Annotated in this window: 210 protein-coding genes, 5 pseudogenes and 1 riboswitch (1 of these 216 cut by a window edge); of the genes and pseudogenes, 86 read left to right on the forward strand and 129 right to left on the reverse strand. The window is 65.6% G+C overall.

Annotation, left to right across the window (positions count from 1 at the left end):
* Positions 1-162: pseudogene (locus tag ACFYOW_RS27005) on the forward strand (cytochrome P450); the annotation flags it as partial.
* Here the strand turns inward: ACFYOW_RS27005 and ACFYOW_RS27010 are convergent.
* Entirely contained in the window at positions 159-2342 is a 2184-nt protein-coding gene (locus ACFYOW_RS27010) for a hypothetical protein (RefSeq protein WP_387292439.1), read from the reverse strand. The pseudogene ACFYOW_RS27005 and the gene ACFYOW_RS27010 sit on opposite strands and share 4 nt — an antisense overlap.
* On the reverse strand, positions 2339-2563 hold the full coding sequence (locus ACFYOW_RS27015; protein WP_387292441.1) for a hypothetical protein: 225 nt from the start codon (positions 2561-2563) through the stop codon (positions 2339-2341). Before ACFYOW_RS27015 ends, ACFYOW_RS27010 begins: the two co-directional genes overlap by 4 nt.
* 325 nt (positions 2564-2888) lie before the next feature.
* Here ACFYOW_RS27015 and ACFYOW_RS27020 point away from each other — a divergent pair, with 325 nt between their 5' ends.
* Complete coding sequence (locus ACFYOW_RS27020; protein WP_387293210.1) at positions 2889-3554, forward strand: prephenate dehydrogenase/arogenate dehydrogenase family protein; 666 nt, start codon at positions 2889-2891, stop codon at positions 3552-3554.
* 143 nt (positions 3555-3697) lie between these two features.
* Here the strand turns inward: ACFYOW_RS27020 and ACFYOW_RS27025 are convergent, their stop codons facing one another.
* The 9 genes from ACFYOW_RS27025 to ACFYOW_RS27065 all read right to left on the reverse strand — a co-directional run bounded on the left by ACFYOW_RS27025 (position 3698) and on the right by ACFYOW_RS27065 (position 16081).
* Positions 3698-6262, reverse strand: coding sequence for an AAA family ATPase (locus tag ACFYOW_RS27025; RefSeq protein ID WP_387292443.1), 2565 nt, complete (start codon positions 6260-6262; stop codon positions 3698-3700).
* Between the two features lie 1335 nt (positions 6263-7597).
* Positions 7598-7981, reverse strand: coding sequence for a VOC family protein (locus ACFYOW_RS27030; protein ID WP_387292445.1), 384 nt, complete (start codon positions 7979-7981; stop codon positions 7598-7600).
* Positions 7982-8424: 443 nt separating this feature from the next.
* A complete protein-coding gene (locus tag ACFYOW_RS27035) occupies positions 8425-8916 on the reverse strand; it encodes an SRPBCC family protein (RefSeq protein ID WP_387292446.1) in 492 nt (163 codons plus the stop codon).
* The gene (gene fadD11 / locus ACFYOW_RS27040; protein WP_387292448.1) at positions 8913-10724 is read right to left on the reverse strand and encodes a fatty acid--CoA ligase FadD11; all 1812 of its coding nucleotides are present in this window, start codon (positions 10722-10724) and stop codon (positions 8913-8915) included. Before fadD11 ends, ACFYOW_RS27035 begins: the two co-directional genes overlap by 4 nt.
* A gap of 12 nt (positions 10725-10736) precedes the next feature.
* Positions 10737-11711 carry an alpha/beta hydrolase gene (locus ACFYOW_RS27045; protein ID WP_387292450.1) on the reverse strand — a complete coding sequence of 325 codons (975 nt, stop codon included), beginning with the start codon at positions 11709-11711 and terminating at the stop codon, positions 10737-10739.
* The gene (locus ACFYOW_RS27050) at positions 11708-12571 is read right to left on the reverse strand and encodes a short-chain dehydrogenase/reductase (RefSeq protein ID WP_387292452.1); all 864 of its coding nucleotides are present in this window, start codon (positions 12569-12571) and stop codon (positions 11708-11710) included. The genes ACFYOW_RS27045 and ACFYOW_RS27050 overlap by 4 nt, the downstream gene beginning before the upstream one ends.
* Positions 12568-14025 (reverse strand): flavin-containing monooxygenase, encoded by a 1458-nt coding sequence (locus tag ACFYOW_RS27055; RefSeq protein WP_387292454.1) that lies wholly within the window; start codon positions 14023-14025, stop codon positions 12568-12570. The genes ACFYOW_RS27050 and ACFYOW_RS27055 overlap by 4 nt, the downstream gene beginning before the upstream one ends.
* A gap of 122 nt (positions 14026-14147) precedes the next feature.
* Entirely contained in the window at positions 14148-15188 is a 1041-nt protein-coding gene (locus ACFYOW_RS27060; protein ID WP_387292456.1) for a PDR/VanB family oxidoreductase, read from the reverse strand.
* The gene (locus ACFYOW_RS27065) at positions 15188-16081 is read right to left on the reverse strand and encodes a metal-dependent hydrolase (protein ID WP_387292458.1); all 894 of its coding nucleotides are present in this window, start codon (positions 16079-16081) and stop codon (positions 15188-15190) included. The genes ACFYOW_RS27060 and ACFYOW_RS27065 overlap by 1 nt, the downstream gene beginning before the upstream one ends.
* Between ACFYOW_RS27065 and ACFYOW_RS27070 the strand changes: the two genes are divergently transcribed.
* On the forward strand, positions 16031-16801 hold the full coding sequence (locus tag ACFYOW_RS27070; protein ID WP_387292460.1) for a TetR/AcrR family transcriptional regulator: 771 nt from the start codon (positions 16031-16033) through the stop codon (positions 16799-16801). The genes ACFYOW_RS27065 and ACFYOW_RS27070 overlap by 51 nt on opposite strands.
* 185 nt (positions 16802-16986) lie before the next feature.
* Here the strand turns inward: ACFYOW_RS27070 and ACFYOW_RS27075 are convergent, their stop codons facing one another.
* Positions 16987-17589: a DUF3558 domain-containing protein gene (locus tag ACFYOW_RS27075; RefSeq protein WP_387292462.1), complete on the reverse strand. Its 603-nt coding sequence runs from the start codon at positions 17587-17589 to the stop codon at positions 16987-16989.
* A 281-nt stretch (positions 17590-17870) separates the two neighbouring features.
* Entirely contained in the window at positions 17871-18455 is a 585-nt protein-coding gene (locus ACFYOW_RS27080) for a TetR/AcrR family transcriptional regulator (protein ID WP_387292464.1), read from the reverse strand.
* A gap of 96 nt (positions 18456-18551) precedes the next feature.
* Here ACFYOW_RS27080 and ACFYOW_RS27085 point away from each other — a divergent pair, with 96 nt between their 5' ends.
* From ACFYOW_RS27085 to ACFYOW_RS27110, 6 genes are all read left to right on the forward strand, one after another.
* The gene (locus tag ACFYOW_RS27085) at positions 18552-19688 is read left to right on the forward strand and encodes an acyl-CoA dehydrogenase family protein (RefSeq protein WP_387292466.1); all 1137 of its coding nucleotides are present in this window, start codon (positions 18552-18554) and stop codon (positions 19686-19688) included.
* Between the two features lie 638 nt (positions 19689-20326).
* Complete coding sequence (locus ACFYOW_RS27090) at positions 20327-21568, forward strand: glycosyltransferase family 87 protein (protein ID WP_387292468.1); 1242 nt, start codon at positions 20327-20329, stop codon at positions 21566-21568.
* Between the two features lie 291 nt (positions 21569-21859).
* Positions 21860-22192 carry a hypothetical protein gene (locus ACFYOW_RS27095; RefSeq protein ID WP_387292470.1) on the forward strand — a complete coding sequence of 111 codons (333 nt, stop codon included), beginning with the start codon at positions 21860-21862 and terminating at the stop codon, positions 22190-22192.
* 66 nt (positions 22193-22258) lie between these two features.
* Positions 22259-23194 (forward strand): polyphosphate kinase 2, encoded by a 936-nt coding sequence (gene ppk2 / locus ACFYOW_RS27100; RefSeq protein WP_387292472.1) that lies wholly within the window; start codon positions 22259-22261, stop codon positions 23192-23194.
* 169 nt (positions 23195-23363) lie between these two features.
* Positions 23364-24017, forward strand: coding sequence for a hypothetical protein (locus tag ACFYOW_RS27105; protein ID WP_387292474.1), 654 nt, complete (start codon positions 23364-23366; stop codon positions 24015-24017).
* Between the two features lie 4 nt (positions 24018-24021).
* A complete protein-coding gene (locus tag ACFYOW_RS27110) occupies positions 24022-24423 on the forward strand; it encodes a hypothetical protein (RefSeq protein WP_387292476.1) in 402 nt (133 codons plus the stop codon).
* Positions 24424-24938: 515 nt separating this feature from the next.
* Here ACFYOW_RS27110 and ACFYOW_RS27115 read toward each other — a convergent pair.
* Positions 24939-25568: a TetR/AcrR family transcriptional regulator gene (locus tag ACFYOW_RS27115; protein ID WP_387292477.1), complete on the reverse strand. Its 630-nt coding sequence runs from the start codon at positions 25566-25568 to the stop codon at positions 24939-24941.
* 490 nt (positions 25569-26058) lie between these two features.
* On the opposite strand from ACFYOW_RS27115, the gene ACFYOW_RS27120 reads away from it, so the two are divergent.
* A complete protein-coding gene (locus tag ACFYOW_RS27120; RefSeq protein WP_387292479.1) occupies positions 26059-26784 on the forward strand; it encodes a hypothetical protein in 726 nt (241 codons plus the stop codon).
* Positions 26785-27327: 543 nt separating this feature from the next.
* The gene (locus ACFYOW_RS27125; RefSeq protein ID WP_387292481.1) at positions 27328-27867 is read left to right on the forward strand and encodes a MarR family winged helix-turn-helix transcriptional regulator; all 540 of its coding nucleotides are present in this window, start codon (positions 27328-27330) and stop codon (positions 27865-27867) included.
* Positions 27868-27893: 26 nt separating this feature from the next.
* On the opposite strand, the gene ACFYOW_RS27130 is transcribed toward ACFYOW_RS27125, so the two are convergent.
* On the reverse strand, positions 27894-28388 hold the full coding sequence (locus tag ACFYOW_RS27130) for a phosphoribosyltransferase (RefSeq protein ID WP_387292483.1): 495 nt from the start codon (positions 28386-28388) through the stop codon (positions 27894-27896).
* Positions 28389-28485: 97 nt separating this feature from the next.
* Between ACFYOW_RS27130 and ACFYOW_RS27135 the strand changes: the two genes are divergently transcribed.
* The 3 genes from ACFYOW_RS27135 to ACFYOW_RS27145 all read left to right on the forward strand — a co-directional run bounded on the left by ACFYOW_RS27135 (position 28486) and on the right by ACFYOW_RS27145 (position 30195).
* Positions 28486-29070 carry an NAD-dependent epimerase/dehydratase family protein gene (locus tag ACFYOW_RS27135; protein WP_387292484.1) on the forward strand — a complete coding sequence of 195 codons (585 nt, stop codon included), beginning with the start codon at positions 28486-28488 and terminating at the stop codon, positions 29068-29070.
* 42 nt (positions 29071-29112) lie between these two features.
* A complete protein-coding gene (locus tag ACFYOW_RS27140; RefSeq protein WP_387292486.1) occupies positions 29113-29550 on the forward strand; it encodes a hypothetical protein in 438 nt (145 codons plus the stop codon).
* Positions 29551-29667: 117 nt separating this feature from the next.
* Complete coding sequence (locus ACFYOW_RS27145; RefSeq protein ID WP_387292487.1) at positions 29668-30195, forward strand: DUF6924 domain-containing protein; 528 nt, start codon at positions 29668-29670, stop codon at positions 30193-30195.
* Between the two features lie 21 nt (positions 30196-30216).
* On the opposite strand, the gene ACFYOW_RS27150 is transcribed toward ACFYOW_RS27145, so the two are convergent.
* The 6 genes from ACFYOW_RS27150 to ACFYOW_RS27175 are packed head-to-tail and all read right to left on the reverse strand — an operon-like array spanning position 30217 to position 36999.
* Positions 30217-32898, reverse strand: coding sequence for a fumarate reductase/succinate dehydrogenase flavoprotein subunit (locus ACFYOW_RS27150; protein WP_387292489.1), 2682 nt, complete (start codon positions 32896-32898; stop codon positions 30217-30219).
* Positions 32895-33656: an ABC transporter ATP-binding protein gene (locus ACFYOW_RS27155; RefSeq protein WP_387292490.1), complete on the reverse strand. Its 762-nt coding sequence runs from the start codon at positions 33654-33656 to the stop codon at positions 32895-32897. Before ACFYOW_RS27155 ends, ACFYOW_RS27150 begins: the two co-directional genes overlap by 4 nt.
* On the reverse strand, positions 33653-34546 hold the full coding sequence (locus ACFYOW_RS27160; RefSeq protein ID WP_387292492.1) for an ABC transporter permease: 894 nt from the start codon (positions 34544-34546) through the stop codon (positions 33653-33655). The genes ACFYOW_RS27155 and ACFYOW_RS27160 overlap by 4 nt, the downstream gene beginning before the upstream one ends.
* Positions 34543-35970, reverse strand: coding sequence for an ABC transporter substrate-binding protein (locus tag ACFYOW_RS27165; protein ID WP_387292494.1), 1428 nt, complete (start codon positions 35968-35970; stop codon positions 34543-34545). Before ACFYOW_RS27165 ends, ACFYOW_RS27160 begins: the two co-directional genes overlap by 4 nt.
* A 16-nt stretch (positions 35971-35986) precedes the next feature.
* Positions 35987-36214, reverse strand: coding sequence for a ferredoxin family protein (locus tag ACFYOW_RS27170; RefSeq protein WP_040689749.1), 228 nt, complete (start codon positions 36212-36214; stop codon positions 35987-35989).
* The gene (locus tag ACFYOW_RS27175) at positions 36214-36999 is read right to left on the reverse strand and encodes a GntR family transcriptional regulator (RefSeq protein ID WP_387292496.1); all 786 of its coding nucleotides are present in this window, start codon (positions 36997-36999) and stop codon (positions 36214-36216) included. The genes ACFYOW_RS27170 and ACFYOW_RS27175 overlap by 1 nt, the downstream gene beginning before the upstream one ends.
* 466 nt (positions 37000-37465) lie before the next feature.
* On the opposite strand from ACFYOW_RS27175, the gene ACFYOW_RS27180 reads away from it, so the two are divergent.
* Genes ACFYOW_RS27180 through ACFYOW_RS27195 form a run of 4 tightly spaced genes read left to right on the forward strand, consistent with a single transcriptional unit; the run spans position 37466 to position 41154 of the window.
* Positions 37466-39052: a hypothetical protein gene (locus ACFYOW_RS27180; protein ID WP_387292498.1), complete on the forward strand. Its 1587-nt coding sequence runs from the start codon at positions 37466-37468 to the stop codon at positions 39050-39052.
* On the forward strand, positions 39049-39459 hold the full coding sequence (locus ACFYOW_RS27185; RefSeq protein WP_387292500.1) for a FixH family protein: 411 nt from the start codon (positions 39049-39051) through the stop codon (positions 39457-39459). Before ACFYOW_RS27180 ends, ACFYOW_RS27185 begins: the two co-directional genes overlap by 4 nt.
* Positions 39460-39490: 31 nt before the next feature.
* Positions 39491-40609 carry a hypothetical protein gene (locus ACFYOW_RS27190; protein WP_387292502.1) on the forward strand — a complete coding sequence of 373 codons (1119 nt, stop codon included), beginning with the start codon at positions 39491-39493 and terminating at the stop codon, positions 40607-40609.
* Entirely contained in the window at positions 40609-41154 is a 546-nt protein-coding gene (locus tag ACFYOW_RS27195) for a hypothetical protein (RefSeq protein ID WP_387292504.1), read from the forward strand. Before ACFYOW_RS27190 ends, ACFYOW_RS27195 begins: the two co-directional genes overlap by 1 nt.
* A 4-nt stretch (positions 41155-41158) precedes the next feature.
* Here ACFYOW_RS27195 and ACFYOW_RS27200 read toward each other — a convergent pair whose 3' ends face one another.
* On the reverse strand, positions 41159-42955 hold the full coding sequence (locus ACFYOW_RS27200; RefSeq protein ID WP_387292506.1) for an acyl-CoA dehydrogenase: 1797 nt from the start codon (positions 42953-42955) through the stop codon (positions 41159-41161).
* A gap of 110 nt (positions 42956-43065) precedes the next feature.
* Between ACFYOW_RS27200 and ACFYOW_RS27205 the strand changes: the two genes are divergently transcribed.
* The gene (locus tag ACFYOW_RS27205) at positions 43066-43674 is read left to right on the forward strand and encodes a QsdR family transcriptional regulator (RefSeq protein ID WP_387292508.1); all 609 of its coding nucleotides are present in this window, start codon (positions 43066-43068) and stop codon (positions 43672-43674) included.
* Here the strand turns inward: ACFYOW_RS27205 and ACFYOW_RS27210 are convergent.
* A complete protein-coding gene (locus ACFYOW_RS27210) occupies positions 43659-44651 on the reverse strand; it encodes a 1-aminocyclopropane-1-carboxylate deaminase/D-cysteine desulfhydrase (protein ID WP_387292510.1) in 993 nt (330 codons plus the stop codon). The two genes, ACFYOW_RS27205 and ACFYOW_RS27210, sit on opposite strands and share 16 nt — an antisense overlap.
* Before the next feature lie 321 nt (positions 44652-44972).
* On the opposite strand from ACFYOW_RS27210, the gene ACFYOW_RS27215 reads away from it, so the two are divergent.
* The 3 genes from ACFYOW_RS27215 to ACFYOW_RS27225 all read left to right on the forward strand — a co-directional run bounded on the left by ACFYOW_RS27215 (position 44973) and on the right by ACFYOW_RS27225 (position 48168).
* A complete protein-coding gene (locus ACFYOW_RS27215) occupies positions 44973-46679 on the forward strand; it encodes a hypothetical protein (RefSeq protein WP_387292512.1) in 1707 nt (568 codons plus the stop codon).
* A gap of 53 nt (positions 46680-46732) precedes the next feature.
* On the forward strand, positions 46733-47215 hold the full coding sequence (locus ACFYOW_RS27220; RefSeq protein ID WP_387292514.1) for a hypothetical protein: 483 nt from the start codon (positions 46733-46735) through the stop codon (positions 47213-47215).
* Between the two features lie 428 nt (positions 47216-47643).
* Complete coding sequence (locus tag ACFYOW_RS27225) at positions 47644-48168, forward strand: hypothetical protein (protein ID WP_387292516.1); 525 nt, start codon at positions 47644-47646, stop codon at positions 48166-48168.
* Positions 48169-48525: 357 nt separating this feature from the next.
* Here the strand turns inward: ACFYOW_RS27225 and ACFYOW_RS27230 are convergent, their stop codons facing one another.
* Both ACFYOW_RS27230 and ACFYOW_RS27235 read right to left on the reverse strand, forming a co-directional pair.
* Positions 48526-48777: a hypothetical protein gene (locus ACFYOW_RS27230; RefSeq protein ID WP_387292518.1), complete on the reverse strand. Its 252-nt coding sequence runs from the start codon at positions 48775-48777 to the stop codon at positions 48526-48528.
* A gap of 565 nt (positions 48778-49342) precedes the next feature.
* Complete coding sequence (locus ACFYOW_RS27235; RefSeq protein WP_387292520.1) at positions 49343-49501, reverse strand: hypothetical protein; 159 nt, start codon at positions 49499-49501, stop codon at positions 49343-49345.
* A 248-nt stretch (positions 49502-49749) separates the two neighbouring features.
* Between ACFYOW_RS27235 and ACFYOW_RS27240 the strand changes: the two genes are divergently transcribed.
* The 3 genes from ACFYOW_RS27240 to ACFYOW_RS27250 all read left to right on the forward strand — a co-directional run bounded on the left by ACFYOW_RS27240 (position 49750) and on the right by ACFYOW_RS27250 (position 51997).
* Complete coding sequence (locus tag ACFYOW_RS27240) at positions 49750-50616, forward strand: helix-turn-helix domain-containing protein (protein WP_387292522.1); 867 nt, start codon at positions 49750-49752, stop codon at positions 50614-50616.
* The gene (locus ACFYOW_RS27245) at positions 50613-50819 is read left to right on the forward strand and encodes a DUF397 domain-containing protein (RefSeq protein ID WP_387292524.1); all 207 of its coding nucleotides are present in this window, start codon (positions 50613-50615) and stop codon (positions 50817-50819) included. The genes ACFYOW_RS27240 and ACFYOW_RS27245 overlap by 4 nt, the downstream gene beginning before the upstream one ends.
* A 245-nt stretch (positions 50820-51064) precedes the next feature.
* Positions 51065-51997: a MerR family transcriptional regulator gene (locus tag ACFYOW_RS27250; RefSeq protein ID WP_387292526.1), complete on the forward strand. Its 933-nt coding sequence runs from the start codon at positions 51065-51067 to the stop codon at positions 51995-51997.
* A gap of 4 nt (positions 51998-52001) precedes the next feature.
* On the opposite strand, the gene cysC is transcribed toward ACFYOW_RS27250, so the two are convergent.
* From cysC to ACFYOW_RS27265, 3 genes are read right to left on the reverse strand one after another with little or no spacing between them, the layout of a single operon-like run.
* Positions 52002-53840, reverse strand: a complete 1839-nt coding sequence (gene cysC, locus ACFYOW_RS27255; protein ID WP_387292527.1) for an adenylyl-sulfate kinase — start codon at positions 53838-53840, stop codon at positions 52002-52004.
* Positions 53840-54772 carry a sulfate adenylyltransferase subunit CysD gene (gene cysD / locus ACFYOW_RS27260; protein ID WP_387292529.1) on the reverse strand — a complete coding sequence of 311 codons (933 nt, stop codon included), beginning with the start codon at positions 54770-54772 and terminating at the stop codon, positions 53840-53842. Before cysD ends, cysC begins: the two co-directional genes overlap by 1 nt.
* 32 nt (positions 54773-54804) lie before the next feature.
* On the reverse strand, positions 54805-55692 hold the full coding sequence (locus ACFYOW_RS27265) for a helix-turn-helix domain-containing protein (protein ID WP_387292530.1): 888 nt from the start codon (positions 55690-55692) through the stop codon (positions 54805-54807).
* A gap of 89 nt (positions 55693-55781) precedes the next feature.
* Here ACFYOW_RS27265 and ACFYOW_RS27270 point away from each other — a divergent pair, with 89 nt between their 5' ends.
* Genes ACFYOW_RS27270 through ACFYOW_RS27280 form a run of 3 tightly spaced genes read left to right on the forward strand, consistent with a single transcriptional unit; the run spans position 55782 to position 58894 of the window.
* Positions 55782-56945 (forward strand): hypothetical protein, encoded by a 1164-nt coding sequence (locus ACFYOW_RS27270; RefSeq protein ID WP_387292532.1) that lies wholly within the window; start codon positions 55782-55784, stop codon positions 56943-56945.
* Positions 56945-57721 carry an SDR family oxidoreductase gene (locus ACFYOW_RS27275; RefSeq protein ID WP_327098234.1) on the forward strand — a complete coding sequence of 259 codons (777 nt, stop codon included), beginning with the start codon at positions 56945-56947 and terminating at the stop codon, positions 57719-57721. The genes ACFYOW_RS27270 and ACFYOW_RS27275 overlap by 1 nt, the downstream gene beginning before the upstream one ends.
* 9 nt (positions 57722-57730) lie before the next feature.
* Positions 57731-58894, forward strand: coding sequence for a sulfotransferase family protein (locus tag ACFYOW_RS27280; RefSeq protein ID WP_387292534.1), 1164 nt, complete (start codon positions 57731-57733; stop codon positions 58892-58894).
* A 39-nt stretch (positions 58895-58933) separates the two neighbouring features.
* Here ACFYOW_RS27280 and ACFYOW_RS27285 read toward each other — a convergent pair whose 3' ends face one another.
* Positions 58934-59605 (reverse strand): PaaI family thioesterase, encoded by a 672-nt coding sequence (locus ACFYOW_RS27285; RefSeq protein ID WP_387292536.1) that lies wholly within the window; start codon positions 59603-59605, stop codon positions 58934-58936.
* A 244-nt stretch (positions 59606-59849) separates the two neighbouring features.
* Here ACFYOW_RS27285 and ACFYOW_RS27290 point away from each other — a divergent pair, with 244 nt between their 5' ends.
* Positions 59850-60503 (forward strand): HAD family hydrolase, encoded by a 654-nt coding sequence (locus ACFYOW_RS27290; protein WP_387292538.1) that lies wholly within the window; start codon positions 59850-59852, stop codon positions 60501-60503.
* 31 nt (positions 60504-60534) lie between these two features.
* Here the strand turns inward: ACFYOW_RS27290 and ACFYOW_RS27295 are convergent, their stop codons facing one another.
* Positions 60535-61128 carry a TetR/AcrR family transcriptional regulator gene (locus tag ACFYOW_RS27295; RefSeq protein ID WP_387292540.1) on the reverse strand — a complete coding sequence of 198 codons (594 nt, stop codon included), beginning with the start codon at positions 61126-61128 and terminating at the stop codon, positions 60535-60537.
* Between the two features lie 21 nt (positions 61129-61149).
* Here ACFYOW_RS27295 and ACFYOW_RS27300 point away from each other — a divergent pair, with 21 nt between their 5' ends.
* Both ACFYOW_RS27300 and ACFYOW_RS27305 read left to right on the forward strand, forming a co-directional pair.
* On the forward strand, positions 61150-61518 hold the full coding sequence (locus tag ACFYOW_RS27300) for a hypothetical protein (RefSeq protein WP_387292542.1): 369 nt from the start codon (positions 61150-61152) through the stop codon (positions 61516-61518).
* On the forward strand, positions 61515-62003 hold the full coding sequence (locus tag ACFYOW_RS27305; RefSeq protein ID WP_387292544.1) for a hypothetical protein: 489 nt from the start codon (positions 61515-61517) through the stop codon (positions 62001-62003). Before ACFYOW_RS27300 ends, ACFYOW_RS27305 begins: the two co-directional genes overlap by 4 nt.
* 59 nt (positions 62004-62062) lie before the next feature.
* Here the strand turns inward: ACFYOW_RS27305 and ACFYOW_RS27310 are convergent, their stop codons facing one another.
* The 4 genes from ACFYOW_RS27310 to ACFYOW_RS27325 form a co-directional block, all read right to left on the reverse strand.
* On the reverse strand, positions 62063-63319 hold the full coding sequence (locus ACFYOW_RS27310; protein ID WP_387292546.1) for an RNA polymerase sigma factor: 1257 nt from the start codon (positions 63317-63319) through the stop codon (positions 62063-62065).
* Positions 63320-63327: 8 nt separating this feature from the next.
* A complete protein-coding gene (locus ACFYOW_RS27315; RefSeq protein ID WP_387292548.1) occupies positions 63328-63675 on the reverse strand; it encodes a YciI family protein in 348 nt (115 codons plus the stop codon).
* A 110-nt stretch (positions 63676-63785) separates the two neighbouring features.
* Positions 63786-64589 carry an ABC transporter ATP-binding protein gene (locus ACFYOW_RS27320; protein WP_387292550.1) on the reverse strand — a complete coding sequence of 268 codons (804 nt, stop codon included), beginning with the start codon at positions 64587-64589 and terminating at the stop codon, positions 63786-63788.
* Between the two features lie 20 nt (positions 64590-64609).
* Entirely contained in the window at positions 64610-65281 is a 672-nt protein-coding gene (locus tag ACFYOW_RS27325; protein ID WP_387292552.1) for a FadR/GntR family transcriptional regulator, read from the reverse strand.
* A 241-nt stretch (positions 65282-65522) separates the two neighbouring features.
* Between ACFYOW_RS27325 and ACFYOW_RS27330 the strand changes: the two genes are divergently transcribed.
* Entirely contained in the window at positions 65523-67190 is a 1668-nt protein-coding gene (locus ACFYOW_RS27330) for a 2-isopropylmalate synthase (RefSeq protein WP_387293212.1), read from the forward strand.
* Between the two features lie 79 nt (positions 67191-67269).
* Positions 67270-69543 carry an ATP-binding protein gene (locus tag ACFYOW_RS27335; protein ID WP_387292554.1) on the forward strand — a complete coding sequence of 758 codons (2274 nt, stop codon included), beginning with the start codon at positions 67270-67272 and terminating at the stop codon, positions 69541-69543.
* A 4-nt stretch (positions 69544-69547) separates the two neighbouring features.
* Here the strand turns inward: ACFYOW_RS27335 and ACFYOW_RS27340 are convergent, their stop codons facing one another.
* From ACFYOW_RS27340 to ACFYOW_RS27355, 4 genes are all read right to left on the reverse strand, one after another.
* The gene (locus ACFYOW_RS27340; protein ID WP_387292556.1) at positions 69548-70063 is read right to left on the reverse strand and encodes a DinB family protein; all 516 of its coding nucleotides are present in this window, start codon (positions 70061-70063) and stop codon (positions 69548-69550) included.
* Positions 70064-70157: 94 nt separating this feature from the next.
* Entirely contained in the window at positions 70158-71006 is an 849-nt protein-coding gene (locus ACFYOW_RS27345; protein ID WP_387292558.1) for an alpha/beta fold hydrolase, read from the reverse strand.
* Positions 71006-72199, reverse strand: coding sequence for a 3-hydroxy-9,10-secoandrosta-1,3,5(10)-triene-9,17-dione monooxygenase oxygenase subunit (gene hsaA / locus ACFYOW_RS27350; RefSeq protein WP_387293214.1), 1194 nt, complete (start codon positions 72197-72199; stop codon positions 71006-71008). Before hsaA ends, ACFYOW_RS27345 begins: the two co-directional genes overlap by 1 nt.
* 149 nt (positions 72200-72348) lie before the next feature.
* Positions 72349-73053 carry a response regulator transcription factor gene (locus ACFYOW_RS27355; protein ID WP_387292560.1) on the reverse strand — a complete coding sequence of 235 codons (705 nt, stop codon included), beginning with the start codon at positions 73051-73053 and terminating at the stop codon, positions 72349-72351.
* 282 nt (positions 73054-73335) lie between these two features.
* On the opposite strand from ACFYOW_RS27355, the gene ACFYOW_RS27360 reads away from it, so the two are divergent.
* Complete coding sequence (locus ACFYOW_RS27360) at positions 73336-73977, forward strand: maleylpyruvate isomerase family mycothiol-dependent enzyme (RefSeq protein ID WP_387292562.1); 642 nt, start codon at positions 73336-73338, stop codon at positions 73975-73977.
* 19 nt (positions 73978-73996) lie between these two features.
* Here ACFYOW_RS27360 and ACFYOW_RS27365 read toward each other — a convergent pair whose 3' ends face one another.
* Positions 73997-74929: a tyrosine-protein phosphatase gene (locus ACFYOW_RS27365; RefSeq protein ID WP_387292563.1), complete on the reverse strand. Its 933-nt coding sequence runs from the start codon at positions 74927-74929 to the stop codon at positions 73997-73999.
* 48 nt (positions 74930-74977) lie between these two features.
* Positions 74978-77395 carry a PEP-utilizing enzyme gene (locus ACFYOW_RS27370; RefSeq protein WP_387292565.1) on the reverse strand — a complete coding sequence of 806 codons (2418 nt, stop codon included), beginning with the start codon at positions 77393-77395 and terminating at the stop codon, positions 74978-74980.
* 169 nt (positions 77396-77564) lie between these two features.
* On the opposite strand from ACFYOW_RS27370, the gene ACFYOW_RS27375 reads away from it, so the two are divergent.
* Positions 77565-79052 carry an FAD-dependent oxidoreductase gene (locus ACFYOW_RS27375; protein WP_387292567.1) on the forward strand — a complete coding sequence of 496 codons (1488 nt, stop codon included), beginning with the start codon at positions 77565-77567 and terminating at the stop codon, positions 79050-79052.
* Between the two features lie 111 nt (positions 79053-79163).
* On the opposite strand, the gene ACFYOW_RS27380 is transcribed toward ACFYOW_RS27375, so the two are convergent.
* The 3 genes from ACFYOW_RS27380 to ACFYOW_RS27390 all read right to left on the reverse strand — a co-directional run bounded on the left by ACFYOW_RS27380 (position 79164) and on the right by ACFYOW_RS27390 (position 82378).
* Positions 79164-79655 carry a hypothetical protein gene (locus tag ACFYOW_RS27380; protein WP_387292569.1) on the reverse strand — a complete coding sequence of 164 codons (492 nt, stop codon included), beginning with the start codon at positions 79653-79655 and terminating at the stop codon, positions 79164-79166.
* A 312-nt stretch (positions 79656-79967) separates the two neighbouring features.
* Positions 79968-81380, reverse strand: a complete 1413-nt coding sequence (xylB, locus tag ACFYOW_RS27385) for a xylulokinase (protein WP_387292571.1) — start codon at positions 81378-81380, stop codon at positions 79968-79970.
* A complete protein-coding gene (locus ACFYOW_RS27390) occupies positions 81380-82378 on the reverse strand; it encodes a zinc-dependent alcohol dehydrogenase family protein (RefSeq protein ID WP_387292573.1) in 999 nt (332 codons plus the stop codon). The genes xylB and ACFYOW_RS27390 overlap by 1 nt, the downstream gene beginning before the upstream one ends.
* A gap of 68 nt (positions 82379-82446) precedes the next feature.
* Here ACFYOW_RS27390 and ACFYOW_RS27395 point away from each other — a divergent pair, with 68 nt between their 5' ends.
* A complete protein-coding gene (locus tag ACFYOW_RS27395) occupies positions 82447-82962 on the forward strand; it encodes a hypothetical protein (RefSeq protein WP_387292575.1) in 516 nt (171 codons plus the stop codon).
* Here ACFYOW_RS27395 and ACFYOW_RS27400 read toward each other — a convergent pair.
* The 5 genes from ACFYOW_RS27400 to ACFYOW_RS27420 form a co-directional block, all read right to left on the reverse strand.
* Positions 82948-83967 carry a glycoside hydrolase family 172 protein gene (locus ACFYOW_RS27400; protein ID WP_387292577.1) on the reverse strand — a complete coding sequence of 340 codons (1020 nt, stop codon included), beginning with the start codon at positions 83965-83967 and terminating at the stop codon, positions 82948-82950. The genes ACFYOW_RS27395 and ACFYOW_RS27400 overlap by 15 nt on opposite strands.
* Entirely contained in the window at positions 83964-84152 is a 189-nt protein-coding gene (locus ACFYOW_RS27405) for a hypothetical protein (RefSeq protein WP_387292579.1), read from the reverse strand. Before ACFYOW_RS27405 ends, ACFYOW_RS27400 begins: the two co-directional genes overlap by 4 nt.
* 58 nt (positions 84153-84210) lie before the next feature.
* A complete protein-coding gene (locus ACFYOW_RS27410) occupies positions 84211-85695 on the reverse strand; it encodes an FGGY-family carbohydrate kinase (protein WP_387292581.1) in 1485 nt (494 codons plus the stop codon).
* Positions 85692-87104, reverse strand: a complete 1413-nt coding sequence (locus ACFYOW_RS27415) for an L-fucose/L-arabinose isomerase family protein (RefSeq protein WP_387292583.1) — start codon at positions 87102-87104, stop codon at positions 85692-85694. The genes ACFYOW_RS27410 and ACFYOW_RS27415 overlap by 4 nt, the downstream gene beginning before the upstream one ends.
* Positions 87105-87197: 93 nt before the next feature.
* Positions 87198-87386 carry a hypothetical protein gene (locus tag ACFYOW_RS27420; RefSeq protein WP_387292585.1) on the reverse strand — a complete coding sequence of 63 codons (189 nt, stop codon included), beginning with the start codon at positions 87384-87386 and terminating at the stop codon, positions 87198-87200.
* A gap of 82 nt (positions 87387-87468) precedes the next feature.
* On the opposite strand from ACFYOW_RS27420, the pseudogene ACFYOW_RS27425 reads away from it, so the two are divergent.
* Positions 87469-87684 (forward strand): annotated as a pseudogene (locus ACFYOW_RS27425) (hypothetical protein); the annotation flags it as partial.
* Here ACFYOW_RS27425 and ACFYOW_RS27430 read toward each other — a convergent pair.
* From ACFYOW_RS27430 to ACFYOW_RS27450, 5 genes are all read right to left on the reverse strand, one after another.
* Positions 87662-88543, reverse strand: coding sequence for a glycosyl hydrolase family 32 (locus ACFYOW_RS27430; RefSeq protein ID WP_387292587.1), 882 nt, complete (start codon positions 88541-88543; stop codon positions 87662-87664). The pseudogene ACFYOW_RS27425 and the gene ACFYOW_RS27430 overlap by 23 nt on opposite strands.
* A gap of 335 nt (positions 88544-88878) precedes the next feature.
* Complete coding sequence (locus tag ACFYOW_RS27435; protein WP_387292589.1) at positions 88879-89730, reverse strand: hypothetical protein; 852 nt, start codon at positions 89728-89730, stop codon at positions 88879-88881.
* 60 nt (positions 89731-89790) lie between these two features.
* Positions 89791-90561: a tyrosine-protein phosphatase gene (locus ACFYOW_RS27440; protein ID WP_387292591.1), complete on the reverse strand. Its 771-nt coding sequence runs from the start codon at positions 90559-90561 to the stop codon at positions 89791-89793.
* A gap of 4 nt (positions 90562-90565) precedes the next feature.
* The gene (locus tag ACFYOW_RS27445; protein ID WP_387292593.1) at positions 90566-92770 is read right to left on the reverse strand and encodes a pyruvate, phosphate dikinase; all 2205 of its coding nucleotides are present in this window, start codon (positions 92768-92770) and stop codon (positions 90566-90568) included.
* 171 nt (positions 92771-92941) lie between these two features.
* A complete protein-coding gene (locus ACFYOW_RS27450; RefSeq protein WP_387292595.1) occupies positions 92942-93976 on the reverse strand; it encodes a zinc-binding dehydrogenase in 1035 nt (344 codons plus the stop codon).
* A gap of 231 nt (positions 93977-94207) precedes the next feature.
* Between ACFYOW_RS27450 and ACFYOW_RS27455 the strand changes: the two genes are divergently transcribed.
* Positions 94208-94879, forward strand: a complete 672-nt coding sequence (locus tag ACFYOW_RS27455; RefSeq protein ID WP_387292597.1) for an AraC family transcriptional regulator — start codon at positions 94208-94210, stop codon at positions 94877-94879.
* Positions 94880-94987: 108 nt separating this feature from the next.
* Entirely contained in the window at positions 94988-95704 is a 717-nt protein-coding gene (locus tag ACFYOW_RS27460) for a maleylpyruvate isomerase family mycothiol-dependent enzyme (protein ID WP_387292599.1), read from the forward strand.
* Here the strand turns inward: ACFYOW_RS27460 and ACFYOW_RS27465 are convergent.
* Positions 95670-97940, reverse strand: a complete 2271-nt coding sequence (locus ACFYOW_RS27465; RefSeq protein WP_387292601.1) for an ATP-binding cassette domain-containing protein — start codon at positions 97938-97940, stop codon at positions 95670-95672. The two genes, ACFYOW_RS27460 and ACFYOW_RS27465, sit on opposite strands and share 35 nt — an antisense overlap.
* Before the next feature lie 62 nt (positions 97941-98002).
* Here ACFYOW_RS27465 and ACFYOW_RS27470 point away from each other — a divergent pair, with 62 nt between their 5' ends.
* Positions 98003-98968, forward strand: a complete 966-nt coding sequence (locus ACFYOW_RS27470; protein ID WP_387292603.1) for a helix-turn-helix transcriptional regulator — start codon at positions 98003-98005, stop codon at positions 98966-98968.
* 458 nt (positions 98969-99426) lie between these two features.
* On the opposite strand, the gene ACFYOW_RS27475 is transcribed toward ACFYOW_RS27470, so the two are convergent.
* The 4 genes from ACFYOW_RS27475 to ACFYOW_RS27490 are packed head-to-tail and all read right to left on the reverse strand — an operon-like array spanning position 99427 to position 103410.
* Entirely contained in the window at positions 99427-100242 is an 816-nt protein-coding gene (locus ACFYOW_RS27475) for an SDR family NAD(P)-dependent oxidoreductase (protein ID WP_387292605.1), read from the reverse strand.
* 15 nt (positions 100243-100257) lie between these two features.
* Positions 100258-100989 (reverse strand): glucose 1-dehydrogenase, encoded by a 732-nt coding sequence (locus ACFYOW_RS27480; protein WP_387292607.1) that lies wholly within the window; start codon positions 100987-100989, stop codon positions 100258-100260.
* A gap of 1 nt (position 100990) precedes the next feature.
* Entirely contained in the window at positions 100991-102658 is a 1668-nt protein-coding gene (gene kstD / locus ACFYOW_RS27485; protein WP_387292609.1) for a 3-oxosteroid 1-dehydrogenase, read from the reverse strand.
* A 14-nt stretch (positions 102659-102672) separates the two neighbouring features.
* Complete coding sequence (locus tag ACFYOW_RS27490) at positions 102673-103410, reverse strand: glucose 1-dehydrogenase (protein ID WP_387292611.1); 738 nt, start codon at positions 103408-103410, stop codon at positions 102673-102675.
* A gap of 214 nt (positions 103411-103624) precedes the next feature.
* Between ACFYOW_RS27490 and ACFYOW_RS27495 the strand changes: the two genes are divergently transcribed.
* The 6 genes from ACFYOW_RS27495 (at position 103625) to ACFYOW_RS27520 (ending at position 108012) form a co-directional block, all read left to right on the forward strand.
* Complete coding sequence (locus tag ACFYOW_RS27495; protein ID WP_387292613.1) at positions 103625-104821, forward strand: LLM class flavin-dependent oxidoreductase; 1197 nt, start codon at positions 103625-103627, stop codon at positions 104819-104821.
* 1 nt (position 104822) lies between these two features.
* A complete protein-coding gene (locus ACFYOW_RS27500; RefSeq protein ID WP_387292615.1) occupies positions 104823-105608 on the forward strand; it encodes a glucose 1-dehydrogenase in 786 nt (261 codons plus the stop codon).
* Positions 105609-105610: 2 nt separating this feature from the next.
* A complete protein-coding gene (locus ACFYOW_RS27505) occupies positions 105611-106558 on the forward strand; it encodes an alpha/beta hydrolase (protein ID WP_387292617.1) in 948 nt (315 codons plus the stop codon).
* Positions 106555-106902 carry a VOC family protein gene (locus tag ACFYOW_RS27510; RefSeq protein ID WP_387292619.1) on the forward strand — a complete coding sequence of 116 codons (348 nt, stop codon included), beginning with the start codon at positions 106555-106557 and terminating at the stop codon, positions 106900-106902. Before ACFYOW_RS27505 ends, ACFYOW_RS27510 begins: the two co-directional genes overlap by 4 nt.
* A 93-nt stretch (positions 106903-106995) precedes the next feature.
* Positions 106996-107514: a hypothetical protein gene (locus ACFYOW_RS27515; protein WP_387292621.1), complete on the forward strand. Its 519-nt coding sequence runs from the start codon at positions 106996-106998 to the stop codon at positions 107512-107514.
* An 81-nt stretch (positions 107515-107595) separates the two neighbouring features.
* Positions 107596-108012: a nuclear transport factor 2 family protein gene (locus ACFYOW_RS27520; RefSeq protein WP_387292623.1), complete on the forward strand. Its 417-nt coding sequence runs from the start codon at positions 107596-107598 to the stop codon at positions 108010-108012.
* Between the two features lie 108 nt (positions 108013-108120).
* Here the strand turns inward: ACFYOW_RS27520 and ACFYOW_RS27525 are convergent, their stop codons facing one another.
* Positions 108121-109554 (reverse strand): RNA-guided endonuclease InsQ/TnpB family protein, encoded by a 1434-nt coding sequence (locus tag ACFYOW_RS27525; RefSeq protein ID WP_387292625.1) that lies wholly within the window; start codon positions 109552-109554, stop codon positions 108121-108123.
* Between the two features lie 581 nt (positions 109555-110135).
* Here ACFYOW_RS27525 and ACFYOW_RS27530 point away from each other — a divergent pair.
* The gene (locus ACFYOW_RS27530; RefSeq protein ID WP_387292627.1) at positions 110136-111755 is read left to right on the forward strand and encodes a TRAP transporter permease; all 1620 of its coding nucleotides are present in this window, start codon (positions 110136-110138) and stop codon (positions 111753-111755) included.
* Positions 111752-112747 (forward strand): TAXI family TRAP transporter solute-binding subunit, encoded by a 996-nt coding sequence (locus ACFYOW_RS27535; protein ID WP_387292629.1) that lies wholly within the window; start codon positions 111752-111754, stop codon positions 112745-112747. The genes ACFYOW_RS27530 and ACFYOW_RS27535 overlap by 4 nt, the downstream gene beginning before the upstream one ends.
* A gap of 1 nt (position 112748) precedes the next feature.
* Here ACFYOW_RS27535 and ACFYOW_RS27540 read toward each other — a convergent pair whose 3' ends face one another.
* On the reverse strand, positions 112749-113615 hold the full coding sequence (locus ACFYOW_RS27540) for a helix-turn-helix domain-containing protein (RefSeq protein WP_387292631.1): 867 nt from the start codon (positions 113613-113615) through the stop codon (positions 112749-112751).
* A gap of 91 nt (positions 113616-113706) precedes the next feature.
* Here ACFYOW_RS27540 and ACFYOW_RS27545 point away from each other — a divergent pair, with 91 nt between their 5' ends.
* Positions 113707-114501 (forward strand): SDR family oxidoreductase, encoded by a 795-nt coding sequence (locus ACFYOW_RS27545; RefSeq protein WP_357475679.1) that lies wholly within the window; start codon positions 113707-113709, stop codon positions 114499-114501.
* Positions 114498-115571, forward strand: a complete 1074-nt coding sequence (locus tag ACFYOW_RS27550; RefSeq protein ID WP_387292633.1) for a diacylglycerol kinase — start codon at positions 114498-114500, stop codon at positions 115569-115571. The genes ACFYOW_RS27545 and ACFYOW_RS27550 overlap by 4 nt, the downstream gene beginning before the upstream one ends.
* An 82-nt stretch (positions 115572-115653) precedes the next feature.
* Here the strand turns inward: ACFYOW_RS27550 and ACFYOW_RS27555 are convergent, their stop codons facing one another.
* The 3 genes from ACFYOW_RS27555 to ACFYOW_RS27565 all read right to left on the reverse strand — a co-directional run bounded on the left by ACFYOW_RS27555 (position 115654) and on the right by ACFYOW_RS27565 (position 117632).
* Complete coding sequence (locus ACFYOW_RS27555) at positions 115654-116700, reverse strand: aminotransferase class V-fold PLP-dependent enzyme (protein WP_387292635.1); 1047 nt, start codon at positions 116698-116700, stop codon at positions 115654-115656.
* 78 nt (positions 116701-116778) lie between these two features.
* Positions 116779-117255 carry a nuclear transport factor 2 family protein gene (locus ACFYOW_RS27560; protein ID WP_387292637.1) on the reverse strand — a complete coding sequence of 159 codons (477 nt, stop codon included), beginning with the start codon at positions 117253-117255 and terminating at the stop codon, positions 116779-116781.
* A 44-nt stretch (positions 117256-117299) separates the two neighbouring features.
* Positions 117300-117632, reverse strand: coding sequence for a hypothetical protein (locus ACFYOW_RS27565; protein WP_387292639.1), 333 nt, complete (start codon positions 117630-117632; stop codon positions 117300-117302).
* Between the two features lie 321 nt (positions 117633-117953).
* On the opposite strand from ACFYOW_RS27565, the gene ACFYOW_RS27570 reads away from it, so the two are divergent.
* Positions 117954-118205, forward strand: a complete 252-nt coding sequence (locus ACFYOW_RS27570; RefSeq protein WP_387292641.1) for a three-helix bundle dimerization domain-containing protein — start codon at positions 117954-117956, stop codon at positions 118203-118205.
* On the opposite strand, the gene ACFYOW_RS27575 is transcribed toward ACFYOW_RS27570, so the two are convergent.
* The 6 genes from ACFYOW_RS27575 to ACFYOW_RS27600 form a co-directional block, all read right to left on the reverse strand.
* Complete coding sequence (locus ACFYOW_RS27575; RefSeq protein ID WP_387292643.1) at positions 118202-119164, reverse strand: NAD(P)H-dependent flavin oxidoreductase; 963 nt, start codon at positions 119162-119164, stop codon at positions 118202-118204. The two genes, ACFYOW_RS27570 and ACFYOW_RS27575, sit on opposite strands and share 4 nt — an antisense overlap.
* A gap of 72 nt (positions 119165-119236) precedes the next feature.
* The gene (locus tag ACFYOW_RS27580) at positions 119237-120124 is read right to left on the reverse strand and encodes a VOC family protein (RefSeq protein WP_387292645.1); all 888 of its coding nucleotides are present in this window, start codon (positions 120122-120124) and stop codon (positions 119237-119239) included.
* Between the two features lie 7 nt (positions 120125-120131).
* The gene (locus ACFYOW_RS27585; RefSeq protein ID WP_387292647.1) at positions 120132-121136 is read right to left on the reverse strand and encodes a 2Fe-2S iron-sulfur cluster-binding protein; all 1005 of its coding nucleotides are present in this window, start codon (positions 121134-121136) and stop codon (positions 120132-120134) included.
* A complete protein-coding gene (locus ACFYOW_RS27590; protein WP_387292649.1) occupies positions 121133-121360 on the reverse strand; it encodes a hypothetical protein in 228 nt (75 codons plus the stop codon). The genes ACFYOW_RS27585 and ACFYOW_RS27590 overlap by 4 nt, the downstream gene beginning before the upstream one ends.
* Before the next feature lie 11 nt (positions 121361-121371).
* Complete coding sequence (locus tag ACFYOW_RS27595) at positions 121372-122505, reverse strand: Rieske 2Fe-2S domain-containing protein (RefSeq protein WP_387292651.1); 1134 nt, start codon at positions 122503-122505, stop codon at positions 121372-121374.
* Between the two features lie 89 nt (positions 122506-122594).
* The gene (locus tag ACFYOW_RS27600) at positions 122595-123071 is read right to left on the reverse strand and encodes a flavin reductase family protein (protein WP_387292653.1); all 477 of its coding nucleotides are present in this window, start codon (positions 123069-123071) and stop codon (positions 122595-122597) included.
* A 241-nt stretch (positions 123072-123312) separates the two neighbouring features.
* Between ACFYOW_RS27600 and ACFYOW_RS27605 the strand changes: the two genes are divergently transcribed.
* Positions 123313-124155, forward strand: a complete 843-nt coding sequence (locus tag ACFYOW_RS27605) for an IclR family transcriptional regulator (protein ID WP_387292655.1) — start codon at positions 123313-123315, stop codon at positions 124153-124155.
* Positions 124156-124291: 136 nt separating this feature from the next.
* On the forward strand, positions 124292-125437 hold the full coding sequence (locus ACFYOW_RS27610) for an acyl-CoA dehydrogenase family protein (protein ID WP_387292657.1): 1146 nt from the start codon (positions 124292-124294) through the stop codon (positions 125435-125437).
* A gap of 15 nt (positions 125438-125452) precedes the next feature.
* On the opposite strand, the gene hemC is transcribed toward ACFYOW_RS27610, so the two are convergent.
* Positions 125453-126382 carry a hydroxymethylbilane synthase gene (gene hemC, locus ACFYOW_RS27615; protein ID WP_387292659.1) on the reverse strand — a complete coding sequence of 310 codons (930 nt, stop codon included), beginning with the start codon at positions 126380-126382 and terminating at the stop codon, positions 125453-125455.
* Between the two features lie 100 nt (positions 126383-126482).
* On the opposite strand from hemC, the gene ACFYOW_RS27620 reads away from it, so the two are divergent.
* The 3 genes from ACFYOW_RS27620 (at position 126483) to ACFYOW_RS27630 (ending at position 129522) form a co-directional block, all read left to right on the forward strand.
* The gene (locus tag ACFYOW_RS27620; RefSeq protein WP_364472449.1) at positions 126483-127115 is read left to right on the forward strand and encodes a PadR family transcriptional regulator; all 633 of its coding nucleotides are present in this window, start codon (positions 126483-126485) and stop codon (positions 127113-127115) included.
* Between the two features lie 60 nt (positions 127116-127175).
* Positions 127176-128429, forward strand: a complete 1254-nt coding sequence (locus ACFYOW_RS27625; RefSeq protein WP_387292661.1) for a bifunctional 3,4-dihydroxy-2-butanone-4-phosphate synthase/GTP cyclohydrolase II — start codon at positions 127176-127178, stop codon at positions 128427-128429.
* 157 nt (positions 128430-128586) lie between these two features.
* Positions 128587-129522: an expansin EXLX1 family cellulose-binding protein gene (locus tag ACFYOW_RS27630; protein ID WP_387292663.1), complete on the forward strand. Its 936-nt coding sequence runs from the start codon at positions 128587-128589 to the stop codon at positions 129520-129522.
* A gap of 137 nt (positions 129523-129659) precedes the next feature.
* Here the strand turns inward: ACFYOW_RS27630 and ACFYOW_RS27635 are convergent, their stop codons facing one another.
* A complete protein-coding gene (locus tag ACFYOW_RS27635; protein ID WP_387292665.1) occupies positions 129660-131351 on the reverse strand; it encodes an FAD-binding dehydrogenase in 1692 nt (563 codons plus the stop codon).
* Positions 131348-131989 carry a TetR/AcrR family transcriptional regulator gene (locus ACFYOW_RS27640; RefSeq protein WP_387292667.1) on the reverse strand — a complete coding sequence of 214 codons (642 nt, stop codon included), beginning with the start codon at positions 131987-131989 and terminating at the stop codon, positions 131348-131350. Before ACFYOW_RS27640 ends, ACFYOW_RS27635 begins: the two co-directional genes overlap by 4 nt.
* Positions 131990-132148: 159 nt before the next feature.
* Here ACFYOW_RS27640 and ACFYOW_RS27645 point away from each other — a divergent pair, with 159 nt between their 5' ends.
* The 5 genes from ACFYOW_RS27645 (at position 132149) to ACFYOW_RS27665 (ending at position 139114) form a co-directional block, all read left to right on the forward strand.
* Positions 132149-133198 (forward strand): zinc-binding alcohol dehydrogenase family protein, encoded by a 1050-nt coding sequence (locus ACFYOW_RS27645; RefSeq protein WP_387292669.1) that lies wholly within the window; start codon positions 132149-132151, stop codon positions 133196-133198.
* 183 nt (positions 133199-133381) lie between these two features.
* The gene (locus ACFYOW_RS27650; protein ID WP_387292671.1) at positions 133382-134041 is read left to right on the forward strand and encodes a cutinase family protein; all 660 of its coding nucleotides are present in this window, start codon (positions 133382-133384) and stop codon (positions 134039-134041) included.
* 99 nt (positions 134042-134140) lie between these two features.
* Positions 134141-135841: a bifunctional metallophosphatase/5'-nucleotidase gene (locus ACFYOW_RS27655; protein WP_387292673.1), complete on the forward strand. Its 1701-nt coding sequence runs from the start codon at positions 134141-134143 to the stop codon at positions 135839-135841.
* A 305-nt stretch (positions 135842-136146) separates the two neighbouring features.
* The gene (locus ACFYOW_RS27660; RefSeq protein WP_387292675.1) at positions 136147-138177 is read left to right on the forward strand and encodes an SDR family oxidoreductase; all 2031 of its coding nucleotides are present in this window, start codon (positions 136147-136149) and stop codon (positions 138175-138177) included.
* Between the two features lie 205 nt (positions 138178-138382).
* The gene (locus tag ACFYOW_RS27665) at positions 138383-139114 is read left to right on the forward strand and encodes a GAF and ANTAR domain-containing protein (RefSeq protein ID WP_387292677.1); all 732 of its coding nucleotides are present in this window, start codon (positions 138383-138385) and stop codon (positions 139112-139114) included.
* 1 nt (position 139115) lies between these two features.
* Here ACFYOW_RS27665 and ACFYOW_RS27670 read toward each other — a convergent pair whose 3' ends face one another.
* Positions 139116-139877: a GAF and ANTAR domain-containing protein gene (locus tag ACFYOW_RS27670; RefSeq protein WP_387292678.1), complete on the reverse strand. Its 762-nt coding sequence runs from the start codon at positions 139875-139877 to the stop codon at positions 139116-139118.
* A gap of 328 nt (positions 139878-140205) precedes the next feature.
* Between ACFYOW_RS27670 and ACFYOW_RS27675 the strand changes: the two genes are divergently transcribed.
* Together ACFYOW_RS27675 and ACFYOW_RS27680 are read left to right on the forward strand one after the other, a co-directional pair.
* Positions 140206-140925, forward strand: coding sequence for a GAF and ANTAR domain-containing protein (locus ACFYOW_RS27675; RefSeq protein WP_387292680.1), 720 nt, complete (start codon positions 140206-140208; stop codon positions 140923-140925).
* A 330-nt stretch (positions 140926-141255) separates the two neighbouring features.
* Positions 141256-141786, forward strand: a complete 531-nt coding sequence (locus ACFYOW_RS27680) for a sigma-70 family RNA polymerase sigma factor (protein WP_387292682.1) — start codon at positions 141256-141258, stop codon at positions 141784-141786.
* A gap of 141 nt (positions 141787-141927) precedes the next feature.
* Here ACFYOW_RS27680 and ACFYOW_RS27685 read toward each other — a convergent pair whose 3' ends face one another.
* The 11 genes and pseudogenes from ACFYOW_RS27685 to ACFYOW_RS27735 form a co-directional block, all read right to left on the reverse strand.
* The gene (locus ACFYOW_RS27685) at positions 141928-143064 is read right to left on the reverse strand and encodes a glycosyltransferase (protein WP_387292684.1); all 1137 of its coding nucleotides are present in this window, start codon (positions 143062-143064) and stop codon (positions 141928-141930) included.
* On the reverse strand, positions 143061-144449 hold the full coding sequence (locus ACFYOW_RS27690; protein ID WP_387292686.1) for a glutamate-1-semialdehyde 2,1-aminomutase: 1389 nt from the start codon (positions 144447-144449) through the stop codon (positions 143061-143063). Before ACFYOW_RS27690 ends, ACFYOW_RS27685 begins: the two co-directional genes overlap by 4 nt.
* Positions 144450-144571: 122 nt before the next feature.
* On the reverse strand, positions 144572-145894 hold the full coding sequence (locus ACFYOW_RS27695) for a GNAT family N-acetyltransferase (protein WP_387292688.1): 1323 nt from the start codon (positions 145892-145894) through the stop codon (positions 144572-144574).
* A gap of 2 nt (positions 145895-145896) precedes the next feature.
* The gene (locus tag ACFYOW_RS27700; protein ID WP_387292690.1) at positions 145897-147252 is read right to left on the reverse strand and encodes a glycosyl hydrolase family 28-related protein; all 1356 of its coding nucleotides are present in this window, start codon (positions 147250-147252) and stop codon (positions 145897-145899) included.
* Positions 147249-148568, reverse strand: a complete 1320-nt coding sequence (locus tag ACFYOW_RS27705) for a Wzz/FepE/Etk N-terminal domain-containing protein (RefSeq protein ID WP_387292693.1) — start codon at positions 148566-148568, stop codon at positions 147249-147251. The genes ACFYOW_RS27700 and ACFYOW_RS27705 overlap by 4 nt, the downstream gene beginning before the upstream one ends.
* Entirely contained in the window at positions 148559-149941 is a 1383-nt protein-coding gene (locus ACFYOW_RS27710) for a hypothetical protein (RefSeq protein ID WP_387292695.1), read from the reverse strand. The genes ACFYOW_RS27705 and ACFYOW_RS27710 overlap by 10 nt, the downstream gene beginning before the upstream one ends.
* 76 nt (positions 149942-150017) lie before the next feature.
* Positions 150018-151031 carry a glycosyltransferase gene (locus tag ACFYOW_RS27715; protein WP_387292697.1) on the reverse strand — a complete coding sequence of 338 codons (1014 nt, stop codon included), beginning with the start codon at positions 151029-151031 and terminating at the stop codon, positions 150018-150020.
* The gene (locus ACFYOW_RS27720; protein WP_387292699.1) at positions 151028-152440 is read right to left on the reverse strand and encodes a lipopolysaccharide biosynthesis protein; all 1413 of its coding nucleotides are present in this window, start codon (positions 152438-152440) and stop codon (positions 151028-151030) included. Before ACFYOW_RS27720 ends, ACFYOW_RS27715 begins: the two co-directional genes overlap by 4 nt.
* Positions 152441-152561: 121 nt before the next feature.
* A pseudogene (locus ACFYOW_RS27725) lies at positions 152562-153707 on the reverse strand (glycosyltransferase family 4 protein); the annotation flags it as partial.
* Positions 153704-154780, reverse strand: a complete 1077-nt coding sequence (locus ACFYOW_RS27730) for a glycosyltransferase family 4 protein (protein ID WP_387293216.1) — start codon at positions 154778-154780, stop codon at positions 153704-153706. The pseudogene ACFYOW_RS27725 and the gene ACFYOW_RS27730, both read right to left, overlap by 4 nt.
* A 172-nt stretch (positions 154781-154952) precedes the next feature.
* Complete coding sequence (locus tag ACFYOW_RS27735; protein WP_387292701.1) at positions 154953-156761, reverse strand: FAD-dependent oxidoreductase; 1809 nt, start codon at positions 156759-156761, stop codon at positions 154953-154955.
* 75 nt (positions 156762-156836) lie between these two features.
* Between ACFYOW_RS27735 and ACFYOW_RS27740 the strand changes: the two genes are divergently transcribed.
* The 4 genes from ACFYOW_RS27740 to trpB all read left to right on the forward strand — a co-directional run bounded on the left by ACFYOW_RS27740 (position 156837) and on the right by trpB (position 161196).
* On the forward strand, positions 156837-157496 hold the full coding sequence (locus tag ACFYOW_RS27740; protein WP_387292703.1) for a TetR/AcrR family transcriptional regulator: 660 nt from the start codon (positions 156837-156839) through the stop codon (positions 157494-157496).
* 115 nt (positions 157497-157611) lie between these two features.
* Entirely contained in the window at positions 157612-158964 is a 1353-nt protein-coding gene (locus tag ACFYOW_RS27745; protein WP_387292705.1) for a polysaccharide pyruvyl transferase family protein, read from the forward strand.
* A gap of 11 nt (positions 158965-158975) precedes the next feature.
* On the forward strand, positions 158976-159806 hold the full coding sequence (locus ACFYOW_RS27750; protein WP_387293218.1) for a glycosyltransferase family 2 protein: 831 nt from the start codon (positions 158976-158978) through the stop codon (positions 159804-159806).
* Positions 159807-159960: 154 nt separating this feature from the next.
* A complete protein-coding gene (gene trpB / locus ACFYOW_RS27755) occupies positions 159961-161196 on the forward strand; it encodes a tryptophan synthase subunit beta (RefSeq protein WP_387292707.1) in 1236 nt (411 codons plus the stop codon).
* Between the two features lie 73 nt (positions 161197-161269).
* Here trpB and ACFYOW_RS27760 read toward each other — a convergent pair whose 3' ends face one another.
* The 5 genes from ACFYOW_RS27760 to ACFYOW_RS27780 all read right to left on the reverse strand — a co-directional run bounded on the left by ACFYOW_RS27760 (position 161270) and on the right by ACFYOW_RS27780 (position 169466).
* Positions 161270-165487 carry a type I polyketide synthase gene (locus tag ACFYOW_RS27760; RefSeq protein ID WP_387292709.1) on the reverse strand — a complete coding sequence of 1406 codons (4218 nt, stop codon included), beginning with the start codon at positions 165485-165487 and terminating at the stop codon, positions 161270-161272.
* A complete protein-coding gene (locus ACFYOW_RS27765; protein ID WP_387292711.1) occupies positions 165484-165753 on the reverse strand; it encodes an acyl carrier protein in 270 nt (89 codons plus the stop codon). Before ACFYOW_RS27765 ends, ACFYOW_RS27760 begins: the two co-directional genes overlap by 4 nt.
* Positions 165754-165767: 14 nt before the next feature.
* Positions 165768-167435 carry a fatty acyl-AMP ligase gene (locus ACFYOW_RS27770; RefSeq protein ID WP_387292713.1) on the reverse strand — a complete coding sequence of 556 codons (1668 nt, stop codon included), beginning with the start codon at positions 167433-167435 and terminating at the stop codon, positions 165768-165770.
* Between the two features lie 184 nt (positions 167436-167619).
* Complete coding sequence (locus ACFYOW_RS27775) at positions 167620-168255, reverse strand: MspA family porin (protein WP_387292715.1); 636 nt, start codon at positions 168253-168255, stop codon at positions 167620-167622.
* 101 nt (positions 168256-168356) lie between these two features.
* Complete coding sequence (locus ACFYOW_RS27780; protein ID WP_387292717.1) at positions 168357-169466, reverse strand: class I SAM-dependent methyltransferase; 1110 nt, start codon at positions 169464-169466, stop codon at positions 168357-168359.
* A gap of 14 nt (positions 169467-169480) precedes the next feature.
* On the opposite strand from ACFYOW_RS27780, the gene rfbC reads away from it, so the two are divergent.
* Complete coding sequence (rfbC, locus tag ACFYOW_RS27785) at positions 169481-170038, forward strand: dTDP-4-dehydrorhamnose 3,5-epimerase (RefSeq protein ID WP_387292719.1); 558 nt, start codon at positions 169481-169483, stop codon at positions 170036-170038.
* A 62-nt stretch (positions 170039-170100) separates the two neighbouring features.
* Here the strand turns inward: rfbC and ACFYOW_RS27790 are convergent, their stop codons facing one another.
* From ACFYOW_RS27790 to ACFYOW_RS27805, 4 genes are read right to left on the reverse strand one after another with little or no spacing between them, the layout of a single operon-like run.
* Complete coding sequence (locus ACFYOW_RS27790; RefSeq protein WP_387292721.1) at positions 170101-171138, reverse strand: NAD-dependent epimerase/dehydratase family protein; 1038 nt, start codon at positions 171136-171138, stop codon at positions 170101-170103.
* Between the two features lie 35 nt (positions 171139-171173).
* Positions 171174-171824 (reverse strand): PIG-L deacetylase family protein, encoded by a 651-nt coding sequence (locus tag ACFYOW_RS27795; RefSeq protein WP_387292723.1) that lies wholly within the window; start codon positions 171822-171824, stop codon positions 171174-171176.
* Complete coding sequence (locus ACFYOW_RS27800) at positions 171821-172600, reverse strand: glucose-1-phosphate cytidylyltransferase (RefSeq protein WP_387292725.1); 780 nt, start codon at positions 172598-172600, stop codon at positions 171821-171823. The genes ACFYOW_RS27795 and ACFYOW_RS27800 overlap by 4 nt, the downstream gene beginning before the upstream one ends.
* Positions 172597-173865: a methyltransferase domain-containing protein gene (locus ACFYOW_RS27805; protein ID WP_387292727.1), complete on the reverse strand. Its 1269-nt coding sequence runs from the start codon at positions 173863-173865 to the stop codon at positions 172597-172599. Before ACFYOW_RS27805 ends, ACFYOW_RS27800 begins: the two co-directional genes overlap by 4 nt.
* A 489-nt stretch (positions 173866-174354) precedes the next feature.
* Between ACFYOW_RS27805 and ACFYOW_RS27810 the strand changes: the two genes are divergently transcribed.
* Complete coding sequence (locus tag ACFYOW_RS27810) at positions 174355-175869, forward strand: sugar transferase (protein ID WP_387292729.1); 1515 nt, start codon at positions 174355-174357, stop codon at positions 175867-175869.
* 3 nt (positions 175870-175872) lie between these two features.
* On the opposite strand, the gene ACFYOW_RS27815 is transcribed toward ACFYOW_RS27810, so the two are convergent.
* Together ACFYOW_RS27815 and ACFYOW_RS27820 are read right to left on the reverse strand one after the other, a co-directional pair.
* The gene (locus ACFYOW_RS27815) at positions 175873-176535 is read right to left on the reverse strand and encodes a heme oxygenase (biliverdin-producing) (RefSeq protein ID WP_387292731.1); all 663 of its coding nucleotides are present in this window, start codon (positions 176533-176535) and stop codon (positions 175873-175875) included.
* Positions 176536-176629: 94 nt separating this feature from the next.
* Positions 176630-178081: a threonine/serine exporter ThrE family protein gene (locus ACFYOW_RS27820; RefSeq protein WP_387293220.1), complete on the reverse strand. Its 1452-nt coding sequence runs from the start codon at positions 178079-178081 to the stop codon at positions 176630-176632.
* 239 nt (positions 178082-178320) lie between these two features.
* On the opposite strand from ACFYOW_RS27820, the gene ACFYOW_RS27825 reads away from it, so the two are divergent.
* Positions 178321-179175: a TIGR03619 family F420-dependent LLM class oxidoreductase gene (locus ACFYOW_RS27825; RefSeq protein WP_387293222.1), complete on the forward strand. Its 855-nt coding sequence runs from the start codon at positions 178321-178323 to the stop codon at positions 179173-179175.
* A 67-nt stretch (positions 179176-179242) separates the two neighbouring features.
* Here the strand turns inward: ACFYOW_RS27825 and ACFYOW_RS27830 are convergent, their stop codons facing one another.
* A complete protein-coding gene (locus tag ACFYOW_RS27830; RefSeq protein ID WP_387292734.1) occupies positions 179243-181165 on the reverse strand; it encodes a VWA domain-containing protein in 1923 nt (640 codons plus the stop codon).
* Positions 181166-181290: 125 nt separating this feature from the next.
* Here ACFYOW_RS27830 and ACFYOW_RS27835 point away from each other — a divergent pair, with 125 nt between their 5' ends.
* Complete coding sequence (locus tag ACFYOW_RS27835) at positions 181291-181608, forward strand: hypothetical protein (RefSeq protein WP_387292736.1); 318 nt, start codon at positions 181291-181293, stop codon at positions 181606-181608.
* A 209-nt stretch (positions 181609-181817) separates the two neighbouring features.
* On the opposite strand, the gene ACFYOW_RS27840 is transcribed toward ACFYOW_RS27835, so the two are convergent.
* From ACFYOW_RS27840 to ACFYOW_RS27850, 3 genes are read right to left on the reverse strand one after another with little or no spacing between them, the layout of a single operon-like run.
* Positions 181818-183455 (reverse strand): ABC transporter permease, encoded by a 1638-nt coding sequence (locus ACFYOW_RS27840; RefSeq protein ID WP_387292738.1) that lies wholly within the window; start codon positions 183453-183455, stop codon positions 181818-181820.
* Positions 183452-184384, reverse strand: a complete 933-nt coding sequence (locus ACFYOW_RS27845; protein ID WP_387292740.1) for an ATP-binding cassette domain-containing protein — start codon at positions 184382-184384, stop codon at positions 183452-183454. Before ACFYOW_RS27845 ends, ACFYOW_RS27840 begins: the two co-directional genes overlap by 4 nt.
* Positions 184384-185019, reverse strand: a complete 636-nt coding sequence (locus ACFYOW_RS27850; RefSeq protein ID WP_387292742.1) for a TetR family transcriptional regulator — start codon at positions 185017-185019, stop codon at positions 184384-184386. Before ACFYOW_RS27850 ends, ACFYOW_RS27845 begins: the two co-directional genes overlap by 1 nt.
* Positions 185020-185249: 230 nt before the next feature.
* Between ACFYOW_RS27850 and ACFYOW_RS27855 the strand changes: the two genes are divergently transcribed.
* Positions 185250-187202: an acyl-CoA dehydrogenase gene (locus tag ACFYOW_RS27855; RefSeq protein WP_387292744.1), complete on the forward strand. Its 1953-nt coding sequence runs from the start codon at positions 185250-185252 to the stop codon at positions 187200-187202.
* A gap of 5 nt (positions 187203-187207) precedes the next feature.
* Here ACFYOW_RS27855 and ACFYOW_RS27860 read toward each other — a convergent pair whose 3' ends face one another.
* From ACFYOW_RS27860 to ACFYOW_RS27875, 4 genes are all read right to left on the reverse strand, one after another.
* On the reverse strand, positions 187208-187846 hold the full coding sequence (locus tag ACFYOW_RS27860; protein WP_387292746.1) for a phosphatase PAP2 family protein: 639 nt from the start codon (positions 187844-187846) through the stop codon (positions 187208-187210).
* 299 nt (positions 187847-188145) lie between these two features.
* Positions 188146-189048, reverse strand: coding sequence for a nuclease-related domain-containing protein (locus ACFYOW_RS27865; RefSeq protein WP_387292748.1), 903 nt, complete (start codon positions 189046-189048; stop codon positions 188146-188148).
* A 90-nt stretch (positions 189049-189138) separates the two neighbouring features.
* Complete coding sequence (locus ACFYOW_RS27870) at positions 189139-190539, reverse strand: DUF2252 domain-containing protein (protein WP_387292750.1); 1401 nt, start codon at positions 190537-190539, stop codon at positions 189139-189141.
* A 188-nt stretch (positions 190540-190727) separates the two neighbouring features.
* Positions 190728-192422 carry a GMC oxidoreductase gene (locus tag ACFYOW_RS27875; protein WP_387292752.1) on the reverse strand — a complete coding sequence of 565 codons (1695 nt, stop codon included), beginning with the start codon at positions 192420-192422 and terminating at the stop codon, positions 190728-190730.
* Between the two features lie 271 nt (positions 192423-192693).
* Here ACFYOW_RS27875 and ACFYOW_RS27880 point away from each other — a divergent pair, with 271 nt between their 5' ends.
* The 7 genes from ACFYOW_RS27880 to gcvP all read left to right on the forward strand — a co-directional run bounded on the left by ACFYOW_RS27880 (position 192694) and on the right by gcvP (position 200170).
* On the forward strand, positions 192694-193263 hold the full coding sequence (locus ACFYOW_RS27880) for a CDP-alcohol phosphatidyltransferase family protein (protein WP_387293224.1): 570 nt from the start codon (positions 192694-192696) through the stop codon (positions 193261-193263).
* A 77-nt stretch (positions 193264-193340) separates the two neighbouring features.
* Positions 193341-193739, forward strand: a complete 399-nt coding sequence (gcvH, locus tag ACFYOW_RS27885) for a glycine cleavage system protein GcvH (RefSeq protein WP_387292754.1) — start codon at positions 193341-193343, stop codon at positions 193737-193739.
* A 170-nt stretch (positions 193740-193909) separates the two neighbouring features.
* Positions 193910-194395 (forward strand): glycogen accumulation regulator GarA, encoded by a 486-nt coding sequence (gene garA, locus ACFYOW_RS27890; protein WP_040689879.1) that lies wholly within the window; start codon positions 193910-193912, stop codon positions 194393-194395.
* A gap of 73 nt (positions 194396-194468) precedes the next feature.
* Positions 194469-195305, forward strand: coding sequence for a MerR family transcriptional regulator (locus ACFYOW_RS27895; protein WP_387292756.1), 837 nt, complete (start codon positions 194469-194471; stop codon positions 195303-195305).
* A gap of 167 nt (positions 195306-195472) precedes the next feature.
* Positions 195473-195946 carry a bifunctional nuclease family protein gene (locus ACFYOW_RS27900; RefSeq protein ID WP_327098336.1) on the forward strand — a complete coding sequence of 158 codons (474 nt, stop codon included), beginning with the start codon at positions 195473-195475 and terminating at the stop codon, positions 195944-195946.
* Positions 195947-196331: 385 nt separating this feature from the next.
* Entirely contained in the window at positions 196332-196931 is a 600-nt protein-coding gene (locus tag ACFYOW_RS27905; RefSeq protein WP_040689886.1) for a MerR family transcriptional regulator, read from the forward strand.
* A 131-nt stretch (positions 196932-197062) separates the two neighbouring features.
* Positions 197063-197162: riboswitch (glycine riboswitch) on the forward strand.
* Positions 197163-197350: 188 nt separating this feature from the next.
* Entirely contained in the window at positions 197351-200170 is a 2820-nt protein-coding gene (gene gcvP / locus ACFYOW_RS27910) for an aminomethyl-transferring glycine dehydrogenase (protein ID WP_387292759.1), read from the forward strand.
* A gap of 53 nt (positions 200171-200223) precedes the next feature.
* Here gcvP and ACFYOW_RS27915 read toward each other — a convergent pair whose 3' ends face one another.
* The 10 genes and pseudogenes from ACFYOW_RS27915 to ACFYOW_RS27960 form a co-directional block, all read right to left on the reverse strand.
* Positions 200224-200706: an SRPBCC family protein gene (locus ACFYOW_RS27915; RefSeq protein ID WP_387292761.1), complete on the reverse strand. Its 483-nt coding sequence runs from the start codon at positions 200704-200706 to the stop codon at positions 200224-200226.
* Complete coding sequence (locus ACFYOW_RS27920) at positions 200703-201053, reverse strand: ArsR/SmtB family transcription factor (RefSeq protein WP_387292763.1); 351 nt, start codon at positions 201051-201053, stop codon at positions 200703-200705. The genes ACFYOW_RS27915 and ACFYOW_RS27920 overlap by 4 nt, the downstream gene beginning before the upstream one ends.
* A gap of 245 nt (positions 201054-201298) precedes the next feature.
* Positions 201299-201979 (reverse strand): hypothetical protein, encoded by a 681-nt coding sequence (locus ACFYOW_RS27925; RefSeq protein ID WP_387292765.1) that lies wholly within the window; start codon positions 201977-201979, stop codon positions 201299-201301.
* Positions 201980-202198: 219 nt separating this feature from the next.
* Positions 202199-203863, reverse strand: a complete 1665-nt coding sequence (locus ACFYOW_RS27930; protein WP_387292767.1) for a VWA domain-containing protein — start codon at positions 203861-203863, stop codon at positions 202199-202201.
* Positions 203864-203947: 84 nt separating this feature from the next.
* The gene (locus tag ACFYOW_RS27935) at positions 203948-204217 is read right to left on the reverse strand and encodes a WhiB family transcriptional regulator (RefSeq protein ID WP_387292769.1); all 270 of its coding nucleotides are present in this window, start codon (positions 204215-204217) and stop codon (positions 203948-203950) included.
* Positions 204218-204242: 25 nt separating this feature from the next.
* Positions 204243-204788, reverse strand: a complete 546-nt coding sequence (locus ACFYOW_RS27940) for an HNH endonuclease (protein ID WP_387292771.1) — start codon at positions 204786-204788, stop codon at positions 204243-204245.
* Between the two features lie 51 nt (positions 204789-204839).
* Positions 204840-204986, reverse strand: coding sequence for a hypothetical protein (locus ACFYOW_RS27945; protein ID WP_387292773.1), 147 nt, complete (start codon positions 204984-204986; stop codon positions 204840-204842).
* 36 nt (positions 204987-205022) lie between these two features.
* Positions 205023-205922 (reverse strand): cutinase family protein, encoded by a 900-nt coding sequence (locus tag ACFYOW_RS27950; RefSeq protein WP_387293227.1) that lies wholly within the window; start codon positions 205920-205922, stop codon positions 205023-205025.
* Positions 205923-206300: 378 nt separating this feature from the next.
* On the reverse strand, positions 206301-206609 hold the full coding sequence (locus tag ACFYOW_RS27955; protein WP_387293267.1) for a hypothetical protein: 309 nt from the start codon (positions 206607-206609) through the stop codon (positions 206301-206303).
* 322 nt (positions 206610-206931) lie between these two features.
* Positions 206932-207174, reverse strand: a pseudogene (locus tag ACFYOW_RS27960) (acyl-CoA dehydrogenase); the annotation flags it as partial.
* 51 nt (positions 207175-207225) lie between these two features.
* On the opposite strand from ACFYOW_RS27960, the gene ACFYOW_RS27965 reads away from it, so the two are divergent.
* Positions 207226-207747: an SCP2 sterol-binding domain-containing protein gene (locus tag ACFYOW_RS27965; protein WP_387293229.1), complete on the forward strand. Its 522-nt coding sequence runs from the start codon at positions 207226-207228 to the stop codon at positions 207745-207747.
* A 3-nt stretch (positions 207748-207750) separates the two neighbouring features.
* On the opposite strand, the gene ACFYOW_RS27970 is transcribed toward ACFYOW_RS27965, so the two are convergent.
* Complete coding sequence (locus ACFYOW_RS27970) at positions 207751-207981, reverse strand: hypothetical protein (RefSeq protein WP_387292775.1); 231 nt, start codon at positions 207979-207981, stop codon at positions 207751-207753.
* Positions 207982-208181: 200 nt separating this feature from the next.
* Between ACFYOW_RS27970 and ACFYOW_RS27975 the strand changes: the two genes are divergently transcribed.
* Positions 208182-208805: a DUF4232 domain-containing protein gene (locus tag ACFYOW_RS27975; RefSeq protein ID WP_387292777.1), complete on the forward strand. Its 624-nt coding sequence runs from the start codon at positions 208182-208184 to the stop codon at positions 208803-208805.
* A 5-nt stretch (positions 208806-208810) separates the two neighbouring features.
* Here the strand turns inward: ACFYOW_RS27975 and ACFYOW_RS27980 are convergent, their stop codons facing one another.
* Genes ACFYOW_RS27980 through ACFYOW_RS27995 form a run of 4 tightly spaced genes read right to left on the reverse strand, consistent with a single transcriptional unit; the run spans position 208811 to position 212578 of the window.
* Positions 208811-210100 (reverse strand): acyl-CoA dehydrogenase family protein, encoded by a 1290-nt coding sequence (locus tag ACFYOW_RS27980; RefSeq protein WP_387292779.1) that lies wholly within the window; start codon positions 210098-210100, stop codon positions 208811-208813.
* A gap of 2 nt (positions 210101-210102) precedes the next feature.
* Positions 210103-210786 carry a TetR/AcrR family transcriptional regulator gene (locus tag ACFYOW_RS27985; RefSeq protein ID WP_387292781.1) on the reverse strand — a complete coding sequence of 228 codons (684 nt, stop codon included), beginning with the start codon at positions 210784-210786 and terminating at the stop codon, positions 210103-210105.
* Positions 210783-211832 carry an alcohol dehydrogenase catalytic domain-containing protein gene (locus ACFYOW_RS27990; protein ID WP_387292783.1) on the reverse strand — a complete coding sequence of 350 codons (1050 nt, stop codon included), beginning with the start codon at positions 211830-211832 and terminating at the stop codon, positions 210783-210785. Before ACFYOW_RS27990 ends, ACFYOW_RS27985 begins: the two co-directional genes overlap by 4 nt.
* Positions 211829-212578, reverse strand: coding sequence for an SDR family NAD(P)-dependent oxidoreductase (locus ACFYOW_RS27995; RefSeq protein ID WP_387292785.1), 750 nt, complete (start codon positions 212576-212578; stop codon positions 211829-211831). Before ACFYOW_RS27995 ends, ACFYOW_RS27990 begins: the two co-directional genes overlap by 4 nt.
* A 156-nt stretch (positions 212579-212734) precedes the next feature.
* On the opposite strand from ACFYOW_RS27995, the gene ACFYOW_RS28000 reads away from it, so the two are divergent.
* Together ACFYOW_RS28000 and ACFYOW_RS28005 are read left to right on the forward strand one after the other, a co-directional pair.
* Complete coding sequence (locus tag ACFYOW_RS28000) at positions 212735-214918, forward strand: malate synthase G (protein ID WP_387292787.1); 2184 nt, start codon at positions 212735-212737, stop codon at positions 214916-214918.
* Between the two features lie 423 nt (positions 214919-215341).
* A complete protein-coding gene (locus ACFYOW_RS28005; protein WP_387292789.1) occupies positions 215342-215899 on the forward strand; it encodes a hypothetical protein in 558 nt (185 codons plus the stop codon).
* A gap of 33 nt (positions 215900-215932) precedes the next feature.
* On the opposite strand, the gene ACFYOW_RS28010 is transcribed toward ACFYOW_RS28005, so the two are convergent.
* On the reverse strand, positions 215933-216418 hold the full coding sequence (locus ACFYOW_RS28010; RefSeq protein ID WP_387292791.1) for a hypothetical protein: 486 nt from the start codon (positions 216416-216418) through the stop codon (positions 215933-215935).
* Between the two features lie 43 nt (positions 216419-216461).
* Positions 216462-217124, reverse strand: coding sequence for a hypothetical protein (locus tag ACFYOW_RS28015; protein ID WP_387292793.1), 663 nt, complete (start codon positions 217122-217124; stop codon positions 216462-216464).
* A gap of 211 nt (positions 217125-217335) precedes the next feature.
* Here ACFYOW_RS28015 and ACFYOW_RS28020 point away from each other — a divergent pair, with 211 nt between their 5' ends.
* From ACFYOW_RS28020 to ACFYOW_RS28030, 3 genes are read left to right on the forward strand one after another with little or no spacing between them, the layout of a single operon-like run.
* Positions 217336-217893, forward strand: coding sequence for a hypothetical protein (locus ACFYOW_RS28020; RefSeq protein WP_387292795.1), 558 nt, complete (start codon positions 217336-217338; stop codon positions 217891-217893).
* A gap of 9 nt (positions 217894-217902) precedes the next feature.
* Positions 217903-219237, forward strand: coding sequence for a Dyp-type peroxidase (locus ACFYOW_RS28025; RefSeq protein ID WP_387292797.1), 1335 nt, complete (start codon positions 217903-217905; stop codon positions 219235-219237).
* Positions 219234-220250 (forward strand): hypothetical protein, encoded by a 1017-nt coding sequence (locus ACFYOW_RS28030; protein ID WP_387292799.1) that lies wholly within the window; start codon positions 219234-219236, stop codon positions 220248-220250. The genes ACFYOW_RS28025 and ACFYOW_RS28030 overlap by 4 nt, the downstream gene beginning before the upstream one ends.
* 8 nt (positions 220251-220258) lie before the next feature.
* Here the strand turns inward: ACFYOW_RS28030 and ACFYOW_RS28035 are convergent, their stop codons facing one another.
* The 9 genes and pseudogenes from ACFYOW_RS28035 to ACFYOW_RS28075 form a co-directional block, all read right to left on the reverse strand.
* Positions 220259-220975 (reverse strand): hypothetical protein, encoded by a 717-nt coding sequence (locus tag ACFYOW_RS28035; protein ID WP_387292801.1) that lies wholly within the window; start codon positions 220973-220975, stop codon positions 220259-220261.
* Between the two features lie 174 nt (positions 220976-221149).
* A complete protein-coding gene (locus ACFYOW_RS28040; protein ID WP_387292803.1) occupies positions 221150-221788 on the reverse strand; it encodes a DUF305 domain-containing protein in 639 nt (212 codons plus the stop codon).
* A gap of 2 nt (positions 221789-221790) precedes the next feature.
* Positions 221791-223365 carry an LVIVD repeat-containing protein gene (locus tag ACFYOW_RS28045; protein ID WP_387293231.1) on the reverse strand — a complete coding sequence of 525 codons (1575 nt, stop codon included), beginning with the start codon at positions 223363-223365 and terminating at the stop codon, positions 221791-221793.
* Positions 223366-223510: 145 nt separating this feature from the next.
* Positions 223511-224401 (reverse strand): 3-methyladenine DNA glycosylase, encoded by an 891-nt coding sequence (locus ACFYOW_RS28050; RefSeq protein ID WP_387292804.1) that lies wholly within the window; start codon positions 224399-224401, stop codon positions 223511-223513.
* Complete coding sequence (locus ACFYOW_RS28055; RefSeq protein WP_387292806.1) at positions 224398-225462, reverse strand: hemolysin family protein; 1065 nt, start codon at positions 225460-225462, stop codon at positions 224398-224400. Before ACFYOW_RS28055 ends, ACFYOW_RS28050 begins: the two co-directional genes overlap by 4 nt.
* On the reverse strand, positions 225455-226828 hold the full coding sequence (locus tag ACFYOW_RS28060) for a hemolysin family protein (protein WP_387292808.1): 1374 nt from the start codon (positions 226826-226828) through the stop codon (positions 225455-225457). Before ACFYOW_RS28060 ends, ACFYOW_RS28055 begins: the two co-directional genes overlap by 8 nt.
* A 423-nt stretch (positions 226829-227251) precedes the next feature.
* Positions 227252-228688 carry a GuaB1 family IMP dehydrogenase-related protein gene (locus tag ACFYOW_RS28065; protein ID WP_387292810.1) on the reverse strand — a complete coding sequence of 479 codons (1437 nt, stop codon included), beginning with the start codon at positions 228686-228688 and terminating at the stop codon, positions 227252-227254.
* Positions 228689-228778: 90 nt separating this feature from the next.
* A complete protein-coding gene (locus tag ACFYOW_RS28070) occupies positions 228779-229624 on the reverse strand; it encodes a DMT family transporter (protein WP_387292812.1) in 846 nt (281 codons plus the stop codon).
* A 430-nt stretch (positions 229625-230054) separates the two neighbouring features.
* Positions 230055-230686: pseudogene (locus ACFYOW_RS28075) on the reverse strand (DEAD/DEAH box helicase); its annotated part runs 712 nt beyond the window's last position; the annotation flags it as partial.

A 230686-nucleotide genomic window follows, 5' to 3' on the forward strand; every position in this document is an offset into this window, starting at 1 on the left:
TGTCCCGCCCGCACCGCGGCATACCTGATCGCCCAAGACGCCATCGACCAACTCCTCGACGCGCGGCCCGGCATGCAGTTGGCGATTCCCCCCGACAAGCTGACCTGGCGACCCGGCCCCTTCCACCGAGCCTTATCGACCCTACCGGTCGTCCTTTCCTAGATAGGGCCGTGCGGCACCGGCCGCACCGCGATGGTGCTCGAGGTCTCGAGTTCGACCGCTATCCGGGCGCTGCCGGTCGCGTCGGCGGTCACTTCTCGTTCCACCGCACCGTGGATCAGATACCGGCCTCGGGGGGTGAGTTGATCCAGTACTAGCGTGAATCGGCCCGGTCCGAGGCCGGGGCAGACGACAGCATCCAGGCCGTAGCCATCGGAAACTGCTTTCGCCACAAGGACATTCGGATGTGGCAAGTCGAAGATCCGAGGCCCTGCGTTCCATTGCGGTGGCCGGGGCCGTGACATCATGTCGGTGAGGGCGTGGGTGCGGCCGAGCCCGCCGAGTCCCAGCATGCCGTTGGCGTGCAAGGAGGCCGCGTCGAAGCTCCAGACCCCTGGTTGTCGAGCATATTCGCCGAACCTCAGCTGCTCGGTCGCCGCGCTCCAGAGTTCGGCGCACCAATCGGATTCTCCGCATTCCTGTGCGAGCAGCATTGCCGCCGCGAAGGATTCGGCGTTGGTTGCCGCTTGTGAGCCCCAGTCCGCGACGATCGGGGATTCGGATCCGCCGGTGCCCAGGTGCCGGAAGCGGTCGGTGGTCAACCATTCGCGCAGCAGTATTTCCCATGCGCGCCACGCGAGATCGGGTAGTAGCGGTGCGACGAAAGCAGCGACCGACGCGGTGGTTGCCGGTCCTCGGAATGCGCGTGCGGTGAAGCCGAGTCCGGAGGCGATGAAGGAGACGATATCGCCGTCCGCGGCGGTGAACTCGGTATCGAGGCCGCTTCGGAAGCGGCGGCTGATATCGGCGGCATGGCCGGTCCCGGTCAGTGCGTCGAGTATCGCGACGCCCGCCGTGCTCACCGCATTGCAATACGGGAAGATCAGGCCGTGCTTGCGGCCGCGGCCGACCGGCAGCGGTTCGCACGGCCATAGGCCGAGTTCACCGCCGAAGTTTCGGATCACGATGTCGTTGATCGTCGGGTGGTCGTAGGCGAATTCCTCGGTGGGGGACCAGGAAAAGCTGAGCGAGCCGGGTGTGTCGAAGCGGCGGTCACCGGTCGCCTGCCGGAACATGGCGAGCTGGAGGTTGAGGTAGCCGGTGAACATGATGTTCTGCGGCACGTCGACCGGATCCGCGCGTCGCGCGCGAAAATCCCAATTGCCCAATAGATTCTGGTGGTACCAGTATCCCCAGACCGCCTTGTCCTGCATGCGTGTGAGGAGGTCGAGTTGTGCGCGGTGTAGCGGTCCGCGCAAGGCGGGGGTATGCGAGTACCCGTACATCGCCAGTGCCCAGCCGATGGCATTGAGCTGATAGCGGTACTGCTGCAACGGGCCCGCGCCCTCGGCGTCGAAACCGTCCCAGTTGTCGAGCGGCTGCGCGGCGATGCTCATCAGATATCGCAGCAATCGCAGCTGATCGGTATCGGCCTCGGTCACCTCGGGCGTACCCGTCCGATGGTCGAGTGGTACCGGATTCGTCCGCGCCGAATCTCGCCGTCCGGCCAAATAGTTTTCCCGTTCGATCCCGAGGCGACGGGCGGCACCGTGCCGGATGCGTTCACGAATCAACCCGAATGCCGAAAGCCCCACCGCGACAACGGGAGCACCCCACCAGACCCATGTCATCGGTCCCGGCATGTCGCCGTGCACCTGCGTCAGCGCCGCGGAGACCGCGGCGGCGACGAGCACGATCGTCGGCAGGGTCACATAGTCCGACCGCGCTATCGAACGGAAGGCGAATGCCCAACTCGCGGCGGCCAGCACGCCGATGAACGCGGCAATATGACCGGCCACCACGACAAACGTCGGCACGGCCACGACCGCTATTGCCACCAGCGGCGCGACTGCCCCAGCGACCAGCAGACCGCGGCCGCGGCGCGCCGCCGCACCCACGAGAGCGACCTCGGCCCAGAGCACCACGGCATGGCCGACGACAACCTCGGTAGCGAAGGTGTGGTCGAGCGGCGGCATCGCGTACAACAGACCGGCGCCCGGAATGATGAGTCCGGTGCCGAAGGCCCGCCACGCATCCGACATCCCGAGAGCTTGGGGAAGGACCGCCGCGGCGGTCCAGACCAGCGAGGTGAGCACAAGAGTGCGCCGCAACCATCGGGAGGTCGCGGGTCCGCGCAGGCGAATATTCGACGCGGACTCCTGAACCGGTGCAGCTGTGCTCATGTCGACTCCTGTGGTGTGCGCGCCGCCGCTGACTGGGCGGGCACGAAAAGGGCTGTCGTATGCGATGGTTCGACGAGATGACCGGAGACGGCGATTTCGAGTGGATGACGATTCGGCCGCCGGCCCTGGCGACGGGCTCGAAAGGCGCGGTGGATACGCACACCACGCGGCCCGAACACCATGAGCCCGGCGAGCAGCACACAGCACACCATGCTCTTCACACCTCTCCATTCCGGTCTGTCGAACTCCAGAATGGGACCATAAGTAGGTCTACGGCATCGGTGATCGCTGTACGAACTTGCGCCACCTGTTTTGTCGCGACGAAATGGGATCGCGTAGGTAGCGACTGCTGATAGGTAATTGCCGAGAATTATCTACCTATGTGCATTCCCTATTGAACCGTCGGTGCATGCCGAGTAGCTTGTTGCCCATCGGGATCAGCTCGCCCAATCAGGCACCTCGTACCGTTCTGAGCCGAGCCCAACGAGGTCGGGTAATGAAAATTTGTGATGTCCTCAATTCGGAAATCTGTCGGTTGCGGTGAAGATGCCGCCGGACCGGTCGGTGCGCGAGGTTGCGATAATCGGCACCGGAATGATCGGAACATCTATCGCACTCGCCCTGCGTAAGCAGGCAATTCTGACGTATTTGTGCGATCAGGATCCGTATACGGTCGCCATGGCAGCGGCGCGGCGAGCGGGAGTCGTCGGTCTGCCCCCGGCGCCGGTCGATATCGCGGTGTTGGCCGTGCCGCCGAGTGATATCGCGACAGTACTCGCCGAATGTCAGGTCAAATCGCTCGCACATTTCTATACCGATGTCGGCAGCGTCAAAGTGGCTCCTACGGCTGATGCCGAGATGATCGGCTGCGATTTGAAGAACTATGTCGGTGGCCATCCATTGGCCGGTCGTAAGCGTTCGGGTCCGCTCGCCGCGTCAGCCGATGTGTTCCGAGACCGACCGTGGGCCCTCACACCGGTTGCTGATACGAGTCCGGCCGCGATCGACGCCGTTGTCGAGTTGGTCGGCCTGACCGGTGCGCACCCGGTCATGATGACACCGTCCGAGCATGATCGGGCCGTTGCCCGGATCTCGCATGTGCCGCATCTGGTCGCGTCGGCATTGGCGGCGAGCATTCGAGGCGCCGACGATGCGGTGTTGCGGTTGTGCGGGCACCGGGATTCGGGAGGTCATGCGATTCGCCGCGGATGAGGCGCCGCTGTCAACGGATCTCTTGCGAGCCAATGCGATCGAGGTCTCGAAAGTACTGGCCGAAATCGCCACCGAATTGAACACTGTGGCCGGTTCGATGCGGGAATTGGGCGCGCGGCCGAGTCGTGGACAGCCCGATTCGGCTACCGATGTCTTCGCTGCGGCGGGCGGCGGGCGGCGGCCTGTGCGACCTTCGCCCGGGTATCGCTGGGAACGAGGGTGATGATATCGGCTCGCGAGTTGATCATCAGCTTGCTGAAGATCGAAGCGATCTGTGCGTCAACGGTTTTGAACGAACTGCCACGGCTTGCCGCGATCGCGGTATTGGTCCAGCCTGCCGCGGCCAATACCGCCACTTCGCGTTCGGCGGGCGACAACTCGCTCCATTTGGATGGGCGGTGTCGACGGATCGGGTGGTCGAGGGCCAGCTTGTTCAACGACAAGGTGCCCAGCGCCAGTCGAGCCACTTCGTCGAATTCAGTTCGAAGTATCGAGCCTTCGTGCGCGGCGGCTTCGAAGGCCTTGTGTCCGAGCGCATCTCGGGCTACCGCAATCGCCCTATTTGTTTCGGTGGCGAACGGCCCGAGGTTGGCGATATTCACGCCGAGTTTCTGCCGTACCGTGCCGGCGCCGCCGACGAGATTGGCGATCTCGGTGGCCAACCGAAGCGCTGAATCCGGTTGTGTGCCGTGCTCGACGCGCGCGTCTGCAACCAACCGTGCCAGTGTCCACGTCCTGATGTGGACCGCCCAGATCGCTCCCCATTGGTCGCGCATCGACAGTTGACTCGTCAGTGCGGCGCGCCCGACGGCCAATGCCTGGTGTGGATCACCGTGCTTGGTCAGTGCTATCGCCCAGGCCAATTCGGCCCAGGAGTGTGCCCATCGGGCACCGGACCGCGTGGCGCGGTCGAGGTAGGCCTGTGCGATTTCCAATGCCTGTGTCGCTGTGCCCAGCAGTCCGGCCGCCAGGGCCTGGAACAACTCGCTCATGGAGGCGCCGCCCCGATCGCCGTATTCGCGGAACCGCTCGCGTGCACGTGCCAGGACCACTATCGAGCGGGGATCATTGGCGAAGAGAAGTTCGGTGCCCCAAGCGAAGTCGACCGGCGCGGGTAGACCGAGATCGGCGACCGGATCGTCTCGCCAGGTCGATTTCGCTGCCGCATCGGTGAGGCAAGCGGCGACGCATTCGTCGAGGATCTGTGCGGCCTCGTCGTGCACGCCCTGGCACGAGGTGACCCATGCGGTGAGCGCCATCGAGGCGGTTTGGAGTTCGACCGGCTGGGGATCGAGACTGCGCGTCGCTTCCAGGGTGCGCATCGCCCAGCGGCGGGACTCGCGCAGGGAACCGATGAAGAACGGAAGACGCAGGGCGATCAGTCCGGTCGCGATCTCTAGTCCGATCGCGGATTCCCCGGGCGTGGTGAGGCTGCTGTCCATGGCGGTGAGCAGGTTGTCCCACGCCGCACGAGCCCAGTCCAGCAACTCTTGCTCAGCCGGGCCGAACCAATCGGCCCCCGCGCGGACGGCCTTGTCCCGGTAGTAGCGTCGATGCCTGCTGGCCAACCGTTGCCATTCCGCGCCCGCTGATCGCTCGCGCAGCCGCTGCTGTGCGAAGACCCGCAAGCTTTCCAGCAGTGAGTACCGGACACAATTCTGTGTCAGGTGCACCGTGACCAGCGATTGGTCCACGAGGCGTTCGAGCAAACCCTCGATCTCCTTGCGCGCGATGCCAGCGCCGTCGTCGTCGGCGCACACCGCCTCGATCGCTTCGAGTTCGGCCCCCACATCGCGCCTCGACGTGCCGTGCTCGTCGTCGGTATTGCTGTCGTAACCGGCGGCGAAGACCGACATCCGCTCGAAAAGCAGGCGCTCGTCGTCGCGGCACAGGTCGTAGGACCAGGCGATGACATCGTGGATGCGCCAATGTCTTTCGTCTGCGCCGACCCGTGGGCCATGCGACCAGCGCAGCCGACGGTCGCCGTCCTCGCCGCTGAGATCACGCAGGATCATCGGCAACGGTTGACGCGTCAGCCGGGCGGCGGCCAGCCTGATGTAGAGGGGATGGTTGTGTACATGCCAGCAGATCGAACCGGCGACCGCGGCGTCGTCATCACCGGCGATAGGGTGACCGGTCAACTCCGCTCGGGCGCGGAACAAAGCGAGCGCCTGTTCGCGTGACAGTGCCGGGACCGGCACCAGCTGCTCGTCGACCCAGCCGATGGCCTCGCGGCTGGTGGCCAGTACGGTCAGTCCGGGCACCGCATCCAGCAACGCCGCAATCGCCTGTCCGGCACCGTCGAGTACGTGCTCGCAGTTGTCCATCACCAGAATGGCCTGCGGATTGCGGCTGGTGCCCTCGGTCTTGGTCAACTTATCGATCAAGGCATCCCAGGTCGACCGGTTCGAGAAGTCCATGTCGATGATCGAGTGAGCGAGCTCGTCCTCGACCGCCGTCGCATCCGAGCCCGCGGGGAGTCGGGCCAGCCGGACCCAGTGAATCGGCACCCGCCGCGCCTTGTGATAGCGGTGGACGGCTTCGGTCGCGAGCCGGGTCTTGCCGATGCCGCCCGCGCCGATCAAGGTAATCAGTCGCGTCGAAGCCAGAAATAGGGTTGCGATTTTTTCCAGCTCTCGATCTCGTCCGACGAAATCACTGGCGGCTGTTGGAAGAGAACCGCTACCGAAGGGGGGTTGCGCTGACACAACGAGCAGAGTAGCCGTTCGGTCCGACACGCTGTCAACGAAATCTCGTAAATCCCACCGATCTGCGGATGTGTGATATCAACCTATCAGCTGATGATCGTTACACCACACGTTGAGTCGAAGTTGTGGGATTCGGCATGCCCCGAGCAAGTATTACGGGTGGGCGCATATCCAGGAGAGTTGACGACGTTCGAAAAAGTGCGTGCTGGCCGTAGTCTTCGCTATGTTCGCATCATCGGTCCGATCGCGATCGCGTGGGCCGACCCGGCGGGCGGATCGTCGGCTGATCAGAGATTGGGCGGGACGAAAGTAAAGATTCTCCCGGTGTCGAACTCTCCTAGTACTCCTATGTCCTCGATACGGTCGATATTCTGCACCGGGCGTAAATCTTATCTGGGCGCTGCTCGATATGGACGTCAGCGACTACCTGGCCATCATGACCGCGTCATCTGGTTGATCGGCTGTGCTTTCGGTTTCCGTTGACTCGATTTATGCATGGCCTCACTGCGGCTCCTGGCCGAGACATGGACACGTACGATCGCGCTGCCCATCGTGTGGCAACAATCGGTGCGTCTTCGTGGCCTGTTTCGTCGTGCGAGTTTCTTCAAGACGCCCTGTGCAAATGGTGACCATGCTGGCGGTGGCAGTTCAACGGTAATAGCGACCCAGAGTTTCCAGCACTGCTGAACGGTTCATCATGCCGCACCTCGACCAGCAATCGTGATTCACCCCGCAGGGTACTGATGTCGGACCACTACCTAACTGCCGAGACTCATGTGGAGACACTTCGTTCCTGCCTATCGTCGAACTGAATGAGCGGAGTGGCAGAAAGGTTGGATGGCATGGCGAATCGACCGCTGACTTCTATCGCGGTGCCTATCGGTATCGCCCATATCGCGGCTGCCCCAGGGGGTACTGCTGCGCTGCACAGGCGAATTCATGAATTGCGGTCCATGGGTCTGCATTTCGCGGCGAGAGCCATCGAGAAGGAAATGGCGGATTTGGGCATAGGGCAGTCTGTGCCCCGGTGGCTCAGGAAGTAGGTTATCCGCAAGATGGGCTCCGGCGCGGCAATCCGCCCCGAAGCGTCCGGGCGTGGTGCCCCCTCGCTCACACCGATTTCGTGGCCCCGGGTGCGGTGGCCGAATATTTGCCGGCTGCCGCCGACGCAGACTCCACGTATACATCCGTCCCCACCCCCGGCGATACGACCGGGAGTGTGCGGACGTGTCGGCCCGCACCATCATCGACCTCACCGCAAGCCCGGTCGCGCATCCGTATCACGGATTCACCAAGGATGGATGGCCGCTCGGGTCTCTATATCGCGAAGCCTGGTCAGGCGGTTCCGGCGAGGCCTATCAGTGCGCCCTCGGGATCGGTGAAATGGCCGATGACCAGGCCGCTGGGCGAAGTGGCCGGTCCCATCACACGCCTGCCACCAAGGCTTTCCGCACGCTGGAGCGCGGCTTCGACGTCGGGAACGGCGATGTAGAAGATGGCATGGCTGCTGAAACCCTCGCCGCCTCCGACGCCGCCGCGGATGCCGGTCCCATCGTCGGAGGTCACCAGGTCGATGAATCCATAACTGTCCGACTCGGAGACCTCGCGCGCGACGGGGGAGGGTGTATCGAACGTCCACCCGAACAAATCCCCGTAATACTGCCGCAGGCGATCCGGGTCCTTGCCGATCACCTCGAAGTGCACGACCGGACGTGCCATGATCGTTCCTTTCCTTCGCTGGTCATTGCGCCGTCAATGTACTGACGGCGCGGGTCCACAAAACTCATCGGCGACCAGCCGGTCGACCCGCTGGCCACGACCTGATGGCGGTGTCGAACCCGTCGCCGGTGAACACCGACAACGCACGCCGATTGTCGAGGCGTTCGGGGGGGTTGATGCCGATTTCGGCAAGTTGGCTGTTTGCGCAACGTGAATCTGCAGCTCAGGCCTACGGAAACCGACTTTGCCTTTCTACATCCGGAAGGTAGCGGAGTTGAAGCAGCATTCGGGTCGTGGCGGCGATGTGGACACGAGTACTGGTGCGTCGTGGGTTGCGGGAGAACGGCAAGGTCGTCGCCGTCTGGCCCGGCTCCCACATCGCCTACGCCCGAGCCGCCGCCCGTGTGGACCTCACCGCCTACAAACCGCCCCCGCGCAGGGTCCTAGTCTTTCACCCGTTCGATGATTCCTTCGGTCCAGGACCGTGTCACCCGGTTGATGATCGGTCGGACCGGGAAAAGAAGTGCGGCGAACCAGGGTTCGGCCTCGGCGGCGAAGCTCCAGGTCAGGTAGGTGCCGTCAGGGTGGGATTCGAGGGTGATGTCTTCGGCGAAGCGGCGGAAGCCCGGTCGGTTGGCGGCCTCGACGGTGAAGGTCAGCTGTTTGTTCTCGTCCCAGCGGTAGAAGCGTTCCCGTAGTGCGGCGGCGCCGCGGCCGACGGTGACCGCGCGACGGGTGCCGATACCGAAGGGGCGCGGGGTGATCCAGTCGACGCCGGTGATGCCGCGAGCCCAGGAAACCAGGGCGTCGTCGGCGGTGAGGACTTGCCAGACGCGTTCGGGTTCGGCGGGCACGATCACGCTGTGGCGGAAGCGGATCGGGCCGTTCTGGATGAGGGTGTCGTCGCTGTCGGCGAGGGCGAACCAGCGGGTCATCGGGAGACGGTCTCCTTCGTGGCGGGGGTGTGCACACCGGCGGGCTGCGGGTCGGTGTAGAGCAGCTCGATGTCGGCGGCGTACATCTCGTTGATGGGCTTGCGCCGCGGCTTCATGGTGAGCGTGAGTTCGGTGCCGCCGGGTTCCCAGAAGGTGGGTAGCAGCCGGAAGCGTTTTATCTGTTCGACGCGGGACAGGACCTGGTTGGCGGAATCGATAGCGGCGCGGACTCGTTCGATGATGTCCGGATGCTCGACGAGTGCGTTGGCGGTGACCGGCAGTCCTTGCTCGGCGGCGAAACTCGCCGCGGTGTCCGGATCCAGCGTCACCAGTGCGGTGACATAGGGGAGTGCGTCGCCGACGGCGACGACGGTGCCGATCAGACCGGAGGCCGCGCGTACCGCGTTCTCGATATTGGCGGGAGACATATTCTTTCCCGACGCATTGATGATGAGTTCCTTCTTGCGGTCCACGACGCGCAAACAGCCGTTGTCGTCGCGGGTCATCACATCGCCGGTGGCGAGCCAGCCATCGGCATCGATGGCTTCGGCCGTCTTCCCGGGTTCGCCGCGGTACCCCTTCATGACCAGCGGGCCGCGCACGAACAGCTCACCGTCGTCCGCGAGCCGCATCTGCATACCTGGTACCAGACGCCCGACCGTGCCGAGTTCGGTTGGGGCATACGGGGATACGCTGGCGATGCAGGTGAGTTCGGACATGCCCCAGATTTCGGAGATGGGCAGTCCGAGTGCGGCGAAGAAGGCGAGGGTGTCGGCGGGGATCGGCGCCGCGCCGGAGACGGCCCATTTCAGCTCGTCGAAGCCGAGTTTCGCGCGCAGAGCCGACAGCACAGTGGCATCGGCCTTCTCGAATTCGGCGGCCAGGTCGGCCGGAACGGGCTCTCCGGCGCGCAGTAGGTCCATGCGCTTGCGTGCGGTGTCGAGGGCCCAGCGCATGGCCGCGGCACGCATAGGAGCGGGTTCGTTGGCGACGCCGAGTTCTATTGCGGCCTTCAGCTTCTCCCACACCCGCGGTACCGCACCCCAGATGGTCGGGCGGCAGTCCGGCAGCGCGGCCGCGATGAGTGCGGGTTCGGCCACCACCGTCACCTGCGTGCCGAACACTATCTGCAGGTAGAGCGCGGTCAACCGGTCGGCGATATGGGCCGAGGGCATGAACGAGGTGATCCGGTCGCCGAATTCGATCGGTAGCACCTGGGCCAGCGCATAGGCCTCGAACAGCAGATTGGCGTGTGTGGTTTCGACGCCCTTGGGATTGCCGGTGGTGCCGGAGGTGTAGATGAGGGTGGCAACGTCGTCGGGTTTCGTGTCTTTCCAGGACTTCTCGAAATCGAAGTCGCTGCTGCCGAGCGTCTGCAGCTCCTGAAGAGTCGTTGCGCCCTCGACCGGGTCGCCGTCCAGTACGACGATACGCGCGGGGGCCGCGCCGGAGCGTCTGATGCGGTCGAGGTATTGCGCCTCACACACCACCGCCGCCGCCCCCGCATTGCTCAGCACATGGGCGATCCCCTCCGGCGGCAGAGTGTTGTAGACAGAGAAGGACGTGGCTCCGGCGTGCAGTGCGCCGACATCGATCGGGTAGAACTCCACGCGGTTGCCCATCATCAGGGCCACGGTGTCACCGCGGCCGATGCCCAGCGCGGCGAAGCCGGCGGCGATGCGGCGCACCTGGGCGGCGTATTCACCCCAGGTGAGTTCCCGGGTGCCGCCCACGGTGCGCACCGCGACAGCGTCGGGATCGATGGCGGCGGTGTGCTGGAAGGCCGCGCAGAGGGTATCGGAGCGCATAGCGTACTTCTTTCAGATTGCGTGTGCGGCAGTGGGTTCGAGGGCCTCGATGACGAACCGGCCGGATGCGCGGTATGCGGTTCGAGATTCGGGTACCAGCGCCGCGAGGGTGTGGAAGACGTGCATTTGGTCGGGCCACAAGCGCAGGTCGCATGGTGCGCCCGCGGCGCTGAGGCGGTCGGCGAGTGCGATCGCGTCGGCGGCGAAGAGTTCATCCCGGCTGGCATGAATCTGCGTGGGTGGCAATGGCGTTCCCGAGCGGGGACGCAGTTGTTGCGGCGCGTCGGTGAGGTGGGCGATGGCGGCGTGCGCGGTGGCCAGGTCGAGCAGGGCATCGCGGCGACCGCTGCGGCGAGCGAGTTCCAGTGCGAGGTCAGCCATGGGCGAGAACAAGAGCAGGGCAGCCGCGCACCTACGACCGCGATCGGCGCTGTCGATCACGAAATCGGTGGCCAGGTAGCCGCCCGCGGAGTCGCCCGCGATAGCTATCCGGTCCGGGGCGAATCCCTGTTCGCGCAGTAGACGATAGGCGGCCGTGACATCGGATGCCGCTGCGGTGTAGGGATTTTCGGGAGCCAGCCGGTAGTCCACCGCTAAGACCGGCAGCCGGGTCGCGGTCGAAAGCCGTGATGTGACACCGCGATACGAGTGCGCGGATCCGGTGATGAAACCGCCGCCGTGCACATACAAGATGGCGGCATCGTCGCGGGTCGCGCGCGGGCCCCGCACCCATTCGGCGCGAACGAGACCGTCCTCGACGGCCTCGACGACCGTGCCGTTGAGCACCGGCGCGACCGCGCGCATGATCCGGTCGATGAACACCCGGGCGGCCGGTAGCGTGTGCGCGTTGACCGGGAGGGTGGCCAGGACCGGACGCAGAGTGTGACTCGAGATCTGCCGTAGGGCCCGAGCCCGGCGGGACGCGGATTCGGCCCCCATGACCCCTTTGGCGGCTGTGTCGATGGTTCGCTCGCCGCGCTCGCTCATATCCGAACCCGCGCTTCCACCGCGCGCACCAGGTCGTGCACGCGCGCGTCACGGGTGAGGCGGGTGTCGAGCACCGCGTTCACCGCTCCGCGCAGCAGCGCGTACGCGCTCCAGCCGGTCGCGGGTGCGATGGTGCGCGGAGCACGTCGTTCGATACCGTCGGCCACCGACTGCGCGGCCTGGGCCGCGGTGATCCGTCGGTTCAGTGGCCACGGAAGCAGATCGTCGAGGGCGCGACCGACATCGTCACCGTCGAGGGTGTCATGGGTCATGGCGGTGTCGACAATGCCGAAGTAGGCGATACCCGCGGTCGCGCCGAACGGTGAAAGCTCCACGCGCAGTGCCCGTCCCAACTGCTCCACGCCCGCTTTGCTGATCATGTAGGGCGCACCCGCCATCCCCGGTGCGAAAGCTGCGCACGAGGAGACCACCACGACATGGCCGCGGGCGGTGACAATGTGATCGAGTGCCGGGCGCACAGTGTTGAACACGCCGGTCAGGTTGATATCGATGACGCGGTCGAAGTCTCGGCCCTCGAGTGTGCGCAGGGTGGCGGGGCGCGGCACCACACCGGCGTTGGCCACCGTCACGTTCAGAGACCCGAAGTGATCGACAGCGTCCGCGATCACCTGGCGCATTGCGTCTCGATCCGCCACATCGGCAGCGAGCGGCAGGGCGCGCGGGCCCAGGGCAGCCGCGGCCGCGGCGACGCCGTCCCCGTCGATATCGACCAGCACGACCGACGCGCCGCGAGCGTGGAGAATATCCGCCAGTTCACGGCCGATCCCCTGCGCGGCGCCCGTGACCAACGCGACTTTGCCGTCCACGTCGTAGCGGCCCGGCATTACCCCGATTGTCATGTGGTCACCTCGTAAGCATTGGCGTCGAAAGCGCGTGTGCGACGGCGGTATTCGAAACTCCAGTTCGGATACAGCCCGGCATTGAGCCCGTCGGGTGTGGTGTAGTAGCTCGTGCAGCCGCCGGTGAGCCAGACACTGGTCGCACTGCGCTGGGCCATTTCGGCGAGGAATTGTTCCTGGGCTTCCGGCCGCACCTCGACGCGGCGAACTCCGTTACGGCGCACCGATTTCAGAGCATCGACGATGTAGGCGATCTGCGATTCGATCATGTAGATGGCCGACTGGTTTCCGGCCGCACCGAAGGGGCCCAGCGTGCAGAAGAAATTGGGAAATCCCGCGACGGCCGCACCGAGGTAGCTCTGCGGTCGCTTGTGATAGAGCTCGGCGAGCGAGATCCCGTCCCGGCCGATGAGCCGTTCGTAGGCGGTCGGAATCGAGGTGAACCCGGTGCCGTGGATTATGGTGTCGACTTCGTGTTCGGTGCCGTCGCGCAGCACGATCGAATGCGGACGCACCTCGGCGATACCCTGCGTGACGACTTCGACATTGGGCTGGTCGAGCGCGGGCAGATACGCGTCGGAGAAGATCGCGCGCTTGCAGCCGATCACATAGTCTGGCGTCAAGGTCTTGCGCAACAGCGGGTTTCGCACTTGCCGCAACAGCTGCAGCCGTGCCAGCCCCTCGTAGGGATGCCGGAAGCGCTGGTCCACCAGCGAGATCAGTCCGAAAGCCTCGATCGCTGAGTACCACAGACCGCGAACGGCCTTCTGTGCCAAGGGAACACTGCGCAGCAGATACCGCTCGGCGGGCAGTGTCCTGCGATCCATGCGCGGCACGATCCACGGCGCGGACCGCTGGAACAACAGCAGTTTGCCGACCCGGGGCTGGATTTCGGGAACGAACTGCACAGCGGAGGCTCCGGTGCCGATGACCGCGACGCGCTCGCCGGTGAGATCGTGGTCGTGGTCCCAGTGCAGCGAGTGAAAACTGTTGCCCGCGAAGGTCTCTAGACCAGGCAGGTCGGGATACTTCGCCTCGGCGAAGATACCCGCTGCCGATACGAGGAAGTCCGCGGTGCGCGAACCCTGCGTGGTCTCGATGCGCCACAGCGATGCGGTCTCGTCCCAGCGGGCGTCGAGCACCTCCGCGCCGAAGCGAATGAAGCCGACCACATCGTGGTCGACGGCCACCGAACGGAGGTATTCGAGAATCTCGGTCTGCTTCCCGTAGGTGCGCGACCAGTCCGGATTGGGCGCGAACGAGTAGCTGTACAACTGTGAGGGAACGTCGCAGGCGCAACCCGGATAGGTATTGGCGCGCCAGGTTCCGCCCAGATCGTCGGCGCGTTCCAGGATGACGAAATCCTCGAATCCGGCCTCCCGGAGTTTCACCGCGAGCCCGATACCGCCGAATCCCGCGCCGACGACGGCAATGTGGGTGTGTTCCGCGTTCATCTATTGGCTCCTTGCATGCAGCAGCGCGACCAGCCGGTTGCCACCACGTTCAGGTGGGTGATGCGCTGGAAGGCGGTCAGCGGCGATGCTCCAATGGTTTTCATCGATCGGTCTCCCGCCGTTCAGAGGTCGAGTACGAGCGCGTCGCCGGCGGCGCGCGATACGCAGGCCAGCATGTGATCGGCTCGTTCGGATTCGGTGAGCAGGCGGTCGCGGTGCTCGACGGATCCGGCGGCGACGCCGACCTTGCAGGTGCCGCAGAAGCCCTGCTGGCAGGAGTAGGCGATATCCGGGAGCCGGCGGCGAAGCGCGGTCAGTGCGGTCTCGTCCGCGGCGACGCGAACGGTGCCGCCGGTGCGTGCGAGTGAGATATCGAATGCGCGGCCATCGGTGACCGGTAGCGCCGAGAATCGCTCGGTGTGCAGCGACCCGGTCGGATTCAGCTCGAACATGCAGCGCTGCGCCGCCGCCAGCATCGGCGGCGGTCCGCAGACGTACACGGCCGCACCCGGTTCCGCGCCAGCGATGAGTTCGGCGATGTCGGTGACACCGAATTCGTCGTCGGGACGGATATCCGCGCCGGGCAACTCCTGCAGGAACGGCATGGTGTCGCGCGAACGGCCGAGGTACACCAGCCGACCGCGGGCGCCCGCCGCCTTGACCATCGGCAGGATCGGTGTGATGCCGATGCCACCGGCCAGGAACAGATATGACGGGGCGTCGACGAAGGTGAATGCGTTGCGGGGGCCGCGAATTCGCAGCCGGTCATCGGCGCGCAGCGTCTCGTGCACCTCCCGGGAGCCCCCGCCGCCGTCCAGCATGAGGCGCACCGCGATCCGGTAGCGGAAGCGATCCGACGGGTCACCGCACAGCGAATACTGCCGCTGGCGTCCGGAGGGCAGAAAAACATCCACATGCGAACCCGGCCGCCACGTCGGCAGCGGGCCACCCGCCGCCGCGCGCAGCGTCAGACTCACCACATCGGCTGTCTGGTGTTCGATGCTCTCGATGCGTACATCCAGGTCGAATCCTGTGCGCCGCACCGGCTTCGGGCGTGACAGCAGCGGCGCGGCGCCGCCTTTCACGAAGACGCTCTTGTAGGCGTCCATGATCCCATTGAGCATCCGCAGAATCACCGGCGCGGCATCGGTAGGCCTGTCCATCAGTGACCCACCGCCCGTGCGGCGGGCGAGTGTCCGAGATACCGCAGCGCTTTGTCCATCGGACCTAGCTGCGAGGGGTGGAAGCCAGGCCGCAGATAGCGCGGGATCTCGGTGAGGAACACTGTCCAACTGGGGATCACGCCGCGGCGGGTGGCGCTGGCGAACTGTCGCAACCAGAATTTGCCCTTGTCGGCCTGCGGGTCCTTGCGGTACATGTACGCCGTCGACACGATGAACAACGGCAGCAGGGTCAGGCTCGCCAGGATCGCGGTCCGTGCTCGGCGTGCGTAGCTGCCGTCGACGTACATGAATGCGTCGTAGACGACGCTGCGGTGCTCGACCTCCTCCGCACCGTGCCAGCGGACCAGATCCAGCATGGCCGGATGCATGCCCTTTTCCTCGAGAATGTCCGCGTTGAGCAGCCATTCGCCGAGCACGGCGGTGTAGTGCTCCATCCCGGCGAACAGGCCGAGACGTTCCTTGAGCCACTCGTCCTTCGCTCGTCCGGTCAGGCCGTGATCACCGAGAATGCGGTCGACCAGCCACGCCACCTTGCGGACATAGGAGTCCACGTCCAGGCCGATGGACTGCAGATGTATGCGCGCGGCCTCATGGCTGTTGGCGTGCATGGTCTCCTGCCCGACGAAGCCGATCACCTCCTCCCGCAGCCGCTCTTCGTGAAGATGCGGCAGCGCCTCGGACAGGGCCTGCGCCATGGCCCGCTCACCCTCGGGCAGCACCAGATGCATGACGTTGACGATGTGGGTGGCCAGCACCTCGCCGGGGATGTAGTGCATCGGCACGGAATCGAACTCGAAATGGACATCGCGCGCATTGATCGCATGCACGTCGTCGCCGTAGGTGCGCTTCGTCGCGCCAGCCGTGTCAGCCATATCCAGACCGTACAGTGCCACAAATTTCATTGCAATGTTGCGGGCAACATTTTTGCTTGGATTGTTGCACGGCGCATGTTATCTGCTAGCGTCGAACGGGTGAAGACGGCGTCGAAAGCAGCCCTGAGCCGCGATGATGCGGACGATCTCGAGACGCGGATCCTCGACGCCGCCCTCGTGCAGTTCGCGAAGGTCGGCGTCAAGAAGACGACGATCGAGGACGTCGCCCGGCAGGCCGGGGTGGATCGTGTGACGGTCTACCGGCGGGTGGGCTCACGCGATGATCTCGTGCAGGCCGTGATCAGCCGCGAGGTCGCGACGCTGCTGGCGGAACTCGCCGCAATGCCCGAACGGCACGACAGCATCGGCGATCTCGTCGCCGACATATTCGTCACGGTCGTCACGCGCTGGCGCACACATCCTATGGTCGAACGGATGCTGGCGATCGAACCTGAGCGAGTGATCATGAAACTGACGGTCGACGGCGCCACCACCTTCGCCATGTGCGTGACCGCAACCGCCACCACGCTCGAACGCGCGGTCCAGCGCGGACTACTCGCCGACGCCGACGACCTGATGACCCGCGCTGAAATCGTCTGCCGCGTAGTCCATTCCCTCATCCTCGCCCCGCACGGCACAACGCCGCTGCGGTCCGACGACGAGCTCGCCGAGTTCGCGCGCGGGTATCTGGTGCCGGTCGTCAGCAACGCCCGCGGCTGACGCTCTCGTGCTGCGGCTGATGCCCACTCGGAGAAAGCATTCGAGCGCCATCGAGCGCGTTACCGAGTATGCCTCCGCTCCCAATGATGCCGGATCCGATTGCTGGGCAACGAGATTCGGATTGGGCATGGCTCCGGCGGCGGCAGCATCGGATCGTCCGCGGCACTGACGAAATGGCGCGCGGGTCAGCGCAGGCGTCCCGCGATGGTGGTGGCGATGTCGATGGTTTTGGCGCAGACGTCCCAGTCGACTCCGGTGGCAACGCCGGGGGCGGCGATCCCGAGGTAGAACGATCCGCCGGAGGGGACCGATACGTAGACCGAGCAGCTGCCGTTGCGGCCGTCGGGACGAAGTTCGGGCTGCACGACGGCACGCCGGCCTCCGATAGTGGCCGTCCGCTCGAGTGGATTACGAACCTGGCGCTGCTCGAGATCGCTGAAATCGGTGTTGTGCGGGGCGAACGAGACGGTGAAACTGCCGGCGATCGCGGTTTGGATGGAGGACCAGGAGCAGCGGGGCAGTTCCCGTGGCGGCGTGGCGGCGCTGCCGTCGGATGCGAGCAGGTAGCGGGCGATATCGTCCGAAGTCAGCACGCTGCACGGATGGTAGGTCAGATCGGCCGGCGTCCACGGCGGCGGCGCGACGGGCGATGTGGTGACGCTGCCCGACGACCGTGCTGGTGACGGGACCGGGTCGTTGCTTGTACATCCGGCGGCCGTCGCGATGGCAACGACACCGCCGAGTACTGCGATCATCGGCCGGCGGCGATCACATGCTGAACTGGGCATCAGGCATCCCTCCCGGCACCGATCACATCAGATTTCGCGTCCGGCCGCCACATCACACCGGTGGCGTGCTTCGGGCCGAGGTGCGAGTTCGTGCTCATCATTGAGCTCCGACGCGGTGCGTCGATGCCGACGGCCGTACTGGCGACGGCGGTCACCTCGTCGAGGGCGGCAATCAGTTCGGGTGGTAGTCGCGCAGATCCACATCCCTTGTGCGCCCTCGCTATTCGAGTATCGAGCGAGTGGCGGTGTCGGTGGAGCGGCTGTGGCAGCCCTGGGCGAGGCTAGGCGCTGATGCCTGCGGTGAGGATGGCGGCCAACTCGCGGTAGGCATCGGCATCGTCTAGTCCGGTGTGCTCGCGCACTCCACCCTGCTGGATGCGAACCATCATGGTCGCGGCCATATCGGCGGCGAAGGCGGCGTGGACGTCACGGAATTCGCCCGCCGCGACGCCTTCATCGATGAGTTCGCGGACCCGTCGGGCGGCGATCCTGGTGTTCTTCTCGTAGATCTCCCGCGCGGGCGCGAAACCGCTCAGATCGGCCATGAACCGGTCGGAGGCGGCGGCCAGGGCGGTGCCGACCGCGGACAGGTAGGCGGTGATGCGCTCGCGGGCATCGGTGATCGGCGCGATGCCGGTCTCCACATCGTCGGTGGCACGGCGGAAGAAGTGCACGGTGGCGGCCCGGACCAGCTGTTCCTTACTGCCCGCGAGGGTGTAGAGGGTCGATTTGGAGCAGCGCAGCCGTGCGGCGATCTCGTCGAGGGTCAGGTGTGCGAATCCCTCAGTCAGAAACAGGTCGACCAGTGCGTCGAAGAGTTCGGTACGCCGCCGGGTGGCGAATCCTGCGCGCGTGAGCTGCTCCATATCAGCGAATAGTACTGATGAGGCTCTTGCAGTACTGGGTTCCGCTCAGTACTGTAGTCAGTAATTCAGTACTGTTATTCGTAGGCGAGGAGTCTTGTGGCCGTCGAACGTCTGCTGCCCACCACCGAAGCCCGGGAAGTGATCCAGCTCACCCGAGACATCGCCGATAAAGTCCTCATGCCGATCGTCGATGAACACGAACGGGCCGAGACCTATCCCGGCGGTGTGTTCGCCACACTGGGGGAGGCCGGGTTGCTGAGCCTGCCGTACCCGGTCGAATGGGGTGGCGGTGGCCAGCCGTACGAGGTGTATCTGCAGGTCCTCGAGGAGATCGCCGCGCGGTGGGCGGCGATCGCGGTGGCGGTCAGCGTGCACAGCCTGGCCTGTCATCCGCTACTGGCCTTCGGCACCGAGGAGCAGAAGCAGCGCTGGCTGCCGGAGATGCTGGGCGGCAATACGATCGGCGCGTACAGCCTGTCCGAGCCGCAGGCCGGATCGGATGCCGCCGCGGTCGCATGCAAGGCCGCTCCCGTCGACGGCGGATATCTCGTCAACGGCACCAAGGCCTGGATCACTCATGGCGGCATTGCCGACTTCTACAACGTTTTCGCGCGCACGGGCGAGGGGTCGCGCGGCATTTCCTGCTTCCTGGTGGCACGTGAGACCACCGGCCTGACTTTCGGCAAGCCCGAGCAGAAGATGGGGCTGCACGCGGTGCCTACCACGACCGCGCACTATGACAACGCGTTCCTGCCCGTCGAGCGACGGATCGGTGCGGAGGGGCAGGGTCTCCAAATCGCTTTGAGCGCACTGGATTCCGGTCGGCTCGGCATTGCCGCGGTCGCGACCGGACTGGCCCAGGCCGCGCTCGACGAAGCCGTCGCCTATGCCAAAGAGCGCACGGCATTCGGCAAGCCGATCATCGACCACCAGGGTCTGGGGTTCCTGCTGGCCGATATGGCTGCCGCGGTCGATTCGGCCCGCGCCACCTACCTCGATGCCGCGCGGCGACGCGATGCGGGGCTGGCGTACTCACGCCAGGCGAGTGTGGCCAAACTGATCGCCACCGATGCGGCTATGAAGGTCACTACCGACGCTGTTCAGGTATTCGGTGGCTACGGCTACACCCGCGACTTCCGGGTCGAGCGGTATATGCGCGAAGCCAAGATCACGCAAATCTTCGAGGGCACCAACCAGATTCAGCGACTGGTCATCGCACGCAGCCTCGCATAGCGACCGGTCGGATTCCGCGCCGCCGCCCACTGCTGGGACTGCCAATACGCCGACCGCCAGACTCGGCGGAGCCCCGGACTTGGGCGGGTGGATAGCCAGGACAAGTCGGGGCTCTGCCGTGTGAACGCCGGATCAGCGATATCCGGTGTAGTTCTGTCGATTCCGGTCGTAGTCGTACGGTTTGCGGAGTCGTTCGGACCGGCGCACCCGGGCTGGTAGGTGTCACACGCACCGTAGGGTGCATAGCAGCCGTACCGGTTCGAACCGCACGGATCGTATGGCCCTGAAACACTTCCGATTTCGCTGCCGGTGCCGAGCGTGACCGGCGTCGCCTCTGCCACTTGGAACGATATCGAGAACGCTGACGTGATCAAGCCAAGGCAGCGGCGACACGACCCAGGTGAACCCTTCGGTGAGACATACGGCTCCTCCTCATCTTCGGATGACTGTTGTGATTCCGGTTGTGCGCCTGACGGTTTCGATCGAACGACGATCAAGTGCCCGTCATGCGGGCAGCAGCGTATCGGCGGTAATGCCGGACTGGTCCCGGCGCTGTGCTGAGCGCGATGATGTTTGCGCCCGGTGTGGGAAGAGGGCCGTGATGGTTAGGCTGCGGCCTTGTGCGCAGGCTGTCGTCGGTGTCGAAATTGTGGTTGGTGTGGGTGGTTACGCGAACGCTGATGGTGGTGTTGACCGGGGTGACGGTGCTGCCACACAGCGTCTGGGATGCCTCGGCCGCGGACTTGACGCTGTATCGCGGATGGGCCGAGCAGATCGTGTACCAGAACATTTTCCCGCTGGCGGACGAGCGCTGGCAGTATCCGCCCGGAGCCGGCGTGCTGCTCGCTGTGCCCAGACTGCTCGGCGGCGGGGCAGGCTACAACTGGTTGTTTTTCGCGCTGGTCGCCGCTGCGGATGCGAGCGTACTCGGCTTGTTGATCCGGGCCGCGCGGCGCGACGGCTGGGAGACAGCGCAGACCGGGCCGTGGGTGTGGGCGGCGGGCGTGGCCCTGTTGGGCAGAGTCTGCTATGGCCGATTCGATTTGATCGTGGCCGCGACCGTGGTCGCGGCACTGCTGTGGGCGACGCGCCGCCCGGCGGCGGCGGGCGCGGCCGCTGCGGCGGGTGTGCTGTTGAAAGTCTGGCCGGTGTTGGTCGTGCTGGGTTTGCGCTGGCGAACGCTGCGGCGGATGGGTGCGGGCGCGGCCGGTGTCGGTATCGCCGCGATCGCGGGATTGACCGCGTTGGGTCCGGGGGCGTGGTCGTTCCTGGAGTTCCAGTCGAAGCGTGGATTGCAGATCGAATCCGTGGCTGCCACACCACTATTGATCGCTCGACTGCTGAACGGCCGCTGGACCATCGTGCATCGCTATGGGGCCGACGAGTTATCCGGACCAGTGGTGTCCGCGGTGGCGTCGGCGTGCGTGGCGGCCACGCTCGTGGGCGGCGCGGTGTTGCTGGTCATCTGGTGGCGTGCGCGGCCTCCAGCGACGGATCTGGTATTGGCCGCAGTGCTGCTCGCCCTGGTGACCAGCCGGGTACTCAGCCCGCAGTACTTGGTGTGGGCAGTGGCGGTCGCGTCGGTCTGCGCGCTCGACTCGCGCAGCACGCAGCGGCCTGTGCTGCTGCTGGTGCTGGCGACCGCGTTCATGAGCCAAGTGGAATTCCCCTTCGTCTACGACCGGGTAGCCACCGGGAGCTGGCCGGGAGTGGTGGTGTTGACAGTCCGCAACGGCATGCTGCTGTGCGCGACTATGTGGTCGATCGTTCAGTTGTGGCGCAACGGTCTCGATCATCCGAGATCACGGCTCGGCCACGTCGCTACTGGATATCGGTTCGGTAACGCCAGCGTGGCTGCGCGCACTACCAGTCAGATCTGAATTCCGGCATCCGGGGAGTTATTTCCCTAGTTCAGGACCATATCCGCGCACCAGGTCACGATTCGGTCTCGCGTGCATGTGTGCAGTCGTGATGTGAAGTGGGTCTTTTTTCGAGGTACAAATGCTGTCAGGCTATCGCTAGCTAATAGTTAGCCTTCATAAACGTCGGGAGCGGCACTCGCGCCGCATGACAGCACGGATCGGTCGTCGTGACGGCGATCGCCCGTATCGCGCCATCTTCCATATCGAATCGCTACCTTGGTCGATCGCAGTGTCGGCCCGGAGAACGCTATGGCTAATCCAGCGTCCATATCCAATCCCTTCGAGACACGCCGTAGCGGTAGTCCCGCCGCTTCCCACCCGGGCTCGCGGGCCGCCGCAGGTTCGGCGCAGTCCGCCCGCGTTCTCCGCGATGAGCAGCTCGCGCCACTGCGGATCCCGGCACAGGTGCTGGGTGCATTGCTGATCTGCCTCGGTGTGGCGGCGCTGCTGCCATTACGGGGATGGCTGCACGACTACGGCGCCGAGCTTGTCATCGCCGCCTACCTGCAATACATGGCGATCGCGACAACCCTCGAGGTATGGGGTCTGCGCATGGCCAGGAAAGGCCCACGCCGCAGGTGATGCGCGCACGATGAGGTGCTTCGGCTGTTCACCTTTCGGTCAGAATCCGTCGATAATGTCCCGAAAATGACCGACTTCGCGACACGGCAGCCATTGCCCGACTTCAGTGCGATCGGCGACCTCCAGTCCGTGGTCGACCTTTCCGACACTGCCGGTTTCATCGTCGACGATTTCGACGATGACGACCCGGTCCTGATCACCGCCCAGGGTGGTTTCGCCGTCGACACCTGGCGTGAGGGCTACCCCTACGAGGAGCGTCTGGCCCGCGATGGCTACGAGGCCGACAAACGCCTGCTGCAGATCGAGCTGCTCAAATTGCAGAATTGGGTCAAGGCCGAGGGGCGCAGGCTGGTGATCGTGTTCGAGGGCCGCGACGCCGCGGGTAAGGGTGGAACCATCAAGCGGTTCATGGAGCACCTCAACCCGCGCGGGGCACGCGTGGTGGCACTGGAGAAGCCGACCACGCGCGAGTCGACGCAGTGGTACTTCCAGCGCTACGTCGAACACCTACCCGCGGGCGGGGAGATCGTGTTGTTCGACCGCTCTTGGTACAACCGTGCCGGAGTCGAACGGGTCATGGGGTTTTGCACCCCCGAACAACATCAGCGATTCCTTGCCCAAGTTCCGCTCTTCGAGCGCATGCTCGTCGACGACGGCATCGACCTCGTCAAGTTCTGGTTCTCGGTGTCCCCGCAGGAGCAGCGCACCCGCTTCGCCATCCGCCAGGTCGACCCGGTCCGCCAATGGAAGCTGTCCCCGATGGACTTGGCCTCGCTCGACAAATGGGACGACTACACCGCCGCCAAAGAGCAGAACTTCGAGCACACCGATACCGACTACGCCCCCTGGATCGTGGTCAAGAGCAACGACAAGAAACGCGCCCGCCTGAACGCGATGCGCCACGTCCTCGGTCTGTTCGACTACGACAACAAGGACCCCGAAATCGTCACCCCGGCCGACCCATTCCTCGTAGGGCGCGCTTGCGACGTCATCGGCTCCTGACCCCGTAACTGACGCCACCGGCCCCGGCCGCCGAATTCCCATGCACGGCAACCACATCCACACTGTATGAGCACTTGAAGCCGTGACATGAGATCCCGCCTCCTTTGGCTCGATCTCTGACAAACGAGACCGACGTGGCATTCGACCAGTGAACGTTTAGCATTCCGGTATGCGCCGTCGGAGGTGGCTACGGGCCGCACTGTGTTTGGTCGTATTGAGCGCCTGTGGCTGTTTCGGGGCGGTCGAGCGCGGCGACTTCGAACAGAGTTTGCGGGCGCGGGGCGGGGGACTGGTGAACGGGTTGACGGATTCAGCGGTCACCGCGGTGCGAGAGAGCTTGGGAACCACTGATTTTCAGGCGAATGTCATTCTGCTGACCGCTCCGGATTCCATGCGGTTCCGCCTGGTGCTGTCCGATCAGCCGGACCAGGTGACTCGATTCTTCTCCGCGTGGCCGGATCCCACCGCACGGCAGGCGACCGTGCGACTGCGGGTGCGTGATCCCGACGGTACCCGCCGGCTCGACGACTACTCGTTCACGCTCGGTGCGCTGAGTGCGCCACAGCCGGTGCGGGTTTCGGCATTCGACGACATCGACAGCGAGGGCTTCATGATCAGTGAGGTGCCGGGACTCGCGCATATCGAGGACATCGTCGATACCACCCTGGTTCGCAGCGAACTCGCCGACGGCCAGGTCAGCGTGATCGTTGTGAGTCGGTTCGGCCGCGAGATCCGGATCGTCGCGAATGTGAGCTCCCCGCGGACGGATATGGTCGCCGAGTTCGACCGCGTCGGCGCTTTTCTTCGAATCCAGCAGGTGTGAGGCCATGGCGAGACTGCTCACCACCGCATTGTCGACCGGTGTCGGCGTCGGCATGTTCAGCACCGTGGTGCCCGTATCGATCTGGCCCGGTGAAGCGAAACTCACCGCGCCGCTTTTCTGTTCGGACCCCTACCACGAACCCGTGGTGGTATCGGACACCTTCCACGACTCCGAGGGCACCTCGGTCAACTACACCCTCTACTGTGTGACCGACCGCGGCGCGGTCACCGACGAGGGATTCGTCCTCCCGTTCCTCGTCTTGATGGCGGTGCACATCGCGATCATCACCACTGTGGCGTTCCTTGCCGGACTGTGGATCCGTCGCAGCACCCCGCCTCCAACCGATCCGCATGCCAGGGCATTCGAACCACTTACGTACGGACCACACGAGCCCGACCCCATCTGAATACCCCGTTCTATGGGCTCGGGGCGGCGCAACGGCAACAGAGAGTGCGGGTGACTGCGGAGAATTCCGGTGCCGATACTGCTGCGTGCTATATGCCCGGCGGGACTCCTGAACAGTGGTATTTCGCCGTGACTGCCGGGCGGGGCAACGCTTGACGGCGGCAGAAAACACAGCGAATTCGCGTCATGGGCGTGTTCTCAGTTCGTCGGCATACCGTGGGATCGGTGTAGTTCCGCCAATCGTTGACCGATAACAGGTGTCGATTCGTGTCGGCCAGTAGGGGATGCGGTTCGCCGGTCAAGGCGACCACCGCCTCGACGAGGGCCATGGTCGGTGGGGGACCTCGAGCACTTGATCGGTGGCCGAGAGGTGGGCGCTTCGACTTGACACCGAATGATCTGTTCGGAATAACCGGCTGACCGGACGAACATCTCGAATGATTCGAATCGTGGTGCACCGCAAACACTCCCAGGAACGAGGGGCGGTGACCGCTAGAGTGTTCCGATCGCGACGGCCTACAACCCGGCCGATTGCTCATCCGTCGGTGATCCAGTCCGCACTATCAATGCGGGCGCGAACCATCGTCGCAAATATTGCCTGAGCTCCGGCCCGGTGCGCGGCGGGTCGCCCGGGTCGACGATGAACGACTGCAGCGTTCGCAACATCGCTTCCACCAGCTCGTCCAGGTCCCCATCGTCGAACCCGGCAGCCACCCAGTCGACATCGAAGCGGCCGAGGATGGAACGACCGAAGTCACGGGCGATCCTCGACGTCACCCCGGCTGCGAATTCCCCCGAACGCCCGGGCTTCATGAGCAGTCCGACCTGCGGCTGCTGTGGTAGGCGTTCCAGCGTCAAGGCTATCGCCTCGATCACCGCTGTCCCGAGATCGGTGAGACCCGACAGATCAGCGGCCAAACGGTCGAGAAAGTCGTCGGCAGCGCGCACCGCGGTCGCGGCCAACAACTCTTCGGTGCTCGGGAAATAGCGATAAACGGTCTGCCGCGTGACGCTGAGAGCCCGTGCGATGTCGGCTATTCCGGGTTCGATGCCACTATCGATCGCTCGTCGGGCCGCCGCAAGTATCCGTTCGACGGCCTCCTCGTCACTGGTCGGCCTCTCCCCAGCCCAGCCATGGGTGCGCATCAGGCCAGCCTATCGCGCAGTGACCGCCGACAACCGACCCGCTTCTGGGCGCTCGTGCGTGGCTGTCACCATCCGACGCGGGGGTAAGGACAAGCATCGGCGCAGCAGCGGGTTCCCGTAACCCAACCGGACCAGTCCATCGATGAAGCGTGGTTCCCGCCATGTACCCGCTGGCCGCAAGCCCGGGTGCGGTAGGACCGACCTTGCTGCGCGCCGGGTTCGCTGTCACCATCCTGAATTCCGCACCTCCTCAGCGTCGGCGTTGTGCGGCACCGATCAGGACGGGCGCCCGATGCGCCTCGATGCCGATGTCGACCCGCTGAACCCACCCGCGGTCGCCGGCAGTGAAACCACCCGCAGTGTGATCACCTGCTTCGGTCAACCGGATACGCTGACCTAGTTTCAGACCGGCACTGCCTTTTCTGGCACGCTGACCTGGGGAGATGAGACCGAACCGGTCATTGGCACCAAGGGACACATCGATCGGCAGTTGTTCCCGGCCTATGCCGGTGTGCACGCCGGCATTCTCGCGCGCGACCGGTCCCACGAATGGCGCTCGGTCAATCTCGACGATGGGACCGACCTGTCCATCTGGCGCCAGTTCGACCGCACCCAACGCAACTCGATCCAGCCATTCACCGGAACCACCCGCTATATACCCGACGGAAACCGCACGCTGTACGCACCTGATCTGGAGATCACCAACACCGGCTACGTCAAGTGGCCCTCAGCGATGTCTGTGCTGGTTCCCCCGCCGTCGCCCAACCGCTGGATGGCCAGCGAACACACCCTGCGCGTGCCCAGCATGGATCTCGAACTGCGGTGTGTCCCATTCGTCCAGTCGCCCGCGCACGCGCTCCCGATCGAGTACATGATCGGCCCGGTGCGCTGGGAGGGGACGCTGGCCGGGAAGCCCATTGCCGGAGTCGGATTCAGCGAACGGACCCTGGCGCTATATCGCAACTGGGAACTCGCCGACGTCCTGCGCGCCACCGTCTCGGGGCTGCCGGCTGAGGCGTTCAACGCGTCCTCGCCGACACCGGCCGCGTTGACCGACATGGTCGATGCGGCGCTCTCGGGAGCCGAGCGAGGGGACTGGGTTGGTGTGCTGACCCAATGCCAGACCCAGCTGGAATCCGCAGTCGCGACCCTGAATCCGCCGTTCCGGGACCAGCTGACCACGCTGCTCGCAGACCTGGCCAAGGCGCCGTCCTGAATCTCTCCCTTATCTGTTCGTCGGCAATGCCGCCGTAATCACCAGCACCGCAAGCGAATCGGCGCGTTCGGCGCACCCGGCATGCCACGGGCTCCGGAATTGCGGCCGCTACCGGCCGACCGTCGCCGGTGCTTGCGGCCACGACGTGGCCTACCTCCCCGGCTTGTCGATGCGCCGCATCGCCGACCCCTACCCCGGCCAAGCCAAGGCCGATGCCCGCAACGCCCGCGCTGCCCGCTCAAACCGTCCCCGTTTCCGGCACGAAAGCCGCCGAAACCGTGCTGCCGAAACGCGCCGACTCACTGAAAACTGTTCTGCTGCAACGCAAATAGATCGCCGAGGACATCGAGAGGATGTTCGATGATCACATCGACGCTGTCCAAAACATTCTGTGTGGCGCAACTGCGGCGGTGCGCTCCGCTCAGTCTTGCCCGGTAGAACAAGTGTCAGAAAAGCAGGTGTCATCGCCACCGTTCGCTTCCCGTACCGTTACCCCGTAACAGCGCAAACCCTGGAGCGAATTCGCTGGGATACAGTGTCCTAATGCCCGAAGAAGCGCATCCCACACCAGTGGTGCGTGTCGGAGCGGCCGCGGGGTCCGATGGTGCTTCCGCAACCGTCGGGGGAACCGATGCCGACCTGCTCTCACTCGCATCACAGCTGTGTTTTGCTCTGTACTCCACATCCCGATCGATGACCGCGGCATATCGGCCGTTTCTCGAGGGGATGGGTGTTACCTACCCGCAGTATCTGGCCCTGCTGGCTTTGTGGGGACGGCCTGCGATGACCATGAAGGAACTCGGCGAACAACTGCAGCTGGACTACGGCACGGTCTCACCGCTCATCCAGCGACTCCAGGCACATGGTCTGGTCGAGAGCGTCCGGAGTGCGAACGACCGCCGCGCTGTCGAACTGCGTGCGACCGAAGCCGGCCGCGCCCTGCAACCGCAGGCCCGGCAGATGATCGAGGCGGTCATGGCGGAGGTCGGCTATCCGATCGAGCATCTCATCCGGCTGCGCGACCAGGTCAACGCGCTCGGCGCGCGCCTCGACGCAGCCGTTGCCGAGCGATCCGGCCGATAAGAACCGGGTGCGCCGAGTCGGGTGGCTCAGGCGTCGATCACTCGGGCATGCCGGTCGACGACGGGCGGTTCGGTGGACCAGGGGAAGTTGATCCAGCGGTCGGTGCGCCGCCAGACGTATTCGCAATCGACCTCGGAATGCGGCTTCTGGTACACGACCGCGCAGCGCACCTCGGCGACATGGTCGATGCAGAAGTCGCGCACGAGTTTGAGGGTGGCGCCGGTATCGGCCACATCGTCGGCGATCAGGACCGTGGCACCGGCCAGATCGACCGCCTGCGGGACCGGTGGCAGCATGACCGGGAGATCGAGGCGCTGATCGATGCCGGTGTAGAACTCGACGTTCATCACGTGCAGGTTCTTCACGTCCAGTGCGTAACCGAGCGCTCCGGCGACGAATAGGCCGCCGCGTGCGATCGAGAGGATCAGATCCGGTTCGAACCCGTCCTTGGCGATTTCGGTGGCGAGCTCGCGGCTCGCCGTCCCGAATAATTCCCAGGTCAGCACTTCTCGATCTGCCATGGATCCTCCATCTCCCTCGATACCGCTGGGCATAGAGCATACGACCAGCTACGCGGCGGCGTTCCCCACTCTCTGTCCGGGAATTAGGCTGGGTCGGGTGCGGATCTATCTGGCCGGTGCGACCGGCGTTATCGGAACCCGGTTGTTGCCCTTGCTGATCGAGGCCGGACACGAGGTTGCGGGGATGACCCGGTCTGCGACCAAGGTCGACCAGGTGCGGTCCGCCGGCGCGGAACCGGTGGTCTGCGATGTGTACGATCTCGACGCGCTGACTGCGGCGGTCGTCGCTTTCCGGCCCGATCTGGTGATGCATCAGCTCACCGATCTCCCCGACGATGCCGCGCTGCTCCCGGAACTCGCCGGTGCGAATGCGCGCATCCGTTCCGAGGGCACCCGCAATCTGATCGCCGCCGCGCAGGCCGCGGGCGCGAAACGCTTTGTCGCCCAGAGCATTGCGTGGGAGCCGCCGACCGGCCGCGGTGCCGTCATCCATGAGCATGAGGCCGCGGTGCTCGATATCGGCGGCGTGGTCGTGAAGTACGGCCAATTCTATGGTCCGGGTACGTACTACGAATCCGAACTGCCCGATCATCCGCGCGTGCACGTGGATGATGCTGCCGCGCGGACGGTTTCGCTGGTCGATGCGCCCAGTGGTGTGGTGGTTGTCGCGGATCCAGCCTGATTTCTCGGCGCGATGGACGACTGGCGGCCTCGGGTCGTGGCCGTGCCGGTCGGTTTGGAATACGGTGGCAGGGCGATCGCCCGGATCAGCTCATATCCACCGAAGGAGACCCGCTTGCGCAACACGCTGCTCGTCACATCCGTACTCGGTGCCGCACTGGTGGCGATGCTGCCCGCTGGCGCGGCCGGTGCGCAGCCACCGGGCGATGGTCCGCTGAAGGTGCAGGCGACCACGGGCACGGATCAACTGCCGGTGACGGGTGTCGGAGTCGGCATTACGACCTGCGCCGCCGGTCCGGTACTGGCCACCCTGACGACCGGGGGCGATGGAACCGTGACGCAGACGTTCCCGAACGGCTGCTACCAGGCGCAGGTCACCTCCGTTCCGTCCGGCTGCGAGCTGGCGAGCATCGCCTACCTTCAGGTCGACGTGGCACCCGGCACGACACCGGTGGCGGGCTTTCAATTCCGCTGCGCATAACTCGGCTTCGACTCGAGGCAGGCCCGAACTCGGTCGGGTGGGGCTGATTGTGCCAGTGAATTCGCGTGGTCGATTGGACGCATGGCCAGGGTCTGGAGGCGGGTAGGCTTCCCGCTCGTGAAGTTCGGTCCGTTGGGGTTGGTTGCGTTGGCCGCGATTGTGTTGGCCATGTGTTCGGGTGATATGAGCCCCACCTCGGCGCGAGAGGAAAACGTGATGGTGCTGCCCGATGGCGAATCCTTGTTCATCAGAACCGATTTCGCCGACGACGCCGCGTGGGCCGAAACCCTGGATGCGGCGCTGCAGCCGTGGGACCTGGGTGACGGCATACGCGCGTATGCGGGTATCACGGCGGTCGACGACCTCCGCTTCGAAGCCCTGACGGTGGCGAAGTTGGAGAGCTTGCTCCCCGCGCCGCCGCCGTATTATCTGTTCCTGGTGGACAAGCGAGCCATCACCGATCCCGAACATCCGATTCTCGTTGTGGATACGAGCCGGGAGAACGAAGACGTGGTGGGCTTTCCGACCTTTCGCGTGGTGCCGAGCGAAATGCCCGCGGTAGAGAACAACCTGTCGCTGGCGAACATGGATTTCGAGGACTTCGCCGACAGTGTCGACGCGGATGGAGTTTTTCGCGGCTTCTGATGCGGATCGCCGAACGTACGGCTATGAATGCACGCTGTCCAACGCACGGCGTGCATAGGCGCGCACGTCCGCATCGGTGTCATCGATCGCCAGCTTCAGTGCATCGTGCGCCGCCCCACTGTGCGGCCAGGTGGCCAGCGCCAATACCGCTGCCTTGCGCACATCGAGGTGTGGATCGTGCAGGGCTTCGGAAAGCGGGGTGACGCCGAAATCGGGGTTCGCGCCCGCGAGACCTCGCGCGGCACCCACCCGGACCTGCCAGGCAGAGTGTGCGAGCGCGCCGACAAGCAGCGACGTGTCATCTTGCGCGACACCGAGATTCGCGAACGAAGCCAAAGCGGCGGCACGCACGAGCGGATCGGTATCCTGGGCAAGAGCGCGCGCCGTTTCGGTGCCATGCCCGCCGATCGCCGACAACCCGTGCGCGACGGCAATGCGGACCTCACGGTTCTGATCGGTCGCCGCCGACGAGACGGCCTGCCAGTCATCGAGCGATACCAGAGCCCGTACGGCCTCGATGCGCACCCGATGATCCGAATCGGTCAGTGCTGCAACGAATTGCGCCGCGGTTCCGGATCGCAGCGCGCGCAGCAGATCCACGACGGTCGCCCGGACGACCGGGTCGGGGGAGCCGAGTCGATCGGCGAGGCCGGTCGAATCGGGAAGCACCTCCACGAGTTCGCGCAGACTCGCCGCGGCTGCCGCGCGAACGGATGCTGCGTCATCGTCGAGCGCGCCGATCAATACCGATGCGAATCCCTCGGGGGTGTTCTCGGTCAGCACCGATAGCGCCGCCACTCGAACGCCGGCATCCTCATCGGACAGATAGGTCGAAAGGTCCTGCATCGTAGGCGAATCCAGGGCAAGCAGGCTGACCAGTCGCGGTGACGGCGGGGTCGTCGATGTGCGGACGGTGCGCGGTGCATCCGCGGGTGCGCGCCCACCGATGAGTTCCGGCTGCGCGACCGGGACCACAGTGGTGTCGGTAGAAGGCAGGTCATCGAGACCGGGTACCGGTACCAGATACGGCGCAACCGGCCGCTTCAGGAATTCCATCGTGCCATCGGAGTTCTTGCGCAGGTTCAGGTGGTAGCGCCATTCGTTATCGTCGCGCTGCGGCAGGTCGGCGCGTTCATGATAGAGCCCCCACCGTGATTCGGTGCGGGTCAGTGAACTGCGCGCCGCCATTTCGGCGCAGTCGCGGATGAAGGAGACCTCCACCGCGCGCATGAGCTCATGAGGTGTGCGGGCACCGATTTCGGCGATTTCGCCGCGCATCCGCTCGAAGGTCTCGACCGCGATCGACAGCTTCGCGGCCGTCTTCGGCGGCGCCACATAGTCGTTCACGAATCGGCGCAGCTTGTACTCGACCTGCGGCTGCGGTGGGCCGTCCGGCTGCCGCAGCGGCCGATAGATCAGTTCATGTGCCTCGGTCAGTTGGTCTTCCGGAAGTTCGACGGGTGCAGCAACTTCGGACAGTGTCGATGCGGCATGGCCGCCAGCCAGATCGCCGAAGACGAAAGCGCCGATCATGTAGTTGTGCGGCACGCACGCGAGATCACCGGCCGCGTAGAGTCCGGGCACGGTCGTGCGAGCGTGTTCGTCGACCCATACGCCGGATGCGGAATGTCCACCACATAAACCGATTTCGGAGATATGCATTTCGATATCGTGGGTGCGATAGTCATGGCCGCGATTGGCGTGGAAGGTGCCACGGGTCGGGCGTTCGGTGGTGTGCAGAATGCCTTCGAGCGTCGTGAGGGTCTCGTCGGGCAGATGCGACACCTTGAGATAGATTGGCCCGCGCGCGGATTCGATCTCGCGCTTGACCTCCGACATCATCTGTCCGGACCAGTAATCGGAGTCGACGAAGCGTTCGCCCTTCGCGTTCACCTGGTACCCGCCGAACGGATTGGCCACATAGGCGCAGGCCGGACCGTTGTAATCCTTGATGAGGGGATTGATCTGGAAGCATTCGATACCGCTGAGCTCCGCGCCGGCGTGATAGGCCATCGAATACCCGTCGCCCGCATTGGTCGGATTCTCGTAGGTGCCATACAGATAACCCGATGCGGGCAACCCCAAGCGGCCGGATGGACCGGTCGCCAGGATTACGGCCTTGGCACCTACCGCCACGAATTCGCCGGTGCGCGTATTCAATGCGGCCGCACCCACTGCGCGGCCCGCATCGGTGAGCACCCGCACCGGCATGAGCCGGTTCTCGATGCGGATCTTCTCGCGCATCTTGCGCTGGCGCAGTACGCGATACAGCGCCTTCTTGACGTCCTTGCCCTCGGGCATGGGCAGCACGTACGACCCGGACCGGTGCACCCGGCGCACCGCGTACTCGCCGTACTCGTCCTTCTCGAACTTCACGCCGTACCGTTCGAGTCGCTGCACCATGGCGAAGCCGCGGGTGGCGGTCTGATAAATGGTGCGCTGGTTGACGATTCCGTCATTGGCCCTGGTGATTTCGGCGACGTAGTCCTCGGGTTCGGCCTTGCCGGGAATCACCGCATTGTTGACCCCGTCCATGCCCATGGCCAACGCACCGGAGTGCCGCACATGCGCCTTCTCCAGCAGTAACACATCGGCGCCTGCCTCGGCGGCGGTCAATGCGGCCATGGTCCCCGCGGTGCCGCCGCCGATGACGAGCACATCGCAGTCGAGCCGGATCCGATCGGATAGCTCGGGAATATTCACAACTTCTCCAGGATTTCGGCCTTCACCGACCGGCGATCCGCCGGTGTGCGGGGCTCGGGCACATCGACCAGGGTGTGCAGCACGCCGCCGCCCAGCGCACCGTCACCCAGCACCGCGATGCGGTCGCCGAGCAGTAGCGCCTCGTCCAGGTCATGGGTGACGAATACGACGGTGGTGGGGTGAGCGCGCCAGGTGTCGATCAGCAAGCGCTGCATGGTTGTCCGGGTCTGGGTGTCGAGTGCGCCGAACGGTTCGTCCATCAGCACCGCGCGCGGCGATCCGGCGAGACTGCGCGCCAACTGGACTCGCTGCCGCATGCCGCCGGAGAGATCGCGCGGGAGATAATCGGCGTAGCCGGTGAGTCCGACCTCCTCCACCCAATGCTGGGCGCTGGCTTTGCGTTCGGCCCGCGACACTTTGCGCAATTGCAGTGCGAGCTCGATGTTCTGGCGCACGGTGCGCCACGGCAGCAACGCATCGTCCTGGAAGACCAGGGCGCGGTCGGCGGATGGCCCGGTCACCGCAATGCCGTCGGCGCGGATCACGCCCCGATCCGGCTTGCGCAGTCCGGCGATCGCCCGCAGCAGCGTCGACTTGCCGCAGCCGGATTTGCCGACCACGACCAGGATTTCGCCGGGCGTGATGGCCAGCTCCAAGTTCTCGAGCACCGTTTTGCCGCCGTAGGCGATGCGAATTGCGTCCAGGCTCAACCGCATTCCGGTTGTGGTCGAGGTGGCGGGTGCGGTTGTCGTGGTCATTCGGCGACCTCCCTCGGCAGCCAGCGGGTGATCCGGCGTCCGGCCAATTCCACGATTCCGGAGGTGCCGAAGCCGAGGATGCCGATGGTGATCATGCCGACGAATACCGCCGGATAGTCGACGATGGTGTAGGCCTGCCAGGTCCGGTAGCCGATGCCGAGCCGTCCGGAGATCATCTCGGCCGAGATGAGGCAGATCCATGCCACACCCATCCCGACCGACAGACCGCTGAATACGCCGGGCAGGATGCCCGGAAATACCACTCGCACAAGGACATCGGCGCGCGACGCACCCAGGGTGCGCAGCGCGTCCTCCCAGATGGTCGGCAGCGCGCGTACCGCGTGCCGGGTGCTGACCAGCACCGGGAACACCGATGCCATGAAGGTGATGAAGACGATGCCCGATTCGTCGCTCGGGAACAGCAGGATCGCCACCGGCACCAGCGCGATGGCCGGAATCGGCCGCGCCAATTCGGTGAGCGGTCCGAGCACCGCGGCGAAGAGCCCGGAGCGGCCGAGACCGATACCCGCGACCACACCGACCACGGCCGCGAGCCCGAATCCGGTGAGAATACGGATCAGCGATTGCGCGACATCGACATAGAACTGGTCCGACTGCAGCTGCTTGCCGAATTCACCGATGATCTCGGTGACCGTCGGCAGTGTGTCGAAACGCAGCCACCACCGCACATTGTTGGCGGTGAGCAGCTGCCACAGTCCGATCGCGGTCGCGACCGACGCCACCTGGAGTATCCGGGTGCGCCATGCGGAACTCCCGCGTACTTCGGCGGTTTCATCGCCGTCGGCCACGGTCGGGCTGACCGGGGGCGCGGGTCGCTCGCCCGTCGCTCGGCCGTCCTGCAACAACGAAGCGCTGTGTGATGCTGTCATGGTCGGACTTCCGTGACGGCTTGGTCATAGGAGATCGCAGTGGCGGCCGGGTGCGCCTGCCGATAGCGCTGCGCGGCCGCCGGTGTCGTGAAGGGCAGGAAGCTGTCGCCGTCGCGCAACCACACCGCCTTGTCGGCGAACCAGCGCGTGCCGAGTTCGGCATCGGGCACATACGCGGCGCGGATCACCTTGCCCTGCGCTTTGGCCGCCTGGACCGCGCGCAGCAGGCAGGTCGGATCGGCGGCGGGCTGCGGTCGATCCGTGCCGTCGAGCCACAGCTCACCGGCCTGCGCGGCATTGCTCACGGGACGCGCGCAGACCGGATCGGTGCCGGTGACGCGGCTGGGGTTGACGGTCGCCGCCACTGCCTGGTCGTAGTCGCCTGCGCCGTTGTCGGCGAAGGCCTTGCGCAGCGGCGCGGGATCGACGAACTTATCGATATCGAGTTCGGCGAAGTCGCCGATCGACTTCAGGTACTGCACATCGCCTTTGAAAGCATCGATCAGACTGGGCTTGAGTGTGGTATCGAAAGACGTTCCTCCGGGCCCGTTGTAGAGGTACACGACCTCCTGCGGTAATCCGGAACCGTCGGCGACGATCTTGGCGGCTTCGAAGGGCTTCTCGTTCAGGAACTTCGTGGCGTCGAGCTGGGCCGCGAGGAAGGCTTGCAGCACCTCGGGATGATCGGCGGTGTAGGAGCGTCGCGCGACCACGCCGTGGAAGGTGGGCACACCCAATTCCGCACCGTCGTAGAGCAATTTCGCCTTGTTCTGGAAGACCAGCAGTCCGGGCCAGGCCACGAACTGCGCGAGCGCGCCGACCTGATGCGATTCCAATGCGGTCGCCCCGACCTGCGGCTGCTGGTTGAGCACCTCGACGCCCTTGGCCGGATCGATGCCCGCCCGCGAGAGCGCCTGCACCAGGGTGCCGTGCCCGGCCGAGCCGACGCTGGCCGAAATCTTCTGCCCGGCCAGGTCACCGATCCCGGTCACCGTCGAATCCTGGGGCACCACAACCATATTGAGCGCACCCCTGGGGTTGTAGCCGGTCACCGATACCAGCGCCGTCTTCGCGCGCTCGTTGGACTGGGTGCGAGATCCGTTGATCAGCAACGGATAGTCGCCCATCGACCCGATATCGATCTTCTCGGCGAGCATCTGCGCGGTGATCGGCGCGCCGGTGTCGTAGTCCTGCCACTCCACCTGGTACTTGGCACCGCCGCTGTCGGTGATCTTCTGTAGCCGCTGTTCCAGATAGCCCTGGGCGCGCAGCAGGGTGCCCGCGGTGACGGTATTGATGGTCTTGGACTGGTAGCCGACGACGACCTTGACGGTGCCTTCGGGGGTGTTGTCCGAACTCTGCAGGGAGCAGCCCGCCGCGGCGAGTGCGACGGCGAGGAGCAGGGGAGCGAGGCGTTTCTTCATGGGACTTCCGGATCGTTCAGCGCAACAGATAGGGCATATTGACGGTGACGGCGCCCGTGGGACACCGGGCGGCGCAGGGCCCGCAGTACCAGCACTCGTCGACGTGCATGAAGGCCTTGCCGTTTTCCGGATTGATGGCCAGCGAGTCGAGCGGGCAGATCTCCACGCACAGCGTGCAACCCTGGATGCATAGTGATTCGTCGATGGTCACCGGAATGTCGGTGCGTTGGTTCGCAAGTGCCATCAGATGACCTTCCATTCGGATGTGCTGCGGATCAGGCTGCCGCGCATGGTGATTCGGTCTCCGCGCATCCGGATGTATTCCAGATCCACCGGTCGGCCGTCGTCGAGCCGGGTCAGCCGTTCGAGCATCAGCAGCGCCGCGCCCTCGGGTGCTTCCAAGGTGGCCGCGGTGTGCGCGTCGGCGGTAATCGCTTCCAGCGCGAGGTCGGCCGAGCCGAGCGGTCCGCCGCTGATCTGTTCGATGAGTACGAAGATGTCGTTGGTCTCGAGATCGTGGCCTAGGACCTCGGTGCCGATATCGGGTGCGAGATAGGTCAGATCCAGGCTCAGCGGTAGGTCGGCGAGATAGCGCAGTCGTTCGATATAGACCACGCGCTCACCGGGATTCAGCCCGAGCTTGCGCGCGACGGCGGGTGGTGCGGTGATATGCATTGCCGCGCGCACCTCGTTGCGCACCGTGCCGTGGCCCTTGAGGGTTTCCTGCAGCCCGAGCAGTGCGTCCAGCCCGTGATCGTATTTGCGCCGGGCGACCCGGGTGCCCACCTTCGGCACCCGATCGATCAGCCCTTCGTCCTTGAGCAGCGCGAGTGCGTCGCGCACGGTATTGCGCGACGCGTCGTATTCGGTGACCAATTCCTGCTCGCTCGGCAGCACATCGTCGAAAGCACCCGCATGTATCTGATGGCGCAGCACGTCGGCTATCCGGCGCGCCTGGTCGGCCCGCAACCGTCGCACGGGCGTCGCCTCGGCTCCCACCTCCGCCACCTTTCTCTCGCTGACCTGCATGGACAGCGACGATAGTTGGCGCTCGGACGTAGAAATGCGCGCAAGCGGTCGCGGTAAATCAGCGGATGTTATTGCGCCGCCCGCTACCGCGTCTGACCTGGGTGGATGGCCCGCGGACCGGCCATTGCGCCACCCTGTTCACCGCCGACGAGTTTCGATCACACAGATTCGAATGACGCGATCTGGGGCCGATACGGAACAACACCGTGCTCGGTCGGGCCGGGACGCCGCGTTCCACGCGCATAGTGCCTCCAAGATCCCGCTGACCGAGCGAGCTCAGGTGCCAGAGCAGCTACTTCTCGCTGGATTCCGCCGGTGGCGGTCCGACGCACGTGATCACTGTTTTCGGCGGTGAGCTGGGGGATTATCCGGATGCCGGTACCAGGGCGGCATCACTCCGGCGGGGGAGGCGAAATCCCCACCGGGGGTGATGTTCTGGCAGGCATGCATCCCTACCATGGCGGGCGTGGCTGTTGTCGCCGGTGTAGGTCGCGCTCTGCTGGTCGCGGGGGTGTGTGCGTTGTTGGTGTCGATCGGGGTGGGTTCCGTATCGGCGGATTCGGCGTCCTCCGGCTCGGATATTTCGGTCGCGCAGTCGCTCGGAGATCGGGAGCTCACGATCATCTTGCGCCGGGTGACGAGCGTGCCTGGACCGTTGCGGGTGGATGTGGTGACCCATGCCGGCACCGCGCCTGGGCAACTCACGCTCACAGCGATACCGACAGGGGTCTCGACGCAATCGATGCAGCCCGCGCCGGGAGCACCTACCGCCGAGGCGATTGTCGAACTCGGCGGCACGCCCGGGATGTACTCGGCGACAGTCCGAATGGACCGCGCCGGGCCATGGGAGCTGGCCATCGGTAACGGCACGCGGGTGGCGCGGATTCCGTTCATCGTGCCCGCGCAGGTGACCTCGCCGCCCGAACGACTGGTTTACGGCGGGTTTCTGGTAGCGGGTGTACTACTGCCCGTCGCCGTGGTGATCGCGATTCGTGCTCGACGCACCGTATGGGCGCTGGTTCCGGCCGCCGGGATGGTGGCCGGGGTGGCGGTTTCGGTGACCGCCGCACTGCTTTCGGCATCGTTGCCGTTGCCGCCGCAACCAGGTGGTCAGCTCGATCCCACGCTCGACAATGTCACCGATCCCTATGCGGTGAATCAGCCATTGATTTCCGACTTTTCGCGGCCGCCGGTACTGCTCACAGTCGCGGGTGGGCCCGTGAACGCCGGGCAGCCAGGCGATCTCGACCTCGTTCTGATCGATGCCGCCACCGGTGCACCCGTCGACGATCTGGTCGTGCACGACAGTGCGCTCATGCATCTGCTGATCGTCGGCCCCACCGGCCGCCTGTCGCATCTGCATCCGATCCGGATCGGGCCCGGACGCTTTCAGGTTCATCTGGCCGCGCCCGATGCCGGTCGGTACGCGCTGTCCGCGGAGTTGGCGCGGCGCGGCGGTGGTGTGCAAATGGTTCGCGCGGCAACCGGCTTCACCGTCTCGCCCGGTGTCGTGGTACCGGAATCTGCCAGCGCCACAGTGCATCTCGGTGCTGGTGACAAGACCGCGTCGACCGTTGTCGACGGAAATCCGGTCACCGTCAGGACGACCACTCCGGTGGCGGGAGCACCGACCACCATTACCGCCGAATTCGGCGATGCCGCCGATCTGCAACCGTGGCTCGGCATGGTGGGCCACCTGATCATGGCTGGCCCACTACCCGGCGACCCGGATATCGCTGCGGCCGTACAAAATTCACCCATCTGGGGACACGGGCATTCGATGGGTGCGACATCGATGCAGGACATGCCGGATATGGATATGCCCGGTATGGATATGACCGAACCCGCCGCGAGCCACGGCACCATGCTCATGCCACCCGCCAACGGCGAAAGCGCACCCGACGAGACGGTCGCCGCATACGGCCCCGACGTGCCGTTCACCTACACCTTCCCGCTCGCGGGCCGATATCGCCTCTGGATCCAGGTCGAAAGGCGCTACACCGTGCTCACAGTCCCTCTCGTTCTCGATGTCACGGCGGGAGCGCGGCCATGAGCACCCGGACAAGCGTTCTCCTCGCCGGGGGAGCGGCGATCGTCATCGTCGCCCTCGCTTGGTTTGCCTGGCCGCGCCCATCCGAGCCCCTCGTACTACAAACCGGCACCGCGCAGCACCTGGTCACGGTCTCCATCTACAGCCTCCGAATCGGCAGCACAGCTATCGATATCACCGTCACCGACCGCACTGGCGCGACGAAAGACCATGCCGCAGTGCGTATTCAGGCAAACCAGCCGCTCATGGGCCACGCGGGACAGCCCATCACGGCGACGGCCACCGGACCGGGCCACTTCCATGCCGCATCGGTACCGCTGATGATGACCGGACAGTGGGAGCTTCGACTATCGATCGACGAACACGACAGCCTCGACGAACTCGCGGTGCCGATCTGGGTCGGCGGTTGAAAACATGCACAGATCAGGAGGAATGATCACCATGACCACGACAGCACCGGTCGAAGCCGACACCGGACCCGAGATCTCCGACGACAGCATCGCGGCCCGCGTCGGTGCCTGGGGTGTATTGCTCGGCACCGCAGTGACATTGGTCGGCCTGAGCTGGGATATCCAGTGGCACAACGAGGTCGGTCCGGACACCTTCTTCACCCTGCCGCATCTGTTCCTGTACTCCGGCAGCGCGATATCCGGATTCGCCAGCCTGGCCATGGTTCTCATCGCGACCTCCGCCCAGCGGGCTGGTAGGCCCGTGCCTCGCCTCGGCGGCACCCCCATTCGAGTCTTCGGCAGCAACCTGACCGCACCGCTCGGCTTTATGGTCGCCGGAGCCGGTGCGGCGCTCTTCCTGCTCTACGGCCTGCTCGATCTGGAGTGGCATTCGATCTACGGCTTCGACGCGGTGCTCAATACCCCGTCGCATGTGGCGCTGTTCCTGTCCAACGCGCTCACCATGATCGGCAGCATCATCGTTTTCGCCGCCCACCGCGATCACCGCTGGGGCCGGATCGGCATCGCCGTCGCGATTCCGATCCTGATCACCTTCGCCCCGATTCCCACCAATGCATTGAACAACCTGCATCTGCCCGTCGACCCGACCATCCTCGGTATCGTCGTGTTCGGGCCGATGCTGCTCATCCTCGGCGCCGCGCTGTTGGCCCGTGCGGGCGCGGCCATTGCCATCGCGCTTTCGCTCGGTGCGATGCAGGCGTTCCTCTGGTGGTTCTCGCCCTGGGCCGCGGAAATCTATGCGTCGGCGATCGGGCTGCCGCTGCGTGACGGTCTCACCGGACGGCCGCCGGATCTGCCCGTCATGATGCCGATGTTCCTGATTGTCGCGGCGATCGCGGTCGAGGGGTTGTTCTGGCTGTCCCGTACCCGTGGTTTCGATGCGCGCAAGATCGTATTGGTAGCAGGTGCCGTAACCGGCGTGATCATCGGCGTGACGTTCCCGCTGCAATTGAACCTCGTCCGCGCCACCTCGCATATCGCGGTCGGCGACATCGTGACGATCACGCTGCTCGGCATTCCGCTCGGCCTGCTCGCCGGATTCCTCGGCGGCCGGTTCACCACCATGCTGCCCGCAACGAAGGATGCGTGATGTCCGTACTCCGCAGGCTCGCCGTGACCGTGCTCGCCGTGATCACCCTGTCGCTCATCGCCGTCGCCCCCGCCTCAGCCTATGCGCCGGTCGAAATCGTGCACACCGAGCGCGTCCAGGTGGGTCCGTACGGCGTGACCGTCGGCTTCTCCACCTGGCCCATCCGCGCGATGAAATCGCTGGACTTCACCTTCATGCCCGATGGCGGCATCGCCGACAAATCCGGGACGCTGCACCTGACCGGACCAGCCATCAGGCCCGGTCGCCGCGCCACGCCCCTGGTCCGCCATCCCCGCAAACGCGATTCCTGGGGTTTGGACGTCAGGGCCTTCGACGCACCCGGCACCTACACCTTCACCTTCGCGATCGACGGCCCGCTCGGACACGGCGAGGGGACCCTCGGCGATGTCACGGTGCTCGACCAGCCAGGACCACCCCTGCCGCTGAGCTGGACGATCGGCACCCTGCCGCTGGTCGGCCTGCTGGTCTTTCTCGTGGTGGCCTGGCGTCGCACCCGACCCGGGCGGCAACCACTGGTCGTCTGAGGGGTCAGAACCAGGAGTCGCGCATGTCCAGCGTGGTCCGGTCCATCAGCTCCAGCAGATCCAATTGCGGTGTGGTCTTGGGCAATTCGTAGCGGAAGAAGTAGCGGGCCGCGGCGCGCTTGCCGTCGTAGAAGTCGCCTTGTTTGCCGTGCGCGGCCAGTGCCTGCTCGAGCCAGATCCAGGCGACCACGACGTGTCCGAAGGCCTCGAGGTAGATGCTGGAATTGGCCATGGCGGCGGCGATATCGCCGGAGGCGAACATCCAGCCGGTGACGGTGAGCAGGCGCTGCCAGACCGCGTCGAGCTGACCACCGAATTCGGTCCACTCGCCGCCGGCTTCGGTGGCTGCGAGTACGGTCCGCTCGATCTGTGCGGCCAGTAGCCGCAGGCTCGCGCCGTCGTGCTGGATCACCTTGCGGCCCAACAGATCCAGGCCCTGGATGCCGTGTGTGCCCTCGTGGATGGGGTTGAGGCGGTTATCGCGGTAGTGCTGTTCGACGTCGTATTCGCGGGTGTAGCCGTAGCCGCCGTGTACCTGGATGGCGAGGCTGTTGGCCTCCAGACACCATTGCGACGGCCAGCTCTTCGCGACGCCGGTGAGAATTTCCAGCAGCAGGGTGTGCTCGCGTTTGGCCGCCGGGTCCGCGGTGGTTCGTTCCAGATCGACGAGGCGGTTGCAGTAGAGCAGCAGCGCGAGCGCGCCCTCGACATAGGCCTTCTGCGCCAACAGCATTCGCCGCACATCGGCATGCTCGATGATCGGCGTCTGCGGTGCGGACGGATCCTTGGCGTTGACCGCGCGACCTTGGCGGCGTTCCCGGGCGTAATCGAGCGATTTCAGATATCCGGTGTAGCCCAACGCCGTCGCGCCCAGACCGACGCCGAGGCGCGCCTCGTTCATCATGTGGAACATGTAGGACAGGCCGCGATGCGGTTCGCCGACGAGGTAACCCACCGCGCCGGGCGCTGCGTCCGGATTGTGCTTGCCCTCGCCGAAATTCAGCACCGTATTGGTGGTGCCCCGATAACCCATCTTGTGGTTCAACCCGGCCAGCACCACATCGTTGTGCGCGCCGAGCGAACCGTCCTCGGCCACCAGGAATTTCGGCACGACGAACAGCGAGATGCCCTTCGTTCCGGCCGGCCCGCCCGGAATCTTGGCCAGCACGAGGTGCACGATATTGTCGGTCAGCTCGTGATCACCACCGGAGATCCACATTTTCGAGCCGAACAGGCGGTAGGTGCCGTCGGCCTGCGGTTCGGCGCGGGTGATGATGTCGGCCAACGATGAGCCCGCCTGCGGTTCGGACAGGCACATCGTTCCGGTGAACCGGCCCTCGACCATGGGCTTGACGAAGCGGTCGATCTGCTCCGGGGTGCCGTGCGCGGCGAGGAGATTGGCATTGCCGACGGTCAGGAACAGATAGCCGGTGGTGCCGACATTGGCGGCCTGGAACCAGCAGAATCCGGCGGCCTCCACGGTGGCGGGCAACTGCAGCCCGCCGATCTCCTCGTCCATTGCGGCGCCGATGAGATTGGCCTTGGTGAAGGCCTCGATCGCGGCCTTCACCTCCGGGATGATCGTGACCTTCTCACCGTCGAAGGTCGGCTCATTGCTGTCGTTGCGCTTGTTGTGGGTGGCGAAGTGCCGGGTGGCCAGATCCTCGCAGAGGTCGAGAAAGCCGTCGAAGGTATCCCGGGAGTGTTCGGTGAACCGGGGCAGCGCCGTGAGCTCGTCGACCCGCAGCCATTCGTAGAGCAGGAAGTCCAGGTCCCTACGGGAGATCAGGGTCGAGCGCACGGGCACATCCTCTCGCGGTGACGGAGCACTGGCCCAGACGGGCGCGGTACTCGCTCGGGTCGATTTGGTACGTTACTACGCATGTGTCGCGAATCGATCCCAGGGCTGGGATGACCACAACCTCCGGTGCCGCCCGACCCGTCGGCCGTCCCGCCGCCGCCTCCCAGGACCAAGTGCTCGCCGCGGCCAGCGCCCAGTTCCTGGCCTGCGAGCGGGTCGATGTGCAGGCGATCGCGGCGGAACTCGGATTGTCGCGCGCGACCATCTACCGCTGGTTCGGTTCGCGCGACGGTCTGCTCGGCGCGGTCATGGTGTCGGAATTCGAGCGGATGGTCCTCGCGGCGCAGACGCGCGATGACGGCACCGGCGCGCCGCGAGTACTCGCCCTGCTGGACCGGGTAGCGCAGTGGATGACGCGCAGCGAGGCCTACCGCTATTTCATCGCGACCGAACAGGCCACCGCGGGCCGCATTATCACCACCAGCGATGGACCGGTCCAGCCGAAGGTGGTCGGGGTGGTCGCCGAAATTCTGGATACCGCGATGGTGGAGGGTTACCAGAACCGGGTCGATACCCAGACCTTCGCCTATGCGCTGGTCCGGCTCATCGAGGCCTTCCTCTATCAGGATGCGGTGACCGGCCTTCGCGGCGATGTGGAGCGGTTGCGCGCGGTGCTGGCGGTGATCCTGGGGCTGGATCCGGATCAGCGCGGACCGTAGGTATCGAGGAACAGAACGGGTCCGTCGCCGAAGTCGCCGCGGGTATCCATCTCCAGGAGTCCGGCCAAAGCCTTTGCGGTGTAGACGGTTTCCAATTCCAGCCCGTTGGTCGCGGAGAGCTGCTTCGCGGCAATGGCGGCCGGGGTTTCATGGCCGTAGCCGGGGCCGAGCCAGTCGCGCACCATCGTCACGTCGTCCGGGCGCAGCTCGGGAGCGGTGAATTCCGCGCCGCGTGCGCGCAGCACCATCGCGGCGCGGCTCGCCAGCGCGACAATGTGTCGCGCGTCGAGGGGGAGCGAGTCGTTGACGACGACACCGACGACACGGGTGCGCAGTCCGGCAAGCCGTAGGCCGAGGGCCAAACCCGCTGCCGTGCCACCGGATCCGACGGCGGTCACCAGATGTGTCGGTTGCGGTAGTTCGCCCGCCGCGATCTGCGCCGCCAGTTCCAATGCGACCTCGACATAGCCGAGCGCGCCGATCGGCGACGATCCGCCGACGGGCAGCAGATACGGTGGGGTGCGCCCGTGCATATGCCGCAGCACAAGCCACGGTGCGGCCAGCACGGTGCGCAACTTGCTGTGCGTGAAATGTAGGGTGGCGCCGGAATTTTCCAGTCGTCGCAGCTGCGCGCGGACGTGGTCGTCCACCGGTTGGTCGACCAGCGCCAGCGCGGTGTCGATGCCGAATTCCCGGGCGTATAGCGCTGTGGCCAGACCCCAGTTGGTTCCGGTGCCGCCGAAGGTGAGAATGGTGCGGGCACCGCGCCGTCGGGCCTCGGGCAATAGCCACTCCAGCTTGCGGATCTTATTGCCACCCCAGCCACCGGAGCCGTACCCGCTTTCGTCCTTGCACCACACAGTGCTGTTGGTGCCGAGGTCCAGCGGGCGGACCGGCGTCGGCGCGATACCGAGCCGGGCGAACGGCAGTGTGCTGGCTAGTTCGGGGAAGCGCTGGTGGAGCAGGGGTTCGGTCATAGTCCGACCATTATCGGGGTTCAGCCCAGTCGCCCTCGAACACCACACCCCTGCACAAGCTACGCAGTCGTCGCGGTCGGCGTGGAATACCGGATCTCGTTGGTGCGCGGTGAGTTCCCGCATCGGTTCGGCGGCGAGGTGGCGCAGCGGAAAGGTTGCTTCCGTGCGGCGTGCTACGGTGAACAACCCGAGGCTGAGCCCGTGATTGCCATGGTGCGGCCCGATGCTCGGCCGGGAGGGAGATGTCATGGGGGTCAGTGTTTTACAAGGTGGGTGCTGATGGCCCCGCCTGGAGGGTCTGCGCTGGTCGTGGATCCGAATGTGTACTACGAGGCGGGCAAGAAGCTCACGACGCTGGCCGACGACATCGACACCGCTGTTACCCGTGACCTTGTTCCCGGTCTGACTACCAGCTCAGGAATGGGCGGTAACTATCCAGCGGTGACGGGCTGGAATACCGCCTACCGCAAGCACACCGGTGACGTACGGACAGCGGTCCTGGCCTACGCCGCCGCGCTGCGGCACTTCAGCGACGTCCTCAACATCGCGGGCTACAACTGGGACGCCGCCGAATACAACGCAAACACCGGTAACGACAAAGGTGCGCCGCCGCCGCATCCCGTACGCGTGGCGACTAATCCGTTGGGCGCCAACGGCTTCCCCGAAATTCCGGATCCGAATGGCGACAATGGTGCCGGCGTGGTGATCGTGCCTGCCGGGCAGAGTCCGAGTTCATGGACAGGAGCACCGAACGGCCGCGCCGACGCCCTCGACGCCGCGGCCACCGCCTGGGACGCCTTCGCTTACAGCCACGAGCTGGTGACCTCACCGACGACACTGAAAGCGGTGCACGATAGCTTCAGCGCGGTGCAGGCGCCCGAGGTGCCCGATATCTTGGAGGCGTTTGACGCGCTGCGGGCCGGCGCGGAGCAGATCAGTACTGTCGCAAAGACTCTCGCTTCCGAGACTCGGTCACATCACGACAATCTCGTCGATGCGAGGAAGCAGTTGTCGGCAGCTGCTGCCGGGGCGTTCCCAAGCCATCCGGATGCCCAGGTGACGACAACGACGGACAACACCTCGGTCCGGGTTTCCGTGGCCGCGCCCCTCAGCGGGGTCGACGTCTACAACGCCGAGAATATCTTCAATACGACGGCCCACAACACCACGCTGTTCACCGTTCTCTCGACGATCGACTATGCATCCCACGACTTCGTGGACCCGAATGCACTGAGCAGCCTTCCGAAACTGAAGGCCCTGACAGAGATACCGCTTCTCATCGAATCCGGAAATCAGAATGATAACGCCGCGCTGATTGGCGAATTGGACAGGATCGCCACTTGGGAGACTCCTGCGTCGACCCTGACAGCCGCCGATCTCAGCGCGTTGGACCAATATGGGCCGCAGATGAAGTCCTGGGCCACGCTGGCGGTGAAGTACGGCAACGAAGCCGGGGTCGATCCGCGTATGGTGCTCGCCATGGTGCTGCAGGAAGGCGCGCCCCTTCGCACCGGCATGGAGGGCAGCCTCTATACCGCCCTGCAGGATCCGTCGACCTACCATCCCAATCCGAACGGTGCGGAAGCCGGGGTCTTGTGGGACAAGGCGCGGCTCGAGGCTTCTGGGCTCGGTGTGGACAAGCATGGTGCCGGGAACTCCATCGGTTTGACCAATCAGAAGGAAGCGCCGTTCAATGAGGTCAAAGCGAAGTATCCGGACCAGTTCAAGGGCAAGGAATGGTCCGATTTGGTCGGGAACGACGATCTGGCTATCCGGGCGGCTGCCTACAATCTGAAGATGCTCAACGATGACGCGGCATCCCAGGCCACGGATGCCGTGAAAGCGAGTCAGCCGTTGGATCAGTTTCTCGGTTCCGGCTACAACGCAGGTGGAAAGTGGGAACATTCGTTGGCAGTTGCCACCGGAACGGACGCGTTTAAGTCGAACGAGGTCGAGCATGGTCAAAGCACATTGAGCGTTTATAACCTCGCGAATCAGATCTTGTGTGGCAGTGGGGCATACCGGTGAGGATTCTCGCGCGCGGCAGGAGTCGCTGGAATCGATGGGGGTGTGTTGCCCTCGTGGTGTTGATTGTCGGAGGCGTGCTGGCTTTTGGGTACTACCGTATCGAAGCCTGGCGTTTCCGCACAGGTGAGGCCAAGCGGATCGCCGAAGCAGCGACCGTTACCGGTTTTGTTCGGATGGCAATTGTTGATGTGCCCGACGGGGACAACCTACCCAACGCTGCGGCATATTTCATCGGCCCCGCACCCAGGCCGGATCCGTTGGCGGTTGTTTCGGTGCCAACGATCCCGTTGACGGCGGCCGACCCTCCGGTCGCGCCGGCGTGGGACCCGACGAAATATGTTGGTATTGATTATCCTGTTGCGACTGGTCGACGCGCAGATGGATGTTACGCATCGGCGACGTTCATTACTAATCCAAAACCCTCGGTAGAAGATTTCCGGAGACATTCGATCGCTGTTCTCGCGCCTGAGCAACTCGATGAGGTGCGTAAAGGAAGCAAGGTATTCATAGAACTGGATATCAGCGGGTGTGGATAGCGACTGATGGAGCCTTTGGACAGCTGGACGTCGATCGTCAACCTTCGAACGGTCCCAATCCCGGGATATTAGGCGTTTCGATGAGAATTTGTGCGCGCGGCAAGAGTCGCGGGTATCGGTGGAGTCAAATTGAGGTGCGTAAAGGAACCATGGTTTTCATCAAACTGAACGTTGACAACTGTGGCTGGTGACGAGTTTTGTTACTGCGTGTGGATCGGTTTACAGTCGGTGTGAATCCGAAGTTGGAGGTGCGGCGGTAGCAGCTGGCCGCGCGGTCCGGCCTCCCTCGCACTGTTCCCAGCAATGAGCCTACATGTGCATTCGCGCAGTGGGGCCACCATATCTCCTTGTGCCAGAGCATGATTCGCCGTCTCCGGCAGCTGCTCGGGCTAGCGTTTCGCGGCGAGCGCCCGTGCTACATTCGCGCAATGACATGGCAACTCGGCCGCCTCGGCAAGGTCGGCTCGTTGGGCATTTTCGTCGCAGCGCTCGCGGCGTGCGGCAATTCGCATCAAGCCGCATCTGTCGCTGTGACTGCGATCGTTCCGGCCGCAACCGCATCTCCGGCGGGTGCGAGTGTCGCTACATCATCCGGGCCTGCGCCTCGCTTGATGTTCCCCAACACCACCTTTTTCGCGGCTCCGGACAGCTTCGATGCATCGACGCAGATGCTGATATTCCATGTCAGGAAGCACGTTGCGGGCGGCCCGAACAATGGGCATTTCGAGGCGGACCCGGACCGGCCGCAACAATACCGGCTGCTGTTGGCTGCAGGCGTGAGGATCGCCAGCGTATTCAGTCTGTGTTCACCGAATGATCCGGTTTTGACGCCGGAAAAATCTTGCTCGAAAGCCGAATTCACCGCAGACTTACCCAAATACCATGGCGTGCTGCAACTTCACGTTGATGCAACCGATCACATCGACGCGATCGAGGAGCAGTACCAGCCGTAGCGTTAGCCGCGCCGTACTGACTGGGGCCGGATATTCGCTGGTTCGCCGAGTTGCGGACGTACTGAGGTGGCACCGCCTGCGGACCGTCCGCTGTTGATGCTACCGGTGACGCTCGACATCATCGACAAGAGCGTGTGTTCGATCAGGGTTGGAGATACAACCGTTCATTCGGGAGACGTGGGTACCCGCTGGCGTCGCCATGGTTCATGGTCACCGCATCGGCGTAGTGCCGCGCCTGGTGCTCCTGCATAAAAGTCAGTGCCGCAGTGAGACAGGCGACGAAGTCGAAACGTCCTCCGTGCAGGAACACGCTGAGATGGACATCCGGCTCTCCTGGGCTCGGAGATACGTTCGCGCTCATGGGTTCTCGCGATCTTTGACGCTGACCGGCAGGACATCTATCACGTCGTCGTTGCTTCCGTCGTCCTCGTAGTCAGCGCACCAACCATTCTCATCCACCTCGGTAATCCCGTCGGCGGTGTGGCGGAGCGTGACGCTATCGAGAGGTGCAAGGTTCAATTTCTCCGGCGTGTGTTCGTGAAAAACCTTCAGCAACGCCGCCACCGACGGCGCGATTTCGGTCTTATGTTGCCGTTCAACCTCATTCATGGCACACAACTCCGAAACCGCTGGGCGCGAGGTCGGCAGGATCGTCGAGGACCTGCGCACCGATCCACGGACACTCAAGCATGAGCGGTCCTCCGTCGCACGGGCCGATACTGCCCTGAGCAGGCGCGGATCGCGTCGACCACCACAAGCCCGGACGGCCGGAAGGTGCATCGGGGTGGTTCGATCCAGCGCCGGAACTGTTCACCTTGGTCGGCTGGCGACGGTAGCGCGACAGTCCCACCGGTTCGCACCACCGAGACGTTCAGGCGGAACATTTCGGCGAACAGGCGCACATCGTCGGGGATGTCCGGTCTGACCAAGTAGGTCCAGCGGTCCGAGCGTGGATGCGACAGGATCGGACCGATGTCCGAACCCTGTTGCTGCATATGTATTTTTACGGCTTGGCCGAGGTGACCGGGAAGCATCAGTGCCCAAACGTGTTCCGCCTTCATGATGATGCGGCCCAGGTGCGGCGGATCGATGTTCGCGGGCAGATCGCACACTCGCCGATAGAAGTAGCAGCGCGACACGGGAGTATCGCCAAAAGCTATGTGGTCCATCGGTTTTAGACCTCTTTATCGGGTTGTTCGGTGTGGGTTTGCTCGGGTTGCCACTCGGATAGGGCACTCAGGTACCGCTCGAGAACATCGGCCGCGACATCGACCGTGAGTGCGGTGGGTGGGCCGACGAACGGCGTCCGGCGCGGTAGATCTGGATTCAGCATCGTGATCCCCAATACGACTGCGGCTAAGGTGCGCCCGGCCCCCGAAAACTCGTGGAGAGATAGGAGCTTTCGCTCCGGGCGCATACCCAGTAGACACTCCGACGTACGCAACTGGGGTACTCCAAACAGAGAATTTGACGACTTTTCCGCGATACTCCAGTTCGACGGTCGGATGTGCTCCAGAAATGGAGGGCGGAAGTACTCCAGGTCGGAACATCACCGGTATCGAAGCTAACGAAAGGTCGCCCATGGCAACCGGTTCCACCTTCCCGGCAAGGATGCTTGGCAGGCAGTTACGAAGGCTGCGAAACGAAGCAGGGATTGCCAAGGCTGACGCGGAGAAGGCGCTGGGGGTTTCAGCCAACACGATCTGGCGCATCGAGTCCGGGCAGTCCACCCGGATTTCCAGACCGCAGGTCCGCGAACTTTGTGATCTGTACAGCGCGGAGCCGGATATCCGAGATGTCTTGTTTGAACTCGTCGGCGAGTTGGGCAAGCCTGGGTGGTGGCACGCATACGGGGGCGCATACGAGCGGCACTTCGACATGTACCTCGCACTCGAAGAAGCGGCCGACCGTTTGACGACCTTCCAGCTGACGCTGCTTCCCGGCTTGGTGCAGACCCGCGACTACCGGCGGGCCATTATGTGGGCCGCATACCCGCAGATGTCGCAATATGAAGTCGAACGCCGAGTCGAGCTGGCCGCGCGGCGTCAACTTCGGTTACAAGATCCCAGATTCACGATGGAAGTCCTGCTCAGTGAGTCGGCGTTGCTTCACCACGTGGGCGGGCGGGCGGTGATGGCCGAGCAGCTTCGCCACCTCGCTCGACTCTCCGAGCAAGTCAATGTGTCGGTTCGGGTCGTACCGCTGACGGTTTGCCACATTGGATTGCAGACCGCCCCGTTCGTCTTGCTGGAGTTTCCGAAGCATAAACGTGAGGGGTGGTCAGAGCCTCCCGTTGTGTATGTTGAGTCGTACTTGGGTGCGCGATACATGGAGACCGACGAAGAGATCGGGCAATACCGCATCGCGTGCGACGAGATCCGGCGCGTTGCGTTGGACGAAGAGGTGTCTCGACGCCTGTTGTTGAAGAGAGCAGAGGAGTTTGCGTGACCGTCGATCTGTCCCAGGCGGGATGGTTTAAGAGCAGCCGGAGCGCCAACCAGGATGCGTGTGTTGAGGTCGCGCACCTGGCCAGCGGACTGGTCGGCGTCCGGGATTCCAAGAACCCCACCGGTCCGGCACTGGTCTTTACACCTGCCCAGTGGGATGCGTTCACCGCTGGTGTACACGATGGTGAGTTCGACCGGCCATGACACGTCGCTAGCAGACAGCCCCCAGCCGAAAGCTGGGGGCTGTCTTCGTAGTATGCCCGGCATAGGCGATCGCTTAGGGGTGCGAGTCCCTGGAGGAAGACGTGGTGCTAACTCCGAACCGGAGGCACCGGGACCGAAGGCAGGCGATATCCGCTCGTTCTTCCGCACCATCGGCTGACCCACCCCAGACCCGTAACATCGCGGGGATTTGCGTCTCCACCAAGGGGAGACAGGAGGGTAGGGGTATGGACGGCGACACGCTTTATCCGATCGGCACGATGGCCGAACGGACCGGTCTCTCGGTCAAGACTATCCGGTTCTACGCCGACACTGGTGTCGTGCCGCCGGCCAGCCACAGCCCCGCCGGTTACCGGCTCTACGACGACGATGCGCTCGCCCGCCTGCAACTGGTGCGCACCCTGCGCGAACTCGGCATCGATCTGCCCGCCATCCGACTGGTGCTCGACCGCACACTGACGGTGCCCGAGGTCGCGGCCGCACATGCCGATGCGCTGGAGTTTCAGATCAGCACACTGCGGGTGCGGCGCACGGTGTTACGAGCGATAGCCGAGCGTGGCTCGACCCCCGAGGAGATGGAACTCATGCACAAACTCGTCGCACTCTCCGACGCCGAAAAGCGCCGCCTCATTACCGAATTCGTCGAACACACCTTCGGCGGCACCGATGCCAACCCGGAATTCGTCGATCTCATCCGCTCGGCGATGCCGGAACTGCCCGACGACCCCGAACCGGCCCAGGTGCAGGCCTGGGTGGAACTCGCCGAACTCACCCGAGATCCGGATTTCCGCGCGTCGGTGCGTCGCATGGCGGAATACCAGGCCGCGCAGCGCTCCGAAGGCGATACCACCGGCCTGCACCACGAGCTGACCGAACTCGTGCGCGAACGAGTCGGCCGGGCGCTCGCAGCCGGCACCGCACCGTCGTCGCATGCGGCCCAACCCATTGTCGACGAGCTGACCGCCGCATACGCGACGACGTTCGACCGCCCCGATGACGCCGAGCTACGGAACTGGCTGCTGATCCGTCTCGACGTCGCGGGAGACCCACGCGCCGAACGCTATTGGCAACTCCTCTCGATCATCAACGGTTGGCCCGTCCCGCCTACTTTGGGACCGGTATTCGACTGGTTCGGTGCCGCGCTGCGAGCGAATTCCTGACCGATCAGTCCAGATCCGCCAGCTCGGCGAGGATGGCCGCGGCCATGGCCGCCGGATCGCCGTCCTCGGGGCGCAGCACCAGCTCGGCTCGGGTGGGTGCCTCATAGGGATCGTCGATGCCGGTGAAACCGCGGATCTCACCGGCACGGGCCTTCGCGTACATGCCCTTGGGGTCGCGGGCTTCGCATATCTCCAGTGGCGTATCCACGAAGATTTCGACGAAGGGGATGCCTGCGGCCTCGTGCACGGCGCGAACCTTGTTGCGATCGGCGGCGTAGGGACTGATCAGGGAAACCACCGCGACCACACCGGCTTCGGCGAACAGCCGCGCGACTTCGCCCACGCGGCGGATATTTTCGACGCGGTCGGCGGCGCCGAAGCCGAGGTCGGCATTGAGGCCGTGGCGCAGATTGTCACCGTCGAGCAGGAAGGCCGGGCGGCCCGCCGCGACCAGGCGGCGCTCCAGTTCCACTGCGACAGAAGACTTTCCGGAGCCGGACAGCCCGGTCAGCCAGACGGTCATTCCCGCTGTCGGACGCTCGTCGCGGCCGACGGCGGTCGAATGCCAGACGACACGAGAGGAGGGCAGGGTCGGTCCGGTGATCATGCCCGCGGCGACGGTGTTGTTGGTGGTGTCGTCGACGAGGATGAAGCTGCCGGTGGTGCGGTTGCGGCGGTACGGATCGAACAGCAGGGGCTGGCGGGTGCGCAGCTGGATGCGTCCGATTTCGTTGAGCGACAACGAATTCGCGCTGTCGTCGCGGTGCAGGGTATTGACGTCGAGGCGGTAGTCCAGGGTGCGCACCTCGGCGGTCGCGGTGCGGGTGGTGTGCCGGATGGTGTAGGTGGCGCCGGGGGTGAGTTCGGAATCCTCGGCGAACCAGCACACCATCGCGTCCAGATCGCGTCCGACATGGGGCCGGTTGGCGGGGCGGCAGATCAGATCGCCACGGGAGACATCGAGGTGGTCGGCCAGTTGGATGGTAACGGCCTGCGGCGGAAAGGCTTCCGCGATCGGCGTACCGCCCGGACCCCAGATCGCCTCGACCGTGGTGGTGAATCCCGAAGGCAGCGCCGCGACCTCGTCGCCAGGCTTGAAAACTCCACCGGATACGGTACCGGCGTAACCACGGAAATCCTCTGCGTGCCTGCGGGTTACATATTGCACCGGGAACCGCGCGTCGATCAGATTGCGGTCGGAGGCGATATGCACCTCCTCGAGGTGGTGCAGCAGGGGCGAGCCCTCGTACCACGGCATGCTCGCGCCACGGTGCACGATATTGTCACCGTGCAGCGCCGACATCGGGATGAAGGACAGATCGGCGACATCGAGTTTCGTGGCGAAGCCGACGAATTCCTCCTTGATTTCCTCGAACCGGTCCTGCGACCATCCGGCCAGATCCATCTTGTTCACACACAGCACCAGGTGCGGGATGCCGAGCAGGCTGGCCAGGAAGGCGTGCCGCCGTGTCTGTTCCACAATGCCCTTGCGTGCGTCCACCAGGATCAGTGCGAGATCGGCGGTGGAGGCGCCGGTGACCATATTGCGGGTGTACTGGATGTGGCCGGGGGTGTCGGCGATGATGAATTTGCGTCGGGGCGTGGCGAAGTAGCGGTGCGCCACATCGATGGTGATGCCCTGTTCGCGTTCGGCGCGCAGGCCGTCGGTGAGCAGCGCCAGATCCGGATAGTCGTCGCCGCGCGCCTTGCTGGTGCGCTCCACCGCGGCGAGCTGATCGGTGAAGATCGTCTTGGAGTCGAACAGCAGACGGCCGATCAGTGTCGATTTACCGTCGTCGACGCTGCCGGCGGTGGCCAGGCGCAACAGGGTGGTGGTCGTCATCAGAAGTAACCTTCCCGCTTGCGGTCTTCCATGCCTGCCTCGGAAATACGGTCGTCGGCGCGGGTGGCGCCGCGCTCGGTGATTCGGGTGGCGGCGACTTCGGTGACCACGTCCGCGGGGGTCGCCGCGGTCGATTCGACACAGCCGGTGCAGGTCGCATCGCCGACCGTCCGGAATCGCACCGTACTTTCATACGGCTGCTCACCATCGAGCAGGGTGAGAAATCGTGTGTGCGCCAACAACATTCCGTCGCGTTGCACCACCTTTCGGCGGTGCGCATAGTACAGCGGCGGCAGCTCGATGTCCTCGGCGGCGATGTAATGCCAGATATCGAGCTCGGTCCAATTGGACAGCGGGAACACTCGTATGTGTTCGCCCTTGCTGTGCCGGCCGTTGTAGAGATTCCACAGCTCCGGTCGCTGATTGCGCGGATCCCACTGCCCGTATTCGTCACGGAAGCTGAATACGCGCTCCTTGGCGCGCGCCTTCTCCTCGTCCCGGCGCGCACCGCCGAATACCGCGTCATATCCGCCCTCCCGGATCGAACGCAGCAATGTGGCTGTCTGCAAGCGGTTTCGGGAGGCGCGTGGTCCGCTCTCCTCCTTCACCCGGCCCGCGTCGATATCGTCCTGCACGCTACCGACCACCAGTCGCAGTCCGAGCCGCTCGACCGTGCGGTCGCGGTATTCGATGACCTCGTCGAAATTGTGTCCGGTATCGATATGCAGCACCGGGAACGGCAGCGGCGCCGGCCAGAAGGCCTTGGCCGCCAGGTGCAGCATGACCACCGAATCCTTGCCGCCGGAGAACAGCAGCACCGGCCGTTCGAAGGTGGCGGCGACTTCCCGGAATATATGTGCCGACTCGGCCTCGAGCGCGTCCAGATGAGGCAGCTCGTAGGTGCTCGCCGTCGACTTCGCGTACTGGCTCACGCCCCAAAACTAGAACACGTTTCGGTCATTGGTCAATGGTTCGAATCCGGCTTGTGACCCCCGGACTCGGCGGTCACCCGATCCGCGGCCGCCACGAGTGCGGTTCCGCGGCGGTCGATCTCGGCACCGGTGATGGAGGTTCCGACGTACATCGTCAGCACCATGTTCTGCCTGCTGTCGCTGCCGTAGGTGGGCGCGGCGAGCAGGCTGACCGGATGTTCCTTGCGCGGGCGCAGATCGGTGCCGAGATAGACCCGCTCGCCGAGGCTGGTCACCAGTTCGCCGACGAGTTCGCGCACCTCATTGGGCAGGTCGCTGGCCGCGACCCCGGCGAGCAAAGCGTACAGTCGCCGCCCGGCCGCGGTCAGGCTTTCGACCAGGTAGCCGCGCTCGCGGCACTCCGCGACGATCCGGCGCAGCCGGGCCTCGTCCTGGCGCAGCGGCACCGTCGGCGGCTTGCGCAACCAGGCGTCGAAGGCCGCGTCGGTATCCCAGAGCACGTACATCAGACCCACCGGCGGTGCGAAATGGTAGGCCGCACCCACCTTGACCAGGCCCGGACCGGTGCTCTCCAGCACCATGATCTGCTCGCCGACTACGGCCGATGCGGTGCAGGTGGTGCGGTAGAGCGCGGTGAGTTTCTCCAGCTCGGCGCGCGCGATGGAGGCGATGGCGAAGCTGTCCTGCGCGACCCGGCCCGCGGCGATAAGCGCAGGTCCGAGGCCGTAGGTGCGGGTGTTCGCGTCGCGCATGAGATAGCCGCCCGCGGTCAGTTCGGTGAGGATGCCCAGGCAGGTCGGTTTGGCCAGGTCGAGCTCGCGGGCCAGTTCGGAGAGTCCGAAGCGTTTGCCGCGCCGCTCGACGAAGAAATCCAGCACTTGGACCACCCGTGCGGTCGGGGCGGATCTGCGGGCAACCATGGACAACTCCTAGAACAGGTTCTAATCTTGCTCATATCGAAATGTACCAGAGCGGTACATATTTGGAACAGCTACTTCGGAGAAGCCTCTTGCTGACACAGCCGTTCGCGGAAGCCATCGCCGCCGCCGAGGAAATCATCACCGGCGCACCGCATATTCGAACCGAACAGGACCTCGTCGAGGGCTACGACTACCTCGCGGGCAGTATTCGCGCCTCCATCCAGATGGCGTGGGCCTTCGAGCGGGACTTTCCGTTCTTCGTCATGTCCACCGGCCCGTATACGAAGATGGGTCTGGACAACCCGGACACCCTCTACTTCCATTCGTATCTGCGCCCCGACGCCGAGTATGTGGTGACCGGAACCCGCGGTACCACTCGTGACCTCAGCTTCCAGGTACTCAACGGCAACTACTCGCCGGTGGATGTCCCCGACAGCGAGACCGCCTTCGACGCCCGCGCCCTCGATATTGCGGCCGACGGGTCCTACGAGCTCCGGCTCGGTCCCGGCGAGGCGCGCCGCGGCTATGTTCATCTCGCGCCCGACTCCGCCATGCTCGTGGTGCGTGAGGTACACAGCGACTGGGCCACCGAGAAGTCCGGCACGATCCGCATCCAGCGGGTGGACCGGATCGGCGACGCACCGCCGCCGCCGACCAGGGACCTGATGAGCAAGCGGTACGACATCGCCGGGAAAATGCTGGTCTCGCGGCTGAATACCTTCCTGGCGTTCCCGAAGTGGTTCTATCTCAACCTCCCGGTCAACACGATGACCGAACCGCGCTCCACTCCAGGTGGGCTCACCACCCAGTTCTCCTCCGTCGGTCATTACGAACTCGACGACGATCAAGCGATGATCCTCACCGTGCCGAAATCGGATGCGCCATACCAGGGCTTCCAACTCGGCAGCATGTGGTACCTGTCGCTGGACTACATCAACCACCAGACCAGCCTCACCGCCGACCAAGCGCGCGTGGATCCGGACGGGATGATCCGGCTGGTCATCAGCGAGCGCGACCCCGGATTGACCAACTGGATCGAGCGCACCGGCCATGCGCGCGGGTACCTGCAGTTCCGCTGGCAACAGCTGTCGCGGGATCTGAAGCCCGAGGACGGGCCGAGGGTGGAGGTGGTATCGGTCGCCGAATTGCCTGAGCGGCTGCCGTACTACCAGGAAGCTCGGGTCACGCCAGAAGGATGGAAGGCCCGGATCGCGGCGCGTCAGGTTGCCGTGGCGGAAAGGATGCTCGGCTGATGTTGTTGCAGGACAAAGTAGTTGTTGTCTCCGGAGTCGGTCCGGGGCTCGGCCGGGCCATCGCGGTGCAGAGTGCGCGCGCCGGTGCCGATGTGGTGCTGGCCTCGCGGACCGAATCGCGGCTGACCGAGGTGGCCAAGGAGATCACCGAACTCGGCAGGCGCGCGGTGGTGGTGCCGACCGATATCAATGATGAAGCGGCCGTGACGAATCTGGTCGAGACGGCACAGAGCGCCTTCGGCCATGTCGACACCCTGGTGAACAATGCCTTCGCGATTCCGCCGATCACCGATCTGGCCGATGTCGATCTCGATGATGTGCGCGCCGGTTTCGAGACGAATGTGCTCGCCGCACTGCGGCTGACGCGTCTGTTCGTGCCCGCGCTCACCGAGTCCAAGGGCTCGGTGGTAATGATCAATTCGGCGGTGCTGCGGCATTCGCGGCGCACCTTCGGGCCCTACAAGATGGCCAAGGCGAGTCTGCTCGCGCTGGCGCAGAGCCTGGCCACCGAACTCGGGCCGAAGGGCATTCGGGTGAATACCATCGCGCCCGGCTATATCTGGGCCGACAACTTGAAGTGGTACTTCAACTATCAGGCCAAGCAGCGCGGGATCACCCCCGAAGAGGTGTACGCCGAAACCGCCAAGACGATCGATCTGCGCAAGCTTCCCGAACCCGATGAGATCGCCGACGCCGTGGTCTTTTTCGCCTCGCATCTGGCGCGGGCGATTACCGGCGCCTGCCTGGATGTCAACGGCGGCGAATACCACCACTAGGAGATGACTGTGATCGGCAGAGACGACGTCGGCACCATCGACGATCTGCACGCCTCGGCGACCAAGGTCGTCGGATTGACCGATTTCGGCGATGACGGCTACCGCGAGGGGCTGGCAGTGCTGCTCGAGTCCTATGCCAAGGAAGCCGAGCTGACGCCCTTCGGCAATAAAGTGAATCGGGCCTTCCTACGCGGTGCGCTGATCGCGCGGCTGCTGAGTGAGGCCGCGTGGCAACGCTTTCCCGAACATGCCGAGGTCGCGATCGAGCGCCCGATCTTCGTGACCGGGCTGCCGCGTTCGGGTACGACGGCGGTGCATCGGCTGCTCAACGCGGATCCGGCGCATCAGGGCCTGGAAATGTGGCTCACCGAGATGCCGCAGCCGCGGCCGCCGCGCGAGACCTGGGCGGACAATCCGGTGTACCAGCGGATCGAGGCGGCCTTCGAGCAGCATCATGTGGAGCATCCGGAATTCATGGGCGTGCACCATATTTCGGCGGACCAGGTGGAGGAGTGCTGGCAGCTGCTGCGGCAGTCGTTGATGTCGGTGTCCTACGAATGCCTCGGCTATCTGCCCGGCTATTCCGAATGGTTGCGCGAACAGGATTGGACCGATACCTATCGCAGGCATCGGCGCAACCTGCAGTTGATCGGCATGCCCGATGCCGACCGGCGGTGGGTCTTGAAGAACCCCAGCCATCTGTTCGCGCTGGACGCGATCTTCGAGGTGTATCCGGATGCGCTGGTGATCCAGATGCACCGGGATCCGCGCACCATCATCGCCTCGGTGTGCAGTCTCAACGAGCAGGCCTCGGCGGGGTGGTCGGAGAAGTTCCGCGGTCCGGTCGTCGGTACCGCGCAGTTGGATCTGTGGGCCAGGGGAGCGGATAAGTTCCTCGCGGATCGCAAGCGGCACAACGCCGCTCAGTTCTGCGATGTGTACTACGACGATTTCGTCGCCGACCCGATCGGCACCGTCGGATCGATCTACCGGCACTTCGATATCGCCCTGAGCTCCGAGGCCGAAGCGGCGATGACGGCGCTGCATGCGGAAAGCACCTCGGGCGCGGCCCGTCCGGTACATCGCTACACGCTAGAGGACTTCGGCCTCACTGCGGATCAGGTCGACGATCGCTTCGCCGAATACCGCAACAAACACTTCCCGACGAGCTAGGGGCATCCGAGATCAGGTGCAATCACCTGATCTCGGTTCTCACTGCTGCCCCGGTTTGAGCACGATGAACAGCCCCTGTGCCTCGGCGCAGAGGCGTTCGCCGTCGTGCAGGGTGGCCCGCACGTAGACCTTGCGGCCCTCCTGCCGTTCAGTCCACGCATGCACCCGCAGTTCGGTGTTGAGCGGGGTGATGGAGCGGTAGTCGACGGTCAGCGATGCCGTGCGCGTCACCTCGCCCGCGTGCATTGCCGCGGCCATACCGAGCAGATCGTCGAAAGCGACCGCGACCTGTCCGCCGTGGGCGGCCTTATTGCCGCCCAGGTGGAAGGTGCGGAAGGTGATGCGGGCATCGACGCCGTCGCGGCTCGCCTTGTCGACGACGAACGGTGGGAGGGTGATATTGCCGCGGGAGGGCAGGTCGGCCCGGGTCCAAGTCGGTGCGGACCATTCGTCGACGATCGCGGCGTCCAGCTTGTCGTTGAGCTGTTTGAGGACGCCGATCGTCTCCAGCGCGAGCTCATCGGTCGGACATGCCAGCCGGGCCCGATCCATCAGATTGCGCACCTCTTCGATGAATGCGCCGTAGTGCGGGCCGCCGCGCGAAATATCGAGGTCGTCCAGCTGGGCGTCGATCAGCTCCGACATCGGCCGGAACCCGCCCTCGTGGTGCTCCTCGCTCGGCAGCGAGTTGCCGACCTGCTCTTCGTTCATAAGAACACGTTATCGGTTGCCGGTCGAATGCTCGTTCGGCGGGGCTGCGCGATGTGCTGGAATCGGGCGAAGCCGCCGAATGGGGCGGCGAAATGGTGGTGGGATGCGAGGGCAGGGTTGGCTGGCCTAGTGTGGGTACTCGTTCCTCATCAGGTCTTCCGAAACCCCCACCGCGGGGCGGGTCGATGGGTCGGCCATCGGGTCGTCGCCGAACGGTGTTGCCCGGCGAAAGGCTTTGTCCCATATGCACATTGCTGCTGTTGTCTTCGATATGGACGGCGTTCTGATCGACTCGGAGCCGGTGTGGGAGCAGGTGCGCCGCGCGTATGTGGCAGAGAAGGGCGGGCGCTGGCTACCCGATACGCAGCAGCGGCTGATGGGCATGAGTACGGGGGAGTGGTCGGACTATCTCAGCGGTGAACTCGGAGTCGGTGCGCCGCCGGATACCGTGGCCAATGATGTGATCGATCGCATGGCGCAGCAGTACGAGCAATCGGTGCCGCTGCTGCCGGGGGCCGTCGAGGCGGTGCAGCGCATCAGCGAACACTGGCCGCTCGCGGTGGCCAGTTCGTCGCCGCGGAGCCTGATCGACACCGTGCTCGGCCGCACCGGGCTGATCGAATTCTTCGGCGTCACCTTCTCGACCGAGGAGGTCGATCGAGGTAAGCCCGCCCCCGATGTGTACGTGGCGACGGCCGCCTTCATGCGGCACAAGTCCACCGAATGCGCGGCCGTCGAGGATTCGAGCAACGGACTGCGGGCGGCACATGCCGCGGGTATGCGCGTTATCGCGGCCCCACGCCCGGAATACCCACCCGCACCGGACGCCCTAGCCCTGGCTGCCGAGGTGATCGACACCCTCGACAAGCTCACCCCCGAAATCGTTGCCGGGGAGTGAACCCATTGCGGCTTTGCCAACAGGCGCGGTGTCAAGGGTGGTAGGACTCGAGCAGGGCGCGGGCGGCGGCGGTGAGGTCGGCTTCGAGCCACGCGGGGAGGGCGGGGGCCTGGGCGTGGCGGCGCAGGGCGGCGTAGGGGAGGTCGACTACGGCGCGGCTGACGGCGTCGATTTCGCGGTCGCCGTCGCGGCCGAAGCGGGCGACGGCGATGCTGCGCAGATGGTCGATGAGCGGTGCGTTCATCTGGTCGAGCCGGGCACGGAACTCCGCATCCGGTCCGCCGTCGAGCAGATCGCTGGGACGCAGGTTCAGCAAAAGCTTTGCGTCATCTGGTAATTCGCGAGCGAAGTGAATGCTCGCCACGGCCATCGCGACACCGGCCTCGACCGGGTCCGGTTCGGCCGCGGCGGCCTTGACTCGGTCCTGGAAGCGTTCGAGCGCACGCAGCCACGCCGCGGTCAGCACACCGTTGCGGTTGCCGAAACGGTGATAGAGCGTGCCGACGGGCGCACCACTGGCCGCCGCGATCGCCGCGACGCTGGCGGCGCGGGGACCGTCGGTGAGCACGAGGGTGCGCGCTGCGTCGAGGATCACGTCGGTGTCGTGCTTGCGGGGAGGCGCCATGTACTAGTACGTTCCTTCTATATGGAGCGATTGCCCTACATAGATGAGCATGCCAGATCGGTGGACGCGAATCGCGCTCGGGCGTGGAAAGCCTTGCTGAAAGTTGTCTGCAAGGATCCGAACGATCCGTCGAAGGCGCCGACCGGGTTCGTGCTCGACGCGGCCGACGAGCCCGCTCGGCTGGCACTGCGGGGGCGGCACTGGTTCGCGCGCTATGCGCTGGTCTTCGAACTCGACGAGCAAGGGCCGAGCCGAACATTGGTGCGAGCACAGAGCTGGGCCGAATTCCCCGGTCTGCACGGAAAGATCTACCGCGCGTTGGTCATCGGCACCGGCGGCCACAAGATCGTAGTGCGCGATATGCTTCGCCGAATCGCGGCCGCGGCATGATCCCGGGGTTGGTCTGGGGTGCCACCGAAGCCGAATGCGAACTCCCCCTGCCCTGTGACGAGGTGCAACCCGGTGGGGTGCAGGCGGATCGGGCCATCAGCATCGACGCGCCACCCAGCGTGGTCTATGGCTGGCTGTGCCAATTGCGGGTCGCGCCGTACAGCTACGACCTGCTCGACAACTTCGGCAGGCGCAGCCCACGCCACCGCGATCCGGCGCTCACCGAACTCGAGGTGGGACAGCGGTTCATGTCCGCGTTCACCCTCGTCTCCTTCGTGCTGTGCCGCCATATCACCCTGGTCTCCGGCAAGGTCTGCGTCACCTACGCGGTACGACCCGAAGGACGCGGTACCCGCCTGACGGTCCGAATGCATTGCGGCGCACCGTGGCTCATCGCCCGTGTGCTGGCACTCGGCGATGTGCTCATGATGCGCAAACAGTTGCTGACGCTGAAGGAACTGGCCGAGGCCGAGGTATCGCGATAGCCGGGCCCGGCGCAAAGCCATCCGCCGCGCGTGAACGCTGGCTCGAGGCGATTACGCGGTTATTCACATCCGGCCATGCGGTCCAGTAGTAGTGCCTGTTCGGCGTTGTTCCCGGTCAGCTCCGCCGCGCGGGCGAATTCGGCACGCGCTTCCTCGGGCCGACCGAGCCGATCGAGCAGGTCGCCGCGGACAGCGGGAAGCAGATGATAGTTGTCCAATGTGCCGGTGGCGACGAGCGCGTCGACGAGTTCGAGACCCGCGGCGGGCCCGTGCACCATGCCGACCGCGACGGCCCGATTCAATTCGACGATCGGCGACGGAAAGCGTTCGGCGAGAACCGCATACAGGCCCGCGATGCGCCGCCAGTCGGTCTCCTCGGCGCTCGGAGCCATGGCGTGCAGTGTGGCGATCGCGGCTTGCAGCGCATAGCGGCCCGGCCGTATCCCGCGATTGCGGCTGACCGCATGGGAGCGGCCGAGTGCGGCGAAACCACGTCGGATCAGCAGCTGATCCCACCGGGAACGCTCCTGATCCGCCAGCAGGACAACGGTTTTCGTGGGGTTCATCCGCGCGGCCGAGCGCGATGCCTGCAATTCCAACAGTGCGGCGAGGCCGTGTGTTTCCGGTTCGTCGGGCAGCAGACTCGCCAGCATCCGGGCCAAGCGCAGGGCGTCCTCGCACAATTCGACCCGGATCCAATCATCGCCCGCCGTCGCCGAATAGCCTTCGTTGAAGATCAGGTAGACGACCTCCAGCACCGAATCCAAACGCCTTGTCAGCTCGTCACCGTGCGGTACCGCATAGGGCACGCGCCTGGCTGCGATGGTGCGTTTGGCTCGCACAATGCGTTGGGCGACAGTCGATTCCGGTACGACGAAGGCCCGGGCGATCTCCTCGGTGGTCAATCCGCCGAGTAACCGGAGCGTCAATGCCACCCGGGCCGGTTGCGACAGCACCGGATGACAGGCCGTGAAGATCATGCGCAGCAGATCGTCTTCGATATCCTCGGCCGCCTCGGGCTCCGGACCGGTCCGCAGTTCATGACCGACCAGTGTCAGCTTCCGCGCGAGGTTCTGATTGCGGCGCACCCGATCGATCGCCCGATGTTTCGCGGTGAGCATGAGCCAGCCGCCCGGATTCGGCGGCACACCGTCGTGCGGCCACTGCTCCAGGGCGGCGACCAGCGCGTCCTGTGCGAGTTCCTCGGCGGCGTCGATATCGCCGACGATCCGGGTCAGCCCGGCTATCAGGCGCGGCCATTCCATTCGCCACACGGTTTCGACGGCATCGCGGATCTGCTCGGGCGACCGGCTCATCTATCGGGTCAGCCCTCGACGACCTGGCGAATCTCGATCTCGATATCCCACTCCGGCCCGTGCACGCTCAGGAAGCGCGAGGTCCATTCCACCGCCTCCTGCTTCGTTTTCGTCTGCAGCAGGCAGTACCCGCCGACGACCTCCTTCGACTCGGTGAACGGACCATCGAGCACGGTCTGCTTGCCACCGGTCTGGGTGATCTTCGTGGCCTCGGTGATCGAATGCAGACCGGCGGTATCCAACAGCACCCCGGCCTTGGTCATCTCCTCGATCACCTTGTTGACCTGCTCGATCAGCGCCTCGTCGGGAACCGGCGCATTTGTCGGATCGACTCGGATCAGCATCATGTGTCGCATCTGGCCATCCTCGGTTCGGTGGTCGGCTTGTCCGACCCTCACTCAACGCATCGAACGGCATCGGCTCGAATCGACATTCTCCCGGAAGATTCTTCCGGAACCCACATTTGTTACGCGGGCCAGGCCCGCACGGCGGCCCGCGCGGTCCAGCGGCCGTCGTCGTAGCGGACCGCCACCGGATGGTCGAAGGCCGCGCTCACGGTGTCCGTGGTGACCGTTTCGGCGGCGCGACCAGCGGCGACGGTGCGACCGTCGGCGATCAACAGCGCGTGGGTCGTGGTGCTCGGCAGTTCCTCCAGATGATGAGTGACCAGGATCGAGGCGACCTCGGGATGGGTTTCGCCGAGTGCGTCGATGGTCTCGAGGAGTCGTTCGCGGGCCGCCACATCGAGTCCGGTGGACGGCTCGTCGAACAGCAGCAGGCGCGGTGCGGCGATGAGGGCACGCGCGATCAGGGTTCGGCCGCGTTCGCCCTGCGACAGCGTCGGCCAGATCTCCTCGGCCTTGCCTTTGAGGCCGACGGTATCGATCAGGGCGTCCGCCCGGCGCAGATGCTCCGGTGTAGGCCTCCAGCGCATCGGGGTGTCGATGGTGGCGGTGATGCCGGTGAGTACGACCTCGCGGACGGTCAGCGGATACCGCAGTGGATGGCGCGGATTCACATGCCCGATCGAGTGGCGCAGTGGGGCCAGATCGACCCGGCCCATCCGCCGGCCGAGGATATCGACGGTGCCCGAGGTCGGGAAGGTGACCGCGGCGCAGAAGCCGAGCAGGGTGCTCTTGCCCGCGCCGTTGGGTCCGAGCAACGCCCAGTGTTCGCCCGCGTGGACGGTCAGCGAGATGCCGTCGATGATCTGTTTGCCTTCGCGGCGGAAGGTGACGTCACTCAGTTGCAGCACCGGGGTTTCGGGCACGGGAGATCTCCATTCGGTCATCACGTGAATGCGTCCTTCAGAGCGGTGAGGTGCTTTCGGCTGAATTCCGCTGCGGCACTGGGATTTCGGTGTGCGATCGCATCCGTGAGTCGAATGTGCGCGTCGTGGTCGGCGGGCGCGGAGGGGACCGGGCGGATCTTGAGCATATCGATCATGGCTACCCGTAGCCGGGGCAGAAAGCTGTCGAAGAGCTGGGTGAGCACGTCGTTGTGCGCGGCGACGATGACGGCGCGATGGAATGCCATATCGGCATCGACATGGTCGGCGATCGGTTCGCCGTGCGCCTCCCGTGCGGCCAGTGCCCGGCGGATAGCGCGCAGGTCGGCCGGGGTGCGGCGCTGTGCGGCCAGGGCGGCGGCCTCGGCCTCGATCGCGATGCGGGCTTCGATGACGGCGGCGATGGTGGCGCGGCGCAGCACCACATCCCAGTCCTCGGTGACATCCAGCGCGGTCACGAAGACACCCGCGCCCTGACGGCTGTCGAGCACGCCCTTACCCGCCAATTCGCGGATCGCCTCGCGCAGCGTCGAGCGCCCGACACCGAGTTGCGCGGCGAGGGTCGTTTCGCCCGGAAGGCGATGTCCCAGTGGCCATTCCCCATTGCGGATGCGGGTGAGCAGCAGTTCCGCCGCCTGCGCCGCGAGGGGATGCCGCCGTACCTGCGAGACCATCCGAACCTCTCTACTTGTCTGAGGAGTTGTGTATAGTCTAGCAATCATGCGCACCATGCTTCTGCTTAGCCGCCACGGCGGGGCCTGACGACCGGCCGCCCGCCGTGGGGTTTCGTCGTGGCCGGTCACCGTTCTCTGTGACGGCCGCGAAGGCCAGGAAGCAGCAATCATGTCCATGTTCCCCACCATTGCCACGCCCGCCGGTGCCGTCTCGGCGTGGAACAGGCAGCGGCATTCGCAGATGCCCTCGCATCGCTATCGCAGTGTCTACGATCGCGTGGAAGTACGACTCGCCGAACGTAGTTGGCCGAATGCCCGGCTCACCCACGCGCCGCTGTGGGTGCCGGTCGATCTGCGCGATGGCAACCAGGCGCTGGCCGAACCCATGGATCCGGTGCGCAAGCAGCGGTTCTTCGAACTGCTGGTTGCCATGGGCTACAAGGAGATCGAGGTCGGCTACCCGTCCGCATCGCAGACCGATTTCGATTTCGTCCGGATGATCGCGCGGACAGATATTGCGCCGGAGGATGTCACGATCGTGGTATTCACCCCGGCCCGACGCGATCTCATCGAGCGCACGGTGGAATCGGTGCGCGGTATCCGCAACGAGGTCGTCATCCACATGTACACCGCGACCGCGCCGGTATGGCGAGATGTGGTGCTGGGCAAGGACACGGACGAACTGCGCGAGCTGATCGTTTCCGGTGGCCGCGACGTCCTCGAACTCGCCGGTGAGCTGCCGAATGTGCGGTTCGAATTCTCGCCCGAGGTGTTCAACCTGACCGAACCGGAATTCGTACTCGATATCTGCGACCGCATGACGACCCTGTGGGATGCCACCCCGCAGCGGCCGGTGATCCTGAATCTGCCTGCCACGGTGGAGGTCGCGACACCGAATGTGTACGCCGACCAGATCGAATACATGCACAAGAACCTGGCCCGCCGCGACAGCGTCATCCTGTCCGTGCACCCGCACAATGACCGGGGTACCGGTATCGCATGCGCGGAACTGGCTGTACTCGCCGGAGCGCAGCGCGTGGAGGGCTGTGTCTTCGGCAATGGCGAACGCACCGGCAATGTCGATATCGCGACCCTGGCGCTGAATCTGCATGCGCAGGGCATCGATCCGATGATCGACTTCTCCGATATCGACGAGATCCGCAGGACCGTCGAGTACTGCACGCGCCTGCCGATTCACGAAAGGCATCCGTATGTAGGCGATCTCGTGCACACCGCGTTCTCCGGCACACATCAGGACGCGATCAAGAAGGGGATGGCCGAACATCGCGAACGGGCTGCCGCGACCGGCATCGACGAACGCGAACTCGATTGGCGTGTCCCGTATCTGCCGATCGATCCGGCCGATATCGGGCGCAGCTACGACGCGGTCATCCGGGTGAACTCCCAGTCCGGCAAGGGTGGGATCGCGTACCTGCTGGAGTCCGAATACGGCCTGGAACTGCCGCGCAGACTGCAGATCGATTTCGCGCGACACGTGCAGGCGCGCACCGATGACACCGGTCTCGAGATCACCGCCGCCGAACTGCACGAGCTGTTCGAGGCGACATATCTGCACACCGAGACGGCGTCGATCGAGTTGGTCGAATGGCGGACGACCGACGGATACCTCGAGGTCACGCTGAGCATCGGTGGTGTCGCCGAGCGCAGCGAACATCGCGATATCGGTCCCATCGAGGCGCTCACCTCGGCACTGGCCCGGGTAGGTCATCCGATCGAGGTGCTCGGATCGACCCAGCAATCGATCGGAGCAGGCAATGACGGGACCGCGATCACCTATCTCGAATACCGCATCGGTGCGCGGACCGGATGGGCCTGCGGACGCGGCGATTCGGTCCTCACCGCATCGCTGGCCGCCGTCATCCGAGCCGCGAACGCGATAGTCTCCTAAGGGGTAGCGATACGACATCTCGGTCAAAATGCCCGGGACGGCGGCCGCGCATGAAAAGGTATGCAGCGTGGTGCGGCACGTGACAGGGAACCTCCCAGCTGAGGTGACGAGCTTCGTAGGTCGTGACGCCGAGGTCGCCACGGCGCGCAAGCTGCTGTCCAGTACGCGGCTGCTCACCCTGACCGGGCCGGGCGGCGTCGGGAAGACCCGGCTCAGCCGGCGGGTGGGGGAGACGGTGCGTCGCGCCTTTCCCGACGGTGTCTGGCTGGTCGAGATCGCGCATGTGCACGACGGGGATCTGGTGGCGTTGAGCGTCGCGCAGGCGCTGGGTCTGCGCGACGACACCTCCTCACCCGTCGTCGGCCTGACCGAATTCCTGGCCGACAAGACCCTGCTGTTGATCCTGGACAACTGCGAGCACTTGATCGGCGCATGTGCCGAACTCGTGGACCGGCTGATTCCGACGACCACCGACGTGCGGATTCTCGCGACCAGCCGCGAGTCGCTCGGAGTCTCCGGGGAACAGGTCATGCCGGTGCCGCCGCTCACGGTGCCGGAGGTAGAGGAGGATGAGGCGCGCCCGGCGCACGTCGACAGCGATGCGCTGCGGCTGCTGATCGATCGCGCCGTCGCCGCGAACCCCGATTTCCAGGTCACCGATGCCAATCGCGGGGTGCTCGCGGCGATCTGTCGTCGCCTGGACGGTATACCGCTGGCACTCGAGCTGGCGGCATTGCGGTTGCGGATGTTCACACCGGATCAGGTGCTCGCACGCCTGGACGATGCGATACGGCTGCTCACCGCGGGGTTGCGCACCGCGCCCGAGCGGCAGCAGACCCTGGAGGCCGCGATCCGGTGGAGCTACGACCTGTGCACGCCGGATGAACAGCACCTGTGGGAGCAGCTGTCGGTCTTCGCGGGGGGTTTCGATCTGGAGGCCGCGGAGGCGGTCTGCGTGGTCCCGGATGTGCTGCTGGACGCGTTGACCGGGTTGGTGGACAAGTCGGTGCTCGGCTACCGGCAGAACAGCGACGGTACCGGGCGCTACACCATGCTCGAACCGTTGCGTCAGTTCGCGTTGGCGGGATTGGTCGCCCGCGGCGGTGAGCGGGCGGTGCGGCTGCGTCATCGCGATTACTACCACGGGATCGCCGCGCAGGGTCGCACCGCGTACTGGGGCAGCGAGGATGTCACCTGGTTCCGTGACGTCACCCGCGAACATCCGAATATGCGTGCGGCACTGCAGTTCTCGCTCGCCGATCCGGAAAGCGCCCATCGTGCACTGGAGCTCGCGACGGAACTACGACCGTTCTGGGAGCATTACCGCTTTCTGTTGGAGGGCTATCGCTGGCTCCTGGAGGCGTTGGAGAAGGATCTCGATCACACGAAGGATCGAGCCCGCGCACTGGCCGCCGCTTCGGTGATCGCCGCCATGCTGTCCGATCCGGAGACCGCTAGCCGTTTCGCGGACGAGTGTCTGTACATCGCAACCGAACTCGACGCCGAAGATGTCCTCGTCGAACATGCACTGCTCGCCGCGCTGCTGGCATTCGCCAACGACGAGCCGAGACAGGCACTCGATATCGCCGAGGCCGTCTCGGACCGTGCGCGTGCCTGCGCCCACCACGGCGTCGAGATGGAGAGTCTGGCCTTCGCGTATGTGTGTGCGCTGGTGTTGGACGACGACCGGGCAGGCGCGATCGCGGATCGCTTCCTCGCCAAGACCAAGGACTACGGCTCGCACCTGCTGGGCGGGCTGGGGCATTGGGCGGTGGGCACCGACCGCTGGCGCAAAGGCGAGCAGGACGCGGCGATTGCGGAGCTACGCAAGGCGGTCGAGCTGTTCAGTCTGTTCGACCGGTGCGTGTGGACGGCGTCCGGTTTCGACGGACTCGCATGGGTGGCGACGGCCGATGGCGATCTGAACCGTGCGGCGCGACTGATGGGTGCGGCGTCGACGGTGCGGCGCGGCAGTACCCAGCGGCTCGCCCACGAGATGACCGAATTCGTCGGCGACAAGGTGCGCCTGCAGGTGCGCGATGCGATGGGCGAGAAGGAGTTTCGGGACGCCTTCGATGCGGGTGCGGCCCTGGGGTTGGAGGAGGCGGTCGCTTTCGCGCTCGGCACCGAGCTACCTGCTGCGCCGGTGAAAACTGTTGCGGCGGATGTGCTCACTCGGCGCGAACGTGAAGTCGCCCGGCTGATCGGGGCGGGTGCCAGCAACAAGGGCATCGCGAGTGAGTTGGTGATCTCGATTCGGACCGTCGAGAGCCACGTCGACCACATTCTCACCAAATTGGGCTTCACCTCGCGGACGCAGATCGCCGCGTGGGTCAGCCGGAATCAGATCTGACACGTCAGTCGCCGGTCGCGCCGTCGATGCGTTCGCGCAGGAAGTCGGCGTGGCCGTTGTGTCGCGCGTATTCCTCGATCATGTGCACATAGACCCAGCGCAGGCTGAATTCGATGCTGCGATGAGTGAAGACGTGGTCCAGGGATAGGTCCGCGACGGCGGCGTCGGCCGACTTGATCTCCGCGTGCAGCGTCGCCAGATCCGCGGCGGCATCGGCATTGGCGATATCGTCGAAATCGCCATTCGGGTTGTCTTCGCTGCAGTACAGGTAATCCAGCGGTTCGCCGCGGGTGGCGATGCGGAACCAGCCGCGTTCGCATTCCGCGAGGTGGCGGACCAGGCCGAGCAGCGACAGCGTCGAGGGTGCGACGCAGCGCCGCTTCAGCTGCTCGGCCTCGAGCCCGGCGCATTTCCACAGTAGGGTGCGGCGGTGCAGGTCCAACCAGGTCTGCAGCATGGTCCGCTCGTCGGCGACCAGCGGCGGCTTGGTTCTGGTGATCTCGGGTGCGGTCCACGTCACCGGCCGACTGTAACTCCGAACCCGCGCCCGGATCTCGCGAATTAATGCGATATCGGCCGGACATAGTGATGCCTATGTTGCCTCGGCATCGGCGCTACAGGCCGGAGCTCAGGAAGTCGATGACCGCGCGCTCGAAGGCGTCCTTGCGCTCGATCTGCACCCAGTGCCCGCAGCGCCCGAACAGGCGCAGATCGGCATTCGGCAGCTGACGTGACGGCAGCAGCGCACCCTCGGCCGGAGTGACCCGATCATCGCGGCCCCACAGCAGCAGCACCTCATTGCGCAGCGCGCGCAGCCGCGCCCACAGCGGAATCGGTTCCGCGAAGGCGGGATTCGCGAAGGTCGCGTAGGCGTCGCGGATCGCCGCGATGGCGGCCGGATCCGCCGCCGCGGCCCATCGGTTCTCGACCAGCTCGTCGGTGAGAACCGCCTCGTCGAACACCATGGTCCGCAGCCAGGCGAGTACTCGCTCCCGGGTCGGCTCGCCGGTGAAGTCGAGCAGCCGCCGAATCCCTTCGGACGGTTCGGGTCCCAGCACATTGACGCCGACACCGCCCGGCGCCATGAGCACCAGTCGATCGATGCGCCGGCCGTGTTCGAGCGCTACGAGCGTCGCCACCGCACCACCCATGGAGTTGCCGAGCAGGTGCACCGTCGGCAGTTCGAGGTGATCCAGCAGTCCGAGCACGGCGTCGGCGGCGATGCGCAGATAGTTGCGCTGGTACACCTCGGGGCGTTCGCTTGCGCCGAACCCCGGCTGATCCAGGATCAGGCAGCGGAAATGTTCGGCGAGTACCGGCAGGTTCGCGCCGAAATTGGCCCAGCCGGACACCCCAGGGCCGGATCCGTGCAGCAGCACCAGCGGCGGACCTGAACCCGCCTCGTGGTAGCGAAGTTTCAGCCCGTCGACGGTGATGTGGCGACTGGTATCCGCAGCGTCCATCAGACCATCCGATCTTCGACCGGCAGCCCGAATTCACCGCGGCCGAACATGGCGAGGGCGCGCTCGACATCATTGATGACGTGCACACTGCCCGCGTGTGCGTCGCGCCAATGTCGTTCGATCGGATTGGGTTTGCGGATCGAGTGGCCGCCGGAGTTGTCGAACAGCAGCTCGATCGCCTGGATCGCGCGCTCGGTGCCGCGCACCTGATCGCGGCGGGTGCGCAGCCGGGTTTCGTACGGAATCTCCTCGCCCGCTTCGGCATAACGCAGTTGCTCGGAAATGTTGTGTTCCATCTGCAGGATGGCCGCGTCGATTTCGGAGCCCGCGCGCGCGACCCGCACATGGGCGAATGCGTCCTCGGCCACCTTCTGCCCGCCGTAGGACAGCCGGACCCGCTCGCGCATCCGCTCGATATGCGCCTCGTACGCGCCCTGTGCGGCCCCGATGATGGGGGCGGTGATGGTGTTGGAAAAGACGCCGGCGAACGGAATCTTGTACAGCGCAGCGGGATTGGCTTCCTGGCCCGGACCGCGCAGCTGTGATTGCTCGGTGGCGCTGTAGGCGCGGTGATGCGGCACGAAGGCCTTCTCGATGACGATATCGTTGCTGCCGGTGCCGGACAGGCCGACCACGTGCCAGACGTCATCGATGCGATAATCGTTGCGCGGCACCAGGATTGTCAGATAGTCCTTGGGGTTGCCGTGCTCGTCCGGGGCCAGTGCGCCCAGGAATGCCCACTGGGCATGGTCGCAGCCGGAGGAGAAACTCCACCGTCCGCTGACCTCGTAACCGCCCTCGACCGGCGTGAGTCGACCGGTCGGGGCGTACGAGGAGGAGATGAGCGTGTCGGAATCCTCGCCCCACACCTCTTCCTGCGCCTGCAGTGGGAAAAGTGCCAGCTGCCAGGGATGCACGCCCAGCACCGACGACACCCAGCCGGTGGACGGGCAGGCCGACGCGATCGTGCGAATGACCTCGTAGAACGCCACGGGGGAGGCTTCGTCGCCGCCGAATCGTGACGGCTGCAGCATGCGGAACACCCCCGCCTCGGTCAGTTCCCGGATGCTCGCCACCGGAACCCGCCGCTGCAGATCGGTCTCCGCGGCTCGCTCCCGGATTGCCGGGAGTAGATCCCGAACCCGATCGAGCACCTTATTGGGCCCGCCCGTCACCCGACCACCACCCCTCATCGAATCGCTGCGCGATGCTGGGTTCATGGGGGTCCTCCTATGTTCTCGCGACCGGTGTGTGCCGGACGACGCCATAGTTGTGACGCTATGGCGGCCGTGGCGGCGCGTCGGGGAGAAGTCCCGGTGATCGGAACGCTCGGAGGTGGTGTCTACACCGCGTGCAGCAAATTCGATTCTGCGGTGGTCTCGTACGGGTCCGGACCCCATCGATAGCCGTAGCCGCGGATATTCGTGATCAGCCCGGGGCGGTCCAACTTCGCGCGCAACGAGGCCATATGCACATACAGTTTCCGCGATACCGCCAGCATCGAGTCGCCCCAGACGCAGTCCATCAATTGCTCACGGCTGACCGCGATTCCGGGCCGCTCGGCCAGGACCCGCAGCAACTCGAACTCCAGCCGGGTGAGCGGAACCAGTTCCCCGGCCACCTCGACCCGCCGCGCCGCGAGATCTACGCGAACATCCTCGCTGGTCACCGTCTTGCCCCGGGCGGCGCTGGCAACGCCGACCCGGCGGGTGACCGCCTCGAGCCGGGCGGCCAACTCACCGATACGCGCGGGTTTGACGACATAGTCGTCGGCGCCGCTGTGCAGCCCGAGCACAATCGAACGCTCATCGGCGTGCTCGCCGAGAATCACCACCGGCACCGAGCTGACCTCGCGCAGTTTGCGCAACACCTGCAACCCGTCCATATCCGGCAGGCCCATGTCGAGGATAACGGCGTGATAGCCGTGGTGCGCCAGCAGCAGGTCGGCCCCGCGATGCTTGCGCTCCACCTGATGACCGTGCAGTTCGAGCCCCTGCGCCAGGGCGTCGCCGCCGTCGGCTTCACCATCGATCATGATCAGCCGCATCCGTCTCACCTTCCCGCACGATCCGCCGAAGAGCAGCGAACCTGCATGGTCGCCGCCGACGCCCGAGCACGCAAAGTTATTCCCTTGCCACCCTTGGGAAACACCGCTCCGCGCCCCTCACTTGGACAAGTGATCACGGGGAAACCATGGCGGCGAAACGCGAGTAGTCCACGCCACCAGTGCCACCTGATCTTGATTGATTTCCGGGGCGACCGATGAATTCGGGGGGAGCGGTTCGTCGTAGGTAATGGAGGGGGGCGGCCAAGGGTTGGAGGAGATGCGATGACGGAGACCGAGGTGCGGGCGGCGATCGAGGCGGAGCGGGGTGAGTTGGCGGAACTGCTGGCCGGGCTGGCGGCCGAGCGGTGGGATGAGCCGACGTTGTGTGCCGGATGGCGGGTGCGGGAGGTCGTTGCCCATATCACCATGCCGTTTCGGATGTCCATGCCGCGGTTCGCACTCGAAATGCTCAAGGCGCGTGGCAATTTCAACAAGATGGCGGATAGGAGTGCGCGATCGGATGCGGCGGTGCTGGCAGCCGAGGATCTGGTCGCCGCGGTGCGCGACAATGTGGATCATCCGTGGAAGCCGCCGGGTGGCGGGTACGCGGGTGCGCTGAGTCACGATGTCATCCACGGTTTGGATATCACCGTCGCGCTCGGGCTCGACCGCGTCGTCCCGGCCGAGCGCATGCGAATGGTGCTCGGGGCGCTCTCACCGAAGAGTGTCAACTTCTTCGGCGTAGACCTGCACGGGATCGAACTGCGGGCCGATGATCTCGACTTCACCTACGGCTCGGGTTCGGTGCTCGCGGGTTCGGCCCAGGATCTGCTGCTGGTGTTGTCCGGCCGGACGCTGCCCGCGGGAAGTCTGCGCGGCGATACGGCCGAGAGATTCACGGAGCCGGTGCCACCTTCGCGGTGACACCGGCACAACCTCAGTGCTAGGTCAGCATCTTCGCCTTCAGCGCCTCCAGCGTCGTGCCGTCGATCCCGAGACCATCGCCGAGGAAGCTGTCGAACGAGCCGTAGGACGCCTGGACCTGGTCGAACGCCGCGTCCAGGAACTCGCGCTGCACACCGAGGATCGGCTCCCAGAGCGCACGATCGGTCACCAAGCCCTGGGCGACGAGCCCGTCCAGCAGCGCCATGTTCCCGGCCGCCAAGTTGTCGTTGGAGTCCAGGAAGTCGTTGTAGATCTGCCCCTTCGGGACATCCAGCGCGCTCATCAGGATCGCGGTCATCCAGCCGGTGCGGTCCTTACCAGCCGTGCAGTGGTACAGCACCGCACCCTGCGTGGTCGCTATGTCCTTGAATGCCTGGGCGAACTGGGCGCGCGCGGTGGGGTTCGAAACGAACCACGCATAGTAGTCGCGCATGATCTTGGCGGCCTTGCCGTCGCCGAGCGCCTCCTGCTGGGCGGCCGGTCCGGCCTGGATCAGTCGCGCCACCATGAGGTAGAAGTCGTTGGCCGGATCGTAGACCGGCTGTTCGGTGCGGCGGATCGATGCCGGGAGCTTATCGGGATCGCGGCCGGTTTCGGTGGGGCTGCGGAAGTCGATGACCTGAGTAATATTGAGCGACACCAGCTTCTGCTGTTCGCTCGCGTCGAGTTTGGCCAGCGCGTCGGAGCGGTACACGACGCCGGTCGCGAGCTTGCTGCCGCCCTTGGCCGGATAGCCGCCGATATCGCGGGCATTCGGCGCATGCGCCAGACCCACCGGCCGATCGGCCTGGCCCGGGGACCGCAGCACCGGCACGGCCGGCCCCGAGAGCGCCGGACCCGCCGACGCCGGCCCGGCCAGCGCCGGGAGAACGCCGACCAGCACAGCGGCCGCGGCCGCGATCGTGCCGCGGAAAGCGCGCGAATTCTTCACGAGGGGTGTTCCTTTCAGCAAAGTCTGCGACCCGAGTTCGGGCCGCGCTCAGTCGGCCAGCAGCGTGACCGTCCCGGCCGCGCCGTCCACGCGCACGCGCTGGCCGTCGGCCAGGCTCGTGGTGGCGGTCTTGGTGTCGACGACACAGGGAATGCCGAATTCGCGGGCGACGATCGCGGCATGGGATGCTGATCCGCCGATATCGGTGATCACGGCGGCGGCGTAGGCGAACATGGCGGTGTGGCCGGTGTCGGTCACCGCGGCGACCAGGATGTCGCCGGGCTCGATATCGTCATCCAGCGACAGCACCAGCTTGACCCGGCCTTCCACCACACCGGCGCAGACACCGATGCCGGTCAGGCTTTCGTCGGCGGTGAGTGCGGCCGCGTCGGGTACCGGTTCCCATTGTCCGGCAACGACATCGGGCATCCTGATGGTTTGCAGTCGAGTGCGTTCCGCGCGCCTGCGGGCCACCTTGTCGGCCGCATCCGCTGGGAGACAGAAGACTTCGTCCAGCGTGAGATAGCAGGCGTCGTCGATCTCGCGCAATCGACCGGCGCGAACGAGCCGATCGGCCCGCTCACGCACGGCAAGTCGCAAACAGTGAGTGATCCGGACGACGCCGTCGCGAGCGCGTTCCCGGGCCACGGTGGCTCCGGCCGCCATGCGAGCCGTGCGACTCGGCGACGTATCCACGGAGTCGCGCTTGGGCGCCGGCATCTGCGCGGCGCGGGCGGCGGCGCTCACCAAGAGGGCGGGGCGGTCGCCGAATGTCGGGTTGATCAGCTCGCATTCACCGGGACCTCGGTGCCCGACCTTCGCCAGCTCCGCATCGAGCGCGGCGGCGAAAGCAGGTGATTTCGCCCGCGCCGCATCGATATCACCGGCGCGCGCCACCTCGGCGAGATCGGCATCGGTGCGGCAGAATTCGGCCAGGCGTTCCACCGCGAGCATGGGTTTCGCCGATTCCAACCTGGTCAGGTCGATCGGAACCTCGCCCGCATCCTTGCCGCGTGCGTGGATGGCGGTGGCGGCACCGGTCATCATCACACCGATCGCCGCGGCCTGCCACGCCTGGTGCAGACGATCGCGCCAGAGCAGGGCGCGCACATGCAACTGCTCATCGGACAGTTCACGAATCTCATTCGCGTTCAACGCTTCCGCATGAGATGCGGCATTGATCAGCTCGGCTGTCTTGCCGAAACGGCGGGCGGTGGCGATGACGCGGGAGGTCGCGCGTACCGTCGCCAGCGTGCTGGCGAGCCCGGTCGGCATCGGCGGCTTGCCGTGCGGCTGCAGGGCGATTTCGGCCGGGATATTGCCATAGGCGTCGCGGCGGATGCTCTCCTCATCCCAGCCCGGCATATTCTCGGCCGCGAGCACGCCGATCGAGGCATTGATGTAGATGTGGTGGCCGAGCACCGTGGTGACCCGACTCGTCCAGTGTTCCAAGGCGATTCCGTCGAGGGCAATCATCTCGCCCATGGCCTCGTTGCTGAGGCGAATGGCACCGGCCTGCAGGTCGATGGTCAGCGGTGTCATCGGGCCGGGGAGCGCCTCGGAAGTATTGGTTGCGGTGTGTACCGGGTAGCGCTCGTCGACCCGATCGTCGAATTCGCCTTCGAGACCCGCCGGCGCGACATCGGTGAGCGGATGGTTGTCCGACGTGGCGGCACGGGATGGAATCACGTGTGACGGCAAAGGGATTGCGCCCTTGCGCGTGCGGAAGCCACCGCCGTCGGGCTTGCGGCCGATCATTCCGCGCACCAGATCGGCGATGACCTCGCGTGCCGTCCAGCCGCAGCGGAAGCCCCACTCCTCTTGTGCGACAGTGGGATCCAGAAGAGCGTGGCGGCCGGACCAGCCTGGCACCCGAGCCGAGGACCGTACACCCGCTTCGCGCATCATGCGGCGCACCTCGTCGGCGGTCACCACGCCGGAAGCTGCGAGTTCGACGATCTCGACCCCATCTTCGCGATGACCGGACGGCGGCGCGGTGGCGGCCAGTACCAGGAACCGGTCCAGGTCGTCGCTGTGCAGCAACTGGAATCCGTCATCGGACTTCGAGCCGAGGATCGGCTCGAGTGCCCGGCGGGTTTCGTGCCCGATCCGGCGACCGGCGATCGGCGCGGTGCGCACCAGCACGCTATCCGCGCCCGAGGCGCGCAGCACCGCCATCGCCTTGTCGTCCGAAAGCCGTGTCGAGCGAGGACCGACTGGAACCACCATCCGCGCACCGGCTTCGCGTGCGGCGGCGGCGATTTCGGCGAGCCCGCCTGCCGCCAGATGTACGACGCTCACGCAGCCGTCGACAGCGTCGGTATGGTCGGTCGTGAACCGCACCCGTGGATCGATGTAGCGATGCCGCCGCTGGTCCAGCCCGACCACTTCGTGCCCGGCGGCCAACAACATGCGCGCCACCGCGCGACCGCTCGGCTCGGTGATTCCGGTGACCAGGACCCGCATCGATTTCCTCTCCTCACTGGCGCCGGGATACGCGAACGTGACGCCGTTCACACACCATCGCGAGTGCGGGGCGCCGCGATCGGTGCCAGTCCCACTGACCGGGAGTACCCGGCTCGACCACCGAGATGATCGATTCCGTGATCCGGTGGACGCGCGCAGCCTCGATGCCATGACGGTCCGCAGATCGGTCGCGCCGCGTGCCGCCGCCGAGGTGAAGTCCTATGACATCGAGACCGACGTGCTGGTCGTCGGCTACGGCAGTGCGGGGGCTTGCGCCGCATTCGAGGCCGCGAGGGCCGGCGCCGAGGTTGTGGTGCTGGATCGGGCCGGTGGGCCGGGTGGCGCCTCGGCGTTGTCAGGTGGCGAGATCTACCTCGGCGGTGGTACGCCGATCCAGCGGGCGTGCGGGTTCGACGACAGTCCCGAGCAGATGGCGGCATTCCTGGTGGCGGCGCTCGGGCCGGGCGCGGATGTGGCGAAGATCGTGCACTACAGCGAGCACAGCGTGGCGCATTTCCACTGGCTCGTCGATCGCGGTGTGCCGTTCAAGCCCAGTCTCTGGGATGCTCCCGCCTGGGTGCCGCCGACCGATGACGGGCTGATGTGGCTGGGCGAAAACAGTTGGCCGTTCACCGAAGTCGCTATTCCCGCCCCGCGCGGGCACCGGCCTACCGCGAACGACTTCGGCGGAAGGCTGCTGCTGGGCTGGCTGGTTTCGGCAGCCGAATCTGCCGGTGTGACAGCGCAATACGACACCTACGCGACGAATCTGATCCTGGGCGATGATGGCTCGGTCGTCGGCGTGGTGGCTCGACACTACGGAAAGGAGCTCACAATTCGGGCTCGACGCGGATGTGTGCTCACCACCGGAGGTTTCGTCGACAACGACGATATGCTCGCCGCCCACGCGCCGCGTCTGCTCGGCCACACCAAGGTGAGCGCGGGCACCGATGACGGCAGCGGCATCCGCATTGCACAGGCCGTCGGCGCCGCCGTGCGGCATATGTCGGCCGGTCAGGTCGGCGCCTCGCTGATTCCGGGCTTCGCCGCACGCGGCATGATCGTCAACCATCGCGGCCAGCGCTTCGTCAACGAGGACACCTATCCCGGCCGCATCGGCCAGGCCGCGCTCTTCGGTCACGATATGAATGTTTGGGTAGTGCTCGACGAACAGGGCTACGAGGAGGTGCCCGAACGCGAACGCTGGGGTGTGCGCCCGACCCATGTCGCCGAATCCATCGACGAACTCGACGAACGACTCGCCCTGCCGCCCGGCGCACTCGCCGCTACCATCAACCGCTACAACGAATTCGCCGCGCGCGGAACCGATCCCGACTTCCACAAAGCACCGCGCTGGCTGCGCCCACTGACGCCCCCGCTGGCCGCCATCGACGTGAAAGCGGGCGTCCGCCCACCCTCGGAATCCGGCAACCGCCGCGGCACCGGCGCTTCCGTTTTCACCCTCGGCGGCCTCCACACCACCCTCGACGGCCAAGTCCTCGACCTCGACGGCCTCCCCATCCCCGGCCTTTTCGCAGCCGGCCGCGCCAGTTCCGGCCTCCACGGCGAGGGCTACATCAGCGGCACCTCCCTGGGCGACGCCACCTTCTTCGGCCGCAAAGCAGGTATCGCCGCCGCGCGGTCACCCATGCCCTGAAGATCAAGTGGCACTGGTGGCGGAAGCTTCTCGCGGTTTCCCGCCGTGGTTTCCACGTGATCGGCGGCTATCTGTGGCGTTCGGTGCACGAGACTCCCGCCGCCGAGTAGCTCACCGGGCTTCGAGGAAGGTGCCCGCCTGGATCGTGGTGCCGAAACCCGGTGCGAAGTCGCCATATTCGTACAGCAGGTGACCACCGACGATGGTCGCGGCGACCGCGCGGTCGTTGCGGTTGACCATGCGCTCCAGGCCGTCGATACCGGGAACGGGGGCTTCGGCGTAGGCGGCGCTGGAGCCGTCGAATCCGGCGGGGTCGATGACCGCGATATCGGCGCGGGCGCCTTCGGTCAGTCGGCCCGCATCCAGGCCGTACCAGTCGGCGAGTTCGCCGGTCAGCCGGTGGATCGCGGTCTCCGGTGGCATGAAGGCGCGCCGGTGGACGCGCTCGAGCATGCGCAGGCCGAAGTTGTAGAAGGCCATATTGCGCAGGTGGGCACCGGAATCTGGATCGGGCGTGCCGCGAACGGGGCACCTTCGCGGTGCGATGGCGGTCGTCGCGGCGTTGGTCGCTGTCGTTCCGGTTCCCGGACCCGAAGCAGTCATGGTGCAACGATTGGGCCGTCGGTGGGGCCGGGTGAGGTTGCCGAAGCTGGGGTGGGTGCGGTTCCGCTGGTCCCCTCGCCGCCGGGCTGGCGGTGACAGCCTGTGGAGACCTCGCCGTTGGGCGGTCCGTGAAGCAGGAACCGGCAACCCTCGAGGTTGGAATCCCGCGGCCTGAGCCGTGACGAGGATGCCAAGTAGCGGACCTGCGGTGTGTGCGCCGGGCGGAACCGAATCGAATCCGGTGAACCCCGCCGACCCCGACATCGCGCACGCCGAGCGAATACGTCCACCTGTTTTCCGGCGGCACCGTATTCACCCAGCGTAGAGGGCATGCCGTGCGTTCTCGTACGCCGTCCGGATCTGCCGCCCGATCGCCCCACCGTCGCTGGGTGCGCGGATCTCGGCGATGGTGTGTGCGGCCCAACTCGGCGGCTGTGCCGTGCCGCCCAGGGCCCAAGCCGCCTGCCGGGCGGCACCGAGCGCGACGTACTCATTCGGCTCAGGGACCGTGACCGTGAGCCCGAAGATCTGGGCGGCCAGTTCGGCGACCAAGGCGGAGCGGGCCGCACCGCCGATGAGCAGCACACGGTGGATCGGGATTCCGGAGGTGCGCAGATGGTCGAGCGCGTCGGCCATATTGCAGAGCATGCCCTCGACGGCGGCGCGCGCAATGTGGCTGGGGCGCAAGGTTTCCGGTCGTAGACCGTGCAGACTTCCCGTGGCGTGTGGCAGGTTCGGGGTGCGTTCGCCGGATAGGTAGGGGAGCATAACAACGCCATCGGAACCCGGTGGTGCCTGGCGCGCAAGGGTTTCCAGGCCGATGAGGTCGACGCCGAGCGTTGCGGCAGTGGCGTCCAATACCCGGGCGGCGTTGAGTGTGCAGGCCAGTGGCAGGAATGCGCCTGTTGCGTCGGCGAATCCGGCAATGGCTCCGGTGGCGTCGGCGCTCGGTGCGGCGGCACGGGTGTAGACGGTGCCGCTGGTGCCGAGTGAGATGACGACGTCACCGTCTGCGATGCCCAAACCCAGTGCGGCGCCGGCATTATCGCCGGTGCCGGCCGCGACGAGTGCGCCCGTGGGTGTGCGTCCGACCGCTTCGGCGGGTCCGGCGACGCGGGGCAATTCTGGGTTCCGACCGCGGAACGCATGGGCGAGTAGGTCTTTGCGGTACCGGCCGGTCGCAGGCGACCAGTAGCCGGTGCCCGAAGCGTCGCCACGATCGGTGGTCGCTTCGACGCTGTGATCGGACGGCCCACCCCGCAATCGCCAGGTCAGATAGTCGTGCGGAAGCAGTACCCGGTGTGTGCGGTCGGCATGTTCGGGTTCATGATCGGCCAGCCACCGCAACTTGGCGACGGTGAATGCCGCCAGTGGCACACTACCCACGGCATCGGCCCACATTTGCGGGCCACCGAGTTCGCTGATCAACTCCTCGGCCGCCGCGGCGGATCGGATATCGTTCCACAGCAACGCATCCCGGACCGGATGACCCTCTATATCCAGCGCGACCAAGCCGTGCTGCTGGCCCGCGATCGCGACCGCATCGGCCCGATCCAACAACCCGTCGCCCGCCGAACACAGTGCCTGCCACCAGGATTCGGCGGGTACCGCGGTGCCGTCCGGGTGCGGGGCGCGCGCTTCGTCCAGAATCTCGCCCGTATCGGCATCGCACAGCACGACCTTGCATGACTGGGTGGAGCTGTCCACCCCCGCGACGGTGGCCATCAGGCATCCGGCCTGAGCTGGATCTTGCGGCCGGTGCCTGCTCGGAAAGTCTGTAGCGCATCGGGGAATTCGAACAATCCGAAGCCGTGGGTAATCATGGTGTCCGCATCGATCACGCCCTTGCCCATGAGTTCGACCGCACGACCGAAACTGTGCAGTACGGCCATCGAGCCAACAATGGTGATCTCGTCGTTGTAGATCCGGAACGGTGAGATCAACGCGGTCGCCGCGCCCGGCGCCACCCCGAACTGCTGGAACACCCCGCCTCGGCGCACCCGGCCGAGTCCATCCTCGATGGCGGCGATCGCGCCCGTACAGTCGATCACCACCTCCCAACCCTGCGGGCGGTCGAATTCGTCGGCGGTTGCGGCGGTGGCATCCGCGCCGAGGTCGATGGCCACCGCGAGTCGCGCGGTATTGATGTCGACCACCGACACCGACGCGGCTCCCGCGACCCGCGCCAGCTGCAACATCAGCAGGCCCATGGTGCCCGCGCCGTACAGCAGATAGTGCGCGCCCAGCGCACGCGGCAGCACGTCGAACGCGTGTACCGCACACGACAACGGCTCGACGAGCGCGCCGTGCGCGGTCGACAGCGTCTCGGGCAGCCGATAGCAGTTCGCGGCAGGCACCGCGACGTATTCGGCCATAGCGCCGTCGACGGTATCGCCGATCGCGCCCCACCGTTCGCACAGATTCCCGCGCCCGATCGCGCAGTAATGGCACGCCCCGCAGAACAACGACGGATCCACCGCGACGGAGTCGCCGATCCGCACACCACCGACGCCCGAGCCCAGCGCCACCACCGAACCGGCGAACTCGTGACCTGGCACGATCGGATACGGCGTGGGCGGGAATTCGCCATCGGCGATATGCACATCGGTGCCGCAGATCCCCACCGCATCCACCCGCACGACGACCTCGCCGGGCTCCGGCGTCGGATCCGGCACATTCTGCACGGAGAACCTCCCAGGCGTCTCGATCACGACCGCGCGCATAGCACTACCTTGCACCCGAACCCAGCCGCTGCGCCGCATTTCGCTCCGCTCGCATGGCGGATTTCCGGATGAGGCAGACTGTCGCGGTGAACGACGACCCGGACCAGCACGCCGACGTGCATGTCCGCACGGGCGACGGAACCACATTGCCCGCCCTGACGGATCCGCTGCTCGACGATCTGCTGCGCGAACCACCCGATCCGGAATATCCGGCGATCGTGGTCGAACGCGGCGAGCATGCCTACATCCAGGCGCGCCTGCTGCCCGACGGTGTGTACGAACTCGAGCACCGTGCGGCCGGATCGGACGAGTGTTTCCAGATGTACACCCCCGATGCCAAGTTCGTGCGCGATGTCATGTGGGGGTGGATCGACGAAAACGCTTGGTGGCGTGCGAGTGTCGGGTGGTATCGCGTCGATCCGGCGGTCGCGGAATTGGAAGCCGCCCGACGCGAGTTGTCCGGCCTGCTGGACGGACTTTCGGTCATGGACGGCATCGAGTCGGCGTTCGACGACGCGTTGAGCCGCGCGGACGAGCTGCTCGCCATGGAACTCCCGGATGACGACGAGTTAGACCGAGGTTAGGCGGCTCTGGTACCACAGCGCCGTTGTCGAGATATCGGCTTCCGTCAGCGGCAGATAGGTGCCGTCGTCGTGCCAGCCGAGCGCCTGAATCGTCACGCGCAAATCCTGCTGGAAGCAGATCGGATCGCGAATATGCCAGCGGTACATGCCGAATCGCTGATGCGGCTGGTAGATCTCGTCGGGCGGCAGGACCTGGTGCAGGCCGAGATAGGGCGTCGAATACGCGCGGTAGGCGCCGTCGAGATCGAAATTCCATGCGCCGCCGAAGTAATCCTCGGTGCCGGTGCCGCAGACGGTCGGATGGGTAGCGTCGCCGTCGAGGTAGAACTTCAGCTCGCCCTCGCCCCACCAGCCCGGTGCGCCGGGCCGAATCGCGAGGTAGGTACCGACATATCGGCCGGGACCCGGTATCGCGTCGAGAATGGTGTGCACGGCGGGCGCGCCGAGTGGCGTGCTGTGGCGGCGTAGTGCGTGCAGATATCCGGCGGAGTCGGGGACATCTTCCTCGGTATAGGTGAATTGGTAGTAGACCGGCACCGCACGGTCACTACCGTTGTGCAGGGTGATCCTGGCGTGCTCACGAAAAGGCATGGGCCAGAAGCTGTTCAGACCACCGGCGGGAGCAACCACCACCATCTCGGACTGTACAAGTGCCAGTTCGTCCCAGCCGTTGCAGAAGAAGTCGCCGAGTGGCAGGTCGATCGATGGCTCGGGTTCGTCGTCCCAGTACATGCCCAGGGTGAGCTGCCGCAGCACCGTGCGGTCGGTGGTGAGCCAGCAGTGGCGCAGCACACCGGAGCCGGAAATATCTGCGAGCGTTACGGTTTCGCCCGCACCGAGGTGAATCGACGGGGAGATTTTCCAGCCGGGTCCGAGTAGCCGCGCCGCATGTGCCCCGGTGCCCTCGGTCGCGCGAGCCCCGGCACCGGGGGAGCCGGTCGGATTCTCCGCACTGATCGAGCGGGTCCGTGCGGCGTCGAGCCGCCAGAGTTCCGACGCCGTCACAGCCCCGGCCAGCCGTATCGATCGGTGACCGCGGCGTGGCCCGCCCGCTTCTGATAGGAGCTGGTGGCCGGCGACTGTTCGGGTTCGCCGACCGATACGCTCGCCGAGAGCTGCGCCAGCGCGCGCCGGAATAGGTCCATATCCGGCCGGCGGGAATTGTTTCGGGTCACGGTCATTGTCGGCATCGAGGTCCTCGCGATAGCTGTCCTGTATGCAACCCCGCATCCTCGCATAGGCGGCGGCTTACGGGAGGTGAGCGGATCGGTGTTGCTCCGCTGCCAGAAAATGCGCTATATCCGCGGTGGCTTCGTACAACGCGCGGTAGCGGCTGTAGTACGACGCATAAGTCGCGCCTCTATGTGCATCGGGCTCCACGATGCCGATGATCGGATTCCAGCCCGCGGTATCGACGCCGACGGCCTCCGCCGCGAGCAGTGCGTCACCGAGGCAGGCTCCGACGGTATCGGCCGGTAGTTGCTGTGGCAGGCCGGTCACATCGCTGACGATCTGGGTCCAGAGCCCGCCCTTGGTCCCGCCACCGACGGCGACCAGTCGCGGGGCCTGTCCGCCCGCCATGGCTTCGAGGTTGTGCCGCACGCCGTAGGCGATGCCTTCGAGCACTGCCCGGTACAGCTCGGCACGTCCGTGTCCGAGGGTGAGGCCCGCGATAATGCCCCTGGCATCCGGATCGAACAGCGGTGTGCGCTCGCCCGCGAAGTACGGGAGCGCGAGCAGTCCGCGACTGCCCGCCGGAACCTCGGCGGCCTCGGCCACCAGGTCGGCGAAGTCGCCGCCGACGAGTTTGCGCAGCCAATCGGTGACCGCGCCGGAGGTCGCCATGCCCGCCGCCGATGTGTAGGTGCCGGGCCAGGCGCCGCAGGTGAGCCAGAGGCCGGGATGCGGGCGGGGATCGGTCAGCACCTGCACGAGGAACATGGTGGTGCCGTACATGATCATGGCGTCGCCGGGAGCCCGGACACCGACGCTGGCGGCCTCGGCCCAGGCGTCGACGGTTCCGGTGGTGACGGGCAGTCCGGCGGGGAGCCCGGTCGCTGATGCGGCCGCCGCACTCACCGTGCCGACAATCTCGGTGGGCCAGGACAATTCGGGCAGGTTCAGACCGGGAGCAACCGCTGCTGCCCAGTCGTGCGCCCAATAGCGTTGGCGCAGGTCGTACATCGGGACGCACTGGCTGGCCGATTGATGATCGAGTACATAGCGTCCGGTGAGCCGGTGCACCAGAAATGAACTCGCCATCAACAGCATCTCGGTACGCGCCGCGACCTGCGGCTCGTACCGGGCCAGCCAGCGCAACTTGGGGCCGACGGCCTGGCTGGTCAACGGTGAACCGCCGCGCTCGAGTACTGCGGCGGCACCGAATATCTGATTCAGTTCGGCGATTTCAATGGTTGCCCTGGTGTCGACGCCGTAGAGGATGGCCGGGCGCAGCGGACTTCCGGCGGCGTCGGCGGGCAGCAGGCACGGGCCGATGCCGGATACGGCGAGGGCGTCGAGCGTCGTGCCGTCGGCGGCGTCGAGGAGTTCGCGGGTGATTGCGCGGAACTCCGCCCACCAGATGTGTTCGGCATCGTGTTCGACCCAACCCGGCCGCGGTGTCGAAACACCGTGCGTTCGTTCGGCTCTGGCGATAACGGTGCCGTTCGGCCGGACCAGGACGCCCTTGGAACTGGAGGTCCCGATATCGACGCCGAGGAATGCGCTCGTCATCGGGTGAACTCGTCGAGGGTGATGTCGAGGAGATCGCAGGCGGCCCGGACGGTGGCCCGATGGTCGCCGGGGACGGCGTGAATATGGTTGGCGCCGAAGCGGGACAGGAAATCATCGGCCAGTGCGTCCAGCCGGGCGAAGGCATGCGGCCATTCCCAGGTGGACTGTTTCATCAGCGATTCATTGGTCGCCTGGTCATAGGTCTCGAAATCGCCCAGCATCAACTGCATTCGGTAGTCGCCGTCCTTGCGGGTGAGGCGGGCCAGGGTCATTTGGCCGGGCGCGGCCAGATGGTGCACCGACGCACCCCCCGCCGGGAAGAAGAAGACCTCCGGATAGAGATGTACGTTGGCGAGATTCTCGGTCGGCTCGTCGCTGCGGGCGGCGAACCAGGTGGCGTGCTGACCCGAATTGCACAGATCCCAGATATCGCGGTCGGCGTGATAATGCCGGACATCGGCGAAAAGCACCGGGGTGTCGGCGATCTGCTGCAGCAGCCGCATGGTGAGTGCGCCGTCCATATCCGCTTCGGTCGCGCACACATGGGGTTGTTTGGGGCCGTTCCAATCGTAGGGGTCGTTGAGGAACGCCTCGGTGATATCCATGGTGGCGAAGTACTGGGTGAGCTCCGGCTGGCCCTTGATACCGGAGAAGTCCAGCCGCCATTCGTCGATCAGCTCACGCACGGCCAGATACGAGCGAATCTGGCGTTCCAGCAATTCCGGAGTGAGTTTCACGCCGTCGTAGTGCACACCGGCGGTATTGCGCTCCAACCACTCTCGCGCCCCTTTCGCCTCACCGGCATCGGCCTGCTCGGCGCGGCGGACGATCTCCCACTGGTCGATCTCCTCGACATCGATGCCGAACAGGCGCTGCCACTGATCGGTATTGGCAACGGCAGTATTCATCCCCATCGGCCGGCCGCCGAAGCGGCCGAAAGTGCTGCCGCGGAAGCTCGATACGGCGGCTGCCGCGCTCGCCCGACTGCCGATCGCCTCGATCAGCTCGGTATCGGCCGGATCGCCCCACAGCCGGGTATGTGCGCGGCCGATCTGATCCAGCGCACCGCCCGCGGCCAGCATGCCGACCATGCCCGGCTGCACCGGATCGATATTGGACAGCAATAGCAGCGGACCCGGTGTCGCACCCGCGGCCAGCATGGTGAAGTGCGGGAACGCCCAGACCGCATAGTGCAGCACCGTGAGATCCACACCGGCGGCGGCCACCTCGCGTGCCACCGAACCGGCCAGTGCGTTCGTACTGATCTGCGCCGCACCCCGGATCACCTCGTGCCCGGCCGCCCGCAACCCGGCGACCAGCCGATCCTCGGCCGACTCGATGAATTCCGCGATCCCGGCGTGCACATAATCACGTCCGTCGGACACGCTCATAACCCCGATCCGCGCCATCGCGACCGCCTCCCAACGCGCAGGCCCCCTCCAGGATTATCTATCCGAACAGGTCCGCCGGTGGTCGGCTTCGGGCGAGCGGGTCCGATGTCGTTATCCGCCGGTGACCCGGAGGTCGACCGATTCGGCCGTGAGCGCATCGAGCCGCCGAGCGCGGATCGCATCGAAGTCCTTGCCCGCCAAGGCGAGTCGCGTGCGGCGTCGAAATGCGGCCAGCGGTTCGGTCGGCGGATGGTCGATAAGTTCCGCACTCTTGGACGCCGCCCGGATCCGGTTCGCCACGACCGGATTCGACCGGACCGGCGTCCGCGATATCGCGGGGTGATGTCGGCGTCGACCCGGTGCTGGTGTTCCCGTACTTCGGTTCCAAGCGATGGCTATCTGGGGCGAGATGGCCGGGTGTCTGGGCGGCGCGGACCGCTGCGCCTTGCGTGCGGAACTGGTCGGCGCGCTGCTGCTCGGTTTGGGGGTCATGCGCACGGTGGTCGGCGCACCGGCGGTATCCGAAGCGTCATTCGAGCAGACCAGAGTGCTGGTGGCGGGCATGGTGCGATCGCTCAGCGGGGAACGGCCGCGGTGACGGGGCGTGGCGTGGGGAAGGTGAGTGGTGCGAGGTGGACGCCGCCCTGGGCCCAGCCTGCGCTGGTGATCCACCAACGGTGGTCGTCGCGCACGAGTTCGGCGGCGTGGGCGGCGATATGGCCGACCTTGTCGCCGATGCGGAACCGGAAGGGGTTGTCGCTGCGGAATACGTCGGTGCCGACGTAGTGCGGGCGCGGACCGATGAACAGGTACCACCAGCCGCCGTGGTGCACGACGAACGGAGATTCCGTATTGCCCGCCTCGGTGCCGATCGTGGGGTCGGTGTACGCGATATGGCGGTCGCCCCAGTGCACGAGATCGCCGCTGGTGCGGTAGGCGACGACGTGGTGTCCGCCGCCCGCTGTACTGGTGGCGCAGTAGTACATGACCCACTTCTCACCGATACGCACGACCATCGGATCTCTCGCGTCGTAGCCGTCGAGGAACAGCGGTCCGGCACGGCTGCGGGTCCAGCGGAACAGGTCGGTGGAGGTGGCGAGGTTGATGGCAGCGGTGGTGCGGTCGGTGCCGCCGCCCGCGTAGAACATGTAGTAGCGGCCGTCGACGCCGATGACATGCGGTGCCCACAGATGTGTTTCGCCGTAGCCGGGATCGACGGTCAGGGCGGATGGTCGCTTGGTCCACGGCCCATGCAGCTGCGGTGCGGTGGCGTGGGCGAATTCGGTTTCGTGGAACGGGTCGGCGGGTTCGGGATGGGTGATGCCGAAGAGGTGCCAGCGGCCGGATTCGTCGCGGACGATGGTGTGGTCGTTGATGTACCAGGGGCGTGATTCGCCGTCGCCGGGGTTGTAGATCCTCGTGAACGCGCCTGCTCTCACCACCTCGCGCGTTGCCATACAGCTCATGATGACGTGCGCGGACCTCGCTGAGGTCAGGTCTGAAACATTGAGATGTCGCGGTTCAGGTGGTTGGTGTGTGCTGCGGGGGCGTTTCGTCGGGGAGTCGGATGATGGTGGTGTCGATTGCGGTGCTTCAGCGGCCCCGGCTCAAAGGCTGTGCTGTATAGGCCGTTGTCGTTGGCTCGGGGCCTTGTGATCCGGGGCTTGATGGGCTTCAGCGTTGCTAGCTCGGGCGCCGTTGGCCCGGTGCCGCTGTCTGGGTGCCGCTGGTCTGGGCGTCGTCGGCTCGGGTGCGGTGGGCTCTCAGCCGCCGTTGCCTCGGGAGCTGTCGGCTAGGGCGTTGTCGGCTTGGACGCGGGTGTCGATGACTCCGGTGCTGTGGACTCGGGCGTCGTTGGCTCCGTAGCTGCTGTCTCGGGCGTTGCCGGCCCGGGAGTTGTCGGCTCGGGCGTCGTTGGCTCGGGCGGTGTGGTCTGCGGTGTCGATGACTCCGGTGCTGTGGACTCGGGCGTCGTTGGCTCCGTAGCTGCTGTCTCGGGCGTTGCCGGCCCGGGAGCTGTCGGCTCGGGCGTCGTCGGCTCGGGGGTTGCTGTCCGGGGCGTCTCAGGCTGGTCCGTTGTCGGCCCGGGAGCACTGGATTGAGCTGCTGGTAGCGGCGGAGCCAGCGGCTGCGAAGCTGGCGGTTGGGGCGCCGTCGGCTGCGGCGTTGTCGTCGCGGGTGCGGCCTGAGAGGCGGCGGACCGCTGCTGGTTACGTCGCAGTACCGCCTGGCTGAAGCTCGTGCTGCTGAAATGCGTTCCGTAGACCCCGAGCGCGACCACACCGGCCGCGATCACCGCGACGCCCGCGCTCCAGTCGATATGCCAGAACGCCGCGACGACGCCGACGAGCGAGCTGAGCAGGGCGATGGCCTTGGCCGCATCATCGGTCATGCTCGGGCTCGGCGCCTGTTCGCCGGACTGCCATTCGTCGAGCATCAGCAGTACCGCGAGCAGTGGCAGCGAGATCGCGAAGGCGATCATGGAGATCCGACCGGACACCCCCAGCGGCGAGGCCGTGAGGAAACCCTGCAGGATGACGACCCCGATGGCGATCAGCCCGCCATACATCAAGCTGTTCTGCTTGGCGTACTTCTTCTTCTCGGCGGGAGTGGCTAGCTTCGTGTAGTCGACGTCGTCGTGCACGCTGGTGACCATACTGGACCTTCGGCGGTAATTCCGGATGAACAGTCGCCACGGCGGGGACTACGCGGCGGCCACCAGCACCGCGCGGAGTTGGGCGAGTTCTGCGTCCGATAGTCCGTTGCTGCGCAGCCATTTGGCCGCCCCGCCCTGGGCGCTGTGCAATTCGTCGAGGAACCGGATGATCACATCGGGATCGACCGCGAGGATGCCGGTCCGGACCGGTGGCAGCCCGTGATAGGACGGCAGCGCGTCCAAGCGTTCGCGGATGCGTTCCAGGCGTTCGCCGGTCAGTGCGTAATCGGCGGCGATGGCCTCGGCCGGGACACCCACCGCATCCAGCAGCATGGCCGCGAGGATGCCGGTGCGGTCTTTGCCTGCGGCGCAATGGAAGACGACCGAGTGACGTTCGGCATCGGCGATGAGCCGGGCCGCCGCCACGATGGATTCGCCACTGCCGGTGAGCAGTTCGCGGTAGAGCGCGACCAGGTCGTACTCTCTGCCGTCGGGAACCAGCTCGGCGGGGGTGGCGACGACGTTTGTCGCCTTGCGCACCGGGAGATTGACCATGCGCACCGCCGCGCTGCCGGTCAGTCGGCCGTAGCCTTCGCGCAGCACCTCGTCTGGGTTGCGTAGGTCGATCAGCGTGCGCAGGCCGACCGGCCCGGTCAGGATGGCCAGATCGTCCTCGGTGAGATGCTGGGGTGTGCTGGAGCGGTAGACGACGCCGAATCTGGTTGTGCCGCCGCCGATCACCGGGAGCCCGCCGAGGTCGCGGACATTATCGATCTCGGCGAACTCTACCCATCGCCGCTGGGCGCTGTCGGTGAACATCGCGCTAGTGGGCTCGGCCCGCGGCGGCCTCGTCGGCGCGGCTCAGGCCGCACAGACCGATGAGGTCTTCGTGCAATTCGAACCACACCGTGTGATAGCTGTCCATGATCGGCCGAGCCACCCAGCTGTGGTCGCCGCCGTTCATCCGCTCGACGGCGCGGGCCAGGCGATCGGTGTACGGCACGAGGCGGGGCGCGATGGTGCCGATGCGTTCGACGAGGGGAGCGACGCCGTGGTGCAGTGTCGTCAAGCGCGCCAAAACCGCTGCGTCGTAGGTGTTGTCGGAATGATCGTTCACCGTGCTCGCGTCCTTCATCTGCCAGGCCGTGATGACTGCTTTCAGCTCGGCATTGAACTCGCAGAACTCATCGTAGGCCGCGGCGAGGTCGCTCCGGTCGAGATCGGCGCGCTCGTGTTCGAGAAGTCGGACTAGTTGTTCGCGGCCCTGTGGCGTCAGACGGACGCCCACGGGTGTGCTGGCGCATAGCCCGCGCGTAACGAAATCAGCAGTGCGCGAGGCGGCTTCGGCCTCGGCGATCGTAAGGCTGGCGGCGATGGCGTCCGGTTGTACTCGACCCTTGATGCCGATCAGGCGCAGTACGGCGAGTTCGGAGACTTTGTTGCCGTCGACTTCTCTGGGAACCGGCACATTGACCGCGTCGGAATCAGTTGCCGCTGAGCGATCTTCGTTCGGTTTCGACAGGAACTCGGGCAGCTCGGCCGAGTCGACCTGTGCCCATTGTGCGAGTCGCTCGACATCCTCGATCACCGAGGCATCCACCGCCTTTCCGCTCACTTGTCCCGGCCACACGGTGCCCGCCCCACCATCGACGGTGACGACGTGACCGGCCAATGCCTCGACAACCCCGGCGCCGCAGCCGACTACGCACGGACGGCCCAGCTCCCGGCTGACCAGCGCGGCATGCGAGGTGGCCCCGCCGAGTTCGGTGACGATGGCCCGCGCCGCGATCATCCCGTGCAGATCGTCCGGGCTGGTGGTCGGGCGCGCCAAGATCACCTGCTCGCCTGCGGCCGAACGGGTTTCGGCCTCGTCGGGATCGGTGACCACAATGCCGGTGGCAAGTCCCGGACATGCGGATTCACCCTGGGCGAGCGGGCTCAGCCCGGTATCGTCGCCCGATGCGGGCAGCAGGACGGTGCGCACCTGGTCGGCCCCGACGCGGCGCAATGCCTCATCGGCATCGATGAGCCCCTCATCGACCATGGCGACGGCGGCGCGAACCGCCGCGCGCGCAGAGCGTTTCGCCGGTCGAGACTGCAACAGCCACAGGCGACCGGATTCGACGGTGAACTCGATGTCCTGGATATCGCGACCGTCACGCTCGAGCAGCTCGGCGGCGGCGAGCAATTGGTGGTGCACCTGGGGCAGCGTCACCGCGAGTTCGTCGAGCGGGCGCGGGGTGGTGCGTCCCGAGACGACATCCTCACCTTGCCCGCCGACCAGCCATTCGCCGAAGACCGCACGCGCACCGGTATTCGGATTCCGGCTGAACAGCACGCCGGTCCCGGAGAGCGCGTCGAGATTCCCGAACACCATGGCCTGCACCGTGACCGCTGTACCGAGCGAGTCGGAAACACCCCGGGTGCGCCGATAGGTCTTGGCGCGCGCGGAATCCCACGAACGGAACACCGCGGTGATCGCGCCACGCACCTGCTCCCATGGATCCTCCGGCACCACGCCATCTGGATCACCTAGCACGATCTCCCGATACTGGGTGACGAACCGCCGCCGAGTATCGCCGGCGTATCCGGGATTTCGCGTCTCGGCGGTCAGCGCCCGCTCGACCGAGTCGTTCATCCCCAGATTCAGCACGGTATCCATCATCCCCGGCATACTCACCGCAGCCCCGGACCGCACCGACACCAGCAACGGATGTTGCGCGGCTCCGAAGCGCCGCCCCGTCCCACGCTCCAACGCGGCGATACCGTCGCGCACCCCCGCCCAGATCTCGTCGCCGAGGGCCCCGCCGTTGGCCCCGAATTCCGCCCATGCCTCGGTCGTCAGCACGAATGCGGGCGGCACCGGCAACCCCAACCGCCGCATATGATCAACGCTCCACGCCTTTCCCCCGATCCGCTCCCGCGAAAGCCCGCACGCCCCGTCGAGTTCCACAACGACCGAACCATCGGCACCGGCCCTCCCGAAGGCGGCCCCCGGTCGCTCCACCGGCTCCACTCCGATCGTCATAACACTCCTTTGATCATCGACAGCCATCGCGCACACAGCGCGTGACAAGGGCAGATCACCGGGCCGCCGGCCCGAACGCCCTGGCATTGGCGCAACCCCGCAGCGTGCACCCGCGGGCAGCCCGATTTCAGCCTGCCGCCCCGCTCCGCTCCGGCGTACCGGACGTCCCGGTCAGCAGGATGCGCCGACCTCGACGCTTCCCGGCAATGGCCGTGGCTCGGGCACTACGACAAGCTTTCCGGTGGCTTGGTTGTTCTCCATGTACCGGTGGGCCGCGACGATGTCGTCCAGGCCGAACACATGGTCGATGTTGGGTCGATAGACGCCGGCTTCGACTTGGTGGATGACGCGCTGCAAAACGGTCGTGCCGGCGCTGCCCTTGATGTCGTCGCTGTGGAAAGCCGTGAGCTTGGTTCCGGACGGGATCATCGCTATCGGTTCGAAGTCGGGGATCAGCCATCCGCTGAGCGAGCCTGCCACACACACCGTCCCGCCTCGGCGGACGAGGTGCAGTGAGTCCACCGCCGTGCTCGCTCCGACGAGATCCAGCACATAATCCGGACCTTCGGGCCATACCGCGTGCACGCTCGCCGTCAGCGATGCACCGGTGTCGAGGAGTACGTGGTCGACACCGGCCGCGGTCAATGCGCCGATCTTGCCTTGCCGCCGAGTGGTGGCCGCGATCTCGATGCCGTAGCCGGACGCGATCGACGCGGCAGCCATCCCTACCGAGGAGGTCCCACCGCGGATCAGCAACCGCCCCTGGTCACCGGGCACAACCCCCAACGCATCCAGCGAACCCTGCGCAGTCAGGTACGTCTCAGGTAGCGCGGCCAGGACGTCCCAAGGCAACGTAGTGGTGACAGGCATCAGTAGCGAGTTCGGCAACAACACGTATTCCGCGTAGCCGCCGTCGAACTCTCGGCCCATCTCACCCATCACCGCCGCAACGGTCGTCCCTTCCGGCAGCATCGGATCGGTCGAGGCGGCCACGGTTCCCACACATTCGATCCCGAGCACCCGCGGGAACGTCACCTTCGGGGAATGCCCCTGACGGGTCCTCAGTTCCGACCGGTTCAAGCCCGCGCCCTGCACCCGCACGAGGCTCCAGCCATCTCGAACGGCTGGTACCGGCAGCTCACGGACCTCGAGTACCTCCGGACCACCGGCTCTGACACAGACCGCAGCCCGCATTGTCGTACGCACGCCGCCTCGACGGTGTGAGGTCGCAGTGCCGGCCGAGTGAAAATCATCGCGCATGGGTTCACTGTCGCCGGAAGACGGTGTGGCTGACCACCGATAGAATGCCAACTTATGCCCGTTGGCCGCCAACTTGACCGGACCGGTCAGACGTCCCGTCTCTGGCCCTCCGGAGGCGTACATCTGTGGCCGTCGGGGGGAACGAGCACGGTGCATTCCCATCCACGTGGACACCTCGTGTACGCCGCCCATGGCGTCCTATCGGTGCACACCGAACGCGGCACTTCGATCGTTCCAGCCAACCGAGTCGCATGGACCCCAGCCGGATTCGCGCATTACCACCGCGCGCACAGCCACACCGATATGCGGATCCTGTTCCTACCGGCATCCCTGGCCCGGCTCGCACCGGACCATCCCGCCGTCTTCACGGTCTCCGACCTCGCCCGCGAAATCCTGCTCACCCTCACGGGCGCACGCGAGCGAGACCGCGCTGCGCTCACGCGGCTCCGTCGAGTCCTCGTCGATGAACTCCACGAAGCACACGAGCAGCCCTTGCAACTACCGGAACCACACGATGATCGGTTGCAAGCCATCGCACAGGTGCTGTACCAGCAGCCCGCGGACAACAGCTCACTTGCCGACCTCGGGCAGAGGATCGGAGCCAGCGCCCGCACTCTCAGCCGACTGTTCCACAACGAACTCGGCATGACCTTCTATCAGTGGCGCACCCAACTACGGATCTATCACGCACTCGTCCTGCTCGCTGACGGCCACGACACGACCCGCGTCGCCCACGCCTGCGGATGGGCGAACCCCAGCAGCTTCATCACCGCCTTCACCGACATCATCGGGACCACCCCGGGCCGCTACCGAACCGGTCGACACGGCCGTACCACTCGAATGACCTGAGCAGCTGGTCCTTTCATCGAGGGCCTGGTAACAGGCGCAGCCTTGAGTTGGTCAGCCTATCTGACTATGGTAGTCAGGGAAGCTGACTAAACTGTATCGGAGGCCGATATGGACCGGGATGCGCAGTGGCGGGTCATCGAGCAACAGCGACGCGCCGTCGCCGACGTGCTCGACGATCTCGCGCCGCATGAGTGGGAGCTGCCGTCGCTGTGTGCGGGCTGGCGGATTCGGGATGTGGCCGCGCATATTGCCTTGGCGCCGCAGCCGCCCGGTCCGGTGGATATGGTTCGTGCGGGGCTGCGGGCGCGCGGGCGGTTCCATCGGCTGAATCACGATGTGTCCGTTCGCTATGCCGACGCGGGACAGGATCTCGTCGCCGAGATCCGGGCGCATGCGGCATCGCGAAAACTGCCGACGGTCACCAACTATCGCAATATCCTCTACGACATCATGGTGCACGGTCAGGACATCGCCATCCCGACCGGCAGACAGATCGACCTCCCGATCGAAGCCGCGGCGACGGCGGCCACTCGGGTGTGGACCATGGGGTGGCCGTTCTGGGCGAAGCACCGGCTCACGGGCTTTCGGCTCATCGCCACGGACGCCGATTGGGTGGTGGGTACCGGAGACGAAGTACGTGGCCGCATCGCCGACCTGCTGTTGCTGACTACGGGCCGCTCGGTTGTGCTGCCGCGCTTGTCCGGTGCCGGTGTCGGCAAGCTCTGGATGCGATTGTCGTATCGAAATCTGGTCCGCGGGTGCGCCGGTCGGGTCGACGGATCGCGGCACGTCATGCGACGCTGCGCCGCAGATAGTCGGCTGTGATGGAACACTGATCGTCGAGTAGGGCCGACGGTGTTCCGGTGAAGACGATTTCGCCGCCGTGCTTGCCGCCGTCCGGTCCGAGATCGATCACCCAGTCGGCCCGTTTCACCACCTCGAGATCGTGTTCGATGACGATGACGGTACTGCCCGCGTCGACCAGCCGGTCCAGCAGGGCGATCAGAGCGTCGACATCGGCCATGTGCAGTCCGGTGGTCGGCTCGTCGAGTACGTAGACGCCGCCGCTGCGGTGCAGGTGATCGGCGAGTTTGATGCGTTGACGTTCACCGCCGGACAGTGAACTCAGCGAGCGACCGAGCGTCAGATAGCCGAGACCGACCTCGTTCAATGCCCGCAGCGGAGTCCGAATCTTGCTGCCCGCATTGCCATTCCAGAAGTCGAGAGCCTGCTCCGCGGTCATATCCAACACATCGGCGATGGACGCACCGCGCACGGTATAGCCCAGCACTTCGGGACGATAGCGGCGTCCGTGACAGCTCTGACACACGGTGGTGATCGGATCCATGTAGGCGAGATCGGTGAAAATGACGCCTGCCCCGCCGCATTCGGCGCATGCACCCTCGGAATTGAAGCTGAACAGTCCCGGCTTGACGCCGTGCTCCTTGGCGAACAACTGCCGCATCGGGTCCATGATGCCGATGTAGGTGGCGGGGCTCGAACGTCGGGAGGCGGCTATGGCGGACTGGTCGACGGCGATCGCCTGCGGGTAGGCGCGCACGAAGGCGCCGGATACCAACGTGCTCTTGCCCGAACCCGCCACACCGGTGACCACGGTGAGCACGCCCGTGGGAAACCGTGCGGTCAGATTCTTCAGGTTGTACGAATCCGCGCCGGTCACCGTGAACCAGCCGGTCGGGGTGCGGCTCGTACTTTTGACCGGCTGTACCCGCCGTAGCTGCTCACCGGTCGACGTGCCCGAGGTGCGCAATTTTTCCACGGTGCCCTGGAAGACGACCTGACCGCCGTGCCCGCCCGCGCCAGGTCCCATATCCACGATATGGTCGGCGACGGCGATGACATCGGGGGAGTGTTCGACCACCAGCACCGTATTGCCCTTGTCGCGCAACTGGATCAGCAACTTGTTCAATCGGCCGATATCGCGCGGATGCATGCCGACGCTCGGTTCGTCGAAAATGTAGGTCATCCCGGTGAGACTGGATCCGAGATGACGAACGACCTTGAGCCGCTGTGCTTCTCCGCCGGAAAGTGTGGATGTCTCGCGATCCAGTGAGAGGTAGCCGAGGCCCACCTGCTCGATCCGGCGCAACCGGGCGATGGCGGCATCGACGATCGGTGCGGCGGGCGTCCCATCGAGCTCGCCGAGCACATCGATGAGGTCGGTTACCTCCATGCGGCCGAAGTCGGCAATGCCCAGCCCGTTGATCCGGCTCGCCAGCGCGTCGGAATTCAGCCGTGCGCCATCGCATTCTGGACACGTCTGCGCATGGACGACCGCCATCGCCGCCGCTCGATTCTTATCGCTCAGCGCACCGAGGTCGCGCTTGATGTAGAGCCGGTCGAAACGTTCCAGCAGTCCCTCATAGGCATTGCTGCCCACCGAGCCGGTCTTGTTGCGGCGCGGTACCCGGAATCCGTTGCCGCGCAGGAACAGCTGCCACTCATCCGGAGTGAAATCGCGTAATGGCTTGTCCGGATCGAAAAGACCGGACTCGGCGTAGATCTGCCACTGGAATGTCCCCACCGCGAACGGTGGAAAGCTTATGGCGCCCTCGTTGAGCGATTTGGCGGTGTCGAGCAACTTGTCCAGATCCGGCCGCACCACTTGGCCGAGCCCGCCGCACTCGGGACACATGCCCGACGGGTCGTTGAACGAATAGCGGGTCGCTGCACCGGCACTCGGCTCGCTGTACCGCGAGAACAGCACACGAATGATGGACTGGATATCGGTCATGGTGCCGACGGTGGAGCGGGAATTGCCGCCGATCGGCTTCTGATCGACCACCACCGCGGGTGCCAGATTGTCGATCACATCGGCCTCGGGCCGCTCGTACTTGGGCAGTCGGTTGCGGATGAACCAGGTGAAGGTCTCATTGAGCTGACGCTGCGATTCGATGGCCACGGTGCCGAAGACCACCGACGATTTGCCCGATCCGGATACGCCGGTGAAGACGACGATCTTGCCTTTCGGGATGGCGAGGGAGATATTGCGCAGGTTGTTGGCGCGGGCCCCGATGATCTGGATGGTGTCTGCGTTCACGATCGCCACGGTAGGCGCCAATGAGGTCAGGAACGGTCCTCATTCCGGCGGATACTGGAGCTGTGACCGAAACCGCCGCCCGACTACTGCAACTGCTTTCCCTGCTGCAGACTCGCCGCGAATGGAGCGGGCCCGAGCTGGCCGAACGCCTCGGCGTGACGGTCCGGACGGTGCGCCGCGATATCGAGCGGCTGCGGGAACTGGAATATCCGGTGCATGCCAGCCTCGGTTCGGTCGGTGGCTACCGCCTGGAGGCGGGGACTGCACTGCCGCCGCTGCTGCTCGACGACGAAGAGGCCGTCGCGATCACCCTCGGACTGCGCAATGCCGCGCTGGGCGCGGTCGAGGGCATCGACGAGTCATCGGCGCGGGCACTGGTCAAGCTGCAACAGGTGCTGCCCGCCCGACTCCGCCGCCGAGTCGAGGCCGTCGGGTCGGCAACGGTGTCGCTGGGAGGCCCCGCAGCCGGACCGATGGTCGACCCGGAAACCCTGGTCGTCCTGGCCGCTGCCTGCCGCGACCGCGAACGCATCCGCTTCCACTACCGCGATAAAGGCGATACCGAAACCCGCCGCCTGACCGAACCCCACAGCCTCGTCTCCGCGGGCCGCCGCTGGTACCTGGTCGCCTGGGACATCGACCGCACCGACTGGCGCACCTTCCGCGTAGACCGCATTGGTTCTCCGCAACCGATCGGAATACGCAGCACCCCAAGGCAATTACCCGCCGAAGACGCGGCCGCCTTCGTCACCCGGTCCCTGGCCCGCTCCCGCTCGCTGCGCCGAGTCGTCTTCCTCGTCCACGCCTCGGCCCCGCAGCTGATCGAAACCTTCCGAGTCCGCCCCGAGGAAATCGAGCCCATCGATGACAAAACCTGCCTGCTCCGCACCTCCGCCGACTCACTGGAATGGACTGCCGTGCGAATCGCCCACCTCGGCCTGGAATTCGAGGTCAGAGAACCACCGGAGATGGTGGAAATGTTGGCCGACCTCGGCGCGAAATTATTGCGCGCTGCCGGAGCGAGTTGAACACGGAAATGGTGCAGAGTGCGATCAGCGAGATAGCGCGTAAAAGCCGGGCGCGGCAGCGCAATCGGTCGTAGCAACCGTGACAGCGCGTGGTGTTTCGGCCAGCGGACTCGGGGTGCCGTAGAGCATGGCGACGATGACGGCCAGTACGAATAAGCTGCCGAGGGCTAGGGCGATCTGTACCCATGATGGGCAGGTTTGCTGCGTGGATCTGGTCCTGAACTGTGATGCGTACCCGAATGGTGCGGGCCGCGGTTGGTGCCGATATTTCACCAGGTGTTCCCTTGAAGTCGTTGAGACACAACTTGATTCGCGGTGGAACGGCGACTTCATCCGAGTCCGGAGTCATCGCGTGGGGAATATCCTGACAGCACAGCAGTTTTAGAGCAACCACTTCCGAAAAATTCGGTGAACCGGTCCGTCAAGCCCGGTTCACCGTCGACAAAGTGCCGACCGGTCTATACCTCATTCCGCATCTGGGCGGTAATGATGCGCTGATAGCCGGAGCCGAAGATTCGTGGCAGCAAATCGATTACGCGTGCATCGGTCCCGATGAGGATCTTCGCCTTATCCTTTCGGATCCCGCGCAGGATGGTCTTCGCCGCGGATTCGGGTGTCGTCTTGGCCAGCCTGTCGAAGTTGGCGGCCAGTGCGTCACGGTCGCGGTCACCGCCCGCGCGAGCCTTCCACGCGATTTCGGTCTTGATCATGCCGGGATGGACGCTGCTGACCCCGACCGGATGGCCTGCGATCTTCATCTCCTGGCGCAGTGCGTCGGTGAAGCCGCGGATGCCGAATTTGGTTGCGTTGTAGGCCGCTTGGCTCGGGCAGGCCGCGAGACCGAACATGCTGGAGACATTGGCGATATGACCGTCACCGGAAGCGATCACCTGCGGCAGAAAGGCTTTCGTGCCGTACATGACTCCCCAGAAGTTGATATCGACGATCCACTCGAAGTCTTCCCAGGTCAGCTCCTCGATATTGGCGGTGAGCGAGACGCCCGCATTGTTGACCACGACATTGGCCGGGCCGAAGTCGGATCGGACCTCATCGGCATGTGCGTAGACGGCGGCACGGTCGGTGACGTCCAGCTTGTATGCTCGTGCCTTGGCGCCGGCTTGCTCGCACAACGCGGCGGTTTCGTTGACATTGGCCAGATTTCGCCCGGACAACGCCAGCTTCGCGCCGTGGTCCGCGAGCTCCAGCGCGAGGGCGCGGCCGATGCCCGCGCCCGCGCCGGTAATGACGACGACCTTGTCCTCAAAGTTCTTCACAGCAGCTGTCCTTGGTCATTTGGTGGTGTAGCCGCCGTCGGCGACGAATTCGGAGCCCGTGCAGAAACTTGCCTCATCGGAGATGAGGAACAGCACGAGATCGGCCAGCTCACCGGGTGCCGCGGCACGGGGGAGCGGCTGGTCGTGCACCATCGAGTGCGAGCGATCGGAATCGGCGGTCATCTCGGTGGCTACGACGCCGGGATGCACCGAGTTGACCCGGATGCCGTCGGCGCCGAACTCCTGGGCGGCGGCCTTGGTCATCCCGCGCACCGCCCATTTGGAGGCGACGTAGCCGAGGATATTGCTGAATGCGATGATGCCGCCGATCGAGGAGATATTGACGATCGAGCCGCCGCCCGCCCGGCGCATCGACGGCACCACGGCTTTCATGCCGAGGAATACCCCGACCTGGTTCACATCGATCACCCGCCGGTAGTCCGCCTCGGCGAGCCGCTCGATCGGGTCGACGTGCACGATGCCCGCGTTGTTGACCAGCCCGGAGACCGGCCCGAAGGTGCGTTCGGCCTCGGCAACCATTGCGGCCCAGGCGGATTCGTCGGTGACATCGAGGGGACAGAACACCGCATGGTCGCCGAGTTCGGCGGCCACCGCCTTCCCCTCCTCGACGAGCACATCCGCCGCGACCACCGAGGCGCCCTCGCTGATCAGTCGACGGGCGAATGCCGCACCCATACCGCGCGCGCCTCCGGTCACGATGACCGTCTTGCCACTCACTCTGTCCACGTCATGCTCCTGAATCGGCGATGTGCTCGGCCGCGATATAGCCGAAAACCATGGCGGGTCCGATGGTCGCTCCCGCACCCGCGTAGCTGTTGCCCATGACGGCGGCCGAATTGTTACCCGCCGCGTACAGTCCGGCGATCGGCGCGCCGTCTTCACGCAGTACCCGGGAGTGCTCGTCGGTGACCAGGCCGCCCTTGGTGCCCAGATCGCCGGGCACCATCTCGACCGCGTAGAAGGGTCCCTGATCGATAGGTGCCAGACAGGGGTTCGGTTGCACAGTGGGATCGCCGTAGTAGCGGTCGTAGGCGGACTCGCCGCGATGGAAGTCCTCGTCGCGTCCGGCACGCGCGAAACCGTTGAACCGCTGCACGGTTGCGATCAAGGAATCGGCCGGAACACCGATCTTGGTGGCGAGTTCGGCGAGCGTGTCGGCCTTCTTGATGATTCCGGCATCGAAATACTTCTGCGGGATGGCCTGTTTCGGGAAGGTACCGAGGAACAGGTATCGATCGCGGAAGCGCTGGTCCATGATGAAGTGGGCGGGCACATGGCCCACACCGGTCGCGTTCCGCTCGTACATGGTGTGCACCACATCGACATAGCTGGCCGATTCATTGGTGAACCGCTCGCCCGCATCATTGACCATGATCGCGCCGGGCTGGGATCGCTCGGCCAGGCAGAAGAACGGCGGCCCGTCCGGATTGCGCACCGACGGTCCCCACCAGGCATCGTCCATCAGATCCAAAGCTGCGCCTAGCTTTTCGCCCGCCCGGATACCGTCACCGACATTCTCGGTCGCGCCGACGGTCCAGTCGGTGCTGACCGGCTCGGTGAAGAACTGTTTGCGCATTTCCAGGTTGTGCTCGAAACCACCGGCGGCGAGCACCACACCGCGCCGCGCACGGATGACGATCGGTGCACCATCGCGCTGCGCGCGCACCCCTACCACCGCGTCGTCGGCGGTAATCAGTTCGGTGAGTGGAGTATTCAGCCAGACCGGCACACCCGCATCGCGCAGCGCCAGCCACAGCCGGGCTACCAGCGCCTTGCCCAGGCTCAGCGGCTGCCGTCCCCGGATCCGGTTCAACACCGCCTTGGCGCCGACCTTCATCGCGGTGCGCTTACCCTTCCAGGTGCGCGCGATCATATTCAGGTCGTGGAAGTCGCTGACGGTGAATGCGATTCCCTTCGGGCCGGACATGGTCGGCCGGTTGATCAGCTCGAGATCCTTGCCGAGCAGTCGGCCGTCGATAATCGCCGGTTCGATGCTGCGGCCCTGCGCGAGTCCACCGGGCAGCTCAGGATGGTAGTCGGAATAGCCGCGGTCGTAGACGAATTGGAGGTGGTCGGTGCGTGCGCCGAGATAGGTCATCATGCGCGGACCGTTGTCCAGGAAAGCGTCCTGTTTGACCTGTGGAACACGGTCGCCGACAACGGATTTCAAGTAGACCCGGGCCAGATCCGGGCTGTCGGGCACACCCTCTCGTACCAGCACCGGATTGTTCGGAATCCATACGCCGCCGCCGGAGCGGGCGGTGGAACCGCCGAAGCTGCCGCTCTTCTCGATCAGCACCACCGAAAGCCCGCGATAGGCGGCGGTGAGCGCGGCGGTCATCCCCGCCGCACCCGAGCCGACGACCACGACGTCGTAGGTGTATTCCTCGGACATCTGGCTCCCTTTCCCTAGTAACCGGCGCCGGTGAGCATGCCGCCGTCGATGACGACCTCGGTTCCGGTGCAATAGCTCGCGGCGTCCGAGGCCAGGAAGACGGCCGCCTCGGAGACCTCGCCGGGCTGTCCCCAGCGCGGAATCGGCAATCCGGCGAAGAAGGTATTGCCGTCGACACCCGAGCCCGCCGCCGCCGTCATCGGCGTCGCGATACCGCCGGGATGGATGGAGTTGACCCGGATTCCGCTCGCGCCGAGCTCGCGCGCCGCCGATTTGGTCAGTCCGCGAATGGCGAATTTGCTTGCGCTGTAAGCCGATAGGCCCGCCGCGCCGACGAATCCCTCGACCGAGGAGATATTGACGATCGCGCCGCCGCCGGTCATGGCGGGCGCGGCGGATTTGATGCCAAGCCAGGTGCCGGTGACATTCACCGTCATGATCGTGGTGAAATCGGCCAGGCTCATCTCGGCGATGCGCTGGAACCGCAGCAGGCCGGCATTGTTGACGAGCACATCGAGCTTGCCGAACTCGTCCACCGCGGTCCGCACCGCGGCCGCCCAGTCGGCCTCGCTGGTCACATCGTGGTGCAGATAGCGTGCGCCGGTTTCGGCGGCCAACTGTTCGCCCTGCTCATCGAGCACATCGCCGAACACCACCCGCGCACCCTCGGCAACGAAGCGGCGGACATGTTCGGCGCCCATTCCGCGCGCTGCGCCGGTGATCAGCGCGACCTTGTCATCGAGTCGACCCACGTCAGGTCCGTCCTTTCTCCGGCGTCGGTTCGAACGCCGTATGCGCTATCGACGCTATGGGCGCGCGGGCGGCGCGAACCGGAATAGTCCCATCCACCGAGACATGCACCTGACCTCAACAAGAGCATCGGAAATATTTCTACTAGGCATATTGATTTGGGGGATGGCAGCCGGCGGAGCCGGCGGGGTGGGAATAACAGAGTGGAGGCAATGCATGAAGTTCTCGATGATCTTCGAGGCACAGATGACCGACCCGTCGGCCGATCACGAAAAGCAGGTACTGCGCGACTGCGTCGAGCAGGCGGTACTGGCCGAGGAGATGGGGTTCGACACCGTCTGGGCGGTCGAACATCACGGCTTGAAGTGGTACGCGCATATGAGCGCCCCGGAGATCTTCCTGACCTGGGTGGCCGCGCGCACCGAGCGGATCCGCATCGGCCACGGCGTGGTGTGCATGCCGTTCAACTTCAATCACCCGGTGCGCGCCGCCGAACGCGCGGCCATGCTCGATGTGCTCTCCAACGGACGGGTGAACCTCGGCGCGGGCCGCGGCGCGACCCCGCAGGAGACCTCCATGTGCGGTGTCGATCCCGACCGCACCTATCAGGAGGTCGAGGAGTCGCTGCGGATCATCGGCAAGGCCTGGCAGGATCCGGAGGGCGAATTCGAATGGCACGGTGAGCTGCTCGATATCGATCCCCACCCGATGCTCCCGCGTCCGGTGCAACTGCCGCATCCGCCGCTGTTCATGGCGTGCACCAAGAAGGACACGCTGAAGCTGGCCGCCGACTACGGAATCGGCGCGCTGGTACTGGGTTTCGCGGGTGTGGAGGAGATCGCCGAACTGCGTCGCACCTATGACGCGGCCATCGCCGAGCGGACCGGGGAGAAGTTCGTCTCCACGATGGTCAACGATCACTTCGCGGCACTATGCCCGACAATCGTGCTCGACGACCGGGAGAAGGCGCAGCAGATCGGCGCGCGTGGACAGCGGTTCTTCGCGCAGTCCATCAAGCACTGGTACGGCGCGGGTCCGGTACCGGACGAGGCCGTCGATCCGAATGTGGACGAGGTGGCCAAGATTCGCGAGGCCGCCGATGAGCATGTGGCGTATCTGCACGAGGCGAAGATTCCGGTGAAGACCGGGGCCACATCGGTTTTCAATGCCGAGCACGCGTACGGCAGCCCGGAGGACGCCATCGCGTACGTCGAGCGGCTGCAGGCGGCCGGTGCCGACGAGATCCTGTGCCTGATCCAGATGGGGACGGTGCCGCAGGAGGCATGTCTGGAGACCATTCGGCATTGGGGCGAGAAGGTCATTCCACACTTCCGGGGAGCGGAGCGAGCCGGAAACATCGGGCAGAGCAGCGCAGCTGAGCGTGCCGAGACAACTGAATTCCAGGGAGCTTGAGATGGCCGATCTCACTGGCAAAGTCGCCCTCATCACCGGTGCCGCTCGTGGCCAGGGTGAGCAGGAAGCCCGTCTGTTCGCCGCGGCCGGCGCACGTGTCGTCCTCACCGACGTACTCGAATCCGAGGGCCAGGCAGTTGCCGAATCCATCGGTGACTCAGCCCGTTTCGTCCGCCATGACGTCAGCAGCGCCACCGAATGGGCTGCCGCCGTCGATACCGCGGTCACCGAATTCGGCAGCATCGATGTGCTGGTGAACAATGCCGCGATCTACACCGCCAAACCGCTCGTCGAGACCTCCGCCGCGGAACTCGAACGCATTCTGCGCATCAACCTGATCGGGTCGTTCCTCGGCATCCAGGCCGTCGTGGATCCGATGCGGGCGGCGGGCGGTTCGATCGTGAATATCTCGTCGCAGGCCGGATTGCAGGGCCTGATGGGACATTCCGCGTACGGTGCGTCCAAATGGGCGCTGCGCGGATTGACGAAGACGGCCGCGCTCGAGTTGGGGCCGCTCGGAATCCGGGTCAACTCGGTGCATCCGGGTCCGATCGCGACACCGATGATCGGGCACCTCGGGCTGAACACCGGTCCCGGCAGCTTTCCCTCGCTGCCGCTCGGCCGCGTCGGATTGCCCTCGGAGGTAGCGGATTTGGTGGCATTCCTCGCCTCCGATGCCGCCGCGTTCATCACCGGTGCGGAATTGGCCGTCGACGGCGGATTGTCGGCGGGACAGTTCATTCCGCCGGACGCGCTGCCGCCGGTCGGAGCCGTGGGCGAGGCCTGAGCATGCCGCTGAAGCCCGAAGCTCAGGTGATCGTCGATCTAGCCTCGGCGGCGTTTCCCGCGCTGGGCACCGAAGTGCTCGATGCCGCCGAGGCGCGCCGGATGCTTGCCGCGCGTCCGGCGGCCCAGGTCGATCCGATTCCGGTGGGTCGGGTCGAAGAGCGGTTGGTGCCGGGACCTGTTGGGGCACCTGAGGTTCGGGTTCGCATGTACTGGCCCGCCGAGTGCGATGCCGACGTGCCGGTCGTGATGTTCTGCCACGGTGGCGGTTTCGTCATCTGTGACCTCGACAGTCACGATCAGCTGTGTCGTGCGATGAGCAATGGTGTCGGTGCGATCGTGGTTTCGGTCGACTACCGGCAGGCCCCCGAACATCGGTTTCCGGCAGCCGCAGAGGATGCGTACGCGGTCTTGAAATGGATTGCGGCCCAGGCGAGTTCCTTCGGTGGCGATCCGGCCCGCATCGGGGTGGCCGGTGACAGCGCCGGCGGCAACCTGGCCGCCGTCACGGCACTGCTGGCCCGGGATCGCCGTGGCCCGGTCATCGCCCATCAACTGCTTGTCTATCCGATGCTCGATCCGGCCCGTGACACCGTCTCCTATCAGGAGAATGCCTACGGTTACTTCGTCACCGATGACCATTTGCGCTGGTATTGGGAGCAATACCTCGCCTCGGCCGCCGATGCCGACAACCCGTACGCCGCACCCCCGCGCGCGGTCGACCTGTCGGGCCTCCCGCCCGCCTACCTCATCACCGCCGAATTCGACCCACTTCGCGATGAGGGCGAGGCCTACGGTCGGCGGCTGCGGGATGCGGATGTCGAGGTCGTCACGATTCGCTACGACGGCCAATTCCACGGCTTCTTCAGCATGGCCGACAACCTGTCGGATGCCGAAGCCGCTGCCGCCCAAGCCTTTTCGGCCATTCGCCGAGCAATGGAGAAGTCATGACCGTCGAACGTCTCGGCACCATCTTCCCGGCCGACAACCTCACCGCCGCAATAGATCTGCTCACCGCGGTACTCGGCACCACCGCAACGTTCGTCGACGGTGATCGGTGGGCGCAATTCGATATCGGACCGACCCGGGTCATGCTCGCCGGTGCCGATGAACGCGACATCCCCTCCCTCGCCGTCAAGGTCGGCGACCTGGACGCGACCCTCGCGCGCCTGCGCGCCGCCGGATTCCCGGTCGACGATCCGGTCACCGGACCGCACGAACGACGCACCTCGGTCCGCCCGTCCCGCGAATCCCCGTGGGCGATAGTCCTGTACGAGCCCGCCTCCGCCGGATAAACGGCCGGTGTGGTTCGGATAACTTCGCGCGCCACCCTCCATACGCTACCGTATGGGCAGTGTTCCATACGGGACCGAATGGAGGGTTGGGTCATGGTTCGAAATATCCACCAGCGGGAGTACCCGGTGCCCGCGGATCAGCTCGGCGCATTGCTTGTCATGGCCGCCGAGCCGGAGAGTCCGGTGTGGCCGCCCGGCTGGCCCGCACTGGTCCTCGACCGGCCACTCGGTGTCGGGGCCGACGGCGGACATGGCGTCATCCGATATCGCTGTACTGAATGGGTACCGGGCCGCCGCGTGGAGTTCACCGTCGCACCCGGATCCTTCCTGGTCGGCACGCACAGCCTCGACGTGCTCGACGGCCCGTGGCCGGACAGCAGCATCCTGCGCCACGAGATCGACTGCCGCCTGCGCGGAATCGGCCACCTGTTGTGGCCCCTGGCCATCCGCTGGATCCACGACGCGATGATCGAGGCGCTGCTCGACCGGACCGCGGTCTCCCTCGGCCACCCGCCCGTCACCCCGGCCCGCCCATCGCCGTGGGTGGACTTCCTGCGCTGGATCATGAAGCGCCGCCCATCGGCACGGACCCCCGATAAAGCAGCGGCGTGAGCAGTCGCTCGTCCGTTACTGTCGCCGATAACCGGACTAGGCCTCATCTTCGGCAGGAATGTGGGGCGGCAGGAGGCTTTCATGGCATTGTCGACGCAGGATCGGTTCGACATCGGCGACCTGATCGCGCTGCACGGACATCTGATGGACGCGGGCGAGCTCGACCGGATGGATGAGCTGTTCACTGCGGAAATCACCTACGACCTCAGTGATTTCGGTGCCGGTGAGCTACACGGGATTCCGGCGCTGCAGGAGGCCGCGGTCGCGCTCGGCAATGGGAATCCGGTCGGGCATCACATTACGAATGTAGTCATCGCCGAGGTGGACGGCGCGGTTCGGGTGCGGTCCAAGGCGATCGGGATCTATGCGGATGGGACCAGCGGCAGCGTCGAATACGACGATACGGTCGTGCGTGTGGCAACCGGTTGGCGCATCTCGTATCGGCGGGTGATCGTGCACAAGCTGCCGCTGGGTGGGCGAGCGACCAGGTGGGCTTAGGGCGACAAACCGACCGCTTTTCTACTTTTCTCGGCTACATATTTGTTACAGCGTGTCTGAAAACCCTTACGGGTGTTGCAGGCACCGCCCTTCTCGGGCGTCGTCGGTTCACGCCACGAAGGTGTGAACGTCGGTTCCCGCGTCGTCCGGGCCGGTCTCACCAGCACCCGTAGGGTGCTGGTGAGCGCCTTCCCGTCGGCGGGCATTGGTAACCCGGCCCCCTGCTTGGGGGTCCGGGGATCGAGGAGAGTCTTCATACTGGAGCGTCGGCCAGGCGGCGAGGTTGACCGCCGCGTTGTGGTCGCGGTCGGCGCAGAACCCGCACCCGCAGGCGAACACTCGATCCGACAAGGCCAGTTCGGTGTTCACGGTCTCGCACTTCGAACAGCGTTTACTCGACGCATACCAGCGGTCGGCGGTGACCACGGTGCCGCCGCGCCAGGATTGCTTGTAGTGCAAGAGCCGCGCGAAGTCGGCCCATCCGGCGTCACCGATCGCGCGCGCCAGGCGCCGATTGCGGAGCATGCCCGCCACGTGTAGGTCTTCGAGGACGAGCCGGTCGTGGGTTTTGACCAGCCTGTTGGTGGCCTGATGCAGAAAATGACGGCGAATAGCAGCGATTCGGTGGTGGTGGCGCGCCAGGCGGGCGGCGGCGTCTTTGCGGTTGCGGGATCCTTTCCGTTTGCGGGACAACGCTTTCGCCAGCCGCCGCTGCTGTGCCATCCCGGTGGCCAGGGGTTTGGGTGGGGCGTCGATGCGGGCGACGTCGGTGCCGTCGGCGGTGGCGGCGACCAGGAACACTGACAACCCACGATCGAGTCCCACCCAGCCACCGTCATCGTCGGCTGCGCGCGGCGGGTGGTGGCAGGCGGGATGCAGGTCGGCGGCCTCGGTCACGATGCTGATCTGCCAGCGACCCGCCCGGAATGTGATGGTGGCGGCCACGATTTTCGCCTGGCTTTTCGCGAGCATGCGCCGCAGGCTGCGAGTGTCCTCGCGCACCCGCAGCATCCCGACGCCGGGCAGGGTGATCGAGCGTGCGATGTTGTTTTCGCCGACGCGGATCGCCGCACGACCGGTCTTGGATAGTTTGTTGCGTAGCCGAAACGATGGGGTGGTGGTGTGTTTTTTCTTGATCCGGGGGAATCCGACGCGCCTGCCTTTGCGTTTGCCGGTGCGGGAGTCGGAGAATGCGGTCAGGGCGCGCCCGCAGTCGACGGCGGCTTCTTCGAACACCTGTTGGCACACCTCGGTGCGCCAGGCAAGCCCGGTCACCTCGACTTCGGCGACGCCCGCCGCGTTGACGGCGATCACGCGCCCGGCGGCTTCGGTTTTCTTCCATGTATTGAAGGCGTTGATCAGGCTGTATCCGGTCCACGGGACCGAATGGCCGGGATCGGTTTTCCTTTGGGTGAGAGCGGTTTTGACGAAGTCGAGGGATTTGTTGAACGCGAACCGAGCCGCTCCGGCGTGGCGTGCGAGCACGGCTTGCTGCTCGACGGTGGGGTCGAGGCAATACCGGAAGGAGGTGTGGCGGCTCATCACCGGTGAGTGTGACACGAGCCACCGACAATAACGGGCGACTCCGGTGACCGGCGGTGTCACGCGAATCCGATCCCGAGTTCTCAGATACGCTCTTAGCCGCATACGGACGGTCGTGCGTTGATAGTGTCGCGCAATGTCGGATATGCGGGACGCTCATCTCGAAGCCGAGGCTCCCGCCGATCGCCCGGTCGCGCGGCCCAAGGTTGATCCGCAGCGGACAGTACCGGACAAGATCGAGGTCGACGACGAAGAGAAGCCCGCGCGGATACTGCGCGGATGGGCCGAGTGGGTGGTGGCGACGGCCGCCTTCGCGGTCGCGTTGCTGGTGCTGTGGCAGGTCTTTCGGCCGTTGGCGCAGGGGAGTCAGTACTACCTGGTGATCTTCCTGGCCGGGACCTTGCCGGTGGTGTTCCTGGCCTATCGCTGCGGGCTGCGATGGTTCGATCGACGGGACGGTCCTGGGCCGCTCGACTGGTTGTCGGCCGTAGTCGCGCTGGTGGTGTGCTTGTATCCGGTGCTGCCGATGGCGCTCGGGTCCGGCGGCGGCGGGTACAACGCATTCCCTGGATCGGCAGGGTTTGTTCGATCCGGTCGATATCGCCATGGGCACGGTGCTGTTGGTGTTGGTGCTGGAGGCCTGTCGGCGCACCACGGGCTGGGTATTGCCTGCGGTTTGCCTGGTGTTCATCGCCTACGGCTACTACGGCGGATACCTGCCACAGCACTGGACCATCGCGCACGCCGGACTCGACTTCGGGCAGATCATCGATGCGCTCTACAACTCCGGCAGCGGCTTCTACGGCACGCCACTGGATGTGGCGGCCAGCTACATCGTGCTGTTCACCCTCTACGGCGCCGTACTCGAATTCTCCGGTGCGGCACAGTTCTTCGTCGATCTATCGGTCGCGGCCTTCCGCCGCTCGCGCGGCGCGGCCGGACGCACCACCGTCGCATCCGGATTCCTGCTCGGCACCGTCTCCGGATCGGGCACCGCGACCGCGGTCACGGTCGGCGCGGTCACCTGGCCGATCCTGCGTCGCGCCGGATATCCGCCGGAGCAGGCGGCGGGTGTGCTCGCGGCGGCGGGTGTCGGCGCGATCCTGTCACCGCCGACGCTCGGAGTCGCCGCCTTCATCGTCGCCGAATATCTCGATGTCTCCTATGTGACGGTGCTCGGGTGGGCGATGATCCCGACGCTGCTGTACTACTTGGGAATTCTGCTCGCGGTCGAGATCGATGCGCGCCGGCTCGGCGCGGAGTCGGTCGAGATCAGCACCACCTCGATGTGGCGACTGCTGGCCCGATTCGGTTACCACTTCCTGTCTTTGATCGCGATCGTGGTGCTGCTGCTGATCGGCGTGAGCGCCGCGCGCGCCGTGGTGTACGCCACCGCACTGGCTTTCGTGCTCGCCTTCCTCGATGCGCGCATCCGCGCCGAGGCCCGCTCACCGCGACGGATCTTCCAGATGCTCGGCAGTGGTGTGCGTTCGGCGCTGCCGGTGGTCGCGGTGTGCACGTCGGCAGGTGTGATCACCGCGATCGCCACCAAGACGGGACTTGGCGCGCAGCTGGCATCGCTGCTGGTGAGCGCGGGAAAGGCGTTGTCGGACAACCACACCGTCGTATTGGCGTGCACCGTGGTGCTCGCCGCGATCGCACTCGCGCTGCTCGGGCTCGCGGTTCCGGTGACCGCATCGTTCATTATCGGCTGGGCGATCATCGGTCCCGCCCTGCTCGCGCTCGACGTATCCCCGCCCGCCTCGGCGATGTTCGTCTTCTACTACTCGGTGCTGTCCGAGGTGACACCGCCGACCGCACTGGCCGCCGTGGGCGCGGCGGCCATCACCGGTGCGCGCGCGGTGCCGACGATGTGGCAGGCATTGAAGTACGCGCTGCCCGCCTTCCTGGTGCCGATCGTGTTCGTGCTCAGCGGACCCGGCGAATATCTGCTCGGGCACGGGCCGGTGCTCGGTGTGCTGTGGACCACGGTCGTGGCCGGTGTCGGCGTTGCGGCACTGGCCGCCGCGGCCGGCGGGTGGATCCTCGGCATCGGCCCGGCCGGACTCGCGGCCCGGCTGCTCGCCGCGGTGGGCGGGCTGGCGCTGCTGTACCTGGAACCCGGCGCGCTCGTCGTCGGTCTGGCCGCGCTGACCGCGGCCGTCGGGCTAACGCTGCTCTCACGAAGGAGGACGACTTGAGAAGAGTTGCCATAGGATTCGCCGTCGCCGTGGTGTCGGCCGGATTGCTGACCGGATGTGGGGGCCGCCGCGACACACCGCAGTCCGACACCGGCGGCGAGGTTACCTGCGAAGTGAAAAGCGAGACCCGCGTCGGCATCGCGACGGGCAATTCGACCGGCGTGTACTTTGCGCTCGGCAATGCTTTCGCCGATCAGATTTCGCAGGCGACCGGCGGCAAGGTGAAAGCGACGGCGGCCGAAACCGGTGCGTCGGTGCAGAATATCCAGCAATTGGTGGCAGGCACCTATCAGGTCGCATTCTCTCTCGCCGACACCGCCGCCGACGCGGTGCTCGGCAATGCCGGTTTCGACGGTAAAAAGCAACCGGTGCAGGCGCTTTCGCGGCTCTATCCGAATTACACCCAGGTGATCGTGCGCGCAGGCGCCGATATCGAATCGGTCGCCGATCTGCGCGGTAAGCGGGTCTCCACCGGCTCGCCGAAATCTGGCACCGAAGTGATCGCCCAGCGGATACTGCAGGCAGCGGGGTTGAACCCGGACAACGATATCGAGGCCCAGCGCCTGGATCTCACCAAGACGGTGGACGGCATGAAGGACGGTTCCATCGACGCCATGTTCTTCTCCGGCGGCCTGCCCACACCTGGTGTCACCGATCTGCTGACCTCCGATAAAGGCAAGGTGCGTTTCCTCGATATCTCCGAACTCACCGGCAGTATGCACGCGGTCAACCCGGTCTACGAGGAAGGCACGATTCCGGGCACCGTCTACGGACTGTCCGCCGATGTCAAGACCATCGTCGTGCCGAACCTGTTGCTGGTGCGCGACGATCTGGACGCGAACCTGGCGTGCATACTCACCAAGACGCTGTTCGACCGCAAAACCCAACTGGAACAGGCCAATTCGGCCGCGAAAGGGATCAGTCGCGATTCCGCGACGATTACCGCGCCGGTGACCCTGCACCGGGGTGCGGCGCATGCCTTGACGAAATAGCTCAGGAAGCCAACGCTTCGGTCAACGCCCGAGCGATATCGACTGTGGCGGTAATGAATTCGTCGCGCTCGGATTTCGTGGTCGATGCCCGCAGCGGTCCTGATTGGACTTCGTACGCGGCCGTACCTTTCGCATCGAAAACCGGTGCGGCCAGGTAACTCAGCGGGAGTTCGGCATCGGAGTCGAGCTCTGCCTTGGTGAATGGCCGCGAAGTGAGAAATGCGAGGCGGCGCAGCGCCCGGGTGCGCAGGTGCGGCTGCACGAGTTCGGTCCCCATCGCGCTCAGTAGGTCGGCGAGGAGTTCGACCGTGCCCGCATCATCGGTACGTGGGCGGAACAGAGCAACGCCGCGATCACGGACGAGCGCGAGCAGTCCGCTCGCGACGCGGCGATCGGAGTCGGGTGCGGTGGCCAGCCAGGTGTTCTGCTCGGCCGCCGAGCGCCACGGCATCACGCTCGCTCCCGCCGGAAATTGCATCGGGATGCGATGGCCGACGGGTATGCCGGGGACGACGCGCTCGGGCCCGTGGCGCACATCGAGCACGGTGAGGTGATCGGGCTCGATACGACTCAATGTCGCGCCGTAGCCGGTCCGCGCGATGAGTTCGGCGAGGATATCGCCGAGTGCGTGCGGCAGTGCGGGACCGTGCAGATTGGCCAGTGCCGGACCGAGACCGTATCCGCGGCTCGCGTCGCGTCGTACCCAGCCCGCCGATTCCAGTTCGGCCAGAATCGCGGTCGCGGTCGCGCGGGCGATATCGAGCCGGTCCGCGATGCCCGCGACGCTGATCGGCTCCGGCGTCGCGGCGAGCAGCGACACGATATCGATGACACGGCGGGTCGGCGGGGACGGAGACCGGTCGGACATGTGCAACCCCTTGTGCGGCTCGGCGGGACAGCTCTACGATGACGAATATTACGCAGTTTAGCGTCGAATATTCGACACAGTGGGAGCTCTCATGATCCTGGACAGATTCCGAATCGACGGCCAGGTCGCCGTCGTCACCGGCGCGGGGCGCGGCCTCGGCGCGGCGATCGCGGTGGCTTTCGCGGAGGCGGGCGCGGATGTCGTCATCGCATCCCGCACCAAGAGTCAGCTGGACGAGGTCGCCGAGCAGGTAGCGGCGGTGGGGCGTCAGGCCCACGTGGTGCCCGCGGATCTCAGCGATATCGAGGCGACCGCCGGACTGGCCGCCGCGGCCGTCGAACGCTTCGGGCGGCTCGATATCGTGGTCAACAATGTCGGCGGTGCGCTGCCGTGCCCGCTGCTCGATACGACACCGGATGCGCTGGTGCAGGCATTCAACTTCAACGTGACCAATGCGCATGCGCTGGTTCGCTCGGCGGTGCCGAAGATCCTCGAAACCGCTGGTGGCGGTTCGATTCTCAATATCACCTCGACCATGGGCCGCCTGCCCGGCCGCGCCTTCGTCTCCTATGGAACGGCGAAAGCGGCGCTGGCGCATTACACCCGGTTGGCGGCAATGGACCTGAATCCGCGCATCCGGGTGAATGCCATTGCGCCCGGGTCGATTCTGACCTCGGCGCTGGAGATCGTGGCGGGCAATGATGCGATGCGCACCGAGCTGGAGGCCAAGACACCGCTGCACCGCATCGGTGAACCCGAGGATATCGCCGCCGCCGCACTGTATTTGGTGTCGCCCGCCGGAAAGTACGTCACGGGCAAGGTGCTCGAACCCGACGGCGGCCTGATCGCGCCGAATCTCGACCTCCCGCTTCCGGATCTGTCATGAGCTACCGCGTAGTCCAATGGGGCACCGGGAATGTCGGTGCACATGCGCTGGCGGGCGTGATCGCGAATCCGGATCTCGAGCTGGTCGGGGTGTGGGTGTCGGGTCCGAAGAAGGACGGGCTCGATGCGGGAACCATTGCAGGCCTCGATGATCCGGTCGGTGTCACCGCGACGACGGATACCGAGGCGATCCTGGCCGCGAAACCCGACTGTGTCGTCTACTGCTCGATGACCGACAATCGGCTGCTGGAGGCCGTCGAGGATCTGCGCAGATTGCTCAGCGCGGGCATCAATGTGGTGGCGTGCGCGCCGGTGTTCTTCCAGTACCCCTACGGCGTGCTGCCCGACGAATTGCTGAAGCCGATCCAAGAGGCTGCGGCACAGGGTAATTCGTCGCTGTGGGTCAACGGTATCGATCCCGGTTTCGCCAATGATCTGCTGCCGCTCGCGCTCGCGGGCACCTGCCTGCGCATCGACCAACTGCGGTGTCTGGAGATCGTCGACTACGCCAGTTATGACAACCGCGAGGTCATGTTCGACATCATGGGCTTCGGCAAACCGCTGGACGAGATCCCGATGTTGTTGCAGCCCGGGGTGTTATCGCTCGCGTGGGGCGGCACTGTGCGCCAGTTGGCGGCGGGCATCGGTGTCACCCTCGACGCGGTTACCCAGACCTATGAGCGCATTCCCGCTCCCGAGTCCTTCGATATCGTCACCGGCCATATCGCCGAAGGTACCGCCGCGGCACTGCGTTTCGAGGTTCGCGGGATGGTCGGCGACGAGCCCGTGACGGTTCTGGAGCACGTCACGCGCCTGCGTCCCGACCTGTGCCCCGATTGGCCCCAGCCCGCGCACCACGAGGGCTCCTATCGCGTCGAGATCACCGGCGAGCCGAGTTACGCCATGGATCTGGTCACCTCGAGCCGCAATGGCGACCACAACCACGCCACCCTGCTGGCGACTGCCATGCGCATCGTCAACGCCGTCCCGGCCGTGGTGCAGGCACCACCGGGCATTCTTACCGCCCTCGACCTTCCGCTCATCACCGCACCCGCTACTCGCCCGGCGTAGTTACCCGAGAATCGCGTCGCCTTACCTCCGCGGGCTCCGCACCCCCCCGGGGGGAGGTGCGAAGCTCGACAGGGTGCCGCTGTTACTGGGCGAGGGCGGCGAGGGCACGGTCCACGTCAGTGGCGCTGTTGTAGAGGTGGAACGAGAATCGAAGGCCCCCGCCCCGAGCGGAGGTGAGCACGCCTGCCTCCTCCAAACGGGGTGCCGCATCGCCCGCGCCCGACACGGCGACAATCGCCGAATCCGCCGATACCGACTCGAATCCCAACTCCGCCAGACCGTTTCGGAATCGGGTGGCGAGTTCGCGGTTGTGCGCGCCGATCTTGTCGACGGTCAGCTCTTCGATCAGGGACAGTGCGGAGAGTGTGGCGATGACGCCGAGCCAGTCCGGTGTCGAATCGAAACGCCGGGCGGTCGTGGGCAGTGCGATCGGTTCGTAGAGCTCGGCCCAGCGGTCGGCCGCCGCGTACCAGCCGGGGCTGATCGGGCGCAGCTGTGCGGCCGCTTCCGGCGGTGCGGCGAAGAAGGCCACGCTGCGTGCGCCGATCAGCCACTTGAATGTCGCGCACACCCAGTAGTCGGCATCGACGAAACGCAGTGGCACCCAACCGGCGCCCTGGGTGGCGTCGGCGAGCAGCCGGGCATTATGCGCCAGAGTTGCCGCGCGCAGCGTCGGCAGATCGACGGCTCGACCGTCCTTCGATTGGACCACGCTCACCGCCACCAACGCGGTCTCGGGCCGGACCTCGTCGGCGATGCGCTCCAATGGCACGAACCGGACGTTCAGGTCTCCGCGGTGTACGAAAGGCATGGATACAGAGGAGAATTCGCCTTCCGCGAGCAGTACCTCCGCCCCCGGCGCCAGCGCGGCGACCACCGGTGCCATCAGCCCCGCGACCGTGCTGCCCAGCGCGATATCGTCGGCCGAAGCGCCCGCGAGTAGTCGCGCGAATCCGACCCGCAATTCGGGTACCAGATAATCCCGCGTCGTCGGTGCGGCACGGCCGGCCGCCCAGAGCGCGTTGAACTCCTGCAGTGCCGCCAATGTTCGTGCGGCGGGCAACCCGTGGGAAGCGGTGTTCAGGTAGGCGGTCTCGGTCGTGAATTCAGCGGGCGCAAGGGAGGACATGTTCCCACCCTCCGCCGCCACCGCGGTTCCGGTCGAGTGCCACCGGGAAGATAGTGGCCTCAAATCCGGCAACCTGTCCTATTTCTGTGTCGCCCACATGTTCGTCAGCAGCTGGTAGCTGGGGGTGTCGGCGAGGGCCTGCATCGATTCGTAGATGCGCTGATAACTGGTCGAGGTGATGCGCCAGTGGCCGTCCGGATCGAGTCGGTAGGTGTCGGAGTAGTAGCCCGCGCCGCGGATGAGGACGCCGTATTCGGTGGCGATCACGGTGTCTTCGAAAGCCCATGAGCCCGTTGCCGTTTCGCCGTCCACGGTGATCTCCGGATGGTTCGCGATATGGGTGGTGACCACGGAAGGGCCGAGGTTCTCGCGCATGAATGCGGTGACGGCGTCGCGACCGTCGAGGGTCAGCGGTTCACCGAGGGCGTGGGTGCCGTAGCGACCGGCGACGTCGACGGCGAGGGTATCCCCGAAGTCATCCCATTGTTTGAGATCAAGGGTCCGGAAGTAGCGGTACTTGAGCTGGCGGACGGCTTCGATGACGGCGAGATCCATCCGTTCAGCTTGGCATTTGCCGGGGCTTCAGACAAGAACCTGTTCTACTTTCTTCGGGCGGCCGCGGCGTGGTTCGCCAATGCCTCGAGTACGTCGACCCGGCTCGCGGGTACTTCGATATCCATCGCTATGGCATCCGGGCCTGCCGTGGCGAAATCGAAGTCGAAGAATCCGCAGCAGGAGCTCTCGCGGGCGGCGAGGTCGCGGGCGATGTCTTCGTGCGTCGCGGCCAGCTCCAGCCGCAGACGGGTCGGCGCGATGCGTTCGACCCGACGCAGCGCGGCCGCGAAGAGATCGGTGAATTCGGCCACGCGCAATGGCTGCTCCGCCGTCGGCAATGTGCAGGCATCGGGCACCCAGAGCAGGTTCTCGCTCATGCCTGCGCCTCGCTGGCGCTCGGCTCCGGCACGAGCGAGTGCTCGGCTGTGTTGATGGTTCGCTCGCTGCGCTCGCTCATGCCTGCGCCTCGCTGGCGCTCGGCTCCGGCACGAGCGAGTGCTCGGCTGTGTTGATGGTTCGCTCGCTCATTGCGTCCACCTTCGTGAGGCTGTTGGCATATATCGAAAGGGTAGTGCAAGATTCTGGGTGCGGCCGTGGGCGTATCCGAGGTGTCGCCGTCGACCCATCGGGTACTCGATCGAGTGGACACGGTTTCGACCGCATCCTCTGCACTGAAAGTTCCCGACCAGGAGTCCGCAATGACCGAAGGTCCTGTTACGCACCCGCCCCTCCACGAACCATCCCTCGACCAACAGCCCGCGCTGAAGGCCGCCGCGCGCCGTCTGGAGCGCGAATTCGACAGCACCCGCGACGAAGCCATCGAACGGTGGCTGTATTCCGCTTACGACTACCTCGCCGATCACGCCACCATCGACAACTTCCTGCCGCTACTGGCCGAGCGCTACACCCGTGAACTGCTCCGCGCCCTGGCCGAGGAACACGCCGACTAGTCGCATTGCGCCGCGGCTCGCCGCAATACCGATTCCGCGTCGGCGCTGATGCGCCGCACCAGATCGGCGGCGGATTCGAGACTGCCGATGAGGTCGATATTCTCACCCGCCCAGATCGGCGCACAGTCGAGATCGCCCTGCTCGGCCGCCGCCCGATAGCGTTGCCGGGCAAGGGGATCGGCCGCGAGTTCGGTCTCCCGTCCGGCCCATTCGTCGAGGAATCGGTTGCGCAGGGTGCGTGCGGTGTACTCGGCGGGCCACGGTGATTCGCGGGCGATATCGATGATGCGGTTGCGTTCGGTATCGCCGCCGCGTGCATCGATGATGGCCTTGGCTTCCTCGGCCGAGAGCAACGATTCGTGTGTCGCCTCGAAGCGAGTACCGATCAACGCGCCCGCCGCACCGAGTACGACTGCGGCGGCGAGTCCGCGTCCATCGGCTATGCCGCCCGCGGCGAGCACTGGCGTACCCGCCGCCAGATCGACGACCGCGGGTACGAAGGGCAGCGTCGCCCGCCCGCCGCCGTGCCCGCCTGCCTCCGCACCCTGCGCGATCAGCACATCGGCTCCGGCCTCCAGGGCGCGGGCCGCCTCGTCCGTGGTGGTGACCTGGACCAGCAGCGGAATCCCGGATGCTCGGACCGTGGCGGCAAACGGGGTGGGGTCGCCGAAGGACAGCAGGATCGCGTGCGGTCGGCGCGCCACCGTCCTTCGCACGGTATCGAGATCGACGGCCCAACTCAACAGGCCGATGCCCCAGGGCTTTTCGGTGCGGGCGGCGAGCAACGCACATTCCTGATCGAGTAGCTGCTCGTCACCGCCGCCGCCACCGATCAGGCCGAGTCCACCGGCCTCGGAGACCGCCGCGGCCAGTTCACCGCCCGCGACGCCGCCCATCGGTGCGAGCACCACGGGATGCTCGATGTCGAACAGGGCGGTGAACTCGGTGCGCAGTGCCATCGGAAAACCCCTTCCGTCGCTATCGACGATAGTCAAGGGATATCAGGCCGTCGGTCTCCGCCGGTGATCTTGTCAGCCCCGATCCCAGTCATGACCCCAATAGCTGTCGGCGGTCATTTCCTCCGCGGTGTAGGTGTTCTCATCCACCAGCATGCCCTCGGTGCCGAATTCGAGATCCCAGCCGCCGGGAGTGCGGACATAGAAGGAGATCATTTTGTCGTTGGTATGGCGGCCCAACGTCGAGGACAGGTGATATCCGGCCTTGTTCACCCGGTCGAGCGCACGGCCGACATCGTCGAGACTGTCGACCTCGACCATGACGTGCACCAGCCCCGAGCCCTCCTGACCGCCGGAGGGGATCAACGCCAAGCTGTGGTGGCGCTGATTCACACCGAGGAAGCGGATGCGCACCGGACCGTATTCGGGCGGTGTGGGCAGCCGGAACGCACCACGCGGCAGGAACCCGAGGACGTCGGTATAGAAGTGGAAGGCGCCGTCGAGATCGGGCACCGGCAGCACCGCGTGGCCGAGGCCGAGTCCCGCAGTGACGAAACGGTTTCCATACTTGCCGACGACCGGACTGTGGTCCAGGACTGGTCCGTGGAAGATTTCGACGGTGGTGCCCGCGGGATCACGGAAGGTGATCGCCTCTTCCACACTGCGGGCATCCGCCTCGGCCACGGTGAGCGCGGTGACTTCGATTCCGGCCTTCTCCACGGCTTCGCGTGCCGCGGCGAGTGCGCGATGGTCGCGAACCTCCCAGCCGATGGCGAGCACCCTATCGGTTTCGCCTGGCACCAGGACCAATCGTGCGACGTGCTCATCCATGCGCAGATAGATGGCGTCCGGATCCGGCCCAATCCCCTCGGCGAAACCGATCACATCGAAGGCGAAGGTGCGCCAGGCATCCGGATCGCTGACCGTGACCCGCACATAGCCGAGCGAGCTGATGATTGCCATATTCTCCTCATTCATAGGTGACCCGGACCGCATCGGCAACCGGAACCGCCTGGCAGGCAAGTACATAGCCGTCGGCCAGGTCTGCACGTTCCAGAACTTCGTTACGCAGCAACTTCACTTCGCCGTCGACGACACGACAGACACAGGCGCTGCAGGCGCCTTCGCGGCAGGAATACGGAGCCGCCATACCGCGCGCGAGCAGCACGTCGAGAAGTACGGTATTGCGCGGCCAGGCGAATTCGTTTGTGGTGCCGTCGAGTTCGACCTCGACGATGGCAGCGTCCTCGGTGTATTCGACCTCGGTTTCGGCGAAGGGATCGCCGGAGATCGAGACGAATTTCTCGACGTGCACCCGGTCCATGCCCAGGTTGTCGGCGGCTGTGACGACAGCATCCATGAAAGGTGCTGGGCCACAGACGAATAGCTCGCGGCTGGTCCATGGTGTGATCAAGGTGGTCAGTGTGGGCACTGACGGTAAGCCCTGAACAGCCTCCAGCCAATGCAGCACAACGAGCCGGTTCGGGTGCTCGGCGGTCAATGACCTCAGTTCATCGGCGAAGATCACCGATTCCTCGTCGCGATTTGCGTAGATCAGTGTGCACCGTCCAGTGCCCTGCGCCAGTACCGATTTCAGGATGGACAGCATCGGCGTTATCCCACTGCCCGCCGCCAATAGGAGCAGATCGGCGTCGAGTGAAGCGGGCGTGAAGAGCCCCGCGGGCGGCAAGCTGTCGATTGTCATGCCGGGAACAGCGTTGTCGCACAGCCAGTTCGAAGCGTATCCGCCCGCTGTCCGCTTCACGGTGACCGCGACTCGGCCCTCGTGCGGCGCACTGGACAGCGAGTACGAGCGCGCCACCGAACCGGTTCGTTCGCTGGGTATCCGCAGTGTCAGAAACTGGCCGGGCCGGTAGGAGAGTTGATGCTCCGGTTCGGCGACCAGTTCCAGCGAGACCGCATCCTGGGTTTCAGCAGTTACTCGAACAACTCGAAGCGTTACCGCCGCACTCACAGCAGATCCCCATCGCGGGTACTCAGCCCGACTTCGCCTGCGCTGACAGCTTTTTCGATGCTGTCGCGCATTGCCGCACACCCGCGCACGGGACCGCCGTCGTTACGAGCGAACTCGGCACAGTGCGCGCGAGCGACGGAACTCCACTGCACGCTGGTGTGCGCGGGGCTGAATTTGACCACCGACACCTGATTCCGGCAGGCATGGCAGGTGATGCAATCCATTACCGATCCGTTCAGGCGTCCGCGCGTTGCGCGGCCAGATTCTCGGCGACCTCGGCCTCCCACGCCGTGACGGCACGGGTGGTGTCGACCTCGAATTCGAAGCGGTCGGTCATCTTCGACTCCACCTCGGCGATATCGGTGTAGAACTGCTCGTACCAGCGCCGCAGCTGGTAGACCGGCCCGTCCTCCTCGCACAGCAGCGGATTGTCGATGCGGGTCTTGCGTTCCCAGATCGCCACATCCTGCTCGAACCCGCGCCCGAGTCCATTGGCGAAACGGACCGCCATCGCATCGGCATCTTCCGGCGACAAACCAGGGAGTTTCTTGACGATCGCGCCGTACTGCAGCACGAACTTGGTGGGCGAAACCGGGTAGTGGCAGTTGATGAGGACGGATTCGACCCTCTGCCCGCTGGATTCGTTGACGAGGTAATCGATCATGTAGGAGGGTCCGTAATAGTGCGCCTCCGAATGCAGCGTGTTCTCCGCGCCCGCTTCCTTGGCCAACTCGCCCTGCATATCCGCGCGTCCGATCGAGGTCATGTACTGACTGGCGATGTGGCCCTCGAAAACATTCTTGAAGTAGGTCGGAAAGGCGAAGTGCACGTAGAAGAAATGCGCCATATCCACCACATTGTCGATGACCTCGCGGCAGTTCGCGCCCTCGATGGTGATCTGGTTCCAGGTCCAGTCGCTCCACTCGTCACTGAACGCGCCTTCGATGCGGGGGATCGTGATATCCGCGGGCGGCGGATTGCCTTCGGGATCGTTCCAGACGAACAGCTGCCGGTTCTGCTCCAAGGTGATCCACGATTTGGTCCGGGCCAGCGGTGGTACGCGGCGCGCGTAAGGGATTGCGGCACAACGGCCATTGCCCCGCCAGCGCCAATCGTGGAACGGGCAGGCGATGGTGTCGCCCTTGATAATGCCATCGCCGAGGTTGCCGCCCATATGTCGGCAATAGGCGTCGAGCACATTGAGGGTGCCGTCCGCGCTCGCGAAAACCACCAGTTCGGTGCCGAAGATTTCGATGGTGTGCGGTTTGCCGTCGCGGAAGTTGTCGGCGAGGCCGACGCAGTGCCAACCCCTGGCATATCGGGTGGGCGGGGTGCCGGTGTCGATCACGCGCACCTGATCGTCGGTCATGGTTCCTCCACGTTCGTCGGGCTGTCGTTTCGATGGTTCGGCGCGCCGATGGACGCGCAAAGGAGTGGTCTCACTGGCCGGGAGACGGCTCAGGCAGTGGTAAGGCGCTCGAATCCGGAGCGGTAGAACAGCAGCGGATCGGCCTCGCGGCCCGCGCCCAGTGCGGTGACATGGCCGATGACGATGGTGTGATCGCCACCGTCCAGCTCTGCGCCGAGCTCGCAATCGATCCATGCGATGGATCCGTCGAGCAGCGGCGAACCGTTGGGGGAGCGGGTCCAGTCGAGTCCGTCGAACTTGTCGGGTCCACTGCGGCCGAGCTGTCTGCACACCTGCTCCTGATCGGCGGCGAGCACGTTCACGCAGAACTTGCCGGCCGCGCGGATCCGCGGCCAAGTGGTGGAGGTCCGGGCCGGGAACAGTGCCACGGCAGGCGGATCCAGCGACAGTGCGGAGAAGGACTGGCAGGCGAACCCGACGGGTTGCGCGCCGTCCAGGGCGGTGATCGCGGTGACTCCGGTGGCGAACCGGCTGAGGACGGCCTTGAAGTCGAGCACGACGGCCATAGCGCTCCTAGTTTCGATTAGAAATATTCCGTTTCGCCATTAAGGTAAGCGGCGCGCGCGGTGGGCTGTCAATGGTCGGTTCCGGCTACCGAGAAGATCCGTAGCGATCTCCGTAGTTTTCGGGATTCGACGTCGTCCGCGTGACGGCACTGTGATTGGGGACACAAGCAGGTATGCCGAAAACGGACATGCCTAATCGAAATACTTCTAAGCTGTATGAGCTACACAATGGAGGTGCGCCATGACGGTCGAGGTGCTGACCGGTCCGGGATCCGACGAGCTGTTATCGGGTCCGGGTCGTCCGACCACCCGGCCCGCGCAGCCGCCGGTTTCCATGATCGAGCGAATGACGCTGATCCTAGACGCTTTCGACGGTTCGACACCGACTCTGACGCTGCTCGGATTGGCCGAGCGAACCGGCCTGCCGCGGTCCACAGTGCACCGCATCCTGGACCAGATGATCCGGCTGCGCTGGTTGGCGCACGCGCCCGGCGGCTACCGCCTCGGCTTGCGTCCGCTGGAACTCGGCGGACTCGCCGCCGACCACAATGAGATTCGCGATGTGGTGAGCCCGCTGCTGCACGAGCTGTGTCAGCGGACCGGCATGGTGGGCCACCTCGGTGTGCTCGACGGACGCGAGGTGCTGTACCTGGACAAGGCCGGTGGCCGCTACACCGCGAGCATCCCGACCCGCCTCGGCGGCCGGATGCCCGCGCACAGCACCGCCCTCGGCAAGGCGATACTGGCCTCGCTGGAGCCGAGCATTATCGAGACCTCCTTCCGGGACCGGTTGCCGCAATTGACGCCGCGGACCATTTGCGACCGGGCGGAACTGCACCGCGAGTTGACCCGGATCCGGCATCGGCAGGGAATTGCCGTGGACAACGAGGAGTCGGTGACCGGGATCTCCTGCGTCGCGGTGCCGATTCGCGGGCGCGGAGCCGCCATCGGTGCACTCTCGCTGTCCGGTCAAATCGGTGGGGATCGAACGGCGTTGGATACCGCGCGATTGGCGCGGGTGCTGGTCGAGGTTGCGCACGAGGCGGGGCGGGGGCTGTTTCCGCGCCACGCTCGCTGGCGGTGATTCAGGTCTGTTGCGTGGTGTTGTGGTCGCGGCGAGACGTCTCGGCCATGGTTGCGTCGAATTGTGAGCGGGACCGCCTGCGTGCGATGTGACGCTCGGCTAGCGTCGGGAGTGAGACCTCATTGAGGAGGGCGACGTGATCTACAGCGATGAGCATCAGGAGTTCCGGGCGCTGGTTCGACGGTATGTCGAGCAGAAGATCAATCCGCGGGTCGACGAGTGGGAACGGGCGGAGTGGATGCCGCTGCACGAGGTCTTCGCCGATATGGCGAAGCTCGGGATGCTGGGGCTGGAATACGATCCGGCCTACGGCGGCCAGGGCGCGGACCATCTGTTCACGGTGGTGCTGTGCCAGGAACTCGGGCGGGTCGCCCACGGCTCGTTCCCGATGGCGCTCGGGGTGCAGGTCGCGATGGCGACGCCGTCGCTGCACGCGCACGGCAGCGAAGAACTCAAACAGGAGTTTCTCGCGCCCGCCATGCGCGGCGAAATGGTCTGTGGTGTAGCGGTTACCGAACCGGAGGCGGGTTCGGATGTGGCGGGGATTCGCACGCACGCCCGGCGCGACGGTGACGACTGGGTGATCAACGGCTCGAAGATGTTCATCACCAATGCTGTTCAGGCCGACTGGCTGTGCACCCTGGTGCGCACCTCCGACGAGGGCGGCTACCGCGGCATGAGCCAGATAATCGTCCCCACCGGCACTGCGGGCTTCCGGGTCGACCGCAAGCTCGACAAGCTCGGTATGCGTGCCTCCGACACCGGCCTGCTCACCTTCGACAATGTCCGAGTTCCGGTGCGCAACACCATCGGCGAAATCGGCCGCGGCTTCCAACAGCAGATGTCGCAGTTCGTGATGGAGCGCATGTTCGCCTCCTACAGCGTCCCCATCACCTGCGCGATCGAACTCGAGGCCACCCGCGACTACGCCCGGGACCGAAAGCTGTTCGGCCACCCGCTCACCGCGAACCAATACCTGCAATACACCTACGCCGAACTCGCCGCCCGCGTCGACATGCTCCGCGTCTACACCGAGTCCACCGCCCAGTCCTATATGGCAGGCACCGATGTGACCCGAATGGCCACGATCTCCAAACTGGAGGCCGCCCGCCTCGGCCGACAGGTCGCCGACTGGTGCCTACAGGTGCACGGCGGCATGGGGTACATGGAAGAAACCTGGACCTCGCGCGCCTACCGCGACAGCCGCCTGCTCAGCATCGGCGGCGGCGCCGACGAAGTCATGCTCCGCGTGCTGTCCATGATGGACGGCTTCACCGACTGAACGCCCCGAACCAGATCAGTGCGGGATCGAGTCGATGATCGCGCGTGCGCCCTGGCGCAGCAGGTCCGCGCCGACGAAGAAGCCGAGGGCGCTCGGGTCCTCCGGGACGCCCCAGTGTTTGGCGTCGAGCCACTGGCTGCCGTCGAGGTTGAAGACCTTGCCGTGCAAGGTGAGTCGTCCAGTGGGGTCGGTCGTCGCGTGTCCCGCGATCGGGGAGTTGCAGTGGCCCTGCAGTGCGTGCAGCATCGCGCGCTCGGCATCCGCGTGGCGGTGGGTGGCCGGATCGTCCAGGCGCGCACCGAGATCGAGGAGTTGGGTGTCGTCGTCGCGGCACTGCAGTGCGATGACGCCGGCCCCGATCGGCGGGCACATGGTGTCCAGGTCGAGGGTTTCGGTGATCCGGTGTGCCTGGTCGACGCGGTGCAGCCCGGATACGGCCGCGATCAGCACGTCGATATGGCCCTCTTCAAGGCGTGCCAATCGGGTATTGACGTTGCCGCGCAATGGTTTCACCGCAAGATGCGGATAGTGCAGCCGCAGCTGTGCGGTCCGGCGCACGGAACTGGTGCCGACGACCGTGCCCTCGGGGAGTTCGGCCAGCGGCGCGCCGGTTCGGGTGATCACCGCATCGTGCACGTCCTCGCGCGGCAGATAACCGGCGAAGGCGAGCCCTTCCGGCACCGGAATATCACCGGGAATGTCCTTGAGGCAGTGCACCGCCAGATCTGCCTCGTCATCGAGCAGGGCTCGATCGATCTCCTTGACGAAGGCGCCCTTACCGCCGAGCTTGGACAGATCGCCCATCCATCGATCGCCCGCCGTGGTTACCTTGACCAGCTCGCTCTCGACCCCGAGCCCGGCCAGCAATCCGGCGACCTGCTCGGCCTGAGCCAGGGCCATCGGGCTGGATCGGGTGCCGATCCGAATAATGCGCGTACGCGACATGCGGCGAGACTACTCCCGGCGCTCGCGCCCCGATCACCGGGGCGTGTCCCACTCAGCGGGACTTTGCACCCGAAATATGCCTAAGCGGTATAGTCCTAGCGTGACCGAAGCGAAGTCTCCGGCGAGCGCCGAAGTTCCCGACCTGCCGACGACGAGTTGGGCCGTGCTCGGCATGCTCTCGCACGCCGACGAACTCTCCGGCTACGACCTGAAGAAATGGGCCGACTGGAGCCTGCAATTCTTCTATTGGAGCCCGTCGTTCAGTCAGATCTACGCCGAGCTCAAACGCCTCGAGAAACACGGTTACGCCACCTCGCGCACGGTGCTGCAGGACGATGGCGTGCGAGGTAAGCGCATGTACGCCATTACCGAGAGCGGTCGCGCGGCGGCGGCGCAGTGGGTGAACCACGCACCGGTGGAGGCGCCGGTGCTCAAGCACAGCGTCATGTTGCGCGCCTGGCTGGGGCATCTCGCCGAACCGGACCGGTTGCGCGAAATTCTCTCCGAGCACATCGGATACGCGGAGCGAATGCGCAAACTCGCCGAGGTCGATGCCGAGGGCGCCGACGAGAATCCGGATTGGGCCTATCCCGGCGCGGTATTGCGCTGGTGCATACGGCATTACGAGGCCGAGCGGGATTTCGCCGAGGCGCTGCTCGCCGACGTGGATAAACTCGCGACAAAGACCGCTCCGAAGAAGTCCGCGAAGGGCAAGGGGCGCCGCGCTTCCTGATCCCGCTCACTGAGTGGGATGGCGCTTGATATGACTAATAGAAATACTTCTACTAGTCATATGCGCACCGAATTCGCACAGCAGCGTTCGCTGGACACGATCGAAACGGCGCTCGCCACCCTGGCTGCGGGCGGCATGGTCGTGGTCGTCGACGACGAAGATCGGGAGAACGAGGGCGATCTGGTCCTCGCCGCCGCACTGGCGACGCCCGAAGCCGTCGCCTTCATGGTCCGCCACACCAGTGGCGTGCTGTGCGCACCGCTGCCCGGCGCGGATCTGGATCGGCTCCAGCTGCCACCGATGACACAGATCAACGAGGATCCCAAGGGGACCGCGTACACGGTGTCGGTGGATGCGGCTTCCGGTGTGACGACCGGGATTTCGGCCGCCGACCGCGCCCGCACCGTGCGCACCCTGGCGGATCCGCGCACCACGCCGGACGAGCTGACCAGACCCGGCCACGTCTTCCCGCTGCGCGCGCATCCCAGCGGTGTGCTCGGCCGCGCCGGCCACACCGAGGCCGCCGTCGACCTGACCCGCCTGGCCGGACTGCGACCCGCAGGTGTGATCGCCGAAGTCGTGAACGACGACGGCTCGATGGCCCGTCTGCCGCAACTGCTCGACTTCGCCGAAACCCATGCACTGCCGATCATTTCGATCGCCGATCTGATCGCCTACCGCCGCCGGGCCGAACCCACCCTGACCAGGGTCGTGGCGACCCGCTTGCCGACTCGGTACGGCGAATTCCGCCTCATCGGCTACTGCGACGAGCTCTCCGGAACCGAAACCTTCGCACTGGTTTTCGGCGAACCATGTGGCGAATCCGTATTGGCGCGGCTGCATTCGGAATGCCTTACCGGTGACGCTCTCGGCTCACTGCGCTGCGATTGCGGCGACCAACTCGACGCCGCGCTGCGTGCGGTCGCCGAGGAGGGCAGTGGCGTGGTGGTCTACCTGCGTGGACAGGAGGGGCGGGGCATCGGATTGTTGAACAAACTGCGGGCGTACGAATTACAGGATCGCGGCGCCGACACCGTCGAAGCGAATCTCGCGCTCGGGTTGCCGGTCGATGCCCGCGGGTATGCGGCAGGTGCGCAGGTGCTCGCCGATCTCGGCATTCGGTCGGTTCGACTGCTCAGCAACAACCCGGCCAAACAGGCAGGCCTGGAACAGTGCGGGGTCACGGTCGTGCGGCGGCTGCCGCTGCAGGCGACGCCGACCGAACACAACATCCGCTACCTGCGCGCCAAGCGCGATCGGATGGACCATCAACTCTCGGGTGTGGACGTCGAACCGGCAAGGGCGACCTCGTAGTAACGAATCTTTTCCGATCTTCGTCGCCGAATGCTGGCTATTTGCCGTGAGATTGCCGACATGTGCATGTTTCACTACGGAGATTTTTCGTTCGAGTCATGCGATGGGGGTCGGCCTGCTTTCCTGATGGAGTCAGGATGGAGAGTCCGCGAGTTGGGTGAGCCGGAAGTCGGGGACAGCGGTGCACCGAATACCGATCCAACAGCAGCATTTCCGCTCCCGGTGGTTGTGGTGGTCCGCCGGCGTACTACTGACCGCGGTCGCGGTCACGATCTGGGCCGCCGGAACCGAGCCGCGCTCGTCGTGCGAGGCGACACATTCGGTGCCGGACACCGGGACCGATACCTCGCGAATCATGGTGGCGGGCAGTAGCACCGGAGTCGCCAACTGGCATACGGTGGACGCGCCGCCGTCCACACGCCCGGGCGAGGCACGGTACTACGCGTTCGGCCCCGGAATCGCGTGTTCGTTCACCGGACTGCCGACGAGCGGCTTCTATGTGGGCGTCTCCACCCGGGAGTACGGGCACGCCGATCTGTGCGGTGCGTATCTCGATGTGCACGGCCCGCGCGGCGAGGTCCGAGTGCTCATTGCCGACCGCTGCCCGGGATGTGCTCCGGGACAATTGGATTTGAGCACCGCGGCCTTCGAACAGATCGCGGATCGATCCGACGGTGTCGCGCAGATCCGCTATTCGCTGGTCCGCGATCCGCTTCCCGCGCCCGAGCTGATCTACGAGCTGAAGCCGGACTCCTCGGCCTCCTGGCTGGCAATGCTGGTCACCGGATCGGGAAATCCCATCCAGCGGGTGGCATTACGGTCCGCAATGAGCGGGCCGTGGCAGGAGCTCAATCGCGGCATGGACAACTACTGGACGATCAGCGGCGCCGGGTCGGGACCGTTCTCGGCGCAGGTGACCGATGTCCACGGTCACCAGGCAGAAATCACCGGAATTTCCCTGGAACAGGGCCAGCGGTACACCGGCATGAGCCTCTACACCGAGCCTGTCCCGGAACCGCCACCCGCGCCGACACCGGAGCTCGCGGCCACGAAGCCGCCGTCCAGTGTCGCCGCGACGGGCTGTGCGACCTAGCAGTGTGCCCAGATAGCTTCTGCTCGGGCCCTGGGTTCCGTCGAACGTAGTCGAATGGTGGTCGCCCACGCCGAATTCGACCGCCATATCACTACGCTCGGCGAGCTGCCGGAGGCGGATACCGCAGCAAGCGAGCACTAGCTCAGTTTGGTTGCGAGGGCTCGTCCGGCGGCACGGCCGGAGAAAATGCAGCCACCGAGGAAGGTGCCCTCCAGCGCGTTGTAGCCGTGCACACCGCCGCCGCCGAATCCGGCGACCTCGCCCGCGGCATACAGTCCCGGCAGCGATGTGCCGTCCGGCCGCATCACCTGCGAATCCAGATTGGTCTGCAGTCCGCCGAGGGTCTTGCGGGTCAAGATATTGAGCCGCACCGCGATCAGCGGCCCGCTGGCCGGATCGAGGATGCGATGCGGTTTGGCCACGCGGCCCGCCTTATCGCCGAAGTACTGGCGCGCATTGTTGATCGCCATCAGCTGCGCGTCCTTGGAGTACTTATTGGCGACATCACGATCGCGGGCGACGATCTGCTGTTCCAACTCGTCGAAGTCCAACTGCGGGCCGCGCGCGATCTTGTTCATACCGTCGACCAACTCGCGCAAGGTGTTCGCGACCACGAAGTCGACCCCGTGCTGTTTGAACGCCTCGACCGGACCGGGCGCACCCTTGGCCACCCGGCTCTTGAGGGTGAGCTTGAGATCCTTACCGGTGATATCCGGATTCTGCTCCGAGCCCGATAGCGCGAACTCCTTCTCGATGATCGACTGGGTGAGCACGAACCATGAGTAGTCGTAGCCGGTGGCCAGGATCTCCTTCATGGTCGAATTGGTGTCGAAGCCCGGGAAACACGGTGCGGGCAAACGCTTTCCATTGGCGTCGAACCACAGCGAGGACGGACCGGGGATGATCCGGATGGCGTGATCGGGCCAGATCGGATTCCAGTTGTTGATGCCCTCGGTGTAGTGCCACATGCGATCGCGATTGACGATGGCGCCGCCCGCGGTCTCGGAGATGCCGAGCATCCGCCCGTCCACATGTGCGGGCACACCGGAGATCATGGTCTCCGGCGCCGGACCGAGCCGTTCGGTGGGCCAGTTGCGGCGGATCAGCTCGTGATTGTGGCCGATACCGCCGGAGGTCACGATCACCGCCTTGGCACGGAATTCGAAGTCGCCGACCACATTTCGTGACGAAGCCCGACCGCGTTCCAGATCGGTCTGCTCGAGCACACTGCCGCGCACGCCGACCACCGCACCGTCCTCGACGATCAACTCGTCGACCTGATGCCGGAAACTGAAGCCGACCAGTCCGCGGCGCTCACCTTCGAGCACCGGCTCCTGGAATACCCGCACCACCTCGGGGCCGGTACCCCAGGTGAGGTGGAAGCGCGGCACCGAATTGCCGTGCCCATCGGCGAAGGCGCCACCGCGCTCGGCCCAACCGACCAGCGGCGTCACCCGTAAACCCAATTCGTGCAGATAGTCCCGCTTCTCGGTGGTCGCGAAGCGCACATAGGCCCGCGCCCATTGGCGGGCCCAGTAGTCCTGGTCCTCGCGGTCGAAACCCGCCGAACCGAACCAATCCTGCAGTGCCAGTTCGTAGGAGTCCTTGATGCCGAGGCGGCGCTGCTCCGGACTGTCCACGAAGAAGAGTCCGCCGAGCGACCAGAAGGCCTGGCCGCCGAGGTTGTTGCGATTCTCCTGGTCCAGCACATGCACCTTGCGGCCGGCCTTGACCAGTTCGTGGGTCGCCACGAGCCCGGCCAGGCCCGCACCGACGACGATGACATCTGCCTCTTGCGTGAATTCGGGACTCGGGTCGGTCATGGTCATCCTTCGGTTTCGGTGCTGTAGGCCAGCACGAGGTGGCAGAAAAGATCGGTGCGCCGCATGCGCACTTTGCGGCTGCGGGGTTCCATCAGCACCTGAACGGCGGTGCCGTCGTGCACCGCGACCAGGGCCTGTCCGAGCGCGACGGGATCGGGCACGGTCCGGCCGACGCGGCCCAGTGCGGCGACGATCGTCGGCGTCAGTGCCGCGACGATCGCCTCCTCGCGTCCGGCCATCACCTGCCGCAGGCCGGGTGTGCGCAGCGCGTGCGAGGTGAATTCGGCGGTGATGCGGAACCAGTCCTCATCGATCGGCACGGCGCGGTCCAAGCGTTCGACCGCGGCGCGGATATCGGCGACGCCGTCGACCGAGAAGCCGTCGAGGGTCGCGCGGATACCGGCGATCATGGCGGCCGATCGCTGCTCCCACATGGCAAGAAACAACTCGTCGAGCGAGGTGAAGTTGGAGTAGAAGGCGCCACGGGTGAACCCGGCCCGTTCGCAGACGCGCTCCACCGAGGCGCGGCCGAAGCCCTCCTCGGCGAAGACCTGATACGCGGCGGTGAGCAGGCGTTTACGTGTTTCGGTGCGCCGGCGGGTCACCCGGCGCACCGGGGTATCGGCATCGGTGGTCGAGGCCAATGTGCACCTCCTCGGGCATCCGGTCCATTCGATACAGCAATGTATTCAATACAGAAATGTATCAGAAGGACGACTCGCCTTCGGCGGAACGGGTGAACCAGCGCAGTCGGCAGGGATAATCCGAAGAGACCGTTCCCCTGTCGGTGAGGAGTGATCGGTATGGATGCGAGTGCGGCGACCCCGGGTGTGACCGGCTGGCGGGTGCGACGGCCGGGACCGATCGATGGCGGACCGCTCGACTTCGTTCGCGAAGCGGTGCCCGAACCCGCGGCCGGTGAACTCCTCGTGCGGGTACTGGCCTGCGGGGTCTGTCGCACCGACCTGCATGTCGCCGAGGGTGATCTGCCGGTGCGTCGGCCCGGTGTGGTGCCCGGGCACGAGGTGGTGGGGGAGGTGGTGGCGCGGGTACCGGGATCCGCTGGGGCACTGGGCTCTTCGGCTCCCGAATTCGCGGTGGGTGATCGCGTCGGCATTGCCTGGTTGCGCCACACCTGCGGCAGCTGCCGATATTGCCTGCGCGGCGCGGAGAATCTCTGCCCGAATTCGGAGTACACGGGCTGGGATGCGGACGGCGGCTATGCCGAATATGCCACTGTCCCAGCGGCTTACGCCCACCGGCTGCCCGACGGATACAGCGATAGGGAAACCGCACCGCTGCTGTGTGCCGGGATCATCGGCTATCGGGCGCTGCAGCGCGCCGATCTGCCGAGGGGTGGACGGCTCGGTATCTATGGCTTCGGCGGAAGCGCGCATATCGCCGCACAGGTCGCGATGGCGCGCGGCGCCGAGGTGCATGTGATGACCAGGGATCCGGCCGCGCGCGAGTTGGCCGCCGACCTCGGCGCGGCCTCGGTACAGGGTGCGGCGGATCGGCCTCCGGTGCAATTGGATTCGGCGATCTTGTTTGCGCCGATCGGCGAGTTGGTGCTGCCCGCTATGGAAGCACTCGATCGCGGGGGCATCCTTGCCATCGCGGGCATCCATCTCAGCGACATCCCGGCGCTGAACTATCAGCGGCATCTGTTCCAGGAGCGCGAGATTCGCTCGGTGACTGCCAATACTCGTGCCGACGCGCGCGAATTCCTCGCGCTGGCGGGCGAACACCGTATATATGTGACCACAACGGGGTATTCCCTCGGTACGGCAGATCGAGCCCTCGCGGATCTCGCACACGGACGTTTCACTGGCGCAGCGGTTCTCATCCCATAGGCGCCCGAATCATCGTGCGCGGGAACGGATTCCAGGACACGATTCAGCGCTGAACCGGTCTCGCTTCAGCTGAGTTGCTTGACGCAACTCTCTATCGTTCTTACCTTCGCGGATATAGCCGGGTGACACTTGTCGCTGACAAGCGTCACTCGGCTTCTCACAACGGCGTGAGAGGTGATCACGATGGAAATCCGGAAGGTAAGAATCTTCGAGAAGTGGCGGCTGGCACCGGTATTCGCTGTGCTGTTGCTCGTCGCGACGGCGGGGGTGGTGACCGGCATCGCCGCGCAGGCGCGGGCGGACTGTGCAGCGGTCGATGTGGTCGTCGCCAGAGGCACCGGGGAACCCGGGTGGCTCGGCGCCGTCGTCGGCGACCCGCTGTATGACACACTGCTCCAAGCACTTCCGGTGAGCAGCAGCGCTTACCGGGTGGACTATCCCGCGGACCTGCTCGACCCCACGTCGCTCAGCCGCGGTACCCAGGACATGACCGACCACGTCATTCGGCAGTCGCAAATGTGCCCGGATCAGCAGTTCATCCTGGTCGGCTACTCGCAGGGCGCGGCCGTCGTGCACGGTGTTGTCGGCACCGGCATCGTGACCGCGCTGCCCGGGATCTACGTGCTTCCCGGCGATCTCGAATGGAAGGTCTCCGCGGTTCTGCTGTTCGGTGATCCCCTCCGCCTGATCGGTTGGGGTGTCCCCGGCAACTACGCCTGGAAGACCGCCGATTACTGCACCGGTGGTGATCCGATCTGCGGTGGCGGCTTGGACCCGAGCCAGCACACGAACTACGGCTGGGCGTTCTGGCCGGCCGCGGATTTCGCGGCGGGCCGGGTGTAACCGGGAAATCCGCGCGGCGGGGTCGAGCATCGATCCCGCCGTCGGTGTGTTCGCACGAGATTCATGCCGATGGCACCCGGGCGTGGGACAGTCTGAAGTATGAGAGCGCATCGTCGCATCGGCATGATCATTGCGGGACTCGTGAGCATCGTCCTGGTGGCGGGGTGCGGTACCGCATCCGACAGCGGTCACCCGACCACCTCGACGGCGCCGGGGGTGATCCCGCTCATCTCGACCGACGATCTGCGCGGCGCGCAGTCGGACGAGATACATCTGTTCGGGCTCAACGATTTCCACGGCAATCTGCAACCGCCGACGGGTTCGACCGGCAAGATCGCCGGGCACGACGCGGGCGGTGCCGCCTACCTCGCGACCCATCTTGCCCGGTTGAAGAAGGCATATCCGGCCAGTGCCGTGGTGTCGGCAGGGGACAATATCGGCGCGAGCCCGCTGGTCTCCGGACTCTTCCACGACGAGCCGACCATCACCTTTCTGAATTCCATCGGACTGGCCGCCTCGTCGGTGGGCAATCACGAATTCGACAGCGGCGTCGTCGAATTGGCGCGACTGCAGCAGGGCGGATGCGCGCTGGCCGGATGCTCGCCCGGCGCGCCGTTCACCGGAGCGAAGTTTCCCTTTCTGGCCGCCAATGTCACCGGTGCGGACGGTAAGCTGCCGCCCACGCTGCGGCCGTGGACGATGCTCGAGGTCGGCGGACACAAGATCGGTGTCATCGGTACGGTGACGCCCGAGACGGCGAGTATCGTTCTGCCGGAAGGCATTCGGGGCTACACCTTCGGCGACGAGGTCGCGGCGATCAATCGCTATGTCCCCGAGGTGAAGTCGGCCGGCGCGCAAACGGTGGTCGCGCTGGTGCACGACGGTGGTGTGCAGAAGACAGCTCAGAATGCGCCGGTCGACTACAACGGTTGTGCGAATATCTCCCCCGAGGTCACCGCATTGGCAACCGGTGTCGATCCCGCGGTGCGGGTGTTGTTCACCGGACATTCGCATCAGCCGTATGTCTGCACCATCGACGGCAAGGTGGTCACCCAGGCCGCCTCCTACGGTCGGCTGATCACCGATGTCACTCTGCGCTTCGGCGCCGACGGTGTGCAGGCATCGGCGGTCAACCGGGTGGTGACCCGAGAGGTCACTCCGGACGCGGCCACCACCTCGCTGATCGACTTCTATGCCGAGCAGGCCAAACCGCGCGCGGAGCGGCCGGTCGGCGTCGCGCCGGCGTCGCTGCCGCACGAACCGGCGGGCTCCGGCGAATCGCCGCTCGGCGATGTCATCGCCGACTCGATGCTCTCGGTCACCGCGGCCGAACCCGCGGCGGCGGTCGCGGCCTTCATGAATCCGGGCGGTGTACGCACCGATCTGAAGTCCGGTCAGATCAGCTACGGCGATATCTACAGCGTGCAGCCGTTCGGCAATCAGGTCGTCACCGTCACCATGACGGGCAGTCAGATCCTGCGTCTGCTCGAACAGCAATGGAGCAACGGCAAGGCGACCGTGCTATCGCCCGCCGGGCTCACCTACACCTATGTCGAGTCGAGCCCGAAGGGCAGCAAGGTCGTCGCCGACAGCGTGCGCATCGGCGGCCAACCTCTCAATCCGGTCGCCACCTACCGCATCACCACCAACAGCTTCCTGGCTTCGGGCGGCGACGGTTTCACGGTCTTCACCGAGAGCACCGACAAGACTGTCGGGCCCATCGATCTTGATGCTTTCGAGACCTATCTGAACGGCCGCCCCCCGCTGGAATCGCCACCCGCCCGCGCCGGGAAGCGCTGAGCCGGTGGGCAAACGCGGTGTCCCGATTAAGGTTTCGCGTTCGGGCATTATCTGAAAACTGTTGTAACACACAATATTAGCGACGCCCATTGGTGACCATTCACACATCGCCCTTGGCCGTCGTTCGCTTGCTCGAGGCTAGCTGCGCCGATTAAAGTTACCCACCAGTAGGGCAACGGTGTTCCTGCATTGGCTCAGCAAACTGTCGGCTGGAAGCCGAAATCAATGATGTCCGCATTCACTGCTGCATGCCGGGCGCGCATGTGTGACAACTCAATTCGAGTGCGACAGCAGGAGGAAATGCGATGACGACTTTCATCGTGACGGGCGGAACCGGATTCTTGGGCCGGCGGGTGGTTCAGGAACTGCTGGCGGCCGATTCCGAAGCCATTGTGCATGTGCTGGTTCGCACCGCGTCGGTAGCGAAATTCGGTGAACTCACCGCGGGCTGGACGGGTGGCGAGCGCGCATTTCCGATGCTCGGCGATCTGACCGCCGAAGGTCTCGGTTTGATCGAGGACGCGCCCAAGGCCGACCACGTGATCCACCTCGGCGCGGTCTACGACATGACCGCCGACGAGGAGACCGCGCACGCGGCCAATGTCGCGGGCACGCGTTCGGTGCTGGAGCTGGCCCGCGAATTGGGCGCGGTGCTGCATCACGTCTCCTCGGTGGCCGTGGCCGGTGACCACAAGGGCAAATTCTTCGAGGAGGATTTCGACCTCGGCCAGCAGCTGACCTCGCCGTACCACCGGACCAAATTCGCTGCGGAGAAGCTGGTCCGCGAATCCGAGGGGGTGCGCTGGCGGGTGTATCGGCCGGCGATCGTGGTCGGCGATTCGCGCACCGGTGAGATGGACAAGATCGACGGTCCCTACTACTTCTTCCCGGCCATCTCGCGCCTCGGCGCACTGCCGGCCGAACTGCCGATGCTGCTGCCGGATCTGGGCGCGACCAATATCGTGCCGGTCGACTACGTGGCGGGCGCGATGGTCGAGTTGGTGCGCCGCAAGGGACTCGATGGACGCACATTCCACCTGGTCAACCCCGAGCCACAGCCGTTCGGTGAGATCTACGGTGCGCTCGCGGCCGCGGCGGGTGCGCCGACCGGAATCGGCACGGTGCCCGGCAGCGGGTTGGCGCTGAACGGGCTCTCCCACATCCCGGGTGTCGCGACCGTTCGCGATTTCCTTTTGGCGCAGTTGGGAATTCCGGCCGAGGTCGCACCGCACACCTCGTTCGCGGCGGAATTCGTCTCCGACTCCACGCGGGCACAGTTGCGCGGGACGGGGTTGGCGGTGCCGTCGTTCGACACCTACGCCGAGCGGCTGTGGCAGTACTGGGCCGAGAACCTGGACCCGAACCGGGGCCGGCCCGGCGACGGCGGTGATCCGCTCGACGGTCGCGTAGTCCTGATCACCGGGGCGTCCTCCGGTATCGGCCTGGCCACCGCCCATGCCGTCGCGCAGCGCGGTGCGACCGTGCTGATGGTGGCGCGCGGTGTGGACGATCTGCACGCCGCGGCGGAGTCGGTGCGGGCCGAAGGTGGTGTCGCCCATGCCTATCCGTGCGATATCACCGATTCCGACGGTGTGGACGATCTGGTCGCCGCGTTGCTCGCCGATCACGGTCATGTCGACTATCTGGTGAACAATGCGGGACGGTCGATCCGTCGCTCGGTGGTCAATTCCACCGACCGCATGCACGATTTCGAGCGGACCATGGCGGTCAATTACTTCGGTGCGGTGCGACTTATTCTCGCGCTGCTGCCGTCGATGCGGGCGCGGCGTTTCGGACATATCGTGAACATCTCCTCGATCGCCGTGCAGACCAAGGTGCCGCGCTTCGCCGCATATGTGGCGAGCAAATCCGCGCTGGACAACTTCAGCGAGATTGCTGCCGTCGAAAATCGGGATGCGGGAATCACCTTCACCTCCGTGCGCATGCCATTGGTGCGCACGCCGATGATCGCGCCGACCGATATCTATCGCTCGCTGCCGGTGCCCGATCCCGACCGCGCGGCCGAAATCGTGGTGCGCGCAATCGAGGATCGCCCGCACCGCATCGACACCCCGGTCGGCACCTTCGCTCAGGCGGTCGAACTGCTGATGCCGTCGGTCAAGCGGACGATCATGCACCAGGGGTTCCGCTGGTTCGGTGAATCACATGCGGCACAGGGGAAGCAGCAGACGGCGGCACCCGCCGCTGCCGACGACGCGGAGCAGGACTCCGGTCGCAATGCGCTGTCCTACCTTGCACCGGTGGTACTGCCGCTGATGGCACTGCCGAGCCCGGCCGCGCGAGTTACCCGCGTAATCCCCGGCCTACATTGGTGATAGATCCCATCATGGGCTGATTGTCCCCACGCGAACCGCCTGCCGCGGCGAGCGTGGGACGTTCGGCCCTGTTGTGGACGATCGGTGTTTCGTATTCTTGCGGTTCCGACCCGCCGTATTTCCTGCGCGTAGTTGCGGTCCGGTGCCGGGGTGGTGACGAATCCTGGAACAAGGGACCGTCGAACTCGTGGCAGGGAAGACGGTCGTGACAGTTCGTAGGAATGGTGTGGGGCAGTTCGATCAGTTGACCAATGAATTTTTCTCGGCCCTCGAGTTTCTGAAAAAGCTGTCGGCCGACGGCGGTGCGATGACCGCCCTGTGCGGCGCGTGTGTGCGGGTGCTGCCGGTGCAGCGTGCCGCGATCCTGATCCAGGAGCGCGATGCCGGGCTGCAGCCATGGGCCACCAGTGATTCGGTGGCGGCGCGGGTGGAGGCGGTGCAGGCCACCGCGGGGCAGGGGCCGGCCGTGGACGCCGCCGTCGCCGGTGTGCCGGTGCTGGTGGCCGATCTGGCCGAAACCGATGTGCGGTGGCCGGGTTTCGCCGATGAATTGAACCGCGTGGCGGTGGTCGCGGGGTCGATGGTCGCGGTGCCGTTACAGATGGGTGTGGTTCGCTTCGGCGTGCTCGATCTGTATCGGGCCGAACCGGGCAAACCGGAACCGTACGTGATTTCAGCGGGGCTGCATATCGCCGATCTGGTCATCGCGCAGCTGGTGGCCGGATCGGCGAAATCCGCGCACGCCGCCGCGCAATGGTGGGATCAGCCGCTGACAAGTCGCACGATCCACCAGGCGGCCGGTATCGTGCTCGCACAATTGGACATTCGCGCACCCGACGCTTATGCCCGGCTGCGCGCCTACGCCTTCGCGCACGGGCTGTCGCTGGCCGAGGTCGCGGCGCTGGTCGTAGACGACCGGCTGCGCTTCGATACCTGACTCAGTCCGCCGCGTCGGCACGCAGATCGATGCGTCCCTCGACAATGTCACCGGCGATATCGGAGAGCCGTCGTCCAGTGGCGCGGGCATGTCCGCGCATGACTTGGAACGCACGATCTATATCCCGGTCGCCGCGCTCGGCGAGTACCCCCTTGGCCTGCTCGATGGTGACGCGCGTGTTCAGCGCGGTCGGCAACTGCGCCTGGATCGTCGCGCCCTGCGCGAGCAACACGTGTTGTGCGATGCCGACGGCCGCGATATCCGCGAGGAGCTGCCCGGTGCGCAGATCCAGCTGTCCGAGCGCGGCGGCCGAGGTCGCAAGAATCGTCAGCGCACCGACGCTGGCGCGGTGCAGTCGCAGCGGTACGGCGTAGGCGGAGCGATATCCCGCGGCCGATGCCGCAGGTGCGAACTCCGGCCACCGATCCGCGTCGGCACGCAGATCGGGGACCGATGCCGCGGTCTTGTTCCGGTAGGCATGCAGGCTCGGCCCCTCGTGCTGTAACAAACCGAGCAGTCGGGCCGACTCGTTGGTAGAGGCAAGTACCTGTAGCTCACCGCGTTGGTCGGCTAGCAACAATCCGGCATCGCTCGCGCCGGTGACTTCGGTACAGGCTTCCAGTAGCTGCTGACATAGTTCGACAACGTCGAAATCGCTCGCCAGCGAGTCGACCGCGCGCACAAGTGACCGCAATAACTGGATCGAATCCGGCAGCGGCTCGGATGATCGGTCGTGTTGCCGATCGTCGAATGGGGGCGCCATTGCAGTCTCCCGGTCGCGGTGATTGCTACTCGCCGCAATGCGGCACATTTAACGGAGAGAATCCAGCGAAAATAAGCCTCACCGGGCACATCGTTGTGGCACGGTCAGGTCGACCCTGTCGTCCATCGTGGCATTCGGATAGTAGTCATGTCGACCACTGACCGATGGCCGGTCAACGGAATCCGATGAGTAGCTGGATAATTCAAAGGAGCATGGTGGTGTCGAAATTGTGGTGTGTTAGTTCGCTTAGCCATACCATGGAAACGTCAGCAAGTGCGGCGCGGGACTCGAGGGGACGACCGACTTTCGCACATATGGGGTGATTCGGGTGTCTGACAACAAGGTGCTGGTTGCCGCGGCAGCGCGACTAGCCGAACTGCTACCTGCGATCGGTGACACAGCCGAGATGGTGCGCCAGCTGATGAACAGCGCGATCGTGGCGCTCGATCTGGCCGGCTGCACCGTCATGCTGATGCCGGATGAGACGCTCACGCCCGACGAGCGCTCCCGGATGGCCGCCGCGGCTCCGGACCAACTGGTGGCCATGGAACTCTGTCAGCATCGCAGCGAACGCGGTCCCAGCGTGGACGCGTACCGGTCCGGCAAACCCATCGCGATCGACGATATCGGTCGACACAGCGAGCGCTGGCCGGAGTTCGCCGCCGAGGCGATCCGGCACGGGTTGTCGTCGCTGGCCGAGATTCCGATGCGGGTCGGTGAGACCACGGTCGGTGCGCTCGGCCTCTACGGCCCGAGCCCACGGATCTGGACCGACCAGGATCTCTCGGTGGGCGGACTGCTGGCGAGCATGGCGACGGGCCACATCGTCAATTCCAACCTGCTACGCCGCCAGCAGCGCCTGACCGCGCAGTTGCAGCACGCGCTGGATTCGCGGATCGTCATCGAACAGGCCAAAGGTGTGATCGCCAATGCCAGGCGGACCACGCCGGAGGTCGCGTTCGAACTGATCCGCGCACATGCTCGCAAGAATCGGGTCGCCGTGCATGCGGTGGCGAAAGGGATCGTCGAACTCGGCCTGCGCGTCTGAGTAAATCCACTACTGCGTGAAAGTGCATGATCATTTGCGCGCGGCGCGGTAATGTGAAAGTTGGACTATCGGCCCCAGTCCCCGGCCGATTCCGTTCTCAGCCAGTGCCGTCCATGCCCTCGACGGTCTGCTTCGACGCAGCTTCATACCTCGAAATCAACCTGCATGTCGCATCACTTGTTTGTCTTGGGGGCAATCGTGATCCTGCTCGTTTCATCTCGGTCCGAACGCAATTCACATCGGTCCGAACGACTTCCAACCACTCTGCGGTCGGTCGCTCGGCCGGTTCGTAATCGGATTGATATCGAATCCGACGGTGTCGATGCAGAATTGGTACACCGCATCGGCGACGGCGATCAAGAGGCCTTCGCCCAGTTCTACCGCCGCACTCACGGTCTGGTCTATCGCCGGGTGCTGGCGATCGTCCGTGACCGTGGGTATGCCGAAGAGACCTGTCACGACGTCTACCTCCAGGTATGGCGCTGTGCGATCGGGTTCGACGAGCGCCGCGGTTCCGTGCTCACCTGGTTGCGCATGCTGGCCCATCGCCAGGCCGTGGACCGGGTCCGGCACGAACGCGCCACCATGGACCACAATCACTCCTGGGGCAGCCGCGATTATCAACCCCCGACCGATGTGGTCGCCGAGGCGGCGGTGCGGCACGACGAAAGGGACGCCCTGCGTCGCAGCCTCACCCATCTGACCGCACTGCAGCACGAATCCATCGCGCTCGCGTACTACTCCGGACTCAGCTATCCCGAGGTGGCGGAGCGTCTCGGGGTCGGTCTCCCCACGGTCAAATCCCGGATCCGGGCGGGACTCGAGCACCTGAAGACCGACCTGTCCGAACCGCTCAACTAGCGCCGGGTCGGACTGCCCGTGCCGACGGTGACCGGCAGCGTCCGGCTGCAGCCGTCGTCGGTGCGGGCAGTGAGCCGGTGTTCCTGGCCTGGATCTAGGCATCCTTCGAGGCGGAAGTAGAGCGTCCGAGTGGTCGAGTGGTTATCCGGATCCGATTGTGTCGCTGACGATATCGGCGATGCTGGCGCGGAATGACTTGGGGGAGAAGGTCATCGCGTGGGCTCGGATGACTGTCGGATCGTAGGCGGTGGGATCGAAGTCGCGCATGGCCTGCGCCAGGCCCGCGATGACGTGATCGTCGCTGCCGTGTTCGACGAATTCGCCGGTTATTCCGGGGCGCACGGTATCGCGGGAACCGCCTTGATCGACCGCGAGAACCGGTGTGCCACAGGCCATTGCCTCGACGGGGACGATGCCGAAATCCTCGATGCCCGGCATGAGCAGGGCGCGGCAGCGGCGGTACATGTCCAGCAGGGTCTGGAAGGGTGTGGCGCCGAGGAAGGTGGTTTCGGGACCCGCGATCGCGTCGAGGTGGGGGCGGAAGCGGCCGTCGCCGAGGACGACCAGTCGCACACCCGCGCGCTGGGCGGCGCGAATGGCCAGGTCGGGGCGCTTATAGGGGACCAGGCGGCCGGCGGCGAGAAAGAAGTCTTCGCGGGGCACGGTCGGGTCGGGGGTGAAATCGTCGACCTGCACCGGGGGATTGACCACGGTCGAGGGCAACCGCCACCAGTCGCGGATGCGATCGGCCACCGCGTGCGAGTTGGCGATCACATGCGTGAGGTGTGGGGCGGCGCGCAGTTCGCCGTGACGGGCGAGTCGGCCGAGGGCGGTGAGTGCGAGTTGTCCGGCGCGGCCGCCCGCCTCCTGTGCGCGGAATTCCGGATCCCAGGCCCAGCGGGCCGGACTGTGCACGTACACGATGGTCGGTGCGCCCGTGGCGAATGCGGCCTGGGTGGCGAAGGCGTGATGACTGATGAGGACCGCGTCGAACCGTCCGCGCAAGGGCAGCTGTCGAAGGGCGCGTGGCGCGAACGGCAACAGCGGGGCGTGCGAGCGACGACCGGTGGCGGCGTATGCGCGGCTGAGCCAGGTGCCCTGCACCGTGGTCAGCGGCGGTCGGATGCCTGCCGGATCGACAATCGGCGCGAATACCTGTGCGGCGGGCCAGGTTTCGACGAATTCGCCGACCACCGCCTCGGATCCGCCGAATTCGGTGAACCGCTCGTGCACGATCGCGATTCGCGGCGATTCGGTCCCATTGTGCGACAGGTTCATTCGGCCACCGAGACGATGCGTCGGGGCTCGGCCCTGCGTCGAATGGCCGGAGCTACCGGGCGGCCCTCCAACAACCCGTAGACCGTCCCCTGCTCGATTGCCTTGCGGTACACGCTCGCCGCCTCATGGCACGCCGTAATGGTTCGGTCGATATCGGGTTCGGTATGTGCGGCCGAGGTTACAAAGGATTGACCGAGCACACCTCGGTCCAACAGCTCCTGCAGTAACAGCGTGCGGAACTCTTGGGATGGCCGGCCCTCGGGATCGCGGGTCACGAAGATCAGACAGGAAGGACGGCCCAGCACCTGCAAGTAGTCCGCGATACCGAGATCGGCGGCGATCGCGTTGACACCGTCGGCGAGCAATCGACCGGCGTGCTCCATCCGTGCGATCGGATCGCCGGTGGTGTATTCGTGCGCGACCGCCCGAAACGCCGCCAGCGAAGCCGATTCCGGCCCGTGCGTGGTGGACAGCAGGAACACCCGATCGCGGTCGGTACGCAACCCGCCGAGCTCCATGAACTCGCGCTTACCCGCCAGCGCCGAAATCGGGAAACCATTGCCCATCGCCTTGCCCCAGCACGACAGATCGGGTGTCACCTCGTAGATGGCCTGCGCCCCGCCCACCGACCACCGGAAACCGGTGATCATCTCGTCGAAGATGAGCAAGGTGCGATGCCGATCGCAGAGTTCGCGCACCCCTTCGAGAAAGCCGGGTGCGGGTTCGTTCAGTGCCGTCGCCGCCTCCATGACCACGGCCGCGACCGCGCCGGCATTCAGCACGGCGGCCAGCGACGGCAGGTCGTTGTACTGGAACTTCATCGTGCCCGCGACGGCCTCGGTGGGTATGCCGCTGGCCATCGGGGTGGTGCCGATGAACCAGTCGTCCACCGAGAAGAACGGTTGATCGCAGACCGCGATGACGGTGCGTCCGGTCGCGGCCCTGGCCAGCCGCACCGCGGCGGTGGTGGCGTCGGAGCCGTTCTTGGCGAATTTGACCATATCGGCACCCGGCACCAGCGACAGGAAGTCCTGTGCCGCAAGCAATTCCAGCTCGGTGGGTCGACTGAAGCTGACACCGTCGGCAATCGCCCTGGTCACAGCCTCGAGCACCGGGCGGTATGCGTGGCCGAGGGTGACCGAACGCAGGCCCATACCGTATTCGACATAGCAATTGCCGTCGGCATCCCAGACCTGACAGCCCTCGCCGCGAACCAGAATCGGCGCCATGAACTCCGGATACTGATCCGGCCCCCGGGCATAGGTGTGCGCACCGCCGGGTACCAGATCGTGCAGCCGCGCCTGGAGCTCGTTGCTGCGCGCGAAACGGTTGCGACGGGCCGCGGGGTTGTCGGGGTTGGTATGGCCGCGGTCAACGTGGTCCATGCTGAACTCCTGGGCAGAGATGATGCACGCGCACACAGGGCCCCCGGCACGAATCGGCTTGCGCGCGATAGGTTCTCCGGTTCACTGTACGTCCGGTGGGGCGCCGTGTCCGCGCAACTTCGTCACTGGGCGAGAGGGGTGGTTACCGCCCACAGGTCGTGATCGGCCCTGCGACCGATGGCGCCGACGAAGCAGCGCATGCGTCCCTCGCGGACCATGCCGACGCGCGCGGCGATTTCGGCCGCATGCACATCGCCGGGTTCGATGGCGGTCGCCACCCGGCACAGGCCGAGTGCGGTGAAGGCGTGGTCGAGTAGCAGGCGGGTGGCCGCCATCCGGACCTGCTCACCGCCGACAGCCGGATCAGTCCACACGAACATGCGCGCATTGCGATCGAACATGTCCAGATCGAACAATCGGCATTCGCCCGCGTAATCGCCGTTCACCTCGACCGCCAGCACCAGACCCCGTTCGGATCGTAATCCCGCACGAGCACAGAAGAATTCGCGTAGCCAGGCGATTCGTCCGTGCCGCCGTTCCCACGCGGCGGCCGGTGCGTTCGGCTCCGGATCGAGTGCGGCGCGGTTACGGATTCGCGCGGTCCGCCACCGGGTCCCGTCCAGCAGGTGCCGACTGCGCAGCACCACCCTCGGATCGTCCTGATCGGTGAGGCGGGCCGTGGGCGGTGAGCGCAGCGGATCGAATCGGTGCAGTGCCCGGCCCGCGCAGTACCGGGCAATGGCGGCCAGCACGGTGGTCCGGTTCAGCGGCATATCGGTATCGGCGTCCGGTCGGGCGGGCTGCGGCTTTTCCGGATGTTGGGTCGAGCGGCTCTCGATCCAGTGCCGCGCGAAGCCGTTCGGTGGGATCGCGGCTTTGGTGATCGCCCACAATTCGTGGTCGCACCGGGCCCCACCGACATCGAAATACCTGGTCATCATCGCTTCGCGTTGGAAACCGATGAGGGCGGCGCCGCGCGCGGTGGCGAGATTCGCCGGGGAGATCGGGGCGGTAATGCGTTGCAGACCTGCCGGTCCGAAACCGAAATCCAGCACCATGGACGAGGCCAGGCCGCCGATGCCGTGTCGCGCCACCTCGGCATCCACCCAGATCCCCATTTCGGCGGAGCCGGTGGCGGATTCGATGGAAACCAGTTCGATCTGGCCCGTGAGTCTGCCGTCGACCTCGATCACCAAGGACAGTCGGCGACCCGCCCGCGCCTCCGCACGCGCGCTGAGACATTCACGGACCCAGAGCTTTCCGGTATGTCGCGCGTCCCAGTCCAGCGGCGAACTCGACCAGAAGGGTTCGATATAGCGCTGATCGCGTAGCCGGATCCGCCGCCATTGCGCGTAGTCGTCGATCCGCGGCGGGCGCAGCACGACCGTCGCGCCGTGCAATGTCATGGGTCCGAGCCGGATTCCGGACAACGAACTGCTGGACATGCTCACTCCCGGGGTCGTTGGCGGCCGAGCGAGGTTGTTTTCACGGCACCATCGGTGCCGACCGATAGGCGCCAGTAGCCGCCCGCCGCGTCCTTGAGCACGATCCCGCTCTCCGCGCGGTCGGAAAGCCAAGCACCGCTGGACAATACGGCCGATCGCACGGTGCCGTCGGCGGCCTGCGCCTGGTAGATATCCGCATTGCCCTGCCCGGCCCGGCCGACCATGGTGCCGATGTACTGCGGCGCGTGCATGCCGTCGCGCCCCATGACATGCCACTTGTCCGGAAACATGCCGGGCGCGAAATCATCGGCGGCACCGGAGATCAGGTTGACCGCGGTGCCCTCCGGGCAGCCCGCCGCATCGATGCGCAACTCGATCGGCGGCCGGTCGGAGTCCTTGTCGAATTGCACATTGGCCAGATACGGCTGCCGACAGTAGACGAGGTCGAGCCCGACCGTGCGCGCGGCGACCTTGCAGTTGATCATGCCGAACTGGGCGGGTCCGCCGCGATCGCGCTGGCCCACCGACAGCGCGGTATCGGCGCCTTCGAACCAGACATTGGTCAGCCACCAGTCATTGGCCGCACCGTCGATGCTGATATGCCGATCGGTGGTGCGCGGATCCTCGTCGGAGACGAATTCCACATTGGTGAGCGATAGCCCCGCGTTGTGGTTGTTACCGGTGCCGAGCACCCCGATGTAGTTGCTGGTGAGTTTGGAGGAGGTCACGTAGTTCTGGATGCAGGAGGTGACGATGCCGAAGCCGAAGTTGTTGATATCACAGTTGACGAATGCCGTTCCGCCGGTGTTGTTTTCGAGGACCACGCCGCGCTGCTGCAGGAAGCGTGGATGGTTGTCGCTGAGGTGATTGCCACGGATCACCACTGCGTCGAAGGAGCAGCGGAACGATTCCGACAGCACCACCGCCGTCGCGCGCGGACCGGTCAGGAAGAATCCGATGCGAGAGAACCGCACCCGGTTGCGTTTGCGCAGTGTGATGAGCGTGATGTCGGCATCGCAGGTGACCAGCGTGACATCGCCGCCGTCGCCGAGAACCGTTGCGTAGTCGGGCAGATCGGGCCAGGAGGTCACTTTGTAATGGCCTGCGGGCAGATACAGCACGAGCGGCGCGTCTCCGACGGCTGCCGCCGACCGGATCGCCGCGGTGTCATCGGCGACGCCGTCCCCGACCGCACCGAAGTCGCGGACATTGCGCGCCGCCGGTGCGTCGGTGACATGCGGTGACCGGAATTCGACCCCGGGGGAGTCGGAGGAGGAGCATGCCGCCAAAGGTACCGCGGCGGCGGCGCCGAGGGATGCGGCCAGCAGTCGCCGTCGATGCACAGCCTCGAAATTCAAAGGCGCAGCCTCCCCACCAGCCGCTGTATACCCGTGCCGAGCTTGCTGTACGCTACCGCGCCGGTGAGCAGGTTGTCCCCGAATGTGGCCAGCGCGCCGCGGATTCGCGGTGCGGTGCTGGTGCCGAGTTCGACCACCGCGACAGTTTGCTCACACAGCGGGGCAACGGCGATCGCATCGGCGGCGTAGGCGACCGGTGCGGCCTGGATCACCACATGGTCGTAATCGGTGCGCAGTTTGGCGACCACGGCCGCGAACCGGTCGGAGGCGAGCAGGTCCGAGGTGTGCTCATCCAGCTCGCCCAGCGGCAGCACCGTCACCCCGGCCTGCGGCCAGCCGGTCAGTGCATCGGTGACCGGCAACGATCCGTGTAGGACACCGGCCAGTCCGGGCACCGCCCCGAGGACGATCTGCTGTGATCCGCCGTGACCGGAGGTGTCGGCGTCGATATAGACCACATGCCGGCCGGTATCGGCGAACGACTTGGCCAGTGCCATCGCGATTTCCGGCTCCGACCGCGCCGACAGACTCGACAGCAGCACCGTCGTCGCCTCGCCGTTGCGCTGCAAACGCGTTCGCAGCCTTCGGGTTTCCTCGACCGCACCCGGACGACCGAGATCGATGATGCCCAGGATCGGCACCGGCGCACCGGTGCGCGTCGATCCGGGAATCGGGCCGGCCAGCACCGCCTCCAGATCATTGGAGGTGCGCAGCTTGCGGTCGGTGCGATCGCGGACGAAGGCGGCCAGCCCGCCCAGCGCAAGTCCGGCCAGCACGCCGAGCGCGAGCAGCCGGGTCGATTGTGGACCGCTCGCTCCGGAAGGCAATTCGGCCCGGTCCACGACCTCGGCGCGAGCGGCGGGTGCGGCGTCCTTCTCGATGGATTCGAGTTCGGCGATCAACTGACGGAACTGTGCGACAACGGCATTGGCGATATCACGGGCGCGTTCGGGTGAGCTGTCCTTGATGGAGAAGACGATCAAGGTGGTGGCGGGTGGCGAGGCCGCGGTGATCTTGCCGCGCAGTTCGTCGACCGACATCTTCAGGCTGAGATCGTCGATGGTGCGCTTGGCGACATTGGCGCTGGTGGCCAAGTCGAGGTACGACCGTACGCGCTGCTGGGCGGCCAGTCCGCCCTGATACGAATCGTTGACCGAGGTTCCGGTCGCCATCGAAACGTAGACGCTGCTCGTGGCCACATAGTTCGTCGGTTGGCTGCGTGCGTAACCCACCGACGCGAGTAGGCACAGCACCAGCACACCGAGAATCAGCATCCAGCGACGACGCGCGATACGCCAGTAATCGATCAACCCCATTGTTCGGAACCTCTTTTCCCGATGACGAGCAAAGACTGTTGCGGTGGCGGCGATAGGACCCGCGGTTTCGCACGTCGGCGAAATTCCTCGACCGTCAAATAGATCAGCGTCGCGAGCACCGCGGCCTGCAGGAATTTGCCGAGTGCCTCCATGCTGCCGAGGATGCCGCGCTCGAACAGCGAGGAGGCTCCGGTCAGCGCGAGCGCGAGCACCACCATCGGGAAGTACCGGGAATACAGCGCTTTGGCCCAGGCCAGCAACAGCAAGAAGGTGAAACCGACGCTCACCACAATGCCGGTATGGCCGCCGATCACATAGCCCTCGTTGACATTTCCCTCGGCGAGTGACACCGAGACCCGTGTCATATCCACCGAGGCGCCGCGAACGTCGTCGGCCCATGCGGTACCCGACTGGAATTTCGGGGCACCGAGCAATTGGGTCGGAATCAGGCTCAACGCGGCGTGGCGGAACTCCTCGGCGGGTGTGAGCCAGTATCCGGTGCCGTGATAGTAGGAGTCGGTTGCGGCCTCGAGAAGATCGAAGCGCCGCAGGATGCTCAGGAACGGTCGCACCGAAGGCGGATATGCCGAACTGGTCATCGCTGCTTCGGCCTTGCCGGCCTCGGTGGTCTTGAACGACTGCAACCACCCGAATCCGCCGATGCCGAGCACCGCGATGGCCAGCACACCGACCACCTTGGCCTTGGTCCAGCCGAGTATCGCGAACCGGACCGCCACGGCCAGGGCGGCACCGAGGATCGGGGTCTTCGATTCGACGACCACGGTCCACATCAGTTCCCCGGCCAACAGCGCACCGATCAACAGCGCGGTGGTGCGCGGCTGGGCCGGTCGGATGAAGATGATCAGTCCGAGCGCCGCGACGGTCGCGAGAATGCTGACGAAGGCGAGAATCGGATTGGCGCTGTCGACATCACCGGCGTGGCCGGTGGATCCGGAGGCGTAGGAGGCGCCCCGCCCGAGCAGTCCGATGACGTAGATGGTGGCCAGGGCGGGCACGAAATCCGGATTGCCGGTCATCGCCGGCGGGCGGCGTACCGGATGGTGTCGCGACCAGATCGCATATCCCACAACGAGTATCGCGTATACCCACAAGCCGAAGACGACATGGTGCAGCACCAGTGCGATGCCGCGGTCGTAGCCGAGTACGGCCAGTCGCGGATCGGGCACATTGTCGCCGTAGTGCGGTTCGGGTTGCACTGCGAGCAGTACCAGCGGCCGGGCGAGGTAGGACAGCGACCAGAATGCCGCCTGCGCGATGATGAAAACCCGTGCGACGCTGGGCACCCATGCCGACGCAACCACCAAAGTGACCAGGGCGCAAGCGATTGCGATGATCTCGGAATAGGCGGTCATGACTGCGCCTCGCTGGCGCTCGGCTCCGTCATGCCCGCCTGGGCGGCTCTGTTGATTGTTCGCTCGCTGCGCTCGCTCATGACTGCGCCTCGAGTACGTCCATGATCTCGCGCGCTCGGTCGACGTACCGGTGCCCGCCGTCGGCGATCCGCCGATATCCGGCCTCGGCGATCGCATCCGCCTTCTCCGGATGCCGCGCGCACCAGTCCAGGATTTCACGCAGTTCGGCCTGATCGGTGAACAGGAAGCATTCGACGGTGTCGCGCAAGAGTTCCGCATGCTCGTCGGTGCGTTCGCCGACGAACAGCCCACCCGCGGCGGGCACTTCGAAGGTGCGACAGGTGTGGGTGTCACGGTTGTCGGAGTTGAGCAGCACCAGATTCGCGGTGATATCGGCGACCACGGCCGAATAGCGCGAACCGTAGACCGGGCCGCCCACCGTGGCGCGGGTGGTGCGCAATTCTGGAACCCGCCGCCAGCCCGGACCGCGCACCAGCATCCGGTCACCGTGCGCGCGAGCCAGCTCGACCAGATCGGCTCGGCGATCGGGGCGGCAGACGCCGATGAAGCCGACCAGGTAGCGCGGTGTCCGTCCGCGCGCGGCCGGATAATGCCACGCCGGATCGTAGGCGCTGCGGACGAAACCGACCGCCTTCGCGCCCCGGTCGAGGAGTTCGGGCACATTGTGCTGCTTGGTGGTGACGATCAGATCCCAATCGGGCTCGTGCGCAAGGTATTCCGGACTGATGTTCTCCGGATTGGCGACATCGTCGGGGCTGTAGTGCACATGCAGCCGCGCCGGGACGTCCAACAACCTGCGCTGGTCGAGGTGCACGGCTTTGAACGCGAAGACCAGATCGGGCTGGAACTGCGCTGCGGCACGGTCGATTTCGCCGTGCAGGTCGGTGACGGTCCACGGCGCACGCCTGCGCGCGAACTTGGCATAGACCCACGGCGGCGACAGTCGTTTCGGCAGGGTGACCGGGGTGGAGTCGACGACCACCACCTCGTAGCCCGCCTGCCGGAAGCCGTCCGCGAGCGAGCGCGCATTGCTGCCGACCCAGTCGTCCCCGATGAACAAGATCTTCACGCGGTGCCCTCCTCGCGCATCAGCACCACGGCGGGACTCGAGGCTACGGGCACCGTGCGTTCGCGCACGATCAATATGCGGACGCGCGCGAGATACCAGATAGCCGTACTGAATTCGACGAGCACACTGCCGTAGACGAGTGTCCAGACCGAATGAGTCCGAAAAGCAATGAACAGTGCGACGCCTGCGACACACGTGCCGAGGACCGCACCGATGAGCACACCGGTGGTGTCCTGCCGCACCGGCAGCAGCGCCGTGGTGACGAACGAGGTGATCGTGGTGGCGGGCAGCATGAGGATCTCGACCCGCAACAGCCCGACGGCTCCGGTGAATTCGTCACCGAAGACCAGGCGGATCAACAGTGGCGCGGCCAGCCAGACGGCCACGGCCGCCACGGTGGCGACAAAGATGCAGGCCGCCAGCGCCAGCAGGGCGTGCCGCCAGAATCGGTGATCGGTACTGCGCCTCGCCATGCGGGGCAGCAGCGCGAATCCGATGGGATCCAGGGTGGATTGGATCGCGCGCACGAGCCGGTCGCCCGCCGAGTACAGCCCGAGCGAAACCGTATCCAGCACAGCCGAATACACTGCGGCCGCGCCCTGGCCGTAGGATGTCACCAACACTCTCGACGTGAGAACCGGTGCGCCCGTTCGCAATACACTCTTGAATTGCCGAGGCCGCGCGGGCGGGCCGAAGGTGCGCAGCGAATCCCACCAGGTCAGCGCCACCGTGGGCACGGACGATAGCAGCAGGCACAGCAGTGCGAGCTGCGCGCTCGGCATCCGGGGGAGTAGCCCGACGAGCAGGATCAGATAGCCGACCCGGCCGACCGCCTGATAGGCGGTCGACGCTCCGAACCGGCCCTGCCCGATCAGCAGCCAATCCTCCGAGACCGACCAGAATCCGCCCGCGAACAGTCCCAACAGGATCATGTCCACCTGCACCGACGCACTCGCCGCCAGACAAAGCAGCAGGGCGAGCCCGATGACGCCCAGGGTGCTCGCGCGGATCGCCAGATAATCGCCGCGCAACTGATTGATCATCTGCAGCCGCACGCTTTCGCCATCGCGTTCGCGCGAATCGTGCACCCGCGCGGCCAGGAACGAGGTGATGCCGAGATCCACCAGCAGCGAGCCGATGAAATACGACGACATACCGATTGCCAACAGGCCCAGGCCGTGTGCGCCGAGCACGCGCGCGATCAGCGGAACCGTGACGATCGTGATGATGTACTGCCCGTACTTGCCGAAGGTGACGTAGCCGATATCGCGCAGTACCCCGCCGACGCCGTGGGATCGGTGCAGGCCGCCGCCGGGCGCGCCGCGCTCGTCCTTGCGATGGGCTCCGCCCGCGGCGGTCGGTGTCGGTGGTTCGGTGGGCTGGCCTGCGGCATGTTTGTGTTCAGACATGCGGAGTCCGTTCTCGCGGATTCTGGTGGCCCCCCGCGGCGGGAGCGACGGGCCCGGAGGCGGTAGCGGAGCGTGACCACCTGGGGCCCCGGGAGCGCCGCCAATTAGATAGAGCGTCGTTGCGTTGGGTTATGGAATTCAGGAAGGCGGCGACGGTGTGTGCCGACGTTTCGATGTCGAAATCCCTGGCGCGGGTGCGGGCGGCCGTGGCCAGGCGGGTGCGCAGCGCCGGATCGGCGACGAGGGTGTCGAGCGCGGTGGTGAGTTGTCGCTGATCGCCGCCGTCCACGAGCAGTCCGTTGACGCCGGGTTCGACGATCTCGGCAGGGCCGCCCGGCCCGGAAGCGATCACCGCGCAGCCCGCGTGCATGCCCTCGACCACGACCTGTCCGAATGGTTCGGGAAGTACCGAGGAGTGCACGAGGATATCGGCATTGCGCAGATAGCCTCCGGGATCGTCGACATGACCGGTGAAGGTGACCGGCAGCCCGAATTCCTGTGCCATGCACGCCAATTCGGCCTGGTAGGGCTCCTCGTCGAAGAAAGTGCCACCGATCAGAAAGATCTGTCGCGGTTGCACTTTCATCGCCGTGATGGCGCGCAGCAGCACGTGCTGACCCTTCCACGGCGTCAGCCTGCCGACGGCGACGAGGACCGTTTCGGTGGGGCCACGCTGCGCGGCGCGCTCGATATCCTCGGCGAGTTCCACACCCGGATAGGCCACCACCGCCGGACGACGGCCGATCCGCAAGGTGCGCAAGGTGGTTCGGCTGTTGGCAAGATAACCATGTGCCACGAGTCGGCCGAGCAGTTGGATCACCACCGTCGGCAGTCGGCCGAAATAGTCGACCGAAATTCGATCGTGTACCTGCCACACCAGCGGAATTCCCGCTCGTCGGGTCGCGACCGCACCCATCACCAAAGCCTTGGTGCTCTCGGCGATCAGTACATCGGCACCCAGTTCGCGCGCGGTCGCACCCAGCGTCCAGCCCAATCGCAGCAGGGTGATGAATCCGGCGACCAGCCGCACCGGCCCGGAACCGATGGTCATGGCACGGCTGTCGAAAGCGCCACGCACGACGCGGGTCTCGACCCCGCGCGCCCGCATGCGTTCGACCATCGGGCCGTCCTCCGTATAGATCTGGGCGACATCGATGAGCCCCGACTCGCGCAGCGCGGCAAGCAACCGCAGCGTCGCCAGTTCCGCGCCCGACGGCGCCGCGGTATGCGCGAGAAAGAGGGCCTTGGTCGTCCTCGATGGGGTCATCGCCTTAATTCCTGATACATCGTGAGATGACGCTCCGCTGTGACATCCCACGAGAAAGTTTCCGCGTGCGCGCGACATTGTTCGGGCGTCGGCAGTGTGCCGTTCAGTGCGGCCACGATCCGCGCGCCCAGTGCCTCGGCCGCCCCGGCAGGCACGATCAGCGAAGTATCCAGTCCGCGTACCGAATCCGGCAGTCCGCCACAGTCGGTGACGATCGGGGCACGACCCGAGGCGAGGGATTCCAGGGCGATCAGTCCGAATCCCTCCAGCGCCGTGGTCGGGACAACGGTGAGTGCGGCCCGTTCATAGAGTTCGGTGAGTTGTCGGTCGTCGACACTGCCCGCGAAGGTGATCGAATCGCCCAGCCCGGCACCTGCGGCCTGGGCGCGCAATTCGCCCTCGGCGGTCCCGGTTCCGACGAGGACGAGTCGAGCATCCCGATGTTCGGCGACCACGCCCGGCCAACAGCGCAATAGCGTATCGATGCCCATCCGGCGTTCGAGTCTGCGCACACACAGCACGGTCCGGTGGGTACCGGTCGGTATCGGTGAGGCTCGATATCGGGTCAGATCTACACCGGGCGGGATGACCCGGATCCGGTCGGCCGAGACGCGGTAGTCATCGCTGAGTACTTCACGAAAGTGATTGGACAGCACCACGAATCGGTCCGCACCCGCATAGCGGATCCGCTCGAACAGATACTTCGTCCGTGCACCGATCTCGCTCTGTCCGGTGAGGCGGCTCTCGGCGGCCCACGGTCCATGGAAGTGGACGACCAGCGGCACCCGCCCGCCTCGCGCGAAGGCCGCCGGACCATACAGCGCGAAGTGCCGATCGAGGATATCCGCGCGGCCCAATTCGGCCCGCTCCAGAAATGCGGAGCGGGCCCGGGTGATGGTCGAACCGCCGGTTCGTCCCCACGACCGAGCGCCGGGCGGATCATCGGCGCCGGTCGTACCGAATGCCGACGCCGAAACCTGTACGCCCGGTTGCCGTGCGAGTGCGTGGAATAGTTCGGTGAAATAGCGATTCAGTCCGCCCGGTGCTGCCGAGAACCATTCGGAACCCGTCATATGCACGCGCAATGTCCCGGTCGCTGCCGTCATCGCGGCCCCCTACTTGTGGCGATGATGGGGCGAGCCCGCTATCTGAACTCGCTTCCCGCGCAACAGTCTAGGGGAGTTCGCTGGTTCCGGCGGGTTGAGATCAACTGCCGACCAGGGCGAATGACCAGTCCGCTGTCGGTCAGTCCAGATCGAACAGATTGGGCTGACCGGCCTTATAACGAGCGGCATCCACTTGCCGGAACGGTTCGAAAGCGGGAATCGAATCGCGAGTGAATAGTTGGGCGCGGGCGGCGGGGGAGCCGGATGCGTCCAGGAGTGCGTTCACGGCGGTGCGGCCCGCCTCGTTCGCGCCCTCCATCGTCGCCAGATCGAAGTTGGTCCGCACATAGTCGGCGGCCAGGAACAGGTTCGGGATCTGCGTGTGCGCGGTCGGGCGATCCGCCCACGATCCGATCGTATTCACGAGCAGCGGTTCATCATTCGTATTGTGTCCGTCCGCCCACTCGATGCCCGGATCGAGCATCCACTCGCGGACGATGCCGTCCTTCAGTTGGATTCGGCCGTCGTCGTTGAGCGCGGCGGTCATTTGCGCCCAGGTCTCCTGGTAGATCTCGTCGCGTGTGCATTCCTTGGCGGTCTTGCCGAACAGGATGCCCGGGGTATCCCAGTCGGCGATATCGATGGTGAGGCCGTCGACGATCGATCCATCACCGTACTTCGCGGCGTAGTCGACATTCCAGAAAGCGCGCTGGGTATAGGAGGTCAGCCGCCACGGTGCGTCGAGATAGATGTTGTATCCCTTGCCGAGGTCCAGCTTTTCGGTGACGAACATCTGCATGCCGTTCATCCAGTCGACGGTCAGCGCATCCATTCGGCCGAGCGCCGGATCCAGCTCGCGGATTGCCGGTGACCACAGTAGACGGGCCCGATCGGTCGGTACCGCGCAGACATACCAATCCGCGTCGAACACCTCGGTGCCGCCATTCGGGCGCCGGATGCGCGCACCGCCGATGCGGCCGTCGGTCACCACGAATTCCTCGAGCGCGTGGCCGGGCCGGAATTGCACGCCCATGCCCTCCAGCAGCGAAATCCACGGATCGAGCCAGGCCTCGTTGGTGGGTCCGTTGAGCACCTCGTAGACCTTCGGGCCGCCGGTCAGTTCCTGCAGCAGTGCGGTGAAGAAGCCCTCCATCATGTTGCCCATGGTCCTGGTGCTGGCCACATACTCCTTGGCGGCCACCAGAGCTCGGGTCAGACCGGTCGCGGCGAGTGCCTGGAACTGCGCGGATCTGGTTGCCGCGCCGACATAATCCCACCAGCTGACATGTTCCCACTGACCGAAGCGACGCTCCTCGCTCGAGGTCAGATAGGTAACGACTCGCCCGGCCATATACATGGCCTCCGGCAGCGGAACGAAATTGTTCTTCATGAACACCTCGACCAGGACGCGTTGCAGCCCTTCGGGTGTGAGCGCCTGTGCGGGATCGAAATAGAATCCGAACATCAGCGGGAAGCCGTCGGGCAGATTGCCCGCGCGCGGATAGCGCGGATCGCTCACCGAGAATGGAATCAGATTGTCGTACACCGACTTTCGGGTGCCCGGTAGCGGAATGCGCCGCATTGTGTCGTGCACGTGGTGATAGAACGAGGTGAATCCGCGCGCGCCGTGTTCACCGGGTAGCGGCGCGCGGCCGCCGACCCCGGTGCCCGGCAGCGGAATCGTGCGGGATTTGCCGCCGAGTTCCTTGCGATCGAAAACCGTTACCGCAAAACCGCGTTCGGCCAGTTCATGCGCCGCGGTCAGGCCGCCGATGCCCGCGCCGAGCACCGCGACGGTATTGCGCGCCGGGCCGTTTCGGCGTCGCGGCCTCGGCTGGGCCGTTGCGATTCCGGTCGATGTCGCCAACCCCGCGGTCCCCGCCACCGCGGCCGTGCCGCGCAGCAGTGAGCGTCTGCTGATCTGGTTTTCCCGATGCTGAAGTGTCACTGCAGGCCCCTAAATCTGACTATTTCGATCGTCATATTTATCAGATCGCGGGTCTGCATGGGAGACAATGCGAAGATGACGATGCAGCGACGCCCGGTGCGGACCTACGGCGGTATCGGCGCGGAGGATCGAGTCGCGGCGCGGCGCGGCAAACTCCTGGAAGCCGGGCTGGAGCTGTTCGGCACGCGCGGATATTCGGCGACCGGCGTCAAGGACCTGTGCCGTGCGGCCGGATTGACCGACCGGTACTTCTACGAATCATTCACCGGCACAAAGGAGCTGTTCGCCGCCGTCTTCGACCATGTCATCGACGAGTTGTTCGCGGCCGTGGTCGCGGCGGTCGAGGCGACCGAGTCGCGCGGGACGCGCAAGCTGCGGGCCGGGATCGGCACGTATCTCACCGCATTGGCCGAGGATCCGCGCAAACTGCGCATCGTATTCGTCGAACCCACCGCGGCCGGTGCCGAATGTCGGATGCGCGAAGCGCTGTGGCGCTTCGCCCGATTGGTCGCGGCCACGGCCACCGAGGCGCGGCCGGATGTGCAGCCGCCCGCGAAGATCATCGATATCTTCGCGCTGTCGGTGGTCGGGATGCTGGAGCGAGTGATCGTGGAGAAGCAGGGCGGTCGGTTGGACGTGCCGATGGACCATCTCATCGACTATTGCGCGGTCTTCGCCGGCGCCTCCTTGCGTGCGGTCTACAGCGGCCAGATCGCCGAGCGGACAACGGATTAGCCAGCTGGCCCACATCGATCGAGTGGGGTAGATTTCACATCGAGTTCGTGCCGGGCGCGGACCGACCCGCGGGGGACCAGCGGGAGGGACTAGGACAGTGGGGACCAAGGGGTCTGTGGCTGAGCACATCGATGTCGCCGAACGTGAGATCCGAGTGCTCGTCGAGAACGGCGAGTACTGGCTGCGCAATCGCGGCGATATCGCGATGATGGTGGTCACCGTCGAGCGGATCCGCGCGCATTGGCCGCGGGCGCGCATCGGTGTGCTGACCCATCAGCCCGGCGTACTACAGGGGCTGGTGCCGGAGGCCGAGCCGATCTGCGGGCCCGATTGGCGCTGGGGATCCGACGGCTGGCAAGGAGTGCTATCGCGTGCCGCGGGCACGAAAGTGGTTGGCCCGGCGGCATTGTGGTGGCGGGCGAGCACGGACGGACCGAAGGATCGGCTGCGCGCCATCCGCACCCGCGGTCGCGGCGAGTCCGATGATGCCGCGACGAATCCGGTAGCACCGGAACTCGAATTCCCGGTGGAGATTCCGGCGGCGGTCGAACAGGCCTCGCTGGTACTCGCGATCGGCGGCGGCTATCTGACCGATGTCGACCGTTATCAGGCGCACCGCACCCTGAACCTGCTCGAATACGCGTCCGCGCGCGGCATTCCGACGGCGCTGATCGGTCAGGGCATGGGACCGATGCGCGACCCCTATCTGGTCCATCGGGCCGAGGAGGTGCTGCCGAAGGTCGATTTCGTCGCGCTGCGCGAAGGGCGGCGCGGCCCGGAGTTGCTCGATAAATTCGGCGTCGAGTCGGATCGGGTGCTAGTCACCGGTGACGATGCGGTCGAATTCGCCTATCGCAGTCGCGATGCCAGGATCGGCACCGAGATCGGCGTCTGTCTGCGTGTCGCAGACTATGCGCAGGTCAGCCTCGAAGCCCAGGGGATCGTCGGTCAGGTGGTGCGCACCCGCGCCGCGGAGTTGGATGCCGGGCTGGTGCCGCTGATCATCTCCGAATACGCCTCAGAGGACCGGCTTTCGACGTTGCCGCTGCTGGCCGGGGCGGACAAGGCGCTGCCGCCGGTCGGTCGCGGCGGTACCCCGGTGGATGTCGCCCGGCAGGTCGGGCGGTGTCGTGTATTGGTGACCAGCGCCTATCATCTGGCGGTCTTCGCGCTGTCCCAGGGGATTCCGGCGGTCGGTATCACCGCATCGGAGTATTACGACGACAAATTCCACGGGCTGGCGCAGATGTTCGGGACCGGACTGCGTGTGGTGCATCTGAACGATCCCGAACTGGAACAGGAATTGACCCTGGCGCTGGACGAGCTGTGGGACGATGCAGCTGCGCTCCGGGATCCACTGCAACAGCGGGCCGTCGAACAGATCGATGCGGGCCGGAGTGGCTTGGCACGAGTATTCGGATTGGTGGAAAACGGACCGGTTCGGCCGGTCCCACGATCAGGGGGATAGCTGTGGTGACGATGCTGTCGGTCTGCGTTCCGGCCTACAACTCCGGCCGGACGCTCGCCACAACCCTGCGATCGATCCTCGATCAGGATGCGGAATTCGAACTGGTCGTCCTGGACAATGCGAGTACCGACGATACGTCGGAGGTCGCGACATCGTTCGACGATCCACGAATCCGATTACTGCGCAACGACACCGTGCTGGCCATTGGCGACAACTGGGACAAGGCGATCCGAGCCTGCGCCGGGAAACTCATCAAGGTCGTCTGCGCCGACGATGTACTGCGTCCCGCTGCGATCACCACCCAACTCGAGGTGATGACCGATCCGTCGATCGCCATTTCCTCCAGCCGTTTCGAGGTGATCGATGAGGCGGGGGAGGTGCTGGAGACCGAACTCGGATTGGCAGGGCTGCTCGGCAGACAGACCCCACGTGCCTTGGCGCGCACCATCGTGCGCCGCGGCCCCGCCGACTTCGGACCGACAGCGGCGGCCATGTTCTACCGCGAGCACTACGACCGCGTCGGCGGTTTGCGTGGTGACCTGGTCTTTCCCATGGATGTCGACCTGTTCGCGCGGGTCTCGTCCTTCGGCGCCTTCTTCGGGATGACCGAAATCCTGGCCGCCTGGCGCAATTCGTCGTTCAACCTGTGCAGCCAGACCTCCACGGTCAGCAAATTGACCGACATGTATCGCTTCCATCACCGCATCGCCAACGACTACCCCGAGCTGGTCCACCGCGGCGATGTGCTGGCCGGTGATGCCCGCCTGGCCAAGGCGGCATTGCACCGCCTGCGGGTGCGCACGGTAGCCACGGTCCGCAATCGCCCGGATTTGCTGGTCTGACACATGAACTGGCAGTTTCGCCGGGCCGCCGATGTGGTGAATCCCGATTCGGCAAACTAAAGAGTCTGTTAACTAATCCGTTGCGGGCGCGCGCACTGCGGCGAGTCGAAGTAGACAGGTTGCTGGGGACTCGCGGCAGGAAGCGTTGGTGTGGATGGTTATTGATCATGTGTCTCGGGGCGCGCTGCTATCGAGCACACTTCCGGACGCGCGCGGGCGGTTCGGTGAGTTCGGCGGCCGGTATGTTCCCGAAGGTCTGATGGCGGCGCTGTTGGAATTGGAACAGACGTATGCGCTGGCGCGGGCCGACGCCGGATTCCGCGACGAACTCCGCGAATTGCTGCGCACCCGGGTCGGCCGTCCCACGCTGTTGCATCAGGTGCCGCGCTTCGCCGAGTTGCTCGCGGTGCCTGGCGTGCGGGTCTATCTGAAACGCGAGGATATGACCCATACCGGTGCGCACAAGATCAATAACGCACTGGGCCAGGGATTGCTGGCCAAGCGGATGGGCAAGACCCGGATCATCGCCGAGACCGGCGCCGGTCAGCACGGAGTCGCGGTGGCAACCGTCTGCGCGATGCTCGGCATGACGTGCGTCATCTATATGGGCGCCCACGATATGCATCGCCAGGCCTCCAATGTCATGCGGATGACGCTGCTCGGCGCCGAGGTGCGTCCGGTGGAGACCGGCAGCCGCAGACTCAAGGAGGCCATCAGCGAATCGGTCCGCGATTGGGTGTCGAACCTCGACACCACGCACTACCTGTTCGGCACCTCGGCCGGGCCGGCACCGTATCCAATGATCGTGCGCGATCTGCAAACCGTCATCGGCCGCGAGACCCGACTGCAGATCCTGAAATCCGAAGGCCGACTACCGGATTACCTCGTCGCGTGTGTCGGCGGCGGCAGCAATGCCATCGGCCTGTTCCACCCCTTCATCGATGAACCGGACGTTCGGTTGATCGGTGTCGAGGCCGCTGGCCTCGGCGTCGAAACCGGGGTTCACGCCGCCACCCTCAGCGCGGGCAGTCCCGGCGAAATGGACGGCGCCTACAGCTATCTGCTGCAGGACGACGACGGACAGGTCACGCCGACGCACAGCATTGCCGCGGGCCTCGACTATCCGGGCGTCGGCCCGGAACTCAGCTACCTCAAGGACATCGGTCGCGTCACCTACCGCACCGCCACCGACGCCGTGGCCCTGCGCGGCCTGCACGCCCTCACTCGCACCGAAGGCATCATTCCCGCCCTTGAATCCGCCCACGCCGTCGGGTATGTCCTCGAACTGGCCGAACGCGGTGACCTGCCCGCCGACTCGATCGTGGTACTCGGCCTCTCCGGACGCGGCGATAAGGATCTCGCCATCGCGGCGGAGCGACCGGCCGGATAGGCGATCCGGATACCGAGCCCGACCTGCTCGATCAGGCATTGGCGCAGCGGCCGTGCGCGGGCGACGATACCGCTCAGACAGCCGACCGAAGTAGGGCCAGCTCCTCGGCCAGGATCTTCACCGTGTCGCGAATCTGGTCCTCGGTGTGGCATGCGGTGACGAAGAAGCGCAGGCGGGCAAGGTTTTCCGGGACTGCCGGATACAGAATCGGGTTGACGTTGATGCCGCGGCGGAGCAGCGCGTTCGACAGTGTCAGCGTCTGCATCGAGTCGCCGATGATGCAGGGGATGATCGGTGTGTCCCCGCTGTCACCGGTGTCGATACCCGCGTCGCGAGCCAGGCGCAGGAACAGTTGTGCGTTGTGCCGCAGGCGATCCAGCGGTGTGCGGTCGGTGCGCAGCTGCCGGATCGCCGCCGCCGATGCGGCCGCGTTCATCGGGGTCATGCCGACGCTGTAGACGAATCCCGGTGTGGTGTATTTGAGGAAGCGGATCAGCTCGGCGCTGCCCGCCACATAACCACCGCAACCGGCTAGCGCCTTCGACATGGTGCCCGACCACAATTCGACATCGCCGCGATCTACGCCGAAGTATTCGCCGATCCCGCCGCCGCAGGCGCCGAGCACCCCGATGCTGTGCGCCTCGTCGATCATCAACAGCGCCTGGTGCTTCCGCTTGACCTCGATGATCGCGGGCAGATCCGGAATATCGCCGTCCTGGCTGTAGACGCCCTCGATCAGGATCAGCACACGGCGGTACTGGTGCCGGATTTCGGTGAGCAGTTGGTCGAGTGCCGCATGGTCGTTGTGCGGGAACGGCCGCCGCGTCGCACCGGAGAGTTTGCAACCCTGGAGGATGCTGTCGTGCGCGAGGCTGTCGTGGATCACCAGATCCTCCGGCCCGACAATGTGCCCGATGATCGTGACGTTGGTCGAATGGCCACCGACGAGTGCGATCGCGTCCTCGGTGCCGAGCAACCCGGCTAGTTCGGCCTCCAGTTCGCGGTGCACCGGCTTCTCGCCGGAGAGCACGCGGCTGGCCGAACACGAACTGCCGTAGCGGGCGACCGAATCCTGAACTGCCGTCACGACCGCCGGATGACCGGACAGGCCCAGGTAGTTGTAGCTGGAGAAGTTGAGCACCGGTGCGCCGTCGATCACCGAGGTTTCCCGGGTGACGCCGTCGTTGATCAGGAAGTACGGATTCGACAGCCCGAGTGCCTCGCCGCCGGAGAGCCGATCGGCGATCGCCCGCACCTCGGCGAAGTCGGAGATCCGATACTCCGGCGTGACGGTGACGCGCTCGGGTTCCGGCGCGGCGGGTGCGGGCGCACCAATGACCTGATCCGCGACATAGCCGATGACATCACCCAGTGTCGTCGCCGCCGTGAACCAGCTCGGATCGATGGTCAGTCCGGGAAGTTTGCGGACGAGTCCGCCGAACAGGTCGGTGAGCATGATCGAATCGAGTCCGAGGCCGTCGGTGATCGTCCGGTCGTCCCGCAATAGGTCTGCCGGGAAGCCGCTGATCCGGGCCACCTCCGCGCGCACGATGCCGGCGATCGCCTCCGGGCTGACCGCCGACCGCTCGGTGTCCGGTGTCCGGATCTCGGTGGATCCCGTCGCGACACTGGCCAATACGGCGGCCTGCTCGCGGAAGAGTGCGATCAATTGATCCATAGTGGTTGTTGCCTCAGAAGTTGTGGAAGTCGTTGTGTGGGTGGGAGGTCCGACCCAGAATCGGTGTTCGGTCGAGAACTCGTAGGTCGGCAGGCGGCGACGGACTCGTTGCGCCGATGCGTAGAGTCGATCCCAATCGGGGGTGAAACCGTCGCGGTACAGCGCGGCAAGGGTCTGCGCGAATTCGGCGCCGGTCGCACCCGGTCCGGGGCTGGGCGCGAGGCAGTGCGCCGCCGGTTCGGGCCGAATCCGGCCGACCAGCGCCGCCAGCACCTTTCGCGGGCCGACCTCGATGATATGGCTGGGCTCGGTGCCTAGTGCCGCCGCCACAGCGTCGGCGAATCGGACGGTGGCACCGACGTGTTCGGTCCAGTACGCGGCGTCCATGAGTTCGGAAGCATCGAGCAGGCGGCCGCGCACGGTCGAATAGACGGGAATATTCGCTGCACGATAGACGCAATCCCGGGCGATGGCCTCGAACTCCGCCAGCATCGGCTCCATCAGCGGGCTGTGGAACGCATGGGAAACATTGAGCGCCTTCGTGATCACCGCACGCGCGTCGAGTGCCGCGCGAATCCGCTCGATCGCCACGGCCGGACCCGAGAGCACGAGATCTGCCGCACCATTGACGGCGGCGACCGCAACCAAGGGTTCCTCGGCGAGCAGATCGGCCACCCTGTCCTCGGCCGCGCGTACCGCGAGCATCGCGCCGCCCGTCGGCAACTGCTGCATCAGCCGTCCGCGCGCGACCACGAGCCGACACGCGTCGTCGAGGTCGAAAACTCCCGCGACGGCCGCGGCCGCGAATTCGCCGATGCTGTGCCCGATGAGCCATGCCGGCCGCACGCCCGCGTCGGCGAGTGACCGGGCGAGTGCGTATTCCATCGCGAAGATGGCGGGTTGTGCGAGGTCGGTGCGGTCGATATCGGTGCTCTCATCGAGCAGCAGGTCGTGCACCGAGCGACCCAGGTGGTCGATCATGCAATCGTCGACCGCCCACAGGGCGTGCTGGAACAACGGGTTCGCCGCATCCAATGCCCGTGCCATACCGGCGAATTGCGAGCCCTGACCGGTGAACATCCATCCGGTGCGGACCGTTTGTGCCACACCGATTTCGGGTTCGCCCCGCAGGCGTGCGATAGCGTCGCCACGATCGGTCGCGACAACCGCCATTCGAGTGCGCCCGGAAGATTTGACCTGGTTACTGGTCCAGCACAGCTGCGCGAACCGATCCTCCGGTACCGTCGCCAACGCATCGGCGAGTCGAAGTGCGTTGTGCCGCAGTCCTTCCTGATCATTCGACGACAGCGTGAGTACGCCACCACCGGACGCCGGCGGAGCGTGCTTCGCGGGTGCGCTCGCTAGCACGATGTGCGCATTCGTGCCGCCGATCCCGAAGCTGCTGACTCCGCCGAGTGCCGGTCGGTGCAGCGGCATCGGTTCCGCGACCAGGCGCAGACCATGGTGACTCATCCGCAGCCGGGGGTTTTCCTGGTCGGCGAATCTCGTCGGCGCGACCACACCGTGGTGCAGACCGAGCGCCGCCTTGATCAGTCCCGCGACACCCGCAGCGCCCTCGGTGTGGCCGAGATTGCCCTTGATGGAACCGATGCCGCAGGGTTCGGCTCGGTTCACCCCGTGCAGTGCGCCGAGCGCCTTGACCTCGATCATGTCACCGAGAATCGTTCCGGTGCCGTGTGCTTCGATGAAGTCCACGTCCTCGGGTCGGACACCGGCCCGCTGATACGCCTCGGTGATCACCTGCTGCTGTGCCCACCGGTTCGGCGCGGTGATGCCGTTGCTGCGGCCGTCGGAGTTGACCGCGCTGCCCTTGATCACCGCGTACACCGGCAGCCCCTCGGCCACCGCATCGGCCAGACGCCGCAGCACGAGCACGGCGACGCCCTCACCGCGCACGATCCCATCGGCGTTGCCGCTGAACGGTTTACAGCGGGCATCGGGCGCGGACAGGCCCGCCTGGGTGTAGAACACACCGACGGCCGGGGTGAGGACGAGGTTCACGCCACCGGCGACCGCCTGATCGCATTCGCCGGAAGCCAGTGCACCACAGGCGAGATGGATCGCGACCAGCGATGACGAACAGGCGGTATCGACCGCGATACTCGGACCGCGGAGATCGAGTTGATAGGACAGCCGGTTCGCGGTCATGAAATACCCGTTGCCCGAACCGTGCTGCGGCGTGATCGCGGAGTAATCGCTCATCTGCAGGTTCGCCCACTCGTTGGCCATCACACCAACGAAAACCCCGGTGCGCGAACCGGACTGGGCCCGCGGATCGAGTGTGGCGTCCTCGAAGGCGCGCCAGGTCGCCTGCAGCAGCAGGCGCTGTTGCGGATCCATCGCCTCGGCCTCGCGCGGCGCGATACCGAAGAATTCGTGGTCGAATGCGTCCGCGTCTTCGATGAATCCGCCGCTACGGGTATTGATGGTGCCGGGTGCACCGGCGGGGTCGTGGAAGTCGTCGGCGTGCCAGCGGTTCGCGGGCACCTCTGAGATGGCGTCGCGTCCGTCGAGCAGCATCTGCCACAGCGCATTGGGATCCGGTGCCTGCGGAAATCGGCAATCCAGGCCGACGATGGCGATATCCGTCATGCGACTTCGGCGAGTTCGGTGGTCAGAAATTCGGCGATATCGGTGATGGTGGGGTAGTCGAAAACCATGGTCGGGTCGAGATCGAGCTCCCAGCGGTCCTCGATCTCGCCGCACAGACTCACCGCGGAAACGGAGTCGAGGCCGAGTTCGGCGAGCGGGACCGCCGGATCCACCTGGTGCGGGGCGCGGTTGGTGTAGTCGGCGATGCGGGTCACGAGCCAGCCCTCGATCGTGGTCGGGCGGGCAAAGGTATTGGTGGTGAACAAGTTCGACTCCTGATTCAGACGGTCAGTGCTCGGTTGAGTGCCGGTTCGAGATCCTCGTGCAGTACGCCCTCGATGCGGTGCTGGAGGAAGGCATCGCGCATCGAGCCGCGCTGCACCTTGCCGCTGGTGGTGCGATGTACCGCTCGGCGCTCTACCAGAACGACATTCGGCGCGGGCACATCGAAACTGCGGGCTACGGCGACCTTGATCGAGGAGGTCAGCTCGGCGAGCGTCGAGCCACCGAGCCGTGCGGGCTGCACGCCCTGCACCACGACCATTCGCTCCCGTCCGCCCGCGTCCACGGCGACGGCCACACCGGTACTGTCGGCGAGCGCGGGATGCAGCTCTTGCACCAGTTCTTCGACATCCTGGGGATAGACATTGCGGCCGTTCATGATCAGCAGGTCCTTGCGGCGACCCGTGACGAACAACTCGTTATCGCGCAGCAGACCGAGGTCACCGGTGCGCAGGAATGGTCCCTCGGTGCCGATATGGGCGTCGAAGATGTCCACGGTTTCGGCGGGACGGTTCCAATAGCCTGCGGCGACACTGTCACCACGGATCCAGATTTCACCGACCGTGCTGTCCGGCAACTGCTCTCGCGTGTCCGGGTCGACGATGCGGATATCGAGACCGCGGGCAGGTGAACCGCAGCCGACGATCCGGGCGCCGTTTTCGGAGTCCAGGTAGACCGGCGCCGCATCGACCGCTCCTACGCTGGCAAGCAACGTCACTTCGGCAAGGCCGTAGGCGGGCAGGAATGCCGTGGGCCGCAGACCGGCCGGCGCGAACCGCTCGAGCACCGCCGCCACGGTCCGCTCACGGACCGGTTCGGCCCCGCACAGCGCGATCGTCAGGGTGCTGAGATCGAGTTCGGCCAACTGCTCGTCGCTGACCCGCCGGAGGATCAGGTCGTACGCGAAATTCGGTGCGGCAGTGATGGTTGCCCGGTATTTGTCGATGGCCTGCAACCAGCGGACCGGACGCTTCAGGAAGGTCGTCGGCGCCATGAATACGAGATTCCCGCCGCCGTAGACCACCGCGAGCAGCAGGCCGATCAGCCCCATATCGTGGAAATGGGGGATCCAGCTGACGGCGGTCGTCGAGTCATCCAGTCCGATCGCCATGATGGCGGTCTCGTTGTGCATGAGGTTGCCGTGCGTCACGACGACACCCTTCGGTGTGCCCGTCGAACCCGATGTGTACTGCAGGAAGGCGATCGTTGCGGAATCGATGTCGGGCATGCGCCAGGCGTCCGGGTCGCCGAGCGGATCGTCGGTGGCGACGACGGTCGCGGTCGTGGCCGCAGCGACCAGCGGTCGCACATCGGCGCTGGTGAGCACCAGCTGGGCACCGGAGTCCGCGATTATGCCGCGCACCCGCTGCGCGCTGCTCTCGTAGTGCGGCAGCGGCGCCGGCACGGCCACGACACCGGCGTACAAACAACCGAGAAAAGCCCGTAGAAAAGCCATGCCGTCCTGATAGAGCAGCACGACCGGATGCGCGGCTTCTCGACGTGTCGCCAACCAAGCGGCCACGGCCCTGGCATCGCGATCGAGTTCGCGGTAGGTGACGATCTCCTCGGCGAACTCGCGACCGACCTCACGCAGATAGGTGTAGGACCTCGTATCCCCGTATTCGCATACCTGCCGACGGACCTGGTGGACGTAGCTCGGCTGCATAGGGGGGATTCCTCCGAGAGATCGGGAACGGGAACACGAACAACTTTCCGGTGTCCGCGCCCCGTGGAACAGAGACCTCAGGGATCGCCCAGCAAACCCGAGGGTGGGCAATTCTCACCCCAGGGTGCCCACACAGCAGTGTGGCGCCCGATGACCGGACGCCACACTGCTGAGCACTGCCGACTCAGATGGTCCAGAGCCTGCCGTAGGTGTACACCGCATCACCGTTGGCGCTGATCACCCGCACAAACGGGCGAATGGTCGTCTGACCGAGCACGCCGGTGACGGTGCCGTGGAAGCCGGACATCCGGATGAAGCCCTCCGAGCCGGAGACGTCGCCGCCCGTGCATTCGAAGGTCTGGATGCCGGGCCCGAAACCCACCTCGAGCTCGACGCCCGCGCGCGGGATCAGTCCGTTGAGCTTGAGCGCCGAGCCGTCGGCGCCACCGAGATCGAGACCGAGGTCCGGCGTGTACCACTGGAACCGGATCCGGCCGTTTACCGTGGCCGGATATCCGACCTGGTATCCGACCGTGATGTGGCCCGACCAGTCCTGGGCGTTCGGTCCAGAGATGCGGTAGGAGGCCTCCCCGTTGTGGAACCACTCGCGGGTCAGCGGATTGCCGTCCAGCGCTGGAACGAAATCGATCCGGGTATCGGATTGAATCGCCTCGACCGTCCGATCCTGCCGATCGACGATCTGACTGGTGCTATCGATCGCCGCGGATGCGGCGCCGGTGGTAAAGGCCAGACCCGAAGCCGTTGCCGAGGCCAGTATGAACGCGCGCAGACTCCGGCTACGGAGTGTGTTCTCCCTCATCAGTATTTCCCCTCAGGTTTCCCAATAACAGATGTCTCTACAGCAAAACGCGCAACGCCGATGCCGATCCCGCTACGACGTAGCGAACTCTCGGCATATGGTCACCGCCCTTCCGACGGACCGGCCGGATCGTCGACGACCCAGCGGCCGTCGAGTTCGGGAAACCTGGCACGGACCTCCGCGAGCAGATCGCGCAATGTCAGCAGCACGAAATCCGGTCGGGCGGAGACGAGTTCGGCGGGGGAGATGATCGGTATATCGGTGCCCGGCATCCGGCGGCCCTGTTTGGCTGGTGAGGCATCGGCGACCGCGGCGATCAGTCCGCGGTGCACGCCGGCAATGCTGAAGAGCGCGACCGCGCGCGATGCCGCCCCGTAGGCGTACACCCGTCTGCGGCGCGCCGCCATCGCCTCGAGCCAACGGCGCAGGAGCCGGGCATGCTCGTCGGTCGTGCGCTGAAGGCCCTGTAGCGCAACGAGATCGGTGTATCCGGCTTCCGCGGCGCGAATCGCGCGCACGGATTCGTCCGGTTCGACCGTGCCGTGCACCGCGCCGATCAGGACGGTGCCGCCGTACAGATCGAACTCCCACGCCCTTGCCACACTCATCCCGGCGGCCTCGAGCAATCGGTGCAGTGCGCCGAGCGAATAGTACGCGAAATGCCCGTGCCGCAATGCATTCCACTGACCTGCCGCGACAATGGTGGCCAGCGAGTGGTACTGGAGCAGCAGCAGACCCGTCGGGGCGGTCGCCGCGGCCCGCTGCGCGAAGGCGGCACGCTGATCCGGCTCGTGCATGATGCCGAAGCAGTCGAGCACCACATCGGCGACCCCGTCGACGGATTCGAACCCGCGTCCGGCGAGCAATGGCAGCCAGGTACCGCCGTGCGGACTGCCGAATTCGCGCGCGGTCCGCCCGCGCAACAGACCGGCGCGCGCCACCCGTGCCACCGCGTCAGCGGCCTGATCGCGCAGCGCCTGCGGTTCGATACCGCGCGGCTCCGCGGTGCGGGTGTCGTCATCGGCCAGTTGCGCCAGCCCGCAGGCACCGCAGACATCCATGCGCAGCGGATGCGCGATCTCGGTGGTTTCGATCGCACTGCCCGCGAGCGGAAAGTGGTCGGCGGCAGGAACTTTACCGAGATCGAGCACCGGAGTGAGTTCGGAACTCGAGCAGCCGCGGCAACCGCGACCCGGGACCGTCCCGTTCATGACACGATGGCCTGGTGCGTATCGAACACACCGATCTCGCCGATGTCCTGGTGCTCGTGCCCGAACCCTTCCGGGACGACCGCGGCCTGTTCACCCGCACCTTCGATGCCACGGAGTTCGACGCCTACCTCGGCGTACCCGGTACGGCGGCCGCCTTCGTGCAGGATTCGCAATCCCGTTCGGCACGCGGAGTCATCCGGGGCATGCACGGACGCTCCAGGCGCGGAGAGGCGAAGCTGGTGCGCTGCGCGCACGGCGCGGTGCACGACGTGCTCGTCGATATCCGGCCGGAGTCGCCGAGTTTCGGGCGGCAGCAGGCATTTCGACTCGACGACACCGAATTCCGGCATCTCTACGTGCCGCCGGGCTTCCTGCACGGCTTCCAGGCGCTGACCGCGGCCGCCGATGTCTGCTATCGGATCGACCGTCCGCACGATCCAGCCGAGGATATCGGCGTCGCCTACGACGATCCGGAGCTGGCCATCGCCTGGCCGCTGCCGGTCACCGTGGTCTCGGCCCGCGACCGAGCTGCCGGTAGTTGGCGCCAGCTGCTCACGACTCTGCCTCGCTGACGCTCGGCTCCGTCCGTGCGCAGCATGCGCGCTGTGCCCATGGTTCACTCGCTGACGTTCGCTCACGAAACTTGCCGTGCCGCGGTGATCCGGCGCATCGACGCGTCCAGCACCCCGGTCTCCCGCAATTTCTCCAGATGTGGCAACCGGGTGAACCGGCGGAAGAAATCGTCACTGGTCAGTCCCCTGGCGGTGTATTCGCGATACAGCTGCTCGGCCCCGGCGGCCACCGTCCAGGTGGCGCGATAGCCGAGAACCGAACGGGCGGCGGAGAAGTCGACGCGATAGGACCTCGGGTCCGCGCCGCTCTCGCCGGTGATGGACAGCCGGGCGCCCGGCACTGCCGTCACCACGGCCTCGGCGATTTCGGCAACCGTGAGATTGTTCGCCTCGGTGCCGATATTGAACGCCCGGCAGTCGATCGCCGCGCGCGGCGCGGTCAGGCAGGTAGCGAAGGCCTTGGCGATATCGTCGGCATGCACCAGCGGCCGCCACGGTGTCCCGTCCGAGAGCACCTTGACCTCGCCGGTGAGCACCGCGTACCCGACCAGATTATTGAGCACGATATCCGCGCGCAGCCGCGGCGAGAAGCCGAATGCTGTTGCGTTGCGCAGGAATACCGGTGTGAAGCCAGCGTCCGCCAGTGCCGCGACATCGTCCTCGACCCGCACCTTGCTCTCGGCATAGGGCGTGATCGGACGCAGCGGGGCGTCCTCGGTGACCAGATCCTCGCCCGCCGCGCCGTACACCGAACAGGTCGATGCGTATAGAAACCGCCGCACCCCAGCCTCTTTCGCGAGCCGGGCCAGCCGCACCGACGCGTGATGATTGATCGCGTAGGTGATTTCGGGATCGAGCGCCCCGAGCGGATCGTTGGACAGCGCCGCGAGATGGATCACCGCATCGAATCCGGTGAGCTGATCGACGGTCACATCGCGCAGGTCGACCGCGAGACCGGGCGGATCGCCGGGCAGTCGGCCGAGGACGCAATCGGCGAAGAATCCGGCATCGAGCCCGACTACCTCGTGGCCCGCGGCGCGCAGCACCGGTGCCATGACCGTGCCGAGATAACCCTGATGTCCGGTAAGTAGTACACGCATGCCTGTGTCTTCGGCAGTCAATTGAGCTCCAATAGTCATGACAGACCCAAATCGACGACGACCTTGTCGACAACGAATGCTTCGGCATGCCGATCCCGGCATTGCACCCCACGCAGCCGGGACAGACCGGTGAACGACTGCTCGTCGAACCAGTCCCGCCCAACTTGAGAAGGGTAGTGCTTCTGGAGCAGCCGCGCCTTTTCCTCGGCGCATTCCGTTGATATCGGCACGAATACGGTCGGGGTCGGCGTATCGGTCTCCCACTTCAGAATTTCGTAGCCGAGCACCAGATGGTCCCGGAATTCGGTGGGTACCAGTTCGGCGAGGAGCCGATGATCCTGATGTGCGTCGCCGCGCTGCGTTGCGAAGACCAGGTCCGGTTCGATGCTCGCGCGGAAGGTGGCCAGCGCCTGCTTGATTCGGTCCCAGTGCGCGGGTGCTCGGCCGTCGGGCAGGTCGAGCACCGTCACGCGCAGATCCGCGTTCGGACAAAACGCGGCCAGCGCGGCCCGCTCCTCGTCCTCGCGCACCGTGCCCGCACCGGTGAGCACCAGTGCGCGCACCCGCAGCCCGGAATGCTTGCGCGCCATCGTGAGCAGCGTCGCGCCCATGCCGATCGCGATGTCATCGCAGTGTGCGCCGAGTACCGCGATCTCGGTCAGTGACCCGGTGGTCAGCGCGATCATGCGAACTGTTTCTCCCAGACCATCCACGGGCGGATGCCGGATCGGTATGCCGCGTCGAGTTCGGCGCGTTCCTTGAAGGTGTCGGCGGGCTTCCAGAAGCCCAGATGCTGATAGCCGTAGAGCCGGCCCTGTCCGGCCAGCCTGCCGCAGGCGTCGGCCACCAGATCACCGCCGGGCGGCAGCAGATCCAGTACCTCGTGGCGGAGTACGAAGTATCCGCCGTTCTCCCACAGCGGCATCGACGAAACCGGCCGGATCTCCTTGACCTCGCCATTGGGCTTGATATCGACGCAGTGGAACGACTGCTGCGGCGGCACCACCATCATCGAGGCCGCCGCGCCGGAGGCGTCGAAGCGCTCGATCATCTCGTCGAGCGGTGCGTCGGTGAGCACGTCGGCATAGTTGGCCAGGAAAGTCTGCTCGCCCTCCAGATACGGGCGCACCCGGCGCAGCCGTTCGCCGATGGCCGAGTCGAGACCGGTGTCGACGAAGGTGATCGACCAGTCGCTGATATCGGTGCGCAGCAACTCCACCGAACCGTCGCGGATGACGAAGTCGTTGGAGACCGACTCCTGGTAGGTGAGGAAGAAGTTCTTGATGTGCTCGGCCCCGTAGCCGAGGCACAGAATGAAATCCTTGTGGCCGAAGTGCGCGTAATAGCGCATCACATGCCACAGCAGCGGCCGTGGACCGACCAGTTGCATCGGCTTGGGCAGCATGTCGGAGCCGTCGCGCATCCGCATCCCGTACCCGCCGCAGAACAGCACAACCTTCATCGCGCGTGCCTTCCCCTCGATTCAGCATTCTTCGTTTCCCCGAGCACGGCGCTGTGCAAAGTCGGTAGTGGATAGACCAGTTCGCCGCCCCACTCGGCGATATGGCTCAGTTGTGCGGTGATCTCGGCCTCGAGATTCCACGGCAGTACCAGCACCACATCGGGTCGATCGAGATCGATGCGTGCTGTCGGATAGATCGGGATCCGGGTGCCCGGGGTGAATCGCCCGTGCTTATAGGGATTTCGGTCGACCGTATAGCTCAGCAGGTCGGGTCGGATCCCGCAATAGTTGAGCAGAGTGTTGCCCTTGCCGGGCGCGCCGTACCCGACCACCCGCCTGCCCTGTGCACGCGCGTCGAGCAGGAACCGCAGCAGCTCCTGACGGACCTGCCGCGCGCTGGTCTCCAAGTGCCGGTAGCCCTCGGGGCGGTGCAGGCCTGCGGTCTGCTCACGGTGCAGCACCTCGCGCACCCGGCTGCTCGGTGCGTCCCCGACCGACTCCGGCCGGGCCCACAGCCGGATCGAACCACCGTGGGTGGCAAGCAGTTCGACATCCACCACGGCCAATCCGGCAGTGGCCAGTGCGCGCTGGGCCGAGAGCACCGTGTAGTACTGGAAATGTTCGTGATAGATGGTGTCGAACTGGCCGAGCTCGATCAGGTTCAGCGCGTGATGCACCTCGATCGAGAGCCAGCCGTCATCGGCGAGCAGTTCGCGCAGTGCGCGGGTGAATCCGCGCAGGTCGGGGATGTGGGCGTAGACATTGTTGGCGACGACCAGGTCCGCGGGCCCGTGCTGGGCGCGGATCCGCTTGGCGAATTCCTCGTCGAGGAAAGCGGTTTCGGTCGGCACGCCGAGTTTGCGCGCGGCCGCGCCGACATTCACCGAGGGTTCGATGCCAAGGCACGGGATGCCCGCGGCGACCACATGCCGCAGCAGGTACCCGTCGTTGCTGGCGACCTCGACCACGAACGAATCGGTCTCGAGGTCAAGCTTTTTGACAGCTTCGGAAACGAAGACTTCGGCATGCCGTACCCAACTATCGGAATACGAGGCGAAATACGCGTATTCGGTAAAGGTTTCCTCCGGCGTGATCAATGCGGGAATCTGCAACAGCAGGCAGTCCTCGCAGATCCGCAGATGTAGAGGATAGGTCGGCTCGGGAAGATCGAGTTCGTCCACCGCGAGAAATTTCTCGCACGGCGGTGTGGCGCCGAGGTCGAGCACACTCGACAAACGCTCGGAATCACAAAGTCGACAACGCATCCTGGCCCCCTGCCTCCTGCCGCGTGGATCGGCCCCGGCGAATTACCGGCATGCCGATGACGTCGGCGCGATCAAGTGAGACGTTACAGCGAATCGCTTGCTTACGGCTCATGGAATCGATTGTGTGGTAGCGGTTTTCGGACGATTCAGGGGTCGCTCCAACCATGGGCATCTGGTGGGCAAACAACGCTCTTGGTGGCGGAGCCCCCATCGTCACTTCCATCTGGTGTGGGCGCGGGTGCGCCACCTGCCGACTTTTCCCGGCGACGCATTTGTGTCAAGGGTCGAAAAACCGACCGTTCGAATGTTGGCTACTCCGTGGAATACCCTGCGGCGCTTTCTGTTCAGCGTGTGGAGTGGATTGTGTTCTGTAACAATCACCTTCTGACCGCCGACTGAAGGAACACCCGGGCGGTCGGATTGCGTCGAGGGGACCGGTCGACGGGGATCGGGGGCAACGAAAAACTCCCAGGGGGAGGTGTTTGTTCAATGAGCTACGAGCTCACCGACGATGACGACCTGGATCTCGCAGGCCCGTCACCGACCCTGCCGCGATCTGAGCGCGAACGTTGGCAGGCGGAGTATGTACGGCGCCTGGCCACAACGGATTTCGCGGTGATCGCCGTGGCCGTCGGCCTTGCACAACTGATCCGGTTCGGCGGCCCCGTCGCGCCGCCACTGGCCTGGCCCATGCCGTACGAGATCGGCTACACCGTTGTCTCGGTGTTGCTCGCGCTCACCTGGCTCGCTTTCCTCGCGGCATGCAATTCCCGGTCGCCACAGGTGGTGGGGTCCGGGTCCGAAGAGTATCGGCGGTTGGTTTCGGCCACGTTGCGACTGTTCGGGGCCTTGGCGATCATGTCGCTGATCTTCCAGATCGAGTTCGCGCGAGGCTATCTCGCGATCGCGCTGCCGCTGGGTCTGGTCGGACTGATGGTCAGCCGGTTGCTCCGGCGACTGCACACCAGACAGCGACGCAGGCGCGAGGGCGAATACCGCACCTCGGTACTCGTCGTCGGCTGGCCCGAGGCGGCGCAGGCGATGGCGACCGCCTTCTCCCGCGATCCGGATTCCGGTTATCAGGTTGTCGGCGTATGCATTCCGGATGGCGGCACCGACGCGACCGAGTATGCGATCCGGGCATCCGGAAAGTCCTTCTCGGTGGTCGGCGACGATCGCTCGGTGCTCGACGCGGTGCGCCGCAGTGGGGCAGATACCGTCGCGGTGACCGCGACCGATCACCTCGGACCCGTCGAATTGCGCCGGATGGCATGGGATCTCGATCCGCTCGGCATCGAGTTGATCGTCGCGCCCGGGGTCGTCGATATCGCGGGCACCCGGCAGACCAACCGGCAGGTCGCGGGCATGCCGATGCTGCACATCGCCAAACCGCAGTACGACCGTGCGAAGTCGACCGGTAAGGCGGTCTTCGATATGTGCTTCGCCGGCGCGGTGCTGTTCGCGATCCTGCCCGCGATGGTCGGCATCGCGATGCTGGTCAAGCTGACCAGTCCCGGTCCGGTTTTCTACCGCTCGGAACGAATTGGGCGCGGTGGCAAGCCTTTCCAGATGATCAAGTTCCGCAGCATGTACGTTGACGCCGATCGCAATGCCGCGGCGCTGATCGAGGCGAATGGCGGCAATCCGGTGTTCTTCAAGATGAAGGACGATCCGCGAATCACTCCGATCGGCAAGGTCATTCGCAAATTCAGCCTCGACGAGCTACCCCAGTTCCTCAATGTGGTGCGCGGCGAGATGAGCGTGGTCGGCCCGCGTCCGCAGGTGCAGCGCGAGGTCGACACCTACGACGGCAATATGCGGCGCAGGCTGCTGGTGAAGCCGGGCGTAACCGGTCTGTGGCAGGTGAGCGGACGCTCGGATCTATCGCTCGAGGATGCGGTGCGCCTTGACCTGTCCTATGTCGAGAACTGGTCGATGATCCTGGATCTGCTGTTGATCGCCAAGACGATCGGCGCGGTCGCGCGCGGGGAGGGTGCGTACTGAGACTCAGCTGGGGCGGCGGGCCGGGAATTCGGCGGCGAGTTCGGCGAATACCGCGGTATTCAGCGCGAAGGCCCGCTGTCCCTCGTCGAGCACCCGGCGGCGTTCGAGATCGTCGAGCGGCAATTGGTCGAGCAGACCGCGGTATTCGCGTTTGAAGGCCGCCGGATTGCCGAGCGCGTCGAAGACGTAGAAGCGGACACCGTCGCCGCGATGCGGGAGATTCCACAACTTCTCGGCGGTCCCCCGGATGACCTGGCCGCCCGACAGGTCACCGAGATAGCGGGTGTAGTGGTGCGCGATGTACCCGGCGGGCCACTCGCGGGCGCATTCGTCGATGCGGGCGGCGTAGGCGGCCGTGGCGGGCAGCGCTTCGAGGGCCGCGCGCCAGTCGGGGCCGATGAGGTGCGCGAGGTCGCGTTCCAGCTCCGCGGTCCTGGCCAGTTCGGTACGGATGAACGGACCCGCGATCGGATCATCGGCCAGGGCGTCCCAGCGGTCTTCCAAGGCGTGGTAGATGAACCAGAGTTGGGCGGTGTAGCGGTGGTAGGAGTCGATGCCGAGTTCGCCGCCGAGCATGTCACCGATGAACGAGGAGTTTTCCGCTTCCTCATGCTGCTGTGCGGTGGCGGTGCGGATCGCCGTGGAGAACGGGACCGTATCCGACATTTCTGAACCACCTCACTATCTGACGAGCGAGGGCATTGGGCACCCTAACTAATTCGAACAACCGTACCGGCTGACCCTGGCAGCCACCTGTGCATCATGATCGACGGCCGGATTCCCGGCGATGCGGATGTCGCGGCAGTCGGCGTATGCGCACGATGACCGGCCGGCGGATCGAGCCGAATCGGCTCAGGATGCGCGGCCTGCGCACGGTGCGGTCGAACCACTCGCCGAGGGTGACACCCGCGGCCAGCGCGCAACCGACGCCGACCGCGGCGAGCACCTGATTGGCTCCGATCAGCAGTTCGTCGTTGAGCAGCGCATAGAGCCCGCGATACACCTTCAGACCCGGCAGCAGCGGGGTGATGCCCGCGAGCGCGACGACCAGCGGGGGAGTCAGCGCTCGGCGCGCCATCAGACCACCGGCGAGACCGACCAGCGTCGCGGCGACCGCGGAGGAGATCACCGGACCGAAACCGAGATGCTGTACGAGCAGAAAACAGATGGTGCCCGCGGCACCGCCGAATGCGGCAGCGGCCAGCGCGCGACGCTCGGCGTAGCAGGCCAGTGCGAACGCCAGCGCGGCCACCGCTCCGGCCGCGATCTTGATCGGCAGATCGGTGATATCGCGACTGGAGGTCAGATAGACCGGCGGAATCGTGGCGCCGAGGATATCGCCGACCCGCAGTGCCATCGCGATGCCCGCGATAATGCCGCCGGTCATCATCATGACCTCGAGCATGCGGGCGGTCGCGGTGATCGGCGCGCCGGTTATCGCATCCTGCACCGCGCCGACCAGCTGCAATCCACTGAGCAGCACGGTGATTCCGGCGGCGATGACCAATGTCGGGTCGACATCGATATGCAGGGTTGCCGCCAGGGTTGCCAGCAGCAGCGCCGGTGTCGCCGCGACAGCGCCGCCCACCACATGCTGGAAGAAGAACGGCAGACCGTAGCGATTCAGGACGCGATTGACGCGGTCGATGGCCAGGGTGGTGCCGAAGCTGACCGCGGCGACGAGCCAGCCGCCGCCGAGCAACGCCGCGATCGATGCGGCGAGCAGCGACCAGCCGAAGGTGGCCACCCAGCGGTGGTACGGATGCGGCGCGGAGGTGATCGCGTCCAAGCGGGCACGCGCGTCACCGGGTGGGACGACCTCATTGCGGATGCGGCGGGTGAGCCGGTCGACCGCGGCGAGGCGGGTGAGGTCCAGTGAGCGGTATTTGACCACCCGCATGGTGCTGGCGGGCGGCAGCAGGGGACCGCGGTCGGCCCAGATCCTGATCGCGTCATAGGTGACGTCGATATCGCAGCGGGCCAGTCCGTAGGTGGCGGCGATGAAGCGCACCTGGGTCATCGTGTCGTTGACACCGGTACCCGAGGCGAGCACCACCTCGCCCACCCGCACGGCCAGATCGAGCACCTCGGCGACGCGCGCATCGTCGGTGAGATCGATCGGCTGCAGCGGCGTCGGCGCGGCGACGATGTGGTCGGCGGTAGCGGGACGGTCGGCGACCAGCAGGTCGACCGCCTGTTTGACGACCGGAATGCGGGGTGCGCGGAGGAAGCGCAGTCGCGGCCGCCTGGCCGCCTGGTCGCCCGGGGCGGTGTCGTCTCCTCCTGGAAATGTGTCCGGACCCATGAGCGCGACCGTAGTCAACCGAGGCCTTGGTTCGCATCCGTGGTGGTCCGAGGGACCATTCAGTGGCCAGACGGTTGTCCGGACACTTGGTCGGAGCCGAGAAAAGTGATAGAACTTGTTCTAATTTGCAGATGGGAGCGTGCACGGTGCGGTACGGAATTGTGTTGTTCACCAGTGACCGGGGCATCACGCCCGCCGATGCGGCCGCAGCCGCCGAACAAGCCGGATTCGACGCCTTCTACGTGCCCGAACACACCCACATCCCGGTGGTTCGGGCGGCGGCGCATCCGCGCACCGGGGATGCGAGCCTGCCCGATGATCGGTATCTGCGCACGCTGGACCCGTGGGTCGCGCTGGCCACCGCGGCGGCGGTGACCAGCCGGATCACGCTGTCCACCGCGGTGGCTCTGCCCGCCGAACACCATCCGATCACCCTGGCCAAAACCCTCGCCTCGCTGGATCATCTGTCCGGCGGCCGGGTCAGCCTCGGCGTGGGTTTCGGTTGGAATACCGACGAAATGGCGCATCACGGGGTGCCCGCGAACAAGCGCAGGACGGTATTGCGTGAACATCTGGATGCCATGCGCGCGTTGTGGTCGGAGGAGGAAGCCAGCTTCGCCGGGCAATTCGTGAATTTCGGGCCGAGTTGGTCCTGGCCCAAGCCGGTGCAGAAACGGATTCCGGTGATTCTCGGCGCGGCCGGCACCGAGCAGTCGTTCACCTGGCTGGCCAAGAATGCCGATGCCTGGCTCACCACCCCCACCGAGGACGGCCTCGGGGAGAAAATCGAACTGCTGCACCGGGTTTGGCGCGAACACGAGCGCGAGGGCAGCCCGGAGATCATCGCGCTGGCCGGACGTCATGATGCGGCGCAGCTCGCGCAGTGGGCCGAATTGGGCATCACCGAAGCGGTTTTCGGCCTGCCGGATCGCGATGCCGATGACGTGCGCGCATACCTGACCCGCCTTGCCGGAAAGCTCGGTCTCGAAGCAGCCCGCTGACACCAATATTTACCCACCCCGCCGGCTCCGCCGGCTGCCATCCCCGCTGGCGTCAGCGGGCCTTCCGCTAACCGCGTCGCCTGCGTGCCACGAGCAATCCGATCAGCACACCGGCCACGCCGATGATGGCAACGCCGATCACGGCGATCGCGATCACGGCGGTCGACGAATTCGATTCGGACGCCCTCGATTCCGCCACCGCGGGGGCCGCACCGGGTGTGCGGCTCGTCGGTGTCTTCACGCCGGTCGATTTCTCACCGAAAACGCCATCGCCGATCGTGCTCGCGTACGTCGGACCGCTCTCCTTGGTATCGGTCACGGTCAGATCCAATTGCACCGACACCGGGCGGTTTTCGCTCTGTTCGAAGGTCGAGCCGAGTTTGACGGCGATGTAGTACCAACCGGCCACCGCCTCGCGCCGTGACTCCAGCTGATCGGCCTTGCGGTTGTTGTACCGAATCGGAACTGTGGCGATCGCTTTATCCGTCGGCAGCACGGACTCGGTGCCGGTATAGGAGGCAAAGTCCGAATCGATCTCCTCGCGGATCGGGCTGTAGAGGGTGGTCCGGACATTGGACAGGTTGTCGAGTCCGCGACCGCCATTGGCCCCGAAGCGAACTCGATACGCCAGACCCTGACCCCAGTCCAACCTCACGCGGTAGAACACGAATTCGCCTGGTTGGAGCGTGTCGGTATAGCGACCGCCGCCCGGCAGCGTACCGGCCACGGTGAACGACGAGCCGCCGGATACGGGCGTACCCGCACCGCTCGGTTCGACGAAGGTCGTCGGCGGTACGACCGCGACCGGACCGGCATCGGTCACCGCCGGTTCGATACCGACGATCAGCTCGATCGGAAGTCGTTCCGGCACGTCGGCGGACACCTTCTCCCAGGTCAGTTGGAAGTAGTAGCGACCGCCGCCCTTGCATTTATCAGAGCTGCTGTTGCCCTTGCGTTCCTTGGTCGCACCGTCGAAGGCCTTGGCCACGGTGAGCGCGACGCCGTCACTGGATTTGGTGGAGCTCTCGAATTCGAAGACATTGCAGTCCTCGCCGTCCGCACCGTAGACCCGCATTTGCAGCGAGTTCAGATCGTCGGTCGAGGAGATATCACGCAGCCGTGGAAAGGAAAGGGTGCCACTGAAATACGCGGTCGCACCCGCCGGGACATCGACTGCCCAGTAACGCTTTTCCTTCTGCCCGATGGTGTCCAGATACTGACCCGGGGTTGCGACCGGCGCCGCGCCGTAGGTCGGGGCACCGGTGATCGGGATGCCGACGGCCTGGTAATTACGCAGGGCGCCGGACGATATGCGCGGCAGTGTCCGTTCGAGCGCGGGACCGTCGGCGGCGTCGCTGTAGGTACCGCCGGTGGCCTGTGCCATGCAGGTCAGCTGGGCGCGGGCCTTGGCGTCGACGGCGAATCCGATGGTGTGCACGATGAGATCGAGCCCCTGCTTTTTCAATTCACGCGCGACCTCACAGGGCTCGGGCGGGGAGCAGGTGTCGTCACCGTCGGAGACCAGGACGATCGAGCGCGGTCCCGATTTGGGCAGTGTCTCGGCGGCCTGGCGCAGTGCGGTGCCCATGGGCGTCCAACCACTGGCCTTGATCCCGTCGACCGCGCTGGTCAATGCGGTCCGGTCCAGGGTTTCGGGTTTGTGCAGGACCCGGACGTCGCGGCAGCCGGATGCCTTCTCCGCCTCGGTATTTCCGGTGTTTGTGCCGTAAACGGTCAGTCCCACTTTGGAATCCGCGGGCGCGGAACCGACGAAGTTGCGCACGGCGTTCTTGGCAGCATCCATCATCGTGCCCGCCGGATCGGGGCGCTGCATGGAGCCGGACGCGTCCAGAATGAGCATGGTCGGCGCGTACTGTGGGTTGTCTGGACTCTGCTGTGCCTGTGCGGGCAGTGCCGCCACGGCGAGTCCGATCAAACCCGCAGCAGCGGCCGCGGTCAGTCGGGTAAAGCGCTGGGTAATTCTCGACATATGCCTCGTCTGCTTATTTCGCTTTGGTAACGAAGCAGACGTTACCCATAGAGGGTGGGTGTTCCCATTGGTGAAACGGGCACTGGCATAACCGATTGTCGGTATCGGCTGGTCAAGCTGTCACGGTGACATTCCAGAACTCGGCGGTAGCGGCCATCGCGGTGCAGGAGTTCGTCGTGCGTGCCCTGTTCGACGATCCGGCCGCCATCCAGGAAGACGATGCGATCGGCGCGTTGCACCGTCCGCAATCGATGCGCGACCAGCACCACCGTCCGGCCCGCCATCAGGCGTTCGATGCCTTCGTGCACGGCCGCCTCGTTCACCGGATCCAGTGCCGGTGGACCGTTCCCTCGTCTCGGCGAGGTCGGTGGTACTCATCGCGATTCGGCCATGTCGATCCGCGGAAGAGACGGGATGAATGCTTCCAGGTCGGATTCATGTAGATCATCCTCATCGCCGTCGCCCGCGAGATCAGCCGCCATCCGTCGCGAATCCGTTCCGAATCACGCACCGATCGGCGGCCATATCGCCGCCCCACCGAACCCGGGCCGGACTCGCCGGCACCGCATGGCGGCTCCTCGATGACCGAGAGCGCGGCACAGTGCCCCGTAACGAGCGGTGAAACTCGTTACGGGGCACTGCTATCCGAATCTCAGCGCAGATCGCGGCGGCGGAAGCCCACGATCCCGACCCCGAGCAGCACGACCGTGATCCCGAGCAGCCACAGGATCGGTGTGGCCTCGAAGGATGATCCGGGCAGCTTCGGTGGATGTGCGAAGGGGACCAGATCGCGGACCCACTGCGGGAGTCCGTCGAGCGCGCCGATGACGAAGATGATGATCATCGTGCTCAGCACGCCCCAGGCGACCGGCGTGTATCGGGGCGCGAGCCCGTAGATCGCCGCCGTGATCGCGGTGAGCACCCACACCGCGGGCAGTTGCACCGCCGCTGCGCCGAGGCAGTCGCCCAGCTTGCCCGCCAGATCGCCGTCGGAGATGCCGTAGATGACTCCGACTGCCGCGCCCGCGAGGAACAGCAGCACCACCGGTCCGAGCAGCGCGATGCCGATATGGCTGAGCGCGTAGCGTTCTCGGCTCACCGAACCGGCCAGCGTTGCCTCGGCGCGCTGGCTCGACTCCTCCTCGTGCAGTCGCAGTACCGCCGAGATGGAGTAGGCCGCCGCCGCGATGGCCAGCATGCTGAGGGCGAAGGTGATGAAGGAATTCTGCAGCACATCGGTGCCGCCCATCCGATTGATCACATCGCGGACCTGCTTGCTGTTGTCGAGCATGTCGCCGACGCTGTTGATGGCGCCACCCATCAGCGATCCGTAGAGCAGGAAGCCGATGGACCAGGCCAGCAGAGAGCCGCGCTGGAGCCGCCACGCGAGCCCCGACGGACCGGACAGCGTCGCAGCCGCGACCGGTGCGCCCGGCCGCTCGGCGAGCAGGCCCGATCCGGTATCACGTTGCCGCAGTAGCATATACGCGGCGATCGTGGTCACAATGGCGATGGTGAGCAGCGGAATCAACACCCACCAGCGCTCATCCGCATACGGCCGCATATTGATACACCAGCCGAGCGGCGAAAACCACGACAGCACACCGTTTCCGGCGTCGCCGACCGCGCGCAATGCGAAGGCCGTGCCGAGTGCGCCGAAGGCCACCCCGCGCGCGACCCGCGCACCCACGCTCACCTGAGCCGCGATAGCGGCGACCCCGGCCCAGACCAGACCGGAACTGCCGAGCGTCGCGCCGTAGGCAAGCGAGCCGGCGGCGGGCAGGTCACTGCCGTAGAGCGCGAGGGCGCTCAGGATGGCGACGATCAGACAGCCGGTCGCCGTCATGATCATGGCGGCGCTCAACCCCGCGTAGCGGCCGATACTGGTGGCGCCGACCAATTCCGCGCGGCCGGTCTCCTCCTCGACCCGGGTATGCCGGATGACGGTGAGGATCGTCGCGATCGCCATCATCGCGTAGAACGGGCCGGCCTTCCACAGCCCGACCGAGCCCAGATCGGTGCTGAAGACCGGCCCGTACATGGCAATGAGCGCCGGACTTTCCATGACCGACCGCGCCGCATGATCGAGGTCGGCCTGCGTGGTGTAAACGGCCTTGGCGCTGCTGACGTAGCCGGCAGGCAGCAGGCCGAAAGCAAATACCCACAGCGGCAACACAATTCGGTCGCGACGCAGGAACAGGCGAAGCAATTGGACGGTACCGGCGAAGTCGGTCGACCCGCGCACGGCGGGTGTGGCGTAATGCCTGCCGCCCATGGTTGCGGTTGTCATGATCCCACCTTCTCCATGGTCGCCCGCGCCTGCTCGGACGTCGCGCCGTCGACGTGGTAATGCCGCATGAACAGCTCCTCCAGCGTCGGCGGCGCACTGGTGAGGCTGCGCACTCCGGCATCGCCGAGGATCCGGATCAACTCGCCGAGATGTTCCCCGTCCACCTGACAGCGCAGCGTCGAACCGTCGCGTTCGATGTCCTCGACACCCGGGACTCGACTCAGATCGCCTGGATCGCCGAGCAATTCGGCGGTGATGGAAGTGCGCGACAGATGGCGCATATCGGCGAGCGATCCGCTTTCCACGGTGCGCCCGGCCCGGATGATGGTCACCCGGTCGCAGAGCACCTCGACCTCGGAGAGGATATGGCTGGAGAGCAAGACCGTGGTACCGCGCTGTTTGGCCTCTTCGACGCATTCGCGAAAGACCTGCTCCATCAATGGATCCAGGCCCGAGGTCGGTTCATCGAGTAGTAGCAGACGCACATCGGAGGCAAGTGCGGAGATCAGCGCGACCTTCTGCCGGTTGCCCTTGGAGTAGGTGCGTGCCTTCTTGCGCGGATCCAGGTCGAATCGCTCGATGAGTTCGGTGCGACGCTGCGGGTTGATTTCACCGCGCATTCTGGCCAATAGGTCGATGGTTTCCCCACCGGATAAAGATGGCCATAGTGTGACATCGCCTGGTACATAAGCGATTTCGCGGTGCAGTTCGACCGCATCGGTCCACGGGTCGCGCCCGAGCAGCCGCGCCTCGCCGGAGCTGGCGCGCAGGATCCCCAGCAGGATGCGGATGGTGGTCGACTTACCCGCGCCGTTCGGGCCGAGGAAGCCGTGGATTTCGCCCTCGCGGACCGCGAGATCCAGCCCGGTCAGGGCGGCGAAGTGGCCGAAGTTCTTGTGCAGATCGCGAACTTCGATGATGTCGGACATCAGGTCTCCTTGGTAAGGGTGTCCAAAATCGTTGGGTCGGTCAGGAATCCCTGGGCGTAGAGCTCCGCGGCGGGCAGCATGAACTCCTCGGTCAAGGTGCGAACGAGCTTGCGATAGTCCAGCTTTTCGCCGCGTTGCTGCCGCAGGGTGAAGTACAGAACGGTCGCGCCGACATTGACCATCGTCAGATATCTGGCCCGCGCGGCCGGATCACGGCTCGGCTTGAGGGTGCCCGCCTCGACGCCTGCCTGGATGTAGTCCTCGGCATCCGAGATCATGTGCTCGAGCAATGATTCGGCCAAGGGTCCGCCCGCCTGCAGGCTGCGCACCATGTAGGCGACCAGCGGGCCGTATGCCTCGATCTCGGACATCGCGTCGAGCATGCTTTTCGCGACGTTCGTCTCGGTGGCGGTCTTCCACTTCTGGTCCCGGATCAACTCCAGCACGCGGTCGTCGCAGGCGGCCCGCAGGCCGTCCTTGGAGCCGAAGTGATGGTTGACCAGTCCGGGGGAGACACCGGCCGCTGCGGCGATCGCGCGCACTCCGACCTGGAATCCGTTGTCACCGAACACCTCGATCGCGATATCGCGAATGCGGGCGGCGGTGGTGAGATCCGAGTTCGGGGTCGGCGTCACGCGGCGCCTCCTAGTTCGGCGGGTCCTTGCGATACGGCTCTCTGGTTGAACACATGTTTAGTATATTAAACACGCGTTCAATGGTAAAGCAAGGGTTCGGCGAAGATGTCGTGTCACGATATTTGTGACGGCAGAACGCGCTGGTCAGCGACCTGGAAGCGGAAACGGAGGTTGTCATCTCATCGGCGCTTAGCGGCCGCTGGACGTCAGCGAAACGCTAGTGTCGGGGTATGCCTGACACCGAGAACGTCTCCACATCGGACCACCTCCGCGACGCACTCGACGGCCCATGGCGCGCGGTTCGCGCCGAGGCCAGGGTGCAACTGGCTGGAGACCAGTTCACCGGCGATCCGTATCTCGACTACCACGCGGCACGGGCACGGGTGCTCGAGCAGATGCGGGCGATCGCATCGATGGGCTACGCGGAGCGTGGGTTCCGACGCGAGAACGGGGGCACGGGGGAGCCGGGGGAGGCGGTGACAGGACTGGAGATGCTCGCGTACGCCGACCTGTCGCTGTGGGTGAAATCGGGTGTGCAGTGGGGCTTGTTCGGCGGGGCCGTGGAGAACCTCGGGACCGAACGGCATCGCGATGTGGTCAAGCGGCTGATATCACTGGATCTGCTCGGCTGTTTCGCGATGACCGAATCCGGACACGGCAGCGATGTCGCGAATCTGGAGACGACCGCGACCTACGATCCGCAGACCCAGGAGTTCGTCGTCCATTCGCCGACACCGTCGGCACGCAAGGACTACATCGGCGGCGCGGCCGAACATGCCGGGATGGCAGCGGTTTTCGCGCAGTTGATCGCCGAGGGGACGAGTCAGGGTGTGCACTGCTTCCTGGTGCCGATCCGGGATGAGCACGGCGCCGACCTGCCGGGTGTGACCACCTACGACGACGGACTCAAGGGCGGCCTGCTCGGTGTCGACAACGGCCGCATCGTCTTCGATCAGGTCCGCATTCCGCGGGAGAACCTGCTCAATCGGTACGCCGATGTCGCCCCCGACGGCACCTACAGCTCCGATATCGAGAATCCGAGCCGCCGATTCTTCACCACGCTGGGCACTCTGGTGCGCGGGCGGGTCAGCGTCGGTGGCGCGGCAGCCGCCGGTGCGCGGGTGGCATTGAGCATTGCCACGCGATACGCACTGAAGCGCCGGCAATTCTCGGATCCGGACAGCGGCCAGGAAACCTTTCTGCTGGACTACCGCAGTCATCAGCGACGGCTGCTGCCCTTGATCGCCCGGTCGTATGCGCTGGCTTTCGCGCAGAACGATCTGGTCCGCCGCATGCATCTGGTGCAGACCGGTCAGGATCTCGATCCCGGCGCCCAGCGCGCCCTGGAGAAGCGGGCCGCCGGACTCAAGGTCGCACAGACCGGATTCGCCACCCGTGCCATCCAGGAATGTCGCGAAGCTTGCGGCGGCGCAGGCTATCTCACCGAGAACCGGCTCGTCACACTGAAGGCCGATACCGATGTGTTCACCACCTTCGAGGGCGACAATGTCGTACTCACCCAGCTGGTGGCCAAGGAACTGCTCACCGCCTACTCCGATGAGATCCGCGATCTGGACGCGCTCGGCTGGGTGCGCTTCGCCGCCACCATGGCCGGTGATGTAGTCCGCAAGCGTTCCGGTGTGCGCCAACTGATCCAGACGCTGCGCGACCGCAGTGACGACACGGTCGACGACGGCGATCTGTCGCGCCGCTCGGTGCAGCTGCAGCTGTTCGCCGATCGCGAGGACTATCTGGTGCGCACCGCCGGACACCGGCTGCGTGCCCGCGCGAAGGACACCGCACCCTTCGAGGCGTTCAACAATGCGCAGGACCACATCCTCGCCGCGGGCGCCGCACATATCGATCGACTGATTCTCGAGGCGTTCATCGAAGGTATTGCCGGAATTGCGGATTCGCAGGCGCGCGAACTCGCCGAGACCGTCTGTGATCTGTACGTCTACTCGATGCTCGAGGAGAACCAGGCGTGGTTCATCATGCACCGGTTCATGTCGGTGGAACGGGCGAAGGCCGTGCGTCGCGGTGTCAATGAACTGGTCGACCGGCTGCGCCCGGATGCGCTGACGCTGGTCGAGGGCATGGGTGTGCCGGAGAGCATGCTGCGTGCGGCACTGCTGGATGATGCGAGCGTGTTCGATCGGACCAGTAGTCGTACGACCGTGTAGCGGATCTAGGAGTCGACGCGCGTCTGCTCCGCGAGAAATCGCTTGGTGAGTTTCCAACACAGGACGACCAGTGCGATCGCCACCGCCGTGCCGCCGAGAATATCGGTGGGCAGGTGATAGCCGAGGCCGATCATGCCGACCGCGGCGCAGGCCAGTGCGGCGGTGGCGATCACGATGGTGCCGACGCGCGCCCGCGTCGAGTCGGTCAGCACGACGAACGCGGTGGCGATCGCGACCAGATGCACGGTATGTCCGCTCGGATAGGCGAGATAGTCGTGCAGCGGTCGATCCCACAGCGGTTTGAGCACCCAGCTGTTGATTCCGACCACGACCTCGGGAATCACCGCCATCGCCACGGCCCGCCGCCACTGCCCCTGATAGCCGAACCATGCCGCGGCCGCGAGCAATAGCGGGATCAGGATGTAGCCGTCGCTCGGGACCACCAGCGCCTCGTAGCCACCGGGATGGTCGTCCAGCGCCGAGTGGATCGGCTCGGCGAGCTCGCGATCCAGATCGGTGGCTGCGCCGTCGCCGGGAAAGGTCAGCGGCAGCGTTACGGCGATGCCGAGGCCGACGAGCACCACGCACAGCGCGACGAGGTTCGCTCGTATCGCGACGAGCAACGCCTTCCATTCGACGATCACCGCTCGACGATAAGGCACCCGCGAACAGCACCATCGGTCGCGCGCAAGTGAGTGCCCCTGCCGCCTCCGTACCGCCGCCGCACTCCATTGAGCTCGGATCCAGTGCGCTCGGGCCTACTACAGCGCGGGCGTCTGCGATACCGAAGCCGCGACGCTCACCATCGCCGCCGGGCATCTGCGTGCGGTACATGGCATTCCGCAATCGGCCCGCGACCAGCGCCTGACCGAATACCGGAATGCGCTGGGCGAGTCCGGATTTCGGGAGGCGACACAGTCCGCGGAACAGCCGACGTCCGTGCTCACCCCGGCCCGTAGGTCAATACCGCGGTGATCACGAACCAGATCACCCACGCGAAGGCGATGAGCATGCCCGCCGCCAGTGTGATGCGCATGAACGCGCGCCCCAGATCCATATCGCCTGCCTGCCGCGGATACAGCTTCCACGGGCTGTACCAGGGCGCCTCGATGACCAGGGCCGGTGCGTCGGCATCTTTTTCGGCCCGCGCCAGCTCCTCGGCATAGGCCTCCGCCTGCGCCTGGTTCGGGCCGCCGTGCCACAGCGTGATATCGATCGGGCCGAGGAAGCCCTCGTTGACCAGATCCTGCGGGGCAGGCAGGGCGGGCAGGATGCCCAGGCTGCGGAAGGCCACCGCGACATCGTTGGCCGTCCACAGGTGGATGTTCTTCTCGGAATCGGCCAGCGTCTCGAAATAGTGCCGCAGTCGTTCCGGATCGCTGCCGAGGATCACATCGAAACTCGGGTCGCTCCACTCCTGTTTGACCGACAGTTCGGCGCCGCGCAGCGGCACGATCAGCGCGACACCGTGCACCGCCCGTTGACCGAGACCGCGCGCGGCCAGCCAATTCTGCAGTGCGAGTGTGTGTTCGCGCGATCTGTCCAGCGGGGTGCGGCGATCGCGCGCCTCGCTGGCGATCGGTGCGCCGGAGATGGTCCACGGACCGCTGAGCGGCACCTCCAGCACGCCGTCCTGGCGCGCGACCAGCGCCTCGGCCTCGATCACCACGCAACTGGTCGGGGTCCAGACCACCGCGTCGAACTGATGCAGCCGATCATTGTGGAACAGACTGCAATTCACCGTGGCGACGCCATGCGGGCTGGCTGGATCCTTCCAGGTGCGCAGCCAGTCGATCAGCGCCCGCTCGGCATTGGTGCCTGCCGGGTTCTGTACTCGCACGAGCATTCGCGACCGCCCTTCACGTCATCACTCGATGGTGGCAAGGATACGGACAACTCTGCCCGGTTCGCCGCGCCTATGACCAGACGCGGCGTGTCACTGCGGTTGTTCCGCGGCGATCTTTCCAGCCCGCACCGCCTCGACCAATTCGGCGTGGTCGGCCTCGGTCCGATCGGCATAGCGAACCGCGAAGCGCGCGACGGCATCCTCGAACGCCTCGTCACCGTCGAAATACCCGGTGAGCAGGCGCGGATCGAGGGAACGCGAATGTGCGCGAGCCAGCAGCGCACCGGCAAGCCTGCCGTAGTCGTCGAGATCGTCCGAGGACAGCTCGGCCGGATCGATACTGCCCTTCATATTGCGGAACTGGCGCACCGTGAACGGCAGTTCGCCGGTCTCCAAGCGCAGTGTGGTCCAGCCGAGCAGGATATCGGTCTCGGACTGAACCAGCCTGGCGCCCTGCACGATTCGCTCACCCTCGTGCGCAGGCTGCGGCGCGGGCAGGAACGGCGCCAGCGCCGAGGGGTTGGCCTGTTTCAGCTGCAGCACCAGCGCCTCGCCGTCATTGCCGTGCAGCAGTGCCACATAGCTGTGCAGTCCGACGCTACCGGTGCCGACAATGCGGAAGGCGGTGTCGGACACCGCGAATCGGGCCAGTAAATTGCGCCGGGACTCGCGCAGGGTGTCGCCGTAGCGCTCCAGCCCGTCGATGATCTCCTCGGTCACCTTGGCGTCGACCGCCGTGAGAATCGGTGGGTCATTGACGAATCGGTGCTTGCTGATCCCGGTCTCGTGGTCCTCCAGATGTTCGGTCCACTTCTCGACCACCTTGGCGCTGGTGTTCTTGCGCGCCTTCTTCGCCGCCTTTTTGAAGTCGTCGAGCAGATCATCGGCCCTGGCCCTACTGATGATCGACTCGTCCGGCAGCGCGCTCCACGACTCCATGAACGGTTGCTCGGCGAGATGATCGATGGCGAGGCGATAGCTGCGCGCCGCATCCCGCGCGGCCCGCAGGCAATCGTCTTCGGCCGCACCGCCTTCGCGGCCCGCCAGCACCAGACTGGCCGCGAGCCGCTCCAGATCCCACTCCCACGGGCCGACGATCGTTTCGTCGAAATCATTGATGTCCATGACGATTTCGCCGCGCGGTGTGCCGTACAGGCCGAAATTCGCGGCGTGCGCGTCGCCGCAGATCTGCGCGGGCACACCGGTGTCCGGACTGCCAGCGAGATCGGCGGCCATCAAACCGGCAGCACCGCGATAGAAGGTGAACGGCGAGGCGAGCATGCGACCGATCCGCAGCGGAACCAGATGCGGCAACCGACCGGCATTGCTCGCGTCGATGAAGTCGAGCACATCCGGTCGCGTGGACCAGGTGACCGCTCGATCCCGGGCACTGACCGGAACCCGCTGACGCAGCGCCCGCCCGCGGGCGCGGACGTCCTCGGCAGGAACATACGAGCGAAGATCAAGACCACCGTCCAACACTGTGCTCATTTTGCCGCGCCTGCGGCGCGGCGTGTCCGCGGCCCCCTGGTGTCTCGCGTCCGAGCCGTCGAGACTCGCGACTTCGTCGCATGCGCTTCGACGACTCGGACGCGAGACGGGCCGCGAACGGTCGCTCGTAAGACTCGCTCCGTGGTGGTCGAGCGAGGGTATCGGGGCGCCTAACGCACCCAGCCTGCTCAGGTAGCGGGCACTGCGGGATCGACGGGTGCGATCGGCAATCGCAGTGCGCCGGGGGCGGATGCGGGCACCGTCGGATGGTTCGGGGCGACGGGGGAGATCCGCTTGTATGCCGAACCCAGTTCGGGGCGCGGATCGGCCTCGTTCCTATTGGGCCAGAAGGCCATTGCGCGCTCGGCCTGCGCGGTGATCGTCAGCGACGGATTGACACCGAGGTTCGCCGTCACCGCCGAACCGTCCGCGACATGCAGCCCGGGATGTCCGAATACCCGCTGATACGGGTCGACCACACCGGCCTCGGGACCCTCGCCGATCACACAACCGCCGATGTAATGCGCGGTGGCCGGGATATTCAGCACATCCATGATCAGGCCGTGGGTATCGCCGTTCACCTTGGCGCCGAACCGTCTGCCGATATCGTGCGCCAGCGGAATCCAAGTCGGATTCGGTTCGCCGGTGCCCTGTTTGGTCTTCAATTGCCCGCGCTTGCGATAGGAGGTCAGCGAATTGTCCAGTGACTGCATCACCAGCAGGATCACCGACTTCTCCGAGGCATGGCGGGCATTGAGACTGCGTAGGAAAACCAACGGATGCAACACGATTGCCAGCAGGAAGCGCAGGAATCGGAAGGCCCCGCCGTCCACGATCGGCACCGACATCGGGAACAGTGCGTTCTGCCCCTTGCCGTAATGGCAGACCTCGATGTGGGTATCGGCCTCCGGATGGATCGAGGAGGTAATCGCGATGCCCTCGGCGAAATCGCGACGCGAGCGGCTCACCACATTGAGGATCGCCTCGGAATTGCTGCGGGTCAGTTCACCGAGACGCGGCGACAGATCCGGCAGTATCGCCTCGTCGCGCATCTTGTGCAGCAACTTCTGCGTGCCGAGCGCCGCACCGGCGAATACCACCTGCTCGGCGGTAAATGTCTTGCGCTGCTTGCGGATCCAGCGATCAGAGCGCTCGGTCTCGACCGCGTATCCACCGCCGGACAGCGGCCGGACCGCGGTCGCGGTGGTCAGCGGATGTACCTCGGCCCCGGCCTTTTCGGCCAGATACAGGTAATTCGTCGTGGTGGTGTTCTTGGCATTGTTCGGGCAGCCGGTGAAACATTGCGCGCAGTGCACGCAGCCGCGGCGGTGCGGACCCGCGCCGCCGAAATAGGGATCTTCGACCTCGGCGCCCGGATCGGTCTCGTTGAAGAAGACACCCACATTGGTCGGGTGGAAGGTATGGCCGACGCCCAAATCGTCGGCAATCTCCTTGATCACCTCGTCGGCGGGTGTCATCCGCGGATTCGGGGCCACGCCTAGCATGCGCTGCGCCTGGTCGTAGTACGGCGCCAGTTCGGCCTTCCAGTCGGTGATATGGGCCCACTGCTTATCGGTGTAGAAGTTCGGCAGCGGCTCGTAGAGGGTGTTGCCGTAGATGAGCGAACCACCACCGACGCCCGCGCCCGAGAAGACCGCGCATTTACCGAGCACACTGATCCGCTGCGGTCCGGTCAAACCGAGCCGTGGCGCCCAGATCGATTTGCGCACATTCCAATTCGTCTTCGGAATATCCTCGGCGGGCCAGCGCCGTCCGGCCTCGAGCACGCCGACCCGGTAGCCCTTCTCGGTCAGGCGCAGCGCACTGACGCTGCCGCCGAATCCGGAGCCGATCACTACCACGTCGTAGTCGAATGCTGGCATGGTTTCCCTCTCTGAACCGTGCGGCAACCGTGTGAGACGGTTCCACACTCATTCTGTCACCCGGGTCACTGCGGTGTATCGCACAGCAGGTCAGGTACCGAAAGTATGCGCGACCGGCGTGCCCGGATGGCGTGAACCGGGGTCGGTGCGGTATGCACGGGCTGTGACAACCGAATCGGGGAAAACGGAACCGGGCGAACGCGCCGGCTCCGGCGCGGACAACCCGGGGAAAGCGGGCGGTCCGGCCGCGGGCGGCGTCTTCGCCGACCGCATCTTCACCGTTCCCAATGTCCTGAGCGTATTGCGACTGGCCGGTGTGCCACTTTTCGTGTGGTTGCTGCTGGTGGTGCGTGCCGACGGCTGGGCTTTCACGCTGCTGGTGCTCAGCGGCGTCACCGACTTCCTGGACGGCAAGCTGGCCCGGCTGCTCGACCAGTCGTCGCGACTCGGTGCACTGCTCGACCCGTTCGTGGACCGGCTGTATCTGGTGACCACGCTGGCGGCATTCGTGATCCGCGGGTTGCTGCCCTGGTGGGTCGCAGTGATCCTGATCGGCCGCGACGCCGTCCTGGCCTTGACTCTTTCGGTGTACAAACGCCGCGAACTGGATCCGCCCGAGGTCATCTACCTGGGTAAAGCCGCCACCTTCGCGCTGATGTCGGCGCTGCCGTGGTTGCTGGCCGGTCAGATGGATTGGGCGCTGGCAGGTTTCGGTCGTGCCTTCGGCGGGGCATTCCTGGTCTGGGGCACGGCGGTGTATGTGTGGACCGGCGTGCTCTACGTCTGGAAGGCTTTCGCCGTCGCGCGAGCGATACCGGCTGTGCCACACCGCAGTGAGTAGCGATTAGAGTTGCGTGGAACCCGCTGGCGACTGCTTGCAGATCGCTCGAGAAGGTCAGCACGATGAAAGGACGGCCTGTGACCCAGACCCCCGAGGATCTGCGCTACACCGAAGAGCACGAATGGGTGCGGCGGATCGGCCCGACCCGGGTTCGGGTGGGCATCACCGACTACGCCCAGTCTCAACTCGGTGACGTTGTGTTCGTGCAGTTGCCGGAGGTCGACAAAGATGTGGCGGCCGCGGAAAGCGTCGCCGAGGTGGAGTCGACCAAGAGCGTGTCCGATATCTACGCTCCGCTGGCCGCGAAAGTTGTTGCGGTGAACGATGTTCTGGACTCGGAGCCGGAAACACTGAACACCGATCCCTATGGCGACGGGTGGATCTTCGAGCTCGAATTGAGCGACGAGGCCGGCGTGGATGCCGCGCTCGGTGAACTACTGGATGCCGCAGGTTATCAAGGAGTTATCGGGGGCTGACCCAGCCTTCCCAGTTCTACCTGCACGGGTACGCCCTGGCAGGGTACGGTCAATGCCAACAGATGTGCCGGTGCTTGGCAGCCGGTGTTCTAGCGCCAGGATCCCCAGGTCGTGGCGGTGAAGGCAGCACCTGCTTGCATGGATAATCAGGTTCGAGGAGGAGAGAAACGGTGAGCGAGAACAAAGACCCGGGTTACGGGGAGACCGCGGCCGAGACGACGTCGGTCTTCCGCGCGGATTTCCTGAACGAGGTCGACGCGTCGCGCTCCGCTGAGGCGACCGGCGAACAGCCGGTCCAAGGGGTCGAGGGTCTGCCGGTTGGTGCTGCCCTCTTGGTCGTGAAGCGAGGCCCGAATGCGGGCTCGCGGTTCCTGCTCGATCAGCCGACCACGTCGGCGGGCCGCCATCCCGACAGTGACATCTTTCTCGATGACGTCACAGTCAGCCGTCGGCATGCCGAATTCCGGCAGGACGACGATTCCTTCCAGGTGGTCGATGTGGGCAGCCTCAACGGCACCTACGTCAACCGGGAGCCGGTGGACTCCTCGGAGTTGCAGAACGGTGACGAGGTTCAGATCGGCAAGTTCCGCCTCGTCTTCCTCACTGGGCCCCGGGTCCAGCAGAGCGATTCGTCGGCGGGTGCGGGCAGCCTGTGACATCAGCGGCACGGATTTCGCGTGTCGGCAGTGTTGACAGGGAAGAACGCTGTGTCATGAAAGACTCGGTGCTATGACGGGCGCGGCGCAGTGGGCTCGCGGAGGCATGTCGATCGGCTCCGTGCTGGACCTGCTGCGACCGGACTTTCCGGATATCACCATCTCGAAGATCCGTTTCCTCGAGGCCGAGGGGCTGATCCGACCCGAGCGCACACCGTCGGGTTATCGCAGGTTCTCGATCGCGGACTGCGAGCGGCTCAGATTCGTGCTGACCGCACAACGCGATCAGTACCTGCCCTTGAAGGTGATCAAGGAGCAGCTCGAAGCGATCGACAGCGGTGCGGCGACGCTCGGTGTGCGGGAAGCCCGCGCCCGGGCGCACTCCGGCCGCAACGGTGCGCCGGAGTCGGGACACGCCATGCCCGACTCCGAGCCCACCGCGATACCCGCGGCGCACCATGGCGCGCGCACCGCGGCGCCGCGCAAACTCGGCGTGGTGCCCGGTGAAATCTCGCCCGATGAGCTGCGATTCGATCACGAAATCCGGCTCACCCGGGCGGATCTGCTTGCCAAGGCCGAGATCGATGAGAAATTTCTCGCCGATCTGATCCGAGCGAATCTGATCATCCCCGGCGCCGCCGGTTTCTTCGACGAGGATGCGGTGACGCTGGCCAAAACCGCCAAGGCGATGGCCGAATTCGGCTTGGAGGCACGGCATTTGCGCGCCTTCAAGCTGGCCGCGGACCGCGAGGCCGCGCTGGTCGCGCAGATCGCGGCCCCGATCGCCAAGAGTCGCGATGCCGGTGCGCGCGCACGCGCGGAGGAGACGGTGCGGGAGTTGGCGGCATTGTCGCTGACATTGCATACCTGCCTGGTGAAAGCGTCGGTGCGGTCCTCGCTCGGCGGCTGAGTTCGGCGGGTGCATTCGAAGTTCGCTTTGCGTTCCAGACGGACAACACGCCGATTTCGGCTGTGCACAGGGAATGCTGCACGCCTCGAGGTTCGCTTAGACTCGTGGTACGGCGAGCTCTGCAGCGGTCATGCCGGGCGGCCGGCGAGTCATTGGGAGGCAGTGCGATGAGTGAGATGCGCGTAATCGGCATTCGTGTCGAGCAGCCACAGAACCAGCCCGTGCTGTTGCTCCGCGAGGCGTCCGGAGACAGGTATCTGCCGATCTGGATCGGGCAGGCCGAGGCGACCGCGATCGTGCTCGAACAAGAGGGGGTGACCCCGATCCGTCCGCTGACTCACGATCTGATCAAGATCTTGATCGCCGACCTCGGGCACACCCTCAAGGAAGTGCGGATCGTGGATCTGCAGGAGGGCACCTTCTACGCGGATCTGGTCTTCGAGAACGATCTGCGGATCTCGGCGCGGCCGTCGGATTCGATCGCGATCGCCTTGCGGGTGGGTTGCCCCATCTATGCCGAGGAGCCGGTGCTCGAGGAGGCGGGGCTGGTCATGCCGGACGAGCGCGAGGACGAGGTGGAGAAGTTCAAGGAGTTCCTCGAGTCGGTCTCGCCGGACGATTTCAAGGCCACCGATAGCTGAATCTATGGCCGCGCCTTCGGCGCTGCGTGTTCACGGCCCCCTGGTGTCTCGCGTCCGCCGCTAGCGACCTGCAAGCAGTTGCTAGCGGCGCCGCTAGCGACTGCGTCGCATGCGCTTCGACGACTCGGCTGTGTTCGATGGCCGCGCCTGCGGCGCGGACGCGAGAGAGCCGCGAACGTCGCTCGTAAGACTGCGCTCCGCAGTGATCGAGTTCGTCGCGGAGAACGCGAATTCTCTACTGGCCCTAAAGGAAAGGTCGAGACTCTTACCGCGCGTCGCGTTTGGTCGGATGATGCCGCTCCCAGGACAATCAGGGGGAGTAATCTCGATAGTTGGGCCACGTCCGTTATGGCCGGTCGTTGGTCGTGACGGAGCCGGGTCATCGATGAGGCAAGGCGTCGGCGAAGCAAGGGAGTGGTCAGTGGCAGAGCAATCGCAGGATGTGGTACAGCCAGGCCTGTTCCCGGATGATTCGGTGCCCGACGATTTGGTCGGCTACCGCGTACCCAGCGCATGCCAGGTGGCCGGGATCACGTATCGGCAGCTCGACTATTGGGCGCGGACCGGACTGGTCGTGCCCTCCATCCGAGGTGCGGCGGGCTCGGGCAGCCAACGGTTGTATTCGTTCAAGGACATTCTGGTCCTGAAAATCGTGAAGCGGCTATTGGACGCGGGCATCTCGCTGCAGAACATCCGCATCGCGGTCGATCATCTGCGCAGCCGCGGCGTGCAGGATCTGGCCGGCATCACGCTGTTCTCCGACGGCACCTCGGTGTACGAATGCACCTCGCCCGAGGAGGTAGTCGATTTACTGCAGGGTGGGCAGGGCGTCTTCGGAATCGCGGTCAGCGGCGCCATGCGGGAACTGACCGGAGCCATCGCCAACTTCCCGGCCGAGCGGGCGGTGAGCGGCAGTGCGAGCGAACGCCCGGAGGACGAGCTGTCCTTCCGTCGTAAGGCTCGGATGAACCGGAAGACCGGCTAGGGATCGTGTCGAGTGCCCGTCGCTGCTGCGGCGGGCAATTTCTCATATGCACCGGAGTGATGAGCGCTACACGCCCATCCGGGGTCCGGTGGCGTCATTTATTGCGCGCGCGGCATAAACTAGCCATGCGTCGCCGCCGTGCGGGAGAGTTCCGGACTTCACAAGAGTCCGGGCGCCGAAGGAGCAGCACCTCCCCGTCAATCTCTCAGGCAAAAGGACCGTACGGGCTTCGACGTCTCTGGAAAGTGGTGTTTGGCGCACAACGCGGCGATCGCCCGCCCATGGGGAAAGGGGTCCTGAGCCCTGCCCGTTCGAGGCAGGGCGTCGCGGCGTCCGAATCTCTCAGGCTCCACGACAGAGGGGGAGGGCTGGTACCCGTCGACCACTGTTGGTCGACCCCGCCCGACCTTGGAGCTGCCGTGACTCGATCATTCGCCGACCGCCACATCGGACCCGACCGGGACGAACTCGCCCGGATTCTGGACGTCGTCGGCGTCGGCTCGCTGGACGAGCTCGCCGCCGCGGCGCTGCCCGCGAGCATTCTGGACGGCTCCGGCCTCGAGGTGCTGCCGCCCGCGGCCACCGAGCACGAGGTGCTCGCCGAACTCGCCGAACTCGCGCACTCCAATACCGTCGCCGCCTCGATGATCGGGCTCGGCTACTACGACACGCTGACTCCGCCCGTGCTGGTGCGCAGCCTGCTGGAGAATCCGGCCTGGTACACCGCCTATACGCCGTACCAGCCGGAGATCAGCCAGGGGCGGCTCGAGGCGCTGCTCAATTTCCAGACCATGGTGTCGGATCTGACCGGGATGGAGGTGGCCAATGCGTCCATGCTGGATGAGGCCACCGCCGCCGCCGAGGCGATGACGCTGCTGCGTCGCGCGGGCAAGTCGAAGTCCGCACGTCTGCTCATCGATGACGATCTGTTCCCGCAGACCAAGACCGTGCTGTCCACCCGGGCCGAGCCGCTGGGCATCGAGATCGTCTCGGCGGATCTGTCCGGTGGCGAGTTGCCCGACGGCGAGTTCTTCGGCGTGCTGGTTCAGGTTCCGGGTGCGTCAGGACGGATTGTGGACTGGCGGCCGGTGATCGAGGCGGCGCACGAGCGTGGTGCATTGGTGGCGGTCGGCGCGGATCTGCTTGCGCTGACATTGATTACGCCGCCGGGGGAGCAGGGTGCGGACGTATGTTTCGGCACCACACAGCGTTTCGGGGTGCCGATGGGCTTCGGCGGTCCGCATGCCGGATATCTGTCGGTGCACACCAAACATGCGCGGCAGCTGCCCGGCCGGTTGGTCGGCGTCTCGGTGGACGCGGATGGCAACAAGGCATACCGGCTCGCGCTGCAGACCCGTGAGCAGCACATTCGCCGGGAGAAGGCGACCTCCAATATCTGTACCGCGCAGGTGCTGCTGGCCATTGTGGCCGCGATGTACGCGAGCTACCACGGTGCCGACGGACTACGGGCGATCGCCCGCCGCGTTCATGCGCGCGCGGCCGCCATCGCGGCGGGCCTCGATGGTGTCGTGGTGCACGAGAACTTCTTCGACACCCTGCTGGTGCGCGTGCCCGGCGGCGCGGAATCGGTTGTCGCGAAGGCGAAGTCGAGCGGGATCAACTTGCGGCTGGTGGATGCCGATCACGTCGGCATCGCGTGTGACGAGGCCACCACCGAGGCGCATGTCACCGCGGTGCTCGAATCCTTCAGCACCGGACTGCCATCGGGCGTCGGCGATCCGGGCGGTACGCCGAGCGTGACCGACGGTTCGATCGAGACCCGCACCTCGGAATTCCTCACCCATCCGGCCTTTACCAGCTACCACACCGAAACCGCGATGCTGCGCTATCTGCGCAGGCTTTCCGATAAGGACATCGCGTTGGACCGCAGCATGATTCCGCTCGGCTCCTGCACCATGAAGCTCAATGCCACCGCCGAGATGGAGGCCATCACCTGGCCCGGTTTCGCGCGGGTCCATCCGTACGCGCCGGTCGAGGATGCGCCCGGTCTGCTGCGGGTGATCACCGATCTGGAGGGCTGGCTCTCGGCCATCACCGGATACGACCAGGTGAGCCTCCAGCCGAATGCGGGCAGTCAGGGTGAGTACGCCGGGTTGCTGGCCATTCGGCGCTATCACCTGGATCGTGGTGATACCCACCGAGATACGTGCCTCATTCCGTCCAGTGCGCACGGCACCAATGCGGCCTCGGCCACCATGGTGGGGCTGCGCGTCGAGGTCGTGAAGTGCCGGGAGAACGGCGATGTGGACCTCGACGATCTGCGCGCCAAGATCGCCGACCACGCCGACCGGCTGGCCTGCATCATGATCACCTACCCGTCCACGCACGGCGTATACGAGCACGAGGTCGCCGAGTTGTGCGCGCTGGTGCACGATGCGGGTGGTCAGGTGTACGTCGACGGCGCGAATCTGAATGCTCTGGTGGGCCTTGCCCGTCCGGGCCGGTTCGGTGGCGATGTCAGCCATCTGAACCTGCACAAGACCTTCTGCATTCCGCACGGGGGCGGTGGTCCGGGCGTCGGCCCGGTGGCGGTGCGCTCGCATCTGGCGCCGTATCTGCCCGGTGACCCGCTCGAGCCGGGGTCACACGCGGTGTCGGCGGCCAAGTACGGGTCGGCGTCGATCCTGCCGATCACCTGGGCTTATATCCGGATGATGGGGGCCGATGGGCTGCGTAAGGCCACGTTGACCGCGATTGCGTCAGCCAACTACATCGCGCGGCGGTTGAACGAGCACTTCCCGGTGCTGTACACCGGTGAGAACTCGATGGTGGCGCACGAGTGCATTCTGGATCTGCGCGAGATTACCAAACGGACCGGCGTGACCGTCGACGATGTGGCAAAGCGGTTGGCGGACTACGGATTCCACGCGCCGACCATGAGCTTCCCGGTGGCGGGCACGTTGATGGTGGAGCCCACCGAGAGCGAAAACCTCGCCGAACTGGACGAATTCATCCTCGCGATGACGGCGATCCGGGGCGAGATCGATCAGGTTGCCGCGGGTGTGTGGCCGGTCGAGGACAATCCGCTGCGCGGTGCGCCACATACGGCGGCCTGCCTGGTCGGGGAATGGGACCACCCGTACAGCCGGGAGGTCGCGGTGTACCCGCAGGGGTTGGATCCGGCGCGGGGCAAGGTGTGGCCTGCGGTGCGGCGCATCGACGGCGCCTACGGTGACCGCAACCTCGTCTGCTCCTGCCCGCCGCTGGACGCGTACTGACGGCCACCGAGCCGCACCTCGACCCGTTTGCAGGTGCGGCTCGGTAGCCATCGTCACTGTGCGGCAGCCGCTGTGGCGTAGGTATTGACCAGATCGGGCCAGCCGCCCTCGCTCTGCACACTGTCGCGCATGGATTCCCAACCCTCACCGTGCTTTTCGAAATCCGAATGCACCAGGGTGACGGCGGTGCGGTCGGCGGTGACGGCTTCGAAGGTGACATCGACGCGGCTCACGCGATCCGGATCGGTTTCGTGCTGCCAGTTCAGGCTGATCTCCCAGGAGAACGCGAAGTGCCGCGGTGGATCCCAGACGAGCACGGTGCCCCAAGGGCATTCGGTGCCGTCGGTTTCCCTGCCGAAGCAGTGCCCGCCCTCGCGCGGCTCGATAACCTCCTGTGCGAGTTCGCCCTTGCCGATGTGATGCGCTCGCGGCCACCAACTGTCGATCCCATTGGTGAACACGTCGTAGGCCTTCTCGATCGGTGCGTCGACGACGAGTTCGACCCGAACTTCCTTATCGCTCAACTGCTGTGTCATGACTGCTCCTTCTCGGAGGTGTCCGCCGCCCGGTCGGTCGCGACCTGCCGGTTCACCTCGTCCTGAAAGGCCGACATCGCCGTCGACCAGAACTGCGTGAAGTACACCCGAAGCCCATCGATCCCCTGCGGATTCAGTCGATACACCCGCTTGGTGCCCACCGCCTCATCGGTGACCAGCCCCGCGGCCTTGAGCACCTTCAAATGCTGCGAAACCGCAGGCCGGCTAACCGGCAACTCGCTAGCCAGTTCCCCCACCGCACATGGCCCCTTCCCCAGCCGCTCAAAGATCGCCCGCCGCGTCGAATCCCCCAGCGCATCCAACGCCGCCTCTCGGTAAGCCCTCACGAACCGTAAGTCTAGACTTACGGAATGTGGTTGTCCAGTGCTCAGCTCTGATAGGCGACTGCAGCACTCTGGCAGCTCGGATCGACCGCATGCTGCGGTACAGCGCGATCAGTGCACGGTAGCGATGGATGCGACAAATGATCGGGGCGGCATGGACAAGCGACCGCCGCGGGCATTTCGCATCTACGGATGCGAAGGCCGACGGCGGTGCGGAGTTGACTGTGTCGTGTTCCGAGGGCGGCGGGTCACGCTGGGGCCGGCGCGGCCTCGGGTTCGAGTTCCGGTATCTCGCTGAGGGCTTCGATTCCCAGTTCCGACCGCGTCGCGTCGATGACGGCGCGTTCGTCTTGGACGGTGTTGGCAATTGCCTTGTGCCACAGTGCGCGGATCGCGTTGACGTCGTCCATGGTTGCTTCGTGATCGAGTTCGACCTTGAGGCGTTGCACGGTGATGCTCTGGGCTGCGGTGAGGGTGCGGAGGAGATCTTCGCAGCGCTGCGGGATCTTAGGGTTCGCCAGGACGCGCAGGCGGGTGATGTAGCCGTTGCATGCGGAGATGCTCTGCTGTACTTCCTTGCCGAAACTGTCCACCTCCTCGACGGATTCGGCCTTCCAATCGAGGGTGTCCCACAGGGTTTGGCGGACGTCGGCGGCGGCGAGCAGTACCGAGGAGATCGCGGTCAGAATCGAGTCGCGTCGCCATTTGTCCTGTTCGCGGCGTTCTGCGGCGGCGTTGGCGTTGTCGATATTGCGCTGCGCGGCGGCGTGGGTTGTCTCGATATTGGCCTGTGCGGCATCAAGTGTGGTCCGGTTGCGCTCGTCGGCCGCGGTGATCGCGTCGCGGTTCGTCCGGTTGTTGATCAGGACGCCGATGAGCGCCGCGGCGGCGACGATGAGCGAGCTGAGAAGCGGAAGCCAGGAAGTCACCGGGTCATCATTGCATTGCGGGCTGCTCCACTGTGCCCCGATCGGCCGTCAGATCGCACCAGCACGTGCCGCGGCCGGTGCGGCACCGGCCGCACAGAGGGTGTCTTGCGTGGTCAGCGGTTCGTGAGTGATGAACGAGCGGTAGTAGATCGGCGCCACGGCTAAGTGAACAAACTCCTCGACATCGATGATGTCGAGGAGATTGCCGCAGGCGATGATTCACGGTGTCGTCAACGCACGCATAACTGCGGTCCCGAAGCTGACATCATCCGAGGTCGGCAGCCGCGTGTACGTGCCCCCGGTCCGCTGAGCGGCGGTTTGGAGGGTCTCCGTGCCATTGCCCCCGAGAACGATCACATCGATGCGAACCGGGTGGGCCGGATCGGCGGCCGAGGTCAGCTCGGTCAGCAGTTTGGCTCCGGTAGTGGTGGAGTCATCATCCGGGCCGTCGGTGATGAGCAGAACCGAATTGGTGAGCCCCGGCGTGTATCCGCGAACAGCCGACTTGTAGGCGGCGATCAGTGACGGATAAGCCTGGTCGGTACGGGATTCGGTGGGCTTCACCGCCTCCAGCGCCGCATCCAACGCCGTGCGCTGCTGATTGTTCAGTGGTGCGGTGGGCGTTTGGATCTTGTACGGTGTTGTCCCGTCGAGGTTCTTCCCGAACGTCCAGACGCCGAGTCCGAAGTCCGGTGGCATCACATTCATCGTGGAGCGCAGCGCGCCGAGTGCGTTCGAGAGCCGGGTGACGGATCCATCGTTGTTGCCCATCGAGGACGAGACGTCGAGCAGCACGGTAGCCTGCACGCCGAGAACAGGGTTGGCGAGTGTGGCACGCACCTTGTCCAGTGCGGTCCGCTGCGCCGCGGGTGCGGCGACGGCCGGTGCCGCGGCGAATCCGGCGGCGGTGAAGGCCGAGGACTGTTGGGGTGCGCGCAAGTAGTCGGTGAACAGTGATGCGATCAGATTCTGGGTCTTGTCCACCCACGCCCCGGACATCAGCGCGGCGGGATGATCGGCAACAGGTGCGGTCCCCATTGGCCGAAATTCCGATGTACTACCAACAGCTTTCAGTTGCTGCTCGGTAGCCGCTACTGCATGAATGGGCGAATTCGTCCCACCGATCGCGGCCAATGCGGCCGTGGTGTCCGCCGCCTGCGGCGCTTTCGCGGCGAGCCCGGAGATCGCCGCGACAACCTGACCGGACTGTGCGACTTGATCGGTGAGCGGATCGGTTCCCGAAACCGCGGAGCCGACCGCTGCTGCCGCGGCCAAGGTCGAGTCCCCGGCGGGCAGTGCCATCCGCAGCCCGCCCCACCCGGACAATCCGAGTTCGTCCAGCGAACCCTGTTGCAGCCGTGGCAAATCCGCCCAGGTGATCTTGGCCTGCTCGAGCGCACCCCGCAGATCCTCGGCAACGGCGACCACGATCGGACTCATCGCAACCGGCGCGGGTGTGCCCTCGATCAGACCGGGCACCCGCATGGATTCGATGGACCGCATCGAATCGGCGATCCACAGCCCCGGCTGCGGACCGAGCGCACCGTTCCACGGCGTGCCCGCGGTGAACCCGGCGACGATCGCCGCCGACGGCTGGGCTGTCACCACCACTTTCGCGCAATGATCGCGCACCTTCGGATTGGTCGCGTTGTAGCGCTCCGCCGCGGCCCGCACCGGATCGGCGATATCCGGATCGACCGTCACGAACAGCGTCGACGGCCCCTCCTTACATTCCGCCGCGGCCGACTTGTCCCGGTTCGCGGCGCGATCACTGAGTTGAAAAAACGCGAAGACCGCCGCGACTAGCAGCAAAACGGCAACCACTGCGATAACCGGACCTTTGCTGACGCCCCGGGACCTGGTTCCGCTGCGATGTGTGCCCACGATCCTCAGTGTATGTTCACGCGAGATTTGCCGTGCTGGTGTGTCCGGTGCGGCGCACCGGCACGGCGTGGCGTGAACGTCCGACTAGGGGCGGATCATCCGCCCGCGGTCGAACTCGTGTCCGCCCCAAACTCCGGACTGTCCAGTCCGCGCGGCGAATTCACCGCAGGCATCTCGAATCGGGCAGCTCGCGCAAACCGCGCGCGCGTACTCGAAGTCCTGCGACGGGTACGGAAACCACGCCTCGTGATTCGGATCACCGCGGCAGGCCGCCCGATGCCACTCTCGGGAATCCGAGAGCGGGAGCAGGTCGGTCAGATCGACAACCGCGCTGGTCTCCAATTCGACGGTCATTTCGAGCCTTCTCCTTTCTCTCGGCTCAGGTGGCGGCCAGTTGCTTCCAGATCCGCTGTTGCCGTTTGGCCAGGTGGTCGGGTGCCTTCGGCTGCCACAGCAACCGCATGCCCGCTTCCTCCGGCGTCCGGTCGGCCTTGCTCGAGTTGCACCGCGCGCACGCGGCGATCAGGTTGTCCCAGGTGTTCGGGCCACCCCTGCTGCGGGGCCGAATGTGGTCGACCGTGCGTGCCCAGGACGCGCAGTATCCGCACCGGTTGTGGTCTCGGCGCAGCACACCGGCCAGCGTCGCGCGACTACCGTCGTGTACTCGCGTCACATGGTCGAGGTATACGTATCGCAGTAGCCGGATCGTCTCCGGCAGCGCGAGCTCGAGGTGCTTGGACCGGATCGGCAGGTGCGGCTCCCGATCCGCGATCGACTCCGCGGCGCCGCCCATGAGCAGCACCACGGCCCGGTCGGCGCTGATCTCGGTGAGCGCCTCGTAGCTGGCGTTCAATACCAGTACCCGGGTGTGTATCCAGTTGTCGACAGTAGACACCACCGGATCGGTGGCACGGTGGAACGTCATGGAAGTCACCATGTTTCGAGAGAGCGAGCGGATTCGGAAGGCGAGGGTCGGTCAGTTACCGGCCGGGAGGCGGCGCAGTTCCTGCTCGACGCGCGCGTCATACCGACGCAAGCTCGATACGACAATGGTCACGGCCGCCGCCTCCTTCCTCATGCTCGTGAGCACCCGCGGAATCGGGTGATCATCATCGAAATCCATGGTGGCACAGCGCGCCCACCGCTGGCGAAGGGTTTTTCAGGCCAGGCCGATCAGCCACTGCCGCAGCCACGCGGTGGCGGTGGCGCCGTTGGAATCCACGACGTAGGTCGGATAGTTCTGGTGTACGAACGAGTTGTAGAACCGCTCGAATTCCCGCTTGCGCTCGTTCATTTCCGGATCGGCGAGCTGGTTCTGGACGAGCGGGGCCACCCCGGTCGCCATCAGGTCGTTGAAGATGGCGAACGCCTCCTGCTGATAGCGCCACAGCTGAGCCGGGTCGGGATCGGAGGCCTGGGCCAGGAAGCCGGCGACGCGGGTCGCGAAGTCGGTGGGCGGTGCGGCGCAGTAGAGGTCGCCGACAGCGCAGATGGTCCGAGTCTTCTGGGTGAGGAAGCCGAAGCCGCCGATGCGCGGGCCGCCCGCACCGGCGCCGTCGACCGGCGGGCCGATGAGTGCGTCGGTCGGGGAGCGCCGCGGATCCGAGATGAGCCCGACCGCGGCGATGCGTTCGGGCCGAATGGGAGTCAGTCCGGTGCCGATTTCGGCGGCGAGATCGCCTGCCGCATCAGCGCCCTGGCTGTAGCCGATCAGCGCGATCTTGGTCTCGGCGCACTGCTGGGCCATGGCCGTGACCAGGCCGCGGGCATTATCGATGGCCTGCCGCTTGGACCGGCCGTAAACATCGGTCTCCCAGGGGAAAGCGGTCGCCGCGTAGGTCACGTAGTCGGTCCTGGTATTTCGCGGCAGGTTATCGGTGACGCTGGCGAGCATGCCCTCGCCGGGATTGGCATCGGAGGTCTCCCACGTGCCGGGTACCGCCACGACATACAGGTCGGGGCAGCCATCGGGCGCTGCCGTCGCCGAGCCGGCACCGCCGACGGCGCCCGCGGCACCTACCATGACGGTTCCCGCCACGGCACCGATCATCTTGCGCATAAACATGGTCCACACCTCGGTTTTGCTAGGTCCGAAGCGGCCGGGGGCCGTACGCGACTGCCTGCCGTCGCGTCGGAGACAACCGTACGGTCTGACCAGGGGTTGATGCGGGAACAACCCGTGACAAACGCCGAACATTTTTAACAAAATGCGCAATGCCGACGATTCGCCCGGCGCGGCGGGATGAAGGAGTCGCGGGCGAGGGGGTGCGCGACTCCTTCATCGTGTCCGAGGGGCAGTCACCGCCTCGTCCACGGTTGTGGTGGTTAACAGGACACCGATGACTCCCTCCCGTGCATCATCATGTGCCCATCCATTGAACCCCGATCGACAGGCGTGCGTCCCGGCTTCGAGCATATGTCGTTCGAGAAGGTCGGGTCAGCCGATGGGGGTGTGGCCCAACAGAACTCGGCCGGTGAACCGGGTCTGCTCGGCCCGCGACAGCGGGTGGAACAGGCAGCCGTGGATGTCGCGGTACCGCATCTCCAGCTCGCAGCCGCGCGAAAAGCCCAGGCCGCCAACGGTTTCGATGGTCAGCCGGACGGTATCGACGAGTGCGTCGGCAGCCACGGTCTTGCGGCTGAGCGTGCGGGCACCATAGCCGTCGGTATTGTCGAAATGCAGATTGTCCGAATCGGTGAACATGGCGGCGATCAGATCCGCGGCGGTGGTGTAGGCGTTCATCATTTCGCCCGCGAGCGGCGTCCAATGGCACCGCGAAGTGCAGCACCTGAGGTCCCTCCGGCGCATCGCCGCGGCGGATGCTGGTCACCATCACATCGCCGACCTCGCAACCGCTGGCGGGCGCTTTGCGCGCGCTCACCCGGAAGCCGCCGTCGACGCGCTCGGCCCGGCCGTTGGATTCGACCCAGTCCGAAGCGCCGGTGCTGACCAGGATCGCGCCCGCCGCCACTTTGCCGAAGACCGCCGAGGCGTCGATGCCGTGGTTGTGCCGCCAGACCTGCGTGGCCACCAGATGGGTGTGCATGGCGAACGCGGCCGCCGTGGACGGATCGTGGCGGCCGAGTTCGCGCAGGATCTCGCCCATCTCGCGGTGCGGCACACCGCCGCCGCCGAACTCGATGGGAACGAGTGCTGCGGACAGTCCGGTGGCCCGCAGCAGGTCGAAGGCGGCGACACAGATGTCGCCGGTGCGGTCGCGGGCGGCCACATCGGCGCGCAGGGTTTCCCCTACCTGGCGTGCCAGGGCGATCCAGTCGGTGGTGGTGATGTCATGGGCGATAGTCGTCATGTTTCGAAGTTAGGAACGGCCGCGATAACCGAATAGTCCAGAAAGTGGAGCCTGCTCGCCAAGCGGCTGCGCCAATTCGAGCGGGCCGGATTGATCGACAAGGTGGGCAGCGAATACCTGCTCACCGCCGCCGGTCGGGAATCGGAGCCGATCCTGTTCGGCCTCGGCGAATGGGGTGCACGCTGGACCTTCGGCGAACCGCAGCCCGAGGAACTGGATGCCGGGCTGCTGGTGTGGTGGATGCACTCCCGGCTGGATACGTCCACGTTTCCCGGTAAGCGTCATGTGTTGTGTGTGCGGTTCACCGACGACTTCCGGTGCTACTGGATCGTTGTCGAATCGGGTGTGCCTTCGGTCTGTGATGCCGATCCCGGCTATCCGGTCGACGTCACCATCAGCTCCGATGTCGAATCGCTGTACCAGGTTTGGTTGGGACGCATTCCGCTCTCGCACGCAATGCGAACCGGCCGAGTGGAATTCACCGGGCCGACTGCGCTCACCCGGCGGATGCCGTCGGTACTGCAGCTGAGTCCTGTTGCGGGATATGCGGATCCGGTCGTACGCGCCTCGTGATCATTACGCAGTAGTCTCTCGGGCGTAGATGTAGTAGCGGTAGACGCCGTCCCCCGGATCGGCGCTCAGCGGCCACTCGCCGTCGGCGATGAACCATGCCCATTCGAGAGCGAGGCCCGCGTCGCGTTCGGCGATCGACTTGGCCCGGTCCAACGAGCCGTCGGTGCCGAGGACCTGGTCGTCGGCACCGCAGAACTCGCAGCTGTGCACCCGCCGCACCTCGTATGCGATCACTCGGTTACCTCCGGGCATCCAGGTTGGACCCGGTTATTCGGGTGTGCACCGATAACGCTCGACGGGTGCGGCCGATAAACATCTCGACAGGCTCGTCCGCTCGGGGGGACCGCGTGTCGAACGGGGAGTTCCGGAAGTGGCGTCCGCAACGAATCAGTGGGGGCACCAGTTCGAATCGAATACGCAAGGGATGTGTTCCGATGTCGATATCGACGGTGAAATATCTGGTGCCGCTGGGCTGCTGCGCGGTTCTCGCGTTGGCCGGTTGCTCGGGCGGTGATCATGGCCACGGCACGGCCGTAGGCGCGAGCGCAGTGCCGACCAGCGTCGGCAGCCGCGTGCCGGGGCCGAGCGCGGTAGCCACCGACCAACCAACTGGAGCGAACGGCGAACCGGCGTCGCCGTCGATACCGGCATGCGTCGGCAGCCAGCTCATCGTCGGCGTGGAACCGATGTCGCCCGGCGCGGGCCACCGCGGTGTGCGCGTGCATTTCTCGGTCGTGGGCGCCAGCGGTGCGTGCACACTGACCGGATACCCGGGCGTGGATACCGGCCCCGGCGGGCCGCTCCTGCATGCCGAGCGCACCTTGCGCGGCTACCTGGGCGGTCTCCCGGCCGATATCGATACGCCACCGACCGTCGCCCTGGACCACGACCACAATGCCGAGGCAGTGGTCGAGGGCGGCGCGGTCGATGCGGAAGGCAACCAGTGCCCGACGTATACGAAACTTTTGGTCACCGCCCCGAACACCACTGACACGCACGCGGTCAGCACCACCATCGACACCTGCACGCTGAGCGTTCACCCGGTGACCACCCAATAGCGATTTCAGAGGTTGCCGACAATGTGTTCCAAGCGGCGGGCCACCAGTTCTCGGGCCTGTTCGCGCAGGACGGGACGGTAGCCGCTCGGGTACACCGGGTCGCCCGGGGTGTAATCCTTCAGGACTTCCTTGGCGAGGGTGATCTTGTGGACCTCGGTGGGGCCGTCGGCGATCGCCATGACCTCGGCGTAATTCATCATGTCGACGAACGGGAGGTCCTGGCTGACACCGATGGCGCCGTGCAGATGCAGTGCGCGCTGGGCGATATCGTGCATCACCTTCGGCATCGCCACCTTGATGGCGGCGATGTCCTTGCGGACCTTCAGATAGTCCTGCTCCTTATCGATGCGCCAGGCGGTGCGCAGGACGAGCAGGCGGAACTGCTCCATCTCGATCCAGCTGTCGGCGATGCGCTCCTGGGTCATCTGCAAACCCGCGAGGGCCCCCTTGCGCATCGGCCGGGAGACCGCGCGTTCGGCCATCATGTCGAAGGCCTTGCGCACCAACGCGACTGTGCGCATCGCGTGGTGCACCCGACCGCCGCCGAGGCGGGTCTGCGCGACGATGAAGCCCATACCCTCCTGGCCGAGCAGGTGGTCGGCGGGCACCCGGACATCGGTGAAGCGCAGATGTCCCTCGTGCTCGCTGAAACCGTGCACGTGGAAGTTCTTGACGATCTCCAGGCCGGGGGTGTCGGCGGGCACAATGAACATCGACATGCCCTGGTACGGGCTGACATCCGGATTCGTGACCACCATGACGATATGGAAGCTGGCGAACTGCGCGTTCGAGTTGAACCACTTCTCGCCGTTGATGACCCAGGAGTCGCCGTCGCGCACGGCGCGGGTCTTGAACAGCGTCGGATCCGAGCCGCCGGTCGGTTCGGTCATGACATAGCAGGAACCGATCTCACCGGCCAGCAGCGGCTCCAGGTACCTGGCCTTCTGTTCCTCGGTGCCGTAGTGCGCGAGGATTTCCGCGTTACCGGAATCCGGTGCCTGGCAACCGAATACCGACGGCGCCCACACCGAAGTACCGAGCACCTCGTTGAGCAGGCCGAGTTTGAGCTGCCCGTAGCCGGGGCCGCCCAGTTCCGGTCCGAGATGGCAGGCCCACAGTCCCTGTTCCTTCACCTTCTCCTTCAGCGGCCGCATCAGCGCCATCGCCTCGGTATTGGTGCGGTCATAGGGATTCGGGTAGAGCAGATCGAGGGGCTCCACCTCGGTGCGGACGAACTCCGCCGCCCAGTCCAGCTTCTGCTGGTATTCCGGGTCGGTTTCGAAATCCCAAGCCATGGTCAGCCTTTCGTGTCGGTGATGCCGTCGAGAACGGTGGACGCCACAATGTCGGCGATTTCGTCGGGGGAGCGCCCGCCGTGCGGGCGGTACCAGAAGGTCACCATGTTCAGCATGCCGAGCACACTGTTGGTGACCACGTGGTCGTCGGTACGCAGCAGGCCCGCCGTATATCCCGCGTCGATGACGCGCTGCCAGCAGGCCTGTATTTCGTCACGCATTTCCTGTAGTTCTTCGCCACGCTCACCGGTCAGTGCGGTGACGTCGCGCAATTGGATGGCGACCTCGCGGCGGTGCTCGATGATCAGCCCGACGTGGCTGTGGATCAGCTTGCGCAACTTGATGATCGGGTCATCGATGCCGCGGGAGATCCGCTGGGCATCGGTGAGCATGAGCTGGATGTAATCGCGCAGGATCTGCCAGAGCAGCTCTTCCTTGGAACCGATGTGGTAGTACAGCGCACCCCGCTGCACTCCGGCTCGATCGCCGATTTCCGCGACGCCGGTACCGTGGAAACCCTTCTCCGCGAACAGTTCCACCGCGGCCGCCACGATGCGCGCCCTGGTCGCCTCGGCCGTGGTCTCCGCGGCCGGTGGACGACCGCGACGACGAGGCGAGGCCAACTCGGGCCCACCCGTCGCCCGGCCACCACCCCTCACGGAATCGCTGCGCGATGCTGCGGTCATCGGCGCGGATCCAGGACGACCTTGGAAACCCCGTCGGCACGGTCGGCGAACATGCGGTAGGCGTTCGCACCGTCCGACATCGGGAATCGGTGTGTGACAACGGCTTCGGGCCGGATGCGACCGGCGGCGGTGAGTCGCAGCAGTGCGGGCAACTCGTATTGGATCGAGCAGAGTCCGATATGGAATTCGAGCTCCTTGACCTGTGCCAACTGCATATGGAACGGGAAGGCACGATTATGACTGACGCCGACCACACCGACCCGGCCACGATGCCCGACGGCGCTGATGGCGAGCTTGATGGTCGCATCGGCGCCGACCGCCTCGATCGCGACATCCGCACCACCGCTGAGCATTTCGCGGATGACAGTCTTGGGTTCGTCGGATTCGACTATCTCCGCGCCCAATTCGGCGGCGCGCTTGCGGCGGTCGGCAACCAGATCCACTCCGAGCACCCGCGCCGCGCCCATCGCGAATGCCGACTGCACGGCCATCAGCCCGACCGGTCCCAGCCCGATCACCACCACGGTCTCACCGGGTGCGATGCGGGTGCGGCGCGCACCGTACCACGCAGTGGGCGCGTTGTCGGTGAGCACGATCGCGGCCTCATCGCTGACCGAATCGGGCAGCCGCACCAGATTCCCTTCGGCGTGGGGGACCGCGAGATATTCCGCCTGCGCACCGGCGAGCGATCCGCCGAGTCCATAGCAGGCGTCGGCAGGCAATGGATGGCGTTCACAGGCCGCCACGATGCCGGCCTTGCACTTCGCGCAGCGGTTACAGCCGACGGATGCGGAGACCAGCACCCGGTCACCGACCGCGAATCCCTGCACATCCGCACCCAATTCGACGATCTCGCCGACCGCCTCGTGGCCCACGCTGTATCCGGTGCCGTCGGTGAAGCCGTGCCCGGCATAGATGTGCAGATCACTACCGCAGATTCCGGCGGCGGTCACCCGAACGATTGCGCCGTCGCGGCCCGGCAGCATCGGATCGGGAACCTCGGTGTACGAGATCTGTTGCGGTCCTTGGTAAGTCAGTGCCTTCATCGCCAACCACCGTCCAGTGCCAGAGTTGCGCCGGTGCAATACGCCGAGGCATCCGTTGCGAAGTACAGTGCCGCGCCGACGATCTCATCCGGGCGGCCGATCCGTCCGAGTGCCATATGCCGAGTCAGCTCAGTGCGCAGCTCAGTGGGCCACGCCTTGGAAATATCCGTCTCGAACGGACCGCATTGAATCGTGTTGACTCGCACCGTCGGCGCGAAGCTCTGCGCGAGTCCGCCGGTGAGATTGGCCAATCCCGCCTTGGCGGCCGCATAGGGCACCGCGAGCGGTTCCGGTCGTTCGGCCTCGATCGAGGAGATATTGATGATCGACCCGCCACCGGCGGCGGCCATCCTGGTACCGATCGAGGTCGACAAACGGAACGGGCCCTTGAGATTGACCGCGATCACCTTGTCGAACATGTCCTCGCTCACCTGATCCACGCTCGGATACAGCAGCGACATCCCGGCATTGTTGACCAGCACGTCGACCTTGCCGAACTCCGCGTAGGCCGCCTCGACCAGCGCGTCGCACTGCGCCCAATCGCTGACATTGCACGCCACCGGCAATGCGCGCCGACCATGGATGTTCTTCACCTCATCGGCGAGCTCGACGCACCTGTCGAGTTTGCGACTTGCGATCACCACATCCGCACCGGCCGCGGCGAAGGCCAGCACCATCTCCCGGCCGAGCCCGCGGCTACCGCCCGTGACCAGCGCGACCTTATCCGCTAACGACTGTCCTGGCATTGCGCTCCATTGTTACGGCTGCCGATAATGTTCCAATCAGTACATTAATTCCGCCGGACGATAGAATCAAGGCCCCGACACACCGTCACATCACTACCGATGGGTAACATTGGTTGCGATTTTTCCTACCCGGCTTTCTCAAAAGTGAGGCAGTAGATGACAGAGCGGATTCAGGTCGGCGGGCTCCAGGTGGCCAGCGTTCTCCACGAGTTCATCGAGAACGAGGCGCTCCCCGGAACCGGCGTAGATTCCGCCGCGTTCTGGGCCGGAGCCGAGCAGGTCATCAACGACCTCGCTCCGCGCAACCGCGCCCTGCTGGCCGAACGCGACGAGATCCAGGGCAAGCTCGATGCCTGGCATGCCGAGCACCCCGGCGCGAACTACGACAAGGCCGCCTACAAGAGCTTCCTCGGCGATATCGGCTACCTGCGCGCGGAACCGGCCGACTTCGAGATCGCCACCCAGAATGTGGACGACGAGATCGCCACCACCGCGGGCCCGCAGCTGGTGGTGCCGGTGATGAACGCCCGCTTCGCGATCAATGCCGCGAACGCGCGCTGGGGTTCGCTCTACGACGCCCTTTACGGCACCGACGCCATCTCCGAGGCCGACGGCGGCGAGAAAGGCACCGGATACAACCCGGTCCGCGGCAGCCGCGTGATCGAGTTCGCGCGCAAGTTCCTCGATACCGCCGCCCCGCTGGCCAACGGCTCGCACCGCTCCTCGACGCACTACGCGATCGATGGCGGCAAGCTGGCGGTCACGCTGAGCAACGACGAGGTCACCACGCTGGCCGCCGATGGCGCGCAACTGGTCGGCTACCTGGGCGATCCGGCCTCGCCGACTTCGATCCTGTTGAAGCACAACGGTTTGCACATCGACATCCAGATCGATCCGGCCTCGCCGATCGGCAAGACCGATCCGGCGGGCGTCAAGGACGTGGTGCTGGAGTCCGCGGTCACCACGATCATGGACTTCGAGGATTCGGTCGCCGCGGTGGACGCCGAGGACAAGGTGCTCTGCTACCACAACTGGCTCGGCCTGATGAAGGGCGAGCTGGCGGAGAAGGTGACCAAGGGCGACAAGACCTTCACCCGCACCATGAACCCGGATCGCGTCTACACCGCGCTCGGCGGCGGCGAACTGGTGCTGCACGGCCGGTCGCTGCTGTTCGTGCGCAACGTCGGCCACCTGATGACCTCCGACGCGATCATCGACGCCGCGGGCAACGAGGTGCCCGAGGGCATCATGGACGGCCTGATCACCTCACTGATCGCCAAGCACAGCCTGCGCGGCGATACGAAGCTCAAGAACAGCCGCACCGGTTCGGTCTACATCGTGAAGCCGAAGATGCACGGCCCGGACGAGGTCGCCTTCACCAACGAGCTGTTCGGCCGGATCGAGGACGTCCTCGGCCTGACCCGCAACACCCTCAAGGTCGGCATCATGGATGAGGAGCGCCGCACCACGGTCAACCTCAAGGCCTGTATCCAGGCCGCCGCCGAGCGCGTGGTGTTCATCAACACCGGCTTCCTGGACCGCACCGGCGACGAGATCCACACCTCCATGGAGGCCGGGCCGATGGTCCGCAAGGCCGAGATGAAGACCCAGCAGTGGATCCTGTCCTACGAGGACTGGAACGTCGACACCGGCTTGGCCGCCGGCCTGCCCGGCAAGGCGCAGATCGGTAAGGGCATGTGGGCCATGCCGGATCTGATGCACGACATGCTCGAGCAGAAGATCGGACACCCGCGTGCGGGTGCCAACACCGCCTGGGTGCCGTCGCCGACCGCGGCCACGCTGCATGCCACGCACTACCACCAGGTCGACGTGTTCGAGCGGCAGCAGGAGATCGCCGCAGGTGGCCGTCGCGCCAGCGTCGATCAGATCCTGGAGATCCCGCTTGCGGGCGATCCGAACTGGACCGATGAGGAGAAGCGTCAGGAGTTGGACAACAACTCCCAGGGCATTCTTGGTTACGTGGTGCGCTGGATCGACCATGGCGTCGGCTGCTCCAAGGTGCCCGATATCCGGGATATCGGTCTCATGGAAGACCGTGCGACCCTGCGCATTTCGAGCCAGCTGATGGCGAACTGGCTGCGCCACGGTGTGGTCACCGCTGATGAGGTGGTGGCCAGCCTGGAGCGGATGGCGCCGGTGGTCGACAAGCAGAATGCGGGCGATCCGAACTACCGGCCGATGGCGGCGGACTTCGCGGGCAGCATAGCGTTTCAGGCCGCGAAGGAACTGGTGCTGGAAGGCACCAAGCAGCCGAACGGCTACACCGAGCCGATCCTGCACCGCCGTCGCCGGGAGGCCAAGGCGCTGGCTTGCGTCTAAGGCGTTGCGCGTCTGAGTAACTCGTGAATCCCCCCGCCCGGGCGCTTGCCGGGCGGGGGGATTCCTTTACCACACGACGACCGTCGACGGGGCGGATGACCGGTTTCGACCCACATAACGATCCGTTACCCTGGGCGCTGCACGAGACAGTCGGATGTGAGGAAGTTTTATGGGAAGCGTTGTCCTTGATGTATTCGCCCTGGTTGTGAATCGCGCGGCGATGTTCTGGAACTGGATGGCCACCGGTTCGGCCGGTTTCCCGCCGCTGTAATAGCCGAGATGAACGTCTGGTACCACGACCCCCGGTCCCGGCCCCTCGATGGGATGCCGAGGCCGGGGGTTTCCTTTGCCCGGTGAGATATCTCCACAGACCGTGAGCCGATTCCCTTCGGGGACAGGGCGGATCGACGTATCTTCTTTGGCATGAGCAGCGGCCCCCTCCGACCGACACCGTTGTGGTTCGAGCTCTGGATGGGGGCCATCACCACCGTGATCGCGCTGCTCTGTGCCGCGCTGTGCTGGGAATTGGCTGCTCAGGGTAGCTTTGCGGCCAAAGTGCTGCTGTGGGTGGGACTTTCGGTGGTCGGGCTGGTCGCGATCGTCTTCGCCATCCTGGGCTTGATCCGCTATCACGCTGTCCTCGTGAGCCTTACCGCACCGCTACTGATCGCCGCCCTCGCCGCGCTGGTGTGGTACGAAGTCCCCGAAACCGCGGGTTGGCGCCTGTCACGCCCCATCCTCGAAGATCAGGCCACCGCCTGCGCCAATCCGGGCCACCGCACCCGCCTCGGCGTCTACACCGTCACCTACATCACCCGCCGCGACGGCGCCTGCCTGTTCTATGTCAGTGGCGGAGCCACCAATTCCGAAGGCTTCGCCTATTTCCCGGACAGCGCCCCGAGTACCGGGCCGGCCGGCCCCGGCGGCATCGGCTACGAACCCTTCCACGGTCCCTGGTATCGCTTCGTCGAAAACACCTGACAGATCCGGCTGAGGCCGCCATCGCTGTACAGCTCAATGCTGGACAGCAACCAGTGTTCGGATGATCATGAAGATTGCGGCCACACCGAAACAGGCCAGTCCGACCACCCATACTGTGAACATCTGCCGCATCGGTATCAGCTTGTCCAGCCAGCCGCCGTCGAGGTCGACGTTCTGGTATTGCGTCTCGAAGACAGGACCGTGTGAACCCCAGGTGCCCGCGCCGATCTGCTGGTCTTCGAACCGCTCCAGCCACAGCGCGTCCTTGCGTTCGGCAAGGCGATGGCTCGCCATGAGCATGATCGAAATGAACGACACGATCAGCGCGAGCAGCGACGAGGCTATGCGCGCGATGGAATCGTTGTCGGCACCCATCGAGATACTGAACAGGAATGCCTGGGCAGTCAGACTGAGGGCGGGAACTTGCCAGAGTAGGTTCTCGTATTGCAGGCGTCGGTCCGCCACGGTCCGGTAGACCGCATCCAGATCGGCCGAACGGCGGGGCGCTGCCTCGTCCACAAGGGGTACTGTCGCACAGTCGCGCAGACCTGGTGGGTGTTTGTCACGTTCGGGATGCGGAGCGCACCAGGAGGAGGATGCTGACCAGGAGCACCCAAGCCGGGAAGGCCAGCGTCATCCATCTGCTCGTTTCACCGGCCACCAGGAGTGCCAGGGCCGCCAGATAGCTGAGACCGGCGAGCCAGCGCGGCATCAGCCCGGTCTTCAGCCAAATCGTCGCGAGCGAGATCATGAACACGGCCGCCATCCGCAGTGCGTAGGTCTGGCATGCCGAAACCACGATCATCTTGCCGAAGTCGACCACTGCGGCGCGGGCGGCCGGGTCGGTGACGGCGGTGTTGCTGGACACCAGACCGGCGGCGACGGCGCTGCCGACGAACATCATGGCCAGGAACAGCAGGCCGCTACCGAGGAATACCGATAGGAAGAACCGGTCTTCGTAGCGCCCGAACCCGTCACGGACAACGCCGATGAACCACAGGAAGCTGATTCCGGCGAACGGCATGAGCACCGTCGCTGTTCTGATCGCGTTCTGCCGACTGGCCAGCCAATGAGTCGAGCCTTCGATGCCGTCGGGCATATCGAGACGGATCAAGATCAGCGTTATACCGAACAACACCGCGAAGACCACTCCGGCCAGTGCGGCCGCTCGCGGTGTCGACAACCGGTGCGGGGTCGGCTCGGTCTGTTGCGGCGATGTCGACATGCCGTCATCCTGTCAAATCCGAGCGCCGGTGGGCTGGATTTCCGGTCCGGGTCTGATTTCCTCGTTGTGCTCCTGGCGCAGAATTCAACGTACCGACGTCGTTGATCGAATTCCGTCCTGGTTGCCGGTGCTGTGTGGGTTTCGGCGAGATCGGCCGAGGCATAGCATATTGAAAGTCCAGCTTACTGCGGTGCGGAAGGTGGGTGAAGATATGACGACCGAGCCCGATTGGAGTAAACCGGCGGCCGTGGCCATCCCGGCGGAGGGCTATTTCGAGTTGGAGCGGGGCAGGTACGGTCCGATCTATCCGCGGACGCCGGCCTGCTACGGGTTCTCGATCATCGCCAAGGTGAAGCCGGGGCGCGAAGAGGCTATTCGCGCATACGGCAAGCAGATCCAGGATGCGGTGGCAGCTGGTCCGGATGTGCTGGCACCGCTGCGGCTGCACTATCTGCGTTGGGTGTTGTTCGACGTCGGATCGGGACTGCATTTCCAATATCAGGGCATTTTCGACACCGATTTCGACAAATACACCGAGGACGCCGTGGCCCTGTTCTCCCAGACCGGTATCACCACGGTTTTCACCAATCTCGAGGGATTTCCGGAGGATTGGAAGGAAAACCCGGAGGCGTTCGTGAAATTTGTTCGCGAACACCAGTTTCCGAGCTTCCTCGAATACGGTGAGTACCCCTACGTCACCGCCGACGAGATCAAAAAGGCGCTGCGGCTGAAAGCAGCGTTCTCCGACATGCTCGACCAGATGCAGTAACCCTGGGCCATGCTCGAACTCGACGATATTCAGCACATCCTGCTGACCCGGACCCCGGCGGTGACCGGCCGCTACGAGTTCCTGTCCTTCGATGATCCCGTCGGGGCGCGAGCTTGGTTGACGCCGCTGGTGGACCGTGTGCAATCGGCGGCGGACGTGCGCGCGACGATGGACAGTTCCGACCGCTGGGTCACGCTGGCCTTCACCTGGCGCGGGCTGCGGGCACTCGGCGTGCCGGAAGAAACGCTCGCCACCTTCCCGGACGAGTTCCGCGAAGGCATGGCCGCACGCGCTGACATCCTGGGTGACACGGGCGCTTGTTCTCCCGGCAACTGGGTGGGTGGGCTGGCCGGTGACGACCTGCACGCCATCGCGATCCTGTTCGCCCGCACCGATGCCGAGCATCAGCGCTGCACCACCGAACACCACAAACTGATCGCCCGCTGCTCCGGTGTGCGGGTGTTGTCGTTCCTGGATCTGAACGCGACGCCGCCCTTCGACTACGCCCACGATCATTTCGGGTTCCGAGATCGGTTGTCCCAGCCGGTGATCGCCGGATCCGGTGACACGCCGACCCCCGGCTCGGGAGCAGCGCTGCAACCCGGCGAATTCATCCTGGGCTATCCGGACGAGGAGGGGCCATCGCGAGCGCTGCCGCAGCCTGAGGTGTTGTTCCGCAACGGAAGCTATATGGCCTACCGGCGGCTGCAAGAACACGTCGGCGCGTTTCGGGACTATCTGCGCGAGCACTCGGACACCCCGGACGGGCAGGAGTTGCTCGCCGCGAAGGTTATGGGGCGCTGGCGCAGCGGCGCACCCCTGGTGCTGACGCCGGACCGGGATGATCCGGCGCTGGGCGCGGATCCCATGCGCAACAACGACTTCAACTACAAGGAAATGGATCCGCACGGCTATGCGGTACCACTCGGCGCGCATGCGCGGCGTCTGAATCCCCGTGACACTGCGGCGAACATGAACCGCCGCAGAATGATTCGCCGCGGCGCCACCTACGGGCCCGCGCTACCCGAGGATGCCCCCGACGACGGAGTCGACCGCGGGATCGCCGCGTTCATCATCTGCGCCAGCCTGGTACGTCAGTTCGAGTTCGCCCAGAACGTCTGGATCAACGACAAGACATTCCACGAACTCGGCAACGAACACGACCCCATCTGCGGCACCCAGGACGGCACCCTCGACTTCACGATCCCCAAGCGGCCCATCCGCAAGGTGCACAAGGGACTGCCGGCTTTCACCACGCTCAGAGGCGGCGCGTACTTCTTCCTCCCGAGCATCAGCGCTCTCCGATACCTGGCCACGCTCGACAGTCGAGAGGTGACACCATGAGCAGCACCCTGCCGTCGGCACGCACCTACAACCAGAACCACATTCCGCGCACCCACGACGGGCGACGGCGGATGAGCATCTATTGGACATGGAGCTATCCATGGGAGGCCCAACGCGATCCCGCCGAGATGTACAACCGCTTCTCGACGATGACCGAAGTCCGCAACGTACTGTGGCCGAGCTACGAGACGCCGGAATACGACGCCGCGCACTTCCTGCAGGGCATCGCAGGCACACTGGAGCTGTTCCATCGCTCGACGCTGGCGTTCCAGCAGTTGGCCGAAGATGCCACCGGTCACCCCGTCGCGGTCTTCCAGCGCATCGACCAGGCCGGCTACACCTTGCCGATCGACGAGCGGATCCTGGCCGACACCGACACCCTGATGGTGTTCGGGCTCGATCACGTCCTTTCCGAGCAGCACGCCGCCTCAGCCGAGATCGATGCGATCCGCGACTGGCTGCAACGCGAAGGCACCTGCCTGCTGCTGGCGCCGCACCACGACGTCGGGTGCACCGACGACTACGCGCAGCGACAAATGGAATACGCGCATCACGGCGACCCACTGGTGCCGCGGCAGCAACGATTCGGCCAGTACACACGCTCGCTCATGCAGGCCCTCGATGTTCCGGTGCACAACAAATGGGGCCTGCGCCCCGCGGTCGTGGACGGCACCAATGAGATCGCACCCTTGACCGGGTTCCGCGATCTGGACGTACCCCGGCTGCTGGACAATGTGACGACGTTCAACTTCCACCCTCATCTACCGCACTACGAGCTCACCGCGCCGGAATCCGACTCGCTTCGTGTCCTGGGCCGCCAGCGTGTCGACCCCCAACGGCCCCATCCCTTCACCGCCGCGGGCGATACGGAATTCAATACGTTGATCTGGATGCCCCCCGCCGACAGACGAGCGGGCGATATCGTGCTCATCGACTCCACCAACTTCACCACGCTGTTCGGCGGGACAGACAGCCTCCGCAACCTCTGGCACAACCTGGCCACCATGAAGTGACCACCGGTTCAGGGCTTGGGTTCGATCCAGAGGGCTTCGGCTACGGCGCACAGATCGCCGGAGGGCGTGGCGAGAGCGATGCCGACCGTGTGTTTGCGCCCTTGGTGGCTGATGGGCCAGGCGTAGGAGATGTAGGGGGAGTCGGGGTAGACGGGGCGGAGTTGGGTGGCGGTGAGGGCCGCGGTTACGCCGCCGAAGCTCATACCTTGTTTTCGCATGGCGGTCCAGCCGCCGGGGCAGTCGAGAGCGGACCAGACGACTTCCGGTGGGAGTCGGCCGGATTCGTCGGCCAGGCCGCGATCCGGAGTCCAGGCGGCGATGACGAGATCGTGATCCGGCGTGTCCCAGGTGAGTAGGCGCAGGCCGCGGCCGGGTGCGCAGGCGGCGCCGCAGCCATAGCAGTCGGTGACGCGGCGCGACACCATGGCCGCGTCGGTGACGGCCTTCGCCTCGGCCCAGCTCGGGGCGGGCGGTGGATCGATGGTGAGCGCCGCCGGAGTCGATTCGGCGAGCAGCGCGCCGTCGGCATCGGTCAGCGTGTAGCCGCCGGATCTGGTGGGGCGCAATGACATCGGGGTCTTCAGCGGCACCCTGGCGCGGAAGTCGACGCGTATCTCGGTGGCCTCGCACGGCCCGGCCAGCAGGCCCGCGACGTAGCCGCCGAACGCCACGTCGGGATATCCGTGCACGTGTTCGGGGACGGTGACTGTCTCGGTCTGGATCACGGGTCGCTCGCGCCTTTCTGTGCCGTCGATCTGGATCGACCGTACCTCCGGATTCGGGCGCATCGGAATCGGCGACAGCGAATGCGCATGTGCGCAGGGCACGGCACTGTGGCAAAGCTCTGAGCTGGCACCACGTGGCCGGCCCGTATCCGATGATGGGGCGCGGGTCGGCTATTACGTGGCCTGACCGCCGAGTTGGGTGAGCAGCACGCTGATGACACCGGCCTCCTGACTCTGGCTCTGGAACATCGAGCGCGCGGTTTCCTTGACTGGGCCCGAGGGCAGAAGTTCGTCGGCGGCCCGAGCCATCACCAGTCCGCCTTGATGATGACGAAACATCAATTGCAGGAACAGTATTTCCGCATCGTGACCGCGGGCTGCGGACAGGGCGTCGAGTTCGGCGGTTGTCGCCATACCCGGCATCGCATCGCCGCTCGACTGACCCGCGCTCGGATGATGTTGCGACACAGCCGAATCGGGGTGCATCCACGCCATCGGATGCGACGACAGCGGCGACGCATCGGCCAGCCGCAGCCAGCCGAGCATGGTCCCGATCTCGATGTGCTGGGCATCCGAAAGCTGTTGTGCCAGCCGCAGCACGGTCGGGTCCACGTCACGATCCAAGCGCTGCACCATGATCAGCGCCTGCTGATGATGCGCGGTCATATCCTGCGCGAATCCGATCTCGACCGCGTTGAGAACCGGTGCGGTCGTATGCTGTTCGGGCAATACGAGCGGACGCAGCGCCGCGCCGAGTACAACCAGGACGAACGCAACCGAGGCGAGCGCCGCGACTCGGAACCAACGGGACACAGCTACGACCCGACGGTCGATTGCTGATTCTCGGGCACCGTATATACGCCGTTGTCCAGTTGCAGCACCATGAATCCGTTATCGGAGCAGGCGACATACAGCTGGTTGCCGCGCCACTCCGGCGGCGAGAAACACCAGTCGGTGGAGACATCGCCGAAGGCGAGGTTGCCGGTGCGCGGGGTGAGCGCATCCAACGGATCGAATTGACCCTCCAACACCGCGCGTGCGGCCGGTGGTGTGCTCATCAACGGCACACCGATGATCGACGCGAGGGCATGCGGTGAGTTCCACAGGCTCAGGTTCTGGCCGGTTCGTGCGGGCGGATTGAAGTAGGCGATCTCGCGAATATTATGCGGATCGCGGACGTCGAAAATCCTGATGCCGGAGGAGATCCAACCGCACGCGAGGGCTGTGGGGTCGTCCGGGCGGTCGGCGGCACAGTAGTGCGATTCGTAGGCGAAGGCCGAACCGCCCATCGAACTACCGATATTGCTGTCGATGTTCTGCAGCAGGTTGATCTCCAGCTTCACCTTCCCGGCCACCTTTGGTGCGGTGTCGTTGGAGATATCGATGAGTTTCACACCGCCGGAACCGCCTTCGTCGACGGTGTATAGGTAGGGCTTGCCGTCATAGGTCACCGGGATGCTGTGCTGGGTGGCCCAGCCGTCGGTCCAGAAGGTGCGGCCGATATGGGTGACCTGCGGGTTGGGATCGCGGCGCTGAACCGCGCTGATATCGAGCACGGTAAATCCGCCGAGCGCGGAAAGGTACATGCGGTTGCCGTCCGGACTGATGCCGAAGCCGTGCGCCTCGATGCCGGTCAGCCCCTGCCAGATGACATGCGGAGCGGCCGGATCGGTGAGATCGACCGCGCTGACGAAACCGGGCGCGACACCCGAGGCCCAGTAGGTGCGACCGTCGGGGGACCAGCCGCCCTCGTGTGTGGTGATCGGCAGCGGCATCAGCAGATTCGTGCCGGGTCCCGGATTGAGCAGCTTCGGATACGCGCAATCGGAGACGTCGTAGACCGACAGATAGCCGACGCCCTCGCCGACCGGCACGCCGGTCCCGACCAGCAGTTTGCGTTCGGTGTTGACCTTGAGGCTCTCCCAGGTGCCCGCGAGCATCGCGGGTTCGGTCAGGGTGACCGTCGGGCGCGGGTGCGCTGGATCGGAGACGTCGAGTACCTGGACGCCGCGGCCCTCGCTGATCAGGTCGCCGGGGAAGAAAGAACCCATATAGGCGCAGTGGTCGAAGCTGGTGGAGGTGATGCCCGCGCCGCGTCCGGCGTAATTGCCGACCATCGACATATTGCAGGTGTAGCCCTGGGTGCTGCGCCGACTGTCGCGGTCGGCGGCCGAAACATCGCCTTGCAGCCCGGTTTCCGGCATCGATCCCGGTCCGCAGTCAGCCCTGGGTACCGAGGTCCGGCCGACATCGAGGAATTCCTGGACCGCGGTGGCGATATCGGATTGCAGATCGGCCGATGCGCTGCTGGGCAACATCATTGCGGCCACGATCGTGGTGGCGAACAAGGCCAGCGGCCGGGCACCACGCAGTCTCAGCTTCGGGTGCATCATTGCATCCCAACTTTCCTCATCATGGGCACAGACCGCGCCGACTCAGACGGAGTATGAACTGACTGAATGGTAGTAACAGGCAGTAACTTACAGCTGGGTTTTGGTGAAAATACCAGGTAATTGATACGTTTCGCTGCGACGCTCAGCTAGCGGTCAGTGCCTTGGTCTCATCTGTCAGCAGCGACGTGCAGACGTCGAGCAGGGACTGTCTGAGTCCCGTCGACCGCTCGGCCAATGCCGACTGCGCCCGGACGTATTCTGCACGCCCCACCGGTGTTTCGATGCGGATCGGCTCGTAGCCGTAGTCGGTGAGGTCGTACGGGCTGGCGCGCATATCGAGTTCGCGTGCGGCGCAGGCAAATTCGAAATAGTCGAGCAACAGGTCGGAGGAGATGAGCGGGGTCAGTTTGAAACCCCATTTGTAGAGGTCCATATTGGCGTGCAGGCAGCCGGGCTGTTCACGAGCGACCTGGTCGGCGCGGGTCAACGGTTCCGCGTTGCGACCGACCGCGTCCGGGGTGAAGAAGCGGAATGCGTCGAAGTGGGTGCAGCGCAGAGACAACGATTCGACGACCGCATCGGTACCGGTGCTGCCCAGGCGCAGCGGCACCTGTTGGTGGCGGACCTCGTCGGTTTTGTACACCATTGCCCACTCGTGCAGGCCGAAGCAGGACAGCTGCGCCGGGCGGGATGCCGTGGCGCGCAGCAGTTTTGCGATGAACTCGACGGTGTCGCGACGCCGCCCGACGAACGCGGGGTCGGCGGTATAGACACCCGAGCCGGAACGTATGTCGTGCCGGTGATACCCGCGAGCCCCGTCGTACTCCCGCGCGCCCGCCAATGCGACACCGAATCCCGGGTGCCAGCGCCGCAATTGGGCGGGCTTGTGTCCGTAGTAGGTGAACAGGAAGTCGATCACCGGATGTGACGACCCCGCCGCGCGCCGTTCGAGATACGGTCCGACGAGCTCGTCCAGCCGAGCCCGGTGCGCGGCGGCACTGGTCCGCCACTCGGACTCGGCCAGCACGATCATTCGATCACCCGGTGCGTCCCGTCGCGCACGGTGCCGACGAACTCTTCCACCAGATCCTCCAGCGCCACAATGCCCACCGTATTTCCACGAGTGTCCACGACGCGGCCGAGGTGGGAGTTGGTGCGGCGCAAGCGGGCCAGCGCCTCGTACAGGGGGGTACCGGCGCTGACCGTCGGCAGTGGACGAATATCGGTGCGCGGGATGGGTGTATTCGGTCCGGCGCTTTCGTCGGCGACCTTGTCGAGCACATCCTTCACATGCAGATACCCGACCAGCGAGCCGTCGCTCGCGCGCACCGGATACCGGGAGAAACCGGTTTCGGCGACCGCGGTTTCGATATCGCCGAGCGTGGTGCCATTGCCGCGCAACGGAACCGAGCGGGTCGTCGCCAGCTGTACCATCACATCTCCCACCACCCGATCGGAGGTGCCGAGCGCCTGGGTGAGGCGGCGGTGCTCTTCCTCGTCGAGCAGGCCCTCCGAACGGGATTCACCGATCATCTCGGCGAGCTCGACACTCGAGACCGTCGCCTCGAGCTCATCCTTCGGCTCGACCCGCAACATGCGCAGCGACAGATTCGCCGCCAGGTTGTAGAGGGCGATGAGCGGACGCGCCAAGCGCAACCACATCAGATGCACCGGAACCAGCAGCAGCGCACTGCGTTCCGGTCCGGCCAGCGCGATATTCTTCGGAATCATCTCGCCGAACAGAATGTGCAGGATCGCCACGATCGCCAGCGCGATGGCGAAGGCCACCGGATGTAGCAGCTGTTCGGGCAGGCCGACCAGCTCGAACGGCCCCTCCAGCAGATGCGCGACCGCGGGTTCGCCGACCCGGCCGAGCAGAATCGAGCAGATGGTGATGCCGAGCTGCGCGGCGGCCAACATCATGGACAGGTTCTCACCGGCCCGGATCACCGTGTGCGCCTTGCGCTTGCCTTGTGCGGCGAGTGCTTCGAGACGGTCACGGCGGGCCGAGATGAGCGCGAATTCGGCGGCGACGAAGAAGGCATTGCAGGCCAGCAGCACGACCGTCAAGAGGACACCGAGGAGATCACCCATGGCTGTTCTCCTTCAGTACGGCGGCCGCGACCGGGACCAGCCGGATCCGATCGATACGCCGCCCATCCATCCGTTCGACCTTGGCGATCCAGCCGCCGTCATCGTCGTTCGGATAGCGATGCGAAGACCGTGGATTCGGCAGGATCACCTCATCACCGGTCACCGGGATGCGGCCGAGCCGGGTGAGTACCAGACCGCCGAGGGTTTCGTATTCGCCCTCCGGCGCGTCGTAACCGGTGGCCCGGGAGACCTCGTCGATGCGTAGCAGCCCCGAGCAGTCCCAGCCGTCGGCGACCCGGCGGACATCACGTTCTTCCTCGTCGTGCTCGTCGCGGACATCGCCGAGGATCTCCTCGATGAGATCCTCCATGGTCACGATGCCCGCAGTGCCGCCGTATTCGTCGACCACCAGCGCGACCTGCATGCCGTCGGCGCGCACCCGCTCGAGCACCTCGTCGCCGTCGAGGCTGGCGGGCACGATCGGGACCGGCCGGGCGAGCAGATGCAGCGGGATGGTGTTGCGGAGATTCGCCGGATGGGTGAACGCCTGTTTGACGTGCACCACGCCGAGGGTGTTGTCCAGATCGCCGTCGATGATCGGGAAGCGGGAGTAACCGGTGCGGCTGGCGGCCGCGATCAGATCGGCGATGGTGTCGGACTTGTCCAGGGATTCGATCTTGACCCGCGGTGTCATCAACTCCTCGGCGCTGCGCTCACCGAATTGCAGCGAGCGATCGACCAGCTGCGCGGTGCGGTGGTCCAGCGCGCCGCGCAGTGCGGAGGTGCGCACCAGCGAGCCGAGTTCCTGCGGGGAGCGCGCCGAACGCAGCTCCTCGGCCGGTTCCACACCCAGGCGCCGGACCACCCAGTTCGCGGTGCCGTTGAGGAAGCGGATCATCCACTTGAACACCACCGAGAAGGCGATCATCGGGCCCGCGGTCACCCGGGCAGTGCCGAGCGGCTTCGATATCGCGATGTTCTTCGGCACGAGCTCGCCGTAGATCATCGACAGCGAGGTGGCGAGCAGCAACGCCAGCGTGAGCGAGATACCGTGCGCCGCACCCTCGCTCAGACCGAGCGCGGTGAACGGCGGCGACAGCAGCCGGGCCAGGACGGGTTCGGCGATATAGCCCGTGATCAGCGTGGTGATGGTGATACCGAGCTGGGCTCCGGAGAGCTGGAACGACAATGTGGTGTGCGCCTGTCGGACCATGCGCGAGCGGGCGTCCCCGACCGTGCGCACATGCGATTCGACGGTGCTGCGTTCCAGAGCGGTGAGCGAGAATTCGGCGGCAACGAACAACGCGGTGCCGACGGTGAGGGCGATGAACCCGATCAGGCTGAGCACGGTGAGCACGACGGACATCGTCAGCACCACCTGCGAAACATGCGATGAGCTGAATCGGATCGGGCGGCTGTGGGAAGGAGGGCGCCGGGTTTGTCACCCGGCTCGGTAGAGGAGCCCTCCTGTGCGGCGCCCTCGGACGCGGGTGACAACTTGTTCCTCTCGGCAAATGGGTTTGTGTAACCGGAAACCGGCAACCACTATGCTACCGGCCCACGCGCGTGCCCGCGTGGGCCGGTATTGCTGTGTCTGATTGGCCGCGCCTGCGGCGCGGCGTGTTCGCGGCCCCCCTGGTGTCTCGCGTCCGAGCCGTCGAGACTCGCGCCTGCGGCGCATGCGCTTCGACGGCTCGGACGCGAGACGGGCCGCGAACGTCGCTCGTAAGACTCGCTCCGTTGGGGTCGGCTGGGCAGGATGGCTCAGCTTTTATCCACGCTGAGCGGTCTACCAGCCGCTCGGCAGCGGGCGGCCTTCGGCGAAACCTGCGGCCGATTGCACGCCCAGCACGGCCTTGTCGTGGAACTCGGTGAGGCTGCGGGCACCCGCGTAGGTGCAGGCGCTGCGGACGCCGGAGCAGATGTGGTCAATGAGGTCCTCGACGCCGGGGCGTTCCGGATCCAGGCGCATGCGCGAGCTGGAGATGCCCTCTTCGAACAATGCCTTGCGGGCGCGGTCGAAGCCGCTGTCGGTGGCGGTGCGGGCGGCGACAGCGCGCTTGGAGGCCATGCCGAAGCTTTCCTTGTAGGCATTGCCGTCGCGGTCGACGCGCAGGTCGCCGGGGGATTCGTAGGTGCCGGCGAACCAGGAGCCGATCATCACATTGGACGCGCCCGCGGCCAGTGCGAGAGCGACGTCGCGCGGGTGCCGGACCCCGCCGTCGGCCCAGATGTGCACGCCGAGTTCCTTTGCGGCGGTGGCGCATTCGGCCACCGCGGAGAACTGCGGACGGCCGACGCCGGTCATCATTCGGGTGGTGCACATGGCACCGGGGCCGACACCGACCTTGATGATGTCCGCGCCCGCAGCGGCCAGATCGCGGGTGCCCTGCGCGGAGACCACATTGCCCGCGACCAGCGGCACACCGAGGCCGAGATCGCGGATGGCGCTGAGGGTTTCGAGCATCTTGGCCTGGTGGCCGTGTGCGGTATCGATGACGAGCAGGTCCGCGCCGGCGTCGACGAGCGCCTTGGCCCTGGCCGCCACGTCGCCGTTGATGCCGACCGCGGTGGCCACGCGCAACTGGTTGTTGGCGTCCACATTGGGTTGGTAGATGCCGGTGCGGATGGCTCCGGTGCGGGTCATGACGCCCGCGAGGCTGCCGTCTTCGGCGATGAGCACGGCGAGTTGCGCGTGCTCGGCCTCGAGCAGGTCGAACAGATCGCGCGGCGAGGTACTGGCCGGTGCCTGCACGAAGTCGGTGACCGCTACGTCGCGCAGCCGGGCGAACCGGTCGACATCGCTGCAGGATGCCTCGGTGACCACACCGACCGGCTTACCGCCGTCGACGACGACCACGGCGCCGTGGGCGCGCTTGTGCATCAGGGCGACGGCCTCGGAGACCGAACGTTCCGGATCCAGCGTGACCGGGGTATCGGCGGTGAGCGAACGGCTCTTGACGAAGGCGATGGTTTCCGATGCCGCGGCGATCGGAAGATCCTGCGGTAGGACGACGATGCCACCGCGACGGGCGACAGTCTCGGCCATCCGGCGACCGGCGACCGCGGTCATATTCGCGACGACAATGGGGATGGTGGTGCCGGACCCGTCTGCGGTCGCAAGATCCACGTCGAACCGTGACGCGACATCCGTCCGATTCGGGACGAGGAAGAGGTCGTCGTAGGTCAGGTCGTACGGCGGCTGATGACCGGGGAGAAACTGCACTTAATCGATTCTAACCGGTGCGCCGCAGTTCCGTGCAATCACCCAGCACTCCCTGTGCGCCAGTGTTCTCCTGATCTCGAGCCGTGCGTGTCACGCGTCGGCTTGGGCACGGGAGAGTTGGATTGTGGTCGCGCACATGATGATTACGGCGACGGTGATCACCGCGTATCCGATGTGGTCGGTGCGGAAGCGTTCGTCGAGGACGGTAATGCCGATGAAGGCGGCGGCCAGGGGTTCGGCGATGGTGACGGCGGGCAGCGATGCGACGAGGGGGCCGGATTGGAAGGCGCGTTGCTGGATATAGAGGCCGATCAAACCGGAGGCCACCAGGGCCCAGGTTTGCCAGCTGCCCAGCACGTGGGTGAGGCCGCCGTCGAAGAGTTCGGTCACGTATTCGGTGAGGGCCGCGGCCAGACCGAACAGGGCGCCGCCCGCGGTACCGAACAGGAGTGCGCGGCGGGTCGGGTCGGAGGTCCCGAGGCCGACGGCGACGGCCACGGCCAGCACACCGAGCAGGGCGGCGAGCGGCGGGATCCAATCACGCAGGGGCGCATTGGTATTGCCCTCGGTCGGATCGCCGATGATCAAGAAGGCGGCGAGGGCTGCCGCGAGTGCGACGGCGGTCGCCCAGGTGCGTGGGGTGATGCGGCGGCGGTTGATACGCGCGGAGAGGGGGAGCGCAAAGACCAACATGCTCACCAGAATCGGCTGGACGAGCAGCACCGCGCCCAGAGTGAGCGCGGCGACCTGCATGGCGTAACCGCCCGCATCCCCGATGATTCCGCCCCACCAGCGCGGATTGCGCAGCAGTGAACGCATGAGCGATTCGTCCTCGGGAACCGCGGCCGCCGCATGCTGCTGCGCGACCGCTGCCACCGCGAAGAGCAATGCCGCGATCAGCGCACAGACGACCGCGCCCACCTGGTGATTCGCCACCTGGTCAGTTTGCCCCGCGATTGCGGCTGCCCGGCACCCCCTGTGCCCGCCCGGCGCGTCGACGGGTGCGCCCGGGCGTGTCGCCGCTGGTCGAGGCGGTGCGACCGGTTCCGGCGCCACGACCGGAAGTGGCTCCTGCGCCATGGCCGGCCGATGCGCCACGCGCGGATGAGCCCGTTCCGTGGGCTGCCTTTGCCGACCCGGCAGCCCGACCCGGCGCGGCCGATGCCGTACTCGCGGTCCGCCCCGGAGCCGTGTTCGCAGACCCGGCGCTCCGTCCGGGGGCAGCCGTCGCCGCTGCTGTGGTCCGACCCGTGGCAGGGGCGGCCGTCGTCCCCCGACCCGACGTTGCGACATTGCGCCGATTCGAAGTCGCGGTGGAGCTCGACGAACCACCCGAGGACTTCTTCGCACCTCCGGCGCGACCACTCGAACCAGCGCTACGCCGCCCGGCACCGGCTGAGCCCGCACCGCCCGAGCGTGTGCCGCGACCACGACCGCCCGAACCCGGACCAGACCGGCGGCTCGACCTATCGACGTTCAACTCACCCTCGTCACCCACCGTGACCGCCGAGTTCGCCGCGACGATCGGTACGCCCGACGGTTGCTTCGCGCCGGTGATCTGGATCAGGCGCCGATCGCCCGGACGGACCTGCACGCCGTCGACATCGACGCCCGCCTTGCGGGTCATCTTCTCGACCTCGGTGCGTTCCTCTTCGGTGACCAGCGTGACGACGACGCCGTCCTCCCCGGCGCGTGCGGTGCGGCCGGCGCGATGCAGGTACGCCTTGGATTCCGCGGGCGGATCCACGTGCACGACAAGGGAAATCCCGTCCACATGGATGCCACGCGCGGCCACATCGGTGGTCACCAGCACCGGTGTCGCACAGTCGGCGAATGCGGCCAGCGTCCGCACGCGGTTGTTCTGTGCTTTCCCGCCGTGCAGCGCGCCTGCTGCGATTCCGGCCGCGCGCAACTGCTTGGCGAGCCGGTCCGCACCGTGTTTGGTGCGCACGAACATGATGGTCAGCCCGTCGCGGGCGGCGATCTGCGCGGTGATCT

Origin of the sequence: Nocardia sp. NPDC006982 (assembly GCF_042869435.1) — a bacterium.
Lineage (GTDB): Bacteria > Actinomycetota > Actinomycetes > Mycobacteriales > Mycobacteriaceae > Nocardia.

Excerpts from the sequence above, each read along its gene's own strand:
- ACFYOW_RS27750 (WP_387293218.1), top strand. The coding sequence starts at position 158,976 with ATGCTGTCGGTCTGCGTTCCGGCCTACAACTCCGGCCGGACGCTCGCC.
- ACFYOW_RS27695 (WP_387292688.1), bottom strand. The coding sequence starts at position 145,894 with ATGTCCAGCAGTTCGTTGTCCGGAATCCGGCTCGGACCCATGACATTG.
- ACFYOW_RS27650 (WP_387292671.1), top strand. The coding sequence starts at position 133,382 with ATGGAAATCCGGAAGGTAAGAATCTTCGAGAAGTGGCGGCTGGCACCG.
- ACFYOW_RS27865 (WP_387292748.1), bottom strand. The coding sequence starts at position 189,048 with ATGCTCGTGCGAGTACAGAACCCGGCAGGCACCAATGCCGAGCGGGCG.
- ACFYOW_RS27230 (WP_387292518.1), bottom strand. The coding sequence starts at position 48,777 with ATGAATGAGGTTGAACGGCAACATAAGACCGAAATCGCGCCGTCGGTG.
- ACFYOW_RS27275 (WP_327098234.1), top strand. The coding sequence starts at position 56,945 with ATGTTGTTGCAGGACAAAGTAGTTGTTGTCTCCGGAGTCGGTCCGGGG.
- ACFYOW_RS27520 (WP_387292623.1), top strand. The coding sequence starts at position 107,596 with ATGGCATTGTCGACGCAGGATCGGTTCGACATCGGCGACCTGATCGCG.
- ACFYOW_RS27125 (WP_387292481.1), top strand. The coding sequence starts at position 27,328 with ATGCCCGAAGAAGCGCATCCCACACCAGTGGTGCGTGTCGGAGCGGCC.
- ppk2 (WP_387292472.1), top strand. The coding sequence starts at position 22,259 with ATGACCGACTTCGCGACACGGCAGCCATTGCCCGACTTCAGTGCGATC.
- ACFYOW_RS27265 (WP_387292530.1), bottom strand. The coding sequence starts at position 55,692 with ATGGTTGCCCGCAGATCCGCCCCGACCGCACGGGTGGTCCAAGTGCTG.
- ACFYOW_RS27855 (WP_387292744.1), top strand. The coding sequence starts at position 185,250 with ATGCCTGACACCGAGAACGTCTCCACATCGGACCACCTCCGCGACGCA.
- ACFYOW_RS27155 (WP_387292490.1), bottom strand. The coding sequence starts at position 33,656 with ATGACCACGACAACCGCACCCGCCACCTCGACCACAACCGGAATGCGG.
- ACFYOW_RS27185 (WP_387292500.1), top strand. The coding sequence starts at position 39,049 with ATGAGCACCCGGACAAGCGTTCTCCTCGCCGGGGGAGCGGCGATCGTC.
- ACFYOW_RS27840 (WP_387292738.1), bottom strand. The coding sequence starts at position 183,455 with ATGACAACCGCAACCATGGGCGGCAGGCATTACGCCACACCCGCCGTG.
- cysC (WP_387292527.1), bottom strand. The coding sequence starts at position 53,840 with ATGACGACCACCACCCTGTTGCGCCTGGCCACCGCCGGCAGCGTCGAC.
- ACFYOW_RS27955 (WP_387293267.1), bottom strand. The coding sequence starts at position 206,609 with ATGATGAACGCCTACACCACCGCCGCGGATCTGATCGCCGCCATGTTC.
- ACFYOW_RS27250 (WP_387292526.1), top strand. The coding sequence starts at position 51,065 with ATGGACGGCGACACGCTTTATCCGATCGGCACGATGGCCGAACGGACC.
- ACFYOW_RS27325 (WP_387292552.1), bottom strand. The coding sequence starts at position 65,281 with ATGGTCTCGCAGGTACGGCGGCATCCCCTCGCGGCGCAGGCGGCGGAA.
- ACFYOW_RS27795 (WP_387292723.1), bottom strand. The coding sequence starts at position 171,824 with ATGATCGCGCTGACCACCGGGTCACTGACCGAGATCGCGGTACTCGGC.
- ACFYOW_RS27160 (WP_387292492.1), bottom strand. The coding sequence starts at position 34,546 with ATGACAGCATCACACAGCGCTTCGTTGTTGCAGGACGGCCGAGCGACG.
- ACFYOW_RS27305 (WP_387292544.1), top strand. The coding sequence starts at position 61,515 with ATGATCCCGGGGTTGGTCTGGGGTGCCACCGAAGCCGAATGCGAACTC.
- ACFYOW_RS27800 (WP_387292725.1), bottom strand. The coding sequence starts at position 172,600 with ATGAAGGTTGTGCTGTTCTGCGGCGGGTACGGGATGCGGATGCGCGAC.
- ACFYOW_RS27515 (WP_387292621.1), top strand. The coding sequence starts at position 106,996 with ATGGTTCGAAATATCCACCAGCGGGAGTACCCGGTGCCCGCGGATCAG.
- ACFYOW_RS27205 (WP_387292508.1), top strand. The coding sequence starts at position 43,066 with ATGACCACAACCTCCGGTGCCGCCCGACCCGTCGGCCGTCCCGCCGCC.
- ACFYOW_RS27195 (WP_387292504.1), top strand. The coding sequence starts at position 40,609 with ATGTCCGTACTCCGCAGGCTCGCCGTGACCGTGCTCGCCGTGATCACC.
- ACFYOW_RS27935 (WP_387292769.1), bottom strand. The coding sequence starts at position 204,217 with ATGACCGTCGAATTGGAGACCAGCGCGGTTGTCGATCTGACCGACCTG.
- ACFYOW_RS28055 (WP_387292806.1), bottom strand. The coding sequence starts at position 225,462 with ATGGGTGATCTCCTCGGTGTCCTCTTGACGGTCGTGCTGCTGGCCTGC.
- ACFYOW_RS27110 (WP_387292476.1), top strand. The coding sequence starts at position 24,022 with ATGGCGAGACTGCTCACCACCGCATTGTCGACCGGTGTCGGCGTCGGC.
- ACFYOW_RS27775 (WP_387292715.1), bottom strand. The coding sequence starts at position 168,255 with ATGAGGGAGAACACACTCCGTAGCCGGAGTCTGCGCGCGTTCATACTG.
- ACFYOW_RS27560 (WP_387292637.1), bottom strand. The coding sequence starts at position 117,255 with ATGGATCTCGCCGTCATCGAAGCCGTCCGCCAGCTCAAGTACCGCTAC.
- ACFYOW_RS28045 (WP_387293231.1), bottom strand. The coding sequence starts at position 223,365 with ATGCACCCGAAGCTGAGACTGCGTGGTGCCCGGCCGCTGGCCTTGTTC.
- ACFYOW_RS27570 (WP_387292641.1), top strand. The coding sequence starts at position 117,954 with ATGACCGAAGGTCCTGTTACGCACCCGCCCCTCCACGAACCATCCCTC.
- ACFYOW_RS27900 (WP_327098336.1), top strand. The coding sequence starts at position 195,473 with ATGAGTGAGATGCGCGTAATCGGCATTCGTGTCGAGCAGCCACAGAAC.
- ACFYOW_RS27720 (WP_387292699.1), bottom strand. The coding sequence starts at position 152,440 with ATGTCTGAACACAAACATGCCGCAGGCCAGCCCACCGAACCACCGACA.
- ACFYOW_RS27410 (WP_387292581.1), bottom strand. The coding sequence starts at position 85,695 with ATGACGAGCGCATTCCTCGGCGTCGATATCGGGACCTCCAGTTCCAAG.
- ACFYOW_RS27375 (WP_387292567.1), top strand. The coding sequence starts at position 77,565 with ATGACGGTCCGCAGATCGGTCGCGCCGCGTGCCGCCGCCGAGGTGAAG.
- ACFYOW_RS28030 (WP_387292799.1), top strand. The coding sequence starts at position 219,234 with ATGAGCAGCACCCTGCCGTCGGCACGCACCTACAACCAGAACCACATT.
- ACFYOW_RS28000 (WP_387292787.1), top strand. The coding sequence starts at position 212,735 with ATGACAGAGCGGATTCAGGTCGGCGGGCTCCAGGTGGCCAGCGTTCTC.
- ACFYOW_RS27390 (WP_387292573.1), bottom strand. The coding sequence starts at position 82,378 with ATGCGCGCGGTCGTGATCGAGACGCCTGGGAGGTTCTCCGTGCAGAAT.
- ACFYOW_RS27590 (WP_387292649.1), bottom strand. The coding sequence starts at position 121,360 with ATGGATTGCATCACCTGCCATGCCTGCCGGAATCAGGTGTCGGTGGTC.
- ACFYOW_RS27500 (WP_387292615.1), top strand. The coding sequence starts at position 104,823 with ATGGCCGATCTCACTGGCAAAGTCGCCCTCATCACCGGTGCCGCTCGT.
- ACFYOW_RS27190 (WP_387292502.1), top strand. The coding sequence starts at position 39,491 with ATGACCACGACAGCACCGGTCGAAGCCGACACCGGACCCGAGATCTCC.
- ACFYOW_RS27035 (WP_387292446.1), bottom strand. The coding sequence starts at position 8,916 with ATGACCCGCTGGTTCGCCCTCGCCGACAGCGACGACACCCTCATCCAG.
- ACFYOW_RS27235 (WP_387292520.1), bottom strand. The coding sequence starts at position 49,501 with ATGCTGAATCCAGATCTACCGCGCCGGACGCCGTTCGTCGGCCCACCC.
- ACFYOW_RS27875 (WP_387292752.1), bottom strand. The coding sequence starts at position 192,422 with ATGCCAGCATTCGACTACGACGTGGTAGTGATCGGCTCCGGATTCGGC.
- ACFYOW_RS27030 (WP_387292445.1), bottom strand. The coding sequence starts at position 7,981 with ATGGCACGTCCGGTCGTGCACTTCGAGGTGATCGGCAAGGACCCGGAT.
- ACFYOW_RS27460 (WP_387292599.1), top strand. The coding sequence starts at position 94,988 with ATGGACCGGGATGCGCAGTGGCGGGTCATCGAGCAACAGCGACGCGCC.
- ACFYOW_RS27370 (WP_387292565.1), bottom strand. The coding sequence starts at position 77,395 with ATGCGGGTCCTGGTCACCGGAATCACCGAGCCGAGCGGTCGCGCGGTG.
- ACFYOW_RS27075 (WP_387292462.1), bottom strand. The coding sequence starts at position 17,589 with ATGCCCAGTTCAGCATGTGATCGCCGCCGGCCGATGATCGCAGTACTC.
- ACFYOW_RS27055 (WP_387292454.1), bottom strand. The coding sequence starts at position 14,025 with ATGAACGCGGAACACACCCACATTGCCGTCGTCGGCGCGGGATTCGGC.
- ACFYOW_RS27830 (WP_387292734.1), bottom strand. The coding sequence starts at position 181,165 with ATGTCGAGAATTACCCAGCGCTTTACCCGACTGACCGCGGCCGCTGCT.
- ACFYOW_RS27905 (WP_040689886.1), top strand. The coding sequence starts at position 196,332 with ATGAGGCAAGGCGTCGGCGAAGCAAGGGAGTGGTCAGTGGCAGAGCAA.
- ACFYOW_RS28005 (WP_387292789.1), top strand. The coding sequence starts at position 215,342 with ATGAGCAGCGGCCCCCTCCGACCGACACCGTTGTGGTTCGAGCTCTGG.
- ACFYOW_RS27495 (WP_387292613.1), top strand. The coding sequence starts at position 103,625 with ATGAAGTTCTCGATGATCTTCGAGGCACAGATGACCGACCCGTCGGCC.
- ACFYOW_RS27105 (WP_387292474.1), top strand. The coding sequence starts at position 23,364 with ATGCGCCGTCGGAGGTGGCTACGGGCCGCACTGTGTTTGGTCGTATTG.
- ACFYOW_RS27980 (WP_387292779.1), bottom strand. The coding sequence starts at position 210,100 with ATGGCTTGGGATTTCGAAACCGACCCGGAATACCAGCAGAAGCTGGAC.
- ACFYOW_RS27805 (WP_387292727.1), bottom strand. The coding sequence starts at position 173,865 with ATGCGTTGTCGACTTTGTGATTCCGAGCGTTTGTCGAGTGTGCTCGAC.
- hsaA (WP_387293214.1), bottom strand. The coding sequence starts at position 72,199 with ATGAGGGGTGGTGGTCGGGTGACGGGCGGGCCCAATAAGGTGCTCGAT.
- ACFYOW_RS27290 (WP_387292538.1), top strand. The coding sequence starts at position 59,850 with ATGCACATTGCTGCTGTTGTCTTCGATATGGACGGCGTTCTGATCGAC.
- ACFYOW_RS27945 (WP_387292773.1), bottom strand. The coding sequence starts at position 204,986 with ATGGATTTCGATGATGATCACCCGATTCCGCGGGTGCTCACGAGCATG.
- ACFYOW_RS27050 (WP_387292452.1), bottom strand. The coding sequence starts at position 12,571 with ATGACAATCGGGGTAATGCCGGGCCGCTACGACGTGGACGGCAAAGTC.
- ACFYOW_RS28060 (WP_387292808.1), bottom strand. The coding sequence starts at position 226,828 with ATGTCCGTCGTGCTCACCGTGCTCAGCCTGATCGGGTTCATCGCCCTC.
- ACFYOW_RS27575 (WP_387292643.1), bottom strand. The coding sequence starts at position 119,164 with ATGGCACTGCGCACCGAGTTCACCGCCCTGTTCGACATCGAGCATCCC.
- ACFYOW_RS27975 (WP_387292777.1), top strand. The coding sequence starts at position 208,182 with ATGTCGATATCGACGGTGAAATATCTGGTGCCGCTGGGCTGCTGCGCG.
- ACFYOW_RS28015 (WP_387292793.1), bottom strand. The coding sequence starts at position 217,124 with ATGTCGACATCGCCGCAACAGACCGAGCCGACCCCGCACCGGTTGTCG.
- ACFYOW_RS27360 (WP_387292562.1), top strand. The coding sequence starts at position 73,336 with ATGACGGAGACCGAGGTGCGGGCGGCGATCGAGGCGGAGCGGGGTGAG.
- ACFYOW_RS27670 (WP_387292678.1), bottom strand. The coding sequence starts at position 139,877 with ATGGCGCCCCCATTCGACGATCGGCAACACGACCGATCATCCGAGCCG.
- xylB (WP_387292571.1), bottom strand. The coding sequence starts at position 81,380 with ATGGCCACCGTCGCGGGGGTGGACAGCTCCACCCAGTCATGCAAGGTC.
- ACFYOW_RS27130 (WP_387292483.1), bottom strand. The coding sequence starts at position 28,388 with ATGGCAGATCGAGAAGTGCTGACCTGGGAATTATTCGGGACGGCGAGC.
- ACFYOW_RS27380 (WP_387292569.1), bottom strand. The coding sequence starts at position 79,655 with ATGACTGCTTCGGGTCCGGGAACCGGAACGACAGCGACCAACGCCGCG.
- ACFYOW_RS27505 (WP_387292617.1), top strand. The coding sequence starts at position 105,611 with ATGCCGCTGAAGCCCGAAGCTCAGGTGATCGTCGATCTAGCCTCGGCG.
- ACFYOW_RS27790 (WP_387292721.1), bottom strand. The coding sequence starts at position 171,138 with ATGCGTGTACTACTTACCGGACATCAGGGTTATCTCGGCACGGTCATG.
- ACFYOW_RS27295 (WP_387292540.1), bottom strand. The coding sequence starts at position 61,128 with ATGGCGCCTCCCCGCAAGCACGACACCGACGTGATCCTCGACGCAGCG.
- ACFYOW_RS27815 (WP_387292731.1), bottom strand. The coding sequence starts at position 176,535 with ATGTCGGATACGGTCCCGTTCTCCACGGCGATCCGCACCGCCACCGCA.
- ACFYOW_RS27240 (WP_387292522.1), top strand. The coding sequence starts at position 49,750 with ATGGCAACCGGTTCCACCTTCCCGGCAAGGATGCTTGGCAGGCAGTTA.
- ACFYOW_RS27395 (WP_387292575.1), top strand. The coding sequence starts at position 82,447 with ATGAGGCAGACTGTCGCGGTGAACGACGACCCGGACCAGCACGCCGAC.
- ACFYOW_RS27690 (WP_387292686.1), bottom strand. The coding sequence starts at position 144,449 with ATGGACCACGTTGACCGCGGCCATACCAACCCCGACAACCCCGCGGCC.
- ACFYOW_RS27625 (WP_387292661.1), top strand. The coding sequence starts at position 127,176 with ATGCGCACCGAATTCGCACAGCAGCGTTCGCTGGACACGATCGAAACG.
- ACFYOW_RS27730 (WP_387293216.1), bottom strand. The coding sequence starts at position 154,780 with ATGACGGGTTCCGAATGGTTCTCGGCAGCACCGGGCGGACTGAATCGC.
- ACFYOW_RS27895 (WP_387292756.1), top strand. The coding sequence starts at position 194,469 with ATGACGGGCGCGGCGCAGTGGGCTCGCGGAGGCATGTCGATCGGCTCC.
- ACFYOW_RS27870 (WP_387292750.1), bottom strand. The coding sequence starts at position 190,539 with ATGAGCACAGTGTTGGACGGTGGTCTTGATCTTCGCTCGTATGTTCCT.
- ACFYOW_RS27770 (WP_387292713.1), bottom strand. The coding sequence starts at position 167,435 with ATGCAGCCGAGCTACGTCCACCAGGTCCGTCGGCAGGTATGCGAATAC.
- ACFYOW_RS27445 (WP_387292593.1), bottom strand. The coding sequence starts at position 92,770 with ATGACGATCGGAGTGGAGCCGGTGGAGCGACCGGGGGCCGCCTTCGGG.
- ACFYOW_RS27115 (WP_387292477.1), bottom strand. The coding sequence starts at position 25,568 with ATGCGCACCCATGGCTGGGCTGGGGAGAGGCCGACCAGTGACGAGGAG.
- ACFYOW_RS27995 (WP_387292785.1), bottom strand. The coding sequence starts at position 212,578 with ATGCCAGGACAGTCGTTAGCGGATAAGGTCGCGCTGGTCACGGGCGGT.
- kstD (WP_387292609.1), bottom strand. The coding sequence starts at position 102,658 with ATGTCCGAGGAATACACCTACGACGTCGTGGTCGTCGGCTCGGGTGCG.
- ACFYOW_RS27285 (WP_387292536.1), bottom strand. The coding sequence starts at position 59,605 with ATGAACGAAGAGCAGGTCGGCAACTCGCTGCCGAGCGAGGAGCACCAC.
- ACFYOW_RS27540 (WP_387292631.1), bottom strand. The coding sequence starts at position 113,615 with ATGTCCGACCGGTCTCCGTCCCCGCCGACCCGCCGTGTCATCGATATC.
- ACFYOW_RS27300 (WP_387292542.1), top strand. The coding sequence starts at position 61,150 with ATGGAGCGATTGCCCTACATAGATGAGCATGCCAGATCGGTGGACGCG.
- ACFYOW_RS27600 (WP_387292653.1), bottom strand. The coding sequence starts at position 123,071 with ATGGCCGTCGTGCTCGACTTCAAGGCCGTCCTCAGCCGGTTCGCCACC.
- ACFYOW_RS27565 (WP_387292639.1), bottom strand. The coding sequence starts at position 117,632 with ATGAGCGAGAACCTGCTCTGGGTGCCCGATGCCTGCACATTGCCGACG.
- trpB (WP_387292707.1), top strand. The coding sequence starts at position 159,961 with ATGGTTATTGATCATGTGTCTCGGGGCGCGCTGCTATCGAGCACACTT.
- ACFYOW_RS27355 (WP_387292560.1), bottom strand. The coding sequence starts at position 73,053 with ATGCGGCTGATCATGATCGATGGTGAAGCCGACGGCGGCGACGCCCTG.
- ACFYOW_RS27710 (WP_387292695.1), bottom strand. The coding sequence starts at position 149,941 with ATGACCGCCTATTCCGAGATCATCGCAATCGCTTGCGCCCTGGTCACT.
- ACFYOW_RS28050 (WP_387292804.1), bottom strand. The coding sequence starts at position 224,401 with ATGATCGTGCTGGCCGAGTCCGAGTGGCGGACCAGTGCCGCCGCGCAC.
- ACFYOW_RS27940 (WP_387292771.1), bottom strand. The coding sequence starts at position 204,788 with ATGACGTTCCACCGTGCCACCGATCCGGTGGTGTCTACTGTCGACAAC.
- ACFYOW_RS27315 (WP_387292548.1), bottom strand. The coding sequence starts at position 63,675 with ATGCGACACATGATGCTGATCCGAGTCGATCCGACAAATGCGCCGGTT.
- ACFYOW_RS27985 (WP_387292781.1), bottom strand. The coding sequence starts at position 210,786 with ATGACCGCAGCATCGCGCAGCGATTCCGTGAGGGGTGGTGGCCGGGCG.
- ACFYOW_RS27655 (WP_387292673.1), top strand. The coding sequence starts at position 134,141 with ATGAGAGCGCATCGTCGCATCGGCATGATCATTGCGGGACTCGTGAGC.
- ACFYOW_RS27580 (WP_387292645.1), bottom strand. The coding sequence starts at position 120,124 with ATGGCAATCATCAGCTCGCTCGGCTATGTGCGGGTCACGGTCAGCGAT.
- ACFYOW_RS27065 (WP_387292458.1), bottom strand. The coding sequence starts at position 16,081 with ATGGCTGACACGGCTGGCGCGACGAAGCGCACCTACGGCGACGACGTG.
- ACFYOW_RS27555 (WP_387292635.1), bottom strand. The coding sequence starts at position 116,700 with ATGTCCTCCCTTGCGCCCGCTGAATTCACGACCGAGACCGCCTACCTG.
- ACFYOW_RS28020 (WP_387292795.1), top strand. The coding sequence starts at position 217,336 with ATGACGACCGAGCCCGATTGGAGTAAACCGGCGGCCGTGGCCATCCCG.
- ACFYOW_RS27525 (WP_387292625.1), bottom strand. The coding sequence starts at position 109,554 with ATGAGCCGCCACACCTCCTTCCGGTATTGCCTCGACCCCACCGTCGAG.
- ACFYOW_RS27330 (WP_387293212.1), top strand. The coding sequence starts at position 65,523 with ATGCCCTCGCATCGCTATCGCAGTGTCTACGATCGCGTGGAAGTACGA.
- ACFYOW_RS27550 (WP_387292633.1), top strand. The coding sequence starts at position 114,498 with ATGAGCTACCGCGTAGTCCAATGGGGCACCGGGAATGTCGGTGCACAT.
- ACFYOW_RS28025 (WP_387292797.1), top strand. The coding sequence starts at position 217,903 with ATGCTCGAACTCGACGATATTCAGCACATCCTGCTGACCCGGACCCCG.
- ACFYOW_RS27175 (WP_387292496.1), bottom strand. The coding sequence starts at position 36,999 with ATGCAGGTCAGCGAGAGAAAGGTGGCGGAGGTGGGAGCCGAGGCGACG.
- ACFYOW_RS27080 (WP_387292464.1), bottom strand. The coding sequence starts at position 18,455 with ATGGAGCAGCTCACGCGCGCAGGATTCGCCACCCGGCGGCGTACCGAA.
- ACFYOW_RS27310 (WP_387292546.1), bottom strand. The coding sequence starts at position 63,319 with ATGAGCCGGTCGCCCGAGCAGATCCGCGATGCCGTCGAAACCGTGTGG.
- ACFYOW_RS27645 (WP_387292669.1), top strand. The coding sequence starts at position 132,149 with ATGGATGCGAGTGCGGCGACCCCGGGTGTGACCGGCTGGCGGGTGCGA.
- ACFYOW_RS27070 (WP_387292460.1), top strand. The coding sequence starts at position 16,031 with ATGCACGTCGTCGCCGTAGGTGCGCTTCGTCGCGCCAGCCGTGTCAGC.
- ACFYOW_RS27635 (WP_387292665.1), bottom strand. The coding sequence starts at position 131,351 with ATGACCATGACCGACCCGAGTCCCGAATTCACGCAAGAGGCAGATGTC.
- ACFYOW_RS27990 (WP_387292783.1), bottom strand. The coding sequence starts at position 211,832 with ATGAAGGCACTGACTTACCAAGGACCGCAACAGATCTCGTACACCGAG.
- hemC (WP_387292659.1), bottom strand. The coding sequence starts at position 126,382 with ATGTCGCGTACGCGCATTATTCGGATCGGCACCCGATCCAGCCCGATG.
- ACFYOW_RS27760 (WP_387292709.1), bottom strand. The coding sequence starts at position 165,487 with ATGACGGATATCGCCATCGTCGGCCTGGATTGCCGATTTCCGCAGGCA.
- ACFYOW_RS27095 (WP_387292470.1), top strand. The coding sequence starts at position 21,860 with ATGGCTAATCCAGCGTCCATATCCAATCCCTTCGAGACACGCCGTAGC.
- ACFYOW_RS27010 (WP_387292439.1), bottom strand. The coding sequence starts at position 2,342 with ATGAGCACAGCTGCACCGGTTCAGGAGTCCGCGTCGAATATTCGCCTG.
- ACFYOW_RS27545 (WP_357475679.1), top strand. The coding sequence starts at position 113,707 with ATGATCCTGGACAGATTCCGAATCGACGGCCAGGTCGCCGTCGTCACC.
- ACFYOW_RS27685 (WP_387292684.1), bottom strand. The coding sequence starts at position 143,064 with ATGAACCTGTCGCACAATGGGACCGAATCGCCGCGAATCGCGATCGTG.
- ACFYOW_RS27810 (WP_387292729.1), top strand. The coding sequence starts at position 174,355 with ATGAGCTACGAGCTCACCGACGATGACGACCTGGATCTCGCAGGCCCG.
- ACFYOW_RS27430 (WP_387292587.1), bottom strand. The coding sequence starts at position 88,543 with ATGGCAACGCGCGAGGTGGTGAGAGCAGGCGCGTTCACGAGGATCTAC.
- ACFYOW_RS27170 (WP_040689749.1), bottom strand. The coding sequence starts at position 36,214 with ATGGCACTTGCGAACCAACGCACCGACATTCCGGTGACCATCGACGAA.
- ACFYOW_RS27415 (WP_387292583.1), bottom strand. The coding sequence starts at position 87,104 with ATGGCGCGGATCGGGGTTATGAGCGTGTCCGACGGACGTGATTATGTG.
- ACFYOW_RS27345 (WP_387292558.1), bottom strand. The coding sequence starts at position 71,006 with ATGGACGCTGCGGATACCAGTCGCCACATCACCGTCGACGGGCTGAAA.
- ACFYOW_RS27210 (WP_387292510.1), bottom strand. The coding sequence starts at position 44,651 with ATGACCGAACCCCTGCTCCACCAGCGCTTCCCCGAACTAGCCAGCACA.
- ACFYOW_RS27595 (WP_387292651.1), bottom strand. The coding sequence starts at position 122,505 with ATGACCGACGATCAGGTGCGCGTGATCGACACCGGCACCCCGCCCACC.
- ACFYOW_RS27020 (WP_387293210.1), top strand. The coding sequence starts at position 2,889 with ATGCCGCCGGACCGGTCGGTGCGCGAGGTTGCGATAATCGGCACCGGA.
- ACFYOW_RS27510 (WP_387292619.1), top strand. The coding sequence starts at position 106,555 with ATGACCGTCGAACGTCTCGGCACCATCTTCCCGGCCGACAACCTCACC.
- ACFYOW_RS27660 (WP_387292675.1), top strand. The coding sequence starts at position 136,147 with ATGACGACTTTCATCGTGACGGGCGGAACCGGATTCTTGGGCCGGCGG.
- fadD11 (WP_387292448.1), bottom strand. The coding sequence starts at position 10,724 with ATGCGCTCCGATACCCTCTGCGCGGCCTTCCAGCACACCGCCGCCATC.
- ACFYOW_RS27440 (WP_387292591.1), bottom strand. The coding sequence starts at position 90,561 with ATGTTCACCGACAGCGCCCAGCGGCGATGGGTAGAGTTCGCCGAGATC.
- ACFYOW_RS27705 (WP_387292693.1), bottom strand. The coding sequence starts at position 148,568 with ATGGGGTTGATCGATTACTGGCGTATCGCGCGTCGTCGCTGGATGCTG.
- ACFYOW_RS27060 (WP_387292456.1), bottom strand. The coding sequence starts at position 15,188 with ATGGACAGGCCTACCGATGCCGCGCCGGTGATTCTGCGGATGCTCAAT.
- ACFYOW_RS27915 (WP_387292761.1), bottom strand. The coding sequence starts at position 200,706 with ATGACACAGCAGTTGAGCGATAAGGAAGTTCGGGTCGAACTCGTCGTC.
- ACFYOW_RS27405 (WP_387292579.1), bottom strand. The coding sequence starts at position 84,152 with ATGCCGACAATGACCGTGACCCGAAACAATTCCCGCCGGCCGGATATG.
- ACFYOW_RS27225 (WP_387292516.1), top strand. The coding sequence starts at position 47,644 with ATGACATGGCAACTCGGCCGCCTCGGCAAGGTCGGCTCGTTGGGCATT.
- ACFYOW_RS27045 (WP_387292450.1), bottom strand. The coding sequence starts at position 11,711 with ATGAGCGAGCGCGGCGAGCGAACCATCGACACAGCCGCCAAAGGGGTC.
- ACFYOW_RS27845 (WP_387292740.1), bottom strand. The coding sequence starts at position 184,384 with ATGTCCGACATCATCGAAGTTCGCGATCTGCACAAGAACTTCGGCCAC.
- ACFYOW_RS27950 (WP_387293227.1), bottom strand. The coding sequence starts at position 205,922 with ATGCGCAAGATGATCGGTGCCGTGGCGGGAACCGTCATGGTAGGTGCC.
- ACFYOW_RS27740 (WP_387292703.1), top strand. The coding sequence starts at position 156,837 with ATGACGATGCAGCGACGCCCGGTGCGGACCTACGGCGGTATCGGCGCG.
- ACFYOW_RS27165 (WP_387292494.1), bottom strand. The coding sequence starts at position 35,970 with ATGAAGAAACGCCTCGCTCCCCTGCTCCTCGCCGTCGCACTCGCCGCG.
- ACFYOW_RS27605 (WP_387292655.1), top strand. The coding sequence starts at position 123,313 with ATGACGGTCGAGGTGCTGACCGGTCCGGGATCCGACGAGCTGTTATCG.
- ACFYOW_RS27780 (WP_387292717.1), bottom strand. The coding sequence starts at position 169,466 with ATGAACGGGACGGTCCCGGGTCGCGGTTGCCGCGGCTGCTCGAGTTCC.